This window comes from Novosphingobium sediminis (assembly GCF_007991615.1).
Classification (GTDB): Bacteria; Pseudomonadota; Alphaproteobacteria; order Sphingomonadales; family Sphingomonadaceae; genus Novosphingobium; species Novosphingobium sediminis.
Window position 1 is genome coordinate 54,972 of record NZ_BJYR01000013.1, and the last position, 214,622, is coordinate 269,593.

199 protein-coding genes, 1 tRNA gene and 1 pseudogene are annotated in these 214,622 nt (G+C 64.7%); 111 read left to right on the forward strand and 90 right to left on the reverse strand.

The annotated features are described in order from the left end of the window. The first annotated feature begins 101 nt into the window (after window positions 1-101). The gene (locus tag NSE01_RS10060) at window positions 102-752 is read left to right on the forward strand and encodes a cell wall hydrolase (RefSeq protein ID WP_147159464.1); all 651 of its coding nucleotides are present in this window, start codon (window positions 102-104) and stop codon (window positions 750-752) included. 31 nt (window positions 753-783) lie between these two features. Here NSE01_RS10060 and NSE01_RS10065 read toward each other — a convergent pair whose 3' ends face one another. From NSE01_RS10065 to rpe, 4 genes are read right to left on the reverse strand one after another with little or no spacing between them, the layout of a single operon-like run. After that, the gene (locus NSE01_RS10065; RefSeq protein ID WP_147159465.1) at window positions 784-1,530 is read right to left on the reverse strand and encodes an alpha/beta fold hydrolase; all 747 of its coding nucleotides are present in this window, start codon (window positions 1,528-1,530) and stop codon (window positions 784-786) included. A 19-nt stretch (window positions 1,531-1,549) separates the two neighbouring features. Further along, window positions 1,550-3,142: a bifunctional phosphoribosylaminoimidazolecarboxamide formyltransferase/IMP cyclohydrolase gene (gene purH, locus NSE01_RS10070; protein ID WP_147159466.1), complete on the reverse strand. Its 1,593-nt coding sequence runs from the start codon at window positions 3,140-3,142 to the stop codon at window positions 1,550-1,552. A gap of 15 nt (window positions 3,143-3,157) precedes the next feature. Continuing rightward, window positions 3,158-5,092: a heparinase II/III family protein gene (locus NSE01_RS10075; protein ID WP_147159467.1), complete on the reverse strand. Its 1,935-nt coding sequence runs from the start codon at window positions 5,090-5,092 to the stop codon at window positions 3,158-3,160. Window positions 5,093-5,096: 4 nt separating this feature from the next. Further along, complete coding sequence (gene rpe / locus NSE01_RS10080; RefSeq protein WP_147159468.1) at window positions 5,097-5,759, reverse strand: ribulose-phosphate 3-epimerase; 663 nt, start codon at window positions 5,757-5,759, stop codon at window positions 5,097-5,099. Between the two features lie 301 nt (window positions 5,760-6,060). Here rpe and NSE01_RS10085 point away from each other — a divergent pair, with 301 nt between their 5' ends. Continuing rightward, window positions 6,061-6,552, forward strand: a complete 492-nt coding sequence (locus tag NSE01_RS10085; RefSeq protein ID WP_147159469.1) for a DUF2141 domain-containing protein — start codon at window positions 6,061-6,063, stop codon at window positions 6,550-6,552. Between the two features lie 9 nt (window positions 6,553-6,561). Here NSE01_RS10085 and NSE01_RS10090 read toward each other — a convergent pair whose 3' ends face one another. From NSE01_RS10090 to NSE01_RS10100, 3 genes are all read right to left on the reverse strand, one after another. After that, window positions 6,562-7,302 carry an NTP transferase domain-containing protein gene (locus NSE01_RS10090; protein WP_147159470.1) on the reverse strand — a complete coding sequence of 247 codons (741 nt, stop codon included), beginning with the start codon at window positions 7,300-7,302 and terminating at the stop codon, window positions 6,562-6,564. A 93-nt stretch (window positions 7,303-7,395) separates the two neighbouring features. Next, window positions 7,396-8,496 carry an inositol-3-phosphate synthase gene (locus NSE01_RS10095; RefSeq protein WP_147159471.1) on the reverse strand — a complete coding sequence of 367 codons (1,101 nt, stop codon included), beginning with the start codon at window positions 8,494-8,496 and terminating at the stop codon, window positions 7,396-7,398. Window positions 8,497-8,845: 349 nt separating this feature from the next. Continuing rightward, window positions 8,846-9,742, reverse strand: a complete 897-nt coding sequence (locus NSE01_RS10100; RefSeq protein WP_147159472.1) for a DMT family transporter — start codon at window positions 9,740-9,742, stop codon at window positions 8,846-8,848. A gap of 253 nt (window positions 9,743-9,995) precedes the next feature. Between NSE01_RS10100 and NSE01_RS10105 the strand changes: the two genes are divergently transcribed. Both NSE01_RS10105 and NSE01_RS10110 read left to right on the forward strand, forming a co-directional pair. Further along, window positions 9,996-11,105: an alkene reductase gene (locus NSE01_RS10105; protein WP_147159473.1), complete on the forward strand. Its 1,110-nt coding sequence runs from the start codon at window positions 9,996-9,998 to the stop codon at window positions 11,103-11,105. Between the two features lie 39 nt (window positions 11,106-11,144). Continuing rightward, window positions 11,145-12,029, forward strand: coding sequence for an HpcH/HpaI aldolase/citrate lyase family protein (locus tag NSE01_RS10110; RefSeq protein ID WP_147159474.1), 885 nt, complete (start codon window positions 11,145-11,147; stop codon window positions 12,027-12,029). A 13-nt stretch (window positions 12,030-12,042) separates the two neighbouring features. Here the strand turns inward: NSE01_RS10110 and NSE01_RS10115 are convergent, their stop codons facing one another. Beyond that, window positions 12,043-12,381 carry a hypothetical protein gene (locus tag NSE01_RS10115; protein WP_147159475.1) on the reverse strand — a complete coding sequence of 113 codons (339 nt, stop codon included), beginning with the start codon at window positions 12,379-12,381 and terminating at the stop codon, window positions 12,043-12,045. Then, window positions 12,378-13,061: a lipoyl(octanoyl) transferase LipB gene (lipB, locus tag NSE01_RS10120; RefSeq protein ID WP_147159476.1), complete on the reverse strand. Its 684-nt coding sequence runs from the start codon at window positions 13,059-13,061 to the stop codon at window positions 12,378-12,380. The genes NSE01_RS10115 and lipB overlap by 4 nt, the downstream gene beginning before the upstream one ends. A gap of 11 nt (window positions 13,062-13,072) precedes the next feature. Here lipB and NSE01_RS10125 point away from each other — a divergent pair, with 11 nt between their 5' ends. Together NSE01_RS10125 and NSE01_RS10130 are read left to right on the forward strand one after the other, a co-directional pair. Continuing rightward, a complete protein-coding gene (locus NSE01_RS10125) occupies window positions 13,073-13,987 on the forward strand; it encodes a hypothetical protein (RefSeq protein ID WP_147159477.1) in 915 nt (304 codons plus the stop codon). A gap of 41 nt (window positions 13,988-14,028) precedes the next feature. Next, entirely contained in the window at window positions 14,029-15,330 is a 1,302-nt protein-coding gene (locus NSE01_RS10130; protein WP_147159642.1) for an MFS transporter, read from the forward strand. 6 nt (window positions 15,331-15,336) lie between these two features. On the opposite strand, the gene NSE01_RS10135 is transcribed toward NSE01_RS10130, so the two are convergent. The 7 genes from NSE01_RS10135 to NSE01_RS10165 form a co-directional block, all read right to left on the reverse strand. Then, the gene (locus tag NSE01_RS10135) at window positions 15,337-16,257 is read right to left on the reverse strand and encodes a CDP-alcohol phosphatidyltransferase family protein (RefSeq protein ID WP_147159478.1); all 921 of its coding nucleotides are present in this window, start codon (window positions 16,255-16,257) and stop codon (window positions 15,337-15,339) included. 15 nt (window positions 16,258-16,272) lie between these two features. Then, window positions 16,273-17,262: a quinolinate synthase NadA gene (gene nadA / locus NSE01_RS10140; RefSeq protein WP_147159479.1), complete on the reverse strand. Its 990-nt coding sequence runs from the start codon at window positions 17,260-17,262 to the stop codon at window positions 16,273-16,275. Window positions 17,263-17,318: 56 nt separating this feature from the next. Continuing rightward, window positions 17,319-18,059 carry an adenylate cyclase gene (locus tag NSE01_RS10145; RefSeq protein WP_147159480.1) on the reverse strand — a complete coding sequence of 247 codons (741 nt, stop codon included), beginning with the start codon at window positions 18,057-18,059 and terminating at the stop codon, window positions 17,319-17,321. A gap of 66 nt (window positions 18,060-18,125) precedes the next feature. After that, window positions 18,126-18,689 carry a DUF4230 domain-containing protein gene (locus NSE01_RS10150; protein WP_246135141.1) on the reverse strand — a complete coding sequence of 188 codons (564 nt, stop codon included), beginning with the start codon at window positions 18,687-18,689 and terminating at the stop codon, window positions 18,126-18,128. A gap of 83 nt (window positions 18,690-18,772) precedes the next feature. Next, window positions 18,773-19,732 (reverse strand): MBL fold metallo-hydrolase, encoded by a 960-nt coding sequence (locus tag NSE01_RS10155; RefSeq protein WP_174812024.1) that lies wholly within the window; start codon window positions 19,730-19,732, stop codon window positions 18,773-18,775. A 65-nt stretch (window positions 19,733-19,797) separates the two neighbouring features. Further along, window positions 19,798-20,280 (reverse strand): DUF1465 family protein, encoded by a 483-nt coding sequence (locus tag NSE01_RS10160; protein ID WP_174812025.1) that lies wholly within the window; start codon window positions 20,278-20,280, stop codon window positions 19,798-19,800. 138 nt (window positions 20,281-20,418) lie between these two features. Next, on the reverse strand, window positions 20,419-20,616 hold the full coding sequence (locus NSE01_RS10165; RefSeq protein ID WP_147159482.1) for a YdcH family protein: 198 nt from the start codon (window positions 20,614-20,616) through the stop codon (window positions 20,419-20,421). 299 nt (window positions 20,617-20,915) lie between these two features. Here NSE01_RS10165 and NSE01_RS10170 point away from each other — a divergent pair, with 299 nt between their 5' ends. The 7 genes from NSE01_RS10170 (at window position 20,916) to NSE01_RS21290 (ending at window position 28,947) form a co-directional block, all read left to right on the forward strand. Next, window positions 20,916-21,083 carry a YdcH family protein gene (locus NSE01_RS10170; protein WP_147159483.1) on the forward strand — a complete coding sequence of 56 codons (168 nt, stop codon included), beginning with the start codon at window positions 20,916-20,918 and terminating at the stop codon, window positions 21,081-21,083. Between the two features lie 193 nt (window positions 21,084-21,276). Further along, window positions 21,277-23,550, forward strand: coding sequence for a phosphoenolpyruvate--protein phosphotransferase (ptsP, locus tag NSE01_RS10175; protein ID WP_147159484.1), 2,274 nt, complete (start codon window positions 21,277-21,279; stop codon window positions 23,548-23,550). 118 nt (window positions 23,551-23,668) lie between these two features. Then, the gene (locus tag NSE01_RS10180) at window positions 23,669-24,595 is read left to right on the forward strand and encodes a helix-turn-helix domain-containing protein (RefSeq protein WP_170233810.1); all 927 of its coding nucleotides are present in this window, start codon (window positions 23,669-23,671) and stop codon (window positions 24,593-24,595) included. 123 nt (window positions 24,596-24,718) lie between these two features. Then, a complete protein-coding gene (locus tag NSE01_RS10185) occupies window positions 24,719-25,717 on the forward strand; it encodes a tetratricopeptide repeat protein (RefSeq protein ID WP_246135142.1) in 999 nt (332 codons plus the stop codon). 4 nt (window positions 25,718-25,721) lie between these two features. Next, window positions 25,722-26,687, forward strand: coding sequence for a tRNA lysidine(34) synthetase TilS (tilS, locus tag NSE01_RS10190; RefSeq protein ID WP_246135143.1), 966 nt, complete (start codon window positions 25,722-25,724; stop codon window positions 26,685-26,687). 92 nt (window positions 26,688-26,779) lie between these two features. Beyond that, window positions 26,780-28,720, forward strand: a complete 1,941-nt coding sequence (ftsH, locus tag NSE01_RS10195) for an ATP-dependent zinc metalloprotease FtsH (protein ID WP_147159487.1) — start codon at window positions 26,780-26,782, stop codon at window positions 28,718-28,720. Between the two features lie 71 nt (window positions 28,721-28,791). Then, window positions 28,792-28,947 (forward strand): hypothetical protein, encoded by a 156-nt coding sequence (locus NSE01_RS21290; protein ID WP_170233811.1) that lies wholly within the window; start codon window positions 28,792-28,794, stop codon window positions 28,945-28,947. Between the two features lie 170 nt (window positions 28,948-29,117). Here the strand turns inward: NSE01_RS21290 and NSE01_RS10200 are convergent, their stop codons facing one another. Then, entirely contained in the window at window positions 29,118-30,149 is a 1,032-nt protein-coding gene (locus tag NSE01_RS10200; protein ID WP_147159488.1) for a DUF3667 domain-containing protein, read from the reverse strand. A gap of 248 nt (window positions 30,150-30,397) precedes the next feature. On the opposite strand from NSE01_RS10200, the gene NSE01_RS10205 reads away from it, so the two are divergent. From NSE01_RS10205 to NSE01_RS10225, 5 genes are read left to right on the forward strand one after another with little or no spacing between them, the layout of a single operon-like run. Then, window positions 30,398-31,978, forward strand: coding sequence for a M23 family metallopeptidase (locus NSE01_RS10205; protein WP_246135144.1), 1,581 nt, complete (start codon window positions 30,398-30,400; stop codon window positions 31,976-31,978). 53 nt (window positions 31,979-32,031) lie between these two features. Then, window positions 32,032-33,027: a porphobilinogen synthase gene (gene hemB / locus NSE01_RS10210; protein WP_147159489.1), complete on the forward strand. Its 996-nt coding sequence runs from the start codon at window positions 32,032-32,034 to the stop codon at window positions 33,025-33,027. A gap of 7 nt (window positions 33,028-33,034) precedes the next feature. After that, window positions 33,035-33,568, forward strand: a complete 534-nt coding sequence (locus NSE01_RS10215; RefSeq protein ID WP_147159490.1) for a GNAT family N-acetyltransferase — start codon at window positions 33,035-33,037, stop codon at window positions 33,566-33,568. Window positions 33,569-33,578: 10 nt separating this feature from the next. Continuing rightward, on the forward strand, window positions 33,579-34,148 hold the full coding sequence (locus NSE01_RS10220; protein ID WP_147159491.1) for a gamma carbonic anhydrase family protein: 570 nt from the start codon (window positions 33,579-33,581) through the stop codon (window positions 34,146-34,148). Further along, a complete protein-coding gene (locus tag NSE01_RS10225) occupies window positions 34,129-34,416 on the forward strand; it encodes a DUF167 domain-containing protein (protein ID WP_147159492.1) in 288 nt (95 codons plus the stop codon). Before NSE01_RS10220 ends, NSE01_RS10225 begins: the two co-directional genes overlap by 20 nt. Here NSE01_RS10225 and NSE01_RS10230 read toward each other — a convergent pair. From NSE01_RS10230 to NSE01_RS10255, 6 genes are all read right to left on the reverse strand, one after another. Further along, window positions 34,394-35,032 carry a YoaK family protein gene (locus tag NSE01_RS10230; RefSeq protein ID WP_147159493.1) on the reverse strand — a complete coding sequence of 213 codons (639 nt, stop codon included), beginning with the start codon at window positions 35,030-35,032 and terminating at the stop codon, window positions 34,394-34,396. The genes NSE01_RS10225 and NSE01_RS10230 overlap by 23 nt on opposite strands. A 35-nt stretch (window positions 35,033-35,067) precedes the next feature. Then, window positions 35,068-35,469 carry a group II truncated hemoglobin gene (locus tag NSE01_RS10235; protein WP_147159494.1) on the reverse strand — a complete coding sequence of 134 codons (402 nt, stop codon included), beginning with the start codon at window positions 35,467-35,469 and terminating at the stop codon, window positions 35,068-35,070. A gap of 74 nt (window positions 35,470-35,543) precedes the next feature. Next, complete coding sequence (locus NSE01_RS10240) at window positions 35,544-37,139, reverse strand: cisplatin damage response ATP-dependent DNA ligase (protein ID WP_147159495.1); 1,596 nt, start codon at window positions 37,137-37,139, stop codon at window positions 35,544-35,546. A 30-nt stretch (window positions 37,140-37,169) separates the two neighbouring features. After that, window positions 37,170-38,174: a ligase-associated DNA damage response exonuclease gene (locus NSE01_RS10245; protein WP_147159647.1), complete on the reverse strand. Its 1,005-nt coding sequence runs from the start codon at window positions 38,172-38,174 to the stop codon at window positions 37,170-37,172. Between the two features lie 93 nt (window positions 38,175-38,267). Next, window positions 38,268-40,643: an ATP-dependent Clp protease ATP-binding subunit ClpA gene (gene clpA, locus NSE01_RS10250; protein ID WP_147159496.1), complete on the reverse strand. Its 2,376-nt coding sequence runs from the start codon at window positions 40,641-40,643 to the stop codon at window positions 38,268-38,270. A 183-nt stretch (window positions 40,644-40,826) separates the two neighbouring features. Next, a complete protein-coding gene (locus NSE01_RS10255; RefSeq protein WP_147159497.1) occupies window positions 40,827-41,045 on the reverse strand; it encodes a DUF1192 family protein in 219 nt (72 codons plus the stop codon). 150 nt (window positions 41,046-41,195) lie between these two features. On the opposite strand from NSE01_RS10255, the gene NSE01_RS10260 reads away from it, so the two are divergent. Further along, on the forward strand, window positions 41,196-42,179 hold the full coding sequence (locus tag NSE01_RS10260) for an NAD(P)H-quinone oxidoreductase (RefSeq protein WP_246135145.1): 984 nt from the start codon (window positions 41,196-41,198) through the stop codon (window positions 42,177-42,179). A 162-nt stretch (window positions 42,180-42,341) separates the two neighbouring features. Then, window positions 42,342-43,022 carry a DUF1013 domain-containing protein gene (locus NSE01_RS10265; protein ID WP_174812031.1) on the forward strand — a complete coding sequence of 227 codons (681 nt, stop codon included), beginning with the start codon at window positions 42,342-42,344 and terminating at the stop codon, window positions 43,020-43,022. A gap of 79 nt (window positions 43,023-43,101) precedes the next feature. Here NSE01_RS10265 and NSE01_RS10270 read toward each other — a convergent pair whose 3' ends face one another. Together NSE01_RS10270 and NSE01_RS10275 are read right to left on the reverse strand one after the other, a co-directional pair. Next, entirely contained in the window at window positions 43,102-43,458 is a 357-nt protein-coding gene (locus tag NSE01_RS10270) for a bactofilin family protein (protein WP_147159499.1), read from the reverse strand. A 4-nt stretch (window positions 43,459-43,462) separates the two neighbouring features. Then, window positions 43,463-44,548 (reverse strand): M23 family metallopeptidase, encoded by a 1,086-nt coding sequence (locus NSE01_RS10275; RefSeq protein WP_246135146.1) that lies wholly within the window; start codon window positions 44,546-44,548, stop codon window positions 43,463-43,465. A gap of 402 nt (window positions 44,549-44,950) precedes the next feature. On the opposite strand from NSE01_RS10275, the gene NSE01_RS10280 reads away from it, so the two are divergent. The 9 genes from NSE01_RS10280 (at window position 44,951) to NSE01_RS10320 (ending at window position 52,277) form a co-directional block, all read left to right on the forward strand. Next, window positions 44,951-46,261, forward strand: coding sequence for a glutamate-5-semialdehyde dehydrogenase (locus tag NSE01_RS10280; protein WP_147159501.1), 1,311 nt, complete (start codon window positions 44,951-44,953; stop codon window positions 46,259-46,261). After that, window positions 46,258-46,917 (forward strand): nicotinate-nucleotide adenylyltransferase, encoded by a 660-nt coding sequence (locus tag NSE01_RS10285; RefSeq protein WP_371863210.1) that lies wholly within the window; start codon window positions 46,258-46,260, stop codon window positions 46,915-46,917. The genes NSE01_RS10280 and NSE01_RS10285 overlap by 4 nt, the downstream gene beginning before the upstream one ends. A 103-nt stretch (window positions 46,918-47,020) precedes the next feature. Continuing rightward, window positions 47,021-47,416: a ribosome silencing factor gene (gene rsfS / locus NSE01_RS10290; RefSeq protein ID WP_147159503.1), complete on the forward strand. Its 396-nt coding sequence runs from the start codon at window positions 47,021-47,023 to the stop codon at window positions 47,414-47,416. A 72-nt stretch (window positions 47,417-47,488) separates the two neighbouring features. Further along, complete coding sequence (locus NSE01_RS10295; RefSeq protein ID WP_147159649.1) at window positions 47,489-47,914, forward strand: 23S rRNA (pseudouridine(1915)-N(3))-methyltransferase RlmH; 426 nt, start codon at window positions 47,489-47,491, stop codon at window positions 47,912-47,914. A 4-nt stretch (window positions 47,915-47,918) separates the two neighbouring features. Further along, on the forward strand, window positions 47,919-49,127 hold the full coding sequence (locus tag NSE01_RS10300; protein ID WP_147159504.1) for a murein hydrolase activator EnvC family protein: 1,209 nt from the start codon (window positions 47,919-47,921) through the stop codon (window positions 49,125-49,127). 96 nt (window positions 49,128-49,223) lie between these two features. Continuing rightward, window positions 49,224-50,564 carry a S41 family peptidase gene (locus NSE01_RS10305; RefSeq protein ID WP_147159505.1) on the forward strand — a complete coding sequence of 447 codons (1,341 nt, stop codon included), beginning with the start codon at window positions 49,224-49,226 and terminating at the stop codon, window positions 50,562-50,564. 4 nt (window positions 50,565-50,568) lie between these two features. Further along, on the forward strand, window positions 50,569-51,063 hold the full coding sequence (locus NSE01_RS10310; RefSeq protein WP_147159506.1) for a disulfide bond formation protein B: 495 nt from the start codon (window positions 50,569-50,571) through the stop codon (window positions 51,061-51,063). Further along, window positions 51,060-51,572, forward strand: coding sequence for a demethoxyubiquinone hydroxylase family protein (locus NSE01_RS10315; protein WP_147159507.1), 513 nt, complete (start codon window positions 51,060-51,062; stop codon window positions 51,570-51,572). Before NSE01_RS10310 ends, NSE01_RS10315 begins: the two co-directional genes overlap by 4 nt. A 102-nt stretch (window positions 51,573-51,674) precedes the next feature. After that, window positions 51,675-52,277: a hypothetical protein gene (locus NSE01_RS10320; RefSeq protein ID WP_147159508.1), complete on the forward strand. Its 603-nt coding sequence runs from the start codon at window positions 51,675-51,677 to the stop codon at window positions 52,275-52,277. 16 nt (window positions 52,278-52,293) lie between these two features. Here the strand turns inward: NSE01_RS10320 and fabI are convergent, their stop codons facing one another. From fabI to NSE01_RS10335, 3 genes are read right to left on the reverse strand one after another with little or no spacing between them, the layout of a single operon-like run. After that, window positions 52,294-53,127 (reverse strand): enoyl-ACP reductase FabI, encoded by an 834-nt coding sequence (fabI, locus tag NSE01_RS10325; RefSeq protein WP_147159509.1) that lies wholly within the window; start codon window positions 53,125-53,127, stop codon window positions 52,294-52,296. A 13-nt stretch (window positions 53,128-53,140) separates the two neighbouring features. Then, a complete protein-coding gene (locus NSE01_RS10330) occupies window positions 53,141-54,121 on the reverse strand; it encodes a YihY/virulence factor BrkB family protein (protein ID WP_147159510.1) in 981 nt (326 codons plus the stop codon). 60 nt (window positions 54,122-54,181) lie between these two features. Next, the gene (locus NSE01_RS10335; protein ID WP_147159511.1) at window positions 54,182-55,129 is read right to left on the reverse strand and encodes a DnaJ C-terminal domain-containing protein; all 948 of its coding nucleotides are present in this window, start codon (window positions 55,127-55,129) and stop codon (window positions 54,182-54,184) included. A gap of 100 nt (window positions 55,130-55,229) precedes the next feature. On the opposite strand from NSE01_RS10335, the gene pdxH reads away from it, so the two are divergent. Both pdxH and NSE01_RS10345 read left to right on the forward strand, forming a co-directional pair. Further along, window positions 55,230-55,859: a pyridoxamine 5'-phosphate oxidase gene (gene pdxH, locus NSE01_RS10340; protein ID WP_147159512.1), complete on the forward strand. Its 630-nt coding sequence runs from the start codon at window positions 55,230-55,232 to the stop codon at window positions 55,857-55,859. A gap of 19 nt (window positions 55,860-55,878) precedes the next feature. After that, a complete protein-coding gene (locus NSE01_RS10345; RefSeq protein WP_147159513.1) occupies window positions 55,879-56,859 on the forward strand; it encodes a cation diffusion facilitator family transporter in 981 nt (326 codons plus the stop codon). Window positions 56,860-56,863: 4 nt separating this feature from the next. Here the strand turns inward: NSE01_RS10345 and NSE01_RS10350 are convergent, their stop codons facing one another. Then, on the reverse strand, window positions 56,864-57,994 hold the full coding sequence (locus NSE01_RS10350) for a serine hydrolase domain-containing protein (protein WP_147159514.1): 1,131 nt from the start codon (window positions 57,992-57,994) through the stop codon (window positions 56,864-56,866). A 102-nt stretch (window positions 57,995-58,096) separates the two neighbouring features. Here NSE01_RS10350 and NSE01_RS10355 point away from each other — a divergent pair, with 102 nt between their 5' ends. Continuing rightward, the gene (locus tag NSE01_RS10355) at window positions 58,097-58,399 is read left to right on the forward strand and encodes a hypothetical protein (RefSeq protein ID WP_246135149.1); all 303 of its coding nucleotides are present in this window, start codon (window positions 58,097-58,099) and stop codon (window positions 58,397-58,399) included. 4 nt (window positions 58,400-58,403) lie between these two features. Here NSE01_RS10355 and mnmA read toward each other — a convergent pair whose 3' ends face one another. Continuing rightward, window positions 58,404-59,549: a tRNA 2-thiouridine(34) synthase MnmA gene (gene mnmA / locus NSE01_RS10360; RefSeq protein WP_371863211.1), complete on the reverse strand. Its 1,146-nt coding sequence runs from the start codon at window positions 59,547-59,549 to the stop codon at window positions 58,404-58,406. A 584-nt stretch (window positions 59,550-60,133) separates the two neighbouring features. Here mnmA and sciP point away from each other — a divergent pair. The 5 genes from sciP (at window position 60,134) to NSE01_RS10385 (ending at window position 66,996) form a co-directional block, all read left to right on the forward strand. Continuing rightward, window positions 60,134-60,433 (forward strand): CtrA inhibitor SciP, encoded by a 300-nt coding sequence (sciP, locus tag NSE01_RS10365; protein WP_147159651.1) that lies wholly within the window; start codon window positions 60,134-60,136, stop codon window positions 60,431-60,433. A 334-nt stretch (window positions 60,434-60,767) separates the two neighbouring features. Continuing rightward, window positions 60,768-61,985, forward strand: coding sequence for an efflux RND transporter periplasmic adaptor subunit (locus tag NSE01_RS10370; protein WP_147159652.1), 1,218 nt, complete (start codon window positions 60,768-60,770; stop codon window positions 61,983-61,985). A gap of 15 nt (window positions 61,986-62,000) precedes the next feature. Continuing rightward, window positions 62,001-65,180, forward strand: a complete 3,180-nt coding sequence (locus NSE01_RS10375; RefSeq protein WP_147159516.1) for an efflux RND transporter permease subunit — start codon at window positions 62,001-62,003, stop codon at window positions 65,178-65,180. Between the two features lie 83 nt (window positions 65,181-65,263). Further along, window positions 65,264-66,478, forward strand: a complete 1,215-nt coding sequence (locus NSE01_RS10380) for a DUF445 domain-containing protein (RefSeq protein ID WP_147159653.1) — start codon at window positions 65,264-65,266, stop codon at window positions 66,476-66,478. Next, entirely contained in the window at window positions 66,475-66,996 is a 522-nt protein-coding gene (locus NSE01_RS10385) for a GNAT family N-acetyltransferase (protein WP_147159517.1), read from the forward strand. The genes NSE01_RS10380 and NSE01_RS10385 overlap by 4 nt, the downstream gene beginning before the upstream one ends. On the opposite strand, the gene NSE01_RS10390 is transcribed toward NSE01_RS10385, so the two are convergent. The 4 genes from NSE01_RS10390 to NSE01_RS10405 form a co-directional block, all read right to left on the reverse strand. After that, entirely contained in the window at window positions 66,993-67,799 is an 807-nt protein-coding gene (locus NSE01_RS10390) for a ferredoxin--NADP reductase (protein ID WP_147159518.1), read from the reverse strand. The genes NSE01_RS10385 and NSE01_RS10390 overlap by 4 nt on opposite strands. 123 nt (window positions 67,800-67,922) lie before the next feature. Next, the gene (locus NSE01_RS10395) at window positions 67,923-69,581 is read right to left on the reverse strand and encodes a M20/M25/M40 family metallo-hydrolase (protein WP_147159519.1); all 1,659 of its coding nucleotides are present in this window, start codon (window positions 69,579-69,581) and stop codon (window positions 67,923-67,925) included. Window positions 69,582-69,816: 235 nt separating this feature from the next. Next, window positions 69,817-71,004 (reverse strand): serine hydrolase domain-containing protein, encoded by a 1,188-nt coding sequence (locus NSE01_RS10400; protein ID WP_147159520.1) that lies wholly within the window; start codon window positions 71,002-71,004, stop codon window positions 69,817-69,819. Between the two features lie 67 nt (window positions 71,005-71,071). Next, window positions 71,072-72,517: an 8'-apo-carotenoid 13,14-cleaving dioxygenase gene (locus NSE01_RS10405; RefSeq protein WP_147159521.1), complete on the reverse strand. Its 1,446-nt coding sequence runs from the start codon at window positions 72,515-72,517 to the stop codon at window positions 71,072-71,074. Window positions 72,518-72,562: 45 nt separating this feature from the next. Here NSE01_RS10405 and NSE01_RS10410 point away from each other — a divergent pair, with 45 nt between their 5' ends. Next, the gene (locus tag NSE01_RS10410) at window positions 72,563-73,147 is read left to right on the forward strand and encodes a TetR/AcrR family transcriptional regulator (RefSeq protein ID WP_147159522.1); all 585 of its coding nucleotides are present in this window, start codon (window positions 72,563-72,565) and stop codon (window positions 73,145-73,147) included. Between the two features lie 82 nt (window positions 73,148-73,229). Here the strand turns inward: NSE01_RS10410 and groL are convergent, their stop codons facing one another. From groL to rplJ, 5 genes are all read right to left on the reverse strand, one after another. Continuing rightward, window positions 73,230-74,873 (reverse strand): chaperonin GroEL, encoded by a 1,644-nt coding sequence (gene groL / locus NSE01_RS10415; RefSeq protein ID WP_147159523.1) that lies wholly within the window; start codon window positions 74,871-74,873, stop codon window positions 73,230-73,232. Window positions 74,874-74,922: 49 nt separating this feature from the next. Further along, the gene (gene groES, locus NSE01_RS10420; RefSeq protein WP_147159524.1) at window positions 74,923-75,210 is read right to left on the reverse strand and encodes a co-chaperone GroES; all 288 of its coding nucleotides are present in this window, start codon (window positions 75,208-75,210) and stop codon (window positions 74,923-74,925) included. Between the two features lie 117 nt (window positions 75,211-75,327). Then, window positions 75,328-76,704 carry an MATE family efflux transporter gene (locus tag NSE01_RS10425; protein WP_147159525.1) on the reverse strand — a complete coding sequence of 459 codons (1,377 nt, stop codon included), beginning with the start codon at window positions 76,702-76,704 and terminating at the stop codon, window positions 75,328-75,330. Between the two features lie 106 nt (window positions 76,705-76,810). Next, entirely contained in the window at window positions 76,811-77,188 is a 378-nt protein-coding gene (gene rplL, locus NSE01_RS10430) for a 50S ribosomal protein L7/L12 (protein ID WP_147159526.1), read from the reverse strand. A gap of 72 nt (window positions 77,189-77,260) precedes the next feature. Next, the gene (gene rplJ / locus NSE01_RS10435; protein ID WP_147159527.1) at window positions 77,261-77,776 is read right to left on the reverse strand and encodes a 50S ribosomal protein L10; all 516 of its coding nucleotides are present in this window, start codon (window positions 77,774-77,776) and stop codon (window positions 77,261-77,263) included. 607 nt (window positions 77,777-78,383) lie between these two features. On the opposite strand from rplJ, the gene rpoB reads away from it, so the two are divergent. The 3 genes from rpoB to NSE01_RS10450 all read left to right on the forward strand — a co-directional run bounded on the left by rpoB (window position 78,384) and on the right by NSE01_RS10450 (window position 88,924). Then, complete coding sequence (gene rpoB, locus NSE01_RS10440) at window positions 78,384-82,562, forward strand: DNA-directed RNA polymerase subunit beta (protein ID WP_147159528.1); 4,179 nt, start codon at window positions 78,384-78,386, stop codon at window positions 82,560-82,562. Between the two features lie 82 nt (window positions 82,563-82,644). After that, a complete protein-coding gene (gene rpoC / locus NSE01_RS10445; RefSeq protein ID WP_147159529.1) occupies window positions 82,645-86,925 on the forward strand; it encodes a DNA-directed RNA polymerase subunit beta' in 4,281 nt (1,426 codons plus the stop codon). A gap of 184 nt (window positions 86,926-87,109) precedes the next feature. Beyond that, a complete protein-coding gene (locus NSE01_RS10450) occupies window positions 87,110-88,924 on the forward strand; it encodes a methyl-accepting chemotaxis protein (protein WP_246135151.1) in 1,815 nt (604 codons plus the stop codon). A 5-nt stretch (window positions 88,925-88,929) separates the two neighbouring features. Here the strand turns inward: NSE01_RS10450 and NSE01_RS10455 are convergent, their stop codons facing one another. Both NSE01_RS10455 and glpX read right to left on the reverse strand, forming a co-directional pair. Then, complete coding sequence (locus tag NSE01_RS10455; protein ID WP_147159530.1) at window positions 88,930-90,075, reverse strand: serine hydrolase domain-containing protein; 1,146 nt, start codon at window positions 90,073-90,075, stop codon at window positions 88,930-88,932. A gap of 52 nt (window positions 90,076-90,127) precedes the next feature. Beyond that, the gene (gene glpX, locus NSE01_RS10460) at window positions 90,128-91,120 is read right to left on the reverse strand and encodes a class II fructose-bisphosphatase (RefSeq protein WP_281289497.1); all 993 of its coding nucleotides are present in this window, start codon (window positions 91,118-91,120) and stop codon (window positions 90,128-90,130) included. Window positions 91,121-91,245: 125 nt separating this feature from the next. Here glpX and NSE01_RS10465 point away from each other — a divergent pair, with 125 nt between their 5' ends. Continuing rightward, the gene (locus NSE01_RS10465; protein WP_246135152.1) at window positions 91,246-91,674 is read left to right on the forward strand and encodes a hypothetical protein; all 429 of its coding nucleotides are present in this window, start codon (window positions 91,246-91,248) and stop codon (window positions 91,672-91,674) included. A 74-nt stretch (window positions 91,675-91,748) separates the two neighbouring features. On the opposite strand, the gene NSE01_RS10470 is transcribed toward NSE01_RS10465, so the two are convergent. Continuing rightward, window positions 91,749-93,065: a homoserine dehydrogenase gene (locus NSE01_RS10470; protein WP_147159532.1), complete on the reverse strand. Its 1,317-nt coding sequence runs from the start codon at window positions 93,063-93,065 to the stop codon at window positions 91,749-91,751. A 76-nt stretch (window positions 93,066-93,141) separates the two neighbouring features. Further along, window positions 93,142-94,047, reverse strand: a complete 906-nt coding sequence (locus NSE01_RS10475) for a hypothetical protein (protein WP_246135153.1) — start codon at window positions 94,045-94,047, stop codon at window positions 93,142-93,144. A gap of 344 nt (window positions 94,048-94,391) precedes the next feature. On the opposite strand from NSE01_RS10475, the gene NSE01_RS10480 reads away from it, so the two are divergent. From NSE01_RS10480 to NSE01_RS10495, 4 genes are all read left to right on the forward strand, one after another. Next, on the forward strand, window positions 94,392-95,048 hold the full coding sequence (locus tag NSE01_RS10480; RefSeq protein WP_147159533.1) for an energy transducer TonB: 657 nt from the start codon (window positions 94,392-94,394) through the stop codon (window positions 95,046-95,048). A gap of 93 nt (window positions 95,049-95,141) precedes the next feature. Beyond that, entirely contained in the window at window positions 95,142-95,909 is a 768-nt protein-coding gene (locus NSE01_RS10485; protein ID WP_147159534.1) for a MotA/TolQ/ExbB proton channel family protein, read from the forward strand. 164 nt (window positions 95,910-96,073) lie between these two features. Further along, window positions 96,074-96,601, forward strand: a complete 528-nt coding sequence (locus NSE01_RS10490; RefSeq protein WP_147159535.1) for an ExbD/TolR family protein — start codon at window positions 96,074-96,076, stop codon at window positions 96,599-96,601. Window positions 96,602-96,649: 48 nt separating this feature from the next. Then, on the forward strand, window positions 96,650-97,081 hold the full coding sequence (locus NSE01_RS10495; protein ID WP_147159536.1) for an ExbD/TolR family protein: 432 nt from the start codon (window positions 96,650-96,652) through the stop codon (window positions 97,079-97,081). A gap of 109 nt (window positions 97,082-97,190) precedes the next feature. On the opposite strand, the gene NSE01_RS10500 is transcribed toward NSE01_RS10495, so the two are convergent. From NSE01_RS10500 to NSE01_RS10515, 4 genes are read right to left on the reverse strand one after another with little or no spacing between them, the layout of a single operon-like run. Next, window positions 97,191-99,629: a ligase-associated DNA damage response DEXH box helicase gene (locus NSE01_RS10500; protein WP_174812026.1), complete on the reverse strand. Its 2,439-nt coding sequence runs from the start codon at window positions 99,627-99,629 to the stop codon at window positions 97,191-97,193. A gap of 22 nt (window positions 99,630-99,651) precedes the next feature. Continuing rightward, window positions 99,652-101,037, reverse strand: a complete 1,386-nt coding sequence (pgmG, locus tag NSE01_RS10505) for a phosphoglucomutase/phosphomannomutase PgmG (protein ID WP_147159538.1) — start codon at window positions 101,035-101,037, stop codon at window positions 99,652-99,654. Window positions 101,038-101,073: 36 nt separating this feature from the next. Beyond that, window positions 101,074-101,370, reverse strand: a complete 297-nt coding sequence (locus NSE01_RS10510) for a J domain-containing protein (RefSeq protein WP_246135154.1) — start codon at window positions 101,368-101,370, stop codon at window positions 101,074-101,076. Further along, on the reverse strand, window positions 101,367-102,179 hold the full coding sequence (locus tag NSE01_RS10515; protein WP_246135155.1) for a division plane positioning ATPase MipZ: 813 nt from the start codon (window positions 102,177-102,179) through the stop codon (window positions 101,367-101,369). The genes NSE01_RS10510 and NSE01_RS10515 overlap by 4 nt, the downstream gene beginning before the upstream one ends. Before the next feature lie 121 nt (window positions 102,180-102,300). Between NSE01_RS10515 and panC the strand changes: the two genes are divergently transcribed. Next, window positions 102,301-103,179, forward strand: a complete 879-nt coding sequence (panC, locus tag NSE01_RS10520; RefSeq protein ID WP_147159540.1) for a pantoate--beta-alanine ligase — start codon at window positions 102,301-102,303, stop codon at window positions 103,177-103,179. Between the two features lie 100 nt (window positions 103,180-103,279). On the opposite strand, the gene NSE01_RS10525 is transcribed toward panC, so the two are convergent. Beyond that, on the reverse strand, window positions 103,280-104,800 hold the full coding sequence (locus NSE01_RS10525) for a M20/M25/M40 family metallo-hydrolase (RefSeq protein ID WP_147159541.1): 1,521 nt from the start codon (window positions 104,798-104,800) through the stop codon (window positions 103,280-103,282). Between the two features lie 182 nt (window positions 104,801-104,982). On the opposite strand from NSE01_RS10525, the gene NSE01_RS10530 reads away from it, so the two are divergent. After that, entirely contained in the window at window positions 104,983-106,737 is a 1,755-nt protein-coding gene (locus NSE01_RS10530; RefSeq protein WP_147159542.1) for a chloride channel protein, read from the forward strand. Window positions 106,738-106,743: 6 nt separating this feature from the next. Here NSE01_RS10530 and NSE01_RS10535 read toward each other — a convergent pair whose 3' ends face one another. Next, window positions 106,744-107,382 (reverse strand): SOS response-associated peptidase, encoded by a 639-nt coding sequence (locus NSE01_RS10535; protein ID WP_307725979.1) that lies wholly within the window; start codon window positions 107,380-107,382, stop codon window positions 106,744-106,746. 16 nt (window positions 107,383-107,398) lie between these two features. Between NSE01_RS10535 and NSE01_RS10540 the strand changes: the two genes are divergently transcribed. Together NSE01_RS10540 and NSE01_RS10545 are read left to right on the forward strand one after the other, a co-directional pair. Then, window positions 107,399-108,166, forward strand: a complete 768-nt coding sequence (locus tag NSE01_RS10540; RefSeq protein ID WP_147159543.1) for a class II aldolase/adducin family protein — start codon at window positions 107,399-107,401, stop codon at window positions 108,164-108,166. 137 nt (window positions 108,167-108,303) lie between these two features. Then, window positions 108,304-108,813, forward strand: coding sequence for a (2Fe-2S)-binding protein (locus NSE01_RS10545; RefSeq protein WP_147159544.1), 510 nt, complete (start codon window positions 108,304-108,306; stop codon window positions 108,811-108,813). Window positions 108,814-108,916: 103 nt separating this feature from the next. Here the strand turns inward: NSE01_RS10545 and NSE01_RS10550 are convergent, their stop codons facing one another. From NSE01_RS10550 to NSE01_RS10565, 5 genes are all read right to left on the reverse strand, one after another. Beyond that, complete coding sequence (locus NSE01_RS10550) at window positions 108,917-111,022, reverse strand: TonB-dependent receptor (protein WP_246135157.1); 2,106 nt, start codon at window positions 111,020-111,022, stop codon at window positions 108,917-108,919. A gap of 176 nt (window positions 111,023-111,198) precedes the next feature. After that, a complete protein-coding gene (locus NSE01_RS21875; RefSeq protein WP_281289498.1) occupies window positions 111,199-111,324 on the reverse strand; it encodes a hypothetical protein in 126 nt (41 codons plus the stop codon). 50 nt (window positions 111,325-111,374) lie between these two features. Then, a complete protein-coding gene (locus NSE01_RS10555) occupies window positions 111,375-112,520 on the reverse strand; it encodes a M14 family metallopeptidase (RefSeq protein WP_147159546.1) in 1,146 nt (381 codons plus the stop codon). Continuing rightward, window positions 112,517-113,101 (reverse strand): DUF4136 domain-containing protein, encoded by a 585-nt coding sequence (locus NSE01_RS10560; protein WP_246135158.1) that lies wholly within the window; start codon window positions 113,099-113,101, stop codon window positions 112,517-112,519. The genes NSE01_RS10555 and NSE01_RS10560 overlap by 4 nt, the downstream gene beginning before the upstream one ends. Continuing rightward, complete coding sequence (locus tag NSE01_RS10565) at window positions 113,098-113,802, reverse strand: DUF4136 domain-containing protein (RefSeq protein ID WP_170233812.1); 705 nt, start codon at window positions 113,800-113,802, stop codon at window positions 113,098-113,100. The genes NSE01_RS10560 and NSE01_RS10565 overlap by 4 nt, the downstream gene beginning before the upstream one ends. A 139-nt stretch (window positions 113,803-113,941) precedes the next feature. Here NSE01_RS10565 and galE point away from each other — a divergent pair, with 139 nt between their 5' ends. The 3 genes from galE (at window position 113,942) to NSE01_RS10580 (ending at window position 115,880) form a co-directional block, all read left to right on the forward strand. Then, window positions 113,942-114,946: a UDP-glucose 4-epimerase GalE gene (gene galE / locus NSE01_RS10570; RefSeq protein WP_147159547.1), complete on the forward strand. Its 1,005-nt coding sequence runs from the start codon at window positions 113,942-113,944 to the stop codon at window positions 114,944-114,946. A gap of 83 nt (window positions 114,947-115,029) precedes the next feature. Further along, the gene (ykgO, locus tag NSE01_RS10575; protein ID WP_054122357.1) at window positions 115,030-115,155 is read left to right on the forward strand and encodes a type B 50S ribosomal protein L36; all 126 of its coding nucleotides are present in this window, start codon (window positions 115,030-115,032) and stop codon (window positions 115,153-115,155) included. 110 nt (window positions 115,156-115,265) lie between these two features. Further along, on the forward strand, window positions 115,266-115,880 hold the full coding sequence (locus NSE01_RS10580; RefSeq protein WP_147159548.1) for an HAD family hydrolase: 615 nt from the start codon (window positions 115,266-115,268) through the stop codon (window positions 115,878-115,880). 146 nt (window positions 115,881-116,026) lie between these two features. On the opposite strand, the gene pgeF is transcribed toward NSE01_RS10580, so the two are convergent. Next, complete coding sequence (pgeF, locus tag NSE01_RS10585; RefSeq protein WP_174812027.1) at window positions 116,027-116,788, reverse strand: peptidoglycan editing factor PgeF; 762 nt, start codon at window positions 116,786-116,788, stop codon at window positions 116,027-116,029. Then, window positions 116,788-119,409, reverse strand: a complete 2,622-nt coding sequence (gene pepN, locus NSE01_RS10590) for an aminopeptidase N (RefSeq protein WP_147159550.1) — start codon at window positions 119,407-119,409, stop codon at window positions 116,788-116,790. The genes pgeF and pepN overlap by 1 nt, the downstream gene beginning before the upstream one ends. A gap of 159 nt (window positions 119,410-119,568) precedes the next feature. Here pepN and NSE01_RS10595 point away from each other — a divergent pair, with 159 nt between their 5' ends. Both NSE01_RS10595 and NSE01_RS10600 read left to right on the forward strand, forming a co-directional pair. Then, window positions 119,569-120,873, forward strand: coding sequence for a M48 family metallopeptidase (locus tag NSE01_RS10595; RefSeq protein WP_147159551.1), 1,305 nt, complete (start codon window positions 119,569-119,571; stop codon window positions 120,871-120,873). A gap of 17 nt (window positions 120,874-120,890) precedes the next feature. Next, a complete protein-coding gene (locus NSE01_RS10600; protein WP_174812032.1) occupies window positions 120,891-121,715 on the forward strand; it encodes a Rossmann-fold NAD(P)-binding domain-containing protein in 825 nt (274 codons plus the stop codon). Here NSE01_RS10600 and NSE01_RS10605 read toward each other — a convergent pair. Together NSE01_RS10605 and NSE01_RS10610 are read right to left on the reverse strand one after the other, a co-directional pair. Then, window positions 121,625-122,566: a DMT family transporter gene (locus NSE01_RS10605; protein WP_147159553.1), complete on the reverse strand. Its 942-nt coding sequence runs from the start codon at window positions 122,564-122,566 to the stop codon at window positions 121,625-121,627. The genes NSE01_RS10600 and NSE01_RS10605 overlap by 91 nt on opposite strands. Next, a complete protein-coding gene (locus NSE01_RS10610) occupies window positions 122,563-123,579 on the reverse strand; it encodes a threonine aldolase family protein (RefSeq protein ID WP_147159554.1) in 1,017 nt (338 codons plus the stop codon). Before NSE01_RS10610 ends, NSE01_RS10605 begins: the two co-directional genes overlap by 4 nt. An 80-nt stretch (window positions 123,580-123,659) precedes the next feature. Here NSE01_RS10610 and NSE01_RS10615 point away from each other — a divergent pair, with 80 nt between their 5' ends. Continuing rightward, window positions 123,660-123,950: a GNAT family N-acetyltransferase gene (locus tag NSE01_RS10615; RefSeq protein WP_147159555.1), complete on the forward strand. Its 291-nt coding sequence runs from the start codon at window positions 123,660-123,662 to the stop codon at window positions 123,948-123,950. A 40-nt stretch (window positions 123,951-123,990) separates the two neighbouring features. Here the strand turns inward: NSE01_RS10615 and NSE01_RS10620 are convergent, their stop codons facing one another. After that, on the reverse strand, window positions 123,991-124,959 hold the full coding sequence (locus tag NSE01_RS10620) for a fatty acid desaturase (protein ID WP_170233813.1): 969 nt from the start codon (window positions 124,957-124,959) through the stop codon (window positions 123,991-123,993). Between the two features lie 132 nt (window positions 124,960-125,091). Here NSE01_RS10620 and NSE01_RS10625 point away from each other — a divergent pair, with 132 nt between their 5' ends. The 4 genes and pseudogenes from NSE01_RS10625 to NSE01_RS21950 form a co-directional block, all read left to right on the forward strand. Next, window positions 125,092-125,925, forward strand: a complete 834-nt coding sequence (locus NSE01_RS10625; protein WP_147159557.1) for a helix-turn-helix domain-containing protein — start codon at window positions 125,092-125,094, stop codon at window positions 125,923-125,925. Continuing rightward, the gene (locus tag NSE01_RS10630; protein ID WP_218033264.1) at window positions 125,918-126,739 is read left to right on the forward strand and encodes a phosphate/phosphite/phosphonate ABC transporter substrate-binding protein; all 822 of its coding nucleotides are present in this window, start codon (window positions 125,918-125,920) and stop codon (window positions 126,737-126,739) included. The genes NSE01_RS10625 and NSE01_RS10630 overlap by 8 nt, the downstream gene beginning before the upstream one ends. A 513-nt stretch (window positions 126,740-127,252) precedes the next feature. After that, the gene (locus NSE01_RS10635; RefSeq protein ID WP_147159558.1) at window positions 127,253-133,684 is read left to right on the forward strand and encodes a calcium-binding protein; all 6,432 of its coding nucleotides are present in this window, start codon (window positions 127,253-127,255) and stop codon (window positions 133,682-133,684) included. A gap of 173 nt (window positions 133,685-133,857) precedes the next feature. Further along, a pseudogene (locus NSE01_RS21950) lies at window positions 133,858-133,974 on the forward strand (IS3 family transposase); the annotation flags it as partial. A gap of 395 nt (window positions 133,975-134,369) precedes the next feature. Here NSE01_RS21950 and NSE01_RS10640 read toward each other — a convergent pair. Continuing rightward, window positions 134,370-134,444: transfer RNA gene (locus tag NSE01_RS10640), tRNA-Thr, on the reverse strand. Between the two features lie 128 nt (window positions 134,445-134,572). Here NSE01_RS10640 and NSE01_RS21295 point away from each other — a divergent pair. From NSE01_RS21295 to NSE01_RS10665, 6 genes are all read left to right on the forward strand, one after another. Continuing rightward, window positions 134,573-134,722 (forward strand): hypothetical protein, encoded by a 150-nt coding sequence (locus NSE01_RS21295; RefSeq protein WP_170233814.1) that lies wholly within the window; start codon window positions 134,573-134,575, stop codon window positions 134,720-134,722. Window positions 134,723-134,905: 183 nt separating this feature from the next. Then, window positions 134,906-135,592: a 2,3-diphosphoglycerate-dependent phosphoglycerate mutase gene (gpmA, locus tag NSE01_RS10645; RefSeq protein WP_147159559.1), complete on the forward strand. Its 687-nt coding sequence runs from the start codon at window positions 134,906-134,908 to the stop codon at window positions 135,590-135,592. 30 nt (window positions 135,593-135,622) lie between these two features. Then, entirely contained in the window at window positions 135,623-136,111 is a 489-nt protein-coding gene (gene purE / locus NSE01_RS10650) for a 5-(carboxyamino)imidazole ribonucleotide mutase (RefSeq protein ID WP_147159560.1), read from the forward strand. Between the two features lie 4 nt (window positions 136,112-136,115). Further along, the gene (locus tag NSE01_RS10655) at window positions 136,116-137,171 is read left to right on the forward strand and encodes a 5-(carboxyamino)imidazole ribonucleotide synthase (protein WP_147159561.1); all 1,056 of its coding nucleotides are present in this window, start codon (window positions 136,116-136,118) and stop codon (window positions 137,169-137,171) included. After that, a complete protein-coding gene (locus NSE01_RS10660; protein ID WP_147159562.1) occupies window positions 137,172-137,660 on the forward strand; it encodes a dihydrofolate reductase in 489 nt (162 codons plus the stop codon). It abuts the gene before it with no gap. After that, a complete protein-coding gene (locus tag NSE01_RS10665; protein ID WP_147159563.1) occupies window positions 137,660-138,592 on the forward strand; it encodes a bifunctional riboflavin kinase/FAD synthetase in 933 nt (310 codons plus the stop codon). Before NSE01_RS10660 ends, NSE01_RS10665 begins: the two co-directional genes overlap by 1 nt. Here NSE01_RS10665 and NSE01_RS10670 read toward each other — a convergent pair. Next, entirely contained in the window at window positions 138,577-139,068 is a 492-nt protein-coding gene (locus NSE01_RS10670) for a tryptophan-rich sensory protein (RefSeq protein ID WP_147159564.1), read from the reverse strand. The genes NSE01_RS10665 and NSE01_RS10670 overlap by 16 nt on opposite strands. Before the next feature lie 94 nt (window positions 139,069-139,162). Between NSE01_RS10670 and ileS the strand changes: the two genes are divergently transcribed. Genes ileS through NSE01_RS10685 form a run of 3 tightly spaced genes read left to right on the forward strand, consistent with a single transcriptional unit; the run spans window position 139,163 to window position 142,997 of the window. After that, window positions 139,163-142,042 (forward strand): isoleucine--tRNA ligase, encoded by a 2,880-nt coding sequence (ileS, locus tag NSE01_RS10675; protein ID WP_147159565.1) that lies wholly within the window; start codon window positions 139,163-139,165, stop codon window positions 142,040-142,042. Next, window positions 142,039-142,584 carry a signal peptidase II gene (lspA, locus tag NSE01_RS10680; protein ID WP_147159566.1) on the forward strand — a complete coding sequence of 182 codons (546 nt, stop codon included), beginning with the start codon at window positions 142,039-142,041 and terminating at the stop codon, window positions 142,582-142,584. The genes ileS and lspA overlap by 4 nt, the downstream gene beginning before the upstream one ends. Then, entirely contained in the window at window positions 142,584-142,997 is a 414-nt protein-coding gene (locus NSE01_RS10685; RefSeq protein WP_147159567.1) for a DUF3035 domain-containing protein, read from the forward strand. Before lspA ends, NSE01_RS10685 begins: the two co-directional genes overlap by 1 nt. On the opposite strand, the gene NSE01_RS10690 is transcribed toward NSE01_RS10685, so the two are convergent. After that, the gene (locus NSE01_RS10690; protein WP_147159568.1) at window positions 142,998-144,323 is read right to left on the reverse strand and encodes a hemolysin family protein; all 1,326 of its coding nucleotides are present in this window, start codon (window positions 144,321-144,323) and stop codon (window positions 142,998-143,000) included. Window positions 144,324-144,479: 156 nt separating this feature from the next. On the opposite strand from NSE01_RS10690, the gene NSE01_RS10695 reads away from it, so the two are divergent. From NSE01_RS10695 to NSE01_RS10705, 3 genes are all read left to right on the forward strand, one after another. After that, the gene (locus tag NSE01_RS10695; RefSeq protein WP_147159569.1) at window positions 144,480-145,172 is read left to right on the forward strand and encodes a YiaD family glycine zipper/OmpA-like lipoprotein; all 693 of its coding nucleotides are present in this window, start codon (window positions 144,480-144,482) and stop codon (window positions 145,170-145,172) included. A 69-nt stretch (window positions 145,173-145,241) separates the two neighbouring features. Continuing rightward, window positions 145,242-146,243 carry an aldo/keto reductase gene (locus tag NSE01_RS10700; RefSeq protein WP_147159570.1) on the forward strand — a complete coding sequence of 334 codons (1,002 nt, stop codon included), beginning with the start codon at window positions 145,242-145,244 and terminating at the stop codon, window positions 146,241-146,243. A 243-nt stretch (window positions 146,244-146,486) separates the two neighbouring features. Continuing rightward, window positions 146,487-146,948 (forward strand): hypothetical protein, encoded by a 462-nt coding sequence (locus tag NSE01_RS10705; RefSeq protein ID WP_147159571.1) that lies wholly within the window; start codon window positions 146,487-146,489, stop codon window positions 146,946-146,948. Between the two features lie 48 nt (window positions 146,949-146,996). On the opposite strand, the gene NSE01_RS10710 is transcribed toward NSE01_RS10705, so the two are convergent. After that, a complete protein-coding gene (locus NSE01_RS10710) occupies window positions 146,997-147,773 on the reverse strand; it encodes a 3'(2'),5'-bisphosphate nucleotidase CysQ (protein WP_147159572.1) in 777 nt (258 codons plus the stop codon). A 219-nt stretch (window positions 147,774-147,992) separates the two neighbouring features. On the opposite strand from NSE01_RS10710, the gene sucC reads away from it, so the two are divergent. Together sucC and sucD are read left to right on the forward strand one after the other, a co-directional pair. Then, the gene (gene sucC / locus NSE01_RS10715) at window positions 147,993-149,192 is read left to right on the forward strand and encodes an ADP-forming succinate--CoA ligase subunit beta (RefSeq protein ID WP_147159573.1); all 1,200 of its coding nucleotides are present in this window, start codon (window positions 147,993-147,995) and stop codon (window positions 149,190-149,192) included. 3 nt (window positions 149,193-149,195) lie between these two features. Continuing rightward, window positions 149,196-150,080 (forward strand): succinate--CoA ligase subunit alpha, encoded by an 885-nt coding sequence (gene sucD / locus NSE01_RS10720; protein WP_147159574.1) that lies wholly within the window; start codon window positions 149,196-149,198, stop codon window positions 150,078-150,080. A gap of 62 nt (window positions 150,081-150,142) precedes the next feature. Here the strand turns inward: sucD and NSE01_RS10725 are convergent, their stop codons facing one another. Continuing rightward, entirely contained in the window at window positions 150,143-150,817 is a 675-nt protein-coding gene (locus tag NSE01_RS10725) for a TetR/AcrR family transcriptional regulator (RefSeq protein ID WP_147159575.1), read from the reverse strand. Between the two features lie 93 nt (window positions 150,818-150,910). Between NSE01_RS10725 and NSE01_RS10730 the strand changes: the two genes are divergently transcribed. Beyond that, window positions 150,911-151,810, forward strand: a complete 900-nt coding sequence (locus NSE01_RS10730) for a metal-dependent hydrolase (protein ID WP_147159576.1) — start codon at window positions 150,911-150,913, stop codon at window positions 151,808-151,810. 11 nt (window positions 151,811-151,821) lie between these two features. Beyond that, window positions 151,822-152,295 (forward strand): styrene oxide isomerase, encoded by a 474-nt coding sequence (locus NSE01_RS10735; RefSeq protein ID WP_147159577.1) that lies wholly within the window; start codon window positions 151,822-151,824, stop codon window positions 152,293-152,295. A gap of 74 nt (window positions 152,296-152,369) precedes the next feature. Here the strand turns inward: NSE01_RS10735 and NSE01_RS10740 are convergent, their stop codons facing one another. After that, window positions 152,370-152,780, reverse strand: coding sequence for an endonuclease domain-containing protein (locus NSE01_RS10740; RefSeq protein WP_147159578.1), 411 nt, complete (start codon window positions 152,778-152,780; stop codon window positions 152,370-152,372). Between the two features lie 111 nt (window positions 152,781-152,891). Next, window positions 152,892-154,313: a helix-turn-helix domain-containing protein gene (locus tag NSE01_RS10745; protein ID WP_147159579.1), complete on the reverse strand. Its 1,422-nt coding sequence runs from the start codon at window positions 154,311-154,313 to the stop codon at window positions 152,892-152,894. Between the two features lie 188 nt (window positions 154,314-154,501). Between NSE01_RS10745 and NSE01_RS10750 the strand changes: the two genes are divergently transcribed. The 7 genes from NSE01_RS10750 to NSE01_RS10780 all read left to right on the forward strand — a co-directional run bounded on the left by NSE01_RS10750 (window position 154,502) and on the right by NSE01_RS10780 (window position 163,887). Beyond that, the gene (locus NSE01_RS10750; RefSeq protein ID WP_147159580.1) at window positions 154,502-156,028 is read left to right on the forward strand and encodes an acyl-CoA carboxylase subunit beta; all 1,527 of its coding nucleotides are present in this window, start codon (window positions 154,502-154,504) and stop codon (window positions 156,026-156,028) included. Window positions 156,029-156,053: 25 nt separating this feature from the next. After that, on the forward strand, window positions 156,054-157,232 hold the full coding sequence (locus NSE01_RS10755) for an acetyl-CoA C-acyltransferase family protein (RefSeq protein WP_147159581.1): 1,179 nt from the start codon (window positions 156,054-156,056) through the stop codon (window positions 157,230-157,232). A 1-nt stretch (window position 157,233) separates the two neighbouring features. Further along, window positions 157,234-157,677 (forward strand): methylmalonyl-CoA epimerase, encoded by a 444-nt coding sequence (gene mce / locus NSE01_RS10760; RefSeq protein ID WP_147159582.1) that lies wholly within the window; start codon window positions 157,234-157,236, stop codon window positions 157,675-157,677. A gap of 123 nt (window positions 157,678-157,800) precedes the next feature. After that, window positions 157,801-159,945: a methylmalonyl-CoA mutase gene (scpA, locus tag NSE01_RS10765; protein WP_147159583.1), complete on the forward strand. Its 2,145-nt coding sequence runs from the start codon at window positions 157,801-157,803 to the stop codon at window positions 159,943-159,945. 130 nt (window positions 159,946-160,075) lie between these two features. After that, window positions 160,076-162,097 carry an acetyl-CoA carboxylase biotin carboxylase subunit gene (locus tag NSE01_RS10770; protein ID WP_147159584.1) on the forward strand — a complete coding sequence of 674 codons (2,022 nt, stop codon included), beginning with the start codon at window positions 160,076-160,078 and terminating at the stop codon, window positions 162,095-162,097. A gap of 111 nt (window positions 162,098-162,208) precedes the next feature. Next, entirely contained in the window at window positions 162,209-162,955 is a 747-nt protein-coding gene (locus tag NSE01_RS10775; RefSeq protein WP_147159585.1) for an electron transfer flavoprotein subunit beta/FixA family protein, read from the forward strand. Further along, window positions 162,955-163,887 (forward strand): electron transfer flavoprotein subunit alpha/FixB family protein, encoded by a 933-nt coding sequence (locus tag NSE01_RS10780; protein WP_147159586.1) that lies wholly within the window; start codon window positions 162,955-162,957, stop codon window positions 163,885-163,887. The genes NSE01_RS10775 and NSE01_RS10780 overlap by 1 nt, the downstream gene beginning before the upstream one ends. A 66-nt stretch (window positions 163,888-163,953) precedes the next feature. On the opposite strand, the gene NSE01_RS10785 is transcribed toward NSE01_RS10780, so the two are convergent. Beyond that, window positions 163,954-164,421 (reverse strand): GNAT family N-acetyltransferase, encoded by a 468-nt coding sequence (locus NSE01_RS10785; RefSeq protein ID WP_147159587.1) that lies wholly within the window; start codon window positions 164,419-164,421, stop codon window positions 163,954-163,956. A 47-nt stretch (window positions 164,422-164,468) separates the two neighbouring features. Here NSE01_RS10785 and NSE01_RS10790 point away from each other — a divergent pair, with 47 nt between their 5' ends. Then, window positions 164,469-165,404 carry an isoaspartyl peptidase/L-asparaginase family protein gene (locus tag NSE01_RS10790; RefSeq protein ID WP_147159588.1) on the forward strand — a complete coding sequence of 312 codons (936 nt, stop codon included), beginning with the start codon at window positions 164,469-164,471 and terminating at the stop codon, window positions 165,402-165,404. 582 nt (window positions 165,405-165,986) lie between these two features. Here the strand turns inward: NSE01_RS10790 and NSE01_RS10795 are convergent. From NSE01_RS10795 to NSE01_RS10825, 7 genes are all read right to left on the reverse strand, one after another. Beyond that, entirely contained in the window at window positions 165,987-166,889 is a 903-nt protein-coding gene (locus tag NSE01_RS10795) for an RDD family protein (protein ID WP_147159589.1), read from the reverse strand. Continuing rightward, the gene (locus tag NSE01_RS10800; protein ID WP_147159590.1) at window positions 166,889-167,965 is read right to left on the reverse strand and encodes a stage II sporulation protein M; all 1,077 of its coding nucleotides are present in this window, start codon (window positions 167,963-167,965) and stop codon (window positions 166,889-166,891) included. Before NSE01_RS10800 ends, NSE01_RS10795 begins: the two co-directional genes overlap by 1 nt. Further along, window positions 167,962-169,299 carry a DUF58 domain-containing protein gene (locus tag NSE01_RS10805; RefSeq protein ID WP_246135159.1) on the reverse strand — a complete coding sequence of 446 codons (1,338 nt, stop codon included), beginning with the start codon at window positions 169,297-169,299 and terminating at the stop codon, window positions 167,962-167,964. Before NSE01_RS10805 ends, NSE01_RS10800 begins: the two co-directional genes overlap by 4 nt. Before the next feature lie 3 nt (window positions 169,300-169,302). Continuing rightward, window positions 169,303-170,259 (reverse strand): AAA family ATPase, encoded by a 957-nt coding sequence (locus NSE01_RS10810; protein WP_147159591.1) that lies wholly within the window; start codon window positions 170,257-170,259, stop codon window positions 169,303-169,305. Next, window positions 170,256-171,575, reverse strand: a complete 1,320-nt coding sequence (locus NSE01_RS10815) for an AAA family ATPase (RefSeq protein WP_147159592.1) — start codon at window positions 171,573-171,575, stop codon at window positions 170,256-170,258. Before NSE01_RS10815 ends, NSE01_RS10810 begins: the two co-directional genes overlap by 4 nt. Further along, on the reverse strand, window positions 171,572-172,237 hold the full coding sequence (locus tag NSE01_RS10820; RefSeq protein ID WP_246135160.1) for a hypothetical protein: 666 nt from the start codon (window positions 172,235-172,237) through the stop codon (window positions 171,572-171,574). The genes NSE01_RS10815 and NSE01_RS10820 overlap by 4 nt, the downstream gene beginning before the upstream one ends. A gap of 81 nt (window positions 172,238-172,318) precedes the next feature. Further along, window positions 172,319-173,209 carry a prephenate dehydratase gene (locus NSE01_RS10825; protein ID WP_147159593.1) on the reverse strand — a complete coding sequence of 297 codons (891 nt, stop codon included), beginning with the start codon at window positions 173,207-173,209 and terminating at the stop codon, window positions 172,319-172,321. A gap of 190 nt (window positions 173,210-173,399) precedes the next feature. Between NSE01_RS10825 and NSE01_RS10830 the strand changes: the two genes are divergently transcribed. Continuing rightward, window positions 173,400-174,023, forward strand: coding sequence for a c-type cytochrome (locus NSE01_RS10830; RefSeq protein WP_147159594.1), 624 nt, complete (start codon window positions 173,400-173,402; stop codon window positions 174,021-174,023). A gap of 82 nt (window positions 174,024-174,105) precedes the next feature. Here NSE01_RS10830 and NSE01_RS21300 read toward each other — a convergent pair whose 3' ends face one another. The 5 genes from NSE01_RS21300 to NSE01_RS10850 all read right to left on the reverse strand — a co-directional run bounded on the left by NSE01_RS21300 (window position 174,106) and on the right by NSE01_RS10850 (window position 177,007). After that, complete coding sequence (locus NSE01_RS21300; RefSeq protein ID WP_170233815.1) at window positions 174,106-174,270, reverse strand: hypothetical protein; 165 nt, start codon at window positions 174,268-174,270, stop codon at window positions 174,106-174,108. A 115-nt stretch (window positions 174,271-174,385) separates the two neighbouring features. Then, entirely contained in the window at window positions 174,386-174,643 is a 258-nt protein-coding gene (gene infA, locus NSE01_RS10835) for a translation initiation factor IF-1 (RefSeq protein WP_147159595.1), read from the reverse strand. A gap of 260 nt (window positions 174,644-174,903) precedes the next feature. Beyond that, a complete protein-coding gene (locus NSE01_RS10840; RefSeq protein ID WP_170233816.1) occupies window positions 174,904-175,572 on the reverse strand; it encodes a winged helix-turn-helix domain-containing protein in 669 nt (222 codons plus the stop codon). Between the two features lie 414 nt (window positions 175,573-175,986). Then, window positions 175,987-176,730 (reverse strand): metallophosphoesterase family protein, encoded by a 744-nt coding sequence (locus tag NSE01_RS10845; RefSeq protein WP_147159597.1) that lies wholly within the window; start codon window positions 176,728-176,730, stop codon window positions 175,987-175,989. Between the two features lie 10 nt (window positions 176,731-176,740). After that, window positions 176,741-177,007, reverse strand: coding sequence for a hypothetical protein (locus tag NSE01_RS10850; protein WP_147159598.1), 267 nt, complete (start codon window positions 177,005-177,007; stop codon window positions 176,741-176,743). A gap of 264 nt (window positions 177,008-177,271) precedes the next feature. Between NSE01_RS10850 and NSE01_RS21305 the strand changes: the two genes are divergently transcribed. Further along, window positions 177,272-177,607, forward strand: a complete 336-nt coding sequence (locus NSE01_RS21305; RefSeq protein WP_170233817.1) for a UrcA family protein — start codon at window positions 177,272-177,274, stop codon at window positions 177,605-177,607. Between the two features lie 130 nt (window positions 177,608-177,737). Here NSE01_RS21305 and NSE01_RS10860 read toward each other — a convergent pair whose 3' ends face one another. After that, window positions 177,738-178,238, reverse strand: coding sequence for a winged helix-turn-helix transcriptional regulator (locus tag NSE01_RS10860; protein WP_147159601.1), 501 nt, complete (start codon window positions 178,236-178,238; stop codon window positions 177,738-177,740). A 207-nt stretch (window positions 178,239-178,445) separates the two neighbouring features. On the opposite strand from NSE01_RS10860, the gene NSE01_RS10865 reads away from it, so the two are divergent. The 8 genes from NSE01_RS10865 to NSE01_RS10900 all read left to right on the forward strand — a co-directional run bounded on the left by NSE01_RS10865 (window position 178,446) and on the right by NSE01_RS10900 (window position 185,284). Then, entirely contained in the window at window positions 178,446-178,796 is a 351-nt protein-coding gene (locus NSE01_RS10865) for a DUF8200 family protein (RefSeq protein ID WP_246135161.1), read from the forward strand. 139 nt (window positions 178,797-178,935) lie between these two features. Then, entirely contained in the window at window positions 178,936-179,637 is a 702-nt protein-coding gene (locus NSE01_RS10870) for a hypothetical protein (protein ID WP_147159603.1), read from the forward strand. A gap of 55 nt (window positions 179,638-179,692) precedes the next feature. Next, window positions 179,693-180,673: an SPFH domain-containing protein gene (locus tag NSE01_RS10875; protein ID WP_147159605.1), complete on the forward strand. Its 981-nt coding sequence runs from the start codon at window positions 179,693-179,695 to the stop codon at window positions 180,671-180,673. A gap of 4 nt (window positions 180,674-180,677) precedes the next feature. Continuing rightward, window positions 180,678-181,127, forward strand: a complete 450-nt coding sequence (locus tag NSE01_RS10880; protein ID WP_147159606.1) for an NfeD family protein — start codon at window positions 180,678-180,680, stop codon at window positions 181,125-181,127. Between the two features lie 76 nt (window positions 181,128-181,203). Next, the gene (gene msrB, locus NSE01_RS10885; protein ID WP_147159607.1) at window positions 181,204-181,602 is read left to right on the forward strand and encodes a peptide-methionine (R)-S-oxide reductase MsrB; all 399 of its coding nucleotides are present in this window, start codon (window positions 181,204-181,206) and stop codon (window positions 181,600-181,602) included. 160 nt (window positions 181,603-181,762) lie between these two features. Further along, a complete protein-coding gene (locus NSE01_RS10890; protein ID WP_147159608.1) occupies window positions 181,763-183,895 on the forward strand; it encodes a transglycosylase domain-containing protein in 2,133 nt (710 codons plus the stop codon). Between the two features lie 108 nt (window positions 183,896-184,003). Then, entirely contained in the window at window positions 184,004-184,822 is an 819-nt protein-coding gene (locus tag NSE01_RS10895) for a helix-turn-helix domain-containing protein (RefSeq protein WP_147159609.1), read from the forward strand. 87 nt (window positions 184,823-184,909) lie between these two features. Then, window positions 184,910-185,284 (forward strand): limonene-1,2-epoxide hydrolase family protein, encoded by a 375-nt coding sequence (locus NSE01_RS10900; protein ID WP_147159611.1) that lies wholly within the window; start codon window positions 184,910-184,912, stop codon window positions 185,282-185,284. A gap of 64 nt (window positions 185,285-185,348) precedes the next feature. Here NSE01_RS10900 and NSE01_RS10905 read toward each other — a convergent pair whose 3' ends face one another. The 3 genes from NSE01_RS10905 to hflK all read right to left on the reverse strand — a co-directional run bounded on the left by NSE01_RS10905 (window position 185,349) and on the right by hflK (window position 189,019). Next, window positions 185,349-186,899, reverse strand: coding sequence for a Do family serine endopeptidase (locus NSE01_RS10905; RefSeq protein WP_246135162.1), 1,551 nt, complete (start codon window positions 186,897-186,899; stop codon window positions 185,349-185,351). A gap of 139 nt (window positions 186,900-187,038) precedes the next feature. After that, window positions 187,039-187,896 (reverse strand): protease modulator HflC, encoded by an 858-nt coding sequence (hflC, locus tag NSE01_RS10910; protein WP_147159613.1) that lies wholly within the window; start codon window positions 187,894-187,896, stop codon window positions 187,039-187,041. 1 nt (window position 187,897) lies between these two features. Further along, on the reverse strand, window positions 187,898-189,019 hold the full coding sequence (hflK, locus tag NSE01_RS10915) for an FtsH protease activity modulator HflK (protein ID WP_147159614.1): 1,122 nt from the start codon (window positions 189,017-189,019) through the stop codon (window positions 187,898-187,900). A gap of 351 nt (window positions 189,020-189,370) precedes the next feature. Between hflK and NSE01_RS10920 the strand changes: the two genes are divergently transcribed. The 7 genes from NSE01_RS10920 (at window position 189,371) to NSE01_RS10950 (ending at window position 198,413) form a co-directional block, all read left to right on the forward strand. Further along, window positions 189,371-190,138, forward strand: a complete 768-nt coding sequence (locus NSE01_RS10920) for an Mrp/NBP35 family ATP-binding protein (RefSeq protein ID WP_246135166.1) — start codon at window positions 189,371-189,373, stop codon at window positions 190,136-190,138. Continuing rightward, complete coding sequence (locus NSE01_RS10925) at window positions 190,138-192,426, forward strand: xanthine dehydrogenase family protein molybdopterin-binding subunit (protein ID WP_147159615.1); 2,289 nt, start codon at window positions 190,138-190,140, stop codon at window positions 192,424-192,426. The genes NSE01_RS10920 and NSE01_RS10925 overlap by 1 nt, the downstream gene beginning before the upstream one ends. Before the next feature lie 9 nt (window positions 192,427-192,435). Further along, a complete protein-coding gene (gene hemH, locus NSE01_RS10930; protein WP_147159617.1) occupies window positions 192,436-193,449 on the forward strand; it encodes a ferrochelatase in 1,014 nt (337 codons plus the stop codon). A gap of 98 nt (window positions 193,450-193,547) precedes the next feature. Continuing rightward, window positions 193,548-194,963, forward strand: a complete 1,416-nt coding sequence (locus tag NSE01_RS10935; RefSeq protein WP_147159618.1) for a cytochrome P450 — start codon at window positions 193,548-193,550, stop codon at window positions 194,961-194,963. Window positions 194,964-195,224: 261 nt separating this feature from the next. Continuing rightward, the gene (rpsT, locus tag NSE01_RS10940; RefSeq protein WP_147159619.1) at window positions 195,225-195,485 is read left to right on the forward strand and encodes a 30S ribosomal protein S20; all 261 of its coding nucleotides are present in this window, start codon (window positions 195,225-195,227) and stop codon (window positions 195,483-195,485) included. Window positions 195,486-196,040: 555 nt separating this feature from the next. After that, complete coding sequence (gene dnaA / locus NSE01_RS10945; protein WP_174812028.1) at window positions 196,041-197,444, forward strand: chromosomal replication initiator protein DnaA; 1,404 nt, start codon at window positions 196,041-196,043, stop codon at window positions 197,442-197,444. A 201-nt stretch (window positions 197,445-197,645) separates the two neighbouring features. Next, the gene (locus NSE01_RS10950) at window positions 197,646-198,413 is read left to right on the forward strand and encodes a HesA/MoeB/ThiF family protein (RefSeq protein WP_147159621.1); all 768 of its coding nucleotides are present in this window, start codon (window positions 197,646-197,648) and stop codon (window positions 198,411-198,413) included. Here the strand turns inward: NSE01_RS10950 and NSE01_RS10955 are convergent. Continuing rightward, window positions 198,402-199,118 (reverse strand): NAD-dependent deacylase, encoded by a 717-nt coding sequence (locus NSE01_RS10955; protein ID WP_147159667.1) that lies wholly within the window; start codon window positions 199,116-199,118, stop codon window positions 198,402-198,404. The two genes, NSE01_RS10950 and NSE01_RS10955, sit on opposite strands and share 12 nt — an antisense overlap. 35 nt (window positions 199,119-199,153) lie before the next feature. Between NSE01_RS10955 and dapB the strand changes: the two genes are divergently transcribed. The 3 genes from dapB to NSE01_RS10970 are packed head-to-tail and all read left to right on the forward strand — an operon-like array spanning window position 199,154 to window position 201,014. After that, window positions 199,154-199,882 (forward strand): 4-hydroxy-tetrahydrodipicolinate reductase, encoded by a 729-nt coding sequence (gene dapB / locus NSE01_RS10960; RefSeq protein WP_147159622.1) that lies wholly within the window; start codon window positions 199,154-199,156, stop codon window positions 199,880-199,882. Next, on the forward strand, window positions 199,879-200,586 hold the full coding sequence (gene nth / locus NSE01_RS10965) for an endonuclease III (protein ID WP_147159623.1): 708 nt from the start codon (window positions 199,879-199,881) through the stop codon (window positions 200,584-200,586). The genes dapB and nth overlap by 4 nt, the downstream gene beginning before the upstream one ends. Next, entirely contained in the window at window positions 200,583-201,014 is a 432-nt protein-coding gene (locus NSE01_RS10970; RefSeq protein WP_246135163.1) for a hypothetical protein, read from the forward strand. The genes nth and NSE01_RS10970 overlap by 4 nt, the downstream gene beginning before the upstream one ends. 115 nt (window positions 201,015-201,129) lie before the next feature. Here NSE01_RS10970 and NSE01_RS10975 read toward each other — a convergent pair whose 3' ends face one another. Beyond that, entirely contained in the window at window positions 201,130-202,440 is a 1,311-nt protein-coding gene (locus tag NSE01_RS10975) for a dicarboxylate/amino acid:cation symporter (protein WP_147159624.1), read from the reverse strand. A gap of 220 nt (window positions 202,441-202,660) precedes the next feature. Continuing rightward, on the reverse strand, window positions 202,661-203,728 hold the full coding sequence (gene aroC / locus NSE01_RS10980) for a chorismate synthase (protein WP_147159625.1): 1,068 nt from the start codon (window positions 203,726-203,728) through the stop codon (window positions 202,661-202,663). A 145-nt stretch (window positions 203,729-203,873) separates the two neighbouring features. Between aroC and NSE01_RS10985 the strand changes: the two genes are divergently transcribed. From NSE01_RS10985 to NSE01_RS10995, 3 genes are all read left to right on the forward strand, one after another. Next, the gene (locus NSE01_RS10985; RefSeq protein WP_147159626.1) at window positions 203,874-204,185 is read left to right on the forward strand and encodes an antibiotic biosynthesis monooxygenase family protein; all 312 of its coding nucleotides are present in this window, start codon (window positions 203,874-203,876) and stop codon (window positions 204,183-204,185) included. Next, the gene (locus NSE01_RS10990; protein ID WP_147159627.1) at window positions 204,182-204,529 is read left to right on the forward strand and encodes an arsenate reductase; all 348 of its coding nucleotides are present in this window, start codon (window positions 204,182-204,184) and stop codon (window positions 204,527-204,529) included. Before NSE01_RS10985 ends, NSE01_RS10990 begins: the two co-directional genes overlap by 4 nt. A 65-nt stretch (window positions 204,530-204,594) precedes the next feature. Next, entirely contained in the window at window positions 204,595-204,999 is a 405-nt protein-coding gene (locus NSE01_RS10995) for an acyl-CoA thioesterase (RefSeq protein ID WP_147159628.1), read from the forward strand. Between the two features lie 153 nt (window positions 205,000-205,152). Here the strand turns inward: NSE01_RS10995 and NSE01_RS11000 are convergent, their stop codons facing one another. Together NSE01_RS11000 and ubiG are read right to left on the reverse strand one after the other, a co-directional pair. Next, window positions 205,153-205,338 (reverse strand): hypothetical protein, encoded by a 186-nt coding sequence (locus tag NSE01_RS11000; protein WP_147159629.1) that lies wholly within the window; start codon window positions 205,336-205,338, stop codon window positions 205,153-205,155. Beyond that, the gene (gene ubiG / locus NSE01_RS11005) at window positions 205,338-206,087 is read right to left on the reverse strand and encodes a bifunctional 2-polyprenyl-6-hydroxyphenol methylase/3-demethylubiquinol 3-O-methyltransferase UbiG (RefSeq protein WP_147159630.1); all 750 of its coding nucleotides are present in this window, start codon (window positions 206,085-206,087) and stop codon (window positions 205,338-205,340) included. Before ubiG ends, NSE01_RS11000 begins: the two co-directional genes overlap by 1 nt. A 69-nt stretch (window positions 206,088-206,156) precedes the next feature. On the opposite strand from ubiG, the gene NSE01_RS11010 reads away from it, so the two are divergent. The 3 genes from NSE01_RS11010 (at window position 206,157) to NSE01_RS11020 (ending at window position 209,543) form a co-directional block, all read left to right on the forward strand. Next, window positions 206,157-207,413, forward strand: coding sequence for an aspartate kinase (locus tag NSE01_RS11010; RefSeq protein ID WP_147159631.1), 1,257 nt, complete (start codon window positions 206,157-206,159; stop codon window positions 207,411-207,413). A 110-nt stretch (window positions 207,414-207,523) separates the two neighbouring features. Continuing rightward, window positions 207,524-208,270: an NAD(P)H-dependent oxidoreductase gene (locus NSE01_RS11015; RefSeq protein ID WP_281289499.1), complete on the forward strand. Its 747-nt coding sequence runs from the start codon at window positions 207,524-207,526 to the stop codon at window positions 208,268-208,270. Between the two features lie 262 nt (window positions 208,271-208,532). After that, window positions 208,533-209,543, forward strand: a complete 1,011-nt coding sequence (locus NSE01_RS11020; RefSeq protein WP_147159633.1) for an NAD(P)H-dependent flavin oxidoreductase — start codon at window positions 208,533-208,535, stop codon at window positions 209,541-209,543. A gap of 6 nt (window positions 209,544-209,549) precedes the next feature. On the opposite strand, the gene NSE01_RS11025 is transcribed toward NSE01_RS11020, so the two are convergent. Together NSE01_RS11025 and NSE01_RS11030 are read right to left on the reverse strand one after the other, a co-directional pair. Next, complete coding sequence (locus NSE01_RS11025; protein ID WP_147159634.1) at window positions 209,550-210,188, reverse strand: HNH endonuclease; 639 nt, start codon at window positions 210,186-210,188, stop codon at window positions 209,550-209,552. 236 nt (window positions 210,189-210,424) lie between these two features. After that, window positions 210,425-211,855, reverse strand: a complete 1,431-nt coding sequence (locus NSE01_RS11030; RefSeq protein ID WP_147159635.1) for a M20/M25/M40 family metallo-hydrolase — start codon at window positions 211,853-211,855, stop codon at window positions 210,425-210,427. A gap of 163 nt (window positions 211,856-212,018) precedes the next feature. Here NSE01_RS11030 and gyrB point away from each other — a divergent pair, with 163 nt between their 5' ends. Beyond that, entirely contained in the window at window positions 212,019-214,556 is a 2,538-nt protein-coding gene (gene gyrB / locus NSE01_RS11035; protein WP_147159636.1) for a DNA topoisomerase (ATP-hydrolyzing) subunit B, read from the forward strand. Window positions 214,557-214,622 lie beyond the last annotated feature (66 nt).

A 214,622-nucleotide genomic window follows, 5' to 3' on the forward strand; every position in this document is an offset into this window, starting at 1 on the left:
CGCCAAAGCCTTCGAACGGTTTCCAGTCTTGCAGGAATGACCTGTAGTGATTGAACCGATCGCGCTTTGTGCCGACGTTCACCGCCCAATGACGAAGTTGCATGAGCCGCCAGTTCCGCGTCGCCAGTGCTATGTGCATTGCCGCAAGTCTTGCTACCATCCTGCTGAGCACCGGTGGATCCGGCGCCAAAGCGCAGGATATTCAGATCCCGGTCGCTGAAGCACCCGGATCTTCGGCGATTACCGTTGAACCCCGCCAGAGCGTGTTCCGGCCAGTCGAACAGCCCCTTCCCCAGCCCGAGCGGACTGAGCCTGATAGCGTGGATGCCTTGCCATCTGCTGCATCGCTCGCCGATCTCGTTGAGCGCACTCCGCTTCCCGCTTCAATTTCGCGCGAGATGGAATGCCTTGCAGGCGCAGTCTACTTCGAGGCGCGTAGCGAAACCTTGGCCGGCCAGCTTGCCGTGGGCCGCGTGATCGTTACCCGCGCCGCGTCAGGCCACTTCCCCAGCTCCTACTGCGGGGTGGTCTACCAGCCCTCGCAATTCTCGTTCGTCCACGCGAACGCCATGCCGTGGGTCGATCACGATAACGCCAAGTGGCGTCAGGCCGTCAAGATCGCGGTCATTGCCGATACCGGCGCATGGAAAAGCCCGGTGGAAGGCGCGATGTTCTTCCACGCAGCGCATATCGCGCCGTCGTGGGGCAAGATCCGCATGGCGCGGGTCGACAATCACATCTTCTATCGCTGACAACGCATGACAGCGCTCAGCGCCATGCGCTTCAGGCCATGGTTCGGAGCGCTGTCTGCAGTGCCGAGAAGTGCGATTGCCCCTCCAGCAGGTGAAGCGCCTGAGCATTCGGCAATCGCTGCGCCAGTGATTTTGCCATTTCCGGCGGGGTCCAGTTGTCACAGCTTCCCTGCCAGATGGTGACAGGGTGCGTGACTTGAGCGAGTAATTCGGCCCAAGGCAGGACATAGGCCTCGATCTCCGCCTTGTAGCTAGCGCGACCAGCAATGAGGCACGACCGCAGGACTTCGCGATATGGCTGGGCGAAGTGCTTGTCTGCCTTCAGCGCACGGTCTTCGCCCTGCGCAGTGGCGAACAGCAAATGCGTGAGAAGCCCGGGCATCCAACGTGCACCGAGTGATTGGACCTTTACCAACGTCGCAAACAGACGTGGTTGCGTCATTGCGGCGCGAAAAATCGGGCCGCCAGCCATTGCCGCAAGATAATCGCCGGTCTCCAGCGGTCCAGCCGGTGAGACCAGATGCAAGGTCAGATCGGCGCGTGGGAGCCGGGCGGCGACTTGCAGCGCGACATGTGCGCCGGCTGAAAAGCCGACGAGGCGGACCGGCTCGCCATCCCCAAATGCGGTGACAAGCGAAGTCAGACGCAGGATGCGTGCCTCGGGGTCGAGAGGCAGTGCAGCCCGGTCAGGCGCCAACCATGATTGGACTGCTTCGCCGCCGAGCAGCACCAGTTCGGCCGGCGCGCCGGGATTGCCGTGGAAGTAAACGGTCTTCACGGCACCAGGCATGCGGACCTCAGTGGCGGAAGTGGCGCATGCCTGTGAAGACCATGGCGAGACCGGCCGCATCTGCTGCCGCAATGACCTCATCATCCCGGATAGAGCCACCCGGCTGGATAACAGCCGTCGCACCTGCTTCCACGGCGGCGAGGAGACCATCGGCGAACGGGAAGAAGGCATCCGATGCAACTGCGGACCCGACCGTGCGCGGCGCTGACCAGCCATAGGTCTCAGCAGCTTCTTGCGCCTTCACTGCGGCAATCCGCGCGCTGTCGCGGCGGTTCATCTGGCCCGCACCAATCCCGGCCGTGACGCCTTCGCGCGCATAGACGATGGCGTTGGACTTGACGTGCTTGGCAACGGTCCAGGCAAAGCGGCAATCGGCCAGTTCCTGCTCGGTTGGCTGACGCTTGGTGACCACTTGCAGCATGTCATCCGTCAGCGCGCCGTTGTCGCGGTCCTGGACGAGCACGCCACCCGCGATGGGCACGGTGATTAGCCCGCTGCGGTTTGCGGAGGGCATCTCATCAAGGACGAGCAAGCGAAGGTTCTTCTTGCGCGCGAAAGCGGTCAATGCGGCATCATCGGCACCGGGTGCCACGACGACCTCTGTGAAGATCTCGCAGATCGCTTCGGCAGTCGGACCATCGAGCGGTGTGTTGAGCGCAACGATCCCACCGAAAGCCGAAACCGAATCGCAGGCGAGTGCGGCCTTCCAGGCTTCAAGCGGCGTTGCTGCAACCGCCACGCCGCACGGATTGGCGTGCTTGACAATCACGACGGCCGGCTTGTCCGTACCGAACTCGGCGATCAGCTCCAGCGCCGCATTGGCGTCATTGTAATTGTTGTAGGACAGTTCCTTGCCCTGCAACTGGCGGGCCTGCGGCAGGCCCTTCACGGCACTGCCTTGTGCCGGCACATAGAGCGCCGCGCTCTGGTGCGGATTCTCGCCATAACGCAGTGTCGAAACCAGCTTGCTGGCCGAAAGAAGCGTGTGCGGGAAGTGCTGCTGTTGGTCGGTCACCGCGAACCACTGCGCGATCGCTGCGTCGTACGCGGCGGTTGCCGCGAACGCCTTGGCTGCCATGGCCTTGCGGAAATCGAGACTGGTCGCGCCGCCGGTCGCTTCGAGGGCTTCGATCAGCACCCCATAGTCGGCAGGATCGGTCACGATGGTCACATAGTGGTGATTCTTGGCCGCCGAGCGCACCATCGAAGGGCCCCCGATGTCGATGTTCTCGATCACCTCCTCACGGCCTGCACCCTTGGCGACGGTTGCGGCGAAGGGGTAGAGATTGACCACGACGAGGTCGATCGCGCCAATTTCATGCTCGGCCATGGAAGCAGCATGGGCTGGATCGTCGCGCACAGCGAGGAGACCGCCATGAACCTTGGGGTGCAGCGTCTTGACCCGGCCGTCCATCATTTCGGGGAAACCGGTCAGGTCCGAAATGTCGCGGACAGTCAGACCAGCGTCGCGCAGCGCTGCAGCGGTACCGCCGGTCGAAACCAGCTCGACGCCATGGGCAGCGAGGGCTCGGCCGAGGTCGGCAAGGCCAGTCTTGTCGGACACTGAAAGCAGCGCCCGCCTGATCGTCACGTCGGTCACAATGGAAAATCCTGTCTAGCGCATTTTCTTGAGCAGCCACGAGAAGGACTCGCCGCTGCGCGGAATCTTGGCCGAAACCACCAGCTGCCGTGTGGCAAGTGGCCGACCCATGCCGTCCGACCAGAGGCTCTCTTCCAGCGTGACCGGATCGCGTCCGGAGCGGAACTGCCACAGGCTCCCGTCGGGCAGGGCCAGCGTGACGCCAAGGCCGTCACGCCCTTGGGCGAGCTCGATATGAGGGCCGAGGTGGAAACGCAAGGCTACGCCGATCATCCCCCGCTTGCCGCGGCGGCCAGTTGGCACGAGGAGATCTTCGCCGCGCAATTCGCTGCCATCATCGCGGATTATCAGGATGCGGCGATGAGTGAGACCGTAGCGGCTGACATAGCCATTGTGGCTAGCTTCGATGCGGGTGGCGCCGGCGCCCTCGCCGCTCAGAATTCGGCGGTCGACTTCGACCTCCGACACGCCGGGGCCAAGCTTCCCGTTGATGAGGACCGCGGTGGAATTGAAGTCATCGATCGCAAGGGTGGAATGCGCTGCTGTGGCGCGCAGCCCCTGAGCGAGCCGCAGGGGAATAAGGCCACCGGCAAACGCGGCACCGCCGCAGTTGACGATCAACCGTTCACCGCCATGGCTGAGCTCGAACGCCAGCGTCGATGCGCAACCATCGCGTGCGTGGCGCGCGAGCGGTGGCGGCGCGGCATCAAACTGCAGCACGGATTTACCTGCGCTGACCCGTTGATACCCCCAGTGACGCGCATCGCGGAGCGGGCGGGTGCGTACGCCGCTCGCCTTGATCAGAGCGGCAATGCGGTCTGGAGATACCGCACCAGCGCCCTGCCATGAGCCAAGTCCGCCATCACCATGGAGCAAGGTCAGCAGCGGCGGAACCAACAGTTCGAGAATCGCATCGAGCTGGGGTGGCGGGGTGCTGCGCACAGCGGCGTAGCAGGCGCGGAGCTCGATCAGCAACTCGATCGCCTCGATCTGGCCGAGCGGGCTGCGGGAGAGCACGCCGCCATCATCGCTGACCAGACTGCCGAGCGCGCGAATCAGTCCGCTTTCGCCATAGAGACGGCGTGCGCGCCCTTCGGCGAGAAGTACGCCGGCGGCGGTGATCGCGGTCCAGCCTGCGACTTCGGCAAGAGTATCTTCGGCGCGGTTCACGTGGCGATCGAGCCAACGCGCCGTTTCTTCGAAAGTCGTCAACACCCTCGCGCGCAGCTTGCGATCCTGGCTCGACAGCAGCAGCGGCGCATGGACCAGCCAAGACAACAAACGGTGCCCGGCATTGCCCACGGCCCACGCCGGACCGGCGCCTGGCCGAGGATTGGCAGCGAGCCATGCGGCAAAGATGCGTTCCGCCACCGGAGCGCACTGCGGCCGTGCTGCACAACTGGCGAGATCGCCAAGCCAGCCGAAGCCATGGACCAGCCGCTCGAATGGAGGAGAGAGGCGCGGACCGCTGAATTCGGTGTCGGCGATAGGCAGCTTGACGCCATGAAGCAGGAAGTGCCCCGCCCGGAGCGCTGTGCCCGATGCAGGATCGCCATGCAGTGCGCTGGCAACAGTGGCAGTCAGCCGCGGGCGCGCGCGCTTGCGAAAGGGGTTGAGTGCTGAAGGCGGCAACCCGATCCCGTAGGCAAGGCGAATCAGCCGTTCGCCAGCACTGACCTGCGGAGGCGAAAAATCGGCGATCGCCAGGGCTCTACCGGGCTCGATCGGTGCGATGTCAGCATCGGCCGGGACGGCTTCAGCAGGAGACGCTGTGGCAATTGGCCTGCTCTTGGTCGGCGCGATCACGAGCGGTTCAGGCTCGGGGCCAAGCGGCAATGCTGGCCGCGCTACGGCGTCTTCGAGTACGGGTTCGACTACAGGACCTGCCGCCGGCCCGAGCGTTTTGCCCTCATGCGGGGCTTCGCGGGTTCCGGGGAAAAGGCGCGCCATGATATCAGTCAGTGCCCTTCAGCGCGGCAATATTGGCCGCATAGCACGAGGGGCCTCCCTTGAACGTGGCCGTGCCTGCGACCAGCACATCCGCGCCGGCATCGCTGCATTGCCGGGCGGTCACGACATCTATGCCGCCATCCACTTCGAGGTGAATCGGGTTGCCTGTCTTGTCGATCATCTTCCGCACGGCTTCGATCTTGCGGAGCTGGCTGGTGATGAAGCTCTGCCCGCCAAAGCCGGGGTTGACGCTCATCACGAGGACAAGATCGATCTCGTCGATCAGGTAATCCAGCGTCTTGGCCGGAGTACCCGGATTGAGTGCAACGCCAGCCTTCTTGCCCAGTGTGCGAATGGCCTGGACAGTGCGGTGGATATGCGGGCCGGCCTCAGGGTGAACAGTGATGATATCTGCACCGGCTGCGGCAAAGGCCTCAAGATAAGGATCGATCGGCGCGATCATCAGGTGCACGTCGAACGGCTTGGCGCTGTGGGGGCGCAGCGCCTTGACCACGCCGGGGCCGATCGTGATGTTTGGCACGAAGTGGCCGTCCATCACATCGACGTGGATCCAGTCTGCGCCGGCGGCGTCAATCGCCCGCACTTCGTCACCCAGCCGGGCAAAATCGGCGGAGAGAATCGAGGGGGAAATCAGCGGCGCAGCCATCACGAAAAACTCGCAAACAAGGATTGGCGGCAAGCGGCGCCTATGCGCCCGGCGACCATATCAAAAAGCGATTACCGGTCGCGAATCGGCGTAACAAGCGTGGATACCTCCCTTTTCCACACGCATTATCCCTATTCGCGGCCGATTCGGCGCAAACACCGCTGGTGCGGACCGAGTCCTATTGCGCTACGTGGTGAACATCGCAGCAAGGTTACCCTTGCCGAAAGGGGCAAAGCCTGCCTATTCCCCGGCCCTGACCGTGAGACCCCCTTCAGGGGTCAGCGAATTCGGGAAGAATATCATGATACTGCCGAAGTGGCGCACCGCCCTGGCACTGCTGCTGGGACTGATGATCGCGCCGCAGGGAACGCTGGTGCTGATGGCCCACGCCGCGCCCTCTTGCATCGGTCCCGCGAGCGAAACCTGGATTAACATCACGGTTGATCGAGTGCGCAACAGCAAGGGCCTCATCACGGCGACGCTCTATCCGAACGACTCCAAGCGGTTCCTCGTCAAGAACGGCTCGCTCTATGTGGCAAGCACGCCGGCCACGGCGGGGCAGACCAGGTTCTGCCTGTTTGTGCCGCATCCAGGGACCTATGCGATCGCGATCTACCACGACGAGGATTCGTCCGGCACGATCAATCGCGGCGGACTGTTCGGCATTCCAAGCGAGGCTGTCGGTTTTTCCAACAATCCGACGATCTTCCTCGGTCCGCCGTCGCTCCGTTCCACTCTTGTGAAGGTGGAGCACCCGAACCAGTCGATAACGATCAACGTGAAGAAGTTCTGATTCGATCAATCAGGTTGGTGCGAATGCTGCCGTGAGGTGGCGGGGCGCAAGTTCTTCCGCGAGTGCGTGGGCACGCGGATCGTCGACGTCCATCCACCAGGCGCCGCCGACCTCGTAGGTCGCGGCGCGGCCGCGATCTGCCAGCCATTGCATGCCATCGGAAAGACTGCCGGACTTGCCCGCAGCAATCGCGGTCGCAATGGCTTCCGCGAGGCGCGGGGTTGCAAGGAAGGCGCCTGTATCGACCGCGTCCCAAACGGGAATCGTCTTGCCGATAGCGCTGATGAAGCCGTCCGCGTTCGTCTTGACCCAGGTCGCATCGTCCGGATCGACCAGCGGGCTTGTGGTGTCGAGATCTATGGCGAGCGTGACATCGCGCGTCTCACTCCCGACCTTCAGCAAGGCGGCGAGAATGTCGCTGTCGAACATGTGATCGGCCATCATCAGCAGGTAATCGCCGGCGCAGCGTGAAGCTCCGGCCATGACGGAGTAACCGTTCGGCTTGCTCCAGTCGGCTACGCGGACGGGCTCTATGGCCACGTTCACGCGCTGGGAAAGATCAGCAAGGAATGCCTCGACCGCATCGGCCCGGTGCCCGGTGACCACCACCACCCGTGTCACGCCAGCTGCCGCCGCCTGACGGATTCCGATCTCGATCAGCGGCACCCCGCAGACCGGGGTGAGCGGCTTTGATGGCGATAGCGACGCCAACCGGCTGCCATAGCCGGCAGCAATGATCACGGCATCCATAGGGTATTCCTATCTCCTGGGCCGGGTCCTGTAACACAGACGGCGCCGATCCCGCTAAGGACCGGCGCCGCCAGTGTTGTTTGCGTCGAACGCTTATTCGGCAGCCAGCGCGGTTTCCGAGATGTATTCGTCGACCAGCTGGGCGGCGACATCGTCGTTGAACTGCTGCGGCGGGTGCTTGCAGAAGTAGGCCGACGGACCGATCAGCGCCCCGCCTTCGCCGCGCTCCAGCGCGACCTTGCAGCAGCGGATCGCGTCCATGACGCAAGCGGCGGAGTTCGGGCTGTCTTCGACCGAGAGGCGCAGCTCAAGGTTCATCGGAACGTTGCCCCACTGCGTACCTTCAAGGCGCAGGAAGCACAGCTTGTTGTCCTTCTGCCAAGGCACGTAATCGGACGGACCGACGTGGATGTTCTCATCCGCGAGGCGCTGGGCCAGCATGGCCTGAACCGCTTCAGTCTTCGATTCCTTCTTGGAGCCGAGGCGCTGGCGATCGAGCATGTTCATGAAGTCGGTGTTGCCACCGGTGTTGAGCTGGTAGGTCTTCTCGACCGTCACGCCGCGCGCGCCGAACAGGCTCGACAGGACGCGGTGGACGATCGTCGCGCCAACCTGCGCCTTGATGTCGTCACCCACGATCGGGATGCGCTTGGCGCGGAACTTGGCTTCCCACTCGGGGCGGCTGGCGATGAACACCGGCATGCAGTTGACGACGCCAACGCCCGCCTCGAGCGCGCATTCCATGTAGAACTCGGTCGCCGTTTCCGAACCGACGGGGAGGAAGTTCAGCAGGACTTCCGCACCGGTTTCGCGCAGCGCAGCAACGATCGATTCGTGCGTCGCTTCAGGCGCGTCAGCCAGAATGAAGCCGCGCTCGCCCATGCCGGTCATGTGATCGGCCACACCATCGAGGATCTTGCCCATCATCACCTTGGCGCCGGTGGCGGGGACTTCGGGCTGGAACACTGCGGTGCAGTTGGGAGCAGCGAAGATTGCCTCGGCAATGTCCTTGCCGACCTTGCGCGCATCGACGTCAACACCCATCACGAACTCGACATCGCCGGCGCCGTAGCCGCCAATCCGCTCATGGATCAGGCCCGCCGCCGAGTTGGTGTTGCGGTAGAACTCTACGCCCTGCACCAGCGAGCTTGCGCAGTTACCTACGCCGATCACTGCGACCTTGATTGGCTTCATTTTAACCAGATCCCCTTGGGCAAACACAATGCCGTTGTAACTAAACTGCCTCACTCCACACAAAAGCAACAGATTGCAAGGAGATTTCCGCTGCGTCACGCAAGCGGGAACAACGCGTTGCCAGGCGGGTCGCTACCCGGCCCTGCTGCACTTGCGAAATTTGTGTGAACTGTAACTGCGGAGATGGGACGGAAGTCAGTGTTTTTCCCGAATACATGCCGAAATTCGGACCGTGGAAAGCTATGGTATGACGTGCTGCGTTGCAACATAAATGAGCTCTGCAAACCCGCTTTGGCTCGGTATTGCCCCTATTGGCACAGCATCGGAAAGGCTGTGCACTGGTCACGAATCAACGGGATTGGGCCTCGCTGAGACGGCCCAGCAGCAAAGCGCCGGCAATCAGCGCCATGCCCAGTGCGTCGAGTGCCCCCATTGTCTCTCCAAAGGCCAGCCATCCGATCAAGATCGAAACAGCGGGTTGCGTCAGTAGCACGACGCCGATGATCAGGGCGGAGAAATGGCGCAGTGCGAAGACGATGAGCCCCTGGCCTACGACCTGGCTGCAGAAGGCCAGCGCCACCAGCGGCCACCACACATGCGGCCAGATGGGTTCACGCAGCCAGATCGCAATAGCCAGCATTACGGGTGCGCTGGCGATGGTGGACGCGCACAGCAGTTCCCAACTTTCGAACCGTCCGCGCGCCCCTTGCAGGAGCAGGATATAGAAAAAGTAGAACACGCCGGCGAGAATGCAGAACAGATCGCCCATCAAGGTGGCGTGATCGATCTCCAGCGAGCGACCCAGCAGAATGGCCGCGCCGCCGACAGCGAACACGATTGCCGAAATTTCCACCGGCCGGGGCAGGCGCCGCGCTGCAATCAGGCCCCATGCCATCAGGATGAGGCTGCCGGAGTTCCCGAACAGAGAGGCATTGCCGAGGCGCGTATAGGCAATTCCGATATGCCAGCTCGCCAGATCGAGGGCAAAGAACACGCCCGCCGTGGCAACAACAAGCCAGGCCCTGAGCGGGATCGCCGGTCTGCCGGGTATGTGCTGGCGCCACGCGAGCAAAGCGAGCAGGGGAAGCGGCAGGAACAGGCGCCAGAACCCGGCTGAAACCGGGCCGGAATCGGCCAGGCGCACGAACCACGGCCCCAACGCGAGTGCAAAGTTTCCGCCAAGCAGCGCTACGAAATGCCAAGGGTTCGGCCGCGTTTGCTCGCGCCGGTTATCGATACTCGTCATGGTCCGCTCGTCAACTCGCGCTTGTCATGCGGACACCGGCATCCTAGCTGGGTTTTAAATGGAAACCCTGTCGGGCGCGACGGGGTCAGGCTATCAGGTTAGGGGGCTGACGCCGATCAGGCGATGCCCCACTTTCATCCGTGGCCATAGAGCGCCCGCTCAGGTTTCCCAAGCCCATCTTCTTTCGAGCCGTTGCTCATGGCGCGGTCAAACGACTGTTTCAGCATTTCCAATCCGAGAAGGACCCCTGTTGATGCACGAATCGCTTTTCCGGCCGATCCAGCTTGGCGCGATTTCCGCGCCGAACCGCATCCTGATGGCACCGCTGACCCGGGGCCGCGCCGGACCCGATGCCGTTCCGACTGAGATCATGCAGACCTACTATCGCCAGCGCGCCAGCGCCGGCCTTATCATTAGCGAAGCGACCGGCATCAGCCGTGAAGGCTCGGGCTGGCCGAGTGCGCCCGGCATCTGGTCCGATGCGCAGGTTGAGGCCTGGAAGCCGGTTACCGAGGCGGTTCACGAAGCCGGCGGGCGCATCATCATGCAGCTCTGGCACATGGGCCGGATCGTGCACCCCTATTTCCTCGACGGCGAACTGCCTGTCTCAGCCTCTGCCACGATGGCGCCCGGCCATGCCCATACGCCCGAAGGCAGAATGGACAACGTCGTGGCTCGGCCGCTTCGGCTCGATGAGATGCCGCGCATCGTCGATGACTATGGTCATGCGGCCGAGAACGCGAAGCGGGCCGGGTTCGATGGCGTGCAGCTCCATGGTGCGAACGGCTATCTGATCGATCAGTTCCTGCGTAACTCCTCCAACCTCCGCGATGACGACTACGGCGGCAGCCCGGAAAACCGGGTGCGGCTCATGCGTGAGGTCATGGAGCGTCTTGTCGCGATCTGGGGCGCCGACCGCGTTTCCATCCGCCTGTCCCCCAACGGCGAAAGCCAGGGTGTCGATGACAGCGATCCGGCCACGCTTTACGCCGAGGCTGCCCGGGTGCTCGAAGCACTCAAGGTCTCGTTCATCGAGCTGCGCCAGCCGGGGCCGGACGGCACCTTCGGGGCGACGACCGTGCCGCCGCAGGATCACGTGTTCCGCGCGCACTATTCGGGGCCGTTGGTGCTGAACAGCGACTACACGTCCGAAGCAGCGGATGCCGATGTGGCGTCAGGCCGTGCGGATGCAATCAGCTTTGGCCGGCCGTACATTTCGAACCCGGATCTGGTGGAGCGCATTCGTCTCGGAGCAGAGTTCGCGCCGAATGTGGGCGTGCCGCAGACGTGGTATTTCCCCGGCGAGGCGGGATACATCGACTATCCGACGCTTGCGGAGGCGCAGGCCAGCGCCACTGCCTGAAGGTCTTGGCCGGACGGGGTTGGTTTACAGGAGTACGAGATGCGCACGATTCCGCGGTCATGGCTGTTCGTTCCCGGTGACAGCGAAAAGAAGCTGCTGAAGACACCGGAAACGGGCGCCCATGCGCTGATCGTCGATCTTGAAGATGCGGTGGCGGCTTCGGCGAAGCCGGCAGCGCGGCGGATGACGCGCGACTGGCTGGAAGCGCACCGGCGCCAGATCACGATGCGCAAGCAGGCGCGGTGGGTACGGATCAACGCCGTGGACACCGGGCTGTGGCGCGACGATCTGGCGGCCGTCATGGCAGGGGCGCCGGAAGGCATCATGCTGCCCAAGGCAGAAGGGCCGGAGCAGATTCGGCAGGTCGCGGCGGAAATCTACGAACTCGAACAGCGCCACGGGATTCCGAACGGTCAAACCCGGTTGCTGCCTCTGGTGAGCGAGACGCCGCGTGCCGCGCTGACGATCACGGCTTACATGGATGCCTCGATGCCCAGGCTCGCGGGGCTTACCTGGGGTGCCGAGGATCTATCCGCCGAGTTGGGCGCTGCGCGCAAGCGCGATGCCGATGGGCAGTGGACCGATGCCTTCCGCTTCGTGCGCGGCCAGACCCTGCTGGTTGCGCATGCCCGCGGTGTTTGGGCGATCGATACGCTCTATGCCGATTTCCGTGATGTCGAAGGTACGAAGCGAGCCGCGGAAGCTGCTCGTGCGGACGGGTTCGCAGGGATGCTGGCGATTCATCCCTCGCAGGTTCCGCTGATCAACGCGGCCTTCACGCCGAGCGAGGACGAACTCGCTCACGCTCGGGCCATTGTCGATGCCTTTGCCGCCAATCCGGGAGTGGGGGCGCTGCAGTTGCAGGGGCGGATGTTGGATCAGCCGCACTTGCGTCAGGCCAAGGCGCTTCTCGGCCTCGAATAGACGCAGCGTTTGTTCAGGGGGTCGCGGGTTTGGGGCTGGCGGCTGCCTTGGGGGCAGCGGGCGCCGCGTCTGCTGGCCCGCCATCGGGCGTGGTTGGTATGTCGGCAGCCGCATCGGCAGCGTCAGCAGAGGCACCGGCATCGACCTTGGCGGCAGTGTGCGCTGCCGGAGCGAGCGGTGCCTGCGCTTGTGACCGGTCCGTATCTAGCATGGCGTCACTGACCGACCCCGGCAGGATCTCTCCGCTTGCGGTCGATCCCGCCTGCGGGCCTGATGACTTGCCGCAAGCGCCGAGAAACAGCAGAGGCGCAAGAGCAGCGATGACGGTTCGGGTGGGCAAGAGACGGATCATGGCAAGTCCTTGGCGGCGTCACCCGCCGTATCACGCGGTTCCAGATTGGCCAGGAAGGCCTCGCACCGCGCAAGCAATGCCCGATCCCACTCCTCCGGCGCAACTGAAATGCCGAGTGCTGCCAAGCTCGTAACGCCGAATTCCTCGATGCCGCAGGGTACGATGCCGCCAAAATGCGTGAGATCTGGCGCAAGATTCACGGAGAAACCGTGCATCGTGACCCAGCGGCGAATCCGAATACCAATCGCGCCGATCTTGGCTTCCCCGCCGTCCGGGCCGCGCGTCCAGATGCCGACACGGCCCGCAGCGCGCCAGGCTTCGACACCGAAGTCACTTAGCGTGTCGATCACCCAACCCTCGACGGCGTGGACGAAGCCGCGCACATCTCGCGCACGCTTGCCGAGATCGAGTACCAGATAGCCGACGCGTTGGCCCGGCCCGTGGTAGGTATATCGCCCGCCGCGCCCGGCCTCGACGACATCAAAACGAGGATCGAGCAACTCATCCGCTGCTGCGCTGGTTCCGGCGGTGTAAACCGGTGGATGCTCGAGCAGCCAGATCAGTTCGCGGGCCTTGCCTTCCTGCACGGCCAAATTGCGCGCCGTCATGGATTCAAGCGCCTCGCGATAGGGCACCAGATCCTGCGCTTGCCTGATCTCGATCTGCTCGGGAACTTCCATGGCGCGAACGCATGAACGCACCGCCGCGCGCTGGCAAGACCGGGCAAGGTCTGATTGCACCGCAGCAGGGGGTGCGCATCCTGTTTGGTCCTGCTAGGGCTGCGGCGGAAAGGGACATGACTGCCGTGACGACTTTGGACAGCAGTGCGGCCTGGGCCAGCGCAACACGCATGGTTGCCGCCAACCGTGACCTTCTCATGGCGATCGCGGGAGTATTCTATGTGCTCCCGGGCCTCGCCGGTGCGGTATTCGTGCCTTCACCAGCGATGACGACGGAGATGTCGGAAGCGCAGATGCTCGCCGTGATGCAGGACTATTACGCAAGCTCCCTGCCGGTCCTGCTGCTCCTTTCGCTGCTGCCGATGGCCGGCATGCTGACAATGCTCGTCGCAATGCTCGATACCGCCCGCCCGACTGTTGCACAGGCCATTCGGCATAGCGTTCGCGCCCTGCCGACTTACTTTGCGTCGCAGTTGCTCATCGCCCTGGCGATTGTCCCGCTTTCGATGGCTCTCGCAAGTGTGCTGGCCCTGATCCTGCCAGACAGGCTCGCGGTGTCTGTAGCCTTGGGTATGTTGCTCTATCCGATCATGCGCACGATGCTGGTTGGTCCGGTCGTGGCAGGGGAAGGGGTTCGCAATCCTGTCAATGCCATTCGCGAAAGTGTCCGGCTTACCCGGCGAAATGCCGGGCGGATCCTGCTCTTCATCGGAATGGCCGGGTTTGTATTTCTGGTCGTCTACGGCCTCGTGATGATGTTTGTCGGCGTCGTCCTCGTGCTGATGTTCAAGGGCGAGCCGCAGCGATTGCTCGGTGAAGGCGTTGCCGGTGTGCTCCTTGCTATCGGCTACACCTACTTTGTCGCCATGCTGGCGGCCGTCTACAAGCAACTTGCCGGCGAACAGGCTGGCACAAGTCTGCGGTGAGCGCAGTGGACGAGCCTAATGTCCAGCTGCCGCGGAGCCGCATGGCGCTGCTGTTCATGGTCATGCTGGTCACCGCGGCAGGCAATACCGCGATGCAATCGGTCATGCCGTCGATCGGCACGCACCTGCATATCGCCGATGTCTGGGTGAGCCTTGCCTACAGTTGGTCGGCCCTGCTGTGGATGCTGCTCGCGCCGTTCTGGGCACGCCGTTCTGACCGCCGCGGGCGCAAGGCGATGATGGCGCTCGGCCTTGTCGGCTTCGCTGTCTCCTTTGCGCTATGCGGCGCAGCACTCCATGCCGGATTGAACGGCACGATCAGCGGTCTGACCGCGATCCTCTGCTTCGCAGCCGCGCGCTCGCTTTATGGAGGTTTCGGTTCTGCAGCGCCGCCGGCTGTACAGGCCTATGTTGCCAGCCGGACCAGCCGTGCCGAACGTACGCAAGCGCTCTCGATGGTGTCGTCCAGCTTCGGACTGGGCACGGTGCTTGGCCCAGCGCTCGCGCCGCTGCTGATTCTGCCAGGCATTGGCTTGATCGGACCGTTCGCCGCCTTCACGCTGGCCGCTGTGGTGGTTCTGGTTCTGCTGCGGCTGAGACTGCCCGACGACGATCCGCGCTTTGCCGGTCGCGGCGAGATTCTGGGCGAGCCGACGAGTGCCTCGTCCAATCCCGGGATGGGGGAGGCAGGGCACTCAGCGGACGACCCCGTGCATAGCGTGCTGGAGCACGATCCGCATTCTGAGGACTCAAAGGTTGGTCGGCTGCGCTGGCGCGATCCACGGTTGCGCGCCTGGCTTGCTGCCGGAACGCTGGGCGGGCAGGCGCAGTCGATTCTGCTGGGCGTTGTCGGCTTCCTCTTGCTGGACCGGCTTGGTCTGCGCCACCAGCCGGATGCAGCGGCGGGTCCGATCGGCCTCGTCCTGATGTGCGGTGCCGTTGCGACGCTGTTGGCGCAGTGGGGTCTGATTCCGATGATGAAGCTCGGCCCTCGGACTTCGACGCTCTGGGGCATGAGCCTTGTAGCTGTTGGCACGCTCGGCATGGCGACGGGCCGTGACCTCCATGCCATCGCAACCAGCTTCGCTATCTGCTCGCTCGGCTTTGGCCTGTTCCGTCCGGGTTTCACCTCCGGTGCGAGCCTGGCCGTCACGCCGGCCGAACAGGGGCAATCGGCCGGGATCGTCGCCGCGGTCAACGGATCTGCCTACATCATCTCACCCGCGATTGGCGTCTGGCTCTACAACCATTCAAGCTGGCTGGCGTGGGGCGTGGTTGAACTGCTGGCGGCTAGCGTCATCCTGATCTGCGCCTTGGGGATGCGCAAGGATGCGCAGGCCTGACGCGGGTCAGGCTAGCTCCAGGCGGGTAACCACGCGGCCTGCAGCGGCATCGTGGAGACGCACCGACAGCATGAGCAGCAGGTTCAGCCCTACCGACAGGTAGATGAAGTACCACAACGGGCTTCCGGCGATCATCGCGAAACCCAACAGAATCGCTCGCGGATTGGGTCCGAGGTAGCGAAGCAGGACCAGCAGCGGGCGCTGTTCGCGCTGAACCTCTGCCCGGATTCGGGCAAGGAGCGCAGGGTCGTTTGCCATCGCGTGTGTGACGGCAGCGTCGATCCGCAAGGCATTTGGGCTCATGCCGGCTGCGAGCCGCAAGTATCCTGCCACGAACGCGCGCAAGATGAAGCCAATGCCGCCTTTATCACGGAACAGGGCGCTGTTGTCGCCGCTGGCATTGTGGAGCCACGGTGTGCCGTAGGTCCAATGCTGGTAGAACCGGCGCTGGACTTCAACATGGTTGGCCTGGACGATATGGCTGGCACCCGCTGCCAATGTCCAGAACCAAGCCCAGCCGGGGCCAAGCGCGCGCGTAAGGACAAGCGCAAGCAAGATGTAAAGCACGATATGGCTGGCGTAGTCGCAAATGCCGTCCACCAATTCGCCGAGCGGGCTCGTGCGCCCAATGATGCGGGCAAGATCCCCGTCCGCGCCATCGACCACGTGCCACGACATGTGGAGCAGCATGCCCAGCATCGCCCACATCGGTCCTGATGTGCTGAAGTAGACAATACCAGCGGCAACGACGAGCAGGCCGCCGAACACGGAGACCATGTTGGGGGTGATCGGCGTGGGGGACAGCAGCCGGGCCAGTTGCCAGGCAAGCGGGTGATAGAGGTAGTGGTTGAGGGCGTCCTGCAGCTCTCGCGCCCGCGCTGGCCGCTTCACGGTCGAGGTTCGGATCGTCGACGGGGATGTGCTCATGCTGTCAGTGCCGCCTTACTTGCGTGCGCCAAGATCGCCTTGCCCGACGGTGCCGCTCGCCATCGCCAGCATGGCGTCGAGGCTCTTCTTCGCGCCAAGCCGCAGGGTCTCCTCGATCTCGATGCGCGGCGTGAGATCGCGCAGCGCTAGGTAGAGCTTCTCGAGCGTGTTGAGCGCCATGTAGGGGCAGATGTTGCAGTTGCAGTTGCCGTCGGCCCCTGGTGCACCGATGAAGGTCTTTTCCGGGAGAGCGAGCTGCATCTGGTGAATGATGTGCGGCTCAGTCGCCACAATCAGGGTATCCCCCGGGAATGTCCGCGCAAACTGGAGGATGCCGCTGGTCGATCCGACATACTCGGCGTGATCGACGATGTGCGGCGGGCATTCCGGATGTGCGGCGACAGGCGCCCCGGGATGCTGCGCCATCAGCTTGAGCAGTTCCTTCTCAGAAAAGGCTTCATGCACGATGCACACACCCGGCCAAAGCAGCATCTCGCGCCCGAACTTGCGGTTGAGATAGCCGCCGAGGTGCCGATCGGGGCCGAAGATGATCTTCTGCTCCGGCGGAATCTGCGCGAGAATGGTTTCGGCGCTCGAAGACGTCACTATGATGTCGCTGAGCGCCTTCACCTCGGTCGAGCAGTTGATGTAGGTCAGCGCGATATGATCGGGGTGCGCTTCGCGGAAGGCGCGGAACTTTTCCGGCGGGCACGAATCCTCGAGGCTGCACCCGGCGTCCATGTCAGGCAGGACGACGATCTTTTCGGGGCTGAGGATCTTTGCCGTCTCGGCCATGAACTTAACGCCGCAAAAGGCGATGACTTCGGCATCGGTTGCAGCAGCCTTCCGGGACAGTTCGAGGGAGTCGCCAACGAAATCGGCGAGGTCCTGAATCTCGGGCTTCTGGTAGTAGTGCGCCAGGATTACCGCCTTGCGATCCTTGCGCAGCCGATCGATCTCGGCGCGCAGATCAAGGCCGGTGAGATTGGCGGGCTGGGCGGTCATGGCTCGAAATCCTCTGGTCAAGAAGGGACCGGTGCCCCTGCTCCTCAAGCCCGCACTTAGGCAGCGCCGAAGTTGCGGGCAATAGCCTCTGCGTACCCTGCCACCACGGGCATGCCCGCCAGCACCTGAATGACCCCGTGTACCGCAACCATCAGGCCCATGCCGATCAGCGTCGCGGGGTGGACTCGGCCAAGCACCTTGGCGTCATGGCGCGCCATGATTGCGAGGACGCCGACCTGGATCGCGGTAATCGTCCAGCCTCCAACAATCTGCCCCAGCAGGGGCATCGGAAGGAGCCTGCCCAGTGCCGGTTCCATGAGGAGGACTGTCGCTGCGATCATCAGGCGCCGATGCCACTGGGTTTGCTTGCGCATGGTGATGGCGGCCACGACCGTCAATGCAAAGACAGTGGCTTCGACATGCGTGAGCGCGAGGAAATAGGCGTCGGTGAAAAACGGCGGAACCCTGTGCATGGCGAGCGCCATGCGCCCCGCAAAGGTGCTGAGCAGCAAAATGGCGAGGACGAGGCCGAGACTGGCCCAGCCCAGCTTGCGGTGCAGTGCAAGATTGCCTTTTCCCGCGAGACTGTTCTGGGTGACGATCGTGCCCAGCCAGCCCAGCATCGCAATCCCATGCGCGTGGATCCAGATCGGGGTCCGGAGCGGATCGACAAAGCCGCGCAGCGCCCATTGCAGGAAGCCGAACACGATCAGTGCGGCCACCCCCTGCGCCAAGCGCGTGAAAAATCGTTGATCGGAAAGATACGAAGCGCTCGATTGCGCCGCCGCAAAGTCCATGCTGCCACTCCCTTGATCGGCCCGTGGCTTTTGCCATTCGGGGCGGAGCAAACCCGAAGCAGCAGGTTATGGCTTTGCAGGCTCTCCATCAATCGAAACCGACACGTTAACTTCGCCAAACCCGGCCACTCGCAACGGGATAGACAGATTCTGCCGAATGGCGTCCTTCGCCGCAGAGCGTGCCAGCCTCAGCAGCACCGGATTGGCTGCCTGCTCCACAGCAAGCCGTTCGGCCAGCTTGGTATTGTCCCGCGTCAGCTTGTCCTGCGCAGCCCGCGTGATCCACACGCCTTCGCGCAAGTATTGCGCGCGGGCTTCATCAAGGTTCGGTCGTGACACATCGAGTGCCGGCAGGCGCACGGACAGCGTCTTGCTTACCGCATCCCAGCGCATGCGGTCCCGGCCGACTTTGCCGAGTTCGATGGCGTATTCGACCCGCGCCGGGATTACCGCGACTTGCCGTGAAGTGACGAGGCCGAACAGGCGGCTGTCATCACTGGCGACGACAGGTGCAAGCTCTGCGCTGAACACGGTCAGGCGATCCTGTTTGTCGAAGGCGATCAGGCTGGTGGCAAGCGGATCGCCGATCTGTTCCGGCTTCCACATCTCCCATGCGAGGAGGGCGGCCACGGCAGACGCGCACAGAAACAGCAACCATGGCAGAACCGCCAAACGTCCGCGCACCGGGCTCCTGCTCGGTGGCGGCCCTGGGTTCAGGCGATCAAGGTCCATAGCGTCTCCGCCGCCTCCGGCGCACGTGCAATGCGGCCCTGTGTCTCGAGATCGATAAGATGCGCCAACACCGATCGCCCCGCTGCTCCATTAAGGCGCGGATCGAGGCCTTTGTACATCTGGGCGACCATATCCGGGATCGTCGAAGGTGCCCCGCCGAGAAGGCGCAGGATTTGCGCCTCGCGCTGACGGCGATGGCCGATCATCCCGCGCACCAACTGCTGCGGCTTGGTTACGGCGGGGCCGTGCGCTGGGTAGTAGACCGTATCCTCGCGGCCCTGCAGCTTCTGCAGCGAGAGCATGTAGGCGCTCATATCGCCATCGGGCGGTGAAACGACAGTTGTCGACCAACCCATGACATGGTCCCCGGTGAACAGCGCGCTGGTTTCTTGCAGGGCAAAGCACAGGTGGTTGCTGGTGTGGCCGGGTGTCGACACGGCCTCCAGCGTCCAGCCCTCGCCCGAAATCTGCTCGCCATCGCTCAGAACCCGGTCGGGCTTGTACAGCGGATCGAACTCGGCGTCCGCTCTCACGCCAACGCCGGCACCGCTGTCGTCTATCACAAGCGCGGCGCAGCCAATGATCGGAGCGCCGGTTGCGGCTTGCAGCGGAAGGGCCGCGGGGCTGTGATCGCGGTGCGTATGCGTGCACATGATGGCGACCAGTCGCTGGCCGTCGATTGCCTTGAGAATGGCGTCGACATGGCCTTCGCCGTTCGTGTCGGCATGGCCGGCCACTCCGGTGCCGGTCGGGCCCGGATCGATGACCGCAACATCGCGGCCACTGCCAACCAGATAGGTTTGGGTGCCGTTGAAGGTGTAGGGGGAAGGGTTCGGGGCCAGAACCCGGCGCACTTGCGGCTCCAGCACAACCGCAAGGCCCGTGTTCCATTCGGAACGATCGGGGATCGAGATGCCCGGCGCAGGGTTCGTAGTTGCCATGAGCCGGATATGGGGATTTTCGGGCAGCGGCGCAACGCTGCGTCGCTTGACCGGGATGCTGGACTTCAGATTGCCGCTGCCAGTCTGTGACGAAGCCTCTCGATCGCGCTACCTGAGGTCTCCGCGTCTCCCCGCCATGCGCGCTCCAGCCGCTGGATGCGGGCATAAAGCCGTTCGCTATCCTGCACGCAGCGCTGGGCATCGGCGGGAAGGGCGAGAACTTGCACGGGATCGCTCAGCGGAAAATTGGCAATCAGACGGCCATGGCGGCGAAGTTGCAACTCGCTGAGTTCGCCCGCGAAGTAGGCGCGGTGATTGAGGAGCCAGGCGAGGCAATGCATGATCCGCGTCGTTGACCGCAGTGCTTCGCAGCTCACCTGAACATGGACAAGATCCGCATCGGGATCATCATTTGCCCCCACCAAAGTGCGCCTGTCATGGCCCTGGCGCAAGCGGTCGAACACTGCGCGGACTTCCTCCGAGAGGACGAGCGCCTCTGCGTACAGCGCCTCGATGATGCGCGGATTGAGGTTGGGCATGAGGGCCATGTTCAGCGCTTAAACCTATCCTGAGGCCCCACTCAACATTTTGGCGGCGGCGGATTCACCATGTTTTGAAACTGTGCCGGAACGATACGCCGGAAGACTTTGCGACCGGACCGTTCATCTTGAGTCAAGAATCTGTAATCAAGCAATAATGTCCGGAATCAGATAGTCTTCAAGCAAGGCGATCTGGTCCTTCAGCCGCAACTTCCGCTTCTTGAGGCGCGCAACTTGCAATTGATCATGCGCACCGGTGCCGGAAAGGGCATCGATTGCCGCGTCGAGATCGCGATGCTCGGTCCGCAGCATTTCAAGCCGCTTGCGCATTTCGTCTTCGGTCAACCGCACCACTCCCAGATCCTGCCCAACCGTCGCACGGGCGCGAGGCAGCCCGCTTCATATTTGCGGGCCTCCACGCATTAACGCTTCGGTGCAACCGGAATACGCAAGAACGCGCTTCTTGGACATCCCGACGCAGATAGACTTGCAAGATACGGCGATTGTGGGAGCATGACAACGCGCCCGCTCGAACGAGTCGAGGCCGACACGTCCATGCCGGCGCAAAACTTCGGCCCAAATGCTTCGGTGGCGATCCTGCCGCCGCAGCGGGCCGAGACTGGTGTCCTTGAGGAGGTTGCCGCATGGAAATGTCGCATATCAGCGCTCTTGAATCCAAACATGCTGGTCTTGAACGGCGCATCGCCGAAGAGCGGCTGCGCCCGTCGCCCAACGACGCGCTGATCAAGGAACTGAAGCGCAGAAAGCTGCGAATCAAGGAAGAGCTTGCGCACGTGCAGCAGGTTCACTGACGTATCACTTTCTTGAAATGCGGTTGGCTGGCCGGATCCCCGGCTGGCCTTCCGCTTCTCCGGGTGTCTGGGTCAATCTGCGCTTCCATGAACTGCCTGCAGCGGCGTGATATCTCCGCATACGGATACGAATTCATAAATGCCCTAGGCACCGCAGTTTGCAAACTGCCCGCTCTGCGCTAGGCCTTCCATCATGATCACCGCCGCCGCCGCCGCCCGCGCGATCTTGACGTCGCTTCACGAGGTCATGGCATCCCGCGCCGGTGCACAGGCCAAGCTCAACCAGATCGTTGACGTGATTGGTGACAAGCTGAACAGCGAGGTCTGCTCGATCTACCTGCTGCGCGAAGGCATGTTGGAGCTCTTCGCCACCCGCGGCCTGAATCAGGCGGCCGTCCACGTTACGCGCATGGCTGTCGGTGAAGGCCTCGTCGGAACGATCGCGGCGAATATCGAGACGCTCAACCTGGCCGAAGCTGCGGCGCATCCGGACTTCGCCTTCTTCCCCGAAACCGGTGAAGAACGCTTCCACTCCTTTGCCGGCGTGCCGATCGTACGGCGTGCGCGGGCCGTTGGCGTGCTCGGTGTCCAGCATGTCGAGCCACGGCGCTACGAGGAAGTTGAGATCGAGGCGCTCCAGACCGTGGCCATGGTGCTCTCGGAACTGATCGCCAACGCCGATCTCATCGATGAGGAAGACGTTCTCGGCGCCGATGCGCACCTGACCGGGCATGAGCGGATTCAGGGGCTCACGCTGGTCAAGGGGCTCGCCAGCGGCGTTGCCGTGTTCCACCAGCCTCGGGTCACGATCGAGCACGTCGTCGCGGAAGATACCGAGGCAGAACGCCAGCGTGTCTATCTCGCCTTCGACAAGATGCGCGAGCAGATCGATCGGATGGCCAGCCAGGCCGAGTTCGGCATGGGCGGGGAGCATGAGGAGGTTCTCGAGACCTACCGCATGTTTGCCTATGACGAAGGGTGGAGCCGGCGAATCAACGAGGCGATCGATTCGGGCCTGACCGCCGAAGCTGCGATTGAGCGAGTCCAGCAACGGACCCGGATGCGCATGCGGCAGATCGACGATCCGCTTCTGGCTGATCGCATGCACGATCTGGAGGATCTCTCGAACCGGCTCCTGCGCATAGTGTCCGGCCAGCTTGGTACGGCGGCCAGCCTTGGGCTCAAGGGTGATGCGATCCTGATCGCGCGCAATCTCGGTCCGGCCGAACTGCTGGAATACGACAGGCGGCGGCTCAAGGGTGTCATTCTGGAGGAGGGGTCGCTCACTGCCCATGTCGTCATCGTGGCTCGTGCCATGGGCGTCCCGGTGGTCGGGCACATTCGCGGTCTTCGCGCCAAGGTGCGCGAGGGAGACCAATTGCTGCTCGACGGTGATCAAGGTGTTGTCGACGTCCGTCCGGCGCCGACCTTGGTCGAGGCCTTCGAAGCGCGGTTTGCGCGCAATCGTGAACGGCAGGCGCTCTATGCGGCAATGCGCGATGTCGAACCGGTTTCGGCGGACGGTCAGCGTGTCCGGGTGATGATCAACGCCGGCTTGCGCGATGACATGCCGATGCTCAACCTGACTGGCGCAGACGGGATCGGCCTGTTCCGCACCGAGTTCCAGTTCCTTGTTTCGGCAACGCTCCCCGCGCGTGAACGCCAGACCCGGCTATACCGCGATGTGCTCGATGCCGCAGGTGATCGACCGGTCGTGTTCCGCACCGTCGATATCGGCGGCGACAAGGTGCTCCCCTATCTGCGCCACAATGATGGCGAGACCGAGGAGAATCCCGCGATGGGTTGGCGCGCGCTGCGCGTGGCGCTGGAACGGGACGGATTGCTCAAGGTGCAGGCACGGGCGCTGCTTGAAGCCGCTGGCGGACGCACGCTCAATGTGATGTTCCCGATGGTTACCGAGCCGTGGGAGTTTGATGCGGCACGTGCTGTGTTCGAAAGTCAGCTCGCATTTCTGAAGCAGCAGAAGAAGCTTCTGCCCGATGCGATCCGCTATGGCGCGATGCTTGAGGTGCCGGCGCTGGCCGAATACCTTGACGTTCTGGCGCCGCGTCTGTCGTTCCTGTCGATCGGGACGAATGACTTGACCCAGTTCCTTTTCGCCGCAGATCGGGCCAACCCCAAGCTGGCCGAGCGCTATGATTGGCTTTCGCCTGCGATCCTGCGGTTCCTGCGCCGCGTTGTGCTTGCCGTCGCGCCCTTCGGCACCGACGTGACCGTTTGCGGCGAGATGGGCGGTCGCCGACTCGAGGCGCTGGCCTTGCTCGGTATCGGCATCACCCGCCTGTCGATTACTCCTGCGGCTGTGGGTCCGATCAAGGAACTGGTCCGCAAGGTCGAACTTCCCGCCATTCAGGCAGCCATGGCAGGCTGGCTTGCAAATCCGCCGGCCGATCTGCGCGCCGAAATCGCCGCCTGGGCGACAGCGCATGGTATTGACTACGATTGAGCTCGTCGCATCGTAACGTCACATCATACCGCTACAGATTCAAAATCATTGACTTTTCTGGTCGGGACATGCTGCCTCAGAGCCGGTCGCAACCAATCAGAGAATGCCCGGAAAAACGATGAACGACGGGAGCTACGCCGTGGCCGATGACGGCGAACGCAACATTGCATCTGTTGACCTTCCGCCTGATCCGGTTCCCGGCGGAACGAGGGCGAATTCGCCGTCCAGTGACGACGGGCCGAAGAGCGTGTCAGCACGCCTTTCCGCGGCCCGCGAATCGCTTGGCCTGAGCACTGCCGAGATCGCCCGACGCACCAGGGTTACGCTCCGGCACATCGAGGCACTCGAAGCGGGCGACTACAGCGTGATGCCCGGACGTCCCTATGCTATCGGATTTGCAAAGGCTTACGCCCGTACGGTCGGGCTCGATGATGCCGTGATCGCCGACGCGGTTCGCGCGGAGTTGCAAGGGAGCGCCCCGCGCACGGAGCCGCGTGTCCTCAATCAGTTCGAAGTTGGTGATCCGGCAAAGACGCCCTCCCGGCTTGTCGGCTGGCTCGCTTTGCTGCTTGTCGGCGCCATCCTCGCCATGGGCGGAATTTTCTGGCGCAGCTACTATGCGCCGGCTGTCTCGCTGCCTTCGCTTGTCAAGACGCCCGAGCCGGCTCCGGTTGCCGCAGCCCCGCAAACGACTCCCGCAGTCAAACCTGTCGGCTCCCAGCCGACGGCCAGCGCACCGGTGGTTTTCACAGCCATCGAGGAAGGCATCTGGGTCAAGTTCTACGACGGACAAGGCAAGCAGCTCATGCAGAAGCAGTTGGCCAAGGGCGAGAGCTATACGGTGCCGACGGACGCCGTTGAGCCCAAGCTATGGACAGGGAGGCCCGACGCTCTCTCGATCACGATCGCAGGCCAGCCGGTTCCTCGCCTCGCCGAGGCGGAGAAGATCATGAAGGATGTGCCGGTCGATGGCGCCAGCCTTCGTGCTCGCCTGGCTGTCCCGGTTGCGGGACTTGCGCCCGGCGCATCGTCTGCCGTTCATTAGGCCGGGTCTAACAGCGGCGATCTGTGAGAAACCCCGAGTTCGGCAATGCAAATCTTGTCCAGATGCTTGCGCGCCCCCCTCAAGGCAGCGCATGGAAGCGGCAGCGATCCGACGGGAGTGACAATGAAGATCATGTTTGGCTTTGGCCGTACTCGTTCGGCGATGGCCCTCACCCTGGCCGTCATTTCGGCAACCTGCATGCCCGCTGGGCTCATCCCTGCTGCCCATGCTCAGGCAGCGCCGGAGAGCACGGACGTCCGGTTGCGGCGCCTCGAGGCGGAACTGCGGGCAGTTCAGCGCAAGGTGTTCCCCGACGGCGCCGGCAAGACGTTCGGGCCCGAGATCACCCCGCCAGCGACCAGCGCTGCTGCCCCGGCTCCCACACCTACCGCGGTGACTGACCTTCTCACGCGCATGGACGCCGTAGAGGCCCAGTTGCAGCGACTGACGGCAGCGAGCGAAGAGAACCAGAACCACATTGCCAAGCTCGAAGCGCGCCTTGGGGCACTTGAAACAGCCAGCCCTGCAGTGGCGAGCGCTGCGGCACCTGCTGTCACGTCCGATTCTGCTGCCCCAGCCGCTGTTGCTACTGTTTCGGCGGCTCCCACTGAGCAGGCTGGGTCGACCAAGCCGGCATCCAAACCAGCCGCCGCCAAGCCTGAACCGGCGAAAGTTGAGGCATCGCCTGATCGCGTCAAGGCGGTCATGGCCATCGAGAAGCCGTCCAGCGACGACAAGGGTGAAGACGAATACACGTATGGCTACCGCCTGTGGGAGGCCAAGTTCTTCCCCGAGGCTCAGCAGCAATTGCTACGTGTCGTTCAGCAATATCCGCGCCATGCCCGGATCAGCTATGCCCGCAACCTGCTTGGCCGGGCGTATCTCGATGATGGCAAACCGGGTACGGCGGCGCAGTATTTCCTCCAGAACTATCAGGCCGATCGCAAGGGCGACCGTGCGGCAGATAGCCTGCTCTATCTTGGCGTCGCGATGAGCCGGCTCAAGGAAGAGAAGCGTGCCTGCGTGGCCTTTGCAGAGTTCCGGCAGACCTATCCCTCCGAACTGACCGGGCGTCTGAAGTCACAGTACGAGGCGGCAACCAAGCCGGTGGTCTGCAATTGATAAGGTGCTTGAAGCCCGTTTCGCGGCTGACTGGCTAGCAGTCTGGCCGGACGACGCCCCAGTCGGTCTCGCGGTTTCGGGTGGACCAGACAGTCTTGCGCTGCTGCTGCTGGCTCGTGCGGCGCTGCCTGCTCCCTTTCTTGTGGCGACGGTAGACCACGGGCTCCGGCCAGCGAGTGCGGAAGAAGCGCGCTACGTCGCCAAGCTTTGCGATAAGCTCAGCCTTCGCCACGACATCTTGAATATTGCGTTGCCGCCGGGCCCTGCCGTGCAAGAGCGCGCACGGGATGCGCGCTATAAGGCGCTTGGTGCGTGGGCTGGTAGCAACGGCCTGAATGCAGTCGTCACGGCACATCATGCCGACGATCAGGCAGAAACGCTCCTCATGCGGCTTTCGCGCGGCGCCGGGCTTCGGGGACTTGCCGCCATGCGAGCGCGATCAGTGCTGCCGGGTGTCCCGGATTGCCAGCTCCTGAGACCACTGCTTGGCTGGCGCCGTAGCGAGTTGTCCAGTTACGTGGACGCCGCAGGAATTGAAGCGATACACGATCCGTCCAACGCCGATCTTCGCTTCGAGCGGGCCAGGGTGCGCGCGCAGTTGGCACGGCTGAGCGATCTCGACCCGATGGCTTTGGCCGCAAGTGCGCGCCACCTTGGCGAAGCCGATGCGGCCGTCGAATGGATTGTCGAGAACAGTCTCGCTGCGGTGAGGACAGATGGCGGCACTGCATACTGGAATGCCGTCAATGTCCCCCGGGTTGTTGCGCTGCGCGTGCTGGAGCGGCTCATCGGAAGAATGGCGGGTGCGCAGCCTCGCGGGAATGCCCTTGCGCGCTGGTACGACCGGCTGGCCGCCGGCGAGATCGCGACGCTGGCTGGCGTGCGCGGCGATGGCCGCAAAGCGGAATGGCGCTTCACCGTCGCTCCAAAGCCCCGACGCAAGCCGGATGGCACGCTTGGACGTCCCTAGGGGCAAGAAATTCGCGCCCAAGCTTATATTGCCATTCCCCAAGGTCGTCCTACATTGGAGAGACTGAATTATTCCGGATCGAAAGCCGCGCCATGAATGACGACCAGCCGCAGGGTAACCCCTGGATCAAGAGCCTCCTGATCTGGGGCGGCATCTTTCTCGCGCTGCTCCTTGTCGTTTCCATGTTCAACACGCGCACCGATCCTGCGGGAGCGGTGATCCCCTATTCCGATTTCCGTGCCAGCGTCGCGCAGGACAACGTCCGCGAAGTCCAGGTCGGGCCAGATCGGATCACGGGCACCCTCAAGAACGACCAGCAATTCACCACTGTTCCGGTTCCCGGCGACGTGGAACTGACCAAGCTCCTCCAGGAGCATGGCGTTCGCTATGCGGGCAAGGCGCAGGAAGAGCCCAACCTCCTGCTCTACATCCTCGCGCAGTCGCTGCCGTTCCTGCTGATCCTTGGCGTTGCCTTCTTCGCGCTGCGCCAAGTCCAGAAAGGTGGCGGCTCCGGTGCGATGGGCTTCGGCAAGTCGAAGGCAAAGCTGCTGACCGAGCGCTCGGGCAAGGTTACTTTCGACGACGTGGCCGGCATCGACGAGGCACGCGAGGAGCTTCAGGAGATCGTGGAGTTCCTTCGTGATCCCAGCCGTTTCTCCAAGCTCGGTGGTCAGATCCCCAAGGGCGCGCTGCTCGTCGGCTCACCCGGCACGGGCAAAACCTTGCTGGCACGCGCCATCGCGGGTGAGGCAGGCGTGCCGTTCTTCACGATTTCCGGCTCGGACTTCGTCGAGATGTTCGTCGGCGTAGGCGCCAGCCGCGTCCGCGACATGTTCGATCAGGCGAAGAAGAACGCGCCTTGCATCGTCTTCATCGACGAAATCGACGCGGTTGGCCGTCATCGCGGCCACGGCCTCGGCAATTCGAACGACGAGCGCGAGCAGACGCTGAACCAGCTGCTGGTCGAGATGGATGGTTTCGAGGCCAACGAAGGCATCATCATCATTGCTGCCACGAACCGGCCGGACGTGCTCGATCCTGCGCTGCTTCGTCCTGGCCGTTTTGACCGTCAGGTCGTCGTTCCCATCCCCGATATCGATGGCCGCGAGAAGATCCTGAGCGTGCACATGAAGAAGGTGCCGCTGGCTCCCGATGTGCTTCCGCGCGTAATCGCTCGTGGTACTCCGGGCTTCTCGGGTGCGGACCTGGCGAACCTCGTCAACGAGGCCGCGCTCCTTGCTGCCCGCCGCAACAAGCGACTGGTTGCAATGCAGGAGTTCGAGGACGCCAAGGACAAGGTCATGATGGGCGCGGAACGTCGCTCGATGGTCATGACCGATGATGAAAAGAAGATGACTGCCTACCACGAGGCAGGCCACGCGATCGTTTCGATCAACGAAGACGCTTCGGACCCGATCCACAAGGCCACGATCATCCCCCGCGGCCGGGCACTTGGCATGGTCATGCGCCTGCCTGAGCGGGACAGCTATTCCTATCACCGCGACAAGATGCACGCCAATCTCTCCGTGAGCATGGGCGGCCGTGTCGCCGAAGAACTGATCTTCGGCTACGACAAGGTCTCGTCCGGTGCGTCGTCCGACATCCAGTACGCAACGAGCCTTGCCCGCAACATGGTCACGAAGTGGGGCATGTCCGATAAGCTGGGGCCGCTTCAATATGAAGAAGCACAGGAAGGCTATCTCGGCATGGGCGGTTCGCAGCGCACCATGATGTCGGATGAAACGAACAAGCTCATCGACAGCGAAATCCGGATGCTGGTCGATGGAGCGCATGCCCGCGCGACGGATATCCTCAAGTCGAACGAGGACAAGCTTCACCTGCTCGCCCAGGCGCTGCTGGAGTACGAGACGCTGAGCGGCGAGGAAATTCGTGCGCTTATGGACAACGGCAAGCTTGATCGCCCGGAAGCTCCGAGCGGCCCAGCCCGGACCGTGAGCTCGGCTGGCGCGACTGTGCCGCGTGCCGGTAGGCGCTTCTCTGGCTCCGGGGATCCGCATCCCGCTGGGGCATGAACAGAAAACCTTACTTGCAATGAGCATTGCCAGTGAGGCCATCGTCATCCGTGCTTAGTTGCCCGGATGTCATGAAGCTCGAGTCCGCTGATGTTCCCGCACCGGGTGCGGGAGAACTTCTCGTTCGCCAGCACGCGGCATCGGTCAACGTTCACGATATCTATGTTCGCTCGGCGTCCTACAGCAGCCTCGACCTGCCAGTTTTCTCGGGGCTCGAGGCAGTGTAGGGAACCTTGCTTGCTGCGTCGGAAAGGCTCTTCGCCGCGATAGCGACGGATGCGTTGCTGGTTACCCTGGGCGGCCGCTTCGACCGCGCTGTAGCAGCCAAGGTGCTTGTCGCACTGGAAGCACGTACTGCAGGGACATTCGTTCTCGATTGCTGAAAACCTGCGCGGGTTCAGCCCGCGCCAGCTTCAGCTGCGATCGCGAGCAGATAGATTACGAGCGCCATCGAGGCGAAGATCACCAACGCAGACGTGCGAGCCAGCGCGCCGAACCGGGATGAGCCGTAGGTTCCGCGCAGTTGCTTGTACATGTGGATGGGCGGGACAAGCGTCAGCAGACCGGCAACAAGGCCGGCATTGAGGGCCCCAGCGATCATTCCGGCGGCGAACAGCAATGTCATGAAGCTCAGTGAGTACGTGACGAAAACTGTGTGGTCGTAGAGGTGGAAGCGGCGGCTGAACGGAAACAGCAACCACAGGAAGGGCACAGAGATCGGCACCAGCGCCCAACTGTATTTGTAGGCGTGGCTCTGCATCTTGTAGAGCATGAGCTTCGGGTTGCTCTTGGTTTCGTCGATCACTTCGTCGAGGATCGAAAAGCCGGTCGAGGAGAGCTTCTCGCCGCTCATCCGGCGCATTGCAGCATGCGCGCGCTCCTGCTGCTCGATTTCGGCGTCGAGATCGTCAGTGTCGCCGCCCTTGGCTTCGATCTTGGCGCGCTTTTCTTGCGCTGCGGCGAGTGACTTCTCGACCTCCGCCGTTCCCTTCGACAAGCCAACGTTGATGGCTACCTTGCCATCCTTGTCCAGATTAAGATCGCCTGCCGTTTGCTGGATCACCGCAAACATCACGAAGACGCTGAACAGGAACAGGGCAAGAGGTGAAACGTAGCGCGCCCGCCGCCCGTCGATGTACTCTCGCGTGAGCTTGCCAGGCCGGAAGATCAGCATCGGCAACGTGTGCCAGACCTTCCCTTCGAAGTGGAACACGCCGTGGAGCAGATCGTGGAAGAAGGCGCCCAGAGTACGATGGACATGGGCCGCCTGTCCGCAACTGTGGCAGTGGCTGCCGATCAAAGGGGTGCCGCAGTTCAGGCACGCGCTCTCGTGCGTATGCCCGTTGTCGCCCTCGCCCGCATTCGGCTCGAAGGCACGTGCAGTCAGGCCTGCGCCGATGGCATCACCCAATGCTTGCGCCTCGCTCATGCCTTTGCCGCCCCACTTCGTTCAAATCAGATTGCCGGGCTACGTTAGCCAAATCCCAGCCCGGTGACCATGCCTGCGGGCTAAAGCAACCCGGAATGGACCGGAAATCCCGAAGGCTGCGATCCGTGGGCCAATGGCGCAGGTTTACGCCGAATTAACCTTGCAGGTGCAGGGCTTCTTCATTGTCTGCGGTGTGCGGCACCTGGCCTGCGAGTGGGCTCAGGATGGCGAAAAGGGAAGCAACCCGAGTGTTGGGTCCACGCGAGGAAATGGGGCTTGCCGGCAGCGTGACATTCGGTCGCGCGCGCTTTGGCGTGGCACCTGCTCGCCGTGCACCCATCCTGCCACCACCAGAACCACCGCCACCGCCCACGCCGACATTCCGCGACAGCAATCGCCCCCTTGCCAAGCGTTGGACGGCATTGTGCCAGAGCGTCGAACGCTGGGCGGAGCGGAATCCGCTTGCGCCGGACTTGGCCGAAGATGTCGGCAGCGCACGATGGTTTCGTGGCCTTGGTCTGTTTGTTGCCTTTGTCCTGCTAGCCCTGATGTTCTGGCCGCGCTTCGCACCGCTTGAGGCATCGCCACTGCTGCCGCTCGACGAAGCTTCCCAGATCGAGTTTCGGGCACAGTCGCTGCGGCCCTTCGCTCTGGGTTCGACGCAGGGTAGGCATTTCGCCGCAACCGATGCGGTTACGCGGCTGGCCGCTGCTCCCGAGCGACCTGAAATTCAACTCGCTGCAACGATCGGTGAAAACGACAGCGTACCGCGCATGCTGCAACGCGCTGGCGTGGGTTCCGGGGATGCAGGACAAGTTGCCGCCATGGTGGCCAGCGCTGTTCCTCTTGCAGACATTGCACCTGGTACCCGCTTTTCGATTAGGCTCGGTGCCCGGAGCAATGCGTCCGATCCGCGGCCGCTCATGGCAATCGACTTCCGGCCGCGCTTCGATCTCTCGCTTTCGATCACCCGGACGGGTGGAGGCCTGACGCTGGCTCGGAAGGCGATTGCTGTCGATATCACGCCGCTCAGGGTTCAGGGGTTGGTTGGTTCAAGCCTCTATCGCTCGGCCCGCGCCGCAGGGGCGCCGCCCAGCGCGGTTCAGGATTATCTGCGTGCCATCGATCAGGCGCTCCCGTTCGAGGAGATTGAGCCGACCGACAAGTTCGATCTCGTTGTCTCCTACAAGCATACGGCGGATGGTGAGGGCGAAGCTGGCAATCTGCTCTACGCCGGCGTTGTCCGGTCCGGTCAGCCGCGCGCACAATTGCTGCGCTGGGGGGCGGATGGCAGCTTTTCCTCTCTGGCCGATCTTGTTGGTGGCGGACAAACGGACAGCGGGTTGTTCGGTACACCTGTCAACGGCCACGTAACATCAGGCTACGGCATGCGGCGCCATCCCATTCTTGGCTATGTCCGGATGCACGCGGGTGTCGATTTCGCAGCGTCCTGGGGCTCGCCGATCTATGCGGTGACGGACGGGCGCGTGGCCTATGCAGGGTGGCACGGCGGGCATGGCAACTATGTCCGGCTGGACCACGGCGCAGGTATTGCCACGGGTTATGGCCACATGAGCCGGATCGCTGTCGCGCCCGGCATGGCTGTCCGGCGCGGGCAGATCATCGGGTATGTCGGCTCGACCGGGCTCTCGACAGGTGCCCATTTGCACTACGAGGTCTATCGCGGGGGGCAGACCGTCGATCCCTTCTCGGTGCGCATGGTGCAGCAGCGCCAGGCTGTCGATCCGAAACAGATCGCTGCCTTCAAGGCACGATTGCAGGAACTCCTCTCGGTCAAGCCCGGCGCGATCGTGGGGGCGCCGCGCTGAACAGCACGCGCGGACTGGTTGCCCAAAGGTGCAGCAACGCCTAGAACAAGCGGATGTCCGCTGGTTATCCCAACATTCGCCTACGCCGCACCCGCGCTACCGCGTGGAGCCGCGCCCTGCACCGTGAAGTGCTTGTCACTCCGGCCGATCTGATCTGGCCGCTGTTCGTGACAGAAGGTCACGGAGTCGAAGACCCGATCGGTTCCTTGCCGGGCGTGTCCCGCTGGTCGGTCGATCTTGTGGCGCAGCGCGCGCGCGAAGCGGCGGCGGCGGGGATACCCTGCGTGGCGTTGTTCCCGAATACCCAGCCCGAACGCCGCAGTGAGGACGGCGCAGAAGCCTTGAACCCGGACAACCTGATGTGCCGCGCGATCAAGGCCATCAAGGACGCTTGCGGTGAATCGCTTGGCGTCCTCACCGACGTGGCGCTGGATCCCTACACGAGCCACGGGCAGGACGGCCTGATCGATGGCGAGGGCTATGTCCTGAATGATGCGACAGTGGATGTGCTCGTCGGCCAGAGCCTCAATCAGGCAGCCGCTGGTGCGGATATCATTGCGCCGTCTGACATGATGGATGGCCGGATCGGCGCGATCCGGGAAGCTTTGGAAGACGGCGGCCACATCAACGTCCAGATCATGGCCTATGCCGCGAAGTACGCCTCTGCGTTTTACGGACCCTTCCGTGACGCAGTCGGATCGCGCGGTCTGCTCAAGGGCAACAAGAAAACCTACCAGATGGACCCTGGCAATGCAGAGGAAGCACTGCGTGAGGTCGAGCTCGATATCGCCGAGGGCGCCGACAGCGTGATGGTCAAGCCCGGCCTGCCTTACCTCGATATCGCTCTCCGCGTGAAAGAGGCCTTCCAGGTGCCGGTGTTCGCCTATCAGGTGAGCGGCGAGTACGCGATGATCGAAGCGGCGGCAGCGGTCGGCGCGGGTGACCGCGACGCTCTGGTTCTGGAAACCTTGCTGGCGTTCAAGCGCGCTGGTTGTTCGGGCGTTCTGACGTACCATGCATTGCATGCCGCGCGCCTGATGGGCGGCTAAGGCATCAATGATCGAGACCGAGCGGCTGATCCTTCGCCCATGGCGCGACGCTGACCGTGATCCGTTCTGGGCCATGGCCTGCGATTCGCGGGTTATGGAATATCTCCCGCCACTGACCCGGGCCGAAAGCGATGGTGCGGTCGACCGCATGATCGCCACCGAGCGCGAGCATGGGCACGTGTTCTGGGCGCTAGAGCGCAAGGTCGAGGGTGATTTCATCGGCTTTTGCGGGATCCTGCCGCCTCGTCCGCCTATTTTCGAGTACGAGATCGGCTGGCGGCTGGCCCATCACGCCTGGGGTTTTGGTCTGGCCCGCGAAGCGGCTGAGGCTTCGCTGGCGTGGGCCTGGGCGAACCTGGAGGTGCCAGCGATCATGGCGATCACCAACCTTGCCAACACGCGCAGTTGGGGCTTGATGGAGCGCCTCGGGATGACCCGCTATCCCGGCGAAGACTTCGATCATCCAGATCTTGCTGAGGGTGATCCGCTTCGCCCGCATATCCTCTACCGCATCCATCGGCCCCAGCCGCAGGCCGCCTGAAGGGAGCTCCATGCATCAGGACGTCACCATCGCCGCTATCAATGGTAAGGCACCACGCATCCATCCGAGCGCTTTCATCGCGCCCGGTTGCCGGATCATCGGCGATGTCGAGATCGGACCAGAGGCTTCGGTCTGGTACAATTGCGTGATCCGCGGTGACGTGAACCGGATTGTCATCGGTGCGCGGAGCAACGTTCAGGACGGAACCGTTATCCACTGCGACAGCCCGGATCCGCGCGACCCGCAAGGCTTTCCCACCTTGATCGGGGAGGACGTTCTCGTCGGGCACATGGTCATGCTGCATGGCTGCACGCTGGAAGATCGTGCGTTTGTCGGGCTGGGCGCCGTGGTGATGAACGGCGCGGTGATCGAAGGTGATGGCATGCTGGCCGCAGGTGCCATGCTCACGCCGGGCAAGCGCATCGTGTCGCGCCAGCTGTGGGGAGGGCGCCCTGCTGCCTACATGCGTGATCTGACCGATGCGGCCCTGCACGAGATGCAACTGGGCGTCGCGCACTACGTTGGCAATGCAAGGGCACATAGCGCCGCGTTGGCAGATCATGGCACGACCAAAGCCTGATTTTCCGGCCGCAGAGAAACTTCTGGCACTCGCCGACGCAGATGGACGGCTCTGCGTTCGGGTTACACCCGGTGCCCGTTCTCAAGGCGTGGAAATCGAGTCTGGCCGCGTTCTCGTCAAAGTGAGGACGAAGCCGGAAGACGGCAAGGCTACGGCGGCTGTCGTTGATTTGCTCGGTCAGGCCCTTGGTATCCCGGCGTCCCGGATTGCCTTGTTGCGCGGCGCAACTTCACGCGAAAAAATGTTCAGGATTCTGCCGGAAGCCTGATTGCAACCATTGCCACCGTTGCCGCCCACCCAGCTGCGATCCACAGGCAACCGAAGGGCAATCGGTTTTGCAGGAACGCACCGAACACCGCGCCTGACAGCAGGCCGGCCCACAGCAGACCCCATTGGATCCAGCCCGGCTCTGCTTTGCCGGCAAGCCAAAGTGCCAGACTTTGTCCAAGCCGCACCAGCGCGCCGGTCATGTAGGTCAGTCCCACTGTAACTTCACCTCCGCGCTGAAAGGTGTTGTTGATCGCCCCCATGGCCAGAACGAGCAGGGCCAGCATCGCGGTCTCGTAGCCAAGCGCGCGGGCGGTTGCGCCCAGCAGCAGGAGCACGGCTACCAGCCACAAGATCACCGGCTTGCGGCGCGCACCGGCCTTAAGGGCCACGAGCGCGCCTAGCGTTACACCGCAGAGGAACGTGACGATGAGTGATGCCGGAAGCAGCGCGGCGTTGGCCGAAGTGCCCAGCGCCACCCCCAACCGTGTCGAGTTGCCGGACATGAATGATACGAAATAGCCGTTGGCAGAGAGGAAGCCGACAGCGTCGACAAACCCGGCAAGCCCGGAGAGCGCAATCGCCAGTTTTCGTCGACCCGGATCATAGCGCAGCATGATAGGACATTAGCGGTTTGCCGGCTGCTGGCAAATCAGGCCTTCGCCATGCCCCGCGCCATGCGGTCGAGCACATCTGCCAGAGCTTCTGCGATTGCCGCATCTTCGGGTGCAACATCGGCAATGGCCCGACGCATTGCGTCTGCCCACTGTCCTGCGATGGCCTTGTCGATACGAAAGGGGGCGTGCATGCTGACCATGCATTTGCCGGGATTGGCATCCCACCATGTACGCGGTCCGCCGCTCCAGCCGCCCAGGAACAGCGGCAACGATTCGCGCATGGGTGCCAGATCGGACGCGTGCATGGCTCTCAGCTCCGCAAATGCCGGTTCGGTCTCCATGAGGTCGTAGAAGCGGTCCGTGATACGGCGGAGGACTGCATGACCACCGATCCGGTCATAGGGGCTGGCAGCGGGTGTTTCGGTCGTCGTGGCCAAGAATGCTCACTCCAAAGCGACAGTGCGGCAGACCTTCACTTGCCAGCCCTCACCGCCAGCTGCCTTGACCGAGATCAAGTGACCATCGCGCGCAGGGTTTCGAGCCGATCCGCTTCGTGCGCCGGCTTGTCCTGCCGGATCCGATGGATGCGCGGAAAACGCATCGCGACGCCCGATTTGTGCCGCTTGCTGAGGTGGACGGAATCGAACGCAACTTCGAACACGAGGCTGCGGTCTGTCTCGCGGACCGGGCCGTACTTCGCCACCGTATGCTGGCGGACATGCCGATCAAGGAACCGGAGTTCCTCATCGGTGAACCCGAAGTAGGCCTTGCCGACTGGCAGCAGTTCCGCACCGGCATCGGGATCCCCGTTCCAGCAGCCGAAGGTGAAATCGGAATAGAACGACGAACGCTTGCCCGATCCGCGCTGCGCATACATCAGCACGCAATCAATCAGCAGCGGCTCACGCTTCCATTTGTACCAGAGCCCGGTCCTTCGCCCCGCAACATAGGGCGACTGGCGATGTTTGAGCATGACACCCTCGATTGCCGCATCGCGTGCGCCGGCGCGGATTTCGGCAAGGGCATCCATATCCTTCGCGTCAATCGTCCGGGACAAGTCGAAGCGTGCCGGGTCGAGATGCGGCAAGAGTTCTTCCAACCGGGTACGCCGCTGGGACCAGGGCAGCTCGCGCAGGTCTTCTCCGTTCAGGATGAGCAGATCGTAGAGTCGCACGAATGCTGGCGCCTCTGCCAGCAGGGTTTTGGAAACCGCTTTGCGGCCGAGCCGCTGCTGGAGGGCATTGAAGCTTGCAGCGCCGCCAGCCTCGCCGCCTTGCGCCGAGCCGCGGATCAGCAGTTCGCCATCGAGAACGGCCGGTAAGTGCAGCGCGCCCGCAATCTCCGGGAAGCTGGCCGAGATATCGTCGCCACCGCGCGAATAGACCCTTGTCTGCCCGCCTACGTGGACCAACTGGACCCTGATGCCATCCCATTTCCATTCGGCCACATAGTCCGCCAGATCGATCGTCTCCTTCTCCAACGGATGGGCGAGCATGAACGGCCGGAACAATGGAAGGAGATCGGTTCGTGGTGGCGGCGCTGATCCGGCGGCCCATGCAAACAGGTCCGAGTATGGAGGCTGCTGGCCATGCCAGTATTCTTCGACTTCATCGACGGGGACGGCAAAGGCTTGCGCGAAGGCGACCTTGGCGAGGCGGGCAGAGATTCCGATCCGCAGAGCGCCGGTGGCAAACTTGATCAGCGCATAGCGGCCCTGCGCATCAAGACGGTCCAGCAGACCAGCAAGAACAATCGGTGCGCTGCCCCGTGTGGACTGTGACAGAATGTCCACCACTTCACCAAGCGTAGGGGGCGGGTCCTTTTGTGGCTGTTCCGGTTCGGGCCAAAGCAGGCTCGCTGTTTCTGCGGTATCGCCAACGAAATCGCGTGAGAGGGTCCACAAGACCGGATCGACTCGGCTCGCCATCAGTGTGCGGACGGTTCCGGCCTTGATCGCGGGAAAATCCACTGCGCTCGTCAGGGCTGCGAGTGCCCAGCCTCGATCAGGATCAGGGGATTCGCGCAAGTAGCGCGCGATCAACTCAAGCTTGCCGTTGCGCGAGGGGGTGAGCAGCAAGGCATCGAGGAGTGCGGCGAAGCGCTCCATCAGGACACCCCCTGGCCTAGCAGGGACATCCTAGTCATCTTCGTCGTCGTAACCGGTGAGGGCCAATGCACGGGCTTTGCGCTGGTGCAGCTCGCACCACCGGAGGAGTGCGTCCTCCCGGCCATGGGTGATCCACGTCTCTGCCGGATTCACGTCGGCGATTGTCGTGGTAAGTTCATTCCAATCAGCATGATCCGAAATGACGAGCGGTAGCTCCACCCCCCGTTGGCGCACACGCTGACGAACACCCATCCATCCGCTGGCCATGGCCGTCAGCGGATCGGGCAGGCGTCTGCTCCAGCGATCAGTCAGCGCAGAAGGTGGACAGATGACAATCGCGCCGGCAAGTTCTGTCTTCGGCACGCCCGCAATCGATCTCAGATCCCCTAGCGGTATGCCAAGCGACTCATACAGCCGGCACATCGGTTCCATCGCGCCATGCAGGTAGATTGGCTCATGCCAGCCTGCCGCGCGGAGTTCGGCAATGATCCGCTGCGCCTTTCCCAAGGCGTAGGCTCCCACCAGGACACAGCGGTCCGGGTTGCTCGCGCGGGCGTCCAGCAGCTTCGTAATCTCGGTTCCGATCGGCGGGTGCCGGAAGACGGGCAGGCCGAAGGTAGCTTCGGTGATAAACAAGTCGCAGGAGGTAACCGCAAAAGGCTGGCAAGTCGGGTCGGAGCTCCGTTTGTAATCGCCTGTCACGATCACCCGTTCGCCCGCATGTTCGAGCAGGATCTGCGCCGAGCCGAGTACATGCCCGGCCGGGAGAAAAGTCGCCAAAACGCCCCCGCCGATTGAGATCGGCTCGTGATAGGGTGCAGAGAGGGCACCTTCGGCAACGCCGTAGCGTACCCCCATGATGGCAAGCGTTTCGGCTGTCGCGACGGTTTGGCCATGCCCGCCCCGTGCGTGGTCTGCGTGGCCATGCGTAACCAATGCACGGGCAACGGGGCGCGCAGGATCGATCCAGGCGTCTGCCGGAACGATGCGGATGCCCATAGGGTCCGCTTTGATCCACGTGAAACATCCGGGCATGTACTGACGCATGCCGCGATCGCTGCGTAGTTGCCAGAGACAAAAAGGGCGGAGACCCGAAGGCTCCGCCCTTTGCTTCAATTGGCGCCTGTTTCAGGCCTCGTCGGCGTTCGGCTCCTCAGCCGTGGCCGAACCGCCCTTGCCCTTGCGCGTCTTCTTCTTGACGAGCTTCGGCGCGGCGGGGGTCAATTCGAACGACAATGCAGTCGGCTTGCCTTCCTCTTCCTTGAGGCTGACATGGACTTCGCCGCCGTTGGCCAGCTTGCCAAACAGCAGCTCTTCCGCGAGCGGCTTTTTGACCTTTTCCTGAATGACGCGGCCCATCGGACGCGCACCATAGAGCCGGTCATACCCTTGCTTGGCCAGCCAGGCGCGGGCTTCGCTGTCGAACTGAATATGCACATTCTGCTCGGCCAGCTGCAGTTCAAGCTGCAGGATGAACTTGTCAACCACGCGGCTGACGACTTCGGGCGGCAGGTAGGCGAACGGCACGATCGCATCGAGCCGGTTGCGGAATTCGGGGGTGAACATCTTCTTTACCGCCTCGTCACCAGCATCCGCCTTCGAAACGTCGCCAAAGCCGATACCCTGACGCGCCATGTCGCTGGCGCCGGCATTGGTGGTCATGATCAGCACGACATTGCGGAAGTCGACCGTCTTGCCGTGATGATCGGTAAGACGACCGTTATCCATGACCTGCAGCAGGATGTTGAACAGGTCCGGATGCGCCTTCTCGATTTCGTCGAGCAGCAGCACGCAATGCGGCTGCTGATCGATCGCATCAGTCAGGAGACCTCCCTGATCGAAGCCGACATAGCCCGGAGGCGCACCGATCAGGCGGCTGACCGAATGGCGTTCCATGTATTCGGACATGTCGAAGCGTTGCAGCGGGATGCCCATGATCTGGGCGAGGCTGCGCGCCACTTCGGTCTTGCCGACGCCGGTGGGGCCCGAAAACAGGAACGAGCCGATCGGCTTGTCCGGATCACGCAGGCCCGCGCGGCTGAGCTTCATTGCCGAGGACAGGACTTCGATCGCCTTGTCCTGGCCGAACACCAGCCGCTTCAGGTCGCGGTCGAGATGTTCGAGCACCTTCTTGTCGTCACTCGAGACGGATTTGGGCGGGATGCGCGCCATTGTTGCAATGACCTGCTCGATCTCGCGCGCGGTAATCACCTTCTTGCGCTTCGAGGGCGGCACCAGCATCTGCATCGCGCCGACTTCATCGATCACGTCGATCGCCTTGTCCGGCAGCTTGCGGTCGTTGATATAGCGGGCCGAGAGCTCGACCGCCGTCTTGATCGCATCGGGGGTGTAGCGGACCTTGTGGTGCTCTTCGAAGGCAGTGCGCAGGCCCTTGAGGATCTTGATAGTATCTTCGATCGTCGGCTCGTTCACGTCGATCTTCTGGAAACGGCGCAGCAAGGCGCGGTCCTTCTCGAAGTGATTGCGGAACTCTTTGTAGGTGGTCGAACCGATACAGCGGATCGTCCCGCCCGAGAGTGCAGGCTTGAGCAGGTTCGAGGCATCCATCGCGCCGCCGCTTGTTGCGCCGGCGCCGATTACAGTGTGGATTTCGTCGATGAACAGGATCGCGTGCGGCATCTTCTCGAGCTCCGAGACGACCTGCTTGAGGCGTTCCTCGAAATCGCCGCGATAGCGCGTGCCCGCCAGCAGTGCGCCCATGTCGAGCGAATAGATCACCGCCTCGCTGAGCACCTCGGGCACTTCGCCCTCGACGATCTTGCGCGCGAGGCCTTCCGCAATCGCGGTCTTGCCTACGCCCGGATCGCCCACATAGAGCGGGTTGTTCTTCGAGCGGCGGCACAGGATCTGGATTGTACGATCCACCTCGGGGCCGCGGCCGATCAGCGGGTCGACCTTGCCGTTCAGCGCCTTCTCGTTGAGATTGACGGTGAACTGGTCGAGCGCCGAATCCTTCTTAGCACCCGCTTTGGCTTCGTTTTTCTCTTCCTGCTGGGGCTGAGCCTCTTCGCTGCCCTTGGGGCTGCGGCTCTCAACCTGACGTCCGCCCTTGCCGATCCCGTGGCTGATGAAGCTCACGGCATCGAGTCGGCTCATGTCCTGCTGCTGCAGGAAATAGACCGCATAAGAGTCGCGCTCGGAGAACAGTGCAACCAGCACGTTGGCGCCGGTAACCGTGTCCTTGCCGGAAGACTGGACATGGAGGATGGCGCGCTGGATCACCCGCTGGAAGCCAGCGGTGGGCTGCGGGTCAGCCTTGTCCTGCGTCTTCAGCGATTGATACTCCTGATCGAGATACTGGCGAACCACTTCGCCAAGGTCTCCCAGATCCACGCCGCAGGCTTGCATGACCTGTGCGGCGTCCGGATCGTCGATCAGTGCGAGCAGGAGATGCTCCAGAGTCGCATACTCATGGCTGCGCTCGGATGCATTGCTGAGCGCAGAATGCAGCGTCTTCTCAAGGCTTTGCGCGAAACTGGGCATGACACTTCTTTCTCGTCGACCGTGAGGTGGCCGATCTCGGCTGATTCCCTTGCGGGAGATGAACATGCTTGCGCTTAACCGGGGCTAAACCGAAGCTGCGCAAAAGGGACATCCGGCCGGGCGCAGTGCCCGCCTTGATGACAATATGGGAACGCCGCCCGCCAAGGTGAAGGGCGGCGCAAATCATGATCCACTGCCCTGTGGTGAGGGCGTGCCAAACAGAGCGTCCGCAGCACGGCGATGGGCTGCGGCCTTGTCGCGATGCGCGATGACCCGGGCGATCTCCGCCTCAAGCAAGGACACGCGCTCATCAAGCTCATGGTGCGAAAAACTGTCGAGCGATTCCGAGGCCAGCTGGCTGGCCAGATCGCCTTTCGGGCGCGGGCGCTCATCAAGTTCCATCGCTGTGCACTTTGTGGTTGCTAGAGCCTTGCTGTCAACCGGCTCCGTAGGTACTTGGCGCTGCGAACTGTTTACCAATTCGCGGCGCAATCCAATACCAGACCGCCGCAACGCATCAGGGGGCGTGGCATGAAGCCGGTACCAGCGACAATGACCGCCGTGGGGTTTGATTCTCCAGGTGCGCCAGAAGTGCTGCGGGAGGAAACTTTGCCCGTTCCCGTGCCTGGCGCAGGGCAGGTTCTCCTGCGGGTCGCATATGCTGGGGTCAATCGGCCGGACGTCATCCAGCGACAGGGCTTTTATCCGCCCCCGCCAGGTGCTTCGCCCATTCCCGGTCTGGAAGTTTCAGGGCAGGTCGTCGCGGCAGGTGCTGGCGTCACGACGCCGTTTGTCGGCCAGTTGGTCTGTGCCCTCATCGCAGGCGGCGGATATGCAGAGTATTGTCTTGCCGAAGCGGCCTTGTGCCTGCCCGTTCCCGAGGGCCTGCCGCTCGATCAGGCTGCTGCGCTGCCGGAAACGTTGTTTACGGTTTGGCACAATGTTTTCGAACGCGGTTGGGCGACCGAAGGCGAGCGCGTCCTTGTGCATGGTGGTACCAGCGGAATCGGCACCATGGCGATCCTGCTCGGCAAGCTGTTTGGTCTCGAAGTCATCGTGACCTGTGGCGGGGCGGACAAATGCGCCGCTGCGCTCGCGCTCGGTGCTGCTCATGCGATTAACTACAAAGCCAGTGATTTCGTCGAGGAAGTGGCCCGAATCACCAATGGTGCCGGGGTGCATCTCGTGCTCGACATGGTCGCAGGAGACTACGTCGCTCGGAACCTCAAGTGCCTTGCCGATGACGGCCGACATGTGACCATCGCGGTGCAGGGCGGTGTGCGGGCCGAACTCAATATGGCCGAAGTAATGCGTCGGAGGATTACGCTCACTGGTTCGACTTTGCGGCCTCGGTCCAATGAATTCAAAGGATTGCTTGCAGACGAAATCCATTCAATGGTCTGGCCGCTGGTCGCTGACGGGCTGCTTCGGCCAGTGATGGACATGTCTTTCCCGCTTGCCGAGGCTGCCGCCGCGCATAGCCGGATGGAAGCCGGAGCACATATCGGCAAGATTGTCCTCGTCGCAAATCAATAGGCGTCAGGGCCATCTTCGCAGTCGAATCGATGGGAATGGGCTTGCCGTAGGCAGCCCTCTAGCCTACATCGCGGGCACGATGGCCGCTCCGCAAGGGGCGGCCCTTATTGTTTCCGCTGTCCGGAGGGGCTCCCCTTGAGCAACCAGTCCACCTTTCCACTGATGCCCCATGCCACGGCATCGTGGCTTGTCGACAACACCGCGCTGACCTTCGAGCAGATTGCCGAGTTCTGCGGACTGCACATTCTCGAAGTGCAGGCGATGGCCGATGATCTTGCCGGTGCGAAGTATACCGGCCGCGACCCGGTCCACTCGGGCGAACTGACCCAGAGTGAGATCGAGCGTGGTCAGGCCAACCCAGATTACCGCCTGCGCATGCAGAAGGCGCCGATCTCGGTGAGCCGCACCAAGGGCCCGCGTTATACGCCTGTCTCCAAGCGTCAGGACAAGCCGGACGGCATCGCCTGGATCCTGCGCCATCATCCCGAGATCTCGGATGCGCAGATCGGCAAGCTGATCGGCACCACGCGCAACACGATTGCCGCGATCCGTGATCGCAGCCACTGGAACATCTCGAACATCAACCCGAAGGATCCGGTAACGCTGGGTCTGTGCTCGCAGCGTGAACTCGATGCGCTCGTTGCCAAGGCAGCCAAGCGCGCGGGGATCGAAGAAGACGATACCGCAAACAATCTGCGCCTTGGCAATGACCGCGAGGCCTTGATCGAGGAACTGCGCGCCGAGCGTGAGGCACATGCCAAGGCTGCATCGCAGGCTGCTCAGGAAGCCGAAGCGGCTGCCTGGCTTGAAGCGCGCCGTGCCGAGGGCATTTCGGACAGCTAAATCCGCAACCTTCCAAGCCCTTCCCTGCGTCGGGCATCAGAGATCTGAACCCCTCCCCTCACCGGGAGGGGTTTTCGTTTCAGCTTGCGAGATCGGGCGTCGTATCGCTCGTGGCCGGCTCAAGCCCATGGCTCAGCCGCCCGTCAATATGGGCGCCCTGTTCGATCGTCAGTACGTCGTACTTCACATCGCCGCAGATCCGGGCGGTCTTGACGATCACCAGTTGTCCCACTTCGATACCGCCACGTACTGTCCCCGCCAACCGCGCGGTCTGCGCCCGGATAGCGCCGTGGATGGCGCTCGCTTCGCCCTGAACAAGGCCTGCGCAAGTAATGTCGCCTTCGACATGACCGTCGATGTGCAGCTCTGCGCTCGCGGTGATGTCGCCCTTCACGGCAAGATCGGCGCCCAGGACTGAGAATGTTGGCGTTGCCATGGCGCTACCTGGCCCGGCCGACCGGCTGACCGTGTCCTGCCCCGGTACTGGCTTCTTGGAAAACATGCGGCATCGCCTCCAGAAACGGCCGCGGATCGACCGGACGGTCGGCAATCCGCACTTCGAAATGCAAATGAGGTCCGGTGGAGCGGCCAGTGCTACCGATTGCGCCTATGACACGGCCCGGACCCACGACCTGACCAACGCGGGCCACGATCCGCGACATGTGTGCGTAGCGGGTTAGCAAACCATTGCCGTGGCTGATCTCTACGCAGTTGCCGTAGCCCTGTTTCACGCCGGTAAAGCTGACCGTGCCTGCCGCCGCCGCGAGGATGGGGGCACCGATGGGCCCGCGGAAATCTAGGCCGGCATGGAAAGCGCCGCCCCCGGTGAAGGGATCGACCCGGTAGCCGAACCCGCTCGAGATATAATCAAGGCTGGCCGGGAGCGTATTCGGGATGCGCACCAGCGCCTGCTCCATCGCACTCATCCGCGCAAGGCTGGCGCCGAAGCGGGCGAACCGGGGATCAAGCTTGTTGTCCGGACCGGTGGCCATCGGGATCAGCGGGCCTCCCATCGCGCTGCGGTCCGAAGGCGCCACGGTGCGGGGGTTCAGGCCAAGGCGCCGCATGGCCATTTCCGCGCGCGCTGAACGCATATCCGCATAGCGTGTTAGCGTCTCGATAAACGCAAGTTGCTGGGCCTCGACCTGCGCCAAGCCAGTCGCTTCAGGCAGGATCATCGAGATTTTGCGGACTGTCTTGCTGGCTTCTTCGGTGCTGTCTGAAACCGAGCCGGACGGCAGTGTCCGGGGAAGCGGACCGATTGCGCCCTGTACGCTCTTTTCGATGAAGTCCTGACGTTTCGCGAGATCGCTTGCGACTGATCCCAAGCTGGATCGATACCTCGTGACGCGGCTCTCCGCGGTTGCGACGGCGGCCTCACGTTCCAGTAGCGAGGCCTGATTGTAGACTGCGAGAGCCTGGCTGACGACCATCCAGCCCATCATCAGCACCCATACCAGGACGGCCGCCGCAATCGCGCCCGCAACGCGCATCTGCAGCTGCGCGGAAACACGGATGAAACGCACGTGCCCATTTGAGCGCATGAAGAATTCGCGGTCGGGGAACCAGCTGCGAACCCGCTCGACAAGCGCTCGCCACCGGGACGACGGGCGACCGCCATCATCCGGCGGACCCGCCTTGGACCGAGTTGTTACTGGTAAGATAGCGACCCCCGTCCCTATTCGCTGTGACGACGCCTTGTGGGAGCGAGCCCCTTAGTCATGGCGGGCACCGCGGTCGAATCCGCAACGTACCGGGCAGGATGAATCGTGCTCTTCCGTAGACGAGCCGTGCAGATCTATAACGATGTGCCACTGCTGCGACCGGATCCCAGCCGGGTAAGCGCCAGGGGTTAGCGACTCGGCCGCGATCCCGAGGCTCGCGCCATTCGGGCTGACAGGTTTGGTCCATGATGTTATGGGCGCCCCATGAACGCCCTTGCTTCACCCCAGCGTGCCACCGATCACCTCGCTCATGATGGAGCTGTGATCGATGTGCCGGCGCTTGTGCAGGGCCTTGCCCGCGCAGGCCGCGCTGCACAGCGTGCGCTCGCCACGATGCCGTCAGAAGCGCGCGCTCAGGCGCTTCGACTCGGTGCTGCAGCGATACGGCGATCTTCGCCTGCGATTCTGGAAGCGAATGGCCAGGATGTTGCCGATGGCAAGGCAGCAGGCCTGTCAGCGGCTATGTTAGACCGGTTGCGGCTTGATTCTGCGCGGATCGAGGCAATGGCAGCGGCAGTCGATCAAGTTGCCGAACTTGGCGATCCGGTCGGCCAGATCATCGACGAAACCCTGCGACCCAACGGCATGGTCCTGCGCCGCGTGCGGGTGCCGATCGGCCTGATCGGCATCATTTATGAAAGCCGTCCCAACGTTACCGCCGATGCTGCCGCGCTTTGCGTTCGTTCGGGCAACGCGGCTCTCCTGAGGGGCGGTAGCGAGGCCGCGCGATCCAACCGCGCGATCCACACAGCGTTGGTCGAAGGTCTCGTCGAAGGCGGTGTGCCTGCCGAAGTCGTCCAACTCATGCCAACGCAGGACCGCGCGGCGGTGGGTGCAATGCTGGCGGCTGGCGGACTGATCGACATGATCGTGCCGCGCGGCGGCAAGAGCCTTGTCGCCCGTGTTCAAGCCGATGCGCGCGTTCCTGTGCTCGCGCATCTCGATGGCATCAATCATACCTACATTGACCGGTGTGCGGATCCAGCGATGGCACGAGACATCGCGCTCAACGCCAAGATGCGCCGGACTGGCATATGCGGGGCGATGGAAACTCTGCTGGTCGACGCCCAGTTTTCAGACCCTCACGGTCTTGTCGCGCCGCTGCTTGAGGCCGGTTGTGAATTGCGCGGCGATGCGCGGGCCTGCGCGATCGATCCCCGGATCAAGCCTGCCGAGGCATCGGACTGGGACACCGAGTACCTCGACGCCGTACTTTCGGTTGCCGTCGTCGATGGACTCGATGGCGCACTGGCCCACATCGCCCGGCACGCCTCCGGTCACACAGACGCCATCGTGACGGACGATGATGCCGCCGCTGCGCGTTTCCTGTCGGAAGTCGACAGCGCGATCGTGATCCACAACGCCTCCAGTCAATTCGCCGATGGCGGCGAGTTCGGGCTCGGCGCCGAGATCGGTATTGCCACCGGGCGGCTCCATGCTCGCGGGCCGGTCGCGCTGGAAGGCCTTACCACCTACAAGTGGCTTGTTCTCGGCTCCGGGCAGATCCGCCCCTGAGACCTGTGCTCACCGGTCTGCTTGGCGGGAGCTTCAACCCTGCACACGGCGGGCACCGGCGGATCAGCCTTTTTGCCCGCGAGGCGCTGGCGCTTGATGAGGTGTGGTGGCTCGTTTCTCCTGGCAACGTGCTCAAGCCTGCCGCTGGTATGGCGCCGCTCGATGCCCGCTTCGCCTCAGCCCGAAAGGCGGCACGTGGCGCGCCAATCCGGGTAACGGCTGTCGAGACCAATCTCGGCACCCGCTACACCATAGATACGCTACGCAAGCTCAAGCGCCGCTACCCGAAGCGCCGCTTCATCTGGCTGATGGGGACCGACAATCTCGCGCAGTTCCATCGCTGGCGGGGCTGGCGAAAAATCGCACGCGAGATGCCGATTGCTGTTGTCGCCCGTCCGGGGTATGATGCGAGTGCCTTGGCGAGCCCCGCCATGGCGTGGCTGCGCCGCTGGCGCCGGCAGCACAGTCAGAATTTCACCGGCGCAAACTGGAGCGCCCCGGCGCTGGTCATCTTGCGCTTTGACCCCGATGCCCGCTCTGCAACGGCCCTCCGTGCAGCAGATCCCGAATGGCATTGCCGCGCTCCAATCTTGCATCAGCGCGATATGTTGACCCATCGGCCGATTACGACCTCCGCAGGGATGGGGCCGCGTTGAACGTCTTTCCGCTCCCGAATGCCCGATCTTTCGGGTGGCAGCGGCCCACGCACTTTCACTCAGGAACATTGAATTTTCAGCTATGGAGACCATCTACACACCCATGACAAGCCCACAGCCCTTGCCGGTTGATGCCGGCATCGCCTCCGGTTCTGCGGCCGCTGCGCCCGGATCGGTGCTCGAACTGGTCCTGCGATCGCTTGATGACGATCAGGCGCAAGAGGTCGTCACGATCCCGCTCGAGGGCAAAAGCTCGGTGGCAGATCATATGGTGATCGCCTCGGGTCGCTCGACCCGGCAGGTTGCCTCGATGGCGCAGAAGCTTGCCGAGCGTATCAAGCAGGGTGGTTTCGGCCATGTGCGGATCGAAGGTCTTCCTGCTGCGGACTGGGTGCTGATCGATGCAGGTGACATCGTCGTCCACCTGTTCCGCCCGGAAGTACGCAGCTTCTACAATCTAGAGCGGATGTGGGCCTTCGGAGACCAAGGCGCGGCCTGAAACCAAGCCGCCCTCCACAGGTCCGGAAGCGCGGGGATTCATTGCGCCGTCGTTCTGGGCTAGGGCATGACCATGCTGCTCCACGTGATTGCCCGCGGAAAGATTGGCCGCTCGCCCGAAGCCGAACTGGTTGAGCGCTACGCGCGCCGGATCAGCTGGGGCTTCAAGGTGACCGAACTGCCGGATCGTGGCGGTGTGATCCCTGTCCCGACCGCGACGCCTGTGCGCACCGTGGCGCTCGACGAGCGGGGCAAGCAACTGGCATCAACAGCTTTCGCCGAGATTTTGGGGCGCTGGCGTGATGACGGCGTGCGCGAGACGCGTTTCCTGATTGGTGCTGCGGACGGGCATGACGCGCCGCTCAGGGATGGTGCCGATCTGCTGCTGGCCTTCGGGGCCGCGACATGGCCGCACATGCTGGCGCGGGCCATGCTTGCGGAACAGCTATGGCGGGCCACCAGCATCCTTTCCGGCCACCCCTACCATCGCGATGGCTGAGGCAATGACGTCACGCCTCGCGCTGGTTGCCATGACCTTGGCGCTTGCCGGCCTCGCTGGCTTGCAGAGCTTTGCGCAGGATGCGCCATTCGAAAGCACCGATCAGGCCGGTGAAGCCTTGCAGAGGGCCACGCGCGCGTTGGCGGAAGCCCAGAAGCGCGGCGATGCGCTTGAGGAGGCGGCACGGCGCGCAACCGCCGCGGCTGAACGCACTGCTAGCGAGGCTGCAGCCGTTGCTGCGCGAATCCAGCAGTCCGAAGCGGAAATCGCGATCGCGCAGGCAAGCGTGCGCGAGATCGACCGGCAGCGTGCTGCCCTGCGCCTCCGGATTGCGCAGCGCCAAGAACCGGTGGTGCGCCTGACCGCCGCACTGCAATTGATGTCGCGCCGTCCGCTCGTATTCAGCCTTATGCGCGCCGACTCGCTGCGTGAGACTGTCTATCTCCGCGCCGTGCTTGAGACGATGCTCCCGGAGGTCCAGCGCCGGACGGCTGGCCTGCGCTCGGAAATCGTTCGCGGGCGGCAGTTGCAAGACAAGGCACGCCGCGCTGCCGCGACGCTCAAGGCAAGCGAGGAGGGGCTCAATCTCCGGCGGCAGCAGCTCGTCGCGGTCGAAAGCCGCCAGCGGATCGCATCCCGCAGTGCGCAGGGCGTTGCCAGCCGTGAGGCTGATCGCGCCTTGGCCCTTGCAGAAGACACCCGCGATATAGCGGCGCTCATGGAACGCCTTCAGGCCGATGGCACCTTGCGCACTCAGCTTGCTGCCTTGCCGGGACCTGTTCCGCGTCCCGACCGACCGGGTTCGATGCTGGTTGTCGACGAGAACGCACCCGCCGGGCCTGCCACAGGCAGCCTCTCATGGATCATGCCGGTCAGCGGCCGGATCGTCAGCGGCTTCGGCGATGCGACCGGTGCCTCGCGTTCGATCGGTGTCACCCTTGCTCCAGCGGCTGGCGCGCAGATAGTCGCTCCTGCGGCAGGCCGTGTGGCCTTTGCCGGCGACTACCGCGGCTTCGGACGCATCGTCATCATCGATCATGACGATGGCTGGACCTCGCTGATCACCAACCTCGGCCGCCTAGACGTAGGCGTCTCTGCTAAAGTGCTGCAGGGATCGCCGCTGGGCCTGGCTGGGCCTGGTCGCCCCACTGTGACGATCGAGCTGCGCAAGGATGGAACGCCGGTCAATCCACTCGGCCTGATCGGGCCGTGATTGCCCTTTCTGCATGGCGCCGGCCCATCTGGCGTTAATCGTCGCGGCTCTATACAAGCAAGTTCAAGGCGATGCCCTTCCTGCCGAAAGACGATCATGGCGTTCAAGTTTGTTCCCTTGCTGCGTGCCGCTGCGCTGGTCAGCGCCGTTGCGCTCATTCCGGCATCCACCGCCGGCCTTGCCGCCGTCGATGCGCGCACGGGGCCGGAGTTCAGCAAGCTCCTTGCGGTCTACGAGCGGATCAAGACGAGCTATGTCGAGCCGGTTGACGACGACAAACTGATCAAGGGCGCAATCAACGGCATGCTCGCCGCGCTCGATCCGCACAGTTCCTACCTCGATGCCCGCGATTTCGAGAACCTGCGCACGCAGACGGACGGCTCCTATGGCGGGCTTGGCCTTTCGGTCACCATGGACGACGGTGCGGTCAAGGTGATTGCCCCCACCAAGGGCAGCCCGGCTGATGCCGCAGGCGTCAAGGCCGGCGACTACATCACGCACATCAATGGCAAGCTGATCTATGGGGGCACGCTCGATGAAGCGGTCGACCAGATGCGCGGTCCTCCGGGCACTGCGATCAGCCTCACCTTGTTCCGCTCGGGCCGGGACGAGCCGATCGAGGTAAAGATCACCCGCCAGATCATCGAGTTGAAGCCGGTCGACTGGAAGGTCGAAGGCAACGTGGGCGTGATCTCGGTTTCGAGCTTCAGCGCCAATGTCGGCAGTGAAGCGCTTGACGCGTTCAAGCAGATCAAGGCCAAGACTGGCGGCCGGATCACCGGGCTGGTGCTCGACTTGCGCGGCAATCCGGGCGGTCTGCTCGATCAGGCCGTCGCACTGTCGGACCTGTTCCTCGACCATGGCGTGATCGTCTCGCAGCGCGGCCGCTATGCGCGCGACAGCGAAACCTACAGCGCCGAATCGATGACCCCGGGCGACATCGCCAAGGGCATTCCGATGGTCGTGCTGATCAACGAAGGCTCGGCCTCGGCCTCCGAGATTGTCGCCGGCGCCCTGCAGGATCAGCACCGTGCGGTGCTGATGGGCCAGCGCAGCTTCGGCAAGGGCAGCGTGCAGACGCTGATGCCGCTCACCCGCGACACCGCGCTCAAGCTTACGACGGCGCGCTACTACACGCCGTCGGGTCGCTCGGTGCAGGAAGGCGGGATCGATCCGGATATCGCAGTGCCGCAGATTTCGGACCCCGACCTGCGCAAGCGTGCTCAACGGTTCTACCGTGAGAGCGACTTGCGCGGGCATCTGATCAACGAGATCAAGGACGACAAGGATCTCGAAAGGGACAAGGTCCAGGATCCGCGCTTCAAAATGACGCCTGAGGAACTCAAGGCCAAGGGCATCGACGACTTCCAACTCTACTATGCGCTGCAGACGCTGGGGCGGACGGCCCCTCAGGCGCTGGCGGCCCGCAAGCGCTGATCTCATGGTGAAGTCGGTCAATACCGCGGCGCAAGGCGCCTATCTGCTGGCACTCGCAGTGCCCGGCGCCCTCATCGCCGCTGTCTATGTCGCGCAGTATGGCTTCGGCCTCGCACCGTGCGACATGTGCTGGTGGCAGCGCTATCCTCACTTCGCCGCAATCGCGCTCGCTCTTGGCGGCCTCGCCACAAGGGGGACCCGGCTCGGCAACGCGCTCGTCATGCTCGCCGCGCTTGCCATTGGGATAAGTGGTGTGATCGGGGCTTTCCATGCAGGCGTCGAGTATGGCTGGTGGCAGGGGCCGACTGCGTGCTCGTCGACGAGCCTCGGCAGCGACCCATTGGCGTCGATCATGAATGCCCCATTGATCCGGTGCGACACGCCCGCTTGGACCTTGTTCGGGATCAGCCTCGCCGGTTTCAATTTCCTGATTTCGGTATCGAGTGCGGCGCTGATCCTCTTGCTTCTCGGCCGCCGCAGCAAGGGACTTGGACGATGACTGAAACGCGCGAAGCGATGCTGCGGGTCAATCAGGCTGGCGAGTTCGGAGCGATCCGTATCTATGCCGGGCAGCTGGCTGTCATGGGCGACCGCACCGCGATCTCGGGCGAGATCGCGACGATGGCGCAGCAGGAAGCGGCGCACCGCGAACGCTTTGATGCCCTTCTGGTGAAACGCGGGGTGCGCCCCACTGCGCTGCAGCCGCTGTGGTCGGCCGCTGGTTTCGCGCTCGGCGCAGCCACCGCGCTGATCGGTCCCGAGGCGGCAATGGCCTGCACTGCCGCCATCGAGACCGAGATCGACCGGCACTACACCGAACAACTCGAACAACTCGGCGACGAAGATCCGGAACTGGCAGGTATGATCCGCGAGTTTCGTGATGACGAGCGCGAACATCGCGATACGGCGCTGGCCTCCGGGGCGGAACGAGCCCCCGCCTATCCGCTGCTGTTCAACGCGATCCGCATGGGTTGCCGCGTGGCGATTGCGGTTTCAAAGCGGATCTGATGAGCAGTGCTTGATCCATCGCAAGGTGCTGACTTCAGCTATCGTTCACGAGGTTGAGGCCTTATATCACTTGGAATGCCCCCCAACTGGAGCCTGCCTGCGATGAAGCGTCGTTCTGCTGCCGCCTTTGCCTCTGCAACGGCACTTATCGCGCTGCTTTGCGCGCCTCTTCCGGCGGCCGCGCAGTCTGAGGACAGTCCGCCCGAGAAGATCAACCAGCTGATCGTTTATGGTGACGACCCCTGCCCCGCATCGACCGATGGTTCGATCACGGTCTGCGCCCGCAAGGACGAATCCGAGCGGTTCCGCATTCCCAAGCCGCTCCGTGACAATCCGAACGATTCGGTCAACCAGGGCTGGACGCAGCGGGTGAAGGCCTATGAGACCGTCGGCGCATTTGGCACCAACTCGTGTTCGCCGGTCGGCGCCGGCGGCGCCACTGGATGCATGTCGCAGCTGATCAACAGCGCTTACGCCGAGAAGAAGCAGAGCAGCGATGTCCAGTTCGGCAAGCTGATCGAAGAAGAGCGGGCCAAGCGGCTCAAGACTATCGATGCCGATACGGCGGCCGAGCAGGCCCGGGTCGAGGTGCTCGAAAAGGAATACGAGGCCAAGCTAAAGCGCGAGCGCGACGGCGAGGCCAAACCGGCTGCGCAAGCGACGCCCGCGCCTGACGCCCCGTTGACCACGCCGCCCCAGCCCTAAGCATCAGCCCTCGGCATCAGCCAAGCGCGATATCCGGCGCATCTTCCTGCTTCATGCCGACGGTGTGATAGCCGGAATCGACGTGGTGCACTTCGCCCGTCACGCCGGACGACAGGTCGGAAAGCAGGTAGAGACCGGCACCGCCAACGTCGTCGATCGTTACATTGCGACGTAGTGGCGCATTGAGTTCGTTCCACTTCAGGATGTAGCGGAAGTCACCAATCCCGCTTGCTGCGAGCGTCTTGATCGGGCCGGCGGATAGCGCGTTGACGCGGATGCCCTGTGGTCCGCAATCGTTGGCGAGATAGCGCACACTTGCTTCAAGCGCGGCCTTGGCAACGCCCATCACGTTGTAGTGCGGCACAACCTTTTCGGCGCCATAGTAGGTCAGAGTGACGATCGAGCCGCCGCCGCTCTTCACGCCGTTCTCGTCTTCCACCTGCGGCATCATGGCAGCGGCGCGGCGGGTTACGGCGACCATGCTGTAGACCGAGATGTTCATGGTCATCAGAAAGTTGTCGAGCGACGTATCCATGAACTTCCCGCGCAGTTCGGTCTTGTCCGAAAAGCCGATAGCGTGGACAAGGAAGTCGATCGTAGGCCAACGCGCGGCCAGCGCATCGAAGGCGGTATCGAGTGCCGCCATGTCCGAAACGTCGCATTCGATGAGGAAATCGCTGCCGAGGCTGGCAGCAAGTGGACGCACGCGCTTCTCCAGCGCTTCGCCCTGATAGGAGAAGGCAAGCTCCGCGCCCTGCTCGTGCAGCTTGCGGGCAATCCCCCATGCGAGCGACTTGTCATTCGCAAGGCCCATGATCAGGCCGCGCTTTCCTTCCATAAGTCCTGTCATGCGACCTCTTGCTTCACTCATCCTGTTGTTGCGTGCGGGCTTTCGCTGCGCGGGCCCGATTATCGGCCTGCCCAACCAGATCCTGCTCTTCCGGCGTTTCCGTCAAAGCAGCGTTGAGTTCGGCTCCGATCACCATCCCTAGGCCAATCAGCCAAAAAAAGAAAAGCGTGATCATCACGCCGGCAAGGCTTCCGTAGGTCAGGTCATAAAGGAACAGGTACTTGAGCAGCTTGGGCAGCGCCGTGGTGACGGCCAGCCACCACAGCGTGACAAAGAGCGCGCCCGGCCATTTCGGGTAGATTCTGGCGCTATAGGCGCCTGGTGTGAGCGAGATGAACAGCAGCCACAGCGAACCGAACAGCACGAGTGCAGGAATGAAGCGCGTCAACGCCAGCGTGGCGATCAGGCTGGTCGCCTGGGGCAGGAAGGTGGTGACGGTCTCCATTATCGTACCGATGACAACCTGTGCCGCAATCGACAGCAGGATGAGGATGACCGACGCGATGATCAGTCCCGTCGACATCAGGCGGTAGCGCCAGAATCCATGGGTAATCCGCGTGCCATAGGCACGGCGCAGGATATCGCGGATTGTCTCGACAAGACTACCCACGGTCCAGAGGCCGACGACGCCGCCGATCCACAAGAGCCCGCCGGTTCGCGCCTCGATAACCGCATGCGCGACAGGAGAAAGCACATTGGCGACCACTGGTGGCAGCGCCGCAAGCACTGTGTTGACCGCCGCCGTCCGGTCATTCGCCTCACCCACGAGTGAAAACAGTGCGGCGCCGGTGATGAAGAAGGGGAACAGCGCGATCAGCACCATGTAGGCGAAGTTGCCGGCATGAATGGTGCCGTCGTGGATCACCCCGGTCCACACGCGGCGGAGCACTTCGACCGAGCGGAGTTGCAGAGCACGGCGGGCACCCGCGCCCGCCAGCCCTGGCCGCTGCGCCAGCGCCGCACGCCTTCTTGCTTCAGGCGAAAGATCGTTCACCGAATGGATTGCTCGGCGGGGCCGACTGGCGTCCGCGCAGGGGCGTCGCCAGCCATGGCCCTAGATTGCGAACCTGGCGCGCAAGTCGCGGCTGTCGCTCCACCCCTCAAGCCGTGCCTTGAGATCGGGATCTTCGGCAGGCACATCCACCAGCAAGGTCACCAGTTGGTCCCCGCGTTCTCCATTCTTGCGCGTGAAACCGCGGCCTTTGAGGCGGAGTATCTTGCCGCTGCTGCTTCCCGGGGCCACGGTCATCATCACTGGGCCTTCGACCGTCGGAATCCGCACCTTGGCACCCTCGACTGCCTCGTTCAGGCTGATCGGCACCTCGAGCAGGATGTTATCGCCATCTCGCTCGAAATAGGGGCTGGGTGTGATCTCGATGGTGATGATGGCGTCACCATAGCCTCCTGGCCCCTGTTCGCCTTTGCCGCCAAGGCGGACCTGCTGGCCGTCGACGAGACCGGGCGGCAACTTGAGGTCGATCGTCTTGCCATCGGCAAGGGTCACGCGCTGTGGTTCGCGGCGGGCCGCTTCATTGAAGGGCACCTTGAGCGTGTAAGTGACATTGGCGCCGCGTGGGGCTGGGCGCCGGCGCGCGCCAGCGCCCGCACCGCCGCCCATCCCGCCGCGCCCGCCGAACAGACCCTCGAAGATATCGCCGAGATCTATGCCTTCACTGCCCGCGCTATCACCAAAGCCTTCGAAGCCGTCGTGGCGATAGCCGCGCTGGGCGCCGGCAAAACCTCCGCCTGCACCGCCACCGAAACCGAACGGGCCGGTCGGATTGCCCTCGGCGTCGATCTCGCCGCGGTCGAACCGCGCGCGCTTGTCCTTGTCGGACAGCAGGTCATACGCTTGCGTCACTTCCGCAAAGCGCTCTGCCGCATTGGGCTTTCCGGCATTGCGATCGGGGTGCAATTCCTTTGCCAACGCGCGATAGGCGGACTTGATGTCCTTTTCGCTCGCTGTGCGCGGTACACCCAGAATGGAATAAGGATCTGCCATACGCTCTAGCTAGGGTCGCGCCGGCTTACCCGCAAGGCTCGCTTTGCACCGGGGTTGCACTGGGCTAGGGCGAAACGCGACGCATCACTTGCAGTCTGTAATGGACAGGACCCCAGCCGTGGCCACCGAAACGAACGAAGACGCCATTCCTGCGGCCGATCCCTTCGCCATTTTTGAGGCGTGGTTCGCCGAGGCGAAGGGCAGCGAGCCCAACGACCCGAATGCCATGGCCTTGGCCACAGCGACGCCGGGGGCGGCACCTTCGGTGCGCATGGTCCTGCTCAAGGGGCATGGGCCAGATGGCTTTGTGTTCTATACCAACTTCGAAAGCCGGAAGGGCGGAGAACTCGCAGCAAATCCGCAGGTCGCCCTACTGTTCCACTGGAAAAGTCTGCGCCGTCAGGTGCGTGTTGAAGGCACGATCATGGAAGTCACGCCCGCCGAAGCGGATGTCTATTTCGCCAGCCGCCATCCCGAATCGCGGCTTGGCTCGGCGGCGTCGGACCAATCCCGTCCGTTGCCCTCGCGCGAGATCTACATGGAGCGAGTGGCAGCACTGCGGGCGCAACATCCCGATGGTTCCGTGCCGCGCCCGGCGCATTGGTCAGGCTACCGAGTGACACCCCATGCGATCGAGTTCTGGCAGGACCGCGACTACCGCCTCCACGAACGCCGCCGATTCACCCGGATCGGCCAAGGTGAGTGGACCAGTTCGCTGCTCTATCCCTGAGCAATAGCGAGGCTTCAGAATGGACATGACCCGCAGCCCCGATCACAGCGATCTCAATCGCCGGGCGGCCTATGCCAGCATTGCTGTCGCGACGCTGCTGCTGGGGATGAAGGGTTATGCGGCTTTCACCACCGGCTCCACGTCGATGTTGGGCAGCCTCGCAGATACCGCGCTTGATCTGGTTGCCAGCCTTGCCACGCTGCTCGGGGTCTGGATCGGCGCGCAGCCAGCCGATGCCAATCACCGCTTCGGTCATGGCAAGGCCGAAGCGCTCGCCGCAATGTTTCAGGTCGTGCTCATCTCGCTCTCCGCGCTCGGGCTTGCCTGGCGCGCAATCGATGAGTTTCTTGGCGGCGGACGCCCGGCTGATGCGGAAGCCGGCATGGTGGTGTCCCTCGTGGCCATCGCCGCGACATTCCTTCTGCTCGGCTATCAGCGCCGGGTGATCCGGACGACTGGAAGCCTCGCGATCGCCACCGACAACCTGCATTACTCATCGGACCTCGTGCTCAACCTGGCCGTGATCGCGGCGCTCGCGCTCGATCATTGGCTTGGTCTTGCCGGCGCGGATGCGGCATTTGCGTTCGGCATCGCGCTCTGGCTCGGCTGGGGCGCATGGGGGGCGTCGCAGGCATCGATCGAGCAGTTGATGGATCACGAATGGCCGCTCGAGAAGCGCGAACGGTTTCTGGCGGTCGTTGCCCAGCACCCCGAACTCAAGGGCCTGCACGACCTGCGCACCCGCACCAGTGGCAACCGTGATTTCGTGCAGTTCCACGTCTGGGTCGATGGGCGAATGACGGTGACCGAAGCGCACCGCGTGATGGACGAGATCGAGGCGAAGCTGCTTGAAGCGTTTCCCGGCGTCGAGATTTTGATCCATCCGGACCCCGATGGCCATGTCGACGAAGCGGCGCTTGGGCCCGAAGACCTGCTTGCCCCGGCGGCCGATGGCACCAGTCCCGCGCTACTGGCACAGGGTGCGCCTGCCCGGCGCTGACAGCCTAGCTGGCGCGCGGAAACAGCGCGACAAGCTCACCCAGGCGCTTCGTCACCGGATCGAGCTGATCTTCCTGGGTTTTCCCGAGGCGCACGACCACCAGTTGCCGTGATGGTGAGACCAGCACGTACTGGCCGAGGTGGCCAAGGCACGCGAACAAGTCGCGCGGACCTTGCTCCGGGAAAAGGGAAGGCTTGCCGGTCGTTGGTGTCCGGTTGAGCCAGATCTGCGCGCCGTACTGCGCCTCGCGCGGAGAAGGGGTGACCATGAAATCGATCCACTGGCGCGGAACCAACTGCGCACCCGCCACGGCGCCTCTATTGCGCAGGAACTCTCCGAAGCGCGCCCAGTCGCGGGCCGTGCCGTGGATGAGACTACCCCCGATCAGCGTGCCTGACGCATCGAATTCCGGAATCATCGAGTGCATGCCGACTGGATCAAACAAGCGGGTGCGCAAGTACTCCGCCACAGCACGGCGGCGGCTTTCGGGGTCCGGTGCGGGCGAGAGCACGCGCGCGGCAAGATCCGCGAGGATGACACTTGTGGCGGTCGAATAGACCCACTTCCGGCCCGGTTCGTGTTGCAGCGGCTGGTCCTCGGCGTAGCGCGCCATCGCGTCGCGTCCGTCAAGGAACAGCATGCGCACTTCATCGGATTTCCATGGCGGCGATATGGCTTCGGCATGTCGCAATCCGGAGCGCATCTGCAGCAACTGGCGCAATGTGATCTCGCCTCGCGGATCACCCGGACGCTGCCATGCCGGGATCGGTGCCGGCTCGTCCAGCCGCAGACGGCCATCCGAGATCAGCATGCCGATCATCACGCCGGTGATCGATTTGGCCATCGACCAGCTCACGAAGCGGGTGTTCTCATGATACCCTGGCGCATAGCGCTCCGCAATCACGCGCCCACCCTGCATCACGATCACCGACCGCGTTTCTGAGGCGTCCTTTTCGCTGAACAGCGCGTCGACCCGGCGCGCGAGTTCATCACGCGGGACGCCGGGATTGGCCGAAACTGCCTTCAGGGCTTGCGCTGAAACCGGCGGCGGAGCGGGCGGTGCAGCAGGGCTGCATCCGAACAGGGCTGGCACAAGCGCGAGCGGGGCGATAAGGGCAAGGGAACGTCGGGCCATCAGGCGGCCAGCTTTTCTCCAGATCGACCCCGCATGGCAATGGCCAAACCATTACGTTCCCCCGAACCGGTTCCTTCCTCCACGCAGCCGCGGCGGCGTTACGTGCGCTGGGGCCTTGTCCTGATCGCCGTCCTGATCGGTGCCGGGGCTTTCGCCTGGCCGCAACTGCAGGGCTATGCGCTCACCGGGACCGCCTATGGCGCGCGTGTCGCCTGCTCCTGCCGCTTTGTCGGCGGCAGGCCGCTGGGTGATTGCCGCAAGGATTTCGAACCGGGGATGGACCTCATCACCCTTTCGGAAGATACCGCAGCGCACAGCGTGACCGCGCGCTTTCCGCTGATCGCAAGTCAGACGGCAACTTATCGCGAAGGTTGGGGCTGCGTGCTCGAACCGTGGAGCAATTGACCGCCTAGGCGCTCTCGACCCATGGCGAAGTCTGCTCGATCCAGCCGCCACCGACGACCCTGTCGCCATCATAGATCACTGCTGCTTGCCCCGGAGCGACGCCGTATTCCGGCTGCGGGAAGCGGATCGTGCATGCCGCGCCTTCACCGATCGAGCCTTCTATCGTTACCGGCACGGGCTTCGCCAGCGAACGCACCTTGGCAGTCAGCGATCCGCCTTGCGGCAGCGCGCCGATGCGATTGGTTTCGACGAGACGCGCCGCACCGACGGCCAGCATGGCCTTGGGCCCGACCATCACGCGGCGCCCCGGCGCGTCTAGTTCGGTCACGTAGAGCGGTTCTGCCTGTCCTCCGATTTCCAGCCCGCGCCGCTGGCCCACCGTGTAGTGGATAACGCCGCGATGCGTGCCCAGAACGGCCCCTGTCGCGGCATGGACGATCTCGCCAGGGGCGGCGCCTTCCGGCCGGATCTTGGTGACGATGGCCGCATAGTCGCCGTCCGGTACGAAGCAAATGTCCTGGCTGTCGGGCTTGGTCGCAACGCCAAGGCCCAGTGCTGCGGCCATCGCGCGGACTTCGGGCTTGGGCAGGCCGCCCAGCGGGAAGCGCAGGAAGTCCAGTTGCTCTTCTGTTGTGCCATAGAGAAAGTAGGACTGATCGCGCGCCGGATCGATCGCGCGGTGGAGTTGCGGCCCCCCCGCTGTCTCGATCCGCCTTACGTAGTGGCCGGTGGCGAGGCAGTCCGCACCAAGATCGCGGGCCATAGTCAGCAGGTCGGTAAACTTCGGCCCCATGTTGCAGCGGATGCACGGGATCGGAGTCCGCCCGGCCATGTAGTCATCGGCAAATCGTTCGACGACTTCCTCGCGGAAGCGCGATTCATGGTCGAACACGTAGTGCGCGATGCCCAGACGGTCGGCCACGGCGCGCGCGTCACGTATGTCGTCGCCGGCGCAGCAGGCGCCCTTGCGGCCGGTTGCGGCGCCGAAGTCATAGAGCTGCAGGGTTACGCCGATCACCTCCGCACCACTCGCGGCGGCGAGGCCAGCGACCACGGAGCTGTCGACGCCCCCGGACATGGCAACGACGATTCGGTTCGGCGTTTTTCTTTCCGGTAGAGAAAAAAGTTCAGCAGCCTCACGCTCGCTCAGCGGAAGCGAATTCGTCGTCTCAGACTCGATTCCAATCCCGCAGGACGTTCCATTTGTGCCCAAGTTGCTTTGCATTCCGGCCCCATAGGCTCTTTCCGGGTCAAGCGGCAGATCAAAAAAATGGATCCTCGGTGGTGGACGGGCCCTCCAAAAACCTAACTCTTGGTGAAGGGCGGGTTTACCCTCCTTTATAGGACCGTGGGCTAGAGACCTGGTCATGGAGATGAGATTTTCCGATTCATGGCCGCAGGTCCCGGGCGATTCGTCCCGCGGGTTGCGCCCGCTCGGCTGGAGCGAACTCTGCGCTCGGCTTGTTGCGGCGCATGACACGCGAGGCGTGCTTCCGGGGACAGCGCCGGGGCTGGTGCTGGCCACCAGCGCCGGTTTGGATGGCGGCACGACCGGACCTCACGGGGGGAGGGGGTTCAGCTTCCATGAATCGGCTGCAGTGTTGCTCCGGAGCGTTGAAAAGGAGGCTGAAGATCTTGTTAACCCCGCCTCTTTAGCGAATGGAAATGACGTGAGAGGCACAGACGGTGTCGTTCCTGAAGTCGCCCCGCAACGTCGACCAGACGAGAATTGACATGATTGAAAATCAGAAAATCAAGCCGTCGCAAGTGATTGGCCCCCTTGGGGAGCCACTGACCCTCGACAGTCTGCCGCCGCCTTCGACCACCCGCTGGGTTGTTCGCCGCAAGGCCGAGGTTGTTGCAGCAGTCAATGGCGGTCTCCTCACGATCGATGAGGTATGTGAGCGCTATAGCCTCACGTTGGAAGAGTTCGCTTCGTGGCAGCGAGCGGTCGATCGGTCTGGCATGCAGGGTCTGCGCGTGACGCGCATCCAGCACTACCGTGATCTCTACGAGCGCCAGCTCAAGTTCTGACACGCCGGCGCCAGATGGCGCCAGCACCCATGCTGCAGAGGCCGTCCCGAAAAACGGGGCGGCCTTTGCTTTTTCTGCTTGCCCGAAGAGGTCGATGTCACAACCTGTTTCAGGTTGCATCCTCGCCACGATGGAATCATTTGTTCATGCGCTTCGTCGAGCCGCAATTGTCACTCGTCGGATGCATGGCTAAGACTATGATTGCGTGCGGCACAGCGCGGGTTCGCGCGCTTGCGGGAAGTGATATAGTCATATAATACACTTCCGCCCGGGTGGGGATCGGCCCCCATACCGGATGTTCGGCGCCCGACCGGGACTAAGGCACGTGAACGACATGAATTATGAAACGAAAATCAGATCCGGGCTGCAGCCCGCCATGGACCCGGATGTGGGCGATGGTGATTTCGGTTCTACAGGAGGCGGACAACGCCGCCTGGTAGTTGTGGCCGTGCTGATTGTCGCAGCGCTCGGCCTCGGCTGGTATTTCATGCACAAGTCGCCAGCGGCGACGGATGCGGCTTCGGCGCGCAACGCACAAGCTCAGTCGGTGAGCGTCATCACGCCCGGCCGCAGCAGCGTGACGGGAACGATTACTGCCAGCGGTGCAATCGCGGCGCGGCGCGAAATGCCGGTCGGCATCGCCGGTGAGGGCGGACGTGTCGTCAGCGTGCTGGTCGATGCGGGCGACTGGGTGCGCGCAGGACAGGTTCTTGCCGTGGTCGATCGCTCGGTGCAGGCGCAGCAGATTGCCGGCCAGGCCGCGAACATCGAAGTGCAGCGTGCCAACGCGCGGATCGCACAGTCCAATCTCGATCGTGCGCTCCAGTTGGTCGAGCGCGGGTTCATTTCGAAGGCTGATGTCGATCGCCTGACTGCGACGCGCGATGCCGCCGTTGCGCAAGTGCGCGTTGCGGGTGCTGCTCTCGACCAGTTGCGGGCCAGCACCGCGCGACTCAACATCGTTGCCCCGGCGGCAGGTCTGGTGCTCACCCGCGGGGTGGAGCCGGGCCAGATTGTCAGTCCCGGTAGCGGCGTGCTGTTCCGTATTGCCAAGGACGGGCAGCTTGAAATGCAGGCACGTCTCGCGGAGAATGATCTCGCGCGGCTTTCGGTCGGCCAGTCAGCTGAAGTTACCCCGGTTGGTACCAATCAGCCATTCATCGGCCAGATCTGGCAACTTTCGCCTACGATTGATGCGCAAACGCGTGAAGGTATCGCGCGGATCGCGCTGGCTTATGATCGCGCCTTGCGTCCCGGTGGCTTTGCCAGCGCGCAGATCCGCAGCGGTTCGGTCACGGCGCCGATGCTGCCTGAATCGGCCATTCTTTCCGACCAGCAGGGTGCATTCGTCTATGTGGTCGACCAGAACAACAAGGTGGTGCGCCGCAGTGTGAAGACGGGTGACGTGACCGCGCAGGGCATCGTGATCGCCGACGGTCTTGCCGGCAATGAGCGGGTCGTCCTGCGCGCCGGCGGCTTCCTCAACCCGGGAGATGTCGTTCGCCCGGTGACCGCCAACGCTCCGACTCCCACGACCAGTCCCGGCTCGTAAGCGAAGGCCGCGCACATGAACTTTCGCAATATCTCTGCCTGGTCGATCCGCAACCCGGTGGTGCCGATTGTCCTGTTCCTTGGCCTCACCCTCGCCGGGATCGTGGCGTTCATGGGCATGAAGGTGCAGGACCAGCCGGACATCGAATTTCCGCTGGTCATTGTCACCATTTCCCAGCCCGGTGCAGCGCCGACGGAGATCGAGAACCAGATCACCCAGCGCATTGAATCTGCGGTTCGGACAATTGCGGGGGTGGATACCCTCAGTTCGACGGCCACTGAAGGCTCGAGTCAGACGATGGTCCAGTTCGCCATCGGAACGGACATCAACGCGGCAGTGAACGAGGTCAAGAACGCGGTCGATCAGGTCCGCGGCGACCTTCCCGAGGGCATCCTCGAACCGCAGGTGGTCAAGGCGCAAACGTCGTCTGACGCGATCGCCTACTTTGCGGTCTCGGCGGACGACATGACCATCGAGCAGCTGTCGTGGTTCATCGACGATTCGGTGCGCAAGCGCCTGCTCTCGGTGCCGGGCATGGCCGAAGTCGTGCGCAACGGCGGCGTCAACCGTGAGATCGCGGTGACGCTCGATCCGATGCGGATGAAGGCACAAGGCGTCACCGCCACGCAGATCAACGCGGCGCTGCGCCAGGTCAATCTGAACGCTGCGGGCGGGCGCGCCGAGGTTGCCGGTTCGCGGCAGGCCGTGCGCGTGCTCGGTAATGCCTCCACCGCCTTCGAGCTCTCGCGCACGCAGGTCGGCATCTCCGGCGGGCGAACTGTCCGCCTGTCCGACGTTGCGGACGTGCGTGACAGCTTCAGCGAGATCACGTCGATCGCCAAGACCAACGGCAAGCCTGTCGTAACCTTCAGCATCGCCCGCGCTCGCGGCGAATCCGATGTCAGCGTGTTCGATGATTCGGTCAAGGAACTCGCCAAGATCGAGAAGGAGCAGGGCGGCCGCGTCCACTTCATCCAGCTCTTCTCCAGCGTCGGCTACACCAAGGACCAGTACAAGTCCTCGATGTCCGCGATGGTCGAAGGCGCGGTGCTTGCGGTGATCGTGGTGTTCTTCTTCCTGCGGGACTGGCGCGCGACGATTGTCTCGGCAATCGCCATTCCGCTGTCCTCGATCCCGACGTTCTGGTTGATGAGCCTGATCGGTTTCACGCTCAACACGATGTCGCTGCTCGCGCTCGGCCTCGTTGCCGGCGTCCTGGTGGACGATGCAATCGTGGAGATCGAGAACATCGTCAGGCACATGCGAATGGGCAAATCGGCCTATCAGGCCGCCATCGACGCAGCGGACGAGATCGGTCTTGCGGTCGTCGCGACGACCTTTTCGATCGTCGCTGTGTTCCTGCCGGTTGCGCTCATGCCGGGCGTTTCGGGCCAGTTCTTCAAGAACTTCGGCCTGACGGTCGTTATTGCCGTTCTGTTCTCGTTGCTCGTTGCGCGCATGATCACGCCGATGATCGCTGCCTATTTCCTCAAGGCGCACGGTCAGGCTGAACATGGCAACGGACCGTGGATGCAGCGCTACATGCGCGTGCTCGAGTGGTCGCTCGATACTCGTGCGGTGGCCGCCTATCGCGACCGCTTCCCCCGGCGGTGGTTCCGTGCCCGGCTGCGCGATCACCGACTGTGGATGATGGGCGTAGCCGCCGGCGCGCTTGCCTTCACGGTCGTGTTGTTCATGGTTATCCCGTCGCAGTTCTTCCCCGAAACGGACGGCGATTTCAGTCGTATCACCATCGAAATGGTGCCCGGAACCACGATCGAGCAGACCGAAAAGAAGGTCGATGAAGTGCTCGCGCTGGTAAAGGACGAGCCGGAGATCGATGTCGCGCTCGAGCGCATCAATGAGGGCAACGGCCGCGTATTCCTCGAATTGAAGCGCGATCGTGCGCGGTCCAGCATGGAGTTCGAACGCGCGCTGACCCCGCGTCTGCAGAAAGTTGCCGACGCGCGTGTCAGCTTCATGAACCAGAACGGCGGCGGCCCTGGCGGCGGTTCGGGCCGTGCGATCAGCGTGATGCTTTCCGGCTCCGATCCGGATCTGCTGCAAAAGACGGCTCAGACGCTGGTCGAGCAGATGAGCCAGCTGAAGGTCGTTGTCGCACCGCGCATCAGCGCCGACTTGCGTCGTCCCGAGATCGTGATCACTCCGCATCTCGATCTTGCTGCCTCGCTGGGCGTAACGACCCAACAGCTCAGCCAGGTTATCCGCATCGCGACGCAGGGCGAAATCGATCAGAACAGCGCCAAGTTCTCGCTTTCGGATCGTCAGGTTCCGATCCGCGTCAAGCTCCCGGTCTCTTCGCGCCGTGATCTGTCGACGCTCGAGAATCTTCCTGTGCCTACCGTGTCAGGTGGTTCGGTCCCGCTCTCGCGCGTGGCTACCATCGGGTTTGGTTCGGGCCCGACGAGCATCCAGCGGTACAATCAGAACCGCCGCGTGTTCATCGGTGCCGATCTGCCGCCGGGCGTGGTCAAGGGCACGGCCGATGTCGCGATCAAGGCGTTGCCGATCATGAAGAACCTGCCGCAGGGTGTTTCCAACGCTGCGGCGGGCGAAGACCGTTGGCAGCAGGAAATGCTCTTCAATTTCATGGTCGCGCTGGCTTCTGGTGTGTTGCTGGTCTTCTCGGTGCTCGTGCTGCTTTATCGCCGCTTTATCTCGCCGCTGGTAAACATGGGTTCGCTGTTCCTCGCTCCGCTGGGCGGTTTGCTGCTGCTTCTGGCGACTGGTCAGGCGCTTTCACTGCCCGTGTTCATCGGCGTCCTGATGCTGTTCGGCATCGTTGCCAAGAACTCGATCTTGCTCATCGATTTCGCGATCGAGGAAATGGCCAAGGGCACGCCCAAGCTCGATGCAATCATCGAGGCCGGGCACAAGCGCGCCCAGCCGATCGTGATGACCACCGTGGCGATGATCGCGGGCATGGTGCCAACGGCAGTTTCGCTCGGCGGCGATGCGGGCTGGCGTGCGCCGATGGGCATTGTCGTGATCGGCGGCCTGGCGCTCTCGACATTGCTTACGCTGCTGCTCGTCCCAGCTGGCTTCAGCCTCGCTGACGGGCTGGAAAAGCGCGTCGGGCCGTGGATCGGACGGCGCGTGCTGTCTTACGATCCGCGTGAGGCCGCGCGCGAACGTGACGCGCATGCGGCTGGCGAGGCCTTCCCGGCGGAGTGACCGCGACGACAGGGATGCCAACCGCCAGCCCTGCGGCAACTCCGTTTTCCTCCGCACGGCGGATGGCTGACCCTGCGCGCCGCATGCGGCTCTTCGCCACTGCACTGCTTCTGCTGATGGCGGCGCTGTTTCTCGCTGCCCGCCAGCTTGAGGCGTACCATACCGGCTGGGGCTTTTTGCGCGCATTTGCCGAAGCCGCGATGGTTGGCGGCCTCGCCGATTGGTTTGCGGTTACGGCGCTGTTTCGCCATCCGCTCGGCCTGCCGATCCCGCACACAGCGATCATCCCCGAGAACAAGGATCGCATCGCCGACTCGATGGCAGCGTTCCTAAAGGCCAATTTCCTGACCCCGCCTGTCGTCGCGCGGCGCCTGCGTGGTCTTAACGCGGCAAACGCAGCCGGACAGTATCTGGCCAATCCACGTCCCGGTGAAAGCCGCCTCGGTGCTGGCGCGGCGAGCCTCATTGCCGATGTGCTCGAATCGCTCGATCAGGAAAAGCTGGGCGGCATGGCCAAGGCTGCGTTGCGAAGCCGGATAGAGCGGTTGGCGCTCGCGCCGCTGCTTGGCAACCTGCTCACCGCAATGATCGCGGAGGGCCGGCACATGCCGCTGATCGAAGCGCTGATCCGCCGTTCTGCTGAAGCGCTCGAGGCCAATGAGGACCTCGTACGGCGGATAATTCACGACAAGGCCAACACCATCATGCGTTGGACCGGGCTAGACGAACGCCTGGCCAACGGCATTCTCGATGGGCTCTACAAGCTGCTCGCGGAGACGGTGGTGATCGAGGATCACCCGCTGCGGCTGAAGATCGAGGAAAGTCTGGGCGCGCTTGCCGAAGCCTTGGTCCATGATCCGGAAATGCATGCGCGGGTGGAGGCTATGAAGCGCGATGTGCTTGCCAACCCTGCCTTCGCGGCCTGGCTCGATGGCTTGTGGGAGCGCGGCAGGGCGCAGTTGCTCCGCGCCGTGCGCTCGGGCGGCAGCGGTACAACGGAAGGTGGGGATCGCATCGGTGCCTCGCTTGCTGAGCTGGGCCGCGCTCTGCAGCACGATGCCCGCCTGCAGGTTCTTGTGAACCGCTTTGCCCGGCGGACGCTTGTGGGCATCTCCACGCGCTATGGCGGGGAAATCGTGCGGCTGGTCTCCGAAACAGTCCGGCGCTGGGATGCGCGCACAGTGACCGCCCGCATCGAAGGGGCTGTCGGGCGAGACCTCCAGTTCATCCGCATCAACGGGACTCTCGTGGGCGGGCTTGTCGGCGTGGCGATACACGCAGTAGACGTCGCACTATGACAGGCCCCGAACTCTCGACCGATCGTCTCGATCTCTGGCGCCCGGCGCCGCGCGACCACGCCGCTCTGGTGGACCTGCTCGCGGACGATGAGGTTCGCCGCCATCTCGGCAGCCGGCCGACAAATCCCGTCGAGGAATTCAACCGGCTCTGCCGAAACGCCGGGTCATGGGCGCTTTTCGGCTACGGTACGTTCGTGTGCCGTGTGCGGGGCTCGGATGAAGTGCTCGGCATCTGCGGCGTGTTCCACTCGTGGCGCGGCTTCGGCCAGGGCCTCGATGATACGCCCGAAATCGGGTGGATCTTTGCCCGCAAGACCTGGGGCAAAGGCATTGCGACCGAGGCCGCCCGCGCCTCGCTGGCGTGGTTCGACGCCGCGTTTCCCGGGCGCCGGGTGGCGTGCATGATCAACGACACCAATCTGCCTTCGCTCGCTGTGGCGGACAAGCTCGGCTTCGTGCGCTACGGCGTGCAGGAAGATCACGGCGTCGAGCTAATCCTGCTCGAGCGCGTAGCCTAGCCCACGAAAGCGCGTTCGATCACATATTCGCCGGGGTGCGAGTTTGCGCCTTCGGTGAAGCCGAAGCCTTCAAGCATCGCGGCGACTTCCTTGATCATCGTCATTGAGCCGCAGAGCATGACGCGATCATGTTCCGGATCGAAGGCCTTGGGCTCGCCGAGCGAGCCCTGGAACAGCGTGCCGTCGAGCATCAAGCCTTCAATGCGCTTGCTGGTGTGGAACGGCTCGCGAGTCACGGTCGGGATGTAGGTCAGGCGTTCGGCTGCCATCTCGCCAACCAGTGGATCGTCCGCCAGCCGGCCTTCCAGCATGTCGCGGTAGGCAAGGTCCGAAACGCCGCGAACCGAGTGGACTACGGCGATCTGTTCAAACCGGTCGTAGATATCGGGATCGCGGATCAGAGACATCCAAGGCGCAAGGCCAGTTCCGGTGCCGAGCAGGAACAGGCGGCGGCCAGGAAGCAGCGCGTCGGCCACCAATGTACCGGTCGGCTTGCGCCCGAGGTAGATATGGTCGCCCTCCTTGATCTTCTGGAGGCGTGACGTCAGCGGGCCGTCCGGCACCTTGATCGAGAGGAATTCCAGCACTTCGTCGTAGGCGGGCGAGGCCATTGAGTAAGCGCGCAGCAGCGGCCGGCCGTTGTCGCCCATCAAGCCAATCATCACGAACTCGCCCGAACGGAAGCGGAAGCTCGGCGGGCGGGTAATCGTGAACGAGAACAGGAACTCGTTCCAATGACGCACCGAGACGACCGTCTCGACCGAAAGGCTGGCAGTAGGCTCAAGGGGAAACTGGTCGGGCATGTCGCGGCCCTCCGTGGTGGGCAGCGACGCTGCCGGATGGGTGACAATCCGTCTTTACAGAATGGCTGTCAAATTTATTTCACACTCGACCAAAAGAGGCGGGCGTGAGGCGGATGTTGATGGTCAGTGGCCCGCCGGATCGGCCACGAACGCAGGCGGTGTGGCTTCGCTGGCGAAGCGCCAGGCGGAGAGGTAGGCCAGCTTCACGATCTTCGTCATCTTGACGTAGTTGATCCGGTCTGCGGTGTCGGTGGTGTGGTGGTAATCGGGGTGGAAGCCGGTGTTGAACCACATCGCCGGTACGTCCTTCAGAACGAAGGGAAACTGGTCGCTGCGGAAGAATACGTTCAGCGCATTCTCGTGGTCAAAGCGGTCATCGAGGTCGAGCCCGACGCTGCGATTGGCGGCCTGAACGGCGCGGTTGAAGTCCGGACTGTAGGTCGCGCCGATGAGGTTCAAACGGTTGGTCGTGTCCTTGGGAATGTCGACAAGCCCGGTCGTCTGGTCGCTTTGCTCTTCGTTGCGGCCGATCATGTCGAAATTGATCATCGCGCGCGTCGTGCCCAGCGGACGCAGCGGATGCATCGCCATATAGTAGCTGCCGAGCAGGCCGCGCTCTTCGGCAGCGAACACGGCAAAGAGGATCGAGCGCTTGGGCTTCACCGGGTTCGCCATGAAAGCGCGGGCGAGCGCGACGACGCCGACCGTACCAGATCCGTTGTCGTCCGCCCCGTGCCAGATCTCGGGGCCGTTGCTGCCATCGTGATCGTGGTGCGCGCTGATGATCACCGTTTCCGGTGCAAGTGTCGGGTCCGAACCCGGCAGCAGGCCGACAACATTGGCCGATACACCGCGCGTGCGCGACGTGTTTTCGAGGTGGAGCGCAACTGTCGTTTCGGCAAGCGCGCGTGATTGCGGGGCGAGGCCGGCATCTATCGCGCTCTGCAGTGCCTGCGGGCTCGCGCCAGCCTTGGCAAGTAGCGCTGCGCCGACTGCATCGGAAACGGTGAGCACCGGAATGCGCAGTTCATCATCGGGCAGGGCCTGTCCCGGCAGCGGAGGAACCCGCTTGGCGCTGCCGCCGATGCGGTTCACACGTTCGAGGTTGGAGGGATGCTTGCGGTTCCGTTCGGCCACGACCAGCAGGGCCAGCGCGCCGTGGGCCTGCGCATTGAGCGCCTTCACGCGGTTGGTGGCGTGGCGGGTATTGCCAGTTCCATTGAAGCGCGAAGCCGGATCATTCTCCTGCGGCTCGTGCTCGAACACGAGGACGATCTTTCCGCGGACATCGAGGCCCTTGTAGTCGTCGTAGCCCACGCCGGGCGCGGTGATGCCATAGCCGGCGAACGCGAGCGGTGCGTTCAAATCAATATCGTCACGGAAGCCGCCAAGCACATCAGGCGCCTTCCAGCTTTGCTCCGCGCCACCGATGCGCAAGGTGAGCGCATTGGCGGCTGGGTTGGGCCGATATTCGATCAGCGGGACAGTCTGGTACCAGCTTGGCGCGCCCTTCGCGTCGGTCGCACCCGGCTGGAGGCCCGCCTTCGCGAACTCGGCAGCGATCCACTGTACGGCGGCATCATCGCCCGGCTGGAGTGACATGCGGCCCAGCAGCGCGTCCGAGGCGATGAACGTGAGATCGGCGCGCAAGTCCGTCTCGCGGATCTGGTCATACCCGGTCTTCTGCGCAGCGGGAACAGGCGCGAGCTTCGCGTCGGCCGCATGAGCCGCGCCGGACAGCGCCAGAATTCCGAGTGCAGCGCCCCAAGCCGCCTTCCGCATAGCCGATCCCCCCAAACAGGTATCAAGGCCTAGAACCCACCGAGTCGCCTTGTCCATTGGCCCTTGGGGGATTCGCGGCGAATTTAGGTCAGGTTGACACAGTTGACACAGTCCAGAGCGCAAACTGGCCATCCCTCCCCGCTGGCCGGAAAACGGGCGATTGGCGAGGGCGTGGTTGGGTCTGCGGCGCATGCGCAGAGCATATCCCGTTCGGCTCCCTGTAGGATAGCGCCAATCAGTTTCCTGCGTCGATGAGCGCCTGAACCTTCTGGTAGAACGCTTCGCGCGCATCGCCTTCGGGGCCTTTGGTGGCGCGGGTCCAGTCGGCATTGCTCGCAATCACCAGCCTGCGCTTCGGATCGATGAAGATGCCCTGACCGAAAATGCCCTGCGCCGCGACCGAGCCGTCGTCATAGGTCCACCACTGGAAACCGTAGCCCTTGCCCGGCTCGCCAATGTCCTTCTGCTTGTGGATCGCCGCTGCGAACCAGTCCGCAGGCACGATCTGCTGGCCGCCCGCGTTGCCATTTGCCAGCACGAACAGGCCCATGCGGGCGAAATCGCGCGTTGCGGCCTGAAGGCAGCAGCCGGCGATTTCGTGCCCGCTTTTGCCGAGCAACCAGGTTGCCTTGGCTTCCATGCCGGCGGGCTTCCAGATCTTCTCCTCAAGGTATTGCGCCAGCGGCTTCTTCGTGGCGGAGGAGACGAGGACGCCGATCAGGTTGGTTTCGCCGGTATTGTAGTGCCACACCGTGCCCGGCGGGTGCGCGCGGGGGAGTTTGCGCATGTAGCTGACGGTCGCGTCCATGCCCTTTTCGGGCTCGGCGTTGTTGAACATCGCGACATCGGCCTTGGGGTCTTCATAGTCCTCGTTCCAGCGCACGCCCGAACTCATCGTGAGGAGCTGCGCGACGCTGACGTCATCGTAGGCCGAGCCCTTGAGGTCCGGGATATACTGGCTCACCTTGTCGTCGAGGCTCTTGATGTAGCCGTCCTTGATCGCCGCGCCGACGAGCGTGGAGGTGAACGACTTGGCGACCGAGAAGCTGGTCCAGCGGCCCTTCGCATCGAAGCCCAGCCCATATCGTTCGAGCCGGATCTTGCCGTCCTGCACGATGACGAGGCCCGCCGCGCGCTGGCTGGCCATGTATTGGTCGACCCCCGGGACATTGAGGGGTTTGCCGGCGGGCAAGGGCAGTGGCTTGTCAGACGGTGCGATCTCGCGTGCTTCTGCCAGCACGGGAAGTCGGTCCATCGCCCGGAACGCGGCATCGCGCTGCGGGATCGTCCACATGAGCACATCACGGTTGGTCGGCAGTGCAGCCAGCAGCCCCCGCGTTTCTGCATCGAGGCTGGCGTACCAGCCAAGCCCGCTGAGCCCCGCCAAGGCCGCCACTGCCAGCACGATTGTCCGCTTGCGCATCCTAACCCCCGCATCTTGTTGCTTTGAGCGGCAGGTTAGCGATGCGCTTCGCTCTGTCCAGTGGACGTCAGTCTGCCAGCCAGTTGCCGTGGAAGCCGGGTGGAATGCGGCAGGGAATGTGGACCGTGGCAACGGCCTCCGCCGCGATGTTCTGCGCATCGAGGATCACCAGATCGGTGGTCTGCGCCGCCGCGTCGATCACATAGCCCATCAGCCAGCCTTGGCCTTCGGGCGCGTCCGCGCTGCGAGGCATGAACACGAACTCGCCCGGCACCTTGCCGGGGCCGAAATCGCGCACAGTGCGTTCGCCCGTTTCCAGATCGAAAGCGAAGATCGGAGCATCGCCGATGAAGTCCTCCGCTTCGGTCGCGAGGCCCATCGACCAGGCATAGCGGTAGGGCTGGCCGAAGAAGCGTTCGTCGGGCCGCGGAAACTCTTGCGGCGCGGCGTCGATCGTCCGGCGGCTGACGGTGCGGGCCATGGGATCGATCGTCCAGCGTTCAAGGCCCAGCGGCTTGCCGGCAGGCCCATCCACGCTGCCGCTCTTGCCGGCTTCGAACATGGTTTCGTAGGCGCAGAGATCAACCACGACCGAACCGTCATCGGCTTCGTAGCTGTTTGAAACATGGAAGACATAGAGCGGATCGACTTCGCACCAGATCACGTCCTCTGCTCCGCCATCTCTCGGCAGCAGGCCGACGCGGGCCTTGTGATCGGGATTCCAGCGATAGGGGAACGATGCACCGCCCATCACCGCGCTCATCGAGAACGTGACCGGCAGATCGAACACCAGCACATAGTTCGCCGTGATGCTGCACTCGTGGATCGAGGGGCCATGCTCGACCGAGATCGCCACTTCGCGGGTAACGTTACCCTCGGGCGAGACGCGAATGTACCACACCTTGTCGTGGACCATGCCGGCGTAGGTGATCGCGTGAAGCTCGCCGGTCCGCGGATCTTCGTGGGGGTGCGCAGTGAAGGGAACGCGCAGGGTGCCTTCAAGATCGGTATAGGCCACGCTTTCCAGTTCGTGCGACAGCTCGACCGGGAAGCTGCCGGCCTCGACCAGCGCATAGGTCTTGCCGCCATGCTGGATGACGTTGGTGTTCACCGTATCGAAATCCGGCGCGAGGCGCGGCCCCGGGGCAGCGGATGGCCCGCCTGCCGCTTCCAGCTTGCGGGAACGGATGTAGCGGTTGCGATACCATTCGGCCTTGCCGTTCCGGATGCAGACGCCGTGGACCATGCCATCGCCGACGAACCAGTGATGGCCGCGCGGATCGGGCTTGAACGGGTTGGGGCCGATGCGGACATAGCGGCCAGACAGTTCGGGCGGGATCAAGCCGGTCACCGCAAGGTCGGTGATCGTCCGCTCCTCTGTCACTGGCGTGTGGATGCCGCCGAGGAACGTGTGCTTGCGGTCCTTGGGCTGGCGCTTGCGATTGATCGTGGCAACCGTCTCGACCCCTTTGGTCACGACATTGCGGATGGTGGTTTCAACGATGCTTGCCATGACACGGCACTCCCCGTAGATGTTTATGCTGTAAACATATAGGCAATGGTAACAGTGTCAACATCAATCTCGGAGCAGCGCGGCTATCACCATGGCGATCTGCGCGCTGCTTTGCTGACGGCGGGGCTGCATGCTCTTGAAAGCGCCGACATTTCAGAGATTTCTCTGCGGGCGCTGGCCCGCGAAGTGGGGGTTTCGGCCACCGCAGTCTATCGCCATTTCCCCGACAAGCGGGCTCTGCTCGAGGCAATGGCGCGCGAAGGGCTCGCGCAGTTGGGCCAGATGCAGCAGCGCGCGGCGATGGAGGCAGGCGACAACGCCTTCTCGGCGACCGGCCGGGCCTATGTGCGATTCGCGCTGGCGAACCCGAGCCTGTTCAGGCTTGTCTTCACGCACTGCCCTGTGCGCGGGGATGGCCTGCCGGAGGGCAACCTGGCCGCGGATATGCTGCTGGCAAGCGCTGCGCGGTTCACCGGGGGCGACAAGCAGGCCGCACGCCGGTTCGCCCTGCAATCTTGGGCGCTGGTCCACGGCCTTGCGATGCTCATGCTGGACGGACAGCTGCCAGCCGATGAAGCCCTGATCGATCAGGTCATCGACGGGCCAACGATGTGGCCTGCCGCCTCCTGACCAGCCTGTTTGCGCGCCACGAAAAAGGGCCGGAAGGTTTCCCCTCCGGCCCCGTTTCTCGTGTTCAGCGTGGGCTTCGGACTTAGAAGTCCATGCCGCCCATGCCGCCCATGCCGCCACCCATCGGGGGCATCGCGGGCTTGTCTTCGGGCTTTTCGCTGATCGCGGCTTCCGTCGTGATCAACAGGCCGGCAACCGAGGCTGCATCCTGAAGCGCGGTGCGCACGACCTTGGTCGGGTCGATCACGCCGGCGGCCTTCAGGTTCTCGTAGGTGTCGGTCGCAGCGTTGAAGCCCTGGGTTTCATCGGCTTCGCGCAGCAGGTTGCCCGAAACGACCGCGCCATCGTGGCCGGCGTTCGTGGCAATCTGACGGACCGGCGCCATGATCGCGCGGCGCACGATGTCGATGCCCTTGGTCTGGTCGTCGTTCGCGCCCTTGAGGCCGGCAAGGGCCTTGGTCGCGTAGAGGAGAGCGGTACCGCCGCCGGGGACGATGCCTTCCTCGACCGCAGCGCGGGTAGCGTGAAGCGCGTCGTCGACGCGATCCTTGCGCTCCTTCACTTCGACTTCCGAAGCGCCGCCGACCTTGATCACGGCAACGCCGCCAGCGAGCTTGGCAAGGCGTTCCTGCAGCTTCTCGCGGTCGTAGTCGCTGGTGGTGACTTCGATCTGGGCGCGGATCTGCTCGACGCGGGCCTTGATCTCGTCAGCCGAACCGGCGCCATCGACGATGGTGGTGTTGTCCTTGTCGATCGTGACCTTCTTGGCCTGGCCGAGCATCGCGAGCGTGACGCTCTCGAGCTTGATGCCGAGGTCTTCGGAGATCATCTCGCCAGCGGTCAGCGTGGCGATATCGCCCAGCATGGCCTTGCGGCGATCGCCGAAGCCCGGAGCCTTGACGGCTGCGACCTTGAGGCCGCCGCGCAGCTTGTTGACGACGAGCGTGGCGAGCGCCTCACCCTCGATGTCCTCGGCGATGATGAGGAGCGGACGACCCGTCTGCACCACGGCCTCGAGCACCGGCAGCATCGCCTGGAGCGACGAGAGCTTCTTCTCGTGGATGAGGATGTAGGGGCTGTCGAGCTCGACAGTCATCTTGTCGGGGTTGGTGATGAAGTAGGGCGAGAGGTAGCCGCGATCGAACTGCATGCCTTCGACGACATCGAGTTCGAACTCGAGGCCCTTGGCCTCTTCCACGGTGATCACGCCTTCCTTGCCGACCTTGTCCATCGCTTCGGCGATCTTCTGGCCGACTTCGACGTCGCCATTGGCCGAGATGATGCCGACCTGGGCGATTTCCGACGAGCCGCTGACCGGGGTCGAGCGGGCCTTGAGATCATCGACGACCTTGCTGACTGCGAGATCGATGCCGCGCTTCAGGTCCATCGGGTTCATGCCGGCAGCAACCGAGGTCATGCCTTCGCGCACGATCGCCTGGGCGAGAACGGTGGCGGTGGTGGTGCCATCACCGGCGAGGTCGTTGGTCTTCGAGGCCACTTCGCGCAGCATCTGCGCGCCCATGTTCTCGAACTTGTCCTTGAGCTCGATTTCCTTGGCGACGGTGACGCCGTCCTTGGTGATGCGGGGCGCACCGAAGCTCTTGTCGATCACGACGTTGCGGCCCTTGGGGCCCAGCGTGACCTTGACGGCATCAGCGAGGATGTCGACGCCGCGCAGAATGCGCTCACGAGCGTCGCGGCCGAACTTTACGTCCTTGGCAGCCATGATGGTTTCCTTTGAATGAGAAGAAGTTGGGAAAGAAGGACGGCTGGTATCAGCCGATTACGCCGAGGATGTCGGCTTCCTTCATGATCAGCAGGTCTTCGCCGCCGACCTTGACTTCGGTGCCGGACCACTTGCCGAACAGGACGCGGTCACCGACCTTGACGTCGAGCGGGGTTATCGTGCCGTTCTCGGCGCGGGCGCCCGAACCGACGGCGACGATTTCGCCCTCAGCCGGCTTTTCCTTGGCGCTATCGGGGATGATGATGCCGCCGGCGGTCTTTTCCTCGGCTTCGACACGGCGCACGAGCACGCGGTCGTGCAGCGGACGGAAGGTCATGGGTATCTCCCTTGTTCCATGATATGAAATGGTACTTGGCACTCTCATGGGGAGAGTGCCAGCGGGGCGCATATGGGTCTGCCGCCGAAGGGCGTCAACCTCTGCGGGGAAGATTCTTTAGGCGGGCAGCAGCCCCAGACCGGCACGGCGATGCCAGCGCCAGAGCAGCAGAGCCGCCACGACGATGAGGCCGACGGCAAGGCCGACCCACACGCCGAGGCCTTGCAGCGGAGTCATCAGACCAAGCCACAGCGCGGTACCGATGCCGGGAATCCAGTAGCCGAACAGGGCAATGCCCATCGGCACACGCGTATCCTGCAGCCCGCGCAGCAGTGCCGCGCCCACTGCCTGCGCGCCATCGAAAATCTGGAACGCGGCGGCGACGACCATGTACTGTGTTGCGAGAGAAACGAGGCGCGCGTTGGCCGGGTCTGCCGGGTCGATATAGGCGGCCAGGATGAGGTTGGGGAACACCAGCATGAGCGTCGCCATCGCGGCCATGAAGCCAATGCCGAGCACCATTGCGACTTGCCCTGCCCGGGTGATCGCCGCCTTGTCGCGCGCGCCATAGGCAAGGCCGACGCGGATCGTCGCGGCCTGGGCGATGCCGAAGGGAACCTGGAACGTGAACGCTGCAAACTGCAGCGCGACGGTGTGCGCGGCCAGTTCCACCTCGCCGATGCGGCCCATCAGGAAGGCCGCGCCGTTGAACATGCCCGCTTCAGCGATGATCGTGGCGGTGATGGGAACACCGATGCGCAGCACGTCGGCGAAGCGCACCCAATCGGGCCGCCACCAGCGCCCGCCGAAGCGGTAGCGGCGCAGGCGCCGGTCGGTGCGGATGACGATGACGTAGGCGGCGAGCATGACGAGTCCGGTGATGATGCTCGAGATCGCCGAGCCGGTCAGGCCGAGCGCGGGCATGCCGAAGTGGCCGAAGACAAAGGTATAGTTGCCCAGCGCATTGACCCCGACCGCGAGCCCGTTGATCGCAGTGCCGATCATCGGCCGGCCGAGCGTGGAGACCACCGTGCGCAGGAGGGCGGAAAGAACAGCCGGGACCGAGGCCCACATCAGCACGCTGAGGAAGGGAACCGCGAGCGCGACGACCTCCTCGCTCTGGCCGGTCAGGCGCATGATCGGGCCGCCGAGCATGCAGATGCCCATGGCGCCGATCCCGGCAATTACGCCGGCCCAGCCTGCCATGCGGACGGTGCGGCGCACTTCGCGCACCGCATGCTTGCGCGCGCCGATCTCTGCGGCGATCAGCGGCGAGGCTGCACCGACGAGGCCGGTAAGGCTCCAGATGAGCAGGCCGAACAGCGAGACCGACAGAGCCGAAGCGGCAAGCGCGACGGGTCCGAGCCGCGCAACGAAAATCACGTCCACCGCCCATACCGCCATCTGTAGGAGGTTGGCAGCCACGAGCGGCGCAGCGAGGCGCAGCGTATCGCGCCATTCATCGCTCCAGCGCTGAGGGGGACTTTCGAACATGGGGGAGGCCTTAGGGGGGTAATGCGCAAAGAAAAAGGGCGGACCTTGCGGCCCGCCCCCTTCATGCATGGCGGCGGGCCGTGGCCTGCCGCGCTGCAGATCGAGATTACTTGATCTCGACGGTGCCGCCAGCGGCTTCGATCTTGGCCTTGATGTCTTCGGCTTCAGCCTTGTTGACACCTTCCTTGATCGCCTTCGGAGCGGCTTCCACCAGCGCCTTGGCTTCGGTCAGGCCGAGCGCGGTGATGGCGCGCACTTCCTTGATGACCTGGATCTTCTTGCCGCCGTCGCCGGTCAGGATGACGTCGAATTCGGTCTTCTCTTCGACCACGGCAGCAGCTTCGCCGCCACCAGCGGGCGCAGCAACGGCAACGGCAGCGGCGGCGCTCACGCCCCATGCTTCTTCGAGAGCCTTGGCGAGGTCAGCGGCTTCGAGAACGGTCAGCTTCGAAAGTTCGGCAACGAGATTGGCGATATCGGCCATGATGATAACTCCTCAATGTGGTTTGCCCAAATGGGCGGATGATCTGAAAAACAGTCCGAAGATCGGTGTCGCTTACGCGGCGTCCTTCTCGGCGTAGGCAGCGAAGACGCGGGCCAGCTTGGCCGCCGGAGCGGTCGAGAGCTGGGCGATCTTGGTCGCCGGAGCCTGAATGAGGCCGATGAGCTTGGCGCGCATCTCGTCGAGCGAGGGCATCGTGGCGAGAGCCTTGATACCATCGGCGTTGAGAACGACGCTGCCCATTGCACCGCCAACGATTTCAAGCTTGTCGTTGGTCTTGGCGAAATCGACCACAACCTTGGCGGCTGCAACCGGATCCGCCGAGGCGGCGATGCCGGTGGGACCGGTGAAGAGGTCGATAACGCCCTCATACGCCGTATCCTTGGCGGCAATCTTGGCCAGACTGTTCTTCGCAACCTTGAACGAAGCGCCCGCCTCGCGGACCTTGATGCGCAGGGCGGTGGACTGGGCCACCGTCATGCCGAGGTTGCGGGTGATGACCACCACGCCGGCCTCGTTGAACACCTCGGTCAGGAAGGCGACCGATTCGGCTTTCTGCGAACGATCCATGCCATACTCCTTCACAAATGGCCGAACGGGGGCGAACCCCGGACGACCGGCTACGTTTGTCCATGGCACCTGAGGCACCACGGGCGAGTCCGTACAATGGGGAAGGAGAACACGCCGATTGGCGCGTCGGGCCTTGGTGTTCCACTCGGGAGCGGACCATCAGGCCATGGGCGCCGAGGCGCCCGGAATCTCTTTTCCCCGTCTAGGCTGGAAATTAAGCAGGAAACCTGCACCAACTGTCTCGGACGGATGATCCACAAGGGCTAGCCCTGCGGGTCGGCCGCGCCATTGGCTGAAGAAGCGGCAAGAGTCAAGCAAAGCTAGGCGCAGCGGGGGCCGCGCGGCCAGCTGTTGTTGACAAAGCAGCCCCTCGCGCCTACTTCGCCGTTCCAACTCACCACTTCGAGCAAGGCCGTCCCATACGCGGGGGAAGGCTCAGGAAGGAAGCGGTTCGGGTTTCGTCTGACGCGATGATGCCATTTGCCACCGGGAATCCAGTCGGAATCCATGGGTGGCGTTCGGCGTTTCGGGTTCAGGCACCACACACCGCGTGTGGTTTTTGCCGGGCGTCCTGCCCGGCCTGCAATGACAAGAGGCTGATCCTTTCATGGCAACCAAGGCAACTCCTTCGGCCAAGCCGGTACGCGCCGGTCTGAAGAAGCGCATCCGCAAGATCTTCGGCGACATCCACGAAGTGGTGCAGATGCCGAACCTGATCGAGGTTCAGCGCGAAAGCTACGAGCAGTTCCTGCGCTCCGATCCGGTAACGGGCTATGTTTCGGGTCTTGAAAAGACGCTGCGCTCGGTCTTCCCGATCCAGGATTTCGCAGGCACCGCCAGCCTCGATATCAAGGAGCGCGACGGCTATGTGCTCGAGGCGCCGAAGTACGACGTCAACGAGTGCCGCCAGCGCGGGATCACTTATGCCGCGCCGATGAAGGTGACGCTCAAGCTCGCCACCTTCGAGGTCGACAGCGAGACCGAGACCAAGAGCCTCATCGATATCAAGGAGCAGGATGTCTACATGGGCGATATCCCGCTCATGACCGACAACGGCACCTTCATCATCAATGGGACCGAGCGCGTCATCGTCAGCCAGATGCACCGTTCGCCGGGCGTCCTGTTCGATCATGACCGCGGCAAGACGCACTCTTCGGGCAAGTACCTGTTTGCCGCGCGCGTGATTCCGTATCGCGGTTCGTGGCTCGATTTCGAATTCGACGCCAAGGACATCGTCAACGTCCGCATCGACCGCAAGCGCAAGCTGCCGGTCACGGCGCTGCTTTATGCGCTGGGCCTCAACGGCGAGCAGATCCTCGACTTCTTCTACGACAAGGTCGTCTGGGCGCGCGCTGAAGGCGGCTGGAAGGTGCCCTTCGTGCTCGACCAGTGGCGCGGCACCAAGCCGACGTTCGACATCGTCGACGCCGCTTCGGGTGAAGTCGTGTTCCCCGCAGGCACCAAGATTTCTCCGCGCGCTGCAAACAAGGCGGCCAAGGACGGGTTGCAGAACCTGCTGATCCCGACCGAGGAAATCTTCGGCCGTTATGCCGCCAAGGACCTTATCGACGAGAGCACCGGCCGCATCTGGATCGAAGCGGGCGACGAAGTTTCCCCGGAAAACCTCGAAGTGCTCGACAAGGCCGGGGTGGACGTCCTCGAGCTGCTCGACATCGACCACGTGAACACGGGTCCGTGGATCCGCAACACGATGAAGGCCGACAAGGCCGAGGACCGCGATCAGGCGCTCTCGGACATCTACCGCGTGATGCGCCCCGGCGAGCCGCCGACGCGCGAAACCGCCGAAGCGCTGTTCGATGGCCTGTTCTTCGATCCGGATCGCTACGACCTTTCGGCCGTGGGCCGCGTCAAGCTCAACATGCGCCTCAGCCTCGATTGCCCGGACACCATCACCACGCTGCGCACCGAGGACATCCTCGCCGTGGTCAAGGAACTGGTGAACCTCAAGGACGGCAAGGGCGAAGTTGACGACATCGACAACCTCGGCAACCGCCGTGTGCGTTCGGTGGGCGAGCTGCTGGAAAACCAGTACCGCGTCGGCCTGCTGCGCATGGAACGCGCGGTTAAGGAGCGCATGAGCTCGGTCGATGTCTCGACCGTGATGCCGAACGACCTGATCAACGCGAAGCCTGCGGTTGCCGCAGTGCGCGAGTTCTTCGGCTCGTCGCAGCTCTCGCAGTTCATGGACCAGACCAACCCGCTTTCGGAAGTGACCCATAAGCGCCGCGTCTCGGCGCTCGGGCCGGGTGGTCTGACCCGCGAGCGCGCCGGCTTCGAAGTGCGCGACGTTCACCCGACGCACTATGGCCGCATCTGCCCGATCGAAACGCCGGAAGGCCCGAACATCGGTCTGATCAACTCGCTGAGCACGTTCGCGCGCGTCAACAAGTACGGCTTCATCGAAACGCCGTACCGCAAGGTTGTCGACCAGAAGGTCACCGGCGACGTCGTCTACCTTTCGGCGATGGAAGAGCAGAAGCACACCGTTGCGCAGGCTTCGGCCGAGCTCAACCCGGACGGTTCGTTCGCGGAAGAGCTCGTCTCGGCGCGGCAGAACGGCGAATTCGTGATGAGCCCGCGCGAGCAGGTCACGCTGATGGACGTCAGCCCCAAGCAGCTGGTCTCGGTCGCTGCCTCGCTCATTCCGTTCCTCGAAAACGATGACGCCAACCGCGCGCTGATGGGCTCGAACATGCAGCGCCAGGCGGTGCCGCTGGTCAAGGCCGACGCACCGTTCGTGGGTACCGGCATGGAAGAGACCGTCGCGCGCGATTCGGGCGCGGCGATTTCGGCGCTGCGTTCGGGCGTGGTCGATCAGGTCGACGCGACCCGCATCGTGATCCGCGCTTCGGGCGATATCGAGCCCGGCCAGTCGGGCGTCGATATCTACCGCCTGCAGAAGTTCGAGCGCTCGAACCAGTCGACCTGCATTAACCAGCGTCCGCTGGTGAAGGTGGGCGATCTGATCGAGAAGGGCACGATCATTGCCGACGGTCCCTCGACCGAGTTCGGCGAGCTCGCCCTAGGCCGCAACGTGCTCGTCGCGTTCATGCCGTGGAATGGCTACAACTACGAAGACTCGATCCTGATCAGCGAACGCATCGTGAAGGAAGACGTCTTTACCTCGATCCACATCGAGGAGTTCGAAGTCATGGCCCGCGACACCAAGCTCGGGCCGGAAGACATCACCCGCGATATCCCGAACGTCGGCGAGGAAGCGCTCCGCAACCTCGACGAGGCGGGCATCGTCTACATCGGCGCCGAAGTGCACCCGGGTGACATCCTCGTCGGCAAGATCACGCCGAAGGGCGAAAGCCCGATGACGCCGGAAGAAAAGCTGCTCCGCGCGATCTTCGGCGAAAAGGCGAGCGACGTGCGCGACACCTCGCTGCGTCTGCCGCCGGGCGTTTCGGGCACGATCGTCGATGTGCGCGTGTTCAACCGCCACGGTATCGAGATCGATGACCGTACCCGCGCGATCCAGAACGAGGAAATCGAACGCCTCGCCAAGGACCGCGAGGACGAGCGCGCGATCCTCAACCGTGCGACCTTCAACCGCCTGCGCGAAATGCTGGTCGGCCAGGTTTCGGCCGCGGCGCCGAAGGGCGTCAAGAAGGGCGAAGAGATCACCGAGCAGGTGCTCGCCGATGTCGAGCGTCACGAGTGGTGGAAGTTCGCCCTCGCCGACGATGCGCGCCAGCAGCAGCTGGAAGCGGTCAAGGGTCAGTACGACACCGCCGTCCGCGCGATCCAGGAGAAGTTCGAGGATCGCAAGGAGAAGCTCGAGCGCGGTGACGAACTGGCGCCCGGCGTGCTCAAGATGGTGAAGGTCTTCGTCGCGGTGAAGCGCAAGCTGCAGCCGGGCGACAAGATGGCCGGCCGTCACGGCAACAAGGGTATCATCAGCCGCATCCTGCCGCAGGAAGACATGCCGTTCCTCGAGGACGGCACGCCGGTCGACTTCGTGCTCAACCCGCTGGGCGTGCCTTCGCGCATGAACGTCGGGCAGATCTTCGAAACGCACCTCGGCTGGGCTGCTCGCGGTCTCGGCAAGCGGATCGGTGCCGCGCTCGATGCGTGGCGCGAAGCCAATCCGAACCCCGAAGCCGGTGCTCCGCCCGAAGCCGTCCGCGAACTGCTGTCCGAGATCTACGGCGCCAACTACACAGCCGAGATCGCTGCGCGCACCGACGACCAGATCGTCGATCTGGCGCAGTCGGTCCGCGCAGGTGTGCCAATGGGTTCGCCGGTGTTCGACGGCGCGGTTGAGAAGGACGTGACCGACATGCTGCGTCTGGCCGGACTCGACGAATCGGGTCAGGTCACGCTGTTCGATGGCCGTACCGGTGAGGCGTTCGACCGCAAGGTCACGGTGGGCATGAAGTACGTGCTGAAGCTCCACCACCTTGTCGACGACAAGATCCACGCACGTTCGATCGGGCCCTACTCGCTCGTCACCCAGCAGCCGCTGGGCGGCAAGGCGCAGTTCGGCGGTCAGCGCTTCGGCGAAATGGAGGTCTGGGCTCTCCAGGCCTACGGCGCCGCGTACACGCTGCAGGAAATGCTGACGGTGAAGTCCGACGACGTGGTCGGCCGCACCAAGGTCTACGAAGCGATCGTCAAGGGTGACGACACCTTCGAGGCCGGCATTCCCGAGAGCTTCAACGTGCTCGTCAAGGAAATGCGCTCGCTCGGCCTCAATGTCGAACTCTCCTCGCTCGACGAGGACGACGACGACGACGGCATGCCGATGGCGGCGGAGTGACAGTCACAGGCCGGCGCGGCCTTTGCCCGCCGGCCAACTGACTGATCTCCCCTAGAGTTTCCCTCCAAGTGAGGAATGAAGAATGAACGACCTGACCAAGTTCACCAACCAGATCGCCAAGCCCGAGACGTTCGACCAGATCCAGATCGGTCTAGCGAGCCCCGAGCGCATCCGCAGCTGGTCCTTCGGCGAGATCAAGAAGCCGGAAACGATCAACTACCGCACCTTCAAGCCCGAGCGTGACGGCCTGTTCTGCGCACGCATCTTCGGCCCGGTGAAGGACTACGAGTGCCTCTGCGGCAAGTACAAGCGCATGAAGTACAAGGGCGTCGTCTGCGAAAAGTGCGGCGTCGAAGTCACCGTCACCAAGGTGCGCCGCGAGCGCATGGGCCACATCGAGCTGGCCGCCCCGGTCGCGCACATCTGGTTCCTGAAGTCGCTGCCTTCGCGCATCGGCCTGCTGCTCGACATGCAGCTCAAGCAGCTTGAGCGCATCCTCTATTTCGAAAGCTACGTCGTGATCGAGCCGGGCATCACCCCGCTCGAGCGCTACCAGCTGCTGACCGAAGACGAGCTGCTCGACGCGCAGGACGAGTATGGCGAGGACGCGTTCTCGGCCGGAATCGGCGCCGAAGCGGTCAAGCAGATGCTGATCGACCTTGACCTCGAACAGGAACGCAAGGACCTGCTGGAGGAGCTCGCCACCACCAAGAGCGAGCTGAAGCCGAAGAAGATCATCAAGCGCCTCAAGGTCGTGGAATCGTTCATCGATTCGGGCAACCGCCCCGAATGGATGATCCTCGACGTGATCCCGGTCATTCCGCCCGAACTGCGCCCGCTGGTGCCGCTCGATGGTGGCCGCTTCGCGACGTCGGACCTCAACGATCTCTATCGCCGCGTCATCAACCGCAACAACCGCCTGAAGCGCCTGATCGAGCTGCGCGCGCCTGACATCATCGTGCGCAACGAAAAGCGCATGCTGCAGGAAGCCGTTGACGCGCTGTTCGACAACGGTCGCCGCGGTCGCATCATCACCGGCGCCAACAAGCGTCCGCTGAAGTCGCTGTCCGACATGCTCAAGGGCAAGCAGGGCCGCTTCCGCCAGAACCTGCTCGGCAAGCGCGTCGACTATTCGGGCCGTTCGGTGATCGTGACCGGTCCCGAACTCAAGCTGCACCAGTGCGGCCTTCCGAAGAAGATGGCGCTCGAACTGTTCAAGCCGTTCATCTACGCCCGCCTCGATGCCAAGGGTCTTTCGATGACCCTCAAGCAGGCCAAGAAGTGGGTCGAGAAGGAACGCAAGGAAGTCTGGGATATCCTGGATGAAGTGATCCGCGAGCACCCGGTGATGCTGAACCGCGCGCCGACGCTCCACCGCCTTGGCATTCAGGCTTTCGAGCCCGTGCTGATCGAAGGCAAGGCGATCCAGCTGCACCCGCTCGTCTGCTCGGCCTTCAACGCCGACTTTGACGGTGACCAGATGGCCGTCCACGTGCCGCTTTCGCTGGAAGCCCAGCTCGAAGCGCGCGTGCTGATGATGTCGACCAACAACATCCTCTCGCCCGCCAACGGCAAGCCGATCATCGTGCCTTCGCAGGACATGGTGCTGGGCCTGTACTACCTCTCGATGGATCGTCAGGGCGAGCCGGGCGAAGGCATGATGATGGCCGACATGGCCGAAGTGCATCAGGCGCTGTTCACCGGTGCCGTCACCATGCACACCAAGATCGTCGCGCGCGTCCCGCAGACCGACGAGAACGGCAAGCAGTACCTGAAGCGTTACAACACGACGCCGGGCCGCATGCTGATCGGCGAGTGCCTGCCCAAGAGCAGCACGGTTCCCTTCGAGCTGGTCAACCGCCTGCTCACCAAGAAGGAAATCGCCGACGTCATCGATCAGGTCTATCGCCACACCGGTCAGAAGGACACGGTGCTGTTCGCGGACGCGATCATGGCGCTGGGCTTCCGCAACGCGTTCAAGGCCGGCATCTCGTTCGGCAAGGACGACATGATCATCCCCGACACCAAGGATGCCCTCGTCGGTGAAACCAAGGAACTGGTCGCCGATTACGAGCAGCAGTATCAGGACGGTCTGATCACCCAGCAGGAAAAGTACAACAAGGTGATCGACGCCTGGAGCCGTTGCGGTGACCAGGTGGCGGCGGCCATGATGGAAGAGATCAAGGCCACCCCGCTGAACGATCAGGGCCGCGAGGCGCAGGTCAACTCGATCTACATGATGAGCCACTCCGGTGCGCGTGGTTCGCCGACGCAGATGAAGCAGCTTGCCGGTATGCGCGGCCTCATGGCCAAGCCGTCGGGCGAAATCATCGAAACGCCGATCATCTCGAACTTCAAGGAAGGTCTGACCGTCCTTGAATACTTCAACTCGACCCACGGCGCTCGCAAGGGCCTCGCGGATACCGCGCTGAAGACAGCGAACTCGGGTTACCTCACCCGCCGACTGGTCGACGTTTCGCAGGACTGCGTCGTCACCATCGACGATTGCGGCACCGAACGTGCGCTCGAAATGCGTGCCATCGTGCAGGGCGGTTCGACGATCGCCTCGCTTGGCGAGCGCATCCTTGGCCGCACGCTGGCCGAAGACATGATCGAGGCCAAGACCGGCGAAGTGCTGATGCCCAAGGGCACGCTGCTCGACGAAGCCGCGATCGCCAAGATCGAGGCTGCGGGCTCGCAGTCGGCGCGCATCCGCTCGCCGCTGGTCTGCGCGGCGCAGGTCGGCGTCTGCGGCACCTGCTATGGCCGTGACCTTGCCCGCGGTACGCCGGTGAACATCGGCGAAGCGGTCGGCGTCATCGCGGCGCAGTCGATCGGTGAACCGGGTACGCAGCTTACCATGCGTACGTTCCACATCGGTGGCGCGGCGCAGGTCAACGAGCAGTCGAACCTCGAATCGCTGTGCGATGGTACTGTCGTGTACCGCGACATCCCGACGATCACGGACTCGCGTGGCCGCCGCCTCAGCCTTGCCCGCAATGGCGAGATCGTGGTGATGGACACCGAAGGCCGCGAACGCGCGATGCACCGCGTGCCCTATGGTACGCACCTGCTCCACGAGAACGGCGCTACCATCAAGCAGGGCGAACGCCTGGCCGAATGGGATCCGTTCACCCTGCCGGTGATCACCGACAAGGCCGGTGTGGTGCGCTATCAGGACCTGATCGACGGCCGCACGCTGACCGAACTGGTCGACGACGCGACTGGCATCGCCCAGCGCGTGGTGACTGAAAACCGCGCCGGTGGCCGCGCCAAGAAGGAAGACCTCCGTCCACGCCTGACCCTGCTCGACGAGAACTCGGGTGAAACCGCGCGCTACCTGATGGCGCCGGGCACCACGCTTTCGGTCGAGGATGGCCAGACGGTTCAGGCCGGTGACGTGCTGGCGCGTGCCAGCCGCGAAGCCGCCAAGACCCGCGATATCACCGGCGGTCTGCCGCGCGTCGCCGAACTGTTCGAAGCCCGCATCCCGAAGGACAACGCGATCATCGCGAAGGTTTCGGGTCGGATCGAATTCGTTCGCGACTACAAGGCCAAGCGCAAGATCGCGATCATCCCTGAGGAAGGCGAACCGGTCGAGTACCTGATCCCCAAGTCGAAGGTGATCGACGTTCAGGAAGGCGACTGGGTCAAGAAGGGCGATAACCTGATTTCGGGTTCGCCCAATCCGCACGACATTCTGGAAGTGATGGGGGTCGAGGCGCTGGCCGAGTACCTCGTCGCGGAAATCCAGGAAGTCTACCGCTTGCAGGGCGTGAAGATCAACGACAAGCACATCGAGGTGATCGTTCGCCAGATGCTGCAGAAGGTCGAGATCACCAATGGCGGCGACACCACGCTGCTGGCAGGCGAGCAGGTCGATCTGGAAGAAATGAACGAATACAACGCCAAGCTGGCCCCGGGCATGGCCCCGGCCGAAGGCAAGCCGGTGCTGCTCGGCATCACCAAGGCTTCGCTGCAGACGCGTTCGTTCATCTCAGCGGCTTCGTTCCAGGAAACCACCCGCGTGCTCACGCAGGCGGCGGTTGAAGGGAAGAAGGACTCGCTGATCGGCCTCAAGGAGAACGTGATCGTCGGCCGCCTGATCCCGGCGGGCACTGGTGCGGGCATGAACCGCCTGCGCGTTGCGGCCACCAGCCGCGACGCCGCGCTGCGCGCTTCGTACCGCAAGCTCCAGGAATCGCTCATTGCCCCCGCCTCGGCGGCCGAAGAGCATGCCGCCGAGCTGGCCCAGGGCCCCGAAGCAGCGATCGGCAACGATCCGCTCGCGGCGGTTGAGGGCGAGACCCACGGTCTCGATGCCGATGCCGGTGATTACCTGATCGAGGGTGATGAAGCCTGATCGGCTGAGTTCACTCTCCTGAGCAACCTGAAGACCCCGTCGGCCTGGCCGGCGGGGTTTTTGGTTTGTTATCGCGAGCCTACGTAGTTCAATCAGGTCCGGAATGGGGCTAGTTGCAACGGCTTGACCGTTAGGAAGCGGATCACGGGCGCTTATTCTGGCGAACCGGATCGGAGTCCCTTCCATGCTTGGCGGCACAATGCTCAGCGACAAGGCGCGCAGCGGTGCGCGGATTCTAATCGGCCTGCTTCTGGCCATCATCGCGCTGGCTTCAGTGGTCGTCTACGCTATCCGCGCAGACGGCCCGATGACGCAGGACAGCGCCTTGCAGGCCGAGATTCTCGCAGACGTGCTGCCACCGCCGGCCTTCGTGGTCGAACCCTATCTCGACGCCTCGCTGATCGTGCATGATCCTGACCGCGCCGGTTCCTTTCTCAACGAGCTCAGGGACCAACGCGCCGAATTCCTCGAGCGGAGGGCCTACTGGAAGACGGCGCCGGTTCCGGATCAATTGCGCCAGCCGCTGAACGACACCATCGCGGCCGCAGACAGGTTCTGGCAGGTGATGGACAGCAGGTTCCTGCCTGCGGTGAAGAGCGGGAACCGTGTCGCGATGGACGAGGCCTTCACGATGGAGATCGCGCCGATCTACCGCGTGCAGCGCGAGCAGGTGCGCAGCATCGTCGCGCTCAGCCGCTCCTACCGCGCCGACACCGAACGCAGAAATGCCAGGCTGACCGGTTTGGCGTTGGCCAGTCTGGCCTCACTTGCCTTGTCCATGCTGGCCCTGATCCTGTGGAGCGCCCGCGCTGCCCAGAAACTGGTGGTCTCCCCACTCGTCGAAACCGCGGTGACGATGCAGCGCATGGCCGATGGCGATACGAGCGTTGCCATCGATGGCCTCGAGCGGCCTGACGAGATCGGCCAGGTCGCCCGCGCCATGCAGGTCTTCCGAGATGCTGAGGAAGGCCGCCGCAAGGCCTCCGCTGAACAGGCTGCGGTTGTCGGAGCGCTTTCGGAGGGGCTGTCGCGCCTCGCTGCCAAGGATCTCGAGCACCAACTCAGTGAACCCTTTCCTCCGGCCTACGAACGGCTGCGCGAGAACTACAACGCGGCGGTCGCCTCGCTTGCGGCAGCGCTGCGCATCGTGCGGATCGGTACGGCAAGCGTGCAGGGCAGCATTGCCGAGATCGGCGCTGCTTCACAGGATCTGGCGCTGCGCAACGAAGCGCAGGCGGCCCGGATTGCCGAGACTGCACGGGCGATGGATGCCGTAACCGGCATCGTTCATGAAACCGCTGCCGGTGCGCAGGCTGTCAGCTCGACCATCACCCAGGCCGACCGGGAAGCGGGCGAGGGCGGTGACGTTGTCCGCCGTGCGATCGAGGCGATGGCGGCAATCGAGCGTTCGGCGCAGGAGATCGGCCAGATCATCAGCGTGATCGACGGCATCGCCTTCCAGACCAACCTGCTCGCGCTCAATGCCGGGGTCGAGGCGGCTCGTGCTGGCGAAGCTGGCAAGGGCTTCGCAGTTGTCGCGACAGAAGTTCGCGCCTTGGCCCAGCGCAGCGCAGATGCGGCGCAGAGCATCAAAGCGCTGATTACCACCAGTGGCGAACAGGTCGGCGCTGGCGTGGAACTGGTGCGCGAAAGCGGCACGCGGCTCGAAGCGATCGTCCGGCGCATCAATGAGATCAGCTCGCTCACCGGCAGCATCGCCGGATCGGCTACGCGTCAGGCGGCCAATCTCACGCAGATCAACTCGGTGATGAGCGAGATGGACCGTATGACGCAGCAGAACGCGGCGATGGTCGAGGAGTCCTCGGCCGCGACGCGCAGCCTTGCAGCCGAAGCCGTCCGCCTCACCGACCTTGTCGCGACCTTCCGGACCCGCGATACCGCGCACCGGCCCGCAGCGCTCGCTGCCCCCGATGCGGTGCGGCGCAAGTCTGCGGCTGAAGGCCCGCCCATGCTACTGCCGCTGGCGCTCGCCAGCTGAGCCGATCAGGCGTTGGCGCAGGCCATGCGCTCAAGCGCGGCGAAGCTGTCGAGCACGCCCGGATCGGCGAACGGTGCGATCTGGGCGAGGATGACCCCGGCGAAATCGCGTTCGGTGTCGATCCAGTAGTAGCAGTTGAAGATGCCCGCCCAGTGCAGGCTGCCCGGTGAACGGCCGGCAGGGCCGGTTTCGGTGTTGACCAGAAAGCCGCCCAGCGTCCACCCGCCGCGCTGCCCCGGCAGCGGGTTGAATGCGCTGGCAAAGCTCGGCATCGCGGTCGTCATCTCACCCGCCGACAGGTGCTCTGGCAGAGCATCCTCGCGCGCGATTTTCGCCATTTCGGGCGAAAGCACGCGCACGCCATCGAGTTCGCCGCCGCGCAGGATCATGCGCAGGAATCGGGCATAGTCGCCCGCGGTCGAAGACAGGCCGCCCCCGCCGTTGTGATATTCGCCGCCGCCAAGCACCATGCCTTGAGTCTTGAAACCGCCTTCGGCCTCGCGCACGTGGACCTGTGCTTCGCCTGCTTCCCAATCGGCGCGGAAGCGGGTCTGGGTCATCCCGAGCGGCCCGGTGATCTCGCGCTCGAACCATTCGCCGAGCGTCATGCCGGTCACAGCCTCCACAGCCAGCCCGGCCCAATCGATACCGACGCCGTATTGCCACTGCGTGCCCGGATCGAACATCAGCGGCAGATCGAGGCTGGCGCGCTTGCCCGCCGCCATCTTGCCGCTTGCCATCGCGTGGCGCAGCAGGTCGGCATTCATGAAGGTGTAGCCGCAGCCTGAAGTGTGCAGCAGCAAGTGGCGCAGCGTTACCGGACTGCTCGCCGCGCGCAGGATCGGCTTGCCGTCCGCATCGAATCCGTCGAGCACTTGCGGTTCGGCCAGTTCCGGGAGGATCGGCCCGATCGGCGCATCGAGATCGAGTTTGCCGCGCTCGACAAGCTGGAGCACCGCCACGCTGGTGAGCGCCTTGGTCATCGAGGCGATCTGGAACAGCGTATCCTCGCGCATCGGCACGCTGTTTACCGCATCGGCCATGCCGAAGGCGCGGGAATAGCGCGTGTCCTTGCTGTCCGTGATGAGCGCAACCGCGCCCGGCAGGTTTGCCGCCGCGACAACGGCCTCGAATTCGGCGATGCCCTTCATTTTCCGTCCCTCTCCCAATCCCGCACGGCCCTCTGCCGGGGCCTCTCGGCGATCACCGCGACTTGCGGTGTTCCCCCTTGACCCAGCGCACGGTGCCCGAGCTGGCGCGCATCACCACGCTCTCGGTGGTCATCACGCCGCTCTTGTTGGTCTTCACCCCCGCCAGCAGCGAACCGTCGGTCACGCCGGTCGCGGCGAAGATGCAGTCACCCTTGGCGAGTTCCTTGAGGTCATAGACCTTGTTCAGATCGGTGATGCCCCACTTGCGCGCGCGGGACTTCTCGTCCTCGTTGCGGAACAGCAGGCGGCCCTTGAACTGCCCGCCGACGCAGCGCAGCGCAGCGGCTGCCAGCACGCCTTCGGGCGCACCGCCGGTGCCCATGTAGAGATCGATGCCGGTGTCCTCGTTGGTCACCGCGATCACGCCCGCAACGTCGCCGTCCGGAATCAGGCTGATGCCGCAACCCATCGCGCGCAGTTCGGCGATGAGTTCGGCGTGGCGCGGACGATCAAGCACGCAGACGATGATGTCGCTCGGATCAACACCCTTCGCTTTGGCAACGGCGCAAACGTTTTCGCCCGGCGTGCGATTGAGGTCGATGATGCCGTCGGGATATCCGGGGCCAACCGCCAGCTTTTCCATGTAGACGTCGGGCGCGTTGAGCAGGCCGCCTTCTTCGGCAACCGCCAGCACGGCGAGCGCGTTCGGCCCGGCCTTTGCGGTGATCGTGGTGCCTTCCAGCGGATCGAGCGCGATGTCGATCTTCGGGCCCTTGTCCGGCGCCGCACCGACCTTTTCGCCGATGTAGAGCATCGGCGCTTCGTCGCGCTCGCCCTCACCGATTACCACGGTGCCGTCCATGTAGAGTTCGTTAAAGGCGGCGCGCATGGCTTCAACAGCGGCGGCGTCAGCGGCCTTCTCGTCACCTCGGCCGATCAGCTTGGATGCCCCGATCGCGGCGGCTTCGGTAACGCGCACCATCTCGAGGACTAGGACGCGGTCAAGAACTTGCGAAGCGGCTGGGGCGGGACGGATGTCGGTCACGTTGACTCCTGAGGCTCGTTGGCGGAAGCTGGACATGCCCTAGACGGGAGGATGCTTGGTTGTCGAGGCGCGGATTTGTATACGGGCACGCGTTTCGTGCATTCCTATGCGTAAACCTGTCGGTCATGGCAATGGGAACAGCCAACGCGCAGGCGGCGCAGGCGGCACAAACGCCTGCGGCGAGTGCGGCTGCACCGGCTGATTCGGCGGGTGCCGACACCAACGCCGAGATTGCGCAGCGCTTGCTCACCGCAGGTCAGCCAAAGAAGTGCGAAAAAGCCGGGCCAGACGGCGCGATCGTCGTCTGCGGCGGGCGCGAGGCGAACGAAAAGGAGCGACTGCCGCTGCGGGATCAGCTCGAATCGGCAAAGTCGACCCGCGATGGTCTGCCGCGGGCGCCCAATGTCAGCGGCCTGCCCGATTGCAGTCGGGGTTGCATCGGCTTCGGCTCGGCGCCCACCCCGATGTACTTCTTCGACATCACCAAGCTGCCCGAGGCGCCGCCCGATTCGGATGCCGACAAGATCGCGCGCGGCGAGATCCGCGCGCCTTAGGGTCTGATCCGCTTTCGCGGATTGCGGCACGGGCCTGCCCTGTTTCGGCAAGGCCGAAACAGGCAGAAGCTCCCTCAGTCTTCCAGGATATGCATGACCAGCGGCGGCGCGGCGAGGCTGGGTGAGCCTTCGAGCAGGCGCAGCGCCTCGGCGATCGCGCTCTCCGGCCCCTCGTGCGTGACCATGGCGACAAGCACCGCCTCGGTGCTGCCGATCGCAGCGCGGCCCTTCTGGATCAGGCTTTCGATCGAAACGCCGGCATCGCGCATCGCCGCAGTGATTTCGGCCAGCACGCCCGGGCGGTCGGCCACGGTGAAGCGCAAGTAGGCCTTGCCGGTGCGGTGGCCGCTGCTCGCAGGCGAAGCCTTCTCGAGTTCGGCCGCAGGAATCGAGAACGGTGCGCCGATATCGCCGCGCGCGATGTCGATCAGGTCCGCCACGACAGCGCTTGCCGTGGGGCCATCGCCCGCGCCGGCGCCCTGGAACAGCAATCGGCCGACGAAGTTGCCTTCCGCCACCACGGCATTGGTCGCGCCGTCGACATGGGCCAGCGGATGGTCGCGGTGGACCAGCATCGGATGCACGCGCTGGAACAGGCGGCGCTGGCCTGCTGCATCAAGTTCGGTTTCGGCCATCCCGATCAGGCGGATATAGTAGCCCAGCGCATCGGCCTGCGCGATATCGGCAGCGAGTACGCGGCGGATGCCGGTGGCGGCAACGGGGCCGAAATCGATCGCGGTGCCGAAGGCGATGCTCGAGAGAATCGCCAGCTTGTGCGCGGCATCGATGCCATCGATGTCGAACGTCGGATCGCTTTCGGCATAGCCCTTGGCCTGCGCTTCGGCGAGGACATCGGCGAAATCGCGGCCGGTGTCCTCCATCGTCGAGAGGATGTAGTTGCAGGTGCCGTTGAGGATTCCGTAGACGCGGTCGATGTGATTGGCCGCTGCGCCTTCCTTGAGCGCCTTGATGACCGGGATGCCGCCGGCCACCGCGGCCTCGAACTTGAAGGCCACCTTGGCCGCCTCGGCCTTGGCTGCAAGCTCCAGCCCATGATGGGCGACCATCGCCTTGTTCGCCGTTACCAGCGCCTTGCCGGCCTCGAACGTGGTGCGCGCCAGCGCCAGCGCCGGGCCATCGGCGCCGCCGACGAGTTCTACCACGACATCGACATCGGGCCGCTCGCCGAGGATCACCATGTCGTCTTCCCACGCATAGGCGGAAAGGTCGACACCGCGGTCCTTGCTGCGGTTGCGCGCGCTGATCGCGCTGATCGTGATCGGGCGGCCTGCGCGGCGCGCAATGAGCGCAGCGTTGGCTTCCAGCAGGCGGATGACGCCGCCTCCGACAGTGCCAAGGCCGGCCAGCGCGATGCGCAAAGGTTCGCTCATGATGATCCCCGTAAAATCTTATGGCGCGCCTTAGGGTAGCTGATCCGCCCTCGCAACCGCCGGTGGAATGTGTGGTTCAGCGCGTGATACGCTTGCGAGCGCAGGGGCCAAGATCGGCCAGCACTTGCGCGTAGTCCTCCGCCGCGATTCGCCGGTCGGCGAGGGTGGCCGAGATGTTTGCACGCTCGGGCAGCCGTTGCGGGAGCCCGCAGGCAAGCCGGTACCAGGCGATCGTCGCGGGAAGCGGCGGGCGCGCGGACGAATCGACGATTTCGGTGAAGCTCACCCCCCATGTCGTTGGCTGGCCGGGGCGGCGGAGTACCGAGATCGAAACCGGCGCGCCGGTCGCGGTGCCAAGGAAAAGCTGGGTTTCGCCCTCGCCCGCAAGATTGCCTGTGACGTGCAAGGCTTCGCGCAGCGCGGTGATGACCGGAGGCGCATCGGGCCGCGAGGTCTCGGTCAGAATGGCCCGCAACGTGGCCTCGCGCGCCGGCGTGAGCGCAAGCATCGCATCGGGCGCCACGAGCTGGAGCTCACCCGGCCGCTCCGGGACGACGCGTGCCAGCACCAGCACCTGAAGCTTGTTCAGTTTCGGCGGCTTGCCGCGCGCATCGAGCGGGACATCGGCCAGAAAACGGATCGATTCGCCGATGTTCTCGCCAATCAGCAGCGCCTGCGTGCGCGCCTCTATATAGAGCCGTGCGCGCCCGGCTGGCAGCCCCGGCGCCTCTTCAGGCTTGAGCCGCACCGCCTTGCGCACTTCGGCGCGCACGACGACCTGCGCCGGCAGCGCCAGATCGACCAGATCGGCGTAGGTGAGATCCGGATCGGCTTCGAGGCCTGGTGCCATCGGAACGGACAAAGCCGTTTCCTGTCCGTAGCTTGAGACAGCGCCGCCAAGGCCGAGAACGGCTGCGGCACATAGCTTCACCGAGATCGGGAGCCAGGAACGATTGCGGCGTAAGCGTCTGATTCGGGGCATGCTGTGGTCCTTGGAGTCGCTTGTGCGGTAAACCGATGGCACGAATGCCAAGTCCTGTTTCAGGCAGCGAAACTGTGAATCGATGGTTAACCGATAAAGCATTTGCGCGCCTTTGGCTTCGGCGTTAAAGCTCGCGGTTGTCGGGGATTTCAACAATGAAAGCCCGCAAAAGCCGCCGCCGGGTTCCTTGCACCCGATGTCGGCGGTCCGGTTTGCCGGCAGGGTGGAATGAAATCGCTGGATTGGCCAATCGCGCTGGATGGGTGATTCCATGCGCGATTCCGTGAACGCAGGCATCCTCCGGGTGTCCTTCGATCGCGGAGAATCAGGAGTTTTGGAGCTGAATGGCATACGCTGACCAACAGATGAGCGGTAACAAGATCACCGCGCTCATCATCGTTGCGATCCTTCATGTCGCCTTGGGCTATGCGCTGGTAACAGGGCTGGCTTACGAGGCGTACAAGAAGGTGAAAGAGGTGACCGCGGCGGTCAACATCGAAGAAGAGAAGCCGCCGGAGACGCCCCCGCCCCCGCCGCCCCCGAAGGATCAGCCGCCGCCGCCCATTGTGGCGCCGCCGCCGCCGATCTCGTTCAACGCGCCTGCGCCGCAGATCGAAACTGTGACCACGCCGCCGCCTCCGGCTCCGGTGTTCACGACCGCTGCGCCGCCGCCGCCGCCCCCGCCGCCGCCGCCCAAGTTCCAGCCGAAGGGCCCGGCGCCGAAGGGCAGCCCCGGCAACTGGGCGACGTCGAACGACTATCCTTCGCGTGCGCTTCGCGAAGAGCGTGAAGGCGTTACCGGCTTCCGCGTTTCAGTCGGAACCGACGGCAAGGTCACGTCGTGCGAAGTTACCAGGTCGAGCGGGAGCCCCGATCTTGACCAGGCAACGTGCGACAACGTCCGCCGGCGCGCCCGGTTTGCTCCGGCCACGGACGGAGAAGGCAATCCCACCATCGGTTCGTATACCAACTCGATCCGTTGGGTGATTCCGAAGGACTGACCTTACTGGCGCGGCCTTTCCTTCGGGAGGGGCCGTGACGCACGAGCTAATCTTTTTGATCCATTCTACGATATATTGAAGAGGAAGACCCGAATGCTCATCCACACGCTCGCCGCAGCTGCCGCTACTGCCGCGCCCCAGAACAAGTTTGGTATCGCGGAAGTTCTGTTCCCCGGCGGCAAGCCGGCCTGGATCCCGCTGACCACCTTCACCATCCTGCTGATCATGTCGGTTGGTTCGTTCTTCATCCTCTTCACGAAGTGGGCGGAGCAGGCCAAGCTGATGAAGCAGTACCAGTCGCTCGCCGCTTTCTGGCGCGCTTCCTCGCTGCGCGAAGGCGCGACCAAGCTTGAGAAGAACTCGGCATGGCGCCAGATCGTCGACGATGGTCTCTCGGCTGAAGACGCAGCTGGCAAGATGGACGAGACCGAAGGTCACGACTGGATGCACGGCTCGCTCGCCCGTTCGGAAGCCACCATCAACTCGAAGCTCGCTGGCGGCCTGCCGTTCCTCGCGACCGTCGGTGCGACCGCGCCGTTCATCGGTCTGTTCGGTACCGTGGTCGGCATCTACGGCGCGCTCATCAACATCGGCATCGCCGGTTCGGCTTCGATCGACAAGGTCGCGGGTCCGGTCGGTGAAGCGCTGATCATGACCGCGCTCGGTCTGCTCGTCGCCGTTCCCGCGGTGCTTGCCTATAACTACCTGCAGGCCCGCAACAAGAAGATCGCCGAACTGCTGACCGGCTTCAGCACCGACGTGCTGGCGAACCTCGCCTCGAAGGGCGTCGTGAAGCCTGCCGTGTCGGCTGCCCCGGCTGCCAAGCCCGCTGCTCCGGCTGCGGCTCCGGCCAAGAAGTAAGACCCGAATACGCGGACGAGGAGAGGGGACCGGTGGGCTATCCTGCAACAGGCAGGCCTGCCACCCCTCTTCGGGAACAACGCGGGTTCCAGCCGGGGTCAGCAGGGTTTTCAATAACCCGCCAAACCCGGTTCACCGTGGAAAGATCGGATAGGAACTAACCAATGGCAATTTCTGCAGGCGGCGGGGGCGACGAACGCCCAATGTCGGACATCAATACCACGCCGCTCGTGGACGTGATGCTCGTGCTGCTGATCATCTTCCTCATCGCGGTTCCGGTCGCGATCCAGACCGTCGAGAAGCTCAAGGTCCCTGTGCTGCCGTCTGAAGAGACGCAGGACAAGGTCGAGAACCTCCTCGTCACGGTCGTGTCGACCGACGCCGGCGGACGCAGCCCGGGCCAGGGCGGCTATGAGGGCTCCTCGCGGACCGGCACGTGCCGTGTCTACATCAACAACGTCACTCCGGTTGATAACAACGAACTCTACAAGATGGCGTTCGACCGGCTTGATGCGATTGTGAAGCGTGCCGGTGGCGCGCAGAACATGGAGCCCGACAAGATCCCCGAAGTGCACATCCGCGGCGACGTCAATGTCCCTTGGAAGTGCATCGCTGGCACGATCTACAACGTGCAGATTGCGGGCTATCCCAAGGTCGGCTTCATCTCCACCCCGGTTGATCCGAACGGCTGATTGCCGTCGCGTCACCCGGGTTAACGAGACCAAACAGGAGTACCCCCTATGGCAATGAGCGGCGGCAAAGACGATGGCTCGCCGATGATGGAGATGAACACGACGCCGTTGATCGACGTCATGCTCGTGCTCCTCATCATGTTCATCATCACCATCCCCGTGGCCACCCACTCGGTCAACATCGACTTGCCGCAGGCGACCCCGCCGACGAACAAGCCGCTCGTCGACCCGGTGAAGAACAAGCTGGTTCTGACCACGCAGAACGTGATCCTCTGGAACGGTTCGCCGGTTACCGAAGGCAATCTCGTCTCGCTGCTCCAGGCAACGAAGGCGATGAACCCCGAGCCGGAACTGCAGTTCCAGCCCGAGGAATATGCCTCCTACGAAATCGCGAACCGCATGCTGAAGATCATCACCGAGTTGAAGGTCAGCAAGTTCGGCTTCGTGGGCAATGAAAACTTCGCGACGTTCAGCAAGTAACGACGCGGGCTTTCAGCCACAGACGAACAAGGGGCGGAGCAATCCGCCCCTTTTTCGTTATGGGGGTATTCGTTGGTCTCAGGTGTAGCAGCGATGCCAGCGCTGTGACCTATGACGGTCGCATGGCGGCAGAAGCAAGGCTCTCCGCCTCAAGTAAAAGTTCATCGTCAGCCGCCCCGGCGGGCACGGATTCGCGCCCGATCATGACCATCAACGGCACCGCCAACGGCGTTACGCGCTCCAATTCGACATGGACCAGCTCCGCCGCTGCACGGTCAAGCAGCGCACCGAGGCGGCCCACATCGGTCATCCGCGCCCGGGCATCGGCCCAGGCTGCTTGAATCAGCAGATGATCCGGTTCGTGCTTGCGCAGCACGTCATAGATGAGGTCGGTAGAGAACGTGACCTGTCGGCCGCTCTTGCGCGCGCCGGGCTGCTGCCGCTGGACGAGGCCGGAAATCACCGCAACTTCGCGGAATGCACGGCGAAGAAGGTAGGAGTTCTGTACCCATTCGACGAACTCGTGGGTCAGGATATCGGGCGAAAGCAGCGCCGCCGGATCATGCACCGGGCGCAGGCCCCAGACCCCGAGCGCATAATCATTCGCAACGAAGCCCAAGGGACCAAGACCTGCCTCCTCCATCCGCCGGGTGATCAACATCCCGAGCGACTGGTTCGCGTTCCACCCCTCGAACGTATAATAGACTGTGTAGGCGCGGCCCCCATGCGGGAAGCTCTCGACAAGCAGTTCGCCGGGCGCAGGCAAACGGCTGCGCCAGTCCTGCACTTCGAGCCATTCGCGCACGTCGTCCGGAAAGCGCGCCCAGCCCGCCCGGTCCGCCAGCATCGCCTGCACCCGTGCGGAAAGGTGCGTCGTCAGCGGCATGCGCGCGCCGTTGTAGCTGGGGATCTGCCCGGCAGACTTGGCCCCGCGTACGATCAACTCGAGATCCCGGACGCCTTCCACTTCAAGGTCCATCCCGGCAAAACGGAAGGTATCGCCGGGTTTGAGGCCAGCGCCGAAGCTTTCCTCGACCTTGCCGAGCGAGCGCCCGTTGCGAAAGCGAACCTCAAGCATCTCCGAATCTACGATGATCCCCGCGTTGAGCCGATGCCGCGCGGCCTGCTGTGGGTGGGTCAGCCGCCATGTGCCGTCCTTCAGGCGCACGATCCGCTGGAATCGGTCATAGGCTCGCAGCGAATAGCCACCGGTGGCGACGAACTGCAGCACCCGCTGCCAGCCCTCCTCGTCGATCCACGCATAGGCGAGCGAGGAGCGGATCTCTGCGAGTAGCTCTGCCTCGCCGAACGGTCCTGCGCAGGCGATGGCCATGACATGCTGCGCCAGCACATCCAGCCCGCCGGGACGGAAGTCCTCGCCATCGCGCTGGCCTTCGTCGACGGCGTCGCGAGCCGCCATCGCCTCGAGGAATTCGAAGCGGTTGCCAGGGACGAGCAGGGCGCGACTGGGCTGGTCTAGCCGGTGGTTGGCGCGCCCGATGCGCTGCAGCAGGCGCGACGAGCCCTTGGGCGCACCCATCTGCACCACCAAGTCAATATCGCCCCAGTCGACGCCGAGATCGAGGCTGGCGGTGCAGACCAGCGCACGAAGTTCGCCTCGCGCCATGGCGCCTTCGACCTTGCGCCGCGCTTCCTTGGAGAGCGAGCCGTGGTGGATGCCGATAGGAAGCTTGTCCTCGTTGGCATCCCACAGCAACTGGAAGATATACTCGGCAAGGAAGCGCGTGTTGGTGAAGACGAGCGTCGTCCGGTTGCGCCGGATGGCCTCGTAAAGCTGCGGCAAGGCCCAGGCCGCCGCATGACCGCCCCACGGCACACGTTGGCCATCATCGGGCAGCAGGATCTCGACTTCGGCCGGCGCGCCTGCCTCGCCTTCAACCAAGGCCGTGCTATCGAGATGCCCCCCCCTATTATTCCGGGGTGCCAGCCATGTCCGGAAGCTCTCCGGATCGGCCAGCGTGGCTGAAAGCGCCGCCCGTCGCAAACCCGGTGCCAGCGCCTGCAGCCGCGTCAATGCCAAAGCCAGCAGATCGCCGCGCTTGGACGTCGCGAAGGCGTGGACCTCGTCGATCACAACACGCTGCAGTGTGCTGAACAGCTCTGTGCTCTCGGGATAACTGAGCAGCAACGACAGCGATTCCGGAGTGGTCAGCAGGACATGTGGAGGGCGCACGCGCTGCCGCGCCTTGCGGTCGGAGGGCGTATCACCGCTCCGCGTCTCGACCGTGATGGGGAGGCCCATCTCGGTGATCGGCGTAAGCAGATTGCGCTGCACATCATGCGCGAGGGCCTTGAGCGGCGATACGTAGAGAGTGTGTAGTCCCTCGGGCGGGGGCGCATTATCCCGCCGCGAGGGCGTGAAGGCGGCGAGCGTGGGTAGGAAGCCCGCCAGCGTCTTGCCCGCGCCGGTGTCGGCGACGAGCAGCGCGTGCTTTCCGGCATCGTCCGCTTCGAGCATTGCGGCCTGATGCCGCCGCACGCGCCAGCCACGTGCCGAGAACCAGTCGGCGATTTCGGGGGGGATCATGCCAGCGCTCACCCGCCAGACCTTAGCGCCTCATGCCGGAAGCCGCCAATTGCGCGTCGAGGGCAGAGAGCACCTGCGCAAGGCCCTCCTCGCTGTCGCTCTCAGCCCGCGCCGTGAGCATTGCTTCGGTGTTGGAGGCGCGCAGCAGCCACCAGCCATGGGGCGTGGTCACACGCACACCGTCGATCGCGACAATGTCTGCCCCTTCCGCCACAAGCCGCGCGTGGACCTCGTCGATCACCGCGAACTTGCGTGCCTCGTCCACCGCGAACCGCAGCTCGGGCGTATTGACCATTGCCGGCATCGCATCGTGCAGCTCCGTCACCGAGCGGCCCAGCCGAACGATCGCCGCGATCAGGCGGAGGGCGGCGTAGAGCGCATCGTCGAACCCGTAGTACTCATCCGCAAGGAACACGTGGCCGGTCACCTCGCCGCCCAGCAGCGCACCAGTCTCCTTCATTTTGGACTTGATGTGGCTGTGCCCGGATTTCCACATCACGGGCTCGCCGCCGAGCGCGCGAACGCGAGCAAACAGTGCGGAACTCGCCTTGATATCGGCGATAACTGCCGCTCCCGCCTGCATTTTGAGCACATCTTCGGCCAGCAGCATAAGCAGTTGGTCACCTGCCAGCGCTCGCCCCTTGCCGTCGATTACGCCCAGCCGGTCCCCGTCACCATCGAAGGCCAGTCCAAAGTCGAGCCGTCCCAGCGCGACGGCTTCGCGCAAATCGGCAAGGTTGGCATCGACGGAAGGATCAGGATGATGCCCAGGAAAGGTTCCATCGACAGGCGTGTGCAGGCAGACATGGCGCCCCGGCAGCCGGGCGACCAGTCGCTCGACGATCGGGCCGGCGGCACCGTTGCCCGTATCCCAGCCGATGGAAAGGCCGCTCACGGCGTCTGGCGCGATACGCTCCAGTCCGGCGAGGAGTCGCTCGACGTAGGCATCCATGATGTTGAAGGGCTCGGTCGTCCCGTTGCCCTGCGCCCAATCCCCCTGGGCGGCGAGACGGCCGAGATCGAGTATGTCTGGACCGAAGAACGGACCCCCGCGAAATACCACTTTGAAGCCATTCTGATCGGGGGGATTGTGGCTGCCAGTTATCTGAATGCCATCCTGCACTTCTGGCATTGAGGCGCAGGCGTAATAGAGCATCGGCGTAGGGCCGAGGCCAATACGCACTACATGGGCGCCGCTGGCACAGAGGCCGGAAACCAGCGCTTCCTCAAGCATCGACGAACTGAGGCGGCCATCATAGCCAACCGCCACCGAGCTGCGCCCGTCCCGCAAGACCAGCGTGCCGAAGCTGCGGCCAAGGGCGTAGGCATCCTGCGGGCCGAGTGTTTTTCCGACCGTGCCCCGGATATCGTACTCGCGCAGTACGCTGGGGTGGAACTGGTGGCTCATGCGCTGGGCTGCGGCGCAGCTGCCACTGCTGCAGGTCTACCCCCGCCCATCGGGCCCGCGGCTGGAAATCCGCGCCAGCAGCAAATCGCGTGCGGCATTGGCTTCATGCACCGCGTCGGTGGTTCCGCCGCGATCCGGGTGGACTTTCACCAGCAGGCGGCGATGCGCGTCGATGATCTCGTAATAGCCAGCATCGGCGCGCAGGCCGAGCAGGTTGCGCGCGCGCTTCTCCGCCGCTTTCTTGGCATTTGGCCCCCACAGTTCCCACGGCCAGCGCCCGGCCAGCATCTTGACCGCAAGGCAGGCCAGCGCCGCGAGGAACAGGAACTTCAAAGCACGGCTTCCATGGCGAGCTGGCCCTGCTCGGGCACTTTCAGCGCAAGGCCGGCGACCAATGAGCGCAGTTCCTGCCGCGCCACCAGATGGCTGGTGCCAAGCTCGCCAAGATGGCCCTTGTCGAGCAGGGTAAGGCCGCTGGGGAACAGCTCGCGGTAGATCACGCGCTCCGAAAGGCCGCTGGCGATGCGGAAGCCGACGCGCTTGGAAAGCTCGGTCAGCGCCTGATCGATGCGCTTCTGGTTGCGCGCTTCGGTATAGCCGGTGCGATTGCGCACGACGACCCAGTCCATCTCCTTGCGAGCTTCCTTGATCGTCGCCATCGCGCGCTTCTTGCGGGCTTCCCAGATCAGTTCGGCATAGAACGAAAGCCGGCGGACCTTGAACGTCTCGGCATCGACCTGGCCGATGAGGTCGAAATCGACGAAGCTGTCGTTGAGCGGGGTGACCAGCGTATCGGCCTGCGTCGCGACATGGCGCGCCAGCGGATCATCGCGGCCGGGCGTGTCGAACACCAGAAAGTCATGCTCGGCGCCAAGCTGTGCGGCCAGCGCATCGAGCTCCTCCGCGTTGGTTCCGTCATAGACTTCGAACCTCGCCGTGGGCAGCGTTATGCTGCGGCGGCGCATGGTCTCCGTGCGATTCTCGAAATAGCGGTGCATCGTGCGCTGGCGGGCATCAAGATCGATCGCGGCTACACGCGCGCCCTGATAGGCCAGGGCAATGGCGACATGGACCGCCGTGGTCGATTTGCCGGTACCGCCCTTTTCGTTGGCGAAGACGATGCGATAAGGGGCGGCGGGCAAGCGATCATCCTTTCTGTGAGTGGCGCCCCCCCTTGCCCCCGGGCAGGGCACAGGGCTAGAGGGCCACTCCCTGTTGGGGACCATTGGCCCCAGATCGGGGATTACTGGAGCGGCGAGCCACGTGCAAATCCTGACAGCAGTCGAACCGCTTCGTGCGGCGCTTTCCGCGCTGAAATCGGGGGACAATTCCGCCAAGGCTGGCGGTCGGTCGACCGTGGCCCTCGTGCCGACCATGGGCGCGCTGCACGAAGGCCACCTCACATTGGTGCGCGAGGCAAAGGCCCGCGCGGACCATGTGGTCGTCTCGATCTTCGTCAATCCGCGCCAGTTCGGCCCCAATGAAGATCTCGCGACCTATCCGCGCCAGCTTGAGGCCGATGCGGCGCTGCTCGAAGCCGAGGGTGTAGACGTGCTCTGGGCGCCGACGGTCGAGGCGGTCTATCCCGCTGGCTATGCGACGACTATTCAGGTCAGCGGGCTCGATGCCGTGCTGTGCGGCGCAGCGCGGCCGGGGCATTTTGACGGCGTGGCGACTGTCGTCACCAAGCTTTTCAATCAGGTGCAGCCCGATATCGCCTTGTTCGGCGAGAAGGACTGGCAGCAGCTCGCGATCATCCGCCGCATGGCGCGCGATCTGGACCTTACGCAGCCACATGCCGACCACATCCTTGGCGTGCCAACCGTGCGCGAGGCGGACGGCCTCGCGATGAGCAGCCGCAACAAGTACCTTACCGCTGAGGAACGCGCCGCCGCGCCCGCATTGAACCGCGCGATGCGCGAGGCGGCCGCTCGGATCGCGGGCGGAGGATCAATCCCGGACGCGCTGGCAGCGCTGCGTGAGGCCGTGCTCACCGCCGGCTTCGCCCGCGTCGACTATGCCGACCTGCGCGATGCCGCCACACTCGAAGCGATTGGAGTCTGGGATGGCCGGGCCGCACGGCTGCTGGTCGCCGCGCACATGGGCAAGGCAAGGCTGATCGACAACATCGCGGTGGTCTAGGAAACCGGTCCAAGGAAAGGCAGCGCGCCCCTGCCCCTCCCGCTCGCAGGAGGTGACAGGGGCAGGGCATTGGCAGCCCTGCGCCCGAAGGCTTGCCTGTTCAGCGCTTGATCGTGCCGCTCCGCGCCACTTCATAGAGGAAGTTCGCAAACAGCGTCGCCTGCTGGTCGAAGCCCAGTTCCTTGGGGTTGGTGCTGTCGATCAGGAACCATTCGTCGGGCGCATGTGCGCCGCCGCCGCGCCCGGCGCCGAAGGAGCCTGCCGGCAGGCGCAATGGCGGGCCTGTGAAGATCACGCCGGGCCAGCTACCCGCCGAGCGCGCCGACATCGTCTGCGAAATCTTCGCCGCCGCCAGTGTCGCCACTTCGGCCTTGATCAGCGCGCTGTTTTCGTCGGTTTGCGTCGGGCCATAGCCGCCGCTCACGTTGACCTCGATATCGCCGAACCCGCGCTTGGCGAGGTGTGCCCTGAGCTTGCTGACCGCTTCGTCCTTGGTCATGTCCGGCACGAGGCGCAGGTCGATCTTGGCTTCGGCGCGGCCGGGCAGGACGGTCTTGCCGCCGGGGCCCATATAGCCGCTGACGAGGCCTTGAATGTTCACCGTCGGCTGCGAGGCAAGGCGGTATGTGGCGGTCAGGTAGTCTTCGCCGGCGTACCACTGCTTGATGCCCAGCGCTTTCTTCTCGTCCGCCTCGTTTCCGGCGGCGACGTCTGCGGCGATCAGCTGCTTCTGGCGCTCGGTCAGCGGCTTCACGTTTTCGAACCAGCCGTCGATCGCCGGGGTGTGGCCGTCATCGGCGACCAGCGTATTGAGCGCCTTGATGAGGTGCCACGCCGGGCTATCGACATTGGCCATGAGGCTGGAGTGGATGTCCTTGGTCGGCCCCTTGCCCCACTTCTCGCCGCTGGAAATCAGCTGCAATTCAACCGCGCCTTTCGCGCCGAGCAGCAGCGTCACCTGCCCATCGACCGACTGGCCGGCATCGGGAATGATGACGCCGACCGCCTTTGACAGCGCGGGAAGCACATCGGGATGGGTCACGACCTGCGAGAAGTGCGGCGAGGCGATTTCCTCCTCGCCCTCGGCCACCAGCACGAGGTTCACCGGTAACTTGACGCCGGAGGCCTTGAACGCGCGCAACGCGGTGAGGAATGCGGTCTCGGGCCCCTTCTGGTTCACCGCCCCGCGTCCGACGATGACCTTGCCTTCGCCCGGCCGGTCGACCATCCGGCCCTCGAGCGGCGGGGACGACCATTCCTTCGGATCGTAGTGCTTCACGTCGTACATGAAGTAGATCGCCAGCGTGGTCTTTGCCCCGGCATCGAGGGTGGCGAAAACGCCCGGCACGCCGTCGGTCGGGATTACCTTGGCCATCTGGAAGCCGGCATCGAGCGCCAGCTGGCGCATGTATTCGGCGCCTTCCTGATGGTTGATCCCCATGTTGGCGATGGTCGGCAGCTTGATCCAGGCGCGCAGGCGCTCGACCGCGGCATCGTGATCGGCACGTATCGCCGCCGCGACTTTGGCCTGATCCGACTTTTCCGACGCTGCCGCCGGTTGCCCCGTCGCAATCGCGATCGCGGCCAGACTTGCATACGCCACCTTCAAACGCGCTGTCATATCGCCCCCATGCTCGGCACTGATCTGGGGCCGAGTGTGCTGATGAGATGAGCCGTTGTCCAGCCGAGAGGACCGGGTTGCGCCCGGCGCCGCAAAGGACCATTGCGGACCTGTCCTGCCATGCTCATGTGCTTGATTTCCTGCCCCGAGTCGGCCCGATCACGTGATCGAGGAGCGCGCCCGTGCTCGACGGTCTGACGGCTTGGGCGCGCCCGCGGATCATCCGCAGCCGCCAGCGCCTGCGCCAGAGCGAAGCAGCGTTTATCCTGCTCGCCGCGGCTGCCGGGGCAGCTGCAGGTGCGCTTACCCGCATCCAGCAGACTTTGGCGCACGGCCTGCAGGGACTGCTTTATGGCGTGACGTTCAACCGGCTGAGTGCGCTCGGCGAGATCCACCATGCCTGGCGCCTGCTGGCTTTGCCGCTGGGCGGCCTCGCGCTCGTCCTGCTCAGTCTGGCCCTGGGCAAGCGCATGCGTCCGCCGGTCGACGTGGTGGAGGCCAATGCGCTGCACGGTGGCCGGATTGCGCCCGCCGACAACCTGCTGATCGCCGTCCAGACCATCATCTCGAACGGCGCGGGCGCGTCGGTCGGGCTGGAGGCGGCCTATACGCAGATGGGCGGCGGTTTTGCCTCGATGCTGGGTCAATGGCTCAAGCTACGCCGCAACGACCTTCGCACGCTGGTCGGCGCAGGGGCGGGGGCCGGTATCGGAGCGGCCTTCGGTGCGCCGCTGGCGGGGGCGTTCTATGCCTTCGAGATCGTCATCGGCAGCTACACGCCCGCCGCAGTCGCCCCGGTCATCGCGGCGGCGCTGACCGGAGTTACCGCGGCCAAAGCGCTGGGCGGCGAACCATGGCTGATGGCGCTGACCGATGACCGGGTGATCGCTCTCACCGACTACCTGCTCTACGCCGGCCTCGGCATAGCTTGCGCGCTGCTCGGCATCGCGATCATGCGGCTGGTCACGCTTGCCGAGATGTACGTTCAATCATGGGGCTGGCTGGGCCGGTGGCGTCCAGTATTGGGCGGGGTGCTGCTGATCCCGCTGGCGCTTGTCTCGCCGCAGACACTCTCTGCCGGGCACGGCGCGCTGCATCTCAATCTCGTGCTCCAGCCGGCGGTGCATGTCCTGCTCGTGCTGCTGGGCCTCAAGATTGCCGCCTCCATCATCTCGCTCAGCTTCGGATTTCGCGGCGGCTTGTTCTTCGCCTCGCTGTTCGTCGGCTCGCTGGCGGGGCAGATCTTCGCCGGACTCGTCAATGCCGCCGGGATCGGGCTGGCGGTGAGCCCCACCGACGCCGCGCTCGTCGGCATGGCCGCGCTCAGCGTCTCGATCGTCGGCGGGCCGATGACCCTTGCGCTGCTGATGCTGGAGACGACGCACGACTTCGCGCTGATGGGCGTGGTGCTGACCGCGGCGCTGCTTTCGAGCGCGCTGACCCGCGAGCTGTTCGGCTATTCGTTCTCGACCTGGCGGCTGCACGTTCGCGGCTCGGCCATCCGCGGCCCGCGCGATATCGGCTGGGCAAGCAGCCTCACTGCGGGGCGGATGATGCGGCGGGACTGGGTGCAGGTGCCGGAGACTTGTCCGGTCGATGTGTTCCGCGCGCGCGTCCCGCTCGGTTCGGCCAGCAAGGCGCTGCTGGTCGATGGCGAAGGGCGCTATCGCGGGATCGTGCCGACGGCTGCGGCCTATGCTGCAGATCTTGCGCCCGATGCCCCGATTGCACCGCTCGCCTGCATGAAGGACGAGGTGCTGCGACCGCAAGACGATGCCCATGCGATCATCGCGCAGTTCGACCGGCTCAGTGCGGACGAGCTGGCAGTCGTCGACGAGGCCGGCGTGGTGGTCGGCGTCGTCACCGAGCGTCACGCGCGGCGGCGCTATCTCCACGAGCTGGAGAATGCGCAGCGGACGCTGTTTGGCGAGGGCTGAGGGCCTTCAGAAGAGGCTACCTTGCGGTGGCGGCGGCTCTGCTTCGGAAATTTCCTGCATGTGGGCATCCGCCAGCGGCACCTGCATCGCCGCTGCGCCTGCGCCATCAGCGCTCAGCCAACGCTCGAAGGCTCTGCCCGGGCGGAGGACGACGGGCATCGCCTTGGGGTGGACGCTGCCGACTACCGTATTTGCCTCGCACGTGAGGAAAGCGAAGCGCGGACCCTGTTCGGTCGGGCGCCAGAGGCCGGCGAAGGCGAAGAGCGGATCGCCGGGAAGGTCGAACCAGTGCTTGCGCTTGCGGCCCGTCTGCGGATCGGGCGCGGCGGACCATTCGGAAAAGGCGGTGACGGGGACAAGGCACCGCCGCGCCGGATCAGACAGCGCCGCGCGCCACATCGGTGAGGCGAGGTTGCGCACGTTGGTGATCGGGCGCTTTACATCACCGAACGGAGGCCAGCCCCACCGCATCATGTCGAGCCGCCGCCCGGCCCCTTCGCTGACCACCACCGGCGCTTCGGCGTCCGGGTAGATTTCCGCCAGCGCGGGGAGGTTGCGCCCCGCGACATCGGCCTTGAAAAGCTGTGCAATGGCTTGCGCGTTGCTGGTCATGCGATAGAGATTGCACATAACAGATGCGAGCATAGCGGGAGAGAACGCGATGGCCACCCAGATCCGCCCGAATATCAATTGCAGCGACGCCGAATGGCATGCGCGGCAGGAACTGGCGGCTTGCTACCGCATCTTCGATCTGATGGGCTGGTCCGAATCGGTCTACAACCACATCTCGCTGCGCGTGCCGGACGAGGAAGGCGCCTTCCTCATCAATCCCTTCGGCCTGCTCTATTCCGAAGTCTGCGCCAGCAACCTCGTCAAGATCGACATCGACGGCAACAAGCTGGATGACAACCCGCACCCGGTGAACCTCGCCGGCTTTACCCAGCACGGCTATTTCCACCGCCACCTCGATTGGGCTCACGCCATCTGCCACGTCCATACGACGGCATCGATGGCGGTGTGCAGCCTCGAGGAAGGGCTGATGCCGATCAACTTCTACGCCTGCAACTTCATGGGCCGGCTCGCCTATCATGATTTCGAAGGCATCACCGTACGCGCCGAGGAAGGCGAGCGGCTGCTGGCCAACTTGGCTGACAAGAACATCCTCATGCTGAAGAACCACGGCCCGGTGGTCATGGCCAAGAACCTGCAGGCGATGTTCGTGCAGATGTGGGCGCTGCAGCGTGCCTGCGAAATCCAGATGGCGACGCTTTCGATGGGCCGTCCGCCGATCATGATCTCGCAGGACGTGATCAACGTGCACCAGCGCGATCTGGGCATGGCGAACCCTCCGGGAGGCGGCCCGGGCGTTGGCGATTTCAACGCCTGGACGCGCCGGATCGATCAGATCGACCGTTCCTGGCGGGATTGATCGAATTGTGATCACCCAAATCCGCTCATGCTGAGCCTGTCGAAGCATTCGGCGCGACGCCAGCGCCAGTACCCTTCGACAAGCTCAGGGTGAGCGGTGTAGGGCGTTGGGCAAGGTAAGCAATTCGAGCCCCCGCCATGGCCATCCTCACCGTCAATAACCAGCCGATCGAGATCAAGCTGGAGGCAGACACGCCGCTGCTGTGGGCGCTGCGCGATGCCGCCAATCTCACCGGCACGAAATACGGCTGCGGCACCGGCGAGTGCGGGGCCTGCATGGTCATCATCGACGGGCAGGCCATGCCGAGCTGCACCCTTTCGCTGGGCGAGGCGGAGGGGCGCACCGTCACGACGATCGAGGGTCTTTCCGCCGATCGAAATCATCCAGTGCAGCAGGCCTTCGTAGCGGAGCAGGCGATCCAGTGCGGGTTCTGCACGCCCGGTCTGGTAATGGCCGCTGCGGCCTTGCTCACGCACAACACCGATCCGACCGAGGCGGACATCAAGGCCGCGATTACCAATATCTGCCGCTGCGGGGTCTACCCTAGGCTGGTGCGCGCGATCCAGCGCGCAGGGCGCATCGCGCGGGGGCTTGAACCAGGCGTGCCGTTGCCCGTTCCGCTGACGGCGACGACACCGGGGCTTTAAGCCTCGGGCTTCGTCATTGCGAGCGTAGCGAAGCAATCCAGAGCGCCACGCACAGCAGCTCTGGATTGCTTCGCTACGCTCGCAACGACGAGGTTTGTCCGAACTAGAACCCCATCCGCACTGTCAGCCGCGCGCTGCGGGGCTGGGCGGTTGAGATGTTGTTGTCGGTGTGGGCGGTCGGGAAATACTGCTCGTTCAGCAGGTTGTTGACGTTGAGCTGGACCGAAAGGTTCTTGGAGACGTTGTAGAACACCGCGGTATCGACGCGGGTCCACGCCGGAAGCGTCACGGTGTTGCTGACGGTGGTGTAGGCCGAGGACTGGTGCGTCACGCCGAGGCCGAGGCCGAGCTTGTCGGTGACGTCATAACGGGTCCACAGCGAGATCTGGCTTTCCGGGAGCAGCGCCAGCGCGCGGCCGGCCGGCGCGGCGGTGGTGCTGGAGCGCACCTTCCCATCCTGCAGCGCATAGCCAAGGCTGACCTGCCACTGGGGGAGGATCTTGCCGGTGGCGGAAAGCTCGATACCGCGGGTGCGGGTCTTGCCCGAAAGCTGGGGCAGACCGGTAACGGGATCGTTGAAGCGCGAATTCTCGCGGTCGAGCCGGTAGGCGGCGGCGGTGAGCGCGAGGGTCGGGGTGACGTCCCACTTGGCGCCCACTTCAAGGTTGCGGAACTCCTCCGGCGCGAGGGTGGCCTGCGTCGCATCGAGCGCGCTGAACTGGTCGCCTGATTGGGGAAGGAAGCTCTTGGTGTAGCTGCCGTAGAGCGAGATGTTCTTGCGCGGCTTCACGATCACGCCGGCACGGGGCGACCACTTGTTGTCGGTGCGCCCGGCGCTGGTGCTGTTCAGCAGGTTGTCGGCGCGGATCTTGAAGCTGTCGTAGCGCACGCCGCCGACGATCTGGAGGAACGGCGCAAGCTCGATCTGATCCTGCACATAGGCCGAGAACGTGGTGACCTTGGCGTGGGTCGAGCGGCTCGGCGCGCTGAAGGTGATCGCCGGAATGTCGAGCCGGTCTGCCAGCGCGACCGTGGCCGAGGCCTTGCCGCCCGGGAAAATGCCTTCCTGCCGCGCAGCATCGGTCGCCTGGTCGGCGCCTTCGATCCCGGCGATCACGGTGTGGCCGATGGGGCCAGTCTTGCCCTGCCAGGTGAGGTTCGCCTGCCCGATCCAGCTATCGCGCTTCACTGTGCTGTTGTAGGCGCTGAGCGAGACGGTGTTGGTAGCGGGATTGACCGCCGCGCCCGCGAAGATGTTGGCGTAGTACTTGTCGGTGTGGCTGAACTGGCCCGCCACGGTCAGCGTCAGGCTGTCGGCCAGCTTCTGCGTCAACCGCGCCTCGACGATGTGCGCCTTCACGTCCGAGATATTGGTGTCCTTGCGGCCGAAGAACGTGTCGCGGTAGCCTTCGAGTGGAGCGCCGGCGAGCGAGGGCACACCGCGATCAGCGGTGCGGCGGTCATCGTCGTAGTTGTAGGACAGGTCGATCCGGGTGTCCGCGCTCGGCGCAAACGCCAATGTCGGGTTCACGCCGATGAAGCGGCCGTGGAAGTCCTGCCGGTGGTTGTCGAATTCCTCGTAAGTGCCGTTGAGGCGTGCGCCGACGGTTTGCGAGAGCGGCGCATTGAGATCGGCGGCGAGCGCGAAATCGCCAAAGGTGCCGACACCGGCTGACGCATTGACGCTTTGGCCCGTGAATGAGGGGGCCTTGCGCACCCGGTTGATCACACCGCCGCCGCCGCCACGCCCGAAGAGCAGTGCGTTGGCGCCGCGCAGCACTTCCACGTGATCGATGTTGTAGAGCGAGCGGTAGTACTGGGTGTCGTCGCGCAGGCCGTTGAGGAAGAAGTCCGCCGTGGTGTTCTGCCCGCGCAGTACGATCTGATCGCGGTTGCCTTCGCCCTGCGCCAGAACCACGCCCGGCACGTAGCGCAGCGCATCGCCAAGCTGGGTAACGCCCTGATCGTCGAGCTGCTCGCGGCTGAGCACAGTGACCGACTGCGCCACATCGAGCAGCGGGGTAGGCGCTTTCAGGCCGTCGGCGCTGTCGCTGCGATAGGTTTCGACATGGCCGGTGACCACGATCGGGCGGCGATCGACGCCATCACCGGCATCACCCGCGTCCGCTGCCATCGGCACCTCTTCCGCATATGCCGTGAATGGCAGGAGGGCGGTGGTGGCGAGCAAGAGAGCGGGGAGCGCTTTCACGAGATTTCCTTCTTGAGATGCATTCTCAAGAACCGTTCTATTGCGAGTCATTCGCACTTGCAAGGCTGATATTGCGAATCTTTCGCGATTTTTGACGCATAGCAGACGCGACCTCGCACGGCCTGAACGCAGGCGTGCGTGGACGGCAGATCAGAAAGCTGTGAAGTTCGCCGCGTTCAGAGCAGCGGGAGGGCGCGGCCCGCAAGGATCAGCGCGAGCGCGCAGCCAAGCACGATGGCCGAACGCAGCCAGTCCGCCAGCGAAGCGGTGGGTGCGACAACAAGGGCGATAGCGCGGGCCATGCCGGAAGCATGCACCCGCAGTACCTAACAATCCGTTAAAATGCCCTGGATCAGGCCAGCCACTCGAGCAGCGATGCAAGGCACTCGCGCGCCAGCAGCTTGCTGCGCTCCGGGCTCCAGCCTTGTGCCGGATCGGGCAGGTCGTCGTTGTCCTTGAACGGCATCTCCAGCGTCATCGAGACGGCACCGAAGCGCTGTGCAATCTGGTTGGTGGCCATCGAGAGATTGGCCTTGCCGGGCCGCGCGACCGGATAGCCGCGCTTCGTCTGGAAATCGGGGGTGCGCCGCTCGAGGATCGTGCGGTAGCGGCGATAGGCTTCGCCCTGCGCTTCGGTCCAGCCGGGGATGCCTTCGAAGCCGGCGAAGAACACGGCGGGGATCGCCTCGTCGCCATGGACGTCCATCGCGAAATGGACGCCGGTTTCATCCATGGCATTGCGGATTGCGAGCACTTCGGGCGAGCGTTCGGCGCTCGGCTCGAGCCATTCGCGGTTGAGGTTCACCCCTGCCGCGTTGGTGCGCAGGTGCCCACGGCGCGAGCCATCCGGATTGCAGTTCGGCACGATATGGAAGCGGCAGAGCTGGCGGAGTTTGCGGGCATGGGGATCGGCGGGATCGGTCAGCATGTCGAGCGCGCCTTCCATCCACCATTCCGCCATCGATTCGCCGGGGTGTTGGCGGGCGATCAGCCACACCTGCTTCTCGCCCTCTCCGAGCGATAGGCAATCGATCGGCTGGCCATCGAGGCTGCGGCCGAGCACGCGGTGGGCAACGCCCTCGCTGGCGGCGGCTTCCGCCACGAGATCGTGATGCCGCTCCATCGAATAGGGCGCGAAATAGGCGAAGGAGCAGGTAGCGGCCTGCGGAGTATAGCGGATCGTCATGGTCCCGCCGCCCTCCGCCGCATCATAGCGGGTCTCGGCGCGGTACCAGGTGTCGCGGTCCTCGGAAACGCAGGCACGGTAGCCGACCCAGCCATCGGGATAGGCGGCGGACGCAAGGCCGGTGATCTTGAGTTCCAGCGTCCGGCCCGCTCCGCCGCTGACGCGGAAATGGAACCATTGGAAGAATTCGGACTGGTGGTCGCGGCGGATGGCAAGCCGGGCACTGGTGCCCTCTATGCTCAGAACTTCAATGTTGCCGCTATCAAAGCCTGCGTCGATGCTGATCGGAGCGCTTAAAGAATCTGGGGTCATTTGACCGTGATAGTCGCGCCCGAGGTTCTGGGGAAGCCCGAGAACAGCGCATGGGCGATCCGCAGCGCGGCCTGATCGACAGCGGCTTCCTTTGCCTTCTGGCGCTCGACATTCTCGGCGCGGCCTTCCCACAGCGAAAGGCCGGTGGCGCGGCTGCGGATCGTGACGACGAGGCGGGTGTAGACGCGCGCCTTGGGGCCGCCGCCGAGGTTGAAGCCGACGCCAAGCCCGACGCCGCTGTTCCAGCCGCCGGTCGAACCGCCGACGCCGACCGAGACCGGCCCGCGCTGGCGTTCGGTACGCTGGACTTCGCGTTCGACTCGCACTTCGGCAACGGCATCTGCTGCACCCGGAGTGGCCGTGCCGAACCGCAGGGCGGCGAGTTCGGCCTCGACCGCCTGAAGCCAGACGCGCGTTTCAAGGCTGCTCGGATCGGTGCCCGGCGCCGCGATCACCGCAACCGCACTGCGGCCCAGCGTGGTGATGCTGTCCGGCGTGTGGAAGCGGGTGACTTCGACCGGCGCGGCGAGGGCAGGCGATGCAGCCAGCGCGAAGGCTGCAAGGAGCAGGCGGGCCTTCACGGCGTCACCGCCGCAAGCGGCTGGACGACCTGGCCATCGGGGAACTTCTTGAGCAGCGCCGTAGCGAGGCGGGCGGCCATCTCGCTGTTGTTGATCCCGCCGTCTTCCTCGCGCGCTTCTCCTTCGGCGTGGCCTTCCCAGAGGACGCGCCCCGTGGCCTTGTCGCGGATGCGCAGATCAAGCCGCGTGGCGACGATCGCCTTGGCGGGCTTGGTGAGATCGACCGCGAGCGCGAGGCCGAAGCCGCTGCCGCGATTGCTGACGGTGGTGCTCATGGCGCCGCTGACCTTCTTGTGCGGGGCCTCCTCGGGAACGGCCACGCTGTGGCTGACCCCGATTTCGGCGATCTGGCCGGGATCGAGAGCCGTGGCCGTATCATAGCCGCGCCGGGCCAGTTCGTCGATCACGGCGGCTTCGTAGACGGGGAGCTTGCCGTCCTCATTGTCACCGGCGTCGCTGGCCATGCGGCTCACCACGATGCGCCCTTTGCCGAGCAAGGCTTCGGCATCGGCGGCGCGGTAGGCGGTGACGTCGATCTTCTTGGAAGGCTGGGCGCTCTGCCGCGCGGAAGGATAGCGCGGATCGGGATCCTGCCAGCTGCCGCCGCCGCCCCAGCGGCCTTCGCCCGGCATACCCTGCGCCAGTACGGGTGTGGCGGCGCACGCCAGACAAAGGGTGGCAACGGCGGTGGTAAACTTCATTGTTGGCCTTTCGGGCGGACAGCAGGGGGTAAATCCTATGTCCTGCGGCCTGTCTTGGTCATGAACGGTTCGTTTGTCGATTCCAACGCAAAGGGAGCCTGCTACGGCATTGCAGCATTTACGTAGGAGAGTGATTCGCATGGGCCAGGTTCCCGTTCTCGTGACCGGCGGTGCCGGGTATATCGGTAGCCATGCTGTGCTGGCGCTGAAGGATGCCGGCTGGCCGGTGGCCGTGATCGACAACCTGACCACGGGCTTTCGCTTTGCGATCCCCGATGGCGTGCCGCTCTACCAAGGCGATATCGAGGACGGAGCGCTGCTGGCGCGGATCTTTGCCGAGCAGAAGATCGGCGCTGTGATGCATTTTGCCGGGTCGATTATCGTGCCGGAATCGGTCGAGAACCCGCTGAAGTATTATCACAACAACACCGCCAAGAGCCGGGCTCTGATCGGAGCGGCGGTCGATGCGGGCGTGAAGCACTTCATCTTCTCCTCGACCGCGGCGACGTACGGCATTCCGGAAGTCTCGCCGGTCACCGAGGACAGCCCCAAGTCGCCGATCAATCCCTACGGCATGTCGAAGCTGATGACGGAGACGATGCTGGCGGACACCGCCCGCGCGCATCCGCTGAACTATTGCGCGCTGCGCTACTTCAACGTGGCAGGGGCGGACCCCCAGGCGCGCACCGGGCAATCGACTGCGGGCGCGACGCATCTCATCAAGGTCGCGGTGGAAGCAGCGCTCGGCAAGCGCAGCCATGTCGGCGTATTCGGCACCGACTTCGATACGCCGGACGGCACCGGGGTGCGCGATTACATCCACGTGTCCGATCTTGCCGCCGCCCACGTGCTGGCGCTGGAAGCGCTGATCGAGCAGCCCGAGCGGTCGCTCACCATGAACTGCGGCTATGGCCAAGGCTTCTCGGTGCTGGAAGTGCTCGATGCGGTGGACCGGGTGACCAACCACAAGATCGTGCGCAAGCTGGAAGGCCGCCGCGCCGGCGATCCCGATTCGCTGATTTCGGACAACCGCCGCATCAAGGCCACGCTGCCGTGGGTGCCGCGCTATGCCGATCTCGACGTGATCGTGCAGCATGCGCTGGCGTGGGAGCGGAAACTGACCGAGATCCGCGGCGAGGGCTGAGCGGACGGTTGACTTTCGCGCGGGGCGCGCATAACCGCCGCGTTCCAATTTCGGCCCGGTCGGCTCGGGCATAAGGATTCGCCATGAAGATTCGCAACAGCCTGAAGTCGCTCAAGGATCGCCACCGGGACAACCGCGTGATCCGCCGTCGCGGCCGCACCTACGTCATCAACAAGACCCAGAAGCGCTTCAAGGCGCGTCAGGGCTGATTGCGCGCACCCTGCCAAGGCAGGGTGGTTTGCGATCGAACGGTGTTGAACCGGCAGAACGCCTCCGCCAACCGCGGGGGCTTTTTGCATGTGCGGAAGGAACAGGCCGCGTGAGCGCCAGAGTCGATGCCGTCGTCTGGGATATCGGACATGTGCTGGTGCAGTGGTCGATCCGCTACCTCTATGAAAAGCTGATCGACGATCCGGCCGAACTCGACTGGTTCCTTGCGAATGTCGTCACCGTGCCGTGGCATTTCCGGCACGATGGGGGTGAACCGCTGGCGGACCTGATCGCTGAGAAAGTGGCCGAGCATCCCGAGCACCGCGCGCTGATCGAAGCCTATGCGCCGCGCTGGCTCGATACGATTCCGGGGCCGATCGAAGGCACGCCGGCGCTGATCGAAACGCTCGCCGCACGCGGCGTACCGCAGTTCGCGATCACCAACTTCGGCGCGGACACCTGGGCCATGTTCCGTCCGACCTTCCCGGTCCTAGACCATATGGGCGCCATCGTGGTCAGCGGCGTGGAGAAGCTGGCCAAGCCCGATCCGGCGATCTTCCACCTCGCGGCGCAGCGCTTTGGCCACGCGCCGGAGCGGATGCTGTTCGTGGACGACAACGCTGCGAACATTGCGAGCGCCGCCGCACTTGGGTGGCAGGTCCATCACTTCACGCGCGGCGCCGAGGCGCTAGCGGCGGATCTGCGCGATCTCAAGTTGCTCTGACAAACCCAATCCCGCTCACCCTGAGCTTGTCGAAGCATGTCCTGAGCGGCTGCTGCAAGCAGCCAGCCGAAGGGGGGCTGGCGCGACCGTGGTGCAAGATGCTTCGATAAGCTCAGCATGAGCGGTTCTAGATTTGGGCAGGGGGCCTACCGAAGCCCGATCAGCGAGATCTGGCGGCCATAGCCCGCTTCCCCGGCATGGGTGGAGCGGCGGAATGAATAGAAGCGCTCGGCCTGCGAGTAGGTGTCCTCGCCAAGCATGCCGACGCTGCCGACGCCGAAGGCCGCGAGGCGCGCGGCGACATAGCCTTCGAGATCGAACCAGCCGTGCCCGGCGCGTCCGGCCTTGAAGAAGCGGGCATTGTCGGCGTCTTCAGCCGTGAAGCGCGCCTCGAATCCGGCGTCCACTTCATAGCTTTTCTGCGCGATGCAGGGGCCGACTACCGCTGCGATCTGCGCGCGGTTGGCGCCGAGGGCTTCCATCGCTTCGATGGTGCGGTCGGTCACGCCGCCGATGGCGCCTTTCCATCCGGCGTGGGCCGCGCCGATCACGCCTGCGTGGGGATCGTGGAACAGCACCGGCGCGCAATCGGCGGTGAGGACGCCCAGGAGCAGCCCGCGTTGGTTGGTGACCAGAGCATCGGCCTTGGGGCGGTCGGCATCATCCCACGGCGCGGTGACGGTCACCACGTCGGGCGAATGAATCTGGTAACAGGTCAGCAGCCGCGCAACTGGCAGCACCGCTTCGCCCGCGCGGCGGCGGTTTTCGGCGGTGTGCGCGGGATCGTCCTCGCTGTAGCTGACGTTGAGGCCGGCGTGGAGGCCTTGGCTCACCCCGCCGCGCCGGCCGAGGAAGCCATGCGCGGCGCCGGCCAGCGCGGGATGGGTGAGGGCTTCAGGCGTATCCATCAGCCGTTCAGGCTCTTGCTCACCTGTTCGCTGACATCGCGCGAGAGGCCGGGGGCTGCGGCGATCCGTTCCAGCTCAGCGCGCATCAGCGCGGCGCGGGTGGGTTCGATCCGGCGCCAGCGGCCGAGCGGCGGCACGAAGCGTGCGGCGACATTGCCATTGATCGGATCGAGCCTGAGGATGAGGTCCGCGATCATCCGATAGCCAGCACCGTCCGCTGCATGGAACGCCTGAGGATTGGCGGCGAAGGCCATGTAAAGCGCGCGGACGCGGTTGGGGTTGGTCATCGTGAAGTCGGGATGATCGGCCAGCGCGGTGACGTGCTTCAGCGTATCGGGATGGAGCGCGCCGGCCTGGATCGAGAACCACTTGTCTATCACCAGCGCGTTGCCGGCGAAGCGGGCGTGGAAATCGGCGAGCGCGGCGCAGCGGGCTTCGTCGCACTCTGCGGCGCCAATGCCCGCGAGGACCATGAGTGCGCCCTGCCGGTCGGTCATGTTGTCCGCGCTGTCGTATTGCGCCTTGGCGCGGCGGGCAGCTTCGGCGGGATCGCTGGCGGCGAGGTAGACCAGCGCCTGCGTCTTCAGCTTGCGCGCGCCGCGTGCGGCGGCCTCGAGGCTGTAGGGCACCGCGGTGCAGCGGTCGTGCAACGCATGCCACTGCGCGGCAAGCTCGCTGCCCAGCCAGCGCTTGAGCGCCTCGCGCTCGGCATGGATGCTCGAAGGGTCAGCCTGCGCGATCTGCTCGGCGATGTAGCCTTCGCCGGGCAGGATCAGCAGTTCGCCGCGCATCAGATCGTCGAGGGCACCATCGGCGAGGACGGCTGCATAGACATCGCGAATCGCCGCGAGGCCTTCAGCACGCGCGGCCTCGGTCAACTCGCCGGAGACGGCGGCAACGAGGTGGCGGACCATGAGCTGCTGCATCGCTTCATAGCGCGCAAAGGGATCGTCATCATGCGCGGCAAGGAAGACGAGGTCGGCGGTGGCGACGGCCATGTCGATCGCGACGGGGGCAGAGAAACCCCGATTGATCGAGAGGACGGGCAGCGCGGTGAAGCCAGGAAACGCGAAGCTCTGCTCAGCTTCGGTGAGGACGAGCAACTGCTCTCCCGCGTGCTTACCGGTGTCGCGATCGAACAGCGCGGTGCGCAGCGGGATGACCATCGGCTGCTTGTCCGGCTGGCCGGGGGTTGCGGGCACGGTCTGGCTCAGCGTCAGCGTCGCGGTGTCGCCCGCTTGGGTCAGCGTGGCGGTCACGCGCGGGGTGCCGGCCTGCTCGTACCAGCGGCGGAACTGCTTGAGGTCCAGCCCCGCGCCGTCCTCGATCGCCTTGACGAAATCCTCGCAGGTCGCCGCTTCGCCGTCGTGGCGGTCGAAGTAGAGATCGGTGCCCGCCCGGAACCGCTCTGGCCCAGCCAGCACGGTCATCATGCGGATGACTTCGGCGCCCTTGTTGTAAACGGTCGCGGTGTAGAAGTTGCTGATTTCCTGATAGGCATCGGGGCGGATCGGATGCGCCAGCGGGCCTGAGTCCTCAGGGAACTGTGCGGCGCGGAGTATGCGCACATCCTCGATCCGCTTGACCGGCGCCGAGCCCATGTCCGCGCTGAACTGCTGGTCGCGCAGCACGGTGAAGCCTTCCTTGAGGCTGAGCTGGAACCAGTCGCGGCAGGTGACGCGGTTGCCCGACCAGTTGTGGAAGTATTCATGCGCGACCACGCCCTCGATCGCGTCATAATCGCCATCAGTCGCGGTTTCGGGGTCCGCCAGGATGTAGCGCGTGTTGAAGACGTTGAGGCCCTTGTTCTCCATGGCGCCTGCGTTGAAATCGGCCACAGCGACGATGTTGAACAAGTCGAGATCGTACTCGCGGCCATAGACCTCCTCGTCCCACCGCATCGAATCGATGAGCGCCTTCATCGCGTGGCCGGTGCGCGTCTCGTCCCCGGCGCGGACGTAGATGGCGAGATCGACCTTGCGGCCCGAGCGGGTGGTGAAGGTATCGCGCGAGGCGACGAGATCGCCGGCAACGAGCGCGAAGAGGTACGAGGGCTTGGGCCAGGGATCGTGCCATTCGGCCCAGTGCGTACCGTCGCTGTGCTCTCCAGAGGCAACCGGGTTGCCGTTGGAAAGCAGCACCGGGAAGGCCGCCTTGTCGCCCGCCATGCGCACTGAATAGACGCTCAGCACATCGGGCCGATCGGGGAAGAAGGTGATGCGGCGGAAGCCTTCGGCCTCGCACTGGGTGCAGAGCATGCCGTTCGAGGCATAGAGGCCGGAGAGCTGGGTGTTGGCGGTGGGATCGATCTCGGTCTCGATGGTCACCGTGTGGCGGTTCCCTGGCAGGTCGATCACGAGCTGGCTGTCGTCCATCCGCCAATCGTTGTGCGCGGCGCCATCGACGAGGACGCTCCCGGGCGTGATGCCATCGCCGTCGAGCCGCAGCGGGCCTGAAGCCGCGTCGCTGCGCACTACCTTGAGATCGGCGCGCACGCGCGTCGCGGTCAGCGAGAGCGCGAAATCAAGCGCGATTTCAGGCACCTGCCATTCGGGCGGGCGATAATCCGCGCGCTTGATGACGGGGGCAGGGACGGTGGGCGTGCTGGACAGGTCGTTCATGCCCGCCAATGTAGGGAGCCTGCGCGCCCGGGGAAGCGCAAAATCGGCGGAGCTTTGAAAGTTCCCGGCAAAACTTCGTGAGCGAGAGCGCTTGACGGCGGCGCGGACGAGCCGCACCCAAGGCGCAAGCAGAACAAGCACGGGGACGGGTCGCAGACCATGCCAGCAGTACGATGGATTTCAGTTGCCGTCTTGGGGTTGCTCGCGGGCCTGCCCACACTTGCCCATGCCGCTGCGTTCGACGTCGATCACGCGGCGCAGCTCTGGCTCAACACGTTGAGCGGCCCGGCCAAGGCGCGCTCCGACGCCTATTTCGAAGGTGGCGAGTGGCTGGCGCTGTGGAACGCGCTGTTTTCGGTTGGCATCTGCTGGTTCCTGCTGCGCATTCGTCTGCTGCCGGCCGTGCGCGACGGGATGCACCGGCGCGGCTGGCGGCCGTGGCTGGGCGTGCTTGCCTGTGCTTTGGTATTCATCATGGCCGATTCGCTGCTCAGCCTGCCTTGGGCGATCTACGAAGGGTACTGGCGAGAGAAACAATACGGGCTGTTGAACCAGTCGCTGGGAGCATGGCTGGGCGATCAGGCGATCGGGCTGGCGCTGAGCGCTGTTTTCGGCAGCGTGCTGCTGCTGGTGATCTATGCCGTGATCCGCAAGTATCCGAAGCGCTGGTGGCTGATCGGCACCGGGGTTGTCGGCCTCGCCATCACCTTCCTCGTGCTCATCACCCCGGTTTTCATCGTGCCTCTGTTCAATACATCGTCCGAACTGCCGAATGGGCCGGTGCGCGAGCGGGTTGTCGCCATGGCCAAGGCCAATGGCGTGCCGGCGGAGCACATCTACCTGGTCGATGAATCGCGCCAGTCGGACCGGATTTCGGCGAACGTTTCGGGCATCGGGCCAACGATCCGCATCTCGCTCAATGACAACTTGCTGAAGAAGACGAGCGTGGCGGAGACGGCGGCGGTGATGGGCCATGAACTGGGCCACTATGTGCTGGGGCACGTGTGGCGCATGATCGTGGTGCTGACCTTGCTGATGGGCCTGCTGCTATGGCTGGCATCGCGCATCGCACCGGCGCTGATCCGCTATGGCAGGGAGAGCTGGGGCGTTCGCGGGCTGGCTGATCCGGCATCGCTGCCAGTGCTGGCGGGCTTGCTGAGTGTGCTCTCGCTGCTGGCGACACCGGTGACCAACACGCTGATCCGCGTCGATGAAAGCGAGGCAGACGCTTTCGGACTGGACGCTGCGCGCGAACCCGATGGCTTTGCCGCCACGGCGATGAAGCTATCGGCTTATCGCAAGATCGAGCCGGGGCCGCTCGAGGAAATGCTGTTTTTCGATCACCCCTCGGGCAAGACGCGGGTGACCATGGCGATGCAGTGGAAGAAGGACCATGTGCCGAACGCGGTCGAAGTCGTGCCGTCGCCGCTGCCTGATCCGAAGACGCCGGGTTCCAGGCCGTGAAGTTGCTCATCTTCGGCATGGGGTATACGTCGCAGGTTATCGCGGCGCGGCTGCGCGCGGCGGGCTGGGACGTGATCGGCACGGGGCGCGAGGGAGACATCAGGTTCTACGACCGCGAGGCAGTGCTCGCCGCGCTGGCGGGCGCGAGCCATGTGCTGTCGTCCGTGCCGCCGATGCGCGAGGGCGGCGATCCGGTGCTGGAGGCCTATGGCGAGGCGCTGGCGGCGGCACCCGCGACGTGGATCGGCTATCTCTCTTCGACGGGCGTCTATGGCGATACTGGCGGAGCATGGGTGGATGAGACTGCCGAGGTCGGCACCGGGCGGCGTTCGGCGCGGACGGCGGCGGATCTTGAATGGCAGGCGCTGGGCGAGCGGGTGCGCGTGTTCCGCCTGCCGGGCATCTACGGCCCCGGTCGCAGCGCACTCGACCGGGTGCACGATGGCGCTGCCAAGCGGATTGCGCTCGAGGGGCAGGTGTTCAGCCGCGTCCATGTCGAAGACATTGCCGCGGGCGTGATCGCGGGGATGGAAGGGCCGGCGGGGGTCTACAACCTCGGCGATGACGAGCCTTCGAGCCAGAACGCGGTGATCGAGGAAGCGGCGCGGCTGCTGGGTGTGGCTCCGCCGCCGCTGCAGACGCTGGAGGAGGCCGCGCTTTCACCCATGGCGCTGGCGTTCTATGCCGAGAACCGGCGCATTGCGAACGGCAAGGCCAAGCGGGTGCTGGGCTGGCAGCCCCGCTACCCGACCTACCGCGAAGGGTTGCGCGCCCTCAATGCCACAACCAGCCCGATCATCGCGAGCGTCGCGCCCGAACCCGCCAGCAGCGACCAGCGGTAGCCTTCGAACGCGGTCGAAATCAGCATCGCTACGACCGGCACCAGCACACCGTTGTAGGCGGCGCGGCCGGGGCCGAGCGCCCGCAGCAGGCCGTTGTACATCGGGAAGGTCACGACCGTGCCGATAATGGCGAGGTAGGCGGCACCCCCTGCGTAAGCCAGGGTGAAGTCGAAGCGCGGCGGACCCGAAAGGATCCACGCAATCGTGCCATCGACCGTCGCGCCGATCATCATGGCCCATGCGAGCAGCGTCGGCACCGGCTGGCCGCGCGCCATCGGGCTTGCCTGCACCACGTTGCCGACCGAAGCGAACATCAGCGCTATCAGCACCATCGCGCCGCCGATCAGCACATGCGCGCCCATCGCCGCGTTCTGGGCCAGTGCGATGCGATATTCGTGCAGCATGAGCAGCGCGATGCCAGCGAGCGCGATGGCCGTGCCGAAAAGGAAGCCGCGCGTGATCCGCTGGCCGAGGAAGACGCGGGCGAGGATGGTGTTGGGCACCAGCAGCAGCGCGAAGAGCACCGCGACGAGGCCAGAGGTGACGTATTGTTCGGAGCGGTAGACAAACTGGAAGTTGAGGCTGAATACGCTGCAGCCCATCACGGTCGCGACGATCAGCCCGTTCCTGTCAGGCACAAGCGGTAGCCGCTTGAATGCCGCGAACACGAACATGCCGATGGCCGCGCCGGTGAAGCGCCAGGTGACCGACCAGCTCGGCGGCACGTCGCCCAGCTGATACTTGATGGCGATCCACGTCGAGCCCCAGATCAGTGCGGTGATCAGGAACGGTGCGAGGATGCGCGGTTCGAGGAAGCTGGCCTCGCCGCTGGTCTGATGATCGACGCTCACAGCGCAGCAATGGCGCGGGCGAGCGCCTCCACTTCATGCGGCGGGCTGCTCCACGAGGTTACCAGACGCGCAGCACCGGGGGCACCGGCGGGCGCTGTCCAATCGTAGAAATCAAAGCCCTGTCCGCGCAGTGCGGCCTGTTCGGCGGGCGAGAGGACCACGAAAATCTCGTTCGCCTCGACCGGGTGGATCAGTCGCTCTCCACAGGCAGCGGCAATTTCCTGCGCGGCGGCATTGGCGGCGCGGGCGTTTTCGAGCCAGAGACCGCCTTCCAGCATGGCGAGGATCTGCGCGGCGAGGTAGCGGCCCTTCGACTGCAGGTGCCCGGCGCGCTTGCGGCGATAGCGGACGACGTCGACGAGATCGGGCGCAAAGAACACGATCGCCTCCGCGCTCATACCGCCGTTCTTGACGCAGCCGAAGGTGAGCGCATCGACGCCTGCGCCGACTGTGACATCGGCAGGCGAGCAGCCTAGGTGGGCGACTGCATTGGCAAAGCGCGCGCCGTCCATGTGGAGGCCGAGGCCGCGTGCCTTGGCCAGCGCGCTGATCGCGCTCACTTCTGCTGGGGTGTAGACCCGGCCGCATTCGGTGGCCTGCGTGATCGAGATCGCATGCGGCTGGACCTGATGGACGCCGGGGCGAATGCCATCGAGCACGGTGCTGATCGTCTCCGGCGTAAGCTTGGCGCCTTCACCTTCGGCCAGCAGCAGCTTCGCGCCGTGGAGGAAGAAGCCCGGCGCGCCGCCCTCGTCCATCTCGATATGCGCCTCGCGGTGGCAGACGACGCCGCCGTGTGGGGGAACCATCGCCGAAAGCGCAAGGCAATTGCCCGCCGTGCCCGTCGCCACCCAGATCGCCGCGCAAGGCACGCCGAACAGATCGGTGAACGCTGCATCGAGCCGGGCAGACAGCGCATCGCCGTCATAGGCGGTGTCGGGCGCGTCGGCGGCCTGCATCGCGGCCCAGATGCGGGGGTGGACAGGAGCGGCGTTGTCGGAGAAGAACTTCATGGGCGCACCCCTTAACCGCCATGGCACGTCCGGGGAAGGGCGCTTGGAGGAAGTGAGCATGCCTTGGGAGGCCGATAGTTATGGATGACCCCGCCATCACCCTCATCGATCATGGCGCCGAAGGCGAGTATCAGGCGCGAGTGGCGGACAGCGCAGCCGTCGGCCGCCTGACATGGGTCCGCCGCGACAATGTGCTGACCGCCGAACACGCGCTGGTGCCGACCGAGATCGGCGGGCGCGGCATTGCCGGCAAGCTGGTCGAAGCGCTGATTGCCGACGCGCGCGAGCAGGGCTGGAAGATCGTGCCCGAATGCACCTACGTCGCCGCCGCGTTCCGGCGCAATCCGGAATGGGCGGACCTGCTCGCCTGACGCTACCCGCCAGATCATCGAGGGAAGGTCTGCAGGAACCTCAGGCGATTGTCTGGCCCGGTGAGCCTGTTGGCGCAGGGGCGGGATGGATGACCGGTTCCTTGGCGCGCAGCGCGAAGGCGGCGAACATCGCGCGGTAGCTCGGGAAGACATAGCCCTCGTTGAGGGCCAGCCACTCCGCGCGGCGGGCGCGGTAGGCCTCGGGAAGCACATACCACGGCAAGTGGGGCTGCTTGTGGTGAACGAGGTGGAGGTTGTTGTGCAGGAACAGCCAGCCCAGCCATGACCGCTCGATGACCACGGTGCGCGCATCCACGGCCTCGGCCCAGCGGTGCTCTGCAAAGCCGCGCAGGGCCAGCAGTGCCATGGCGAGGTAGACTGCGCCCAGATAGGCCAGAAGCGGCATCACGAAGACGACATGGACAATGGCTAGCACGACCATGAGGCCGAGCGCATGGCGTGCCCATGCCTCACGCCAGGCGCGTGCCGCGCCGCCGCGCAGGCCCAGCCCGAGACGCGCTTCGCTGAGCAGGAAGCGGACCGTGGCGATGGCGGGGCCGATCACGATCCGGCCCGCCAGCGTGGCGTTCCACGCGAGCAGCAGGCGCAGCGCGCGGGGCAGGCGCTGGTGGTCTGCTGCTGCCCAGTAAAAGCTTTCGGGATCGTCGTGGGGATCGGTGATCCGGAAATCGACATGGTGGGCAAGGTGCGTGTCGCGGTAGCGGCGATAGGGGATCAGCAGGCCGAGCGGCAGGAACACCAGCGCTTCGTTCCATGCAGCGCTGCGCGTAGGGTGGCGGTGGATCGCCTCATGCTGCAGCGAGGAATGGAGCGCGATGGGAAACGCGAGGAGCGCAGTCGCCAACCACGGCGCGGCGGCATGGAGCAGGCCAGCGGCGAGCCACGCAGCGTAGCACGCGGCGACAAGTGCCAGGGTCGGCCATTCCATGCTGGACGTGGCCGCGCGCCGCAGGATTTGCTCGAACTCGGCGTGGCTGTGCTCATTCATGATTTCGGAACCGCCCTCCGCGCCCGAACATCCAACCGCACCAGTAGACATTCAAGGAGACAATGGTGACGCGGCGTTGCATTTGTTCACCAAATGCGGCAGATGTTGACTTAAGTCACAAGAGGGGTGGCCATGGACAAGCGCGCATTGGCGGAAGTGTTTCGTGCGCGGCTGCAGAGCGTGTTCGATCGTTCGCGGCTCAGCCAGGCGGCCTTCGCGCATGGCATCGGCATCGATCGTTCGGCGCTTTCGCTGCTGCTATCGGGCCGCATGGTACGGCTGCCGCGCGTTGAGACGCTGCTGGCCATTGCCGAGCGGCACGCGGTGACGATCGACTGGCTGCTGGGCCTTTCGGAAGACGAGGGCGTGACCGGGGCCATGCTCTCGACCGGCACGATCGAGACGACCGAGGAGGACGGAGCAAGCCTGCTCATGCGCTGGCATGCCGAGGCGGCCGGGACCAAGATCCGCTATGTGCCCGCGCGCATTCCCGATCTGCTGCGCACCACGGAAGTGATCGCCTATGAAGCGGCAGCTGCGCACCAGAGTCCGCTGGCACAAGTCGAGGATGCTGCGTTCCGGCTCGAGTACAACCGCGCGGCGGGGACCGACATGGAATGCTGCATGCCGCTGCAGACGCTCGAGCAGTTCGCCGCCGGTGCAGGCATCTGGAGCGGCCTTTCGAAAGCGGGCCGACAAGCGCAACTCGCGCACATGAGCGCGCTGGTCGAGGAGCTCTATCCTTCGTTCCGCCTGTTCCTGTTCGACGGGCGCGAGCGATTTTCGATCCCCTACACGATCTTCGGGTCGACTCGCGTCGCGATCTTTGCCGGGCAGATGTATCTCGTGCTCAGCAGTGCGGAGACGATCCGGACCATGCAGCGCCAGTTCGAGGGCCTGATCCGCCACACCCGCGTCCATGCGCACGAAGCGGCGGGCTTTGTCAGGGGGCTCAAGCTTGGCTGAGGGCCTGCGCCTTGCCAGCCTTGCAATGTACCGCGATCCGCCGGTGATCGCGGAGGCGACGCGGGCGCTGTGGGCCGATCTTGCCGCACGGCTCACGGCAGCGGGGCTGGCTGGTGTGTCGGCTGCCCTTGATGAGGTGATCGCGCACGATGCGGCGTGGCTCGATCCGCAGCTGCTGCTGGCGCAGACTTGCGGCTATCCGCTGGTGACCCAGCTGGGCGCGAAAGTGCGGCTGGTGGCAACGCCGATCTATCGTCATCCCGGCTGCATCGGTGCGCTGGGCGGCAGCTTCGTGATCGTGCGCGCGGATGCGGGGTTTGGTGCTGTCGCCGATCTGCGCGGCGCGGTGGCGGCGATCAACGATTGGGGCAGCAATTCCGGGATGAACCTGCTGCGCCGCACACTCGCGCCGCATGCGGTAGAGGGGCGATTCCTTGGCGGCGTGGCCGAAAGTGGCAGCCACCGCGCGAGCATTGCGATGGTTGCAGGGGGCAGGGCCGATGTGGCCGCGATCGATTGCGTGACGTTCGGCAATCTGGCGCGCTTTGCGCCCGAGGTCGTCGCTGGTGTGCGCATTCTGGCCGAGACGGCAAAGACGCCTGGCCTACCACTGATCACGCGGGGAACCGCGCACGACAGGGAGATTGCGCTCCTGCGCGGCGCTCTCGCGGATCTTGCGCTGGACCCGGCCACGGCAGGTCTGCGTGATCTACTGGGGCTGGAGGGATTCGCTAGTCTGGAGATGGACGACTACGATGCCGTGCTCGCGCTGGAGCGCGAGGCCGCAGCGCTCGGCTATCCGGTACTTGGCTGAATTGCAGGCATTTTAGCCACAGCCAGCCCACACCCCATCAGCGCTGCCGGAATGCACGCCCAGATGCCTCGGTGGCTCCAATGGCTTCGCCCATCATCGGCCTGCGACCAAGGGCCGTACTCCGGACTGGCTCTTCGACAAGTTCGTCCTGATCGGAACCCAAGCTTATTCGGCCAAGCAGAATAATGAATGAGGCATTCCGAATAGCGCTCTTCCTATCTGAATCAATAGGGGTTTCTGTTCAGGCAGCTGATTGGATTTAGAACTTCAAGCGCAATTCAGGTCTCGCTCGGGCCAGCAAGCGTCCAACTTCTCTGGCAAAGCATGCGCGTTCAATCGAACCAATATGGTCAATTATGCGAAGATTTATTGAAAAAATTCCAGGATTCTTACTTTTTCATTAACGACCTTTGATAAGTCGTGGACGGTCGGACCACGGCTTGATAGTATTTCTACTTAGGGGGATTCGGCTATTTCGCTGGTCTGATAAATTATTGGCGGGGCAGTGTAATCATGGCGATTTTTGTAGGTCAGGCAGCCACGAACAACACGTTCAACGGCACAGCAGTTGCGGATACATTTCAGTTCGCAGCAGCAGATCTCGACGCACTTGATACGGTAACCGGTGGCGGCGGTAGCGATCAGTTGCAGATCACGACCGCCGGCCTGCTGGCCGCCACTGCTCTCGCCGGGGTATCGGGTGTCGGGACGGTGACGCTGACTGCCGGGACCAACAGCATTACCTTCGTCAATAGCAACATGGTCGGCGTCACGGGCGCCAAGATCATCGTTAACGGCGCGAGCGGCGCGGACACGATCGACGGCTCTGGCCTGACGGGCGCGAATGCGCTCGATATCCGTTCGGGCGCCGGGCTCGATATTCTCAAAGGCGGCGCTGGGGCGGATGTGTTCCGCTTTGCGGCGGCTGACCTCGCCGGCGACACGGTAACCGGCGGCGCGGGCAGCGATATCCTGCAGATCAACGTGGCGGGCGTGCTAGGCGCGACTGCGCTGTCCGGGGTCAGCGGTGTCGAGACGATCACGCTGGCGGCGGGCACCAACAGCGTGACGCTGGTCAACGGCAATCTCACGGGCCTTGGCGGCGGGCGCATTACCGTGCTTGGCAACACCGGTGCGGACACGATCGACGGTTCGGGCCTGACGGCTGGGAACGCGGCGATTTTCATCGCTGGCGCTGGTCTCGATACTGTGAAGGGCGGCGCGGGGACGGACGCATTCCGCTTTGCCGCGGCGGACCTTGCCGGCGACACGATCATCGGCGGAGCCAGCACCGACCAGCTCCAGCTTTCGACCGCCGGCGTGCTGGGGGCGACGGCCTTGTCGCAGATGAGCGGTGTTGAAGAAATCGTGCTGGCGGCCGGCACCAACAGCGTGACGGTGGTCAACGGCAACCTGACCGGTGTTTCGACCGGCAAGATCACGGTATTTGGCGCAAGCGGCGCGGATACGGTCGATGGCTCGGGGCTGACGGGCACCAATGCGGTGGATATCCGCTCGGGCAGTGGCACCGATGTGCTTAAGGGCGGCGCCGGTGCAGACGTGTTCCGCTTCACGGTGGGTGAGATCGACAGCACCGACACGGTGACCGGCGGTGCTGGCGCTGACACGCTGGCGGTGACCACGGCGGGCGTACTCAGCGCCACGGCTCTGGCCGGGGTCAGCGGGATCGAGACGATCTCGCTCACCACCGGCACCAACGGCGTGACGCTGGTGGATGGCAACTTCACGGGACTCGGCGGCGCGCGAATCAACGTGCTCGGCACCAGCGGCGCGGATACCATCGATGCCTCGGGTCTGACGGGCACGAACGCGGCGATCATGATTTCCGGATCGGGCCTTGATGTGCTGAAGGGCGGCGCAGGTGCAGACATTTTCCGCTTTACCGCAGCTGACCTTGCCAGCGATACGATCACCGGCGGGGCCGGCACCGACCAGGTCTTGCTCACGAGCGCCGGGGTGCTGGGCGCGACGGCACTGGCAAATATGACCCAGGTGGAGCAGATCCTGCTGGCCACAGGCACCAACAGCGTGACGGTGGTGGACGGCAACCTCTCCGGTGTTGCAGGCAGCAGGATCACGGTGTTCGGCGCGAACGGCGCCGACACGATCGACGGCTCGGGGCTGACCGGCGCCAACTCGATCGACTTCCGCTCGGCCGCGGGGCTCGATGTGCTCAAGGGCGGCGCGGGTGCGGACGTATTCCGCTTTGCCGCGGCCGATCTTGCGGGTGATACGATCTCCGGGGGAGCGGGTTCGGACACGCTGCAGATGACCTCGGCGGGCGTGCTGGCAGCGAACGCGCTGGCCAACATGACCGGTGTCGAGACGATCGCGCTGGTTGCGGGCACCAATGGTGTGACCGTGGTGAACGGGAACCTGACCGGCGTGGCGGGCAGTCGGATCATCGTGCAGGGCAGCACTGGCAATGACACGATCGACGGCTCTGGGCTGACAGGCGCGAACTCGGTCGATATCCGCTCGAACGCGGGGTCCGATGTGCTGAAGGGCGGCGCGGGTGCGGACTTCTTCCGCTTTGCCGCAGCCGATTTTGGCGGCGACACCGTGCAGGGCGGCGCCGGGAGCGACACGCTGCAATTCACCACGGCGGGCACGTTTGCGGCCAGCCTGCTGGCCAGCGTCACCGGGATCGAGACGGTGCAACTCGCCAACGGCACCAACGTTTTCAACCTGACCGATGCGCTGGTGTCCTCGGCCACGGCCACGACGGTCTCTGTCCTTGGCGGAACCGGCGATGACCTGATCAACGGCGGCGATGTGATCACGGCGACCAACCGGCTCGATATCTCCGCCGGCACAGGCAACGACACGGTGTTCGGCGGTTCGGGCGCGGATACGTTCCGGTTTGCCGCTACCGCTCTCGATGCGGGCGACACGGTGAACGGCGGCACGGGCGCGGTGACCGATACGCTGACGATCACGGGCGCGGGCACGATCGATCTGTCGGGCAACAACATCCAGCAGATCGAGGCGGTGACAACCGACAACGCCGATCATACGATCCTGCTTGACGACTTTGCAGTCACGAACACGCAGAACCAGAGCATTTCCATTACCTCCGGCACTGGCGTGGACACGCTCAATGTCTCGCGGGTCGAGAACGCCGGCAATGCGGTCAGCGTCAATCTCGGTGATGGCAGCGATACGCTGATCATGAGCGCCTATGATCCCAACATCGGTATTTACGCGGGCCCGCAGGCTGGCAACCTCAGCGGCACACTCGGCAATGGCAACGACACGCTCAAGGTAGTCAGCGGCTTCTTCACCGCTCCGGCATCGCTTTCGGGCGGCACAGGCACCGACACGATCGAGATCGACAACTACTATGGCAGTGCTGCCGTCATGAGCTCGGCGTTCACCGGGTTCGAGATTGTCAATCTCGTTGATACGATCACCGGCAGCGGCGGATACTCGATCTATTTCGTGGCAAACGATACGGCGGGCCTGACTATCAACGGCCAGTTCGCGGCGAACAGATACAACCTCCATCTCGGCGCTGGCGGGCAAACCGCGAATGGCAACGCGTTGGATGACAGCATCTTTGGCGGCAGCGGCAATGACACGATCAATGGCAACGGCGGCAACGACTTCATCGAAGCCTTTGGCGGTTCCAATACTTCGAACGGCGGGGCAGGCAACGACAGCGTGGTATGGCATGCTGGCGATGCCGTGGTCGCTGGTGGGGCTGACACCGATACGCTGATCTCGCTGAGCGGCGGCAATTTCGATCTCAGCCAGGCGGATCAGAGCCTTGGCGACAGCGTAAACACCTCGGGCTTTGAAAACATCGACTTGGGGCAAGCGTACGACCCCAACACGGGTTACAGCAGCAGCAGCACCATCGGGGCCACCGCGAAGGGCAGCAGCGGCGCCAACATCATCAACGGGTCTTTTTACGCCGACGTGCTCGACGGCAATGGTGGCGCGGACCAGATCTTCGGCAAAGACGGCGCCGATACGATTACCTATCGCGGCACCGAAGTAGAGGTAAACGGCTACTATCAGGGGACCACCTTCGACATAGTGCAGAACGACACGCTGGTTCTGGCAGCTGCGGCCACCGTCAACCTGAACAATTCGGACCAGACGTCGGGCGACACCGTTGTTGTTGGCGGCTTCCAGAACATTGATGCCTCGGCGCTTTCGGCCGGGGTGAGCCTCACAGGCGACATCTACGACAACCGCATCGTGGGCGGGTCCGGGGCGGATGCCATTGCCGGTAACGATGGCAGCGACTGGATCGATGGCGGGGCTGGTGCCGATACGGTTACCGGCGGCACCGGTAACGACACGATCACCTATCGCGGTACAGCCACCTCGATTGCTGGCGGTGCCGATACCGACACGCTGCGGGTGGTTGGTGCGGCGACGATCAACCTCAATAATGGCGACCAGACCAGCGGCGACACCGCTGTGGTCACCGGGTTCGAGAACGTGAACGGGTCTGCATCGTCCGTTTCGTTGTCCGCGATCGGGCGCAACGATGTCCGCAGTCTCCTGATTGGCGGCAGCGCGGCTGACACGCTGACTGCGGGCGTGTTCGGTGCAGATATCTTCGGCAATGGCGGAGCGGACACGCTGGTCGGTGGGGCCGGGGACGACTCGTTCTTTTTCCTGGCTGGCGACGTGGTGGCGGGCGAATCGATCAACGGCGGCGGCGGGACCGGAGACATGATCTCCGCCAGCGCTACGACCGACTTTTCGGTAGCCACGATTTCCAACGTCGAGGTGCTCAGCGCCGTCGCGACCAATGCCAACGGCGATCTGATCCAGCAGAACGTGACCGTTACGCTCACCGGTGCGCAGGCGGCTGGCCTTACAACCATCTACGCGAACGGAAGCTACTACGGCAGCACCACCGAGACCTTTATCATCAATGTAGCCTCTGGCACGACTGCCGACCTGTCGGCTCTGGCAGTCAACAACTTCGACGGTACCGACACTCTTTCCATCAACGGCGCCGGCGGGAACGAAACGATCACCGGACCCGCGTTCGCAACCGTGATTCACGGTAACGGTGGCAACGATACGATCAAGACGCCGACATCCTACGGCTACTGGGCTGAGGGCACGCAGGTGTTTGGCGATGCCGGCAATGATCGCATCGATTATGGCTACCCGTTCCAGAATGTAACGCTCGATGGCGGAGCGGACAGCGACACGCTGGTCTACAACTATGCCTCCGGCTTTTACGACGTGATCGATCTCTCCTCAGCGACGGACCAGACCAGCGGCGACTCCGTCGTGGCCAAGAACTTCGAGAACATCGACTGGACCCTCAGCAACTACAGCTTGACCGTGACCGGAAGCAGCGCGGCGAACACCATTCTCGGCAGTCAGAGTGCAGACACGATCGATGGCGGCGCGGGGCTGGATACGATCAACGGCCAGGGCGACGACGACCGGATCACCTATCGCAGCACAGCGAGCGTGATCAACGGCGGGGCGGACTCCGATACGCTGAAAGTGCTCAGCGCGGTGACGATCAACCTCAACAATGGTGATCAGACCAGCGGTGACACAGTTGCGGTCAGCAACTTCGAGAACGTCGATGCCTCGGGCTCGGCGGCTGCGGTAACTGCAAGCGGCCGCGCCGATTTGCGCAGCACCCTGATCGGTGGCAGCGCAGCGGATTCGCTCACTGCCGGTGCCTACGGCGCGTATATCTACGGCGGTGCAGGGGCAGATACTTTGCTCGGCAGCTCCGGATCTGACGATTTCTATATCAATGCTGGTGATTTTGCCGCGGGCGAAACCATCAACGGCCAGGGCAGCGGTGATTATGACGTGCTCTTTGTCCGCGCGAGCACGGACTTTACCGTTGGCACATTGACGAACCTCGAGTTTCTCAATGCTTATGCAGCCGATGTGAATGGCACCGCGCTCGAGCAGGGCATGACTGTCACGCTCACCGGCGCGCAGGCAGCCGGGATCGGCGCTATCTACGCCAACAGCGCCTATTCTGGCACCACGGCCGAGGCGTTCATCGTCAATGTGGCATCGGGCACCACGGTCGATCTTTCGGGCACTTCCTGGGGTTACTTCGATGGTCTGGATACCTTGTCCATCAATGGTGCCGCAGGGAACGAGACAATAACCGGGCCGTCGGCCATTGCTGCTGTGATCCACGGTAACGGAGGCAACGACACGCTGAAGGCGCCGTCCAGCGGCGGATACTGGGCCGACGGCATGCAAGTGTTCGGCGATGCCGGCAACGACCGCATCGACTATGGCTACCGCCTCTACAATACAACGCTCGATGGCGGGGCCGATACCGACACGCTTGTCTACAGCTACTTCGAAGGCGTCACGGATACCTTCGATCTTTCGTCGGCAACCGACCAGTCGATCGGCGATACGGCGGTGGTCAAGAACTTCGAGAACCTTGACTGGAGCGCAAGCGGATCCGGCCTCACCGCCACCGGGAGCAGCGGCAACAACCTGATCATCGGCAGCCAGACATCAGATACGTTGACCGGCGGCGCAGGTTCGGACGTGTTCGGTTGGCAAACCCGCGACGGTTCGCCTGACACGATCACCGACTTCCTCGCCTCGGCTGACGACCTGCGCTTTGCCGCCAGCGCGTTCGACTTCAACGGCGCCGCATTCGACCAGCGCCTCGCGACCGCGTCTACCGCCACCGACATCACCGGCAAGGACCTGATCATCTACACCGGCGCCAATTTCGACAGCGTCGGCGATGTCCAGAACTACCTGTCCGCGGCAGCGGGCGGCAGTGTTGGCGAGGGCGTGTTCATCGTGGGCAAGGACAGTGCCAACCACACCGTGCTCTATCACGCGCTCGATGCCAGCTACACAGTCGATACGAACATAGTCGAGATCGCCGACCTCGGTATCCTGACCGCGCCGACCTCGATCCAGCTGGCGGACTTCCTGTTCGTATAAGGCGGACTCGGCCCAAGCAGTCGCAGCGCCTGCCGGGAAGGCAGGCACTGCGACTGCTTCAACAGGCTGTATTGGCGGCGTAGAGGCCCTTCAGGCACGTCTGCGTGCCCGAGGCCAGCATCCCAGCTGCGTGCTGTTAACTGGCTTTGCCCGGGCTGTGCTTGGCGTCTTGTGTCATAGGCGCTGGCCGAATGGGCATGCGCTTCCGGTCGCAGCGGGATGACGATGCCGAGGTACGGTCGAAGCTGCGCGAGTTGGCGCAGCAGCGCCGCCGGTTCGGCGAATTGCGTTAGGCTTTATTGCAAACTGCCGCCCCGTCTAAACTCCCCCGCTTCGGGCGGGGCCTTAATCAGGCAACTCATCCTATCGGTGTGCTGAACTCGCCATGGGAAGCGCGCACTTGCTGCGATGCTCAAGAACAGAAAAGTCAGTACAGCGCGGTCCGCAGCTACGGATCAAGGATGATACGTCTGCTGCTGCGGCGCCAAAAGTCGCGTAAATCCTGCCCTCAGGACACCAACAGAGCCGTGTGAGACGCAGGCCGCAAACGGGGCTGATCTCGCCGTCTGCAACGCCGTCTCTGTCCTGAGTATTGAGCGTGTTGCCCGTAAAACGGCGCGGAAATGCGGGGTGTTTCGGCGTCCAAGCGCGCACGTCTGTGAATAGACGTGCGCGCGTGACGAAATGGTGCTGCTGGGGAGGATTGAACTCCCGACCTCAGCCTTACCAAGGATGCGCTCTACCACTGAGCTACAGCAGCACACCATTTCCGCATGCCCGTCTGCGCGGCTAAGCCGGAGTGGGGCAGGCGCGCGCTTTGGCGGCGGGGCATGCGTTTGTCAAGGACGGGCTTGCAGGCTTCGCCTCGGCGCGGCAGAGAACCCCGCGATGGCCGACAAGACCCCACCCGCAGACGACAAGACAGCGCCGACCCGTGAGGAGCGACTTGCGCTGCGGCTGCGCGAGAACTTGCGGCGGCGCAAGGCGCAGGCGCGGGCCATGGGCGCGGCGCCGGGGGACGAATCTTCCGAAACCTAGAGCGCTTTCCGACCATTGTGACCGACGAGCGACGCTGCAATCGGCCTAAATCGGCTCCGTCACGGTGATCAGCAATGGTCGGAAAGCGCTCTAGCGCGCGGCGTGGTGCAGCAGGGCTTTCCAAACAGCGAGGGGGGCGCTAGGTCCGCGCGCTTACCGAAACGCAGACAAGCAGGACCTTCGATGCCCCGTCTGATCCTTATCCGCCATGGTCAGTCCCAATGGAACCTTGAAAACCGCTTCACCGGCTGGTGGGATGTCGACGTGACCGAAAAGGGCGCAGCGGAAGCGTTCGCCGCTGGCGAACTGCTCAAGGCCAAGGGCATCCTGCCGACGACGGCGTTCACATCGCTGCAGAAGCGCGCGATCAAAACGCTGCATCTGGCGCTGGAAGCCGCGGGCCGCATCTGGATTCCGGAAGACAAGGACTGGCGCCTCAACGAGCGGCACTATGGCGGGCTGACCGGGCTCGACAAGGCTGAGACGGCGGCGAAGCACGGTGACGAGCAGGTCAAGGTGTGGCGCCGCAGCTTCGATATTCCGCCGCCGCCGCTGGAAGCCGGGAGCGAGTTCGATCTGGCGAGCGACCCGCGCTATGCCGGGATCGCGGTGCCGAATACCGAGAGCCTCAAGGACACCATCGCGCGCGTGCTGCCGTGCTGGGATGAGAAAATCGCCCCTGCGCTGCGGGCAGGCCACACCGTGCTGGTTTCGGCGCATGGCAATTCGCTGCGCGCGCTGGTGAAGCACCTTTCGGGCATTTCGGACGGCGATATCACCGGGCTCGAGATTCCGACCGGACAGCCGATCGTCTATGAACTGGACGATAACCTGGCCGAGATCGAGCGGTACTACCTTTCGGAGCGCTGAGCCGCTTCGGACGAGAGGGGATGCAAGGGGATGAGTGAAGGCGCGGCAAAAGTCGCCATCGTCATGGGGAGCCAGTCCGACTGGGAAACCATGCAGAACGGTGCGACCGTGCTCGAAAAGCTGGGCGTGGCGCATGAATGCCGGATCGTCTCCGCGCACCGCACGCCGGACCGGCTCGTCGCCTTCGCCAAGGGCGCTGCCGCTGAGGGCATTCAGGTCATCATCGCTGGCGCGGGCGGTGCGGCGCATCTCCCCGGCATGATCGCTTCGATGACGCATCTGCCGGTGCTGGGTGTGCCCGTGCAGTCCAAGGCACTCAAGGGCATGGATAGCCTGCTGTCCATTGTGCAGATGCCGGGCGGCATTCCCGTCGGTACGCTGGCCATCGGTGCGGCAGGCGCGACCAATGCGGCGCTGCTGGCGGCTTCGATCCTCGCGCTTGCCGATCCCGCGCTGAGCGAGCGGCTGGTGGCGTGGCGCACGGCGCAGACCGATTCGGTCGCGGAACGGCCGGTCTAGGCGCATGATCGCTCCGGGCGAGACCATCGGCATTCTCGGCGGCGGCCAGCTTGGCCGGATGATCGCGCTGGCTGCAGCGAACCTCGGCTATCGCTGCCATGTCTATGCGCCCGAGACGGATTCGATCGCTGCGGATGTCTGCGCCGGGTTCACATGCGCCGGCTGGTATGATGCCGAAGCGCTGGCCGCCTTCGCGAAGTCCTGCGCCGTGGTGACGTACGAGTTCGAGAACGTGCCGGTAGCGCCGCTCGCCGCGCTGGGTTCGGTTTCGCTCCATCCGGGCACGCGCTCGCTTGAAGTGGCGCAGGACCGTGCGGCGGAGAAGAGCTTTGTCGAATGGTTGGGCGGTCGGCCTGCGCCGTGGGCCACGGTCGATAACGCCGAAGATCTGGCGGCAGCCATCGCGAAGATCGGCACGCCGGGGATCCTCAAGACCCGGCGCGACGGGTATGACGGCAAGGGCCAATGGCGGATCATGACGCCAGAGGACGCTGCCGGGCTGGACCTGCCGCAGGTCCCGCTGGTCTATGAAGGCTTCGTCGATTTCGAGGCCGAATTCTCGGTGATCCTCGTGCGCGGCGCGGACGGCGACGTGCGCTTCTGGGATTCGGCGCAAAACGCGCACAAGGCGGGTATCCTCAGCCAGTCGGTGGTGCCGGCAGGCGATGCCGTGCGCGCGCAAGTCGAAGCAGCGCGGGCGCTTGCGAAGCAGGTGGCCGATGCGCTTGGCCATGTCGGCGTGTTGACGCTGGAGTTCTTCGCCACTGCCGCCGGGCCGGTGTTCAACGAAATGGCGCCGCGCGTCCACAATTCGGGGCACTGGACCATCGAGGGCGCGCTCACTTCGCAGTTCGAGAACCACGTGCGCGCCATCTGCGGGCTGCCACTGGGTTCGACCGAGCTCTGCGCGGCGGGTGTGGTGATGGACAACCTGATCGGCGATGAAGCACACGACTGGCCGGCGATCCTTTCCGATCCTGCCAACCACCTCCATCTCTATGGCAAGGCGGCGGTGCGGCCCGGGCGCAAGATGGGCCATGTGACGAGGCTGGTGCTCTGAATGGCGCGTAAGGTCTTTCTGATCGTGGCGCGCGCCTCGGACGGCACGATCGGCAACAAGGGTGCCCTTCCGTGGCGCTTGCCCGCAGACCTCAAGCGCTTCAAGGCGCTGACCATGGGCAAGCCGATGATCATGGGGCGCAAGACGTTCGCCTCGCTGCCGGGGCTGCTGCCGGGGCGGCGGCATATCGTGCTGACGCGTGATGCGGGCTGGTCCGCGCCGGGGGCCGAGGTTGTGCATGATGTGGCTGGCGCGCTTGCGCTGGCGGGTGATGGCGATGTCGCGGTGATCGGCGGGGCCGATGTACTGGCGCAGTTCGAGCCCCATGCGCAGCGCTATGAGCTGACCGAAGTGCATGGGGATTATGCCGGGGATACCGTGCTGCCCTACCCGGCATCGCTGTGGCGCGAGACGGCGCGGGAAAGCTTTCCGGCCGATGGCGCATATCCGGCCCACGATTTCGTAACGTTCGAGCGAGGGGCGGCCTGATGCGCCTCCACGCGAGCGAGCCAATGCCTGAGGCGCTGCGTGGCGGCGTGATCGCGCTGGGCAATTTCGACGGGTTCCATCTGGGCCATCAGGCCGTGGCGGGCGAGGCAGTACGCTGGGCGCGCGAAATGGGGCGGCCGGCGATCATTGCGACCTTCGATCCGCACCCGGTGCGCCACTTCAAGCCCGATGCGCCGCCGTTTCGGCTGACCACGCTCGATCAACGCGAGGTGCTGTTCAAGGAAGCGGGCGCCGACGCGATGCTGGTGTTTGCCTTCGACGGCACGCTCGCCAGCACGACGGCGGATTCGTTCGTGCGCGATCTGCTCGCAGACCGGCTCGGCGCGGCAGCGGTGGTGACGGGTGAGGACTTTACGTTCGGCCGTGCGCGCGGCGGTAATATCGGCGTGCTGCGCGATGTCGGTGCGGAAGTGGGCCTGCAGACACGCGCTGTGGGGCCGGTGCTGCTCGATGGCGAAGTCGTTTCCTCCAGCCGCATCCGCGACGCTCTGATTGCAGGCGATCCGCAGGAGGCGGCGCGGCTGCTGACGCGACCTTTTGCGATTCGCGGCCCGGTGCAGCACGGCGACAAGGTGGGGCGGACGATCAATTTCCCGACCGCGAACCTCGATATCGGAAGCTATCTGCGCCCGCGCTACGGCATCTATGCCGTGACGGGGCATCTGCCTGATGGCCGGGTGCTGAAAGGTGCCGCCAATATCGGCATCCGCCCGACGTTTGATCCGCCCAAGGAATTGCTTGAGCCGCATTTCTTCGACTTTAGCGGCGATCTCTATGGGCAGGAGATCGAGGTGGCGTTCCACCATTTCCTGCGCGGCGAGGCGAAGTTTGACAGCCTCGATGCGCTGGTGGCGCAGATGGCGCGCGATTGCGACGAGGCGAAGCGCCTCCTTGCTCACATCGGCGGGTAGGCGATCATCACGCTGAGCACATAGCCGCCCCAGATTGCGGTCGGCACGAGCAGCCAGGGGGCGCGGGGTCCGCTCCGGCGCAAGGTGAACATCACGAGGACCGCCGCGATCAGTGTGACGACGGTGCCCCAGAACGCTGCGCCATTGCGCTGCAACCCGCTGGTATAGAACGGATAGGCGATACACAGCGCGCCGAGCATATAGGGCGTCCATGACCGCCAGCCGATATCCCCGCTGCCGCGCACATAGGACCAGCGCGCCGCGCCCATCAGGCCGAGCAGGACCGTCCAGATCAGGCCGACCACGGCGCCGGGCGGGATCATCGGCATCTGCCCGCCGCTCGGCCTTGCCAAGCCTGACGCGAAGAGGAAGCCGTTTACCGCGATGGTGATGGTGATCAGCAGTCCGACATTGGCGCCGAGCGCCCATGGTCCTTGGGCGCGGACGAGAGGGCTGCGGTGGGGATGGGTGGCCATGGGCGGAACTTATCGCAAGGTGCGGGCGCTGGCCACGCCAAGAAAGCTATCGCCGTTTGCAGGAATCCGGGCGCTTCGCTAAGGCGCGGCGGTTATGACTGAACAGCGCGACTATCGCCCGACCGTCTTCCTGCCGAAGACCGATTTCCCGATGAAGGCCGGCTTGCCGCAAAAGGAGCCGGGCATTCTGTCGCGCTGGCAGGACGAAGGGCTGTATCAGCAGCTGCGCAAGAGCCGCGCGGGCGCAGAGAAGTTCATTCTCCATGATGGCCCGCCCTATGCCAATGGCGACATGCATATCGGCCATGCGCTGAACCATATCCTCAAGGACATGGTGTGCCGCACGCAGAGCCTGCTCGGCAAGGACGCGCCCTATGTGCCCGGCTGGGACTGCCACGGCCTGCCCATCGAGTGGAAGGTCGAGGAAGAGTACCGCAAGAAGAAGAAGAACAAGGACGAGGTTCCGCCGAAGGAATTCCGCGCCGAATGCCGCGCCTATGCCCAGAAGTGGGTGGATACGCAGCGCGAGCAGCTGAAGCGGCTGGGCATCCAGGGCGATTGGGACCATCCCTACCTGACGATGGACCCGCAGGCGGAAGGCACCATCGTTGCTGAACTGCTGAAGTTTGCCGAAAGCGGCCAGCTCTATCGCGGCGCGAAGCCGGTGATGTGGTCGCCGGTGGAAAAGACCGCGCTGGCGGAGGCCGAGGTCGAGTACGAGGATATCGTCTCGACCCAGATCGATGTGGCGTTCGAGATTGTGGAGTCCAACGCTCCCGCGATTCAGAAATTGCTCGCCAAAGGGCACCTTCGCACCTTTGCCGTTATCTGGACGACCACTCCCTGGACTATCCCGGTCAATCAGGCACTCGCATTCGGCCCCGAGGTTGACTACGTCCTCATTCCGGATGGCGGCACGGTGGACACCTATCTTGTCGCGGAACCGCTGGCGGACGCCTTCCTGCAGCGCTGTGGCGATAAAAATCCTGGCATTTACTCACTGCATGAGAGTGAATGGGAGCGTGTGAAAGGCTCCGAACTCGCCGGAACCATCTGCCGCCATCCGATGCACGCGCTGGGCGGGTTCTTCGCCAAGCCGCGCCCGATGCTGCCCGGCGATTTCGTCACGACCGACAGCGGCACAGGCCTTGTCCATATGTCGCCGGATCATGGCGAGGACGACTTTGCGCTGTGTAAGGCGCACGGGATCGAGCCGGTGTTCGCGGTGCTGGGCGATGGCAAGTACCGCGAGGACTGGGGCTGGCTCGGCGGGCAGGGCTCGGTCATCAATCCCAAGTTCAACGCGCCGGACGGGCCGATCTGTGAGGCGCTGCGCGAGGCAGGCGGGCTGCTGGCGGCGAGCGCGGACTACAAGCATTCCTACCCGCATTCGTGGCGTTCGAAGGCCAAGGTGATCTATCGCTGCACGCCGCAGTGGTTTGTGCCGATGGACCGTCCGGTCGACATGCCGCACGCCGAAACCCGCGCCGAGAAGCGCTGGGACAACGAAGGCGGCGCGCTGGAGCATCCGAACGCAACGCTGCGCCAGATCGCCACGCAGGCCATCGCCGATACGCGCTTCGTGCCGGAAAAGGGCCGCAACCGCATCGGTGCGATGGTCGAGGGGCGGCCGGACTGGGTGCTCTCGCGCCAGCGCGCGTGGGGCGTGCCGATCACGCTGTTTGTCGATCGCAAGACCGGCCAGTACCTCAACGATCCCGCCGTGAACGCGCGGATCGTGGCGGCGGTGCGCGCCGAAGGCGTCGATGCGTGGGATGCCGAGCGGGCTCAGGAGTACCTCGGGCCAGACTACCGCGCCGAGGACTTCGAGCAAGTTACCGACATTCTCGATGTGTGGTTCGATAGTGGGTCGACCCATGCCTTCGTGCTCGAAAGCGGGCGCTGGCCCGATCTGCAGTGGCCGGCGGATCTCTATCTCGAAGGCTCGGACCAGCATCGCGGTTGGTTCCAGTCCTCGCTGCTGGAAAGCTGCGCCACGCGCGGGCGGGCGCCCTACAACGCGGTGCTGACTCACGGCTTCACGATGGACGCCAAGGGCATGAAGATGTCCAAGTCGCTCGGCAACACGATCTCGCCGATCGACCTGATGAAGGAATATGGCGCGGATATCCTGCGGCTGTGGGCGCTCTCGGTCGATTTCACCGAGGACCATCGCATTGGGAAGGAAATCCTGCAGGGCGTTGCGGACCAGTATCGCAAGCTGCGCAATACCTTCCGCTATCTGCTGGGCGCGCTGGACGGATTCGACCATGCAGCGGAAGGCGTCGAGGCGGCTGAGATGCCGGAGCTGGAGCGCTACATGCTCCACCGCCTTTCCGAACTCGATAGCGCGCTGCGTCAGGCCATCGCGGACTTCGATTTCAACACCTACACGCGCGTGCTGATCGATTTCTGCAACGAGGACCTCTCGGCGTTCTTCTTCGATATCCGCAAGGACTGCCTCTATTGCGATGCGCCGACGGACCCGAAGCGCCGCGCCTATCGCACGGTGCTGGACGTGCTGTTCCACGCGCTGGTGCGTTATGCCGCGCCGGTGCTCGTGTTCACGGCGGAAGAAGTGTGGACAACGCGGTTCCCGGATCGCGGCAGCGTGCACCTTGGTGCACTTCGCGATCTGCCATCGGAATGGCGCGATCCCGCACTTGCCGAGCGCTTTGAGGGGCTCCGCGCGCTGCGCACCACGGTAACTGAGGCCATCGAACCGCTCCGCCGCGACAAGGTCGTCGGATCCAGCCTGCAGGCCGAAGTCGTGGTTCCGGCTGACGCACCCGAGGCTGACCTTGCCGAACTGTTCATCACCGCGAAAGTGACGCGCGGGCAGGGCGAGAGCGTGGAAATTGTCCCGACCTCCCACCACAAATGCGGCCGCTGCTGGCGGCACCTGCCTGAAGTGACAGAGGACGGCGCGCTGTGCGGCCGCTGTGACGAGGTTGTGGCGGGGATCGACGCGTGAGGAACCGCCTCGCCGGATTTGGCCTGGCGCTTGGCGTGTTCGGGCTGGACCGCGGCATCAAGGCGCTGGTCGCGGGGCCGCTCGATCTGCAGACGATCGGCGTGATCAAGCTGCTGCCGTTTTTCGATCTGCGCTGGACCGAGAACTACGGCGTTTCCTACGGCATGTTCACCGCGGATTCGAGCGAGACCAAGTTCGCGCTGCTGGGAATGACCGGCCTCATCGCGCTCGGCGTTGCGGTGTGGATGCTGCGCGAAAAGGTGCTGGGCGAGATTCTGGCGCTGGCGCTCGTGCTGGGCGGTGCGCTGGGCAATATCTACGACCGGTTCACGCGCGGCTTCGTGATCGACTATGCCGATCTGCATATCGGCGGATGGCGTCCGTTCCTGATCTTCAACCTTGCCGATGCGGCGATCACCGTGGGTGTGCTGATACTGCTTGCCCGGTCGCTGCTTTCGCGCGAAAAGCCCGCCAAAGCGGCGGATGCTGACACCGATGCCGCCCCAGATACCGGCCCAGATACCGCCACGGAGACTGTTTGATGCGTAAGTCCCTCGCCATCCTGATGCTTGCCGGCGGCGCGACGCTGCTCGGCGCTTGCTCGCAGGGGGGCTCGCTGTTCAACCGTATCCGGCCCGACGAATTCGCCGTCAGCCGTCAGGCGCCGCTGGTGGTGCCGCCCGATTTCTCGCTGATGCCGCCCAATCCCGGTGCGCCGCGTCCGCAGGATCTCGATAGCTCGAAGCAGGCGCTCGATGCCCTGTTCGGCGGCCCGGCTCCGCGCAGTGCGGTCGAAACTGACACGCTGGGCAAGGCAGGCGCGTCGGCGGTCGGCATTCGCAGCGTGGTCGGCGATCCCAAGACCAAGACCGTGGCCAAGGGCGGCACGCTGCGCGATATTCTTGCAGCACCTGAAGGCGACGGCCGCGAGGCGCGCGCCAACACTGCGGGTTGATCAGCCGTCCAGCATAGCTGCAGGCGCAGCAGGCTTGATCCTGCTCGCCAGCAGCTTGTCGATCTTGCGGCCGTCCATGTCGACCACTTCGAAGCGCCAGCCCTGATCGTGGAAGTGCTCGCCTTCGCTCGGCAGGCGCTTCAGCACCGATAGCGCGAAGCCTGCGGCGGTGGCGAAGTCGCGGTCCTCCGGCAGCTCGATCGAGAGCCGGTCGGCCAGCGCATCCGCTGGAAGCGCGCCCGAGAGCAGCAGCGAGCCATCCTCGCGCTCGACGATCATCGGCGCATCGCCCTCATCGCCATGTGCGACGAAATTGCCGACGATGGCATCGAGCAGGTCTGCCGGCGTGACGATGCCCTCGAGGTGGCCGTATTCGTCGTGGACCAGCGCAATGGCCACTTCGGCCTGCTGGATCACGCGCAGCGCGTCCATCGTATCGAGTTGGTCGGGCACGATGGCGGGCTTCTTCATCAGCCGCGCGAGCATGACCTTGCGGCCACGCAAGAGGACCGAGAGGACATCGCGCACCTTGACCACGCCGACCACATTGTCGACCGACCCATCGGCGACGAGCAGCAGCGAATGCGGGCTGTCGGCGATGGCGGCGCGCAGTTCGGTTTCGGGGGCGCGGCGCTCGATCCAGTGGAGCTCGGTGCGGGGGGTCATCACTTCGCGCACGGGGCGGTCGGCGAGGCGCATGATGCCGGTCATCAGCGCGCGCTCGTCTTCCTCGATCACGCCGGAGCGGGTGGCCTCGGCGAAGATCATGTGGAGTTCTTCCGCCGTGACGTCCTGATCGGCAGTCCGGTGCATGCCCAGCAGGCGCAGGATGAGCGCCGAGGAGCTGTTCAGCGCCCAGACCATCGGTGCGGTTGCCTTGGCCATCAGCTGCATCGGACGAGCGGCAAGGATCGCGATGGGCTCTGCGGCGCGCAGGGCAACCTGTTTGGGTACCAGTTCGCCGACAACGAGGCTGAGGTAGGTCGTGATGGCGATCACCAGCACGAAGCCGGCGGTTTCGGCCCATTCGGCCGGCATGCCCAGCGCGGCGAGGCGCTCTCCGGTCGGGCCGCCGAGGCTGGCGCCTGAGTAGGCACCGGCGATAATTCCGATCAAGGTGATCCCGATCTGCGCGGTAGAGAGCAGTTTGCCGGGATCGCCGGCGAGTTCGAGTGCCAATTTTGCGCCGGAGCTGCCGCCCTCGGCCGCAACCTTGAGGCGGGCGGGGCGTGCCGAGACAATCGCCAGTTCTGTCATGGAAAACAGGGCGTTGAGGACGACAAGCCCAAGGATGATGAGGGCGTCGGGCCAAGGATACGGGGTCACGCAAAGGTCGCTAGCAGATTTGGCCGCGCGCGCGAAGGCCTGCTATTCGGGTGACGTTCAGGATGTTAGGACGAAAATGCAGGCTGTAACCGTTTCTGGCGGTGTAAGTACAATTCAAGGAACCCTCAGACGAGGGCCGTTCACAGGGGAAGTACCATGAAGATCCGGCGCGTTCTTGTTTCCAGCCTCTGCGCTGTTTCGCTTGTCAGCCTCTCGGCCTGCGTCACCGATCCCAACACCGGCCAGCAGAAGGTCTCGCGCACCGCCATCGGCGCAGGCGGCGGCGCGCTCGCGGGTCTGCTGCTGGGCGGCCTGATCGGCGGCGGCACGGGCCGCATCATCGGCGCGGGCATCGGCGGCGTGGCCGGTGCGGCCGTGGGCTACACTTACGACAAGCAGATCAAGCAGCTGCGCGAGCAGACTGCCGGCACCGGCGTGGAAGTGAGCCCGGTCGACGGCGGCAAGGCTATTCTCGTCAACCTGCCCAACGGCGTGACCTTCGATACCGACAGCACGGTGATCAAGCCCGCCTTCCGCGACACGCTCGACAAGGTGGCACAGAGCCTCGTGCAGTATCCGGATTCGCTGATCGACGTGACCGGCCACACCGATTCGACCGGTTCGGACGCCTATAACCAGCGCCTTTCGGAAAACCGCGCCAGTGCGGTGGCGGATTACCTCACCTCGCGCGGGGTGGCGGCCGGGCGCGTCCGCAGCCAGGGCCTTGGCGAAAGCCAGCCGATTGCCTCCAACGCCACCGAGGAAGGCCGCTCGGCCAACCGCCGCGTCGAGATCAAGATCGTGCCGGTGACGCAGGAAGACGTCGCAAGGGCGCGTCAGGGGCAGTAATTCCCTTTCCAGCCGGGTTGACGTCCTGTCGACCCGGCTGGCATCGCTTCAGGCAAAGGAGCCTGAAGCATGACTTTCACGCGTCGCACGATTGCTGGTCGAGAGACCAACCCCATCGGCCTTGGCTGCATGTCGCTGAGTTGGGCCTATGGCACTCCGCCTTCGGATGAAGACGGCAAGAGCCTCCTCGCCCGCGCGCTCGATCTTGGTTACGACCATCTCGATACCGCGCGCATCTATGGCGACGGGCACAACGAGACGCTGATCGGCGAGGCGCTCTCGGGCCAGCGCAACAAGTTCTTCCTCGCCAGCAAGACCGGCATCATCGTCGACGGCAAGGCGCGGCGGATCGACTGCAAGCCCGAGACGATCCGGGGTGCGCTGGAAACGTCGTTGCGCCTGCTGAAAACCGATCACATCGATCTCTACTACCTTCACCGCCGCGATTTCACCGTGCCCATCGAGGAATCGGTCGGCGCGCTGGGTGACCTCGTGCGCGAGGGCAAGATCGGCGGAATCGGCCTGTCCGAAATGTCCGCCGAAACCGTCCGCCGCGCCCACGCCGAGCATCCGATTGCGGCGCTGCAGACCGAATATTCGCCGATGACGCGCAATCCCGAAATCGCCGTGCTCGATGTGTGCCGCGAACTCGGCATCACTTTCGTCGCGTTCTCACCCGTGTGCCGGGGACTGCTGGTGGACGAACGCCCCGATCCCGCCGCGATGCCCAAGGGCGATATCCGCCCGAACATGCCGCGCTTCCAGGGCGATAACTGGGCGCACAACCTTGGCCTTGCCGAGCAGTTCGCCGCGCTGGCCGCGCGTGAGGGCGTGACGGCGGCGCAGCTGGCGCTCGGCTGGGTGCTGGCGCGCGGGCCGCATGTGGTGGCGATCCCCGGCACCTCGCGGCAGGATCACCTCGCCGAAAACATCGCGCGGTGGGATTGGGAACCCTCCGCCGCGCTGGTCGCCGAGGTGGATGCGCTGATCAATCACCAGACAGTGGCTGGGCACCGCTATGGGCCGGCGATGCAGGCGACGATTGATACGGAAGAGTTTGAAGCGGCTTGATTTTTGCCTCCGGCTGGGGGTTTTTGGCGCCTCCGGCGGGCAAGGGCCATCGCCCTTGCATCCCCACACTCTTCCCGTTCGTCATTGCGAGCGTAGCGAAGCAATCCAGAGTCGCGTAGAACCGCTCTGGATTGCTTCGCTACGCTCGCAATGACGAAGTGTGGTCGATGCGCCGCAGGCTTTATGCCGCTTCGCGGAAGGTATTGGGCTGCGCGGAAAAGTGCTACTGACAGGAAGCGCCCAATGGTTGATGTGGGCGAAATCTCTCTTCCCGAGTTTGCGATAAAACGGAGCTCAGCCTTTATGGATGTAGTGGCAGAACTGCGGCCTATCGGCGTGATGTATCGCGACGGCAATATTCAAGACGCTCTAGCCCAATTGACCTCACTTTGGTTGAAGGTTCCTGACCCGAAGCCGGAAACCCCCAACGCCTATCTGATAATTGAGTATGGGGTGGCCTTCGCTCTAAAAGGAGGTGACCTTGACCGCGCTCAAGAATGGGCTGATCGAGCGTCAATGTTCGCAGAAAAGCGTCACGATATGGGTGAGGTTGAGTTCCTAGTTGGTAAGGTCGCTTTCGAACGAGGCGACCTACGGACGGCTAGCGAGCAGTTCATCATTGCGGACGCCAAGTCCGAGGGGCGTGTCTTCGAAGCAAAAGACGAGCGCTATCGGCGACTGATCGACGGCCCAAAACTGACGTAAAACCAAGGGATGCAAGGGCCGATGGCCCTTGCCCGCCGGAGGCTCTTCCTAAGCCATCCGGCTCGCGCGCTCCGCCAGCCGGTCCACCGCCGCTGCGTGAATCGCGGGTGCTGCCGCCAGCAGGCCGAACGCGCGGGGATCCCGCTTGTTGTAGGCCAAAGGCGCGCCGAAGGCGTCGCTCACCGCCGCGCCTGCTTCGCGGGCGATGAGCGCGGCGGCGCCGATGTCCCATTCGTAGCCCCAGCGCAGGGTGGCGAGGAGGTCGGCTTCGTTGGCGGCGACCATCGCGATGCGGAGCGCGATGGAGTTGGGTTTGTCGACGAGGATGAGGTCGTGGTCGACGCGGGGGAGCGCGTCGGCGGGGACGCGGGCTCCGCTGAGTTCGAGGCGGTTGCTGGCGGTGAGGGGGAGGTCGTTGCGGTGCGCGCCCTGTCCGGCGATGGCTTGCCAGTATTCGCCGCGCGCTGGGGCATCTAACGCTCCGATCAGCGGGCGGCCTTCAGAGATGAGCGCGACGGAGACGGCCCAGCCGGGGCGGCCGCGCACGAAATCGCGGGTGCCGTCGATTGGATCGACGAGCCAGCAGAGGCCTTTGTCGAGGCGCGAGGGATCGTCGGCGGTTTCTTCGGAGAGCCAGCCGGCGGAGGGAAGGAGGCTCCCCAGTTCCTGCTTGAGATAGCCATCGACGGCGAGATCGGCAGCAGAGACGGGGTTGTTCGGGGACTTGTCCCACACTTCGAGCGCGTGGCCGTGGCCGGGCCAGCTGGCGAGGGCCAGGCGTCCGGCTTCGGCCATGATGGCGCGGAAGCGGTCGAAGTCGATCATCGCCATTTGCGATGCGGGTTTGGCGGCCTTAGCGCAAGGGGGCGCTGCCTGCGGCGCGCGATCTGTGCATTCGTATTCGGTGCTGCAGGCGGAGAATGCATCCGTGCAGGTGCGATTGGGGTATGCGGACCCTTTTCAAGCCCTTGGCCGTGTGCTTAAGGCAGCGCGACCTGCCGGTTCAAACCGCTAGATCTCATTCTCTTGATGCGGGGATAACGCATGAACGTTCATGAATATCAGGCCAAGGAATTGCTCGCCAAGTTCGGCGTCGGCATTCCGGCGGGCATTCCTGCCCTGACCGTGGAAGAAGCGGTTGCCGCTGCAAAGCAGCTGCCGGGGCCGCTTTATGTGGTGAAGGCGCAGATCCACGCGGGCGGTCGCGGCAAGGGCAAGTTCAAGGAACTGCCGGCCGATGCCAAGGGCGGCGTGCGGCTCGCGAAGTCGGTTGAGGAAGTCGAGGCGTTCGCCAAGGAAATGCTCGGCAACACGCTGGTGACGGTGCAGACCGGCGCAGCGGGCAAGCAGGTCAACCGGCTCTACGTGACCGACGGCGTTGATATCGCCAAGGAATACTACCTCTCGATGGTGGTGGACCGGGGCACCGGCCGCGTTGCCATGATCGTCTCGACCGAAGGCGGCATGGACATCGAAGAGGTTGCGCACAGCACCCCTGAGAAGATCGCGACGATCACGATCGATCCGGCGCAGGGCTTCATGCCGCACCACGGCCGCGCCGTAGGCTATGCGCTGAAGCTGACGGGCGAGCTCAACAAGCAGGCCGCCACGATCGCCAAGCAGCTCTACACCGCGTTCATGGCGCTGGATTGCGACATGCTTGAGATCAACCCGCTGGTGGAAACCAAGGACGGGAACCTTTTGGTCCTCGACACCAAGATGAGCTTCGACTCGAACGCGCTCTATCGCCACCCCGATGTCGTTGCGCTGCGCGACGAGACCGAGGAAGATCCGGCGGAAATCGAAGCGTCGAAGTACGACCTTGCCTACATCAAGCTCGACGGCAACATCGGCTGCATGGTGAACGGCGCGGGCCTCGCCATGGCGACGATGGACATCATCAAGCTCAACGGCGAATTCCCGGCCAACTTCCTTGACGTTGGCGGCGGCGCGACGACCGAGAAGGTGACGGCGGCGTTCAAGCTGATCCTGTCTGATCCGGCGGTGAAGGGCATTCTCGTCAACATCTTCGGCGGGATCATGAAGTGCGACATCATCGCCGACGGCATTGTTGCCGCGGCGAAGGAAGTGAACCTGCAGGTGCCGCTCGTCGTGCGCCTCGAGGGCACCAACGTGCAGCAGGGCAAGGACATCCTTGCCAATTCGGGTCTCCCCATTGTCCCCGCCAATGATCTTGGCGATGCCGCGCAGAAGATCGTGGCCGCAGTCCGGAAGGTTTCCTGATCCATGAGCATTCTTGTCAACAAGGCCACCAAGGTCATCACGCAGGGCATGACCGGCAAGACCGGCGCGTTCCACACGCAGGCGGCGCTTGATTACGGCACGCAGATGGTTGCGGGCGTGACGCCGGGCAAGGGCGGCACCAGCCACATCGGCCTGCCGCAGTTTGACACCGTTGCCGAAGCCAAGGCCGCGACCGGCGCCACCGCCAGCTGCATCTACGTGCCGCCTCCGGGCGCGGCGGACGCGATCCTCGAGGCCATCGACGCGCAGATGGAGCTCATCGTGTGCATCACCGAAGGCATCCCGGTGCTCGACATGGTGCGCGTGAAGCGCGCGCTGCAGGGCTCGAAGTCGCGCCTGATCGGCCCGAACTGCCCCGGCGTGCTGACGCCGGGCGAGTGCAAGATCGGCATCATGCCAGGCTCGATCTTCAAGAAGGGCTCGGTCGGCGTGGTCTCGCGCTCGGGTACGCTGACCTATGAGGCAGTGTTCCAGACCTCGAACATCGGCCTTGGCCAGACGACGGCTGTTGGCATCGGCGGCGACCCGGTGAACGGCACCAACTTCATCGACGTGCTCGAGCTGTTCCTGGCCGACGACGACACCAAGTCGATCATCATGATCGGCGAAATCGGCGGCGACGCGGAAGAGAACGCAGCGCAGTTCCTGATCGACGAGGCCAAGCGCGGCCGCAAGAAGCCGATGGCCGGCTTTATCGCGGGCCGTTCGGCGCCTCCGGGCCGCCGCATGGGCCATGCCGGTGCCATCGTTTCGGGCGGCAAGGGCGATGCTGAAAGCAAGATCGCGGCGATGGAAGCAGCGGGCATCCGTGTTTCGCCTTCGCCGAGCCTGCTGGGCGAGACGCTGGCGGAAGTGCTGAAGGGCTGAGGCTCTCGCGCTGACGACCGAGAAAGGGGCCGGGGGGAAACCTCCGGCCTTTTTCATTGGGCTCAGCCGGCGGCGGCCAGCTCTGCATCGACATCGGCTGCTGCCGCGCCGAGGTTGGTGCAGATGAACCGCACGGCGCTCTCATAGCGGCCCAGCGCGTCGGCGGCATCGGCGTATCCGGCGATCTCGAGGCCGACCAAGCCGTGCATCTGGCCCCAGACGAGGAAGGCAAGGTCCTGCACTTCGGCCGGATCGGGCGCTGCGCCGCGGTGGTGAGTGAGGCATGTGCCGACCGCGTCGACCAGTGCGGCAAAGGCGGGGTAGGCGTCTTCCACCGGCACCGCGAGCGAGACGAACTGGCTGTGCCGCCCGGTGGGGGAGAAGCGCTTTTCGCCGCCGAACATCAGCCGGTACATGCCGGTGTGATCGAGCGCGAAGCGGCGGTAGGCGAGCATCTGGCGAACCATCCAGCGCAGCGGTGCCGCACGCTCCTCCACGGCGAGCGCATAGGCATGGAGCCGCGCAAAGCCGATCGCATAGAGTGCCTGCATGAGGCCCGGCTTGCCGCCATAGAGCGTGTAGATCGCCATCGTCGACGATCCGCAGGCACGCGCCAGTTCGCGCAAGGCAACGCCGTCCGGCCCATCGCGGCGCACCAGCGCTTCCGCTTCTTCGAGAAGGCGCGCGGCGAGATCTTCGCGCGGGGGTTCGGTGGCGAGGTTCCTCCGATTCGGCATACTTTAGGTAGTGGGGGCTTGCCGCTTGGAATTCCAGTGATATAGCGTTTCCATAACAGCGTTATTGAGTCGAGCCGGCGCGGGGAGCGAGTGATGGGCGGCATCAAGGGCAACGAAGGATCGGTTGCGGGGACGATCACACCGATAACCGTCCGGCAGGGCGCTTTCGCATTTGCGGACGACACGCCGGCGCACTGGATCCCGCGCGCGCCCGAATTCGCGCAGATGATCAACGGTGCGTCGTTCGTCATGCCGCATCTGGAGCCATTCCTTGTCGCCACGCTGGGCGAAGCGGCGAAGCTGATCGAGGACCCGGCGGTGCGGCGCGAGGCGCGTGACTTCTGCATGCAGGAGACGCAGCATTACCGCACGCACCGGCGGTTCAACGATGTGCTGCTGGGGCAGGGGTATGAGAGCCTGGCCGCGGTCGAGGCGGAGATGGCGGCGGCCTATGCGCGCCTGATGGAGCGGCCGCTCGCGGTGCGACTGGCCTATGCTGCGGGGTTCGAGGCGATGACGCTGGGGCTGACCGACTGGCTGGTGGGCCACCGGGTGGAACTGTTTCGCGGGGCAGACCCGCACGTGACCTCGTTCATCCTCTGGCACATGGTCGAGGAAACCGAGCACAAGCTGGTCGCGCATGACGTCTACGAGGCGGTCTCGCCGGGGTACTGGTGGCGTGCAGTTGGCGTGCTGCACGGATCGCTGGATGTGATCCAGTGGAGCCGGCGCTGCTACCGCGCGCTGCTGCTGCAGGATGGCCGTTGGCGGCGACCTTCCTCGCGCCTCAAGGTCTGGTGGTGGGCGGCGCGGTTCCTGCTCGGGGCAGGCCCGGCACTGCTGCGGGCGCTGGTGCCGGGGCACGATCCGCGCGTGATGAAGGATCATCCGTGGGTGCGCGAATGGATCGCCGGGCATGCGCGCTCGGGTCAGCGCGGCGCGCCGATGCCGCTGATCGATACCGGGAGCGCCGTGATGCCGGTGCCGTTCTGAGGGGAGTGGAGATGGACGGTTCGGAATGGCGCCCGATCCAGCGGATGCTGATCGTACAGGGCGGCTATGTGATGCTGCTGGGCTTCGTCGCGGGCTTCGGTTTTGTATTCTACCTCATCGGCAGCATCGAGCTGTGGCCGATCCCCGGCAAGATTGCGGTTCAGCTTCCCGGAAGCGACAAGGCCTGGCGGATGAGCCACATGGAAGGCGTGCTCAACGGGCTGATGCTGTGGTTGCTGGCCGCGTTGCAGCCAGCGATGGCACTGCCGCTCCAGACCGCCCGGCGCCTCGCGCGGATGCTGGTGCTGACGGCGTGGTGCTTCCCCATCGCCTCGCTGTTCGATGCGCTGTTCAAGGATAGCCGGGGGCTGAAGTTTGCCGCGCCGGTGACGAACCTGATCCCGTTCTTCCTTTTTTATGTGGGCATCATCGCGCTGGTCTGGGTGGTGATCGAGATCGTGGTGCGGGTGCGGCGACAGGTGTGAGCCCTATGATCCTCCCCTTACAGGGGAGGTGGCAGCGCGCAGCGCTGACGGAGGGGTAGCGGTCTGGCGGGGCGTCAGGTTTCGGGCGCTACCCCTCCACCACCCTTCGGGTGGTCCCCGTCCCCTGTCAGGGGAGGATTTTTGGCGTAGCGGGCGATGGCTTCGGCGGTGGCGACGGGATCGGCGAGGACGCGGGCGGCGGCAATTCGGAGCACGCGAATGCCTTGGTTTTCCAGCCAGAGGCGGCGGTGGGTGTCGGTCTGTGGACGATCGCCCGTGTTGTGGACGTGGCCATCCACTTCGATGCCGAGCTTTGCCGCCGCGCAATAGAAATCGAGGATGTACCGACCAGCCGGATGCTGGCGGCGAAATTTGAGCCCTTCGGGACGATGGCGGAGTTCCTTCCAGAGGAGCACTTCGGGGAGTGACATGGTCTTGCGCAGGATGGCGGCCTTGCGCTGGGTGGATTTCGGGCCGTGGATCATGCGCGCTACCCCTCCACCACCCTTCGGGCGGTCCCCCTCCCCTTTTAGGGGAGGATTTTTGTGTAGCGTTTTGTTGCTTGCGGTTCGATGCGAACTGGCACCGGCTTGGCGCTACCCTTCGACAATCCGGTAGGGGACGAGATCGCGCTGGCTGGGGTCGACGGCGATGGCCTTGTCGCTGGGGGGGAAGGCGCGCTGGTCGCAGGTGTCGCGGGGGCAGATGCGGCAGGAGATGCCGATGCGGGTGACCGCGTCCTCGTTGGTCAGGTTGAGGCCGTCGGCGTAGACGAACTCGTCCGCCAGCGCGGCTTCGCAGCCGAGTACGACGGCATAGCGGCGGGGCTGGCGGTAGTAGCTACCGCTGGGTTTCACGAGGCCCTTGGCGATCGAGACGTAGCGGATGCCATCGGGCATTTCGGCGAGCTGGACGTGGATGCGGTCCGGGATCGCAACGGCTTCGTGGACAATCCATAGCGGGCAGGCGCCACCAAAGCGGCCGAACTGCAGGCGCGTGGCGGAGTGGCGCTTGGTGATGTTGCCCGCCATATCGACCCGCGCGAAGAACACCGGGATGCCGCGCGCCTGCGGGCGTTGCAGCGTGGAAAGGCGGTGGCAGCACTGTTCGAAGCTGACGTGGAAAAGCTGGCGCAACCGGTCGATATCGTGGCGCAGCTGACGCGCAGCGCTGCGGAAGCGCTCGTAGGGCATGAGCAGCGCACCTGCCGCGTAGTTGCCGAGGCCGACGGTGAGCAGGTGGCGCGCGGCTTCGGTCTGCAGCGGGGCCGAGGCGACGATTTCGGCGATCTGGTCCGAGAGCGCGAGTGCGGCGACCTGATAGGCGAGCTGGAAGCGGCTCGATTCGTTGGGCTGGGCGGAATCGAGTTGGAGGTGGCGGCGCTGTGCATCGAAGCGGCGCAAGGCCACGCCGCTCGCCCATTCGATGGTGACGCCCTCGCGGCGCAGCCATTGCTGCATGGTGCGGATGCGCGGGCTGGCTTCGTCTCCGGCGATCTGGTGGGCGAGCGTCTCGGCATCGCGGTCGATGCGGTCGACATAATTGTTGGCGAGGTGGAACCAGTCGCGCACTTCCTCCCACGGCAGGCGGCCGCCAGCAATCTCGGAGCCGCCGAGGTCTGAGCCGATGGCTTCATCGAGCATTTCAAGGCGCTGGCGGCCCTTGGCGAACAGGCCATGCAGTGCGACGAAGCTCTCTGCAAAGGCGGGAAATTGGCGCGCGAGGCGCTCCACTTGTTCGGCGGGCATGGTGCCGGGGAGCTGCGGATCAGCGAGCGCCTCGCGCAACGATTCCGCGAGGGTATCGGCTTCGGCGGGGGCGAGATCGGCCCAGTCGATGGGGAAGGCGGCGCGCAGGGCATCGGCCAGCGAAGGCGTGAGGTGGCGCTCGTCAGTTTCAAGCTGTGAGAGATAGGGTGCGCTGATGCCGAGGGCGCTCGCCATTTGCGCCTGACGCAGGCCGCGGCGCTGGCGCAATGTGCGCAGGGCCTGCCCTGCAAAGATCCGGCGGTTGGACATACGGCTTCTTCTCTTTGACCACTCCCCCACCCGCTCAGCATGAGCGGGTGGGAGTTGGAGTATGGGAACAGACGCAAGTCTAGTTTGCAAAGTATGACTTTGCAACTTTGCTGAATTGCATTGGACAGCCGCGCTGCAATGCGGCATCCGCCTCAGCCTTGATCCCTAGCAACCGGGGCTGTGCACTGATGTCTGCCAATATTGCCGAGATGGAAAAGCGCCGCGAGGCGGCTCGCATGGGGGGCGGCCAGCGCCGCATCGACGCCCAGCACGCCAAGGGCAAGCTCACCGCGCGCGAGCGGCTCGATATCCTGCTTGATGAGGGCAGCTTCGAGGAAATCGACGCCTACGTCGAACACAATTGCGTCGACTTCGGCATGCCCGAGCAGACCGTGCCGGGTGACGGCGTGGTGACCGGTTCGGGCACGATCAATGGCCGTCTGGTCTATGTGTTCAGCCAGGACTTCACCGTGTTCGGCGGCGCGGTTTCCGAACGCCACGCGATGAAGATCTGCAAGATCATGGACACCGCGCTGAAAGTCGGCGCGCCGGTCATCGGGATTAACGACAGCGGCGGCGCGCGCATTCAGGAGGGTGTGGCCAGCCTTGGCGGTTATGCCGAGATCTTCCAGCGCAACGTGCTGGCTTCGGGCGTGGTGCCGCAGCTTTCGCTGATCATGGGCCCCTGCGCCGGCGGAGCGGTCTATTCGCCGGCGATGACCGACTTCATCTTCATGGTGAAGGACAGCTCCTACATGTTCGTCACCGGGCCGGACGTCGTTAAGACGGTGACCAACGAGATCGTGACGCAGGAGGAACTGGGCGGCGCGGTGACGCATTCGACCAAGACCTCGGTGGCGGACCTTGCCTGCGAGAACGACATCGAGACGCTGCTCATGGCTCGCGAGTTCTTCGATTACCTGCCGCTGACCAATCGTTCGGGCGTGCCTGAGCGGCCGACGTCTGACGCATGGGACCGGCTGGAATACAGCCTCGACACGATCATCCCGGCTTCGGCCAACCAGCCCTATGACATGCACGAGGTGATCACGAAGACGCTCGACGAGGGCGAGTTCTTCGAGATCCAGCCCAAGCATGCCGCGAACATCATCTGCGGGTTCGGACGGATCGAGGGCAAGACGGTAGGCGTCGTCGCCAACCAGCCGATGGTGCTGGCTGGCGTGCTCGACATCAATTCGTCGAAGAAGGCCGCGCGCTTCGTGCGCTTCTGCGATGCGTTCGAGATTCCGATCGTGACTTTCGTCGACGTGCCGGGCTTCCTGCCGGGCACTGCGCAGGAACTGGGCGGCATCATCAAGCACGGCGCGAAGCTGCTGTTCGCCTATGCCGAGGCGACCGTGCCCAAGATCACCGTGATCACGCGCAAGGCCTATGGCGGCGCCTATGACGTGATGGCTTCCAAGCACCTACGCGGCGACTTGAACTACGCCTGGCCGACCGCCGAAATCGCGGTGATGGGCGCGAAGGGCGCGGTGGAGATCATCTTCCGCGGGCTTTCGACCGAAGAGCAGGCGCAGAAGACCAAGGAATACGAGGACCGCTTCGCCAACCCGTTCGTGGCGGCAAGCAAGGGGTTCATCGACGAAGTGATACACCCGCACTCGACGCGGCGGCGCATCGCGCTGGGGCTGCGCAAGCTGCGGAACAAGGCGCTCGAGAACCCGTGGAAGAAGCATGACAATATTCCGCTCTGAGCGGCGGCCTGAAGGACATTTCGATATGACTGACATCTTCATCGTTTCCGGCGCGCGGACCGCCATCGGCACCTTTGGCGGCAGCCTTGCCTCGTTCCGTCCGGCTGATCTGGGCACCATCGTGATCAAGGAAGCGATTGCCCGCGCTTGTCTGACGCCGGACAAGGTCGAGAACGTGGTGATCGGCACCGTCGTGCCAACGCAGCCGAAGGACGCCTATGTCAGCCGCGTTGCGGCGGTGAACGCTGGCGTTCCGATCGAGAGCCCGGCGATGAACGTGAACCGGCTGTGCGGTTCGGGCCTGCAGGCCATCGTCTCGGCGGCGCAGGGCATTGCGCTGGGCGAGCAGCAGATCGCCATCGGCGGCGGCTGCGAGGTCATGTCGAACGCGCCGCATATGGTGCTGACGGCGCGCAACGGGCAGAAGATGGGCGATCAGGTGATGATGGACGCCATGCTCGGCGCGCTCCACGATCCGTTCGAGAACATCCACATGGGCGTGACGGCGGAGAACATCGCCGAGCGCCACCAGATCACGCGCGAAACACAGGACGCGCTGGCAGTGGAAAGCCACAAGCGCGCGGCAGCGGCGACGGCGGCGGGCTACTTCAAGGAGCAGATCGTTCCGGTCGAAGTAAAGACACGCAAGGGCGTGACCGTGTTCGATACCGACGAGCACTTCCGCGCCGATGCCAGCCTTGAGGGCATGGCGGGCCTCAAGCCGGTGTTCAAGAAGGATGGCACCGTCACCGCCGGCAATGCCAGCGGCATCAACGACGGCGCGGGCGCGGTCGTGCTGGCGAGCGGCGAAGCGGTGGCCGAGCATGGGCTGAAGCCGCTCGCGAAAATTTTGGCGTGGGGCCATGCCGGTGTTGAGCCGAACGTGATGGGCCTTGGCCCGGTCAAGGCCGTGCCAGTGGCGCTGAAGCGCGCGGGGCTGACGCTCGACCAGATCGACGTGATCGAGAGCAACGAGGCGTTCGCGGCGCAGGCCTGCGGCGTCGCCAAGGAACTGGGCTTCGATCCGGCCAAGACCAATCCGAACGGCTCGGGCATTTCACTGGGCCATCCCATCGGCGCGACGGGAGCGATCCTGACGATCAAGACGGCCTACGAACTTCACCGCACCGGCGGGCAGTACGGCCTCATCACCATGTGCATCGGCGGCGGTCAGGGCATCGCCATGGTCATCGAGAGGGTCTGATATGAAGCTCGGTCGGCTCAATCACATCGGCGTCGCGACGCCTTCGATTGCGGACAGCATTGTCTTCTGGCGCGACGTGATGGGTGCGACGAAGATTCACGAACCGTTCGACCTGCCGGAGCAGGGGGTGAAGGTGTGCTTCGTCGATACGCCGGGGGCCGATGGCGCGCTGAATGGCACGCAGATCGAGCTGATCGAGCCGCTGCCGGGCAATGCCGGGATCGCCGCGTTCCTCGCCAAGAACCCCGCCGGGGGGCAGCACCACATGTGCTATGAAGTGCCCGATATTCACGCGGCCAAGGCGGCGTTCGAGGCACTGGGCAAGCGCGTGCTGGGCGAACCGCGCATCGGCGCGCACGGCACGCTGATCTTCTTCGTCCACCCCAAGGACATGGGCGGGGTGCTGACCGAGATCATGGAGACGCCGAAGGGCGATCACCACTGAGGTTTGTGGGAACCGTCACCCTGAACTTGTTTCAGGGTCCATCGTGCAACCGGGCACGGCGGTTCGAGTGGCGAAATGGATGCTGAAACAAGTTCAGCATGACGATCTTTTAGGAACGATCCGATGAGCGAAAAAACGCTGCAGGACTGGCAAGTAGCCGCCTCGAAGGAAGTCAAAGGCAAGGACCTGACCTGGCAGACGCCGGAAGGGATTGCCGTGAAGCCGCTCTACACGGCGGACGATGTGACGGCGGACCCGGGCCTGCCGGGCTTTGCGCCGTTCACGCGCGGCGTGCGCGCCTCGATGTATGCAGGCCGTCCCTGGACGATCCGGCAGTACGCGGGCTTCTCCACCGCCGAGGAATCGAACGCGTTCTATCGCCGCAACCTCGCGGCAGGGCAGAAAGGCCTGTCGGTCGCATTCGACCTTGCGACGCACCGTGGTTATGACTCCGACCACCCGCGCGTGGTGGGCGATGTCGGCAAGGCGGGCGTGGCCATCGATTCGGTCGAGGACATGAAGATTCTTTTCGACGGGATTCCGCTCGATCAGATGTCCGTTTCGATGACCATGAACGGCGCGGTGATCCCGATCATGGCGTTCTTCATCGTCGCGGGCGAGGAGCAGGGCGTGAGCCGCGCGCAGCTCGACGGGACCATCCAGAACGACATCCTCAAGGAGTTCATGGTCCGCAACACCTACATCTACCCGCCCGAGCCTTCGATGCGGATCATCTCGGACATCTTCGGCTACACCAGCCGCGAGATGCCGAAGTTCAACTCGATCTCGATTTCCGGCTATCACATGCAGGAAGCCGGGGCGACGCAGGTGCAGGAACTCGCGTTCACCATCGCCGATGGCATGGAATACGTGAAGTACGGCGTGGCCAGCGGGCTGGACATCGACAAGTTTGCCGGCCGCCTCTCGTTCTTCTTCGCCATCGGCATGAACTTCTTCATGGAAGTGGCCAAGCTGCGCGCGGCGCGCGTGCTGTGGCACCGCGTGATGACGAAGCTCGGCGCGCAGGACGAGCGCTCCAAGATGCTGCGCACGCACTGCCAGACCTCGGGCGTGAGCTTGCAGGAGCAGGACCCCTACAACAACGTGATCCGCACTACGATCGAGGCGATGGCCGCGATGCTGGGTGGCACGCAGTCGCTCCACACCAATGCGCTCGACGAAGCCATCGCGCTGCCGACCGACTTCTCCGCGCGGATCGCCCGCAACACGCAGATCGTGCTGCAGGAAGAGACGGGGATGACCAAGGTCGTCGATCCGCTCGGCGGCTCGTACTACGTCGAGGCGCTGACGCAGGAACTGGTCGACAAGGCGTGGGACATCATCGAGCGCGTCGAGGCCGAAGGCGGCATGGCCAAGGCCGTGGCGGCGGGCTGGCCCAAGGCGATGATCGAGGAAGCGGCGGCGGCCCGTCAGGCGCGGGTGGACCGCGGCGAGGACGTGATCGTCGGCGTCAACAAGTACCGCCTGGCGAGCGAGGACCAGCTCGACACGCTGGAGGTCGACAACCACGCGGTGCGCGAAGGCCAGATCGCGCGGCTGAAGCGCGTGCGCGAGACGCGCGACGAGACGAAGTGCCGCGCCGCGCTCAACGCGCTGACCGAGGGCGCGAAGACCGGCGGCAACCTGCTCGAGCTGGCGGTGGAAGCCGCTCGCCACCGCGCGACCTTGGGCGAGATTTCGGATGCGATGGAAATCGTGTTCGGCCGCCACGGCACCGTGCCGACCCCGGTGAAGGGCATCTACGGCGCGGCCTATTCGGGCGACAGCCGCTATCAGCAGGTGCTGGACGGCGTCGAAGCCGTGAAGCGCCGTCTGGGCCGCAAGCCTCGGATGCTCGTCGCCAAGATGGGCCAGGACGGGCACGACCGGGGCGCGAACGTGATCGCTTCGGCGTTCATCGACATGGGCTTCGAAGTGACTTCCGGTCCGCTGTTCCAGATCCCGTCCGAAGCGGCGGCGCTGGCGCTGGAGGCCAATGTCGATGCGGTGGGCGCAAGCTCGCTCGCGGCGGGTCACAAGACGCTGATCCCCGAGCTGATCGGCCACCTCAAGGCCTCTGGCCGCGCGGACATCAAGGTCGTCGCGGGCGGGGTGATCCCGCCGCAGGACTACGACTTCCTGCGCGAGGCAGGGGTGCAGGGCATCTACGGCCCCGGCTCCAATGTCGTCGAATGCGCGGCGGACATGCTCCGTCTGTTGGGCCACAACATGCCGCCCGCGGGCGAAGAACTGCAGGCGGCGGAGTAAGGCGTTTTCTAGTCCCCCTCGCGCCTGCGGGAGGGGTTAGGGGTGGGCATTCCACCCGTGCAAATTTTACCATCGCTCGCGGAAGAAGGCCCACCCCCGGCCCCTCCCGCAAGCGGGAGGGGAGCAGTTGATGTTCAAGAAAATCCTCATCGCCAACCGTGGCGAGATTGCATGCCGCGTGATCAAGACGGCGCGCCGGATGGGTATCCAGACCGTGGCGGTCTATTCGGACGCCGATGCGCGCGCGCCCTTCGTGAAGATGGCGGACGAGGCGGTGCATATCGGGCCTTCGCCGGCCGCGCAGTCCTACCTGATCGCGGACAAGATCATCGCGGCGTGCGAGCAGACGGGCGCCGAGGCGGTGCATCCTGGCTATGGCTTCCTTTCCGAGCGCACCTCGTTTGCCGAGGCGCTGGCGGCCAAGGGCATCGCGTTCATCGGGCCGCCCGTCGGCGCGATTGCCGCGATGGGTGACAAGATCGAATCGAAGAAGCTGGCCAAGGCTGCGGGCGTCAACGTCGTCCCCGGCTTTGTGGGCGAGATCGAGGATACCGAGCACGCGGTGCGCATCTCGGACGAGATCGGCTATCCGGTGATGATGAAGGCCTCGGCCGGCGGCGGCGGTAAGGGCATGCGCCTGGCCTACTCCGAGAAGGACGTCCGCGAGGGCTTCGAGGCGGTGAAGCGCGAGGGGCTGAACTCGTTCGGCGATGACCGCGTGTTTATCGAGAAGTTCATCCTCAACCCGCGCCACATCGAGATCCAGATCCTCGGCGATCAGCACGGCAACATCCTCTACCTCAACGAGCGCGAATGCTCGATCCAGCGCCGCCACCAGAAGGTGGTGGAGGAAGCGCCCTCGCCGTTCGTCACGCCGAAGATGCGCAAGGCGATGGGCGAGCAGTGCGTCGCGCTCAGCCGCGCGGTGGGCTATTATTCGGCGGGTACAGTGGAACTGATCGTCTCGGGCGCGGACCCGAGCGGCGAGAGCTTCTACTTCCTCGAAATGAACACCCGCCTGCAGGTGGAGCACCCTGTTACCGAAGCGATCACCGGCATCGACCTTGTCGAGCAGATGATCCGCGTGGCTGCCGGTGAGAAGCTGGCCTTCACGCAGGACGACATCGGGATCGACGGCTGGGCCATCGAGAATCGCGTCTATGCTGAAGATCCTTATCGCGGCTTCCTGCCCTCGACTGGCCGTCTGGTGCGCTATGATCCGCCGGTGGAAGGCTGGACCGACGACGGCGAGGCCAATGGTCGTCGCGGTGTCGGCGGCGTGCGCGTGGACGACGGCGTCTATGAAGGCGGCGAAGTCTCGATGTTCTACGATCCGATGATCGCCAAGCTGGTGACCTGGGGCGCGACGCGCGACGAGGCGGCGGACCGGCAGATCGAGGCGCTCGATGCGTTCGAGATCGAGGGGCTGGGCCACAACATCGATTTCGTCTCGGCGATCATGCAGCACCCGCGCTTCCGTTCGGGCGAGCTGACCACCGGGTTCATCGCCGAGGAATATCCGGACGGCTTCCACGGCGCAGCGACCTCTGACGAGACCAAGCGGTCGCTGGCGGCGCTGGCGGGCTTCCTTGCTACCGCGCGCTCTGACCGGGCGCGGCAGGTGGGCGGGCAGCTCGGCGAAACGCTCGATCCGCCGTCCGAATGGGCAGTGCGGATTGGCGAGACGGACTTTGCCGTCTCGGTCGATGAGGAGGCGATCACCGTCGATGGCGACGAGATCGATCTCGCGCTTGAGTACACGCCGGGTGACCGCGTGGTGATGGCCGAAGTCGGCGGCAAGCCGCTGACAGTGAAGGTCAAGGCGCGCGCCACCGGCTTCACGCTGACGACGCGCGGGGCGAGCCACGACGTGCGCGTGCTGCCGGCGCGAATCGCCGGGCTGACGAAGCACATGATCGCCAAGGTCGCGCCCGACATGTCGAAGTACCTCGTCTGCCCGATGCCCGGGCTGCTCGTGGCGCTGCATGTCGGCGTGGGCGATACGGTGGAGGCGGGCCAGCCGCTCGCCGTGGTCGAGGCGATGAAGATGGAAAACATCCTGCGCGCCGAAAAGGCGGGCAAGGTGAAGGCGGTGAACGCGGCGCAGGGCGAAAGCCTTGCGGTGGATGCGATCATCCTTGAAATGGAGTAGAAGCCCGGCTGATGCAGGGGCTCACTTTCCTGCATGGGCAAGTGGGTGAGGTTGACGTTTACGTAAGCGCCACTTATGCGCGCGCCATCGATTTGAGAAAGGCCTGACACGATGAAAGCCCTGGTCTGCGTGAAGCGGGTGATCGACTACAACGTGAAGCCGCGCGTGAAGGCGGATGGCACGGGGGTTGACCTCGCCAACGTCAAGATGAGCATGAACCCCTTCGACGAAATCGCGGTCGAGGAAGCCATTCGCCTGAAGGAAAAGGGCGTGGTCACCGAGATCGTGGCGGTTTCGGTCGGGCCGGCCAAGGCGCAGGAAACGCTGCGCACCGCGCTCGCCATGGGTGCGGACCGCGCGATCCTCGTCGTCAGCGACGACGAAGTGGAGCCGCTGGCGGTTGCCAAGATCGTCAAGGCGATTGCCGACGAGGAACAGCCGGGCCTCATCATCACCGGGAAGCAGGCGATCGACGACGACGCCAACCAGGTCGGCCAGATGGTCGCCGCGCTGCTGGGCCGTCCGCAGGGCACTTTCGCCAACGAAGTCGCCGTGGAAGGTGACAGCATCGTCGTGAAGCGCGAGATCGACGGCGGTCTGGAAACGGTGAAGCTGGCGCTGCCCGCCATCGTCACCACCGACCTGCGCCTCAACGAGCCGCGCTACGCCTCGCTGCCCAACATCATGAAGGCGAAGTCCAAGCCGCTCGCGACCAAGGCGCCGGCTGACTACGGCGTCGATATCGCGGCGCGCCTCAAGACCCTCAAGGTCACCGAACCTCCGGTGCGCAGCGCGGGCATCAAGGTGCCTGACGTCGATGCGCTGGTCGCCAAGCTCAAGGAAATGGGAGTCGCCTGATGTCCAAGACACTCGTTTGGGTCGAACACGACAACGCGTCGGTCAAGGACGCTACCCTCGCCGTCGTGACCGCTGCCGCGCAGATGGGCGAAGTGACCGCGCTGGTCGCGGGCTCGGGCTGTGATGCCGCTGCGGCTGCCGCCGCGCAGATCGCCGGCGTCGCCAAGGTGCTCAAGGCCGATGACGCGGCTTATGCCAATGCGCTGGCTGAAAACGTCGCGCCGCTCGTCGCCGGCCTGATGGCTGACTATGACGCGTTCGTCGCGCCTGCCACCACCACCGGCAAGAACATCGCGCCGCGCGTCGCCGCGCTGCTCGACGTGATGCAGGTTTCGGACATCCTTTCGGTCGAAGGCCCCAAGACCTTTACCCGTCCGATCTACGCCGGCAACGCGATCGCTACGGTCGAATCTACCGATGCCAAGATCGTCGTCACCGTGCGCGGTACGGCCTTCGCCAAGGCGGAAGCCACGGGCGGTTCGGCGGCTGTCGAAGCTGTCGGCGGTGCGGGCGATGCCGGTCTTTCGGCGTTCATGGGTTCGGAAATCGCCAAGAGCGAGCGTCCGGAACTGACCTCGGCCAAGATTATCGTCTCGGGCGGCCGCGCGCTGAAGGATGCGGAAACCTTCCAGAGCGTGATCACTCCGCTGGCGGACAAGCTGGGTGCCGGCATCGGCGCCTCGCGCGCTGCGGTTGACGCGGGCTATGTGCCCAACGACTACCAGGTCGGCCAGACCGGCAAGATCGTGGCGCCGGAAGTCTACATCGCAGTCGGCATCTCGGGCGCGATCCAGCATCTGGCTGGCATGAAGGATTCCAAGACCATCATCGCCATCAACAAGGACGAAGACGCCCCGATCTTCCAGGTCGCGGACATCGGCCTCGTCGGCGATCTGTTCACGCTGGTGCCGGAACTGACCGGCAAGCTCTGAGCTTGGCTTTTACAGACAACGGAAAGGCCCTGCTTCGGCGGGGCCTTTTTGTTTTGGGCGCTGCGCCTAAAGCTCAAGCGTCAAACACTGGCTGAAGTCATCGACCACATAGTCGGCAAAGCCATCGCAGTTTTCGAAACCGTACTTGCGGTAGAGCGCGACTGCCGGGGCGAAAGCGTCGGTGCGGCCGGTTTCGAGGCTCACGCGCGCATAGCCGCGCCCGCGCGCCACGCCGAGCAGGTGCTGGAGCATGGCTTCGCCTGCGCCCTTGCCGCGCCATTCGGGGGCGGCGCGCATGGATTTGAGTTCGCCATGGGTATCATCGAGGTGCTTGATGGCCCCGATCGCCGCGAGTGCACCCTCCACGTGGGCGGTGAAGAAGGTGACGCCGGGCTGGCGCAGCTTTTCGAGCGGCAAGGCATGGACTTTGCAGGCCGGGCTTTCGGCGTGCATGCCGGAGAGATGCAGCGCGATCAGGGCGCGCACGTCCTCGCCGGAAAGATCGTCCTCGGTGATGGTCAATCCGCCTGTCATGGGTGCTCCGACTGGTCTTGGTGCAATGATCTGCTATCGCGAGCGGCATGACCGAGACAAGTGAAAGCCGCTGGGCCATCGCCATCCATGGCGGGGCCGGATCGATGACACCCGAGACGATGGACGGGGCCGCCGTTGCCGCGCACGAAGCGGCGCTGGTCGTTGCGCTCGATGCTGGGCGGGTCGTGCTCGCAGCAGGCGGCTCTGCGCTGGATGCGGTCTGCGCGGCGGTGAAGGAACTGGAGGACGATCCACACTTCAACGCCGGACGCGGGGCGGTGTTCACCTATCACGGCACGAACGAACTCGATGCGGCGGTGATGGATGGGGCCACGCGCGGGGCGGGAGCCGTCTGCGGGGTGACGCACACGCGCAATCCGGTGAATCTGGCGCGTACGGTCATGGAGCAAAGTCCGCACGTGTTCCTGAGCGGCGTGGGCGCTGAGGAATTTGCGCGCGAACAGGGGGTGGAAATGGTCGATCCCGACTGGTTCGCAACCGAGCCGCGCTGGGCGCAGTTGCAGGAACTCAAGGCGAAGAAGCTCGGTTGGTTCGATGCGGGGCTGAAGTATGGCACTGTCGGCGCGGTGGCGGTGGATACCGCAGGCCATGTCGCGGCGGCAACCTCGACCGGCGGGCTGACGGGCAAGCGCTGGGGCCGGATCGGGGATTCGCCGCTGATCGGCGCGGGGACCTATGCCGATGACCGCGCGGCGGCGGTGAGCTGCACCGGCTCGGGCGAGCAGTTCATCCGCGCCGCAGTCTCGCACGAAATCTGCGCGCGGATGCGCCTTGGCGGCGAAGGGGCGCAGGCGGCCACCGAAGCCGTGCTCGCCGAAGTCGGCGACATGGGCGGCGTTGGCGGCGTGATCTATGCGACGCCGGGCGGCGAGACCGGATTTGCCTTCACCACGCCGGGGATGTTTCGCGGCCGGGCAGACAGCGAAGGCCTGCGCGAAGTGGGGATTTTTGGCGAGAGTTAGGCGGCGTAGGCGAGGGCGGGTGACGGTTAGCGCCCAAATTCCCCCACTCGTCATTGCGAGCGTAGCGAAGCAATCCAGAGCCGCGCAGAACCGCCCTGGATTGCTTCGCTACGCTCGCAATGACGAAGCAAGGAAGCACGAGGTGACCCGGCAATATCTAACGGCTGCTCACGCCCAGTTCCGGACGTTAGACTGCGATGCAAACATCGGCTAACAAAATGCTCCGCGAGCGACGCTAGGGTATCGAGAAGACAGAATGAAAATCGGCGTCTGCTGCTTCTGCTCAAAGCCTGTTGATGAGGTCGGTCTCGACCCCTGCACGCTTTCGATAGCTACAAACGGTGAGGGCTCTCAGTCGTGGCCATGCCATGGTGAATGCTACGTGGAGCGCCTTGGCGATCTCCCGTATGGCCGTGAGTTATTCGAAAACGAGGACTAACTCGCCCATCCTACGAATGGCGGCTTACCACCAATTCCAGACATCATGGCTCATCAAATCGCTACGGAGAGGGCGGTTGGAGAGGTGGCGGCTTCCCACCCGATACCGCTCGCCCCGCCAGTCGCTGACCCTTTCCCCGCCGCCTAAGCCGCGTGCTTGTCCGCCTTGCGGCGGCCGAGGCGCAGGCCCTGCTCCAGCTGGGCGCGAAGCTGGAGATAGTAGGATTCGAGGAAGACCCGTTCGGCGCGGTAGGGGTAGGGACGGCCGATCTTGCGGCTGATCGCATCGGCGACATCGTCCAGCGCTGGCCCCCGGTCATCCCGCAGCACGCGCTCAAGCGTCTGCAGTTCGAACTCCCCGTAGACGGCGAGTTCTTCGGGCGTGAAGGTAAACGCCTGTTCGGCCGCGGCGATCGGAGCGCTGACCGAAAGCGCCTGCCCCAGTTTGCGGTGCTGCGCCTCGACCACCCAGGTGCCCGCGATCACATCGCCGCAGCGAAGGGAATCGCGGTTGAGGAACGGGAACAGGAGGAAGATCGCGCACCAGATCGCGCCCGCCCAACCGGCAACGTCGGTATCGCTGCCCGAAGCGATCGCGCCGCCGATGAACACGATCGGCATGAACAGCTCGATGTCGCGCACGATGTTGCGGGCGATCACCGCTTCGGTGGTCAGCCGTTCGGTGCCGCGCGCGGCGATACGGATGCCGGTGATCCGCTTGCCCGGAGTTGCGCCGCGTGGGCCGAGTTCGAAGAACAGGAACCACGCATTGCGAAACAGGAACATCGCGATGATCCACACGATCACCAGCGCCTGCAATGCGCGCGATTTGGGCCCGTTGGTCTCGAGCTCTGCCGTGTTGATGCCGATGCCCCCGGCGATCCAGAGCAGGGTGTAGGACGTGACCATCATGGCGGTGACGATCAGGATGAGATCGATGACCAGCGCAGCGGCGCGCGAGCCGCGGGATGCCAGCACGAAGGGGAGCGCGACACCTTCGGGCGTGATGACCGTGCGCTTGCGGTTGTGAGGTTGCCGGCGCGCCATCAGGCTGCCTTCCCCCGCCCGCGCCAGACGAAGAAGTAGGTGGTCCAGAACACCAGCATGAAACCGCCGACGACGAGACGGCCGGGGGTGTTGTCGATCAATTGGCGGGCGAAACCTTCGAGCAGGCCCGCGACGATCAGCATCAGGACAACACCGACCATGACCTGCGCGCTACGCCGACCGGCGGCCGCGGCGGCATCGAGCACGGATGCCTCGCCGGGAAAGGCCATCGCCCGGCCGATGTGGAGCCCTGCCGCGCCGGCGAGCAGGATTGCGTAGAGTTCGGTCGTGCCATGGACCGAGAGCCAGCCGATGATTTCCAGCGTGAGGCCCTGCCCGTGATACAGCCAGAGCAGGGCGCCGAGCATCGTGGTGTTCTGGATCAGCAGCAAGGCGGAGGGCAGGCCGAACGCGAAGCCGAGCGCAAAGGCCAGGATCGCGACTTGCGCGTTGTTGGAGAACAGCGCTGCGGCGAATACCGCGAGGCCGTGCTGGTCCTGCTGGCCGAACAAGGTGCCGAGGAGGACGGCGCGGCTCGCACCCGGCACGCGGGCATCCGCCATGCCGCCGGGCATCAGCGCGAAGTACCAATCGGGATCGCTGGCGACGAGCAGCCAGCCGACGATCGTTCCCGCCACCATTAGCGCAAGGGCGATGAGGATATCCTGCTTCAGCGCGCGCACGCTTTCGCCCCAGCCGCCACCGAAGAAGCGAACTAGCCAATCACCCAGCCCCGCGCGCGGGCCATAGACGATGAACCAGGCGCGGCGGGTGAGGTCTTCGAGCCAGAGCAGCGTTTCGGCATCAAGCGAGGTTTCCCGCGCGACGGCAAGGCTGGAGACGGCGGTGCGGTAGAGCGCGGGGAGGGCGAGGAGGTCTTCGTCCGAGATACCGCGCAGGCGCCCGCGTTCGATGCGGCCCACGATGGCCTCGAGCCGCTTCCACTCCCCTTCACGTTCGAGGCGGAAGCGGTCTGAGCGCAGCGCTGCGCTCTCGGCAGCAGCGATCTCCGCGCTGGCGGAGGGGCTGAACCAGCCGCCAAGACGGCCGAGGAGGGTCGGTGCGGCTTCGCTCATCCGAGGCTTCCCGCGCGCTTTACCGCGAGATAGGCGTCGAGCAGGCGATTGCCGATGTGCTGGTGCGGGGCTTCGACCACCAGAATGCCTGCACGGCGCAGGCGCTGAAGCACGAGTGTGCGCTGCTGCAGGAGCGTGGTGGCGGTGACGGCCATCGCCGCATCTTGGGCGTTATGGATCGGCGCATTCACGAAATCGGCGAGTTCCGCATCAGCCATCACCACGAAGATCACCCGGTGCCGCTCGACGAGGCGGCGCATCGATTCGATCATCAGTTCGGCGCTGGTCGGGTCGGTGAATTCGGAGAACACCACGATCAGCGAGCGCCGCCTGAGGCGCGCCGCCAGCGTGGATAGAGCTAGCGTGAAGTTGGGCTGCTCGGCGCCGTAATCGAGCGCGGCGGCTGCTTCCTGCAGGCGGGCGAAATCGCGCGGGGCGGTGACGAATGGGCTCATCACCTGCGGGCGCTGGGCAAAGCCGTAGAGCGCGACGCGGTCCTGCGCGCCAAGCGCGACCCAGGCGGTGGTGAGCGCAGCGGTGACGGCGCGGTCTATGCGCGGCAGGCCCGCGATCGGCTCGCACATCGTCTGTCCGCAATCGAACGCGAAGACGATCTGGTTGTTGCGCTCGGTCTCGTACTCCTTGGCGAAGAGCCGGGCGTGGCGGGCTGACGATTTCCAATCGATGCGGCGGCGGTCCATGCCGGGTTCGTACTCTGCCAGCGCCTCGAACTCGGTCCCCTCGCCGCGGATGCGGCGCGCGACCATGCCGAACTGGGCATCGCGCAGGAACAGTTGGAGGGCCGGGCTGCGCACCGGGGCGATATTGGGCCGGACGCGGACCACAGCATCGAGTTCGCGGCGGACCTGCCGGGAGGCGAGGCCCAGCGGCCCGTCCCAGCGCAGCCACACCGCATCCACCGGTCCGGTCCCGCGGCGGGTGGGCATGGTCTCGACCGCGGCGCTCCACACCCCGCTATCCTGCCCGAGCGCGGCAACCAGCCGGCCGCCGGGAGCAAGGCGCGGATCGAGCGCCAGCGCGGCGATAGGGGCGGTGCGGGGGCTTTCGATGCGGAAATCAGCGAGGATCTGGAGGCGTAGCGGCTCGCCCACTTCGCCATCTTTCGGCACGATGACGCGCAGGTCTGCCAAAGTCGGCGCAAGCAGCGCGTCGAGCAGCACCATGACGAGCAATGCCCCGCCCAGCGCTGGCGCCGCGATCCACGCTTTCGGCGCAGCAGCGGCCATCACGACCGCCAGCGGTGCCGCCAACGCCAGCACCACGGCCGTGCGCGCCGAAGGGTAGAACACCGGAAAAGGCCAGCGGAGTGCCAAGCGCTATCTCGGCGCTTCGGTGCGCTGGATCAGATCGGCAACGATGCTTTCCGCCGCACGGCCTTCGATTTCGGCGGCGGGGCTCAGCAGCATGCGGTGGCGCAGGACGGCAATGGCAAGAGCCTTCACGTCATCGGGGATCACATAGTCGCGCCCATCGAGCGCGGCGCGGGCGCGGGCGGCACCGGCCAGCACGACAGCGGCGCGCGGGCTGGCTCCGGCGGCAAGATCTGCGCTCTCGCGCGTCGCCCGCACGAGGCGGACGATGTAGTCCACGATGGTTTCGGACATCGTCACCGTGGCGACCGCAGCGACGGCATCGGCGATGGCATTGCTGCCAGTCACCGCGCTCACGCCCAGCGCTGCCGGGCTTGGCGCGCCGCGCCCGGATCCGTAGCGCGTGACGATCTGGGCTTCTTCCTCGGCGCTGGGGTAATCGACGAGGAGCTTGAACAGGAAGCGATCGAGCTGCGCCTCGGGCAGGGGATAGACGCCCTGGCTCTCGATCGGGTTCTGCGTGGCGACGACCATGAAGCGGTCGGACAGCGGGTAGGTCTCGCCATCGAGCGTGACGCGGCGTTCCTGCATCGCCTCGAGCAGCGCGGCCTGTGTCTTGGGTGGGGTCCGGTTGATTTCATCGCCCAGCACCAGTTCGTGGAAGATCGGCCCGCGCGTGAGGGTGAACTGGCTGGTCTGGAAGTTGAACAGGTTGGAGCCGAGGATGTCGCCCGGCATCAGGTCGGGCGTGAACTGGATGCGCCCGAAATCGAGGCCGAGCGTGGTGGCAAAGCTCTGCGCAAGGAAGGTCTTTGCAGTGCCCGGCGGGCCTTCGAGCAGCACGTGGCCGCCAGCGAGCAGCGCGATCAGCAGGTGATCGACCACGCTGTCCTGCCCCACCACGGCCTTGGCCACTTCGGCGCGGATGGCGCCGGCCATGGCGCGGACGTCTTCGAGTGTCATTCGGTCAGGTCCCTTTCAAGGCGTTGGAGCGCCGCGGCGCGCTGCACCACATCGGCGGAGCGGCGGGCGGCGCTGAGTCGTGCGGCGAGTTCGGACCAGCGCGCTCTGGTCGTGTCCTGCCCGCTCGGGTCGAGGCGGGCCTGCAATCGGTCGATCGCCGCATCGGTCTCCTCCGGCGGACGGCCACGTGGCAGGCCAAGCGCGTGGACAAGCCGTTCGCGCGCGGCATCGGCGTATGGTGCGGCGATCAGGCGGATGCGCCCTGCGCGGCGGATCAGGCCTGCCGTGTTGCGGACCAGCACGGTCTTGCCGAGCGGGATCTCGCGCCCGGCCACGCGCGCCGGGCCAAAGCGGTTGAAGCTGCGCCAGCCGGCGGCCAGCAGCGCCATCAGGAAGCACAACGTGGCGGCAAGGAACGGCGGCTCGAACGCCAGAGTGAGGAGGTTGCGGCTCGCGCCGAGGCCATTGAGCGTGAGGTCGAAGGTGACGGCGTTCGGGCGTCCACCTGCGGCGGCGAACACAAGACGGCGGGCCATGAGGCCGGTCTGCTTGTCGGCGAGGCCCCAATTGTCGAGCAGGTCGGGCTCGAAGACGAGGACGACCGGGAAGCTGCGGGTAAAATCGCTGTTGGCGTCTTCTTCGCCGGAATTGGCGTCCGGGTGGCGCGCCATGCCGATCCAGCGTTCGAGCGCGGGGTTACTGCCGTCCCCGCTGAGATATCCGGCAAGGACATGTCCGTCCGATGTTTCGATCAGCGATTCGAGGCCGGGGCCGGTGCCGGATTGCACCACGCGATCATCGGGGAGGCGCCCGCGCAGCGCGGAAAGGGTGCCGGAGCCCCGCCACCCCCGCGCCGCACCGGGCACGAAGCCGAGGCTCACATCATCGTGATAGCCCTTCCAGTCGGGCGGCGTGGTTCCGTCGATCCGGGTCCAGCCGCGTCTCGTCAGGGGATTGTTGAAATCGGGAAATGCCCGCCACTTGGGCGTGACAACCAGCGTCGGGCCGATCGTGCGCCGCGCCGCAACGATCTCGGCAATGTCGGTGCCCTTGGCTTCGGCCGGAGGGGTCAGCACGAGGAGGCCGGGCTGTCTCAGCGCGTCCTTGCTGCGCGCGCGGTGGACCGCGATGTCGTCGGCCTCAAGCATGGCGGCGAGCCCGGCATAGCCATTGAGGCCGCGTCCCGCCGCATGGCCGCCGCCATTGTTGGTCGCCCCGCCGCCGGTGCCGAGCCAGTAGAGCACGGCAACGAAGGCGAGTGCACCGATCAGGACGATGCCCAGCGTGGTGCCCCTGCCGAACGTGGCCTCCTTCATCGCGCGCTCGCAAGGTTCTGGAGCGCGAAAGCGGCATAAGCTTCGCGGGCACGGTGCCAGTCGTCCGCCGCCAGCGCGCGCAGGGCATAGAGGCTGCGCTCCACCTCCCGCGCGATCTGCGTGAAGGCCTGCCGCGCCGCCGCTGGAAGGCCGGGGATCAGGCCTATTTCGCGCGCGGTACTGGAGGGAGACAGCCAATCGGGCCGCGCCGCCGCGATGTGGTGGATGCTGCGCTGGAGCAGCAGGTGCACCGCTTCGTCAAACCGCCCCTGCGCGGCCAGTGCGTCGGCATCTTCGAGTAGAGCGAGAGCAGCTGCGCGATCGATCACCGTGGCCGGGGCAGCGGGGGCCGCCAGCGCGCGGTTCAGCCGCCAACGCTGGAGCATCGTCCACGCGATCCACAACACGCCGAGTCCGGCCAGTAGCGCCAGCAAGATCTCGATGCCGTTCCAGCCCGCGCCAAGCCATTTGCCGATCGGCTCGAACAAATCGACCAGAAAGCGGACGAGCTTGACGAGCCACTCGGGAGGATCGCTCTTCTGGACCGGGTTGGGCGGGAGCGGCGCATACTGGATATCGCGCATCGCGCGCGCTGCTGCCCAGGCCTGTTCACCCGCTTGGGCGCCTGCGCTGGCGCTGTCCGGTCCCGGTGCTACTGCCACGAGGCGAGTGCTCGCATGGTCTGCCCGCAGGGAGCAAGCGATTATTGCGCCGGTTTGGTGGCCATGCCCAAGCGGGCGTCTTCAGCCGCGTACGCGTTCCAGCGGATAGGTGCCGAGAATGCGCAAGTCCTTGGCGAAGAAGGTAAGCTCTTCCAGCGCGCGGTCGACCGCCGGTTCACCCGGCGCACCGACGATATCGGCAAAGAACGCCGTGGCGGAGAAGCTGGCGCCGCGCTGGTAGCTCTCCAGCTTGGTCATGTTGACGCCGTTCGTCGCAAAGCCGCCGAGCGCCTTGTAGAGCGCGGCCGGAATGTTGCGCACCTCGAAGATGAAGGTGGTGATTGCGGGGCCGGTGATGGTCCTGAGGTCAAGCGGCTCGCGCGCGAGCGTCACGAAGCGGGTCATGTTGTCATGCGCGTCCTCGACGTTCTCCTCGACGACGGTGAGCCCGTAGAGTTCGGCGGCGATGTGCGGAGCGAGCGCGGCGGCTGCGGGATCGCCCAGTTCCGCGACATAGGCTGCTGCGCCTGCGGTATCGGCATAGGACATCGGCACGATGCCCTTCTCGCGCAGATAGTGGCGCGATTGGCCGAGCGCCTGCGGGTGGCTGTAGGCGCTGGTAAACGGCCCGGTGCCGAGGCCCATGAGGCAGGCATGAATCGCCATGAAGTGCTCGCCGACGATCGACAGGCCGCTTTCAGGCAGGAGGAAGTGGATATCCGCGACGCGGCCGTGCTGCGAATTCTCGATCGGGATGATCGCCTGGCCGGCTCGCCCGTCCCGTACTGCTTCCAGCGCGTCCTCGAACGAGAAGCACGGCAGCGGCAGGCAATGCGGCAGTGCTTCCATCGCGGCGCGGTGCGAATTGGCGCCCGGCGCGCCCTGAAATGCGACCGCGCGCGCCGGATCGGTGGCGGCGGCCTTTGCCATTTCGGCAACAAGACGGGCGGCGGGTGCGGGATAACTGGCCATGGACCGAGGCGCTTAAGGCCCCTGACGGAGGCGGGCAAGGCGCATTCGTATCGGGCGAACCTAGGCCCATAAGCGATTCTTCTCGCTCAAGTGCTTGCAATCACTCTTGCGCGGGCGCGGGGGCGTGACTAGAGCGGCGGCGAAAATTCTCGCCGCACGCGGGCGGCGCATACTCCATATGGGGCTCGGAATGGACGATCGTTTCAATACCATTGCCGGTTGGACCTTGTTCGGCGGCATCGTTGCGCTGGGGCTTTCGAGCCTTTCGGGTCACTACTTCCTGGCCGACAAGGAAAACCGCCCCGAGAAGATGGGCTATGTGATCGAGGGCGTCGAAGCCGAGGGCGGCGCCGGTGCCGCAGCGGCAGAACCGATCGCCAATCGCCTCGCCAAGGGCGACGTCGCCAAGGGTGAAGCGACCTTTGCCAAGTGCAAGGCCTGCCACACGATTGCTCAAGGCGGTGCCAACGGCATCGGCCCGAACCTCTACGGCGTGGTGGGTGAAGGCCAGGCTGCCGGCCGTGGTGGTTACGCCTTCTCCGACGCGCTCAAGGCCAAGGGTGGCAAGTGGGACTTCGCCAGCCTCGATGAATGGCTGACCTCGCCCGCCAAGTACGCGACCGGCACCAAGATGTCGTTCGCAGGCATCAGCGATCCGCAGCAGCGCGCTGACGTGATCCTGTACCTCAACTCGCAGGGCAGCAACCTGCCCCTTCCGGCCGCCGAAGCCGCTGCGGCTCCTGCCGCCGATGCCAGTGCGCCGGCTGCCGATGCGAGCGCGCCCGCTGCTGAAGCGAGCGAAGCCGCCAAGTAAGCGGCCCACCAGCCGCAAAAGAAAAGGCCCCGACCGCGGTATGCGCGGTCGGGGCCTTTCCTTTTTCAGCGCTTGAGCGTGGTCAGTCGACCATCTGCTCGACGATCTGGCGCAGTTCCTGCGTGGTGAGTACCGGCGAAGTGCGCCGCATAGGCGCCGCCATGTGGTTCTTCCGGAGTACCGGATGGCCTGCGAGGAAGCTGTGGTTGATCGTAAACGTCTGCTGAATGTTCGTATTCGGTGTCATGAAAATCCTTGGCACGTCATTCGTGCCGATGTTGGGAATACAGGTCCGCGCGCGGCAGGATCATCCTGCACGCTGGTTGTGACGGCCTGATGTCGTTTGTGGGCGCAGAAGCGGCCTAGCGGCGCTTCTTGAATGCCCCTGCGCCGCCGCCGGCGACTTTCTCGCGGAAGACGATACGGCCCTTGGAAAGGTCGTAGGGCGTCATCTCCACTTTCACGCGGTCTCCCACGATCGAGCGGATGCGGAACTTGCGCATCTTGCCCGCGGTATAGGCGATGATGCGATGCTCGTTTTCGAGCATCACGCCAAAGCGGCCGTCGGGCAGGATTTCGTCGATCTGGCCGTCGAGGGTGAGGAGATCTTCCTTGGCCATGGCTCAGTTCCCCTTGTTGCGGGCAGGAGCGGTGGCGGGAAGGCAGGTACGGAATTCGGGCATCGGGGCCCCTTTCACGAATACAGGAAACGCGGCTGCAAACAGTGCAACCGGTGCTGGTGGCGTGAGAGGGGACAATTCGGCCCGGAACACTGGTCCGGTGCGTGAAAATCCGTCGCAGGCGACGTTAGCAAGGCTCATATGGGCGGAAACTGCCGGAAAGTCAATGACTCCCCGGCGCAGGTCCGGCCGCGATGATTTCAGAGGCTGGTAATCTTGTACGATCCCTGTCCGCCCGGCACGAGCACGTAGGGCTCCTTGAGCTTGGCGCGCAGGTTCGAGGCGAGCACCTTGAGATAGTTGTATGACATCTCGTCGTTGCCCTGGCTGAGCTCGGTGCGCAGCTTGTAGTGGGTGACCGGTTCGCCCAGCCGATTAGCCAGCAGCGTCAGCAACTGGCGTTCGCGCTTGCCGAGCAGATGCAGGTGCGCAATCCGCTCGAGTGAACTGGTGAGTTCCTGCTCCGCGCGGGCCTGATGCGCCGCAGCACGATAGCGCGCCACGATGGCCGCGCAGCGGGCCACGGCTTCTTCAGGGCTCATCCTTGCACTGTCGAACACATCGTCAAAACCGGCGTTGAGCGCCTTGGCGCGCTTGCTGGCAAGGCTGCCATGCATCAGCGCAATCTTCACCTTGCGCGCAAGGATCGGGCGATTGATGCGCAGGAAACGCGCGGCGCGCACCGGATCGTTGCCGCCGATGATGAGCGTTTCGTAGTCCTGCTCGGCAATCGAGAGGAACCGCGTGTCGAGATCGACGAAGGTATGCTGGTCGAACTTGTCGAACGCGCTCTGCAACCATGCGTCGCGGACATCGCGGTGCAGGTCGTTCATTGTCAGATAACGGATATTGCTCGTAGCGAAGTGCATGAAGGGCCGATCATCGGATAGGGAGGCAAGACTGGGCAATGGTGCCTCCAATGGCGTGAGCGCGGCGATCGGCAGGCCAGAACAGGGTGCTGGCCCTACCCCTATCGAACTATAGGTAGTCATATATGTCCATAGTGGATAGATTGATTGAAGTGGGTTTGCCGGGTCACTGCGTCAGCGGGGCAATGCCCCGCCCGCCAGCGCCTCAATCTAAACGTAAGATAGGCATTACAAGGTTGTCGCTACAGGCTTGTTGCCGGTTAATCAGCCGACTCGAGTGATCTCGGAAAAAGGCATAAATTTCAAAAAGACATGCAGCGTCTGGTAAAGTTTTCGCGCAGCTTTAATGAAGAGTCTCGGTTTCGATGGAAACGAACTGAACGTTTCAAATCATAACTTTCATTATAAGTCTAATCACGTATCCGCTAGCGCAGCGCCGTGTCGCGCCAGCACCGTCAGGCCGCTCTCATCGACAATCAGTTCGTTGAAGCCGGCAGGGGTCGCGCGCAGTCGCTGCGACAGTGTTCCGGCACCGATCATGCGCACCGGGCCATGTTCGGTGGGGTGCATGATGTCGAACGCATCGTGGACGTGGCCGGACAGCACCGCCAGTACGCCGCGCTGCGCCAGTGCCGCGAGCGCGCGGCTGCCACCGCGCGTGAGCGCCTTGCCGCGCGTACCGGTTTCGACCAGCGGATGATGGCAAGCGACCAGTACGCGCGTGCCCGCAGGCAGCGCATCGATCGCGGCGAGACAGGCAGCAAGGCTGCGCTCGCCAACCCGGCCCTTGGACCAGTTGAGCCGCAACTGCGCTCGCGCAGTGGTCTTGAGCGGGATGATTGCCAAGCCGGGCAGCGCGATGCCGTGGTTCACTGCGCCCTGCAGCGCGCGGAAGCGGCGATAGGGATCCAGAAAGCGCTCGGCGAGGTTGAAGTAGGGCAGATCGTGATTGCCGACTTCAACGGTCACCGGCACGCCGAGGGCGCGGATCCAGTCGGCCGCTGCGGTAAATTCCCGGTGCCGGGCGCGCATCGTCAGGTCGCCGGTGATGGCGACGGCATCGGGCCGCTCGCGCGCGACGCAATCCGCCACCCAGCGCAGGGCGGCGGTATCTTCCAACCCGAAATGCACGTCGCTGATGTGGAACAGGCGGATCATGGACGGTTGCCTAAACCCGTCCGGAGAGAATTAGCCAAGCCGAAATCGCATTGAGCAGGCTGTAGGCAAGGTAGCCCAGCGCGCCCCAAGCGATCCCCTCGGAGGCCAGCAGCAGCCCGCCCAGCAGCATGAGGAACTCCACGAAGAGGGACAGGCGACTGCTGAGCGCGTGATAGAACCACGGCAACTGGTCGAGCAGGGGATGGCCGCTTTCCATGATGGCCTGGTGCAGCGCGAAGTTGCCGATGCCGAGCAGGAAGATGATCAGAATCGCCATTCGACCTCGAGGATAGGGAGCCGGCGGCGTCCTGTCACGCCGGGGAGCGGCAGACTTGTCGCTCGTGGAGCAGGATCAGCGGTTGGTCGGGCGCACCGACGGTTTGTCGGCATGATGGACGGCTCGGTCGACGCTGGCGCGCGGCGCGAACCCGAATCGCCTAGCAGAATAGTCATGCGGCGGTGGCGAGGCTCCCAGACACGGACCGGCCAGCCCGACCACCGCACTGCACTGAAATCTGCAACCCAAGCTAAGGAAACTGCCATGTTCAAGAACGCTTTGATCGCAACTGGCCTGGTTGGCCTGGTGCTTGCCGCCCAGCCCGCTTTCGCCCAGGACGCTGCCAACCCCGACGTGATCGTGCAGCACCGGATGGTCCAGTACTCGGATCTCGATCTCTCGACCGCCAAGGGCCAGTCGACGTTCGATGCCCGCGTGCGCCACGCTGCCGCGGCGGTCTGCGAAGCCAACTTCGGCCCGCATCCCCTCTCCGAAGCGATGGAATCGCGCCGCTGCTATCGCAACGCGATCCAGTCCGCGCAGCGCACCATGGTTGCCCGCGGCCTGACCGGCGGCGCCGTCAAGGTTGCCGCGCGCTGAGCCTTTGATTGCCGAAACGTGTGAAGCAGCCGACCACCCAGTCCCAGTCGCTGCCGACGTTCAGGGTCGCTGCCAGACCGGAACTCCCTGCCCCCGGGATCGGTCAGGCGGCGGCCCGCCTTTTTTGAGTTCAGTTCGCAGCGCGCAGAGGTGCCGGAGCGTTGCCCTTTTCGGCTTCGATCGCCGACCACTCGCGCCACGTCAGCTCCGCGCCTTCCAGCACCCGGTCGTCATGCGCGCGGATGGTGATGGGCAGGATCGGCAGCCCGTCGCGGGAATCGCACAGCACCGGATTGGCGGGGACGTTCATTTCCCACTTTTCGCCCCACTGGCGAAGCGCCAGCATGGCGGGAAGCAGGTCCATCCCCTTCGGCGTCAGCCGGTATTCGATGCGGCGACGATCATCGGCGCAATGCTCGCGTTTCAGGATGCCCGCCTCGACCAACCGGGAAAGCCGGTTTGACAGGATGTTGCGGGCGATGCCAAGGGCGTCGAGGAACTCCTCGAAGTGGCCTACGCCATTGAAGGCGGCCCTGAGGATCATGAAAGACCATCGCTCCCCCATCGCTTCCAAAGCGCAGGGGAGGCCGCAAGCGGCGAGATCGGCGAGGGATTCGCGAAGTTTTCCCATGACGCTTTGTGACATACCTCATTCTGCAGGGCAATGTAAGTTTCTAGTTGCAACTCGAAACCTAATGAACTAGGTATCGATTCGCAACGGAAATCGCATCCTCTCCACCCGGCGGTCCGGGCCAGCGCCGAAACGGCAGCTGGCCGGACCGCCAACCCCGCAGTTTCCGGGCACATGTTGTCAGACAAAGACTCAAGGGGAAGTATCATGATCGCCATCCGCAACAGCGCAATGCGCCAGCTGGTTCCGGCCGTGCTCGCGCTCGTCGGCACTGCAGCAACTTTCGCGGCCACTGCCGCGCCGGTCCGCGCAGCCGATGCCAATTCCTATTACTCGGTCACGCTCGCCGCGCCGGTCGCGAAGCCCGCCAAGCTGCTGCTCGGCGAAGTCCTCTGGAACTGCGCGGGTGATACCTGCTCGGCCGGCCAGGACACCGCCCGCCCGGTCGTCGTGTGCACCAAGCTCGCCGCCAAGGTCGGCACCATCAACAAGTTCGTCACCCCCAAGGGCGAGCTGGCGGCCGAAGAAATGGCCCGCTGCAACACGCCCAAGGCCTGAACCAACCAGATACCACGTCTCTTCAGCGCGCGCATTCCGCCCACACCCTGAATGCGCGCCCCTGACACGGCTGCGACGCAGTTCCCCTGGACTGCCCGCAGCCGTTTTTTTGTGCGAGACGCCGTGCTGGGCCGCGCCTATGCTGCTGCCGATGCTGCGTTTCCTTGTCCCCGCCGCGCTGATCCTTGCGCTGGTCACTTCGCCAGTGACGGCAGCCCCGGAGGCTCCCGTTGTTCCCGATGCCGCGCTACGTGGCGACCTGCACTGTGCGGCCGTCTTTGCCATTGCCGCCTCGGAACAGTCGCGCGGGAGTGCGGCCGCACTCGCGCTTCCGCCGCTGGCCGTGCGAGGCAAGCGCTTCTTTGCCGATGTCGGCACGCGCGCGGTCGAGCAGGGCGGGATGACGCAGGCCGCCGTGCGCGATCTACTCGTGGCCGAAGTGACCGCAATGCAGCGCCGCGCTGCCGCGGACCCGGACAAGGAGCTCGCCGCGCAAGTGAAGCCCTGTCTTGCCCGGCTGGATGCCGCGGTGCCGCCGCTGCAAACGCCGAATCTTGCGCAGTGCGCCGCGATCCTCACGCTGGCGTGGGAGGAAGAGCGCACGAAGGGGCCGGAAAGCGCCGCTGCGCGCGATCTCCAGACACTTGCGCAAGTGCTTGCCTCGCGCGCCCGCGATGCCCAGATCGCCGCGGGCAAGAGCGGTGACGGGGCAGACGCGGCGGTCGAGGAAGCGCGCGATGCTATGCGCAAGGAAGCGGCCAACCGCCCCGGCGGGGTCGACAACTACGACATCGCCCATTGCTATGATCTCGCCGCGCCGGATGCGAAAACGCACTACTAAAGCGCGGCGATTGCGGTAGGTTGGGCAGGCAATAACAGACAGCGGGGGACTGGGCGTGGAAGCGGTGCTGATCCTGATCGTGGGGCTCGCGGTCGTCTATCTGGCAACGGGCATCCGCGTGGTGCGGCAAGGCCACGTTTACACGATCGAGCGGCTGGGGCGGTTTGCACTCGCCGCGCAGCCGGGGCTTCATTTTATCGTGCCGTTCATCGACCGGGTCGGGCACAAGGTGAACATGATGGAGCAGGTGCTCGATATTCCGGGGCAGGAAATCATCACGCGCGACAACGCGATGGTTGGCGTCGATGCGATCGTGTTCTTCCAGGTGCTTGATGCGGGCAAGGCGGCGTATGAAGTGTCCAGCCTCTATGTCGCGATCATGCAGCTGACGACGACGAACTTGCGCACTGTGATGGGTTCGATGGACCTCGACGAGACGCTATCGAAGCGTGACGAGATCAACGCGCGGCTGCTGTCTGTGGTCGATCACGCGACTTCGCCGTGGGGCGTCAAGATCACCCGCGTCGAGATCAAGGACATCCGCCCGCCAGCCGATATCTCCAATGCCATGGCCCGCCAGATGAAGGCCGAGCGCGAGAAGCGGGCGCAGATCCTCGAGGCGGAGGGCTCGCGTGCCTCCGAGATCCTGCGCGCCGAGGGCGAGAAGCAGGCGCAGATTCTGGAGGCCGAAGGGCGCCGCGAAGCCGCCTTCCGCGATGCAGAGGCGCGTGAACGCGCGGCGGAAGCCGAAGCGCGGGCGACCATGGTCGTCTCGGAGGCCATCGCCGCATCGGGCACGCAGGCGCTCAACTACTTCGTCGCGCAGAAATACGTCGAGGCGGTGAAGGAGTTCGCCACTTCGCCCAATGCGAAGACGATCCTGTTCCCGATCGAGGCGACCCAACTCGTCGGCGCGCTTGGCGGGATCGGCGATCTGATCAGCGATGCGGTCGGCAAGCCGGGCGGTCCGCCGACCTCGCCGGCCAGTCCCCGCGTGCCGCGCGTGGTGCCTCCTCCCCCTCCGGTGCAGGGCTGAGGCCATGGCGGTGGTGACGCAGCTTTTCGGCCTGCATTGGGGCTGGATGGCGCTCGGTGTGGCACTCGCCATCGCCGAGATCGTTGCGCCGGGTTATTTCCTGATCTGGCTGGCGGCGGCAGCGCTGCTGACCGGTCTGGTCGCGGCGACGATGCCGGTGGGGCTCGAGGCCGAGATCGTCCTGTTCGTCGTGCTGTGCGCGCTGGCGCTGGCAGCGGGGCGGCGCTGGGTGCTGCGCCATCCCGTGCACAGCGCCGATCCCATGCTCAATGATCGCGGCGGGCAGATCGTCGGCCAGAGCGTCGTCGTCACCCATGTGATCGAAGGAGGCGGTGGCCGCGTGCGCCACGGCGATACCGAATGGCTGGCGCGCGGGCCCGATGCGCAGCCCGGCACGCGGATGCGGGTAACGGGCGCCGATGGAACCGTGCTGCTCGTCGAACATCTGCACTGAGGTCCGCTTGCAGGGCGCATGGGGCTATCCCATATTCGCAGCCGCGGCCGAAACCGATCCAGAGGAATTCCGACCCATGCCCGACAAGATGAACATGACCGATGCCGAATGGCGTGCGCGGCTTTCGCCCGAGCAGTACCAGGTCCTGCGGCAGGGTGGCACCGAGCGGGCCTTCACTGGCAAGTACGAGAAGAACAAGCTGACCGGGCAGTACCACTGCGCCGGCTGCGGTGCGCCACTGTTCGAAAGCGGCACCAAGTATGACAGCGGCTCTGGCTGGCCGAGCTTTACAGCGCCGGTCGATCCGGAAGCGGTCGATGAGCACCGTGACGTGAGCCATGGCATGATTCGCACCGAAGTGCGCTGTGCGCGCTGTGACGGGCATCTCGGCCATGTCTTCCCCGATGGCCCCGGGCCGACGGGCCTGCGCTATTGCATGAACAGTGCCGCGCTCGATTTCACCCCTGAGGATTGAGAAAGTCGGCCTGCGGCGTGCCGATGAAAAGTTTGTCCGGTGGCAATCGTACCGAGCGGGTTAACCCTGTGTTCCGAATCGCCTATGCATCAGGCGCCGCGAAGAGGCGCGCCCATCAGGGGAGTGACGCGCGCCGCATGAGGGAGCGTACGCAAAGCTGATGGCCAGACGGGATTCCCGCCGCCGCTCCGAACGGGAGCGCTCCTCCTCGCGGCGCGAGCGTGAGCCTGAGCCCGAGGGGCGGTCGTTCGTCGGCCGCTGGACGCGGCGCATCCTTGTTTGGGGTGCAGCGCTGACCCTGCTTGGCGCGCTGGCGCTGGCGGTTGCAGTCTTCGTCACCGAACGCTCGCTGCCAAGCTACGAGCGGATGAAGACGACCCAGACCGGCCAGACCATCGTAGTCCGCGCCAGTGACGGTTCCGAAATCGTCACGCTCGGGCCGAGCTACGGGCGCTGGGTGCCCTACGAACGCATTCCGCAAACGCTCAAGGACGCGATGATCTCGGTCGAGGACCGGCGCTTCCGCGAGCACTGGGGCGTGGACCCCATCGGCATCGTCCGCTCTGTCATGGTGCGCATCCAGTCAGGGCACTGGCGGCAGGGCGGCTCGACGATCACGCAGCAGCTGGCGCGTAACATCTTCCTCAACAACAGCCGCACGTTCGATCGCAAGATCCGCGAGGCGCTGCTGGCGATGGCGATCGAGCAGAAGTTCACCAAGGATCAGGTGCTCGAGCTCTATCTCAACAAGGTCTATTTCGGCGGCGGCGCGTACGGCGTCGATTCTGCTGCGCGCAAGTTCTTCGGCCATTCGGGCGAGCAGCTGAGCCTTGCAGAGGCCGCGATCATCGCCGGCCTCGTCAAGGCGCCCTCGCACTATTCGCCCACCGCCGACGCAGCCGCAGCGGTCGACCGCGCCAAGGTCGTCGTGCAGACGATGCAGGAAGCCGGCAAGATCACCCCGGCCGAAGCCGCCGCGACAGACTTCAAGTCGATCAAGCTGGCTGACGAGCAGGGCCAGAATTCCGCGCGCTACTTCACCGACTGGGTGCTGCCGCAGCTCGATCTGCTGCTGCCGGACAACGACCAGCCGATCGAGGTCTGGACCACGCTTGACCCCGCCGCGCAGCATGCGGCGACCGAGGCGATCCAGTCCAATGTGCCCAAGGGCGCGCAAGGTGCGCTCGTCAGCCTTGACCGCGACGGGGCGGTGCTGGCGATGATCGGTGGCACCGACTACGTGACGTCGAACTACAACCGTGCGGTCAATGCCGTGCGCCAACCCGGTTCGGCGTGGAAGCTGTTCGTCTATCTTGCGGCGCTTGAAGTCGGGTACACGCCCGACGCCAAGGTCAAGGACGAGCCGGTGACCATCGACGGCTGGAGTCCGCGCAATTCGGGCGGGACTTATGCCGGCGAAATCGATGTGCGCAGCGCCTTTGCCTATTCGAAGAACACGGTGGCGGCGCAGCTCGGCAATGAAGTCGGCTTCGGTGCGGTGGCCAACATGGCGCGGCGCTTCGGCATCACCACGCCGATCAACACGCTCCCCTCGATGGTGCTCGGCTCCTCTGACGTGCGCGTGATCGATATGGTGCGCGCCTTTGCGGCGGTGCAGGCCAAGGGCAGCGCGGTTACGCCCTACGGCATCCGCAAGATCACCTCGACCGAGGGTGAAGTGCTCTACAGCCACCGCCCCGATCCGGCGCAGCAGCTTGTGCCCAACTTCGTCGCGGCGGGGATCACCGATCTGCTGCAGTCCGCCGTCAGCATCGGCACCGGCCGCGCCGCGCAGATCGGACGGCCTGTAGCGGGCAAGACCGGCACGACGAGCTCGAACAAGGACGGCTGGTTCCTCGGCTTCTCGAGCGGGATCACCACCGGCGTGTGGATGGGCCGTGATGATGCGCGGCCCGTGCCCGGCCTGCAGGGCGGCACCGCGCCTGCGCGTGCCTTCGCTGCCTACATGAAGATCGCCACCGCCAAGCGGCCGCCGGAGAAGTTCGATACCGACCTCAAGATGCCGCAGTGGCAGCTGGAGCCGGACGACGAAGTGATGCAGTCAAATCCGGACGGCTACTTCTACGCGGATCCCGATGGCAACATCGTCGAGCCGGGTGCCCAGAACCGCTTGCCCGGGGGTGATAGCGCGCTGCCAAGCGGCGAGCAGGGCGTGCCGGTGCCGGAAGGCCCACCAGCCGCAGGTGATGATTTCCTCAACCGCGCCACCGGCAAGCAGGCCGATCCGGCACGGCCGAAGCCGAAACCAGCGGCGAGTCCCAAGCCCAACTGAGGCCTTTCGCTCGCACAAGGCGCGATCAGCGCGATCAGGGCCGGCTGCGGCGGATCAATTACCTCCAAGGTTATTGAAGCCCGTGCAGCCGGCTGCGACATTCGCGGCATGGACATGCACACTGATGGATTCGCGCGTCTTCTGCGCGAATGGCGCCACAAGCGGCGCTGGTCGCAGCTCGACCTTGCGCTGACCTCGGGTGTCTCGCAGCGCCATATCAGCTTCCTCGAATCGACGCGTGCCAGTCCCAGCCGGGCGATGATCCTGCAACTGAGCGAGGCACTCGAGGTCCCGCTGCGCGAGCGCAACCTGTGGCTGACCGCGGCGGGCTTCGCGCCGCTCTACCGCACGCGCACGCTGGATGATCCGCAGATGGCGCAGATCATGGGCGCGGTGCGCATGATGCTGAGCGCGCATGAGCCGTTTCCGGCGCTGGCGCTTGACCGCGCATGGAATGTGCTGCTCGCCAACCGGCCCTTCGAAGCGCTGACGGCCATGCTGGGTGCCGATCTCTGGGACCGCGTGAACGGAACCGACAGCGCGGGCGAGCGCAACCTGATGCGGCTGTTCTTCCACCCCCAGGGCATCCGTCCGCTCATCACGAACTGGGCCGCGGTCGGCCCGCTGCTGTGGCAGCGCGCGACGCGCGAGGCGCACGAACTGGGCGGGGCGGACATGCAGGCGGTACTCGATGAGCTGGCCCCGTTTCAGGAGCCTGAGGTGCTCTGGTCGGCGATGGACAGCGCGTTGCTGCCGGTGGTGCCGTTCAAGCTGGCGCTGGGCGAGCAGCGGCTGGCGCTCTTTGCGGTGATCGCCACGTTCGGGACCGCGCAGGATGTGACAACCGACGAACTGCGGTTCGAAACGCTGTTTCCCGCCGATGCCGCGACCGAAGCGCTGTTTCGCCAACTGCCCCTGCCGCAATAGCTGCCCTCCGATAACCTCCGGCGTAATTGGCAGCATGTCGCAGCCGGTTCATCCTCTCCCTCGCCAAGAAGGACAAGGAGAGAACCGATGAGCCCGCTCGAAACTATAAAGGCCTTCATGAAGGCGATGGAGGCGCTCGATTACGATACCGCGCTCCAGTTTGTCGCGGATACCTGCGAATATACGAACCCGCCGCCGATCGGCACCGTCATCGGGCCCGCCGCGGTGCGCGCGGTGCTGGAGCCGTTCTTTGCACCGGCGCTGGAGAACGACTTCGTGATCCTGCGCGAACTGGCCGCCGGACCGATCGTGATGCTCGAACGGCTGGACCGCCACCGCCTTGCGGACAAGTGGGTCGAACTGCCGGTGACCGGCGTCTACGAAGTCGAGAACGGCAAGATCACCTACTGGCGCGACTATTTCGACGCGGCCACGATCCTTTCGCAGTGGCCGACGGGCTGAGCGCCAACGAAAAGGGGCTGGCGAACCCAGGTCCGCCAGCCCCTTTTCATGTCCTGAAGACCAATCAGCGGATGCGGATCGGCAGGTAGAGCGCAGGCTGGCCGCGGCGCTGGATGCGCAGCAGCACCGCTTCGCGGTTCTCCGTCTTGGCCTGCCGCACGATCGCTTCGAGATCGGCGGCGGTCGCTACCGGCTTGTAGTTGGCCGAAAGCACGATGTCGCCGCGCTGCAGGCCCTTGGCCGCAGCATCCGCCGAATCGTCGACCGCGGTGATGACCACGCCCTTGGTGTCCTCGCTCGCGCCGAGCTGGCGGGCGATCTGCGGGGTCAGCGGGATCGCCGCGATGCCGAGCGCCTGCTGGACCACGGGGCCGGCAGGCTTGGCCGGCTTGGCCTGACCGCCGCCGAAGCCGTTGTCGTCGCCCTGCTGCGCATCGGGGTCGAAAGTCTGCTGGGCGAGTTCTTCCTCGCTCGGCCGCTTGCCGACAACCGCCTGCACCGTCAGGCGCTGGCCGTTGCGGATGAGGTCGATCGGGATGCGCTTGCCCGGCGCGGTGTTCGCCACGATGAACGAGAGGGTCTGGTCCGGCGTCACGTCCTTGCTGTCGACGCGGACCACAACGTCACCCGGCTGCATGCCGGCCTTGGCCGCGCCCTGACCGGGCTCGACCGACTGGATGAACTCGCCGCGGTTCTTGGCAAGGCCGAGGCTGGCGGCGAGATCGTCGGACAGCTGCTGGATGCGCACGCCGAGGTAGCCGCGCTCGATCGCCTGACCGGTGCGCAGCTTTTCGACGATGGGTGCGGCGATTTCAGCGGGGATCGCGAAGCCGATACCGACGCTGCCGCCGGTGGGCGAGAAGATCGCGTTGTTGATGCCGATGACGTTGCCCGCCATGTCGAACATCGGGCCGCCCGAGTTGCCGCGGTTGATCGAGGCGTCGGTCTGCAGGTAGCGGTCGTAGGCCGAGCCCGAACCGGTGTTGCGATAGACCGCCGAGATGATGCCGCTGGTGACAGTGCCGCCAAGGCCGAACGGATTGCCGATGGCGATGATCCAGTCACCCACGCGGGCGTGGCGCGAATCGCCGAACTTCACGAACGGGAAGGGCTTCGGCCCCGAGATCTTGAGCACGGCAAGGTCGGAGGCGGCATCGCGCCCGACGAGCTTCGCCGGATAGTCGGTGCCGTCGGTCATGGTGACGGTGATCGATTCGATCTCACCCTGACCTTCGGCGGTGATGACGTGGTTGTTGGTGACGACATAGCCATCGGCCGAAACGAGGAAGCCCGAACCGAGCGACTGCGCCTCACGCGTCTGCGGCTGGCCGCCGCCGCCCTGCCCGCCGCCGAACAGATCGCTGAACGGCGTGCCGGCGAAGGGATTGTTGTTTTGCACCTTCACGCGCTGGCGGGTCGAGATGTTGACCACTGCCGGCTGCAGCTGCTGGGTGAGATCGGCGAAGCTGGCGGGGGCACCGCCGCGCGGGACGACCGATTGCATCTGCGCCGAATCGTTCTGCGCCACCTGGGCTCCGGCCGGGAAGCCCGTCGTCAGGGTCAGCGCGCTGCCGGCGAGGAGCAGCGCCGTAGTTACTCCATAAGCGTATCGCACTTAGCAAATCCTCTTCATCTCAGCGGCGGTTTGCGGATGCCCGCACCCCTGGTCCCCGGTCCGATTCCGCGTGCCCAGTTTTCACAACCGGGCGCATGAACCGGGATTGAATAACATGCTCGTCAGCTGTCGCGGACGGTTACTTGCCGCCCCTGAACTGACGCAGATAGGCATTGTCAGGCGAAAGCACGATCGAGGTGCTGTTGTCCTTCTGCGAGAAGGTATAGTCGTAGCTCTTCATCGCCCGGTAGAAATCGTAGAAATCCGGGTCCTTGCCAAAGCTTTCCGCATAGACCTTGGCAGCGGTCGCCTCGGCTGTGGCCTGAATGATCTGCGCGTTCTTCTGGCCTTCGGCGCGGATCGTGGCCGCTTCCTGCTGGCGGGCGGTGGCCATCCGGGTAAAGGCGGAATCGAGCGGCGCGCCATCGGGCAGGTCCGCCCGCTTGATCCGCACGTCGATCACCTGCGCGCCGTATTCACGCGCTTCCTTGTCGAGCCCCTTGCGGATGTTGATCATGGCCTGCCCGCGATCCGCGGTCAGCAGCGAGCCGAAGGTGCGCTTGCCCAGTTCCTGACGCAACACCGAGTTGAGGATCGGCTGGAGCTGTTCGGCCACCTTGTCGACCGTGCCGGCGGTTTCGTACATCTTGACCGGATCGATCACGCGGAACCGCGCATAGGCATCCACTTCGAGGCGGCGCTGGTCTGCCGAAGTGACCTGCTGGCGTTCGAGATCGACATCGAGCACGCGCTTGTCGATCCGCACGACCTGCTCGAAGAACGGGATGCGCCAAGTGATCCCGGCGCCGGTCTGGCCAAAATCGGCATTGGGGCGGAAGCGGTTGACCACGCGGTTGGGCTCGCCCAGCCGGACGATCACGGCCTGCTCCTGCTCGCCCACCACGGTGACGCAACTGAGCAGCACGACGACGCCGACGGCCAGCGCAACAAGCACGGCCTTCTGTTCCTGCCACAAGTGGATCAGGGTCTGTTCCATCTCAGCGGCGCTCCCCGTTTGCGGCCGGATCGGCAGGCGGGGTCTGCTTGATCCCCGGCAGCGGCAGGTAGGACATGACCCCCTGCGTTTCGACGATCACCTTGTCGGTCTTGCTCAGCACGCGCTCCATCGTGTCGTAATACATGCGTCGGCGGGTCACTTCGGGGGCGAGCTTGTACTGCTCGTAGACCTTGTCGAACGCGGTCGCCTCGCCCTGCGCGCGCTGCGTGATCTGCTGCGCATAGGCTTCGGCGCGGTTGATATCGCTCTGTGCATCCTGCTGTGCGGCAAGCACTTCCTTGAAGGCATCGACCACCTTGGCCGGCGGGTCGGTCTTCTTGATTTCCACGCCCTGGATCTTCACGCCCGAGCGATAGGCATCGAGAATGCGCTGCATCCGCTCGCGCACGTTGGCCTCGATCGAGGCGCGGCCTGAGCCCATCGCGTCGTTCAGGGTCACTTCGGCGATCGACTGGCGCATCGCGGCCTCGGCCACTTCCTTCACCGTCGCATCGGGTTCGGCGAGCTGGAAGGTGTAGAGCTTGAGGTCCTTGATGTTCCAGCGGACGAGGTAGGTAAGGTCGACGAGGTTCTGGTCGCCCGTCAGCATCAGGCGTTCGCCATCGCCTTCGGGAATGGAATCGCGGCGGATCGAGGTGACGTCCTCGACGGTCACGGCCTGAATCGGCCAGGGCAAGGTGACCGAGACGCCGGAATCGATGGTGCGGCTATAGGCGCCGAATGTGGTGACAATGCCCTTCTCCTGCGGCGAGACGCGGTGAATCATCGTGGCGCCGAGCCAGATCAGCGCGACGAGGCCAATCGCGACCGGCACCCACGAGCCGCCGTCCGGGCGCTGGGGCAGGCGGAAGCTGGAACCGCCACCAGAGCCGCTACCACCGCCGCCGCTGCCGCCACCGCGGCGCTTGAACAGATCTTCGAGGGTTTGCCCGCGGCGCCCATCGCCCGAGCTGGGCGGCAACCACGGGTTGCGCGGGCCGTTGCCGCGCGGCGGTGGCGGGGGGCTTTCGGGTGCGGGTTCGCCGCCCTCGTCCGCCGGTTCGCCCGAAGGCTCCCCGCTCCCCGTTTCGCCTGTGCCCCATGGGCTCTTCTTGCCGGCCATGGCCAGACCGATCCGCGACATTCGTCCACCGAAAGAAATCATACCAAGGACTATAGGTACGCTCTTCGGTTAAAAACAGTGTCTCCCTGCCAAAATTCCTCTGCTAGGGGGCGTCCGTTAGGGCATAGGCTCCGCTAGGATGGGAATACGGGTTTGAGCCTCGATCAGACAGCACTTGAACAGGCCGTACGCATGGCCGCAGGCGCGCGGTTGCAGACGGTGAAGGCGGATGGCGAAACCGCCTCCGTGATCCTCGAAGTGAGCGGTCTCGACCGCGCGGGGCGCGATGCGCTTGAAGCGAAAGTGAAGGAGGCTGCGCGCGCCGCCGGGGCCGCCGATGTACGCGTGGGGATGACCGCCGAGCGCGTCACGCGGCGCATCGTCGCGGTCGGTTCGGGCAAGGGCGGCGTCGGCAAGTCGACGCTTTCGGCCAACCTAGCGGTCGCCATGGCGAAGCTGGGCCGCAAGGTCGGTCTTGTCGATGCGGATATCTACGGCCCCTCGCAGCCGCGCCTGCTCGCAACCGAGGGCCGCAAGCCCGAAGCCGAGAACCAGAAGATCCACCCGGTACAAAGTCCGTGGGGCGTGCCGATGCTCTCGATGGGCCACCTCGTGCAGCCCGGGCAGGCCATTGCGTGGCGCGGCCCGATGGCGGGCAATGCGCTTGGCCAGCTGATCGATGCGCATTGGGGTGATGCCGAGATCATCGTTGTCGATCTGCCGCCCGGCACTGGCGACGTGCAGCTGACCATGCTGCAGAAGCACAAGCCGGCGGGTGCGGTGATCGTCTCCACCCCGCAGGATCTGGCGCTGATGGATGCGGCGCGGGCGATCCGGCTGTTCGAACAGGGTGACGTGCCGCTGATCGGGATGGTCGAGAACATGGCGGGCTACGTTTGCCCGCATTGCGGCGAAAGCAGCGATCCTTTCGGTCAGGGCGGCGCGGAAGCCGCCGCCAAGACGATGGGCCTGCCGTTCCTTGGCCGCGTGCCGCTGAACCTCTCGATCCGCCAGTCCAGCGATGCGGGCGAGCCGCCCGCCGCAGGCAATAGCTCGGAGGCCGCGATCTTCGCCGGCATCGCCCAGCGCGTGCTCGACTGGCTGGACGTGAATCCCTGATGCGGCTTACTCGGCGCGGGCTGCTGATCGGCGCTGGCGGCGCAGGTGCGCTGCTGGTCGCCTTTGCAGTTTCGTCGCGCCGCTATGCCAGCGCGCTGGTCGCCGGGCCGGACGAACATGTGTTCGACAGCTTCATCCGGCTGGCCAAGGATGGTGCGATCAGCGTTGCCGTGCCGGTCTGCGAGATGGGGCAGGGCATTTCCACGCTGATGGCGCAGATCGTGGCGGTGGAGCTGGGTGCGGACTGGAAGCGGGTGGGTGTCGAGCCCGCACCGCCCAGCCCGGTCTACGGCGATCCGGTGCTCGCCGCGCGCTGGGCCCCGCTGTGGCAGCCGCGCTATTTCCCGGCGTTGGCCGATACTCCCGACGACTGGCTGGCGCGGATGCATGCCGAGCGCGAGCCGATGATGATAACCGCCGAGGGCACGGCCATTGCTGCCTTCGAGGCGCACTTGCGGGCCGCTGCGGCGGGCCTGCGTGCGATGCTGATGCAGGCGGCAGCGGCACAGTGGAACGTCGGCTGGGAAACGCTCGATACGGCGGGGCATTTCGTCGTGAACGGCAAGCAACGCCTTGCGTTTGCCGCGCTGATCCCGGCGGCGATGGACTACGACCCGCCCGAGCCGCCTGCCCTGCGCGCGGAGCCGCCGAAGGAGCGGCCCGGCCAGTTCCCCGATGGTGCGCGCCCGCGCTATCCCCGGCTGGACCTGCCCCCCAAGGCCGATGGCAGCTTCGTCTTCGCGGGTGATGTTCGCGTGCCGGGCATGGTCCATGCCGCGATTGTTCACGGGCCGCAGGGCGATACCGTGCTTTCCACGCTTGATCGCAAGGCGGCAGAGGCCATTCCGGGCGTTGTCGGCGTGGTGCAATCGAAGCGCTGGGTCGCGGCCGCGGCCAAGACTTGGCACGCTGCGCACAAGGCGGTGCTCGCGCTGGAGCCGCGTTTCCATGCGGCGGGGCGGATTGCCGATTCCTCCGCGCTCGATACCCGCATCGACGCCGCGCTGCGCAAGGGGGCGGCCACCCGGCTCCTTGCCGAAGGTGACCCCGATCCCCTGCTTGCCAAGCCAAGCCTCACTGCGCGGTATGATGTGGAGCCTGCGCTTCACGCCCCGCTGGAAACGGCCACCGCAACGGCGCGGCTCACCGGCGGCAAGCTCGAGCTCTGGCTCGCCACGCAGGCGCCCGAACTCGTGCGGCGGCAGGCCGCGCGCGCGGCGGGTGTCTCGCGGCGGAGCGTCGTGATCTATCCCATGCACGCGGGCGGCAGTTTCGATGCGCGGCTCGATTGCCGGATCGCGGTCGAGGCGGTGGAGATCGCCAAGGCGCTTGGGCGTCCGGTGCAGCTGATGTGGAGCCGCTGGGAGGAATCGCTCGCCGGCTACCCCCGCACGCCGGTCTCGGCGCTGCTGTCCGCCTCGATCGGGCCTGACAAGCGCCAGTTGCTCGGGTGGCGAACGCGCATGGCGTTGCCGGCCACGGCCATCGAAGCGGGCGCGCGGCTGCTCGACGGAATGGAGGCGGTGGATGCACAGGCCGCCGCCAAGGGGCGTGCCGATCCGCTCGCCTGCGAAGGCGCGATGCCGCTCTATGCCATTCCCGAACGGGCGGTGGATCACGTGCCGGTCACACTGCCGCTGCCGACCGCGCGCTATCGCGGCAACGCCCATGGCTACAGCGCGTTCTTCACCGAAAGCTTCATCGACGAATGCGCGCATTTCGGCGGGGCCGAGCCGCTTTCGTACCGCATCGGCATGCTCACCGGGCAGCCGCGACTGGCCGCCTGCCTTGTCGGCGCGGCGCGGATGGCGATGTGGGGCGGCGGGGCAGATGCCTCGGGGCAGGGCATCGCGTGCCACCGCATGGACCTCGCCGCGCCCGAAGGCCTGCGCAGCGGTTTCATCGCCGTGGTCGCCACGGCGCGGCAGGAGGAAGGCGCGATCCGGGTAGACCAGCTGACCGCGTGGCTCGATATCGGGCGGATCGTGAATGTCGATATCGCCCGCCAGCAGGTCGAGGGCGGCATGCTCTTCGCGCTGGCGCAGGCGATCGGCGGCAGCACGGCCTATGCGGCAGGCCTGCCCACGGCGGGCCGCCTTTCGCAATTGGGTCTGCCCCTGCTTGCCGATTGCCCCAAGGTTGATATTGCGTTTGCCGAGTCGGACGAGCAACCGTTCGACCCGGGCGAACTCGCCACCACCGCAGTCGCACCGGCCATTGCCAACGCGCTGTTTTCTGCCACAGGACTGCGCTTCCGCCGCCTTCCGCTGCTTTCCGAAGGGCTTTGAGCCAGTACCATGGACCAACCTGCCGACCATCCCCGGATTGTAACCGGCAAGATCGGGGTGCTCCTGGTCAACCTCGGCACGCCCGACGCGCCCGATGAAGGCGCAGTGCGCCGCTATCTCGCCGAATTCCTCTCGGACCGCCGCGTGGTGGAGATCCCGCAGATCTTCTGGCAGCCGATCCTGCGCGGGCTTGTCCTGCGCACCCGGCCGAGGAAGTCCGCCCATGCCTACAGCCAGGTGTGGACCGAAGAAGGCTCGCCGCTCGCGTTCCACACCGCTGCGCAGGCCCGCGCGCTGCAGGCGCGTCTCGGCGATGCCGCGATCGTGCGCTACGCCATGCGCTACCAGAAGCCGGCGATGGCGGTAGAACTCGACAAGCTGCTCGCCGATGGTTGCGAGCGCATTCTCGTCGCTCCGCTCTATCCGCAGTATTCGGGGGCGACGACCGCAAGCGCGCTCGATGCCGTCGCGAACTGGATCAGGGACCGCCGCCGTTTGCCCGCGCTGCGCACCCTGCCGCCCTATTTCGACGATCCGCTGGCGATTTCGGCGCTGCACAAGGACCTTGGCGCCCAGATCGCCGCGCTCGATTTCGAGCCCGAACTGCTGGTGCTGAGCTTCCACGGCATGCCTGAGCGCACGCTGCGGCTGGGCGATCCCTATCACTGCCACTGCCAGAAGACCGCCCGCCTGCTGGGCGAAGCCTTCGCGGTGAGCCATCCCGCGCTCAAGCTTGCCACCAGCTTCCAGTCGCGCTTCGGCCGCGCCAAGTGGCTGGAACCCGCAACCGACGACGTGATCAAGGTGCAAGGGGCCAACGGCGTGCGCCGCATGGTGATCGCCGCGCCGGGCTTTTCGTCCGATTGCCTCGAGACGATCGAGGAACTCGGCATCCGTGGGCGCGAGGACTTCGAGGCTGCAGGGGGCACGCATTTCGCCGCGCTGACCTGCCTCAATGCCACCGAGGCCGGCATGGACATGCTCGAAGCGCTGGTGCGCCGGGAACTCGCCGGCTGGATTTGAGGCGCCGAAAGACTCTGGCGGGCGCTGCCCACCCATTTGACTTTGCTGACATCTGTGTCATTAACCGCGCGGTTAATCGCGCACGCAGGAGTTCAGCCTTGGCCAGTCTGGCAGCACCCCCATCGCGGTCCATCCGTCCGCATGACGCGCAATCCGAACGCGGCAACCCGCACTGGATTCGCCTGAAGGACGAAAGCGAGCTCGATGCGATCCCCGGCGAGGATGGCTGGCCGCTGGTCGGCACGACGTTCATGCTGCTCGCCGATCCTATCGGCTTTGCGAAACGCATGCGCGCCAAGCATGGCGACGTCTATCGCACGCGAGGGTTCGGGCGGCGGCAGGTCGTGCTGATCGGGCCGGATGCGAACGAGCTTGTGCTGTTCGACCGCGACAAGATCTTCTCGTCCGAACAGGGCTGGGGCCCGGTGCTCAACCTGCTGTTCCCGCGCGGGCTGATGCTGATGGACTTCGCCGCGCACCGCGCGGACCGCAAGGCGCTGTCGATCGCGTTCAAGCCCGAGCCGATGCGGCACTACTGCGATCTGCTCAACGTGGATATCGCGGCAGGTGTGGAGGCGTGGGGTGAGGGGGAGCGCAAGTTCTACCCCGCGATCAAGGCGCTCACCTTGCAGACGGCGGCGACCAGCTTTCTCGGCCTGCCGTTCGGACCGGAGGCGGACAAGCTCAACAAGGCCTTCGTCGATATGGTGCAGGCAGCCGTCGCGCCGATCCGGCGGCCGCTGCCGTTCACCGCGATGGGCCGGGGCTATGCCGGGCGCAAGCTGATGGTCGAGTACTTCACCGGCCTGCTGCGCCAGCGGCGCGCTAATCCCGGGCAGGACATGTTCAGCCAGTTCGCGCTCGCGCGGCGGGAAGATGGAGATGGCGAACTGCTGCCGGAAGACGTCGTCGTCGATCACATGATCTTCCTGATGATGGCCGCGCACGACACGATCACATCTTCGTTCACCACGCTGATCTGGCACCTCGCGAAGAATCAGGACTGGCAGGACAAGCTGCGTGCCGAGGCGCGGGCGGCGGCGGGCGGGGACGGCGTACCGCTCCCGTTCGACGCGCTCGGCAAGCTTGATCTGGCCGAAATGGCAATGAAGGAAGCGCTGCGGATCATGCCGCCGGTGCCTTCCACCCCGCGCCGGGCGCTCAAGGATTTCACGTTCCGGGGCTTCCGCATCCCGGCCGGCACCGACGTCGATGTCAGTGCCTCGGCGGTCCATGCCGATCCGGCGCTATGGCCCGATCCGGAACGCTTCGATCCCATGCGTTTCACGCCCGAGGCCGTGGCGGCGCGGCACAAATACGCTTGGATTCCCTATGGCGGCGGCGCGCATATGTGCCTTGGCCTCCACTTCGCGACGATGCAGACCAAGCTGCTGGTCCATCACATCCTCACCCGCTACAGGGTGGAGGTGGAACCGGGCTATACCCCGACCTGGCAACCGTGGCCGATCCCCAAGCCGCGCGACGGGCTGCCGGTGAAGTTTACGCGAATCTGACGGTTCGGAAGGCGGCGCCAGCCCGCTCCCCCGCCCGGCCACCCAACGGGATTGTACGCTGTGGGGGCCGGGCGGGGGAGCGGGCTGGTGCCGCCCGGCAACGCGCTTTTCCGCGCGTTGCCGCAAAGACTACCGTTGACGATTCGGCATGCCGTGGCTAAGGGGCGCGCTTTCCGGAGAGTCTGACAGGGCTTTGCCGGGCCCACAGGTTTACTCGCCGCCCGCGGTTCATGCGGTTCCGGCTCTTGAAACAGGACAGTCATGGCCAATACGCCGCAAGCCCGTAAGCGCATCCGTCGCAATGCCAACCGTGCCGAGATCAACGGCAATCGTCTTTCGCGCATCCGCACTTTCGTGAAGAAGGTCGAAGCCGCGATCGCTGGTGGCGACAAGACTGCTGCGGCTGAAGCGCTCCATGCTGCTCAGCCCGAGCTGGCGCGTGGTGTGGCCCGCGGCGTGCTCCACAAGAACACTGTCGCGCGCAAGATGTCGCGCCTGTCGAAGCGAGTCGCTTCGCTCTGATTCGCATCGCGTAGGGCTCTCACGGGCCCTCTGATGTACAAAAACGGAACGCGGCTGGTGTCTGTGACACCGGCCGCGTTTTGTTTCGCCCCGGTTACAAGTCGTACCGGATGTTCGGCACTGGCCCTGTCACGCACAAGTCGCAGATTTCTGCCGATTCGCGGGTGCCTTGACGCAAAATCCAACAAATTCAGCGCTTTGATTGATTTCTGCGGTGTTTAGGTCGTCAAGATTCTTTATTTCAGTTTTTTTGCGGCTCAGCGCTTGCGAATCCCTCGGGATCGCCAATAGACATGGTTCTCCCGATGCGGCGCGGGCTCTGCCTCAGCAGGTTCGACAGCCGATTCGGGGTCACGACAATCGCAAGTTTCATGATCGGGAGCAGGGGTGCTTTCCCGGTTCGAGGTAGTATTGTGCCTGTGGCAGGGGGTGCCGAAGCAGGCCGTCTGGGTGAGGTAGCGAAGCGTGAAGATGGATGAATTTGGCAGCGGCGGACGGGGCGCCGCGGCCCAGGCGGCTGACGCCGCGCCGGGCAGGAAGGGACGTGAAAACGCAATGATCGAGGACCAGGAAGCGCTCGATCTTGCAGCAGATTGGGCAGATATCAGTCAGGGTCTGAAAAAGGACCTCGGCCCCCAGCTTCACAGCCAGTGGATCAAGCCGATCCAGGTTGGCACCTTCTGCAAGGAAACCGGAACGCTGGACCTGTTCCTGCCGACCGAGTTCTCCGCGAACTGGGTGGCTGACCGCTTTGCCGACCGGCTTTCGCTTGCGTGGAAGATCGCGCGCTCGGAAGTGCGTCAGGTGCGCATCACCGTGCACCCGCGCCGCCGCGCCATGCCCGAGCTGCGCATGGGCGGAATGCCCGCGAACGACACCGGGCCGCTGCCGACTGTCCAGCGCCAGGCCGCCGTGCCGCTGAGCGCCGACGCTGCCGTCACCGGGCTCGACCCGTCGCTGACCTTCGCCGAATTCGTCTCGGGCTCGGCCAACGTCCTCGCGGTCAATGCCGCGCAGCGCATGGCCGCGCTGGAAACGCCGCAGTTCTCGCCGCTCTACCTCAAGGGCGCGACCGGACAGGGCAAGACGCACCTGCTCCACGCCATCGGCCACGCCTACGCCGCCGCCCGCCCGGGCGCGCGCATCTTCTACTGCTCGGCCGAGCGCTTCATGATCGAGTTCGTGCAGGCCATGCGCTCGAACGAAATGCTGGAATTCAAGGCGCGCCTGCGCGGGTTCGACCTGCTGCTTGTCGACGACATCCAGTTCATCATCGGCAAGGCTTCGACGCAGGAGGAATTCCTCCACACGATCGATGCGCTGATGAGCGCGGGCAAGCGCCTTGTCGTCGCCGCCGACCGCGCGCCGCAGGCCCTGGACGGGGTCGAGCAGCGCCTGCTGTCACGCCTCTCGATGGGTCTCGTTGCCGATATCCAGCCCGCAGACATCGATCTGCGCCGCAAGATCCTCGAACACCGCCTCGCGCGCTTCACCGCCTCGCAAGTCCCGGCAGACGTGATCGAGTTCCTCGCGCGCACTATCAATCGCAACGTCCGCGAACTCGTTGGCGGGCTCAACAAGCTGATCGCCTATGCCCAGCTTACCGGCCAGCCGGTCTCGCTCCAGCTGGCGGAAGAGCAGCTCACCGATATCCTCTCGGCCAACCGCCGCCGGATCACGATCGACGAGATCCAGCGCATGGTCTGCCAGTTCTACCGCGTCGACCGCACCGAAATGGCCAGCAAGCGCCGCGCCCGCGCAGTCGTGCGGCCCCGCCAAGTCGCGATGTACCTCGCCAAGGTGCTGACGCCGCGCTCGTACCCGGAGATCGGCCGCAAGTTCGGCGGGCGCGATCACTCGACCGTGATCCACGCGGTGCGGCTGATCGAGGAACTGCGCACGCGCGATGCCGATATGGACGGCGATGTGCGGACCTTGCTGCGGCAGCTTGAGGATTAAGGGATAAGGGAAAATGCGAGGGCCATTGCCCTCGCGCTCCCGTTAGTCGGCGCATGGCGGAGCGGTTGTGTACCCCGGCGAAGCCGGAGGAATGAAGCCGCTTCGCGGATTGGACCAACCGATAGGCCCTGCACCAAACTCCCGGGAGCGCGAGGGCAATGGCCCTCGCATTTTCCTCTCTTTCTCCCTAACTCCCCTCCCATGACTCCAGACCGCCTCGACCGCTTCGCCCGCCATATCGTTCTCCCCGAAGTCGGCGGGGCCGGGCAGGCGAAACTGGTGCAGAGTCATGTCGTGCTGGTCGGCATGGGCGGTATTGGCAGTCCGGCCTTGCAGTATCTGGCGGGGGCCGGGATTGGCCGGCTGACTTTGATTGACGACGATCTGGTCGAGGCTTCCAACCTTCAGCGGCAGACCATTTTTGGCACCGAGGATATCGGCAAGCCCAAGGCGGAAGCCGCAGCCGTTTGGCTCGCGGCGTTCGATCCGGCGCTGGTTGGTATCGCCCATGTCACGCGGCTCACGCGGGAGAATGCGGCGGAGCTGATTGCGGGGGCCGATGTGGTGCTCGATGGCAGCGACAACTTCGCGACGCGGCTGGCGGTTTCCGATGCCTGCGTGGCGGCGGGCATTCCGCTTACAAGCGCGGCGCTGGGGCGGTTTCAGGGGCAGGTGGCGAGCTTTGCCGGGCACCGTGAGGGGCACGCCTGTTATCGCTGCTTTGTCGGCGATGCATTCGATGCCGAGGATTGCGACAGCTGCGCCGATACGGGTGTGCTCGGCGCGATGGTCGGCATGGTTGGCGCGTTTGGCGCGATGGCCGCGATGCGCGTGTTGCTGGAAGGTGTTTCGACCCTGGGCGATCCGCAGTGGGGGCAGGTCCATGTGCTTGACGGGCTGAAGCCGGCGCTGCGCACGATGCGGATTGCCAAGGACCCGGAGTGCCGGGCCTGCGCCTCAGCCGCCTAGCAGTTCCTCGACCCATGCCGGCACGATCTCGCTGGCGGGTCCGAGGCGGGTTTCGTCGAACCACGTAGAACCTTGCGAGCGCTCGAGATTGAGTTCGAGCGTCTGCGCGCCGAGTTCGCGTGCGGTGCGCACGAAGCCGGCGGCGGGGTAGACTGCGCCGGAGGTGCCGATCGACACGAAGAGATCGGCCTCGCGCAGCGCGGCGAAGATCTCGTCCATGCGGTAGGGCACTTCGCCGAACCACACGACATCGGGACGCAGGTAGGGCGCGCGGCAGGACGGGCAGGGCGGCCGCTCGATCAGCGGGCCGGTCCAGCGGTGGCGCGTATCGCAGTTGGTGCACCACACGGTGAGGTGTTCGCCGTGCATGTGGATGACCGAGAGCGAGCCGCCGCGTTCGTGGAGGTCGTCGACGTTCTGGGTGACGAGCGTGACGCTGCCGCCGGGCACTTGCCTGGGCCATTCGCGCTCCAGCCGGCCCAGCGCATTGTGCGCGGGGTTGGGCTCCTTGGTCTGGATCGCGGCGCGGCGCATGTCGTAGAAGCGCAGCACGAGGTTGGGATCGCGGGCGAAGCCTTCGGGCGTGGCGACGTCCTCGACGCGGTGCTGTTCCCACAGGCCCCCTGCCGAGCGGAAAGTATCGATCCCGCTTTCGGCGGAGACGCCTGCCCCTGTCAGGATGACGATGTTGCGAATGGTCTGCATCGCGGCCATGAAGCACGGCGGATACGAGGTGATCAATGACTAGAGTGGGCATTATCGGCAGCGCTGGGCGCATGGGTCAGGCGCTGGCCGAAGCGATCACGGCGGCGGGGCATGAAGTCTCGGGCGGGATCGATCAGGGCGGCGATCCGCTCGCGCTGGCGCAGGCGAGCGACGTGCTGGTCGATTTCTCGGCTCCGGCGGCGCTGGAGTTCAATCTCGATGCGGCGATCCACGCCGGCATTCCCATCGTGGTCGGTACAACGGGCCTTGCCGAGCGGCATCACTGGCTGGTCGATGCGGCGGCGGTTTCGGTGCCGGTGCTGCAGACGGGCAATACCTCGCTCGGCGTGACCCTGCTGGCGCATCTGGTGCGTGAGGCGGCGAGCCGGCTGGGCGAGGACTGGGACATCGAGATTGTCGAGACGCACCACCGCATGAAGGTCGATGCGCCATCGGGCACGGCGCTGCTGCTGGGCGAGGCGGCGGCAGCGGGCCGGGGCGTGCGGCTGGCGGAGGAATCGGTGCGCGGGCGCGACGGGGTGACGGGCGCGCGGAAGCAGGGCACCATCGGCTTTGCGGCGCTGCGCGGCGGCACCGTTGCGGGCGATCACACTGTCCATTTCCTCGCGGACAACGAGCGGATTGCGCTCTCGCACCTTGCCGAGAACCGCGCGATCTTTGCGCGCGGGGCGGTGCGTGCGGCGGAATGGCTGCTCGGGCAGGAGCCGGGGCGTTATACGATGCCTGAGGTGCTGGGGCTTTGAAGAAGGACCAGATCTTCGAGTTCTTCCGGCGGCTGGCCGAGGCTAATCCTTCGCCGGAGACCGAGCTGGAATATGGCAATGTCTATCAGTTGCTGGTGGCGGTGACGCTTTCGGCGCAGGCGACCGACGTGGGCGTGAACAAGGCGACGCGGGCACTGTTTGCCAAGGTGAAGACGCCGCAGGACATGCTCGATCTTGGCGAGGAAGGCCTCAAGGAGCACATCAAGACGATCGGGCTGTTCAATTCCAAGGCGAAGAACGTGATCGCGATGGCCGAGATTCTGGTGCGCGAGCATGGCGGCGAAGTGCCGGCGGACCGCGACCTGCTCACCGCGCTGCCGGGCGTGGGGCGCAAGACGGCGAATGTCGTGCTCAATTGCGCGTTCGGCGCGGAGACCTTCGCGGTCGACACGCATATCTTCCGCGTGAGCAACCGCACCGGGATCGCCAAGGGCAAGACGCCGCTGGCGGTGGAGAAGGGCCTCGAGAAAAAGGTGCCGCAGCCGTTCCGGGTCGGATCGCACCACTGGATGATCCTGCACGGGCGCTATGTCTGCAAGGCGCGCACCCCGGAGTGCTGGCGCTGCGAAGTGGTTGACCTTTGCGGCTTCAAGGGGAAGATTCTGGAGAAGGGGGCGAAGCCTGCGACCACGCCAGCGACTCGGGGGGGCGGAGCGCGGGCTGCCAAGGAGAAGAAGCCATGAGTGCTTTGAAGACCGCCGCCTTGCTGACCATGACCGCTGCCGCCGCGCTCTCGCTGGGCGCCTGCGCGGCCAAGGGTGGATCGGCATGGGCCGAGAACGGCCATGCTGCCGATATCCCCGCCGCAACGCCGACGGGCAAGGCGGTGAGTTGCATTCCGATCACCTCGATCCGCGAAAGCCGTGTCCGCGACGATTGGACCATCGATTTCCGCACCGGCGGCGACACCTGGTATCGCAACAGCTTGCCCTATCGCTGCGGCAACCTCGGCTTCGAGCGGGCGTTCTCCTATTCGACCTCGCTCTCGCAGCTGTGCAACGTCGATATCATCACGGTGTTCCGCAATGGTGGCGGCCCGACAGGCCCGATGGGTTCGTGCGGGCTCGGCATGTTCCAGCCGGTGAAGCTGGCGAAGGAAAGCAAGAAGTAGGTTTCACACACTCGTCATTGCGAGCGTAGCGAAGCAATCTAGGGCGTTTTTGCGCTATCGCTCTGGATTTGCTTCGTCGCTGCGCTCCTCGCAATGACGATGGTTGGAGGAGCGCTTACGCTTCCGGATCGAGATGCAGCCCTTTTCGGCCATGCTCGGGCGTGTCGTGCGGGGGCATGGCAACGGGCGCATCCGGGTCCAACGGCATTTGCAGCATGCCCTCCCACTTGGTGATGACCGAGGTCGCCACCGCATTGCCGACGACGTTGGTGGCAGTGCGGCCCATGTCGAGGAAGGTATCGACGCCGAGCAGCAGCGCGACGCCTTCGACCGGCAGACCGAACTGGGTGAGCGTGGCGGCGATGACGACAAGGCTCGCGCGCGGGACGCTGGCGATGCCCTTTGACGTAACCATCAGCGTGAGCAGCATGGCCACCTGCTGCCCGGCGGAAAGCGGGATGTTGTAGGCCTGCGCGATGAACAGCGTCGCGAAGCTGGTGTACATCATCGAGCCATCGAGATTGAAGCTGTAGCCCAGCGGCAGCATGAAGCCCGAAATGCGGCGCGGCACGCCGAAGCGGTCTAGCTGCTCGAACAGCTTGGGTAGAGCGCTTTCGCTGCTGGCGGTGGAGAAGGCGAGCAGGATCGGCTCGCGGATATAGCGCGCGAGCAGGAGCACGCGTTTGCCGAGGAAGATGCCGCCCATGCCGAGCAGCAGGGTCCACAGGATCAGCAGCCCGAAGTAGAACTCGGCGACGAAAGCGCCGTAGGTCACGATGATGCCGAGCCCGCGCGTGGCGATGACCGAGGCCATCGCGCCGAACACCCCAAACGGCGCGGCGCGCATGACATAGCCGGTGATCGTAAGCATCAGCGTTGCCAGCGCCTCGCAGCCGCGCACCAGCGGCGCGCCTTCCTCGCCCATCGCGGAAAGCCCGAGGCCAGCGAAGATCGAGAAGACAAGGATCTGGAGGACGTTGTTGTTGGCCATCGCGTCGAGCGCGCTGGTCGGGAACACCGACAGCAGGAAGTGGCGCAAGGTCAGATCGGCCGTGGCGAGATCGGAAACCGGCGTCGAGGACGTGATATTGAGCCCGGCGCCCGGCTGGAACAGATTGACGAGCAGGAGGCCCAGCCCGATCGAAATGAGGCTCGCGGTGATGAACCAGGCGAGCGCCCGCCCGCCGATGCGGCCCAGCGCGGTGCTGTCGCCCATGCTGGCAATGCCCGTCACCAGCGTTGCGAGGATCAGCGGCGCGATGATCATCTTGATGAGGTGGAGGAACACCTCGGGCAGCAGCTTGAGGAGATCGGCGATCTCCGCGAGGTGCTTGTCGCCCGCCGGATAGGACACGTTGAGCACGTAGCCCACGCCGATACCGGCAAACAGGGCGATCAGGATGTAGAGGGTCAGGCGCGTGCCCAAGTTTTCGGCTCCCCGGTTGTTTATTGGCCGTGACGGTTGGCGGGCGAGACTAGCGGGGCTGGTGGTTTAGGCAAGCGGGGCCTTAGTCCGCCATCCTTCGTCATTGCGAGCGTAGCGAAGCAATCCAGAGCCGCGCAGAACCGCCCTGGATTGCTTCGCTACGCTCGCAATGACGAACAGTGTTGATGGAAGTCGCTAGCGGAAGGGCTCGTAGGCCTGCTCAGCCGCACTGCGCCCGGTGCATCAGCTTCTGGTCTGCCAGCACCAGCGCCATCATCGCCTCGACCACCGGCACACCGCGGATGCCGACGCAGGGGTCGTGGCGGCCCTTGGTGAACAGCTCGGTCGCCTCGCCTTCGCGCGTGATCGTGGGCACGGGGGTAAGGATCGAGGACGTCGGCTTGAAGGCGACGCGCACGTGGACCGGCTGGCCGGTGGAAATGCCCCCCGCGATGCCGCCAGCATGATTGGCGAGGAATTCGGGTGCTTTTGCGCCCGGCCGCATGGGGTCGGCATTGCCTTCGCCGGTGTTGGCGGCGGCGGCGAACCCATCGCCGATCTCGACGCCCTTGACCGCGTTGATGCCCATCATCGCGTGGGCCAGTTCGGCATCGAGCTTGGCATAGAGCGGGGCGCCCCAGCCGGCGGGGACGCCGGTGGCGGTGCATTCGACGACCGCGCCGAGCGAGGAACCGGCCTTGCGGGCATTGTCCACCAGCGCTTCCCAGCGCGCGGCGGCCTTGGCGTCCGGGCAGAAGAACGGGTTGCGAGTGATTTCGGCGGCATCGAAGTTCGCGGGATCGATGGCATCGCCGCCGATCGCGCTGACCCAGCCGAGTACGCTGACTTCGGGGATGACGAGGCGGGCGACGGCACCTGCGGCGACGCGGGCGGCGGTTTCGCGCGCCGAGGAACGCCCGCCGCCGCGATAGTCGCGGAAGCCGTACTTGGCGTCGTAGGCGTAATCGGCATGGCCGGGGCGGTAGGCCTTGGCGACATCGCCGTAGTCCTTCGAGCGCTGGTCGACGTTCTCGATCATCAGGCTGATCGGGGTGCCGGTGGTGCGGCCTTCGAACACGCCGGAGAGGATCTTGACCTGATCGGGTTCCTGCCGCTGCGTGGTGAAGCGCGACTGGCCCGGGCGGCGGGCATCGAGGAAGGGCTGGATCAGGCCCTCGTTGAGCGCAAGCCCCGGCGGGCAGCCATCGACGACCGTGCCGAGGGCAGGTCCGTGGCTTTCCCCCCAAGTGGTGAAGCGGAACATGTGGCCGAAGGTGTTGAAGCTCATGGGCAGCGCCTTTGCGCAAATTTCCGCAAATGTCACGTTCGCGGGTGAATGGTGCTTCGACAAGCTCAGCACGAGCGGTTAGTTTCTCGCAATCCCAACCCGCTCGTGCTGAGCCTGTCGAAGCACCTACCGCAAGCCCCGCCTCATGTTCCTAGTCGTCTTCCGCAACCGCAAGCGCGCCGATATCGACGGCGCTGCTTATTCCGCCGATGCCGATGCGATGGAAGCGCTCGCTGCCGCGCAGCCCGGCTACCTCTCGTTCAAGAGCTACACCGCCGAGGACGGCGAAGTGGTGGCGATCAGCGAGTGGGTGGATGAGGCAGCGGCCTTGGCGTGGCGGCGGGTGGCCGAACATGCCGAGATGCAGGCAAAGGGCCGCGAGACCTACTACGAGGACTATACCCTGCTGGCCGGCACACCGAACCGGGTGCACCGCTTTTCTAGGACCAAGGCATGACGCTTACGCTCTACGGCATTCCCAATTGCGACACGGTGAAGAAGGCGCGCACCTGGCTGGAGGGCAAAGGGATCGCCTACACATTCCACGACTACAAAAAGGCGGGTGCTGACCCCGCCAGGATCGCGGAGTGGATCGCCGCGGCGGGGCGCGACAAGGTGGTCAACCGCGCGGGGACGACCTTCCGCAAGCTTTCGGAAGCGGATCAGGCGGCGCTTGGCGGCGAGGGGGCTCCGGCGGTGCTGGCGGCGAATGCCTCGGTGATCAAGCGGCCGATCGTGGAGCATCCGGGCGGGCTGCTGGTGGGCTTCAAGGAAGCCGAATGGGCCGCGGTTCTGGGCTGAATTGAAACAAAAAGATATCTGAGCTGCCCTGTTCAGATCGGGGTTCGCGTGCTATCTACATCAATGTGAATACTACGCCTCCCTTCGCCTTCGCGATCACCGTCGATCCCTCGGACATCGACTTCATGGGGCACGTCAACAACGCCTCCTACCTCAAGTGGGTGCAGGATGCGGTGATCGGCCATTGGCGGGCGTTTGCCCCGGCGCAGGCGATTGCCGACCATGTGTGGGTCGCGACCAACCACAACATCACCTATCGCCGCCCGACCTTCCTCAACGATCCGGTGATCGCGCACGTGATTCTCGAGCGCGTGCAGGGCGCGCGGGCGTTCTACGAGACGATCATCAAGCGCGGGGAAGTCGTGCTGGCCGAAGTGAAATCGAGCTGGTGCTGCCTTGATGCGGCGACCTTGCGCCCGGCGCGATTGGCGCGGGAACTGGTGGAGAAGTTTCTGCCTTCTGCGCAATAGGGGCGCTCCCAAATGCCTCGTCATTCCCGCGCAGGCGGGAATCCAGCGCGGCGTGGCGCTGCGTGGCCCTGGATCCCCGCCTTCGCGGGGATGACGAGGGGCGTATCGCGGGGATGACGAGGGGCGTATCGAGGAGATGACGAAGGGATAAGTTCAGCGCAGCTTCGCGATTTCCAGACCGTCTGCCTTCGCGCGGATCTTGATCGACTCCTCGCTGCGGGTGAGGGCCTTGGCGAGGCCTTTGAGCGCCATGCCCTTCTTGGCAAGCATGTGCAGCTTTTGCACTTCGTCCGTCGTCCAGGCCTGCTTGTGCCGTTCGAAAACCTTGCCGGTGGCCATCAGATATTTCCCCCATCGGCCTTGCGCGCCGTGACGATGTAGTTGAGCGCGAGATCGTCCGAGAGATGCAGGCCCTTCAGCGGGCTCCACGAAATGCCTCTCGGATTGCCCATGGCAAAGCCCGCATCCGCCAGCAGGTCGCTGAGTTCGAGCGGCGTGATGAAATCGTCCCAGTGGTGCGTGCCCTTCGGCACCATGCCGAAGCCCTCCGCCGCGCCGACGAGCAGCAGGCGCGATGGCGTCGTGCGGTTGGGGGTGGAGAGGACGAGCAGGCCGCCGTCCGCAACTCGTGCCACGAGGGCGGCGATGAACGCGGCCTTGTCTGCCACGTGTTCGATCACTTCCATCGAGGTGACGAGGTCGAACGTGCCGAGACCGAGCGCGGCGAGTTCGCCGTGGCGGTAGTCGATGGCGAGGCCGCCCGCTGCGGCGTGGGCCTTGGCTGCCGCGATGTTCTCTTCCGCCGCATCGACCGCCGTGACGGCAGCACCCATCCGCGCGAGGGGTTCGGCCAGCAGTCCGGCGCCGCAGCCGACATCGAGCGCGGACTTGCCGCTGAGGGGCCGCAGCCCCTTCGGATCGCTGCCGAAATGCGAATCGATGGCTTCGCGGAGGAAGCCGAGCCGCACCGGGTTGAGCTTGTGCAGCATGGCCGAGCTGCCTTTGGGATCCCACCATTCGGCCGCCAGCTTGCCAAAATGGGCGGCTTCTTCGGGCCTGATCGTCGCGCCAGTTGTTGCAATGCTCATTCGCCGACTCTAAAGCGCCGCGTCCGCGCGGTCGAGGGGCCGCGAGGGGAAACCTTTAGGGGAGCAAGCGTGGCCCGGATCGTGATGAAATTCGGCGGCACTTCGATGGCCGGAACCGAGCGCATCCGCCGCGTGGCCGGCATCGTCAAGCGCCAGCAGGAAGCGGGGCATGAAGTCGCTGTCGTGGTTTCGGCCATGGCGGGCGAAACCGACCGGCTGGTGACCTTCTGCCGCGAGGCCAACGCGCTTTACGACCGCGCCGAGTACGATGTCGTCGTGGCGGCGGGCGAACAGGTCACTTCGGGCCTGCTCGCGCTGCATCTTCAGGCGCTGGGCTGCAAGGCGCGCTCGTGGCTCGGCTGGCAGCTGCCGGTTAAGACTGACGACGCCCATGCCGCCGCGCGAATCGAGGATATCACATCGGACGCGCTGCTTGCCTCGATGGCAGCGGGCGAGATCGCGGTGATTCCGGGCTTTCAGGGCCTCGATCCCGATGGCCGCGTGACGACGCTGGGCCGGGGCGGTTCGGATACGTCGGCGGTTGCGGTGGCGGCGGCCATTCAGGCAGACCGCTGCGACATCTACACCGATGTCGACGGCGTCTACACCACCGATCCGCGCATCGTGGCCAAGGCGCGCAAGCTGAAGTACGTGACCTACGAGGAAATGCTCGAGCTCGCCTCGGTCGGATCGAAGGTGCTGCAGACCCGCTCGGTCAGCCTCGCGATGAAGGAAGGGGTGCGCGTGCAGGTACTCTCCTCGTTCATCGACGAGAGTGCCCCGCCGGCCGACAGCATCCCCGGCACGATGATCGTGAGCGACGAAGAACTTGAAGGAACTGACATGGAACGCCAGCTGATCACCGGCATAGCCGCCGACAAGAACGAGGCCAAGGTGACGCTGACCCGCGTCGCGGACCGTCCCGGTGCGGTGGCGGCGATCTTCGGCCCGCTCGCCGAGGCGAACATCAACGTCGACATGATCATCCAGAACATCGCCAAGGACAAGGGCGAGACCGACGTGACCTTCACCTGCCCGCAGGCGGACCTCGCCCGCACGCAGGCGCTGCTCGAAGAGCGCAAGGACACGATCGGCTACTACCGCATGATCGCGGACAGCAAGGTGGCAAAGGTCTCGGTGGTGGGCGTGGGTATGCGCAGCCATGCGGGCGTCGCCTCGACCATGTTCAAGGCGCTGGCGGACCGGGGCATCAATATCCAGGCGATTTCGACCAGCGAGATCAAGGTCTCGGTGCTGATCGATGCGGACGAAGTGGAACTGGCCGTGCGCGTGCTGCACACTGCCTATGGGCTGGACGCGGCCTGAGGTCCGGACCGGATTTATTTTGAGTTTGCTGTAACGCGGCGGCCCTGCGGCTGCGAATGGTGATGACCTGCCGGAGGGGCAGGCGGGCCATTCGCGACAGGACTACCGGCGTGACGCATTCTTCCCACCACGGTGCCGAGGCGCCGCGCGCGCTGCATGCGCTGATCGTCGTCGCGCATCCCGAGCCGACCAGCTTCAGCCACGCGATGGCGCAGACCGCAACTGCTGCGCTGACCGGGGCGGGGCACGTGGTCGAGGTGACCGATCTTTATGCTCAGGCGTTCGATCCCGTTTCGGATCGCCGCAATTTCCTGACCACGGCCAGCGATGCGCGCTTTGATCAGCATGTGGAGGAGCGCGCCGCGGTGGGCGGTGCCAGCTTTGCCCCTGATCTTGCGCGCGAGATGGCGAAGCTGGCCCGGGCCGATCTGGTGATCTTCCAGTTTCCGCTGTGGTGGATGGGCATGCCCGCGATCATGAAGGGCTGGATCGACCGGGTTTTCGCGCTCGATTTCGCTTATGGCGGCGGGCGCTGGTTCGATCGGGGGCGCTTTGCCGGAAAGCGCGCGATGCTCTCGTTCAGTGTCGGCGGTCCGCCTGAAGCCTACAGCACCGACGGGATTTACGGACCGATGGCGGACATCGTCCACCCGGTCCACCACGGGGTGCTGAACTTCGTCGGGTTCACCGTGCTGGAACCCTTTGTCGCCTACGGCCCCGGGCGGCTGGACCTGACGGGGCGGCGGTTGCTGCTCACTGAATATCAGGCGGCCATCGCAGGAATTGCAGAGCGCCCGGCGCTGCCAACGGTCGCTTCGGATGACTTCGACCGGTTCGTCCGGCGAACGGCGGGATAAAGACCCGCCTTCCGGCACCCTTGCGGGAACCGGAAGGCGAATCCGCGACCCGGGGCCGGGCTTGATGCCTCGGCTCTCGGCTTATCCAGGTGAAGGGAGACTACCTGATGCCGCCTTTCTACGCGCTGTACGGTTATCGGTGAAACGAGAAGACCTGTATTCAGAAATCGGAAAAGGCGATCACCCGGCGCACATCCCGCCTTGTTACCGCCACGAACCATCCTTAAAGCGCGCCGAAATTTTTGATCAGGATCGAACACGAATGAGCGCTACTCCCAAGACCGATGCCCTGATGCGCCGCGGTGCGGAATTCCTGGGAACCGAGCATGCGATCCTGTGCGGCGCGATGAGCTGGGTTTCCGAGCGCAATCTCGTGGCCGCGATCAGCAATGCCGGCGGGTTCGGCGTGATTGCCTGCGGAGCGATGACGCCCGAACTGCTCGACGCCGAAATCACCGCGACGGCGGCGCTGACGAGCAAGCCTTTCGGCGTGAACCTCATCACCATGCACCCGCGCCTGTTCGATCTGATCGAGGTCTGCGCGCGGCACAAGGTCGGCCATGTCGTGCTGGCGGGCGGCATTCCGCCCAAGGGCGCGGTCGAAGCGATCAAGGCGTTTGGCGCCAAGGTGCTGGTGTTCGCGCCGACGCTGGCGCTGGCGAAGAAGCTGTTCCGTTCGGGCGCCGATGCGCTGGTGATCGAAGGTTCGGAAGCGGGCGGGCATATCGGCCCGGTTTCGACTTCGGTGCTGGCGCAGGAATTCCTGCCCTCGCTGGCCAAGGACCACATCGTGTTCGTGGCGGGCGGCATCGGCCGCGGCGAGATGATCGCGAGCTACCTCGAGATGGGCGCGAGCGGCGTGCAGCTTGGCACCCGCTTTGCCTGCGCGACGGAGTCCATCGCGCACCCCGCGTTCAAGGCGGCGTTCTTCCGCGCCAATGCGCGCGATGCCGTGGCGAGCGTGCAGATCGATCCGCGCCTGCCGGTGATCCCGGTGCGTGCGCTGCGCAACAAGGGCAGCGAGGAATTCAACGCCAAGCAGATCGAAGTCGCCCGGCGGCTGGACCAAGGCGTGGTCGATATGGGCGAAGCGCAGCTCGAGATCGAGCACTTCTGGGCTGGCGCGCTGCGCCGTGCGGTGATCGATGGCGATGTCGAGCGCGGCTCGGTCATGGCCGGCCAATCTGTCGGCATGGTGACGAAGGAAGAACCCGTCGCGGCAATCATGGCCGAGCTGATGGGCGATTGCGAAGCCGCGCTCGCCGAGCGCTGAGGGCGATCAGCCTTCCAGTTCGACGTCCCAATACAGCCAGTCGCGCCAGCTTTCGTGGAGGTGGCCCGGCGGGAACAGCCGGCCGCGCTCCTGCAGGTGCCACGAAGTCGGCCGGATCGGTTCGGTGATGAGGCGCATCGCGGCCTGCGCCGGGGTGCGCCCGCCCTTGCGCATGTTGCAGGGCGCGCAGGCGGCGACGACGTTTTCCCACGTGGTGCGCCCGCCGAGGCGGCGCGGCACGACGTGGTCGAAGGTGAGGTGATCCGGGCAGCCGCAATACTGGCACTGGAACTTGTCACGCAGGAACAGGTTGAAGCGCGTGAAGGCGGGAAACTCGCTTGGCCGGACATACTGGCGCAGCGCGATGACCGATGGGATCTTCATGTCCAGCGAGGCGCTGTGCACCTCGCGGTCATAGGTTGCGACGATATCGACCCGTTCGAGAAACACCGCCTTGATCGCGGTCTGCCAGGGCCAGAGGCTTAGCGGGTAGTAGCTGAGCGGGGTGTAATCGGCATTGAGCACCAGCGCCGGGCAATTCGAGAGATGGCGGTCATGCCCGAGGAAGGCGGCCCCCTCGACATGGGGACTTCCGCTGTGGGGCTTGGCATCCGCCGCCCGCTCGATCAGCGCCTTATGAAGCATGCTCCCGTCCGGCCCTTTTGCTGGTGAACGCCAGAATCCCCGCCCGGAGGCGAAGCAAGGCGCCTTCGGAGTGCGATGTGGGGGATGCGGATGACCGCTTCGTGACGCATGCGCAGAAAAGAACACAGGCGCGAGTCATGCGTCAAGGGGACGCGTGAAATCCTGTCCACAGGTGCATGGACCTGTGGACAGGGTGTGGATCAATTCGGCTAAAGCGAACGATTACAGCGCGGTGATTACTTCGTGTAGGCCTTCACGAGTTCGTAGAGATAGGCGCGGCCGGTCATGATGGCCTTGACCTCCATGCGTTCGTTGAGGCCGTGGACGCCGTTGCCGTCAGGGTTGCCCCATGCGCCGGGCACGCCGTAGGTCGGGATGCCGACCGCTGCGAGGAAGATGCCGTCGGTCGCGCCGGTCGACATCGTGGGCACCACCGGCACGCCGGGGAAGTACTTGGCGGCGAGTTTCTCCATCGGGCCGATGATCGCCGGATCGAGCGGCGGCGTCTTGGCGAGCGGACGTAGCGGCGGGGCGAGCGTGACGGTCACGCCGGTATCGGCGATGACGTCCTGAAGCTCCTTTTGCACTTCCTCCACCGAATGGCCGGGGAAGATGCGGCAGTTGATGTTGGCGCCGGCGCGCTGCGGCAGCGCGTTGTTGGCATGGCCGCCATCGAGCAGCGTGGCGACGCAAGTCGTGCGCAGCATCGAATGGAAGCTGCGATCGGTGTTGAGCACGGCCTCGGCCGCCGTGTCCGCCGGATTGGCGGCGATGGCCTGCATGGCCTTGCCCATCGCATCGCTGCGCACAGCACCGGCCTTGGCGAAGAACGCGCGGGTGGTGTCCGAAAGCTCGAGCTTGAAATCGTAGTTCTGGAGCTTCACCAGCGCGGCGGCGAGTTCGTAGATCGCGTTCTCGCGAACCGGGGTGGAGCTGTGCCCGCCCGGATTGCGCGTTTCGAGGCGGTAGTTCTGCACGCCCTTTTCGCCGACCTGGATCGATTCCACGACGATCTTGCCGCCTTCGGACACGCCCTTGCCATCGGTGCGCCCGCCGCCGCCTTCGTTGAGCGCATAGGCCGCGTCGATCAGATCGCGCTTGTTGTTCGCCAGCCATTCGGCCCCGTTGAACGCGTAAGTCGTCTCCTCGCCGCAAGTCAGCGCCAGCTTGAGCGTGCGCTTGGGCTTGAAGCCTTCCTGCTTGAAGCGGATCAGCGTATCGACCCACGCGGCAGCCATCGCCTTGTCGTCCGCCGTGCCGCGGGCGTAGAAGTAACCGTTCTCCTCGATCAGCGTGAAGGGATCGCGCACCCAGTCCTCGCGCTTGGCTTCGACCACATCGAGGTGGGCGAGGAGCAGGATCGGCTTTTCGGTCTTCGAAGTGCCGGGCATAACGGCGACAAGGCCGCCTTCCTTGGGCTTCTCGGGCGTCGCGAAGATCGTCAGCTGATCATCGGTGAAACCGGCGGTCTTGAGCCGCGCCGCCATGCGCTCTGCCGCTAGGGTGCAGCTGCCGGAAGAAAGCGTCGTGTTGGTCTCGACGAGTTCCTTGTAGAGGCTGCGGAACGCTTCCTCGCCGCCGTAGGGATCGGCCTTGGCGGCGGGCGCGGCGAGGGCCGGCGACGAAAGCATGGCGGCGGAAATGACGCCGGTCAGCAGCTTGCGCATGGGGCGAATAGTCCTTTGTCTTGAAGGTTGTGGGGCATGTTTCAGCACGATTGCGCGGCTGGTGCCAGCCCCCCGCGGTGCGAGGCGTGAAAAGGGGCTCTCCCTTGTGCAAAACGGGGCGGATTCGCTTGGGAAATTGCCGCCGAATGCCTATGTCGGCAGGATGGCCAGTACGAACGAAAACATCCCCAACGCCAACGAATATGGCGCCGATTCCATCAAGGTTCTGCGGGGGCTCGATGCCGTCCGCAAGCGCCCCGGAATGTATATCGGCGATACTGACGATGGTTCGGGCCTGCACCACATGGTGTTCGAGGTTTCCGACAACGCGATCGACGAGGCGCTGGCGGGGCATTGCGATCTGGTGCTGATCGAACTGAACCCCGACGGTTCGGTTTCGGTCGAGGATAACGGGCGGGGCATTCCCACCGGCATCCACGCCGAGGAAGGCGTTTCCGCCGCCGAAGTGATCATGACCCAGCTCCACGCGGGCGGGAAGTTCGAGAACACCAGCGACGACAACGCCTACAAGGTTTCGGGCGGCCTCCACGGCGTCGGCGTCTCGGTCGTGAACGCGCTGTCCGAATGGCTCGAGCTCACGATCTGGCGCGACGGTCAGGAGCACTGGATGCGCTTCGAGCATGGCGATGCTGTTGGCCCGCTCAAGGTGAACGGCCCGGCTCCGGCGGACGGCAAGGGCGGCGTGAAAAAGGGCACGCGCGTGACCTTCTTCGCCAGCCACGATACCTTCAAGAACGTGCTTGAGTTCGATTTCGACAAGCTGGAGCACCGCTACCGCGAGCTCGCGTTCCTCAATTCCGGCGTGCGCATCCTGCTGCGCGACAAGCGCCACGAAGAGGTGAAGGAACACGATCTCTATTACATCGGCGGCATCGCGGCCTTCGTGAAATACCTCGATCGCAACAAGCAGCCCTTGATGCCCGAGCCGATCGCGATCAGCGCCGAGCGCGATGGCGTGGGCATCGATGTCGCGCTGCAGTGGAACGACAGCTATTACGAGAACGTCCTCACCTTCACCAACAACATCCCCCAGCGCGATGGCGGCACGCACTTGGCCGCGTTTCGTGCGGCACTGACGCGGACGCTGAACGGCTATGCGGACCGTTCGGGTATGCTGAAGAAGGAGAAGGTTTCGCTCACCGGCGATGACATGCGCGAGGGGCTGACGGCGATCGTGTCGGTCAAACTGCCGGACCCGAAGTTTTCGAGCCAGACCAAGGACAAGCTGGTCAGCTCCGAAGTGCGCCAGCCGCTCGAGGCGCTGATGGCGGACAAGATGAGCGAATGGCTGGAGGAAAACCCCGCCCACGCCCGCGCCGTCATCCAGAAGGTGATCGACGCCGCCGCCGCACGCGAGGCCGCCAAGAAGGCGCGCGAGCTGACCCGGCGCAAGGGCGCGATGGATATCGCCAGCCTGCCCGGCAAGCTGGCCGACTGCCAGGAGCGCGATCCTTCGAAGTGCGAACTGTTCCTCGTCGAGGGCGATTCGGCAGGCGGTTCGGCCAAGCAGGGGCGTGATCGGCACTTCCAGGCGATCCTGCCGTTGAAGGGCAAGATCCTCAACGTGGAGCGCGCGCGGTTCGACCGGATCATCGGCTCGAAGGAAGTGGGCACGCTGATCCAGGCGATGGGCACCGGCATCCGCGACGAGTTCAACCTTGCCAAGCTGCGCTATCACAAGATCGTCATCATGACCGACGCCGACGTGGACGGCGCGCATATCCGCACGCTGCTGCTCACGTTCTTCCACCGCCAGATGCCGGAAATCATCCGCGAGGGGCACCTCTTCATCGCGCAGCCGCCGCTCTACAAGGTGGCGAAGGGGCGGAGCGAGGTCTACCTCAAGGACGGCCCGGCGCTCGATCGCTATCTGGTCGAGGCGGGGCTGGCGGGCCGCATGCTGGAAACGGCGGGCGGCGCGCGCAGCGGGGCGGATCTCGCGGGTCTGGTCGAGCATGCGCTGCGCCTGCGCAACCTGATGGCCTTTGCGCCCAAGCGCTATGATCCCACGATCATCGAGGCGCTGGCGCTGGCTGGCGCGCTCGATCCCGAACTGACGGCAGAGGCGCGTGAGGCCGCGCTGGCCGCCAGCGTGCGCTGGATGGACCGCGGCGAGCGCGAGGCGCGCTGGACGGCGCGCGTGGCGGCCGATGGCAGCTTCCAGATCGAACGGCTGTGGCGCGGGGTGACCGACAACCACACGATCGAGGCCGGTTTCCTTTCCAGCGCCGAGGCGCGCAAGCTGGCGCGGCTCGCGGGTGAGCATGCGGAGGTTTACGAAAGCCCCGCCCGGCTGGTGCGCAGCAGCGCGGCTGCTGCCGAGCCGGAGCCGGAAATTGTGACCGAGGAGGCCGAGGCTGAGGGCGAGGCGGCAGCGCCGGTGCGTCCCGCAGCGAAGGAAGGCGCAGGGATCACCCGGCCGTCCGAACTCCTCGCGCAAGTGCTGGCGGCGGGCCGCAAGGGCCTCTCCATCTCGCGCTACAAGGGGCTGGGCGAGATGAACGCCGATCAGCTGTGGGAGACCACGCTCGATCCCACTCAGCGCTCGCTGCTGCAGGTGAAGATGGAAGACGCCGACGTGACCGACGAGATCTTCACGCGCCTGATGGGCGATGTGGTCGAGCCGCGCCGCGATTTCATTCAGGAAAACGCGCTCAACGTGGCGAACCTGGACGTTTGATGGCTGTTTCGGTGAAACCGAAACAGATGCGGCACCGGCCCGCTCCCCCGCCCGGCCACCCACGAG

What these genes read in the sequence shown, in the direction of transcription:
- NSE01_RS10810 (WP_147159591.1), bottom strand. Translation starts at nt 170,259, where the DNA reads ATGACACTCGAAGACGTCCGCGCCATGGCCGGCGCCATCCGCGCCGAA.
- NSE01_RS10595 (WP_147159551.1), top strand. Translation starts at nt 119,569, where the DNA reads ATGCCAGCAGTACGATGGATTTCAGTTGCCGTCTTGGGGTTGCTCGCG.
- NSE01_RS10790 (WP_147159588.1), top strand. Translation starts at nt 164,469, where the DNA reads ATGACCGAGACAAGTGAAAGCCGCTGGGCCATCGCCATCCATGGCGGG.
- NSE01_RS10225 (WP_147159492.1), top strand. Translation starts at nt 34,129, where the DNA reads ATGGCACGACCAAAGCCTGATTTTCCGGCCGCAGAGAAACTTCTGGCA.
- msrB (WP_147159607.1), top strand. Translation starts at nt 181,204, where the DNA reads ATGCCCGACAAGATGAACATGACCGATGCCGAATGGCGTGCGCGGCTT.
- NSE01_RS10780 (WP_147159586.1), top strand. Translation starts at nt 162,955, where the DNA reads ATGTCCAAGACACTCGTTTGGGTCGAACACGACAACGCGTCGGTCAAG.
- NSE01_RS10160 (WP_174812025.1), bottom strand. Translation starts at nt 20,280, where the DNA reads ATGGCCCTCATGCCCAACCTCAATCCGCGCATCATCGAGGCGCTGTAC.
- NSE01_RS10300 (WP_147159504.1), top strand. Translation starts at nt 47,919, where the DNA reads ATGACGTCACGCCTCGCGCTGGTTGCCATGACCTTGGCGCTTGCCGGC.
- NSE01_RS10265 (WP_174812031.1), top strand. Translation starts at nt 42,342, where the DNA reads ATGCCCCATGCCACGGCATCGTGGCTTGTCGACAACACCGCGCTGACC.
- NSE01_RS10635 (WP_147159558.1), top strand. Translation starts at nt 127,253, where the DNA reads ATGGCGATTTTTGTAGGTCAGGCAGCCACGAACAACACGTTCAACGGC.
- NSE01_RS10870 (WP_147159603.1), top strand. Translation starts at nt 178,936, where the DNA reads ATGCTGCTGCCGATGCTGCGTTTCCTTGTCCCCGCCGCGCTGATCCTT.
- NSE01_RS10100 (WP_147159472.1), bottom strand. Translation starts at nt 9,742, where the DNA reads ATGACGAGTATCGATAACCGGCGCGAGCAAACGCGGCCGAACCCTTGG.
- NSE01_RS11030 (WP_147159635.1), bottom strand. Translation starts at nt 211,855, where the DNA reads ATGCGCAAGCTGCTGACCGGCGTCATTTCCGCCGCCATGCTTTCGTCG.
- NSE01_RS10685 (WP_147159567.1), top strand. Translation starts at nt 142,584, where the DNA reads ATGCGTAAGTCCCTCGCCATCCTGATGCTTGCCGGCGGCGCGACGCTG.
- rpoC (WP_147159529.1), top strand. Translation starts at nt 82,645, where the DNA reads ATGAACGACCTGACCAAGTTCACCAACCAGATCGCCAAGCCCGAGACG.
- NSE01_RS10865 (WP_246135161.1), top strand. Translation starts at nt 178,446, where the DNA reads ATGATCGCCATCCGCAACAGCGCAATGCGCCAGCTGGTTCCGGCCGTG.
- rplJ (WP_147159527.1), bottom strand. Translation starts at nt 77,776, where the DNA reads ATGGATCGTTCGCAGAAAGCCGAATCGGTCGCCTTCCTGACCGAGGTG.
- NSE01_RS10770 (WP_147159584.1), top strand. Translation starts at nt 160,076, where the DNA reads ATGTTCAAGAAAATCCTCATCGCCAACCGTGGCGAGATTGCATGCCGC.
- hemH (WP_147159617.1), top strand. Translation starts at nt 192,436, where the DNA reads ATGGACCAACCTGCCGACCATCCCCGGATTGTAACCGGCAAGATCGGG.
- NSE01_RS10280 (WP_147159501.1), top strand. Translation starts at nt 44,951, where the DNA reads ATGAACGCCCTTGCTTCACCCCAGCGTGCCACCGATCACCTCGCTCAT.
- NSE01_RS10525 (WP_147159541.1), bottom strand. Translation starts at nt 104,800, where the DNA reads ATGACAGCGCGTTTGAAGGTGGCGTATGCAAGTCTGGCCGCGATCGCG.
- groL (WP_147159523.1), bottom strand. Translation starts at nt 74,873, where the DNA reads ATGGCTGCCAAGGACGTAAAGTTCGGCCGCGACGCTCGTGAGCGCATT.
- NSE01_RS10135 (WP_147159478.1), bottom strand. Translation starts at nt 16,257, where the DNA reads ATGAGCACATCCCCGTCGACGATCCGAACCTCGACCGTGAAGCGGCCA.
- ileS (WP_147159565.1), top strand. Translation starts at nt 139,163, where the DNA reads ATGACTGAACAGCGCGACTATCGCCCGACCGTCTTCCTGCCGAAGACC.
- NSE01_RS10545 (WP_147159544.1), top strand. Translation starts at nt 108,304, where the DNA reads ATGGCCATCCTCACCGTCAATAACCAGCCGATCGAGATCAAGCTGGAG.
- clpA (WP_147159496.1), bottom strand. Translation starts at nt 40,643, where the DNA reads ATGCCCAGTTTCGCGCAAAGCCTTGAGAAGACGCTGCATTCTGCGCTC.
- NSE01_RS10170 (WP_147159483.1), top strand. Translation starts at nt 20,916, where the DNA reads ATGGAAATGTCGCATATCAGCGCTCTTGAATCCAAACATGCTGGTCTT.
- NSE01_RS10405 (WP_147159521.1), bottom strand. Translation starts at nt 72,517, where the DNA reads ATGGCAAGCATCGTTGAAACCACCATCCGCAATGTCGTGACCAAAGGG.
- lipB (WP_147159476.1), bottom strand. Translation starts at nt 13,061, where the DNA reads ATGGAAGTTCCCGAGCAGATCGAGATCAGGCAAGCGCAGGATCTGGTG.
- NSE01_RS21295 (WP_170233814.1), top strand. Translation starts at nt 134,573, where the DNA reads ATGGCCGACAAGACCCCACCCGCAGACGACAAGACAGCGCCGACCCGT.
- pepN (WP_147159550.1), bottom strand. Translation starts at nt 119,409, where the DNA reads ATGAACGACCTGTCCAGCACGCCCACCGTCCCTGCCCCCGTCATCAAG.
- NSE01_RS10320 (WP_147159508.1), top strand. Translation starts at nt 51,675, where the DNA reads ATGAAGCGTCGTTCTGCTGCCGCCTTTGCCTCTGCAACGGCACTTATC.
- purE (WP_147159560.1), top strand. Translation starts at nt 135,623, where the DNA reads ATGAGTGAAGGCGCGGCAAAAGTCGCCATCGTCATGGGGAGCCAGTCC.
- aroC (WP_147159625.1), bottom strand. Translation starts at nt 203,728, where the DNA reads ATGAGCTTCAACACCTTCGGCCACATGTTCCGCTTCACCACTTGGGGG.
- pgmG (WP_147159538.1), bottom strand. Translation starts at nt 101,037, where the DNA reads ATGAGCCACCAGTTCCACCCCAGCGTACTGCGCGAGTACGATATCCGG.
- NSE01_RS10470 (WP_147159532.1), bottom strand. Translation starts at nt 93,065, where the DNA reads ATGAGCGAACCTTTGCGCATCGCGCTGGCCGGCCTTGGCACTGTCGGA.
- NSE01_RS10845 (WP_147159597.1), bottom strand. Translation starts at nt 176,730, where the DNA reads ATGATCCGCCTGTTCCACATCAGCGACGTGCATTTCGGGTTGGAAGAT.
- NSE01_RS10710 (WP_147159572.1), bottom strand. Translation starts at nt 147,773, where the DNA reads ATGATCGACTTCGACCGCTTCCGCGCCATCATGGCCGAAGCCGGACGC.
- NSE01_RS10830 (WP_147159594.1), top strand. Translation starts at nt 173,400, where the DNA reads ATGGACGATCGTTTCAATACCATTGCCGGTTGGACCTTGTTCGGCGGC.
- NSE01_RS11020 (WP_147159633.1), top strand. Translation starts at nt 208,533, where the DNA reads ATGAGCGCTACTCCCAAGACCGATGCCCTGATGCGCCGCGGTGCGGAA.
- NSE01_RS10465 (WP_246135152.1), top strand. Translation starts at nt 91,246, where the DNA reads ATGGCAATGGGAACAGCCAACGCGCAGGCGGCGCAGGCGGCACAAACG.
- dnaA (WP_174812028.1), top strand. Translation starts at nt 196,041, where the DNA reads ATGATCGAGGACCAGGAAGCGCTCGATCTTGCAGCAGATTGGGCAGAT.
- pdxH (WP_147159512.1), top strand. Translation starts at nt 55,230, where the DNA reads ATGGACAGGACCCCAGCCGTGGCCACCGAAACGAACGAAGACGCCATT.
- hflK (WP_147159614.1), bottom strand. Translation starts at nt 189,019, where the DNA reads ATGGCCGGCAAGAAGAGCCCATGGGGCACAGGCGAAACGGGGAGCGGG.
- NSE01_RS10390 (WP_147159518.1), bottom strand. Translation starts at nt 67,799, where the DNA reads ATGCCCGACCAGTTTCCCCTTGAGCCTACTGCCAGCCTTTCGGTCGAG.
- NSE01_RS10335 (WP_147159511.1), bottom strand. Translation starts at nt 55,129, where the DNA reads ATGGCAGATCCTTATTCCATTCTGGGTGTACCGCGCACAGCGAGCGAA.
- NSE01_RS10600 (WP_174812032.1), top strand. Translation starts at nt 120,891, where the DNA reads ATGGGGTATACGTCGCAGGTTATCGCGGCGCGGCTGCGCGCGGCGGGC.
- NSE01_RS10270 (WP_147159499.1), bottom strand. Translation starts at nt 43,458, where the DNA reads ATGGCAACGCCAACATTCTCAGTCCTGGGCGCCGATCTTGCCGTGAAG.
- NSE01_RS10115 (WP_147159475.1), bottom strand. Translation starts at nt 12,381, where the DNA reads ATGATCCGTCTCTTGCCCACCCGAACCGTCATCGCTGCTCTTGCGCCT.
- NSE01_RS10110 (WP_147159474.1), top strand. Translation starts at nt 11,145, where the DNA reads ATGCGCACGATTCCGCGGTCATGGCTGTTCGTTCCCGGTGACAGCGAA.
- NSE01_RS10075 (WP_147159467.1), bottom strand. Translation starts at nt 5,092, where the DNA reads ATGGCGCGCCTTTTCCCCGGAACCCGCGAAGCCCCGCATGAGGGCAAA.
- ubiG (WP_147159630.1), bottom strand. Translation starts at nt 206,087, where the DNA reads ATGAGCATTGCAACAACTGGCGCGACGATCAGGCCCGAAGAAGCCGCC.
- NSE01_RS10380 (WP_147159653.1), top strand. Translation starts at nt 65,264, where the DNA reads ATGCGGCTCTTCGCCACTGCACTGCTTCTGCTGATGGCGGCGCTGTTT.
- NSE01_RS10220 (WP_147159491.1), top strand. Translation starts at nt 33,579, where the DNA reads ATGCATCAGGACGTCACCATCGCCGCTATCAATGGTAAGGCACCACGC.
- NSE01_RS10295 (WP_147159649.1), top strand. Translation starts at nt 47,489, where the DNA reads ATGCTGCTCCACGTGATTGCCCGCGGAAAGATTGGCCGCTCGCCCGAA.
- NSE01_RS10060 (WP_147159464.1), top strand. Translation starts at nt 102, where the DNA reads ATGAGCCGCCAGTTCCGCGTCGCCAGTGCTATGTGCATTGCCGCAAGT.
- NSE01_RS10950 (WP_147159621.1), top strand. Translation starts at nt 197,646, where the DNA reads ATGACTCCAGACCGCCTCGACCGCTTCGCCCGCCATATCGTTCTCCCC.
- NSE01_RS10480 (WP_147159533.1), top strand. Translation starts at nt 94,392, where the DNA reads ATGGCATACGCTGACCAACAGATGAGCGGTAACAAGATCACCGCGCTC.
- NSE01_RS10695 (WP_147159569.1), top strand. Translation starts at nt 144,480, where the DNA reads ATGAAGATCCGGCGCGTTCTTGTTTCCAGCCTCTGCGCTGTTTCGCTT.
- NSE01_RS10090 (WP_147159470.1), bottom strand. Translation starts at nt 7,302, where the DNA reads ATGGATGCCGTGATCATTGCTGCCGGCTATGGCAGCCGGTTGGCGTCG.
- hflC (WP_147159613.1), bottom strand. Translation starts at nt 187,896, where the DNA reads ATGGAACAGACCCTGATCCACTTGTGGCAGGAACAGAAGGCCGTGCTT.
- NSE01_RS10155 (WP_174812024.1), bottom strand. Translation starts at nt 19,732, where the DNA reads ATGGCAACTACGAACCCTGCGCCGGGCATCTCGATCCCCGATCGTTCC.
- NSE01_RS10705 (WP_147159571.1), top strand. Translation starts at nt 146,487, where the DNA reads ATGGTTGATGTGGGCGAAATCTCTCTTCCCGAGTTTGCGATAAAACGG.
- NSE01_RS10450 (WP_246135151.1), top strand. Translation starts at nt 87,110, where the DNA reads ATGCTTGGCGGCACAATGCTCAGCGACAAGGCGCGCAGCGGTGCGCGG.
- NSE01_RS10840 (WP_170233816.1), bottom strand. Translation starts at nt 175,572, where the DNA reads ATGCACTTCGCTACGAGCAATATCCGTTATCTGACAATGAACGACCTG.
- sucD (WP_147159574.1), top strand. Translation starts at nt 149,196, where the DNA reads ATGAGCATTCTTGTCAACAAGGCCACCAAGGTCATCACGCAGGGCATG.
- NSE01_RS21875 (WP_281289498.1), bottom strand. Translation starts at nt 111,324, where the DNA reads ATGGCCCGCGCTATCGCCCTTGTTGTCGCACCCACCGCTTCGCTGGCG.
- ptsP (WP_147159484.1), top strand. Translation starts at nt 21,277, where the DNA reads ATGATCACCGCCGCCGCCGCCGCCCGCGCGATCTTGACGTCGCTTCAC.
- NSE01_RS10565 (WP_170233812.1), bottom strand. Translation starts at nt 113,802, where the DNA reads ATGAAGTTTACCACCGCCGTTGCCACCCTTTGTCTGGCGTGCGCCGCC.
- galE (WP_147159547.1), top strand. Translation starts at nt 113,942, where the DNA reads ATGGGCCAGGTTCCCGTTCTCGTGACCGGCGGTGCCGGGTATATCGGT.
- NSE01_RS10400 (WP_147159520.1), bottom strand. Translation starts at nt 71,004, where the DNA reads ATGCGCAAGCGGACAATCGTGCTGGCAGTGGCGGCCTTGGCGGGGCTC.
- NSE01_RS10815 (WP_147159592.1), bottom strand. Translation starts at nt 171,575, where the DNA reads ATGAAGGAGGCCACGTTCGGCAGGGGCACCACGCTGGGCATCGTCCTG.
- NSE01_RS10665 (WP_147159563.1), top strand. Translation starts at nt 137,660, where the DNA reads ATGCGCCTCCACGCGAGCGAGCCAATGCCTGAGGCGCTGCGTGGCGGC.
- ftsH (WP_147159487.1), top strand. Translation starts at nt 26,780, where the DNA reads ATGAATGACGACCAGCCGCAGGGTAACCCCTGGATCAAGAGCCTCCTG.
- NSE01_RS10385 (WP_147159517.1), top strand. Translation starts at nt 66,475, where the DNA reads ATGACAGGCCCCGAACTCTCGACCGATCGTCTCGATCTCTGGCGCCCG.
- NSE01_RS10130 (WP_147159642.1), top strand. Translation starts at nt 14,029, where the DNA reads ATGGCGCTGCTGTTCATGGTCATGCTGGTCACCGCGGCAGGCAATACC.
- NSE01_RS10990 (WP_147159627.1), top strand. Translation starts at nt 204,182, where the DNA reads ATGACGCTTACGCTCTACGGCATTCCCAATTGCGACACGGTGAAGAAG.
- NSE01_RS21300 (WP_170233815.1), bottom strand. Translation starts at nt 174,270, where the DNA reads ATGACACCGAATACGAACATTCAGCAGACGTTTACGATCAACCACAGC.
- NSE01_RS10310 (WP_147159506.1), top strand. Translation starts at nt 50,569, where the DNA reads ATGGTGAAGTCGGTCAATACCGCGGCGCAAGGCGCCTATCTGCTGGCA.
- NSE01_RS10890 (WP_147159608.1), top strand. Translation starts at nt 181,763, where the DNA reads ATGGCCAGACGGGATTCCCGCCGCCGCTCCGAACGGGAGCGCTCCTCC.
- NSE01_RS10490 (WP_147159535.1), top strand. Translation starts at nt 96,074, where the DNA reads ATGGCAATTTCTGCAGGCGGCGGGGGCGACGAACGCCCAATGTCGGAC.
- rpsT (WP_147159619.1), top strand. Translation starts at nt 195,225, where the DNA reads ATGGCCAATACGCCGCAAGCCCGTAAGCGCATCCGTCGCAATGCCAAC.
- hemB (WP_147159489.1), top strand. Translation starts at nt 32,032, where the DNA reads ATGTCCGCTGGTTATCCCAACATTCGCCTACGCCGCACCCGCGCTACC.
- NSE01_RS10735 (WP_147159577.1), top strand. Translation starts at nt 151,822, where the DNA reads ATGGACGGTTCGGAATGGCGCCCGATCCAGCGGATGCTGATCGTACAG.
- NSE01_RS10655 (WP_147159561.1), top strand. Translation starts at nt 136,116, where the DNA reads ATGATCGCTCCGGGCGAGACCATCGGCATTCTCGGCGGCGGCCAGCTT.
- NSE01_RS10410 (WP_147159522.1), top strand. Translation starts at nt 72,563, where the DNA reads ATGGTAACAGTGTCAACATCAATCTCGGAGCAGCGCGGCTATCACCAT.
- NSE01_RS10745 (WP_147159579.1), bottom strand. Translation starts at nt 154,313, where the DNA reads ATGTCCAACCGCCGGATCTTTGCAGGGCAGGCCCTGCGCACATTGCGC.
- NSE01_RS10730 (WP_147159576.1), top strand. Translation starts at nt 150,911, where the DNA reads ATGGGCGGCATCAAGGGCAACGAAGGATCGGTTGCGGGGACGATCACA.
- NSE01_RS10660 (WP_147159562.1), top strand. Translation starts at nt 137,172, where the DNA reads ATGGCGCGTAAGGTCTTTCTGATCGTGGCGCGCGCCTCGGACGGCACG.
- NSE01_RS10455 (WP_147159530.1), bottom strand. Translation starts at nt 90,075, where the DNA reads ATGAAGGGCATCGCCGAATTCGAGGCCGTTGTCGCGGCGGCAAACCTG.
- NSE01_RS10500 (WP_174812026.1), bottom strand. Translation starts at nt 99,629, where the DNA reads ATGATCCCCCCCGAAATCGCCGACTGGTTCTCGGCACGTGGCTGGCGC.
- rsfS (WP_147159503.1), top strand. Translation starts at nt 47,021, where the DNA reads ATGACAAGCCCACAGCCCTTGCCGGTTGATGCCGGCATCGCCTCCGGT.
- NSE01_RS10625 (WP_147159557.1), top strand. Translation starts at nt 125,092, where the DNA reads ATGGACAAGCGCGCATTGGCGGAAGTGTTTCGTGCGCGGCTGCAGAGC.
- NSE01_RS10555 (WP_147159546.1), bottom strand. Translation starts at nt 112,520, where the DNA reads ATGACCCCAGATTCTTTAAGCGCTCCGATCAGCATCGACGCAGGCTTT.
- NSE01_RS10535 (WP_307725979.1), bottom strand. Translation starts at nt 107,382, where the DNA reads ATGCTCGCATCTGTTATGTGCAATCTCTATCGCATGACCAGCAACGCG.
- NSE01_RS11025 (WP_147159634.1), bottom strand. Translation starts at nt 210,188, where the DNA reads ATGCTTCATAAGGCGCTGATCGAGCGGGCGGCGGATGCCAAGCCCCAC.
- NSE01_RS10240 (WP_147159495.1), bottom strand. Translation starts at nt 37,139, where the DNA reads ATGGAGCGCTTCGCCGCACTCCTCGATGCCTTGCTGCTCACCCCCTCG.
- NSE01_RS10180 (WP_170233810.1), top strand. Translation starts at nt 23,669, where the DNA reads ATGAACGACGGGAGCTACGCCGTGGCCGATGACGGCGAACGCAACATT.
- NSE01_RS10970 (WP_246135163.1), top strand. Translation starts at nt 200,583, where the DNA reads ATGAGTGCTTTGAAGACCGCCGCCTTGCTGACCATGACCGCTGCCGCC.
- NSE01_RS10255 (WP_147159497.1), bottom strand. Translation starts at nt 41,045, where the DNA reads ATGGAACTTGATGAGCGCCCGCGCCCGAAAGGCGATCTGGCCAGCCAG.
- NSE01_RS11000 (WP_147159629.1), bottom strand. Translation starts at nt 205,338, where the DNA reads ATGGCCACCGGCAAGGTTTTCGAACGGCACAAGCAGGCCTGGACGACG.
- NSE01_RS10095 (WP_147159471.1), bottom strand. Translation starts at nt 8,496, where the DNA reads ATGAAGCCAATCAAGGTCGCAGTGATCGGCGTAGGTAACTGCGCAAGC.
- NSE01_RS10105 (WP_147159473.1), top strand. Translation starts at nt 9,996, where the DNA reads ATGCACGAATCGCTTTTCCGGCCGATCCAGCTTGGCGCGATTTCCGCG.
- NSE01_RS10795 (WP_147159589.1), bottom strand. Translation starts at nt 166,889, where the DNA reads ATGGCGCGCCGGCAACCTCACAACCGCAAGCGCACGGTCATCACGCCC.
- NSE01_RS10725 (WP_147159575.1), bottom strand. Translation starts at nt 150,817, where the DNA reads ATGCCGAATCGGAGGAACCTCGCCACCGAACCCCCGCGCGAAGATCTC.
- NSE01_RS10615 (WP_147159555.1), top strand. Translation starts at nt 123,660, where the DNA reads ATGGATGACCCCGCCATCACCCTCATCGATCATGGCGCCGAAGGCGAG.
- scpA (WP_147159583.1), top strand. Translation starts at nt 157,801, where the DNA reads ATGAGCGAAAAAACGCTGCAGGACTGGCAAGTAGCCGCCTCGAAGGAA.
- NSE01_RS10475 (WP_246135153.1), bottom strand. Translation starts at nt 94,047, where the DNA reads ATGCCCCGAATCAGACGCTTACGCCGCAATCGTTCCTGGCTCCCGATC.
- NSE01_RS10670 (WP_147159564.1), bottom strand. Translation starts at nt 139,068, where the DNA reads ATGGCCACCCATCCCCACCGCAGCCCTCTCGTCCGCGCCCAAGGACCA.
- NSE01_RS10125 (WP_147159477.1), top strand. Translation starts at nt 13,073, where the DNA reads ATGAACGCACCGCCGCGCGCTGGCAAGACCGGGCAAGGTCTGATTGCA.
- NSE01_RS10145 (WP_147159480.1), bottom strand. Translation starts at nt 18,059, where the DNA reads ATGGACTTTGCGGCGGCGCAATCGAGCGCTTCGTATCTTTCCGATCAA.
- gpmA (WP_147159559.1), top strand. Translation starts at nt 134,906, where the DNA reads ATGCCCCGTCTGATCCTTATCCGCCATGGTCAGTCCCAATGGAACCTT.
- NSE01_RS10395 (WP_147159519.1), bottom strand. Translation starts at nt 69,581, where the DNA reads ATGCGGAAGGCGGCTTGGGGCGCTGCACTCGGAATTCTGGCGCTGTCC.
- NSE01_RS10185 (WP_246135142.1), top strand. Translation starts at nt 24,719, where the DNA reads ATGAAGATCATGTTTGGCTTTGGCCGTACTCGTTCGGCGATGGCCCTC.
- rpoB (WP_147159528.1), top strand. Translation starts at nt 78,384, where the DNA reads ATGGCAACCAAGGCAACTCCTTCGGCCAAGCCGGTACGCGCCGGTCTG.
- NSE01_RS21305 (WP_170233817.1), top strand. Translation starts at nt 177,272, where the DNA reads ATGTTCAAGAACGCTTTGATCGCAACTGGCCTGGTTGGCCTGGTGCTT.
- NSE01_RS10425 (WP_147159525.1), bottom strand. Translation starts at nt 76,704, where the DNA reads ATGTTCGAAAGTCCCCCTCAGCGCTGGAGCGATGAATGGCGCGATACG.
- nadA (WP_147159479.1), bottom strand. Translation starts at nt 17,262, where the DNA reads ATGACCGCCCAGCCCGCCAATCTCACCGGCCTTGATCTGCGCGCCGAG.
- NSE01_RS10245 (WP_147159647.1), bottom strand. Translation starts at nt 38,174, where the DNA reads ATGCCCGGATGTTTCACGTGGATCAAAGCGGACCCTATGGGCATCCGC.
- NSE01_RS10230 (WP_147159493.1), bottom strand. Translation starts at nt 35,032, where the DNA reads ATGCTGCGCTATGATCCGGGTCGACGAAAACTGGCGATTGCGCTCTCC.
- NSE01_RS10860 (WP_147159601.1), bottom strand. Translation starts at nt 178,238, where the DNA reads ATGGGAAAACTTCGCGAATCCCTCGCCGATCTCGCCGCTTGCGGCCTC.
- NSE01_RS10900 (WP_147159611.1), top strand. Translation starts at nt 184,910, where the DNA reads ATGAGCCCGCTCGAAACTATAAAGGCCTTCATGAAGGCGATGGAGGCG.
- NSE01_RS10540 (WP_147159543.1), top strand. Translation starts at nt 107,399, where the DNA reads ATGGCCACCCAGATCCGCCCGAATATCAATTGCAGCGACGCCGAATGG.
- NSE01_RS21290 (WP_170233811.1), top strand. Translation starts at nt 28,792, where the DNA reads ATGAAGCTCGAGTCCGCTGATGTTCCCGCACCGGGTGCGGGAGAACTT.
- sciP (WP_147159651.1), top strand. Translation starts at nt 60,134, where the DNA reads ATGATTGAAAATCAGAAAATCAAGCCGTCGCAAGTGATTGGCCCCCTT.
- pgeF (WP_174812027.1), bottom strand. Translation starts at nt 116,788, where the DNA reads ATGGATACGCCTGAAGCCCTCACCCATCCCGCGCTGGCCGGCGCCGCG.
- NSE01_RS10350 (WP_147159514.1), bottom strand. Translation starts at nt 57,994, where the DNA reads ATGGCCCGACGTTCCCTTGCCCTTATCGCCCCGCTCGCGCTTGTGCCA.
- NSE01_RS10485 (WP_147159534.1), top strand. Translation starts at nt 95,142, where the DNA reads ATGCTCATCCACACGCTCGCCGCAGCTGCCGCTACTGCCGCGCCCCAG.
- NSE01_RS10620 (WP_170233813.1), bottom strand. Translation starts at nt 124,959, where the DNA reads ATGAATGAGCACAGCCACGCCGAGTTCGAGCAAATCCTGCGGCGCGCG.
- NSE01_RS10800 (WP_147159590.1), bottom strand. Translation starts at nt 167,965, where the DNA reads ATGAGCGAAGCCGCACCGACCCTCCTCGGCCGTCTTGGCGGCTGGTTC.
- NSE01_RS10920 (WP_246135166.1), top strand. Translation starts at nt 189,371, where the DNA reads ATGACCGCCGAGCGCGTCACGCGGCGCATCGTCGCGGTCGGTTCGGGC.
- NSE01_RS10495 (WP_147159536.1), top strand. Translation starts at nt 96,650, where the DNA reads ATGGCAATGAGCGGCGGCAAAGACGATGGCTCGCCGATGATGGAGATG.
- dapB (WP_147159622.1), top strand. Translation starts at nt 199,154, where the DNA reads ATGACTAGAGTGGGCATTATCGGCAGCGCTGGGCGCATGGGTCAGGCG.
- groES (WP_147159524.1), bottom strand. Translation starts at nt 75,210, where the DNA reads ATGACCTTCCGTCCGCTGCACGACCGCGTGCTCGTGCGCCGTGTCGAA.
- NSE01_RS10375 (WP_147159516.1), top strand. Translation starts at nt 62,001, where the DNA reads ATGAACTTTCGCAATATCTCTGCCTGGTCGATCCGCAACCCGGTGGTG.
- NSE01_RS10850 (WP_147159598.1), bottom strand. Translation starts at nt 177,007, where the DNA reads ATGGCGATTCTGATCATCTTCCTGCTCGGCATCGGCAACTTCGCGCTG.
- NSE01_RS10215 (WP_147159490.1), top strand. Translation starts at nt 33,035, where the DNA reads ATGATCGAGACCGAGCGGCTGATCCTTCGCCCATGGCGCGACGCTGAC.
- NSE01_RS10785 (WP_147159587.1), bottom strand. Translation starts at nt 164,421, where the DNA reads ATGACAGGCGGATTGACCATCACCGAGGACGATCTTTCCGGCGAGGAC.
- mce (WP_147159582.1), top strand. Translation starts at nt 157,234, where the DNA reads ATGAAGCTCGGTCGGCTCAATCACATCGGCGTCGCGACGCCTTCGATT.
- NSE01_RS10085 (WP_147159469.1), top strand. Translation starts at nt 6,061, where the DNA reads ATGATACTGCCGAAGTGGCGCACCGCCCTGGCACTGCTGCTGGGACTG.
- fabI (WP_147159509.1), bottom strand. Translation starts at nt 53,127, where the DNA reads ATGACAGGACTTATGGAAGGAAAGCGCGGCCTGATCATGGGCCTTGCG.
- NSE01_RS10925 (WP_147159615.1), top strand. Translation starts at nt 190,138, where the DNA reads ATGCGGCTTACTCGGCGCGGGCTGCTGATCGGCGCTGGCGGCGCAGGT.
- NSE01_RS10955 (WP_147159667.1), bottom strand. Translation starts at nt 199,118, where the DNA reads ATGCAGACCATTCGCAACATCGTCATCCTGACAGGGGCAGGCGTCTCC.
- sucC (WP_147159573.1), top strand. Translation starts at nt 147,993, where the DNA reads ATGAACGTTCATGAATATCAGGCCAAGGAATTGCTCGCCAAGTTCGGC.
- NSE01_RS10755 (WP_147159581.1), top strand. Translation starts at nt 156,054, where the DNA reads ATGACTGACATCTTCATCGTTTCCGGCGCGCGGACCGCCATCGGCACC.
- infA (WP_147159595.1), bottom strand. Translation starts at nt 174,643, where the DNA reads ATGGCCAAGGAAGATCTCCTCACCCTCGACGGCCAGATCGACGAAATC.
- NSE01_RS10610 (WP_147159554.1), bottom strand. Translation starts at nt 123,579, where the DNA reads ATGAAGTTCTTCTCCGACAACGCCGCTCCTGTCCACCCCCGCATCTGG.
- NSE01_RS10985 (WP_147159626.1), top strand. Translation starts at nt 203,874, where the DNA reads ATGTTCCTAGTCGTCTTCCGCAACCGCAAGCGCGCCGATATCGACGGC.
- NSE01_RS10260 (WP_246135145.1), top strand. Translation starts at nt 41,196, where the DNA reads ATGACCGCCGTGGGGTTTGATTCTCCAGGTGCGCCAGAAGTGCTGCGG.
- NSE01_RS10345 (WP_147159513.1), top strand. Translation starts at nt 55,879, where the DNA reads ATGGACATGACCCGCAGCCCCGATCACAGCGATCTCAATCGCCGGGCG.
- ykgO (WP_054122357.1), top strand. Translation starts at nt 115,030, where the DNA reads ATGAAGATTCGCAACAGCCTGAAGTCGCTCAAGGATCGCCACCGGGAC.
- NSE01_RS10895 (WP_147159609.1), top strand. Translation starts at nt 184,004, where the DNA reads ATGGACATGCACACTGATGGATTCGCGCGTCTTCTGCGCGAATGGCGC.
- NSE01_RS10200 (WP_147159488.1), bottom strand. Translation starts at nt 30,149, where the DNA reads ATGAGCGAGGCGCAAGCATTGGGTGATGCCATCGGCGCAGGCCTGACT.
- NSE01_RS10305 (WP_147159505.1), top strand. Translation starts at nt 49,224, where the DNA reads ATGGCGTTCAAGTTTGTTCCCTTGCTGCGTGCCGCTGCGCTGGTCAGC.
- NSE01_RS10825 (WP_147159593.1), bottom strand. Translation starts at nt 173,209, where the DNA reads ATGGCCAGTTATCCCGCACCCGCCGCCCGTCTTGTTGCCGAAATGGCA.
- NSE01_RS10700 (WP_147159570.1), top strand. Translation starts at nt 145,242, where the DNA reads ATGACTTTCACGCGTCGCACGATTGCTGGTCGAGAGACCAACCCCATC.
- rplL (WP_147159526.1), bottom strand. Translation starts at nt 77,188, where the DNA reads ATGGCCGATATCGCCAATCTCGTTGCCGAACTTTCGAAGCTGACCGTT.
- NSE01_RS10370 (WP_147159652.1), top strand. Translation starts at nt 60,768, where the DNA reads ATGAATTATGAAACGAAAATCAGATCCGGGCTGCAGCCCGCCATGGAC.
- gyrB (WP_147159636.1), top strand. Translation starts at nt 212,019, where the DNA reads ATGGCCAGTACGAACGAAAACATCCCCAACGCCAACGAATATGGCGCC.
- rpe (WP_147159468.1), bottom strand. Translation starts at nt 5,759, where the DNA reads ATGGCTGCGCCGCTGATTTCCCCCTCGATTCTCTCCGCCGATTTTGCC.
- NSE01_RS10315 (WP_147159507.1), top strand. Translation starts at nt 51,060, where the DNA reads ATGACTGAAACGCGCGAAGCGATGCTGCGGGTCAATCAGGCTGGCGAG.
- NSE01_RS10750 (WP_147159580.1), top strand. Translation starts at nt 154,502, where the DNA reads ATGTCTGCCAATATTGCCGAGATGGAAAAGCGCCGCGAGGCGGCTCGC.
- NSE01_RS10740 (WP_147159578.1), bottom strand. Translation starts at nt 152,780, where the DNA reads ATGATCCACGGCCCGAAATCCACCCAGCGCAAGGCCGCCATCCTGCGC.
- NSE01_RS10775 (WP_147159585.1), top strand. Translation starts at nt 162,209, where the DNA reads ATGAAAGCCCTGGTCTGCGTGAAGCGGGTGATCGACTACAACGTGAAG.
- NSE01_RS10880 (WP_147159606.1), top strand. Translation starts at nt 180,678, where the DNA reads ATGGCGGTGGTGACGCAGCTTTTCGGCCTGCATTGGGGCTGGATGGCG.